At 66.6% G+C, this 230,192-nt stretch carries 217 protein-coding genes, 3 pseudogenes and 2 riboswitches (1 of these 222 running past the window's edge); of the genes and pseudogenes, 101 read left to right on the top strand and 119 right to left on the bottom strand.

Annotation, left to right across the window (positions count from 1 at the left end; genetic code table 11):
• The 4 genes from BST42_RS08370 to BST42_RS08355 all read right to left on the bottom strand — a co-directional run.
• Positions 1-513, bottom strand: partial view of an AMP-binding protein gene (locus tag BST42_RS08370; protein ID WP_083118111.1) — the beginning only. It extends 2,811 nt beyond the left edge of the window; only the first 513 of its 3,324 coding nucleotides appear in the window; its start codon is at positions 511-513; the stop codon falls past the left edge of the window.
• Positions 510-3,209: a phosphoenolpyruvate synthase gene (locus BST42_RS08365; RefSeq protein ID WP_237159316.1), complete on the bottom strand. Its 2,700-nt coding sequence runs from the start codon at positions 3,207-3,209 to the stop codon at positions 510-512. Before BST42_RS08365 ends, BST42_RS08370 begins: the two co-directional genes overlap by 4 nt.
• A gap of 298 nt (positions 3,210-3,507) precedes the next feature.
• On the bottom strand, positions 3,508-3,987 hold the full coding sequence (locus BST42_RS08360; protein WP_083118110.1) for an SRPBCC family protein: 480 nt from the start codon (positions 3,985-3,987) through the stop codon (positions 3,508-3,510).
• A 71-nt stretch (positions 3,988-4,058) separates the two neighbouring features.
• The gene (locus BST42_RS08355; RefSeq protein ID WP_083118109.1) at positions 4,059-4,871 is read right to left on the bottom strand and encodes an HAD-IIA family hydrolase; all 813 of its coding nucleotides are present in this window, start codon (positions 4,869-4,871) and stop codon (positions 4,059-4,061) included.
• A 57-nt stretch (positions 4,872-4,928) separates the two neighbouring features.
• Between BST42_RS08355 and BST42_RS08350 the strand changes: the two genes are divergently transcribed.
• From BST42_RS08350 to BST42_RS08330, 5 genes are read left to right on the top strand one after another with little or no spacing between them, the layout of a single operon-like run.
• Positions 4,929-5,852: an SDR family NAD(P)-dependent oxidoreductase gene (locus BST42_RS08350; protein WP_083118108.1), complete on the top strand. Its 924-nt coding sequence runs from the start codon at positions 4,929-4,931 to the stop codon at positions 5,850-5,852.
• Positions 5,852-7,048 carry a molybdopterin molybdotransferase MoeA gene (moeA, locus tag BST42_RS08345; RefSeq protein WP_083118107.1) on the top strand — a complete coding sequence of 399 codons (1,197 nt, stop codon included), beginning with the start codon at positions 5,852-5,854 and terminating at the stop codon, positions 7,046-7,048. Before BST42_RS08350 ends, moeA begins: the two co-directional genes overlap by 1 nt.
• Before the next feature lie 43 nt (positions 7,049-7,091).
• Entirely contained in the window at positions 7,092-7,805 is a 714-nt protein-coding gene (locus BST42_RS08340; protein ID WP_083118106.1) for a phosphatidylserine decarboxylase, read from the top strand.
• Between the two features lie 20 nt (positions 7,806-7,825).
• A complete protein-coding gene (locus tag BST42_RS08335) occupies positions 7,826-8,641 on the top strand; it encodes a CDP-alcohol phosphatidyltransferase family protein (protein WP_083118378.1) in 816 nt (271 codons plus the stop codon).
• A gap of 1 nt (position 8,642) precedes the next feature.
• A complete protein-coding gene (locus tag BST42_RS08330; RefSeq protein WP_083118105.1) occupies positions 8,643-10,823 on the top strand; it encodes an AAA family ATPase in 2,181 nt (726 codons plus the stop codon).
• Between the two features lie 72 nt (positions 10,824-10,895).
• Here BST42_RS08330 and BST42_RS08325 read toward each other — a convergent pair whose 3' ends face one another.
• Positions 10,896-11,351: an SRPBCC family protein gene (locus BST42_RS08325; protein WP_083118377.1), complete on the bottom strand. Its 456-nt coding sequence runs from the start codon at positions 11,349-11,351 to the stop codon at positions 10,896-10,898.
• 58 nt (positions 11,352-11,409) lie between these two features.
• On the opposite strand from BST42_RS08325, the gene BST42_RS08320 reads away from it, so the two are divergent.
• Positions 11,410-11,823 carry a DUF1707 domain-containing protein gene (locus BST42_RS08320; protein ID WP_083118104.1) on the top strand — a complete coding sequence of 138 codons (414 nt, stop codon included), beginning with the start codon at positions 11,410-11,412 and terminating at the stop codon, positions 11,821-11,823.
• Between the two features lie 119 nt (positions 11,824-11,942).
• Positions 11,943-12,335, top strand: a complete 393-nt coding sequence (locus BST42_RS08315; RefSeq protein WP_083118103.1) for a hypothetical protein — start codon at positions 11,943-11,945, stop codon at positions 12,333-12,335.
• Here the strand turns inward: BST42_RS08315 and BST42_RS08310 are convergent.
• The gene (locus tag BST42_RS08310; RefSeq protein WP_083118102.1) at positions 12,332-12,934 is read right to left on the bottom strand and encodes a TetR/AcrR family transcriptional regulator; all 603 of its coding nucleotides are present in this window, start codon (positions 12,932-12,934) and stop codon (positions 12,332-12,334) included. The genes BST42_RS08315 and BST42_RS08310 overlap by 4 nt on opposite strands.
• A 21-nt stretch (positions 12,935-12,955) precedes the next feature.
• Between BST42_RS08310 and BST42_RS08305 the strand changes: the two genes are divergently transcribed.
• From BST42_RS08305 to BST42_RS08270, 8 genes are all read left to right on the top strand, one after another.
• On the top strand, positions 12,956-13,348 hold the full coding sequence (locus BST42_RS08305; protein ID WP_083118101.1) for a hypothetical protein: 393 nt from the start codon (positions 12,956-12,958) through the stop codon (positions 13,346-13,348).
• Positions 13,349-13,518: 170 nt separating this feature from the next.
• Positions 13,519-16,419 carry a Na+/H+ antiporter subunit A gene (locus tag BST42_RS08300; protein WP_083118100.1) on the top strand — a complete coding sequence of 967 codons (2,901 nt, stop codon included), beginning with the start codon at positions 13,519-13,521 and terminating at the stop codon, positions 16,417-16,419.
• Positions 16,416-16,886, top strand: a complete 471-nt coding sequence (locus BST42_RS08295) for a Na(+)/H(+) antiporter subunit C (RefSeq protein ID WP_083118099.1) — start codon at positions 16,416-16,418, stop codon at positions 16,884-16,886. The genes BST42_RS08300 and BST42_RS08295 overlap by 4 nt, the downstream gene beginning before the upstream one ends.
• Positions 16,883-18,493, top strand: a complete 1,611-nt coding sequence (locus BST42_RS08290) for a Na+/H+ antiporter subunit D (RefSeq protein WP_083118098.1) — start codon at positions 16,883-16,885, stop codon at positions 18,491-18,493. The genes BST42_RS08295 and BST42_RS08290 overlap by 4 nt, the downstream gene beginning before the upstream one ends.
• A complete protein-coding gene (locus tag BST42_RS08285; RefSeq protein ID WP_083118097.1) occupies positions 18,490-19,038 on the top strand; it encodes a Na+/H+ antiporter subunit E in 549 nt (182 codons plus the stop codon). Before BST42_RS08290 ends, BST42_RS08285 begins: the two co-directional genes overlap by 4 nt.
• Positions 19,035-19,310: a monovalent cation/H+ antiporter complex subunit F gene (locus BST42_RS08280; protein WP_083118096.1), complete on the top strand. Its 276-nt coding sequence runs from the start codon at positions 19,035-19,037 to the stop codon at positions 19,308-19,310. The genes BST42_RS08285 and BST42_RS08280 overlap by 4 nt, the downstream gene beginning before the upstream one ends.
• Entirely contained in the window at positions 19,307-19,657 is a 351-nt protein-coding gene (gene mnhG / locus BST42_RS08275; RefSeq protein ID WP_083118095.1) for a monovalent cation/H(+) antiporter subunit G, read from the top strand. Before BST42_RS08280 ends, mnhG begins: the two co-directional genes overlap by 4 nt.
• Positions 19,654-20,559 (top strand): class I SAM-dependent methyltransferase, encoded by a 906-nt coding sequence (locus tag BST42_RS08270; RefSeq protein ID WP_083118094.1) that lies wholly within the window; start codon positions 19,654-19,656, stop codon positions 20,557-20,559. Before mnhG ends, BST42_RS08270 begins: the two co-directional genes overlap by 4 nt.
• Positions 20,560-20,585: 26 nt before the next feature.
• Here the strand turns inward: BST42_RS08270 and BST42_RS08265 are convergent, their stop codons facing one another.
• From BST42_RS08265 to napA, 7 genes are all read right to left on the bottom strand, one after another.
• Positions 20,586-21,098 carry a DinB family protein gene (locus tag BST42_RS08265; RefSeq protein ID WP_083118093.1) on the bottom strand — a complete coding sequence of 171 codons (513 nt, stop codon included), beginning with the start codon at positions 21,096-21,098 and terminating at the stop codon, positions 20,586-20,588.
• 69 nt (positions 21,099-21,167) lie between these two features.
• Positions 21,168-21,815 carry an LON peptidase substrate-binding domain-containing protein gene (locus BST42_RS08260; RefSeq protein WP_083118092.1) on the bottom strand — a complete coding sequence of 216 codons (648 nt, stop codon included), beginning with the start codon at positions 21,813-21,815 and terminating at the stop codon, positions 21,168-21,170.
• A 2-nt stretch (positions 21,816-21,817) separates the two neighbouring features.
• Positions 21,818-22,153 (bottom strand): hypothetical protein, encoded by a 336-nt coding sequence (locus BST42_RS08255; RefSeq protein WP_133057431.1) that lies wholly within the window; start codon positions 22,151-22,153, stop codon positions 21,818-21,820.
• Positions 22,154-22,221: 68 nt separating this feature from the next.
• Entirely contained in the window at positions 22,222-23,370 is a 1,149-nt protein-coding gene (locus tag BST42_RS08250) for a glutamate--cysteine ligase (RefSeq protein ID WP_083118091.1), read from the bottom strand.
• Entirely contained in the window at positions 23,351-24,097 is a 747-nt protein-coding gene (gene sodC, locus BST42_RS08245; RefSeq protein WP_083118090.1) for a superoxide dismutase[Cu-Zn], read from the bottom strand. The genes BST42_RS08250 and sodC overlap by 20 nt, the downstream gene beginning before the upstream one ends.
• A 10-nt stretch (positions 24,098-24,107) precedes the next feature.
• Positions 24,108-24,569: a LytR C-terminal domain-containing protein gene (locus tag BST42_RS08240; protein WP_083118376.1), complete on the bottom strand. Its 462-nt coding sequence runs from the start codon at positions 24,567-24,569 to the stop codon at positions 24,108-24,110.
• A 40-nt stretch (positions 24,570-24,609) separates the two neighbouring features.
• The gene (napA, locus tag BST42_RS08235; protein ID WP_047328743.1) at positions 24,610-24,918 is read right to left on the bottom strand and encodes a nucleoid-associated protein NapA; all 309 of its coding nucleotides are present in this window, start codon (positions 24,916-24,918) and stop codon (positions 24,610-24,612) included.
• Positions 24,919-25,043: 125 nt separating this feature from the next.
• Here napA and BST42_RS08230 point away from each other — a divergent pair, with 125 nt between their 5' ends.
• From BST42_RS08230 to BST42_RS08220, 3 genes are read left to right on the top strand one after another with little or no spacing between them, the layout of a single operon-like run.
• Positions 25,044-25,637 (top strand): peptide deformylase, encoded by a 594-nt coding sequence (locus BST42_RS08230; protein ID WP_083118089.1) that lies wholly within the window; start codon positions 25,044-25,046, stop codon positions 25,635-25,637.
• Positions 25,637-26,542 (top strand): N-acetylglutamate synthase, CG3035 family, encoded by a 906-nt coding sequence (locus tag BST42_RS08225; protein ID WP_083118088.1) that lies wholly within the window; start codon positions 25,637-25,639, stop codon positions 26,540-26,542. Before BST42_RS08230 ends, BST42_RS08225 begins: the two co-directional genes overlap by 1 nt.
• 18 nt (positions 26,543-26,560) lie before the next feature.
• Positions 26,561-27,373 (top strand): exodeoxyribonuclease III, encoded by an 813-nt coding sequence (locus BST42_RS08220; RefSeq protein ID WP_083118375.1) that lies wholly within the window; start codon positions 26,561-26,563, stop codon positions 27,371-27,373.
• 1 nt (position 27,374) lies between these two features.
• Here BST42_RS08220 and BST42_RS08215 read toward each other — a convergent pair whose 3' ends face one another.
• A complete protein-coding gene (locus BST42_RS08215) occupies positions 27,375-28,391 on the bottom strand; it encodes an NADP-dependent oxidoreductase (protein ID WP_083118087.1) in 1,017 nt (338 codons plus the stop codon).
• A gap of 130 nt (positions 28,392-28,521) precedes the next feature.
• Between BST42_RS08215 and BST42_RS08210 the strand changes: the two genes are divergently transcribed.
• The 3 genes from BST42_RS08210 to BST42_RS29330 all read left to right on the top strand — a co-directional run bounded on the left by BST42_RS08210 (position 28,522) and on the right by BST42_RS29330 (position 30,794).
• The gene (locus BST42_RS08210) at positions 28,522-29,970 is read left to right on the top strand and encodes a hypothetical protein (protein ID WP_133057430.1); all 1,449 of its coding nucleotides are present in this window, start codon (positions 28,522-28,524) and stop codon (positions 29,968-29,970) included.
• A 79-nt stretch (positions 29,971-30,049) separates the two neighbouring features.
• A complete protein-coding gene (locus BST42_RS08205; protein ID WP_133057429.1) occupies positions 30,050-30,358 on the top strand; it encodes a hypothetical protein in 309 nt (102 codons plus the stop codon).
• Positions 30,359-30,416: 58 nt separating this feature from the next.
• Complete coding sequence (locus BST42_RS29330; protein ID WP_133057428.1) at positions 30,417-30,794, top strand: hypothetical protein; 378 nt, start codon at positions 30,417-30,419, stop codon at positions 30,792-30,794.
• Here BST42_RS29330 and BST42_RS08200 read toward each other — a convergent pair.
• Positions 30,754-32,457: an MFS transporter gene (locus BST42_RS08200; protein ID WP_110918537.1), complete on the bottom strand. Its 1,704-nt coding sequence runs from the start codon at positions 32,455-32,457 to the stop codon at positions 30,754-30,756. The genes BST42_RS29330 and BST42_RS08200 overlap by 41 nt on opposite strands.
• 269 nt (positions 32,458-32,726) lie before the next feature.
• On the opposite strand from BST42_RS08200, the gene BST42_RS08195 reads away from it, so the two are divergent.
• The 4 genes from BST42_RS08195 (at position 32,727) to BST42_RS08180 (ending at position 36,795) form a co-directional block, all read left to right on the top strand.
• Positions 32,727-33,581 (top strand): type IV toxin-antitoxin system AbiEi family antitoxin, encoded by an 855-nt coding sequence (locus tag BST42_RS08195; RefSeq protein ID WP_083118083.1) that lies wholly within the window; start codon positions 32,727-32,729, stop codon positions 33,579-33,581.
• A gap of 99 nt (positions 33,582-33,680) precedes the next feature.
• Positions 33,681-33,791: riboswitch (TPP riboswitch) on the top strand.
• A complete protein-coding gene (thiC, locus tag BST42_RS08190) occupies positions 33,783-35,345 on the top strand; it encodes a phosphomethylpyrimidine synthase ThiC (RefSeq protein WP_083118082.1) in 1,563 nt (520 codons plus the stop codon). (Overlaps the previous riboswitch by 9 nt.)
• Positions 35,342-36,178 (top strand): bifunctional hydroxymethylpyrimidine kinase/phosphomethylpyrimidine kinase, encoded by an 837-nt coding sequence (gene thiD, locus BST42_RS08185; RefSeq protein WP_083118081.1) that lies wholly within the window; start codon positions 35,342-35,344, stop codon positions 36,176-36,178. The genes thiC and thiD overlap by 4 nt, the downstream gene beginning before the upstream one ends.
• Positions 36,175-36,795, top strand: a complete 621-nt coding sequence (locus BST42_RS08180) for an alpha/beta hydrolase family protein (RefSeq protein ID WP_083118080.1) — start codon at positions 36,175-36,177, stop codon at positions 36,793-36,795. The genes thiD and BST42_RS08180 overlap by 4 nt, the downstream gene beginning before the upstream one ends.
• A 275-nt stretch (positions 36,796-37,070) precedes the next feature.
• On the opposite strand, the gene BST42_RS08175 is transcribed toward BST42_RS08180, so the two are convergent.
• A complete protein-coding gene (locus tag BST42_RS08175) occupies positions 37,071-37,427 on the bottom strand; it encodes a hypothetical protein (RefSeq protein ID WP_165760808.1) in 357 nt (118 codons plus the stop codon).
• On the opposite strand from BST42_RS08175, the gene BST42_RS30290 reads away from it, so the two are divergent.
• The 5 genes from BST42_RS30290 (at position 37,420) to BST42_RS08145 (ending at position 43,562) form a co-directional block, all read left to right on the top strand.
• Positions 37,420-39,039 (top strand): hypothetical protein, encoded by a 1,620-nt coding sequence (locus tag BST42_RS30290; protein WP_165760807.1) that lies wholly within the window; start codon positions 37,420-37,422, stop codon positions 39,037-39,039. The two genes, BST42_RS08175 and BST42_RS30290, sit on opposite strands and share 8 nt — an antisense overlap.
• A gap of 96 nt (positions 39,040-39,135) precedes the next feature.
• On the top strand, positions 39,136-40,617 hold the full coding sequence (locus BST42_RS08160) for a flavin-containing monooxygenase (protein ID WP_083118076.1): 1,482 nt from the start codon (positions 39,136-39,138) through the stop codon (positions 40,615-40,617).
• A 17-nt stretch (positions 40,618-40,634) separates the two neighbouring features.
• Positions 40,635-40,895, top strand: coding sequence for a DoxX-related protein (locus BST42_RS08155; protein ID WP_083118075.1), 261 nt, complete (start codon positions 40,635-40,637; stop codon positions 40,893-40,895).
• A gap of 191 nt (positions 40,896-41,086) precedes the next feature.
• A complete protein-coding gene (locus BST42_RS08150) occupies positions 41,087-42,349 on the top strand; it encodes an APC family permease (RefSeq protein WP_264047135.1) in 1,263 nt (420 codons plus the stop codon).
• On the top strand, positions 42,303-43,562 hold the full coding sequence (locus BST42_RS08145) for a uracil-xanthine permease family protein (protein ID WP_083118073.1): 1,260 nt from the start codon (positions 42,303-42,305) through the stop codon (positions 43,560-43,562). Before BST42_RS08150 ends, BST42_RS08145 begins: the two co-directional genes overlap by 47 nt.
• A gap of 58 nt (positions 43,563-43,620) precedes the next feature.
• Here BST42_RS08145 and BST42_RS08140 read toward each other — a convergent pair whose 3' ends face one another.
• Positions 43,621-45,111 carry a M28 family metallopeptidase gene (locus tag BST42_RS08140; protein WP_083118072.1) on the bottom strand — a complete coding sequence of 497 codons (1,491 nt, stop codon included), beginning with the start codon at positions 45,109-45,111 and terminating at the stop codon, positions 43,621-43,623.
• Between the two features lie 55 nt (positions 45,112-45,166).
• On the opposite strand from BST42_RS08140, the gene BST42_RS08135 reads away from it, so the two are divergent.
• Positions 45,167-46,144, top strand: coding sequence for a permease (locus tag BST42_RS08135; protein WP_083118071.1), 978 nt, complete (start codon positions 45,167-45,169; stop codon positions 46,142-46,144).
• Complete coding sequence (locus tag BST42_RS08130) at positions 46,141-46,836, top strand: TIGR03943 family putative permease subunit (RefSeq protein WP_083118070.1); 696 nt, start codon at positions 46,141-46,143, stop codon at positions 46,834-46,836. The genes BST42_RS08135 and BST42_RS08130 overlap by 4 nt, the downstream gene beginning before the upstream one ends.
• Here BST42_RS08130 and BST42_RS08125 read toward each other — a convergent pair.
• The 4 genes from BST42_RS08125 to thiO all read right to left on the bottom strand — a co-directional run bounded on the left by BST42_RS08125 (position 46,827) and on the right by thiO (position 49,555).
• The gene (locus BST42_RS08125) at positions 46,827-47,594 is read right to left on the bottom strand and encodes an SGNH/GDSL hydrolase family protein (RefSeq protein WP_083118069.1); all 768 of its coding nucleotides are present in this window, start codon (positions 47,592-47,594) and stop codon (positions 46,827-46,829) included. The genes BST42_RS08130 and BST42_RS08125 overlap by 10 nt on opposite strands.
• Positions 47,591-48,361 (bottom strand): thiazole synthase, encoded by a 771-nt coding sequence (locus tag BST42_RS08120; protein WP_083118068.1) that lies wholly within the window; start codon positions 48,359-48,361, stop codon positions 47,591-47,593. The genes BST42_RS08125 and BST42_RS08120 overlap by 4 nt, the downstream gene beginning before the upstream one ends.
• Complete coding sequence (gene thiS / locus BST42_RS08115; protein ID WP_083118067.1) at positions 48,354-48,551, bottom strand: sulfur carrier protein ThiS; 198 nt, start codon at positions 48,549-48,551, stop codon at positions 48,354-48,356. Before thiS ends, BST42_RS08120 begins: the two co-directional genes overlap by 8 nt.
• Entirely contained in the window at positions 48,548-49,555 is a 1,008-nt protein-coding gene (gene thiO / locus BST42_RS08110; RefSeq protein WP_083118066.1) for a glycine oxidase ThiO, read from the bottom strand. The genes thiS and thiO overlap by 4 nt, the downstream gene beginning before the upstream one ends.
• Positions 49,550-49,659: riboswitch (TPP riboswitch) on the bottom strand. It overlaps the preceding gene by 6 nt.
• 24 nt (positions 49,660-49,683) lie before the next feature.
• On the opposite strand from thiO, the gene thiE reads away from it, so the two are divergent.
• Positions 49,684-50,355, top strand: a complete 672-nt coding sequence (thiE, locus tag BST42_RS08105; protein WP_083118065.1) for a thiamine phosphate synthase — start codon at positions 49,684-49,686, stop codon at positions 50,353-50,355.
• Here the strand turns inward: thiE and BST42_RS08100 are convergent.
• Positions 50,348-50,929: an NUDIX hydrolase gene (locus BST42_RS08100; RefSeq protein WP_083118064.1), complete on the bottom strand. Its 582-nt coding sequence runs from the start codon at positions 50,927-50,929 to the stop codon at positions 50,348-50,350. The genes thiE and BST42_RS08100 overlap by 8 nt on opposite strands.
• A gap of 151 nt (positions 50,930-51,080) precedes the next feature.
• Here BST42_RS08100 and glnX point away from each other — a divergent pair, with 151 nt between their 5' ends.
• From glnX to BST42_RS08085, 3 genes are read left to right on the top strand one after another with little or no spacing between them, the layout of a single operon-like run.
• Positions 51,081-52,400 (top strand): protein kinase G-activating protein GlnX, encoded by a 1,320-nt coding sequence (gene glnX, locus BST42_RS08095; protein ID WP_083118374.1) that lies wholly within the window; start codon positions 51,081-51,083, stop codon positions 52,398-52,400.
• 32 nt (positions 52,401-52,432) lie between these two features.
• Positions 52,433-53,401 carry a glutamate ABC transporter substrate-binding protein gene (locus BST42_RS08090; RefSeq protein ID WP_207569465.1) on the top strand — a complete coding sequence of 323 codons (969 nt, stop codon included), beginning with the start codon at positions 52,433-52,435 and terminating at the stop codon, positions 53,399-53,401.
• Complete coding sequence (locus BST42_RS08085; protein ID WP_083118062.1) at positions 53,401-55,653, top strand: serine/threonine-protein kinase PknG; 2,253 nt, start codon at positions 53,401-53,403, stop codon at positions 55,651-55,653. The genes BST42_RS08090 and BST42_RS08085 overlap by 1 nt, the downstream gene beginning before the upstream one ends.
• Here BST42_RS08085 and BST42_RS08080 read toward each other — a convergent pair.
• From BST42_RS08080 to BST42_RS08070, 3 genes are all read right to left on the bottom strand, one after another.
• A complete protein-coding gene (locus BST42_RS08080) occupies positions 55,650-56,417 on the bottom strand; it encodes a cytochrome c oxidase assembly protein (RefSeq protein WP_237159315.1) in 768 nt (255 codons plus the stop codon). The genes BST42_RS08085 and BST42_RS08080 overlap by 4 nt on opposite strands.
• Positions 56,418-56,481: 64 nt before the next feature.
• Complete coding sequence (locus tag BST42_RS08075; RefSeq protein WP_083118060.1) at positions 56,482-56,925, bottom strand: SRPBCC family protein; 444 nt, start codon at positions 56,923-56,925, stop codon at positions 56,482-56,484.
• Positions 56,922-57,257, bottom strand: coding sequence for an ArsR/SmtB family transcription factor (locus BST42_RS08070; RefSeq protein ID WP_083118059.1), 336 nt, complete (start codon positions 57,255-57,257; stop codon positions 56,922-56,924). The genes BST42_RS08075 and BST42_RS08070 overlap by 4 nt, the downstream gene beginning before the upstream one ends.
• A gap of 87 nt (positions 57,258-57,344) precedes the next feature.
• Between BST42_RS08070 and BST42_RS08065 the strand changes: the two genes are divergently transcribed.
• The 3 genes from BST42_RS08065 to BST42_RS08055 all read left to right on the top strand — a co-directional run bounded on the left by BST42_RS08065 (position 57,345) and on the right by BST42_RS08055 (position 60,768).
• The gene (locus BST42_RS08065; protein ID WP_276009903.1) at positions 57,345-58,082 is read left to right on the top strand and encodes a DUF899 domain-containing protein; all 738 of its coding nucleotides are present in this window, start codon (positions 57,345-57,347) and stop codon (positions 58,080-58,082) included.
• A 107-nt stretch (positions 58,083-58,189) separates the two neighbouring features.
• Positions 58,190-59,416 carry a lipase family protein gene (locus BST42_RS08060; protein WP_133057426.1) on the top strand — a complete coding sequence of 409 codons (1,227 nt, stop codon included), beginning with the start codon at positions 58,190-58,192 and terminating at the stop codon, positions 59,414-59,416.
• A 20-nt stretch (positions 59,417-59,436) separates the two neighbouring features.
• The gene (locus BST42_RS08055; protein ID WP_237159314.1) at positions 59,437-60,768 is read left to right on the top strand and encodes an alpha/beta hydrolase; all 1,332 of its coding nucleotides are present in this window, start codon (positions 59,437-59,439) and stop codon (positions 60,766-60,768) included.
• Between the two features lie 7 nt (positions 60,769-60,775).
• Here the strand turns inward: BST42_RS08055 and BST42_RS08050 are convergent, their stop codons facing one another.
• Together BST42_RS08050 and pta are read right to left on the bottom strand one after the other, a co-directional pair.
• Positions 60,776-61,963: an acetate kinase gene (locus tag BST42_RS08050; RefSeq protein WP_083118056.1), complete on the bottom strand. Its 1,188-nt coding sequence runs from the start codon at positions 61,961-61,963 to the stop codon at positions 60,776-60,778.
• Positions 61,963-64,047 carry a phosphate acetyltransferase gene (pta, locus tag BST42_RS08045; protein ID WP_083118055.1) on the bottom strand — a complete coding sequence of 695 codons (2,085 nt, stop codon included), beginning with the start codon at positions 64,045-64,047 and terminating at the stop codon, positions 61,963-61,965. Before pta ends, BST42_RS08050 begins: the two co-directional genes overlap by 1 nt.
• A 361-nt stretch (positions 64,048-64,408) precedes the next feature.
• Here pta and BST42_RS08040 point away from each other — a divergent pair, with 361 nt between their 5' ends.
• The 4 genes from BST42_RS08040 to BST42_RS08025 are packed head-to-tail and all read left to right on the top strand — an operon-like array spanning position 64,409 to position 70,896.
• Positions 64,409-65,779, top strand: a complete 1,371-nt coding sequence (locus tag BST42_RS08040; RefSeq protein ID WP_133057425.1) for a hypothetical protein — start codon at positions 64,409-64,411, stop codon at positions 65,777-65,779.
• On the top strand, positions 65,772-67,199 hold the full coding sequence (locus tag BST42_RS08035; RefSeq protein WP_083118053.1) for a glycosyltransferase family 2 protein: 1,428 nt from the start codon (positions 65,772-65,774) through the stop codon (positions 67,197-67,199). Before BST42_RS08040 ends, BST42_RS08035 begins: the two co-directional genes overlap by 8 nt.
• 32 nt (positions 67,200-67,231) lie before the next feature.
• Positions 67,232-69,163 (top strand): hypothetical protein, encoded by a 1,932-nt coding sequence (locus BST42_RS08030; RefSeq protein ID WP_083118052.1) that lies wholly within the window; start codon positions 67,232-67,234, stop codon positions 69,161-69,163.
• A complete protein-coding gene (locus BST42_RS08025; protein WP_237159313.1) occupies positions 69,160-70,896 on the top strand; it encodes a glycosyltransferase family protein in 1,737 nt (578 codons plus the stop codon). The genes BST42_RS08030 and BST42_RS08025 overlap by 4 nt, the downstream gene beginning before the upstream one ends.
• Before the next feature lie 8 nt (positions 70,897-70,904).
• On the opposite strand, the gene BST42_RS08020 is transcribed toward BST42_RS08025, so the two are convergent.
• The 4 genes and pseudogenes from BST42_RS08020 to BST42_RS08005 form a co-directional block, all read right to left on the bottom strand.
• A complete protein-coding gene (locus BST42_RS08020) occupies positions 70,905-71,870 on the bottom strand; it encodes an NAD-dependent epimerase/dehydratase family protein (protein ID WP_083118051.1) in 966 nt (321 codons plus the stop codon).
• Positions 71,871-71,897: 27 nt separating this feature from the next.
• A complete protein-coding gene (locus BST42_RS08015; RefSeq protein WP_083118371.1) occupies positions 71,898-73,592 on the bottom strand; it encodes an FAD-dependent oxidoreductase in 1,695 nt (564 codons plus the stop codon).
• Positions 73,593-73,604: 12 nt separating this feature from the next.
• Positions 73,605-74,513 (bottom strand): annotated as a pseudogene (locus tag BST42_RS08010) (aldo/keto reductase); the annotation flags it as partial.
• Positions 74,514-74,588: 75 nt separating this feature from the next.
• Positions 74,589-76,619 (bottom strand): heme exporter protein CcmD, encoded by a 2,031-nt coding sequence (locus BST42_RS08005; protein WP_083118370.1) that lies wholly within the window; start codon positions 76,617-76,619, stop codon positions 74,589-74,591.
• Positions 76,620-77,323: 704 nt separating this feature from the next.
• Between BST42_RS08005 and BST42_RS30425 the strand changes: the two are divergent.
• The 3 genes and pseudogenes from BST42_RS30425 to BST42_RS07995 form a co-directional block, all read left to right on the top strand.
• A pseudogene (locus BST42_RS30425) lies at positions 77,324-77,584 on the top strand (Wzz/FepE/Etk N-terminal domain-containing protein); the annotation flags it as partial.
• A 27-nt stretch (positions 77,585-77,611) separates the two neighbouring features.
• A complete protein-coding gene (locus BST42_RS08000) occupies positions 77,612-78,676 on the top strand; it encodes a tyrosine-protein kinase domain-containing protein (protein ID WP_237159312.1) in 1,065 nt (354 codons plus the stop codon).
• A 74-nt stretch (positions 78,677-78,750) separates the two neighbouring features.
• Positions 78,751-79,599: a glycosyltransferase family 2 protein gene (locus BST42_RS07995; RefSeq protein ID WP_083118049.1), complete on the top strand. Its 849-nt coding sequence runs from the start codon at positions 78,751-78,753 to the stop codon at positions 79,597-79,599.
• Between the two features lie 13 nt (positions 79,600-79,612).
• Here BST42_RS07995 and BST42_RS07990 read toward each other — a convergent pair whose 3' ends face one another.
• From BST42_RS07990 to BST42_RS07970, 5 genes are all read right to left on the bottom strand, one after another.
• Positions 79,613-80,482, bottom strand: a complete 870-nt coding sequence (locus BST42_RS07990) for a DUF6492 family protein (protein ID WP_083118048.1) — start codon at positions 80,480-80,482, stop codon at positions 79,613-79,615.
• Positions 80,479-81,681 carry a glycosyltransferase family 4 protein gene (locus tag BST42_RS07985; protein WP_083118047.1) on the bottom strand — a complete coding sequence of 401 codons (1,203 nt, stop codon included), beginning with the start codon at positions 81,679-81,681 and terminating at the stop codon, positions 80,479-80,481. Before BST42_RS07985 ends, BST42_RS07990 begins: the two co-directional genes overlap by 4 nt.
• Before the next feature lie 8 nt (positions 81,682-81,689).
• Positions 81,690-83,000 carry a nucleotide sugar dehydrogenase gene (locus tag BST42_RS07980; protein WP_083118046.1) on the bottom strand — a complete coding sequence of 437 codons (1,311 nt, stop codon included), beginning with the start codon at positions 82,998-83,000 and terminating at the stop codon, positions 81,690-81,692.
• Positions 83,001-83,087: 87 nt separating this feature from the next.
• Positions 83,088-84,164, bottom strand: coding sequence for a glycoside hydrolase family 6 protein (locus BST42_RS07975; RefSeq protein ID WP_165760805.1), 1,077 nt, complete (start codon positions 84,162-84,164; stop codon positions 83,088-83,090).
• Positions 84,165-84,250: 86 nt separating this feature from the next.
• Entirely contained in the window at positions 84,251-85,417 is a 1,167-nt protein-coding gene (locus tag BST42_RS07970; protein ID WP_133057424.1) for an O-antigen ligase family protein, read from the bottom strand.
• A gap of 250 nt (positions 85,418-85,667) precedes the next feature.
• Here BST42_RS07970 and BST42_RS07965 point away from each other — a divergent pair, with 250 nt between their 5' ends.
• The gene (locus BST42_RS07965) at positions 85,668-86,570 is read left to right on the top strand and encodes a glycosyltransferase family 2 protein (protein WP_165760804.1); all 903 of its coding nucleotides are present in this window, start codon (positions 85,668-85,670) and stop codon (positions 86,568-86,570) included.
• Here BST42_RS07965 and asnB read toward each other — a convergent pair.
• A complete protein-coding gene (gene asnB, locus BST42_RS07960; RefSeq protein ID WP_237159310.1) occupies positions 86,567-88,405 on the bottom strand; it encodes an asparagine synthase (glutamine-hydrolyzing) in 1,839 nt (612 codons plus the stop codon). The two genes, BST42_RS07965 and asnB, sit on opposite strands and share 4 nt — an antisense overlap.
• Positions 88,406-88,707: 302 nt before the next feature.
• Between asnB and BST42_RS07955 the strand changes: the two genes are divergently transcribed.
• The 3 genes from BST42_RS07955 (at position 88,708) to BST42_RS07945 (ending at position 92,492) form a co-directional block, all read left to right on the top strand.
• A complete protein-coding gene (locus tag BST42_RS07955; protein WP_083118042.1) occupies positions 88,708-90,246 on the top strand; it encodes a lipopolysaccharide biosynthesis protein in 1,539 nt (512 codons plus the stop codon).
• 72 nt (positions 90,247-90,318) lie between these two features.
• Positions 90,319-91,404: a Gfo/Idh/MocA family protein gene (locus BST42_RS07950; protein ID WP_083118041.1), complete on the top strand. Its 1,086-nt coding sequence runs from the start codon at positions 90,319-90,321 to the stop codon at positions 91,402-91,404.
• Entirely contained in the window at positions 91,401-92,492 is a 1,092-nt protein-coding gene (locus BST42_RS07945; RefSeq protein ID WP_165760803.1) for an NAD-dependent epimerase/dehydratase family protein, read from the top strand. Before BST42_RS07950 ends, BST42_RS07945 begins: the two co-directional genes overlap by 4 nt.
• Here the strand turns inward: BST42_RS07945 and fgd are convergent.
• Complete coding sequence (gene fgd, locus BST42_RS07940) at positions 92,489-93,499, bottom strand: glucose-6-phosphate dehydrogenase (coenzyme-F420) (protein WP_083118039.1); 1,011 nt, start codon at positions 93,497-93,499, stop codon at positions 92,489-92,491. The genes BST42_RS07945 and fgd overlap by 4 nt on opposite strands.
• A gap of 76 nt (positions 93,500-93,575) precedes the next feature.
• On the opposite strand from fgd, the gene BST42_RS07935 reads away from it, so the two are divergent.
• A complete protein-coding gene (locus tag BST42_RS07935) occupies positions 93,576-94,310 on the top strand; it encodes an MBL fold metallo-hydrolase (protein WP_083118368.1) in 735 nt (244 codons plus the stop codon).
• Positions 94,311-94,329: 19 nt separating this feature from the next.
• Here the strand turns inward: BST42_RS07935 and BST42_RS07930 are convergent, their stop codons facing one another.
• Complete coding sequence (locus tag BST42_RS07930; protein WP_083118038.1) at positions 94,330-94,806, bottom strand: GNAT family N-acetyltransferase; 477 nt, start codon at positions 94,804-94,806, stop codon at positions 94,330-94,332.
• A gap of 53 nt (positions 94,807-94,859) precedes the next feature.
• Here BST42_RS07930 and BST42_RS07925 point away from each other — a divergent pair, with 53 nt between their 5' ends.
• On the top strand, positions 94,860-95,723 hold the full coding sequence (locus BST42_RS07925) for an SDR family oxidoreductase (protein ID WP_083118037.1): 864 nt from the start codon (positions 94,860-94,862) through the stop codon (positions 95,721-95,723).
• Here the strand turns inward: BST42_RS07925 and BST42_RS07920 are convergent.
• Positions 95,720-96,304, bottom strand: a complete 585-nt coding sequence (locus BST42_RS07920) for a TetR-like C-terminal domain-containing protein (RefSeq protein WP_083118367.1) — start codon at positions 96,302-96,304, stop codon at positions 95,720-95,722. The genes BST42_RS07925 and BST42_RS07920 overlap by 4 nt on opposite strands.
• A gap of 98 nt (positions 96,305-96,402) precedes the next feature.
• On the opposite strand from BST42_RS07920, the gene BST42_RS07915 reads away from it, so the two are divergent.
• From BST42_RS07915 to BST42_RS07905, 3 genes are read left to right on the top strand one after another with little or no spacing between them, the layout of a single operon-like run.
• A complete protein-coding gene (locus BST42_RS07915; protein ID WP_083118036.1) occupies positions 96,403-96,879 on the top strand; it encodes a DUF1772 domain-containing protein in 477 nt (158 codons plus the stop codon).
• Positions 96,880-96,881: 2 nt separating this feature from the next.
• On the top strand, positions 96,882-97,184 hold the full coding sequence (locus BST42_RS07910; RefSeq protein ID WP_083118035.1) for an NIPSNAP family protein: 303 nt from the start codon (positions 96,882-96,884) through the stop codon (positions 97,182-97,184).
• Positions 97,185-97,202: 18 nt separating this feature from the next.
• The gene (locus tag BST42_RS07905; RefSeq protein WP_083118034.1) at positions 97,203-97,580 is read left to right on the top strand and encodes a DUF4267 domain-containing protein; all 378 of its coding nucleotides are present in this window, start codon (positions 97,203-97,205) and stop codon (positions 97,578-97,580) included.
• Positions 97,581-97,592: 12 nt separating this feature from the next.
• Here the strand turns inward: BST42_RS07905 and BST42_RS07900 are convergent, their stop codons facing one another.
• The 8 genes from BST42_RS07900 to BST42_RS07865 form a co-directional block, all read right to left on the bottom strand.
• The gene (locus tag BST42_RS07900) at positions 97,593-98,033 is read right to left on the bottom strand and encodes a hypothetical protein (RefSeq protein ID WP_083118033.1); all 441 of its coding nucleotides are present in this window, start codon (positions 98,031-98,033) and stop codon (positions 97,593-97,595) included.
• A gap of 2 nt (positions 98,034-98,035) precedes the next feature.
• On the bottom strand, positions 98,036-99,256 hold the full coding sequence (locus BST42_RS07895) for an O-succinylhomoserine sulfhydrylase (RefSeq protein WP_083118032.1): 1,221 nt from the start codon (positions 99,254-99,256) through the stop codon (positions 98,036-98,038).
• Positions 99,253-99,666 carry a rhodanese-like domain-containing protein gene (locus BST42_RS07890; RefSeq protein WP_083118031.1) on the bottom strand — a complete coding sequence of 138 codons (414 nt, stop codon included), beginning with the start codon at positions 99,664-99,666 and terminating at the stop codon, positions 99,253-99,255. The genes BST42_RS07895 and BST42_RS07890 overlap by 4 nt, the downstream gene beginning before the upstream one ends.
• A gap of 34 nt (positions 99,667-99,700) precedes the next feature.
• Positions 99,701-100,141, bottom strand: a complete 441-nt coding sequence (locus BST42_RS07885; RefSeq protein WP_083118030.1) for an Rv0361 family membrane protein — start codon at positions 100,139-100,141, stop codon at positions 99,701-99,703.
• A complete protein-coding gene (gene purT, locus BST42_RS07880; protein ID WP_083118366.1) occupies positions 100,138-101,316 on the bottom strand; it encodes a formate-dependent phosphoribosylglycinamide formyltransferase in 1,179 nt (392 codons plus the stop codon). Before purT ends, BST42_RS07885 begins: the two co-directional genes overlap by 4 nt.
• Before the next feature lie 21 nt (positions 101,317-101,337).
• Positions 101,338-102,450: an AAA family ATPase gene (locus tag BST42_RS07875; protein WP_083118029.1), complete on the bottom strand. Its 1,113-nt coding sequence runs from the start codon at positions 102,448-102,450 to the stop codon at positions 101,338-101,340.
• Positions 102,451-102,479: 29 nt separating this feature from the next.
• On the bottom strand, positions 102,480-104,183 hold the full coding sequence (locus BST42_RS07870; protein WP_083118028.1) for an alkaline phosphatase family protein: 1,704 nt from the start codon (positions 104,181-104,183) through the stop codon (positions 102,480-102,482).
• 109 nt (positions 104,184-104,292) lie between these two features.
• Positions 104,293-104,766: a MarR family winged helix-turn-helix transcriptional regulator gene (locus BST42_RS07865; RefSeq protein WP_083118027.1), complete on the bottom strand. Its 474-nt coding sequence runs from the start codon at positions 104,764-104,766 to the stop codon at positions 104,293-104,295.
• A gap of 59 nt (positions 104,767-104,825) precedes the next feature.
• On the opposite strand from BST42_RS07865, the gene BST42_RS07860 reads away from it, so the two are divergent.
• Both BST42_RS07860 and BST42_RS07855 read left to right on the top strand, forming a co-directional pair.
• Positions 104,826-106,925, top strand: a complete 2,100-nt coding sequence (locus tag BST42_RS07860) for an MMPL family transporter (RefSeq protein WP_083118026.1) — start codon at positions 104,826-104,828, stop codon at positions 106,923-106,925.
• Positions 106,926-106,934: 9 nt separating this feature from the next.
• The gene (locus BST42_RS07855) at positions 106,935-108,140 is read left to right on the top strand and encodes a cytochrome P450 (protein WP_083118025.1); all 1,206 of its coding nucleotides are present in this window, start codon (positions 106,935-106,937) and stop codon (positions 108,138-108,140) included.
• Here BST42_RS07855 and BST42_RS07850 read toward each other — a convergent pair.
• Genes BST42_RS07850 through BST42_RS07840 form a run of 3 tightly spaced genes read right to left on the bottom strand, consistent with a single transcriptional unit; the run spans position 108,107 to position 110,761 of the window.
• Positions 108,107-108,811, bottom strand: a complete 705-nt coding sequence (locus BST42_RS07850; RefSeq protein WP_237159308.1) for a hypothetical protein — start codon at positions 108,809-108,811, stop codon at positions 108,107-108,109. The two genes, BST42_RS07855 and BST42_RS07850, sit on opposite strands and share 34 nt — an antisense overlap.
• 19 nt (positions 108,812-108,830) lie before the next feature.
• Complete coding sequence (locus tag BST42_RS07845) at positions 108,831-109,469, bottom strand: PaaI family thioesterase (protein ID WP_083118024.1); 639 nt, start codon at positions 109,467-109,469, stop codon at positions 108,831-108,833.
• Positions 109,466-110,761, bottom strand: a complete 1,296-nt coding sequence (locus tag BST42_RS07840; RefSeq protein ID WP_083118023.1) for an adenylosuccinate synthase — start codon at positions 110,759-110,761, stop codon at positions 109,466-109,468. The genes BST42_RS07845 and BST42_RS07840 overlap by 4 nt, the downstream gene beginning before the upstream one ends.
• Before the next feature lie 69 nt (positions 110,762-110,830).
• On the opposite strand from BST42_RS07840, the gene BST42_RS07835 reads away from it, so the two are divergent.
• Together BST42_RS07835 and BST42_RS07830 are read left to right on the top strand one after the other, a co-directional pair.
• Positions 110,831-111,439 (top strand): peptidase M50, encoded by a 609-nt coding sequence (locus BST42_RS07835; protein ID WP_083118364.1) that lies wholly within the window; start codon positions 110,831-110,833, stop codon positions 111,437-111,439.
• 38 nt (positions 111,440-111,477) lie between these two features.
• Positions 111,478-112,257: a site-2 protease family protein gene (locus BST42_RS07830; protein ID WP_083118022.1), complete on the top strand. Its 780-nt coding sequence runs from the start codon at positions 111,478-111,480 to the stop codon at positions 112,255-112,257.
• A gap of 137 nt (positions 112,258-112,394) precedes the next feature.
• On the opposite strand, the gene BST42_RS07825 is transcribed toward BST42_RS07830, so the two are convergent.
• The 13 genes from BST42_RS07825 to BST42_RS07765 form a co-directional block, all read right to left on the bottom strand.
• The gene (locus tag BST42_RS07825) at positions 112,395-113,228 is read right to left on the bottom strand and encodes an SDR family oxidoreductase (protein WP_083118021.1); all 834 of its coding nucleotides are present in this window, start codon (positions 113,226-113,228) and stop codon (positions 112,395-112,397) included.
• 14 nt (positions 113,229-113,242) lie between these two features.
• Entirely contained in the window at positions 113,243-114,619 is a 1,377-nt protein-coding gene (locus tag BST42_RS07820) for an aldehyde dehydrogenase family protein (RefSeq protein ID WP_237159307.1), read from the bottom strand.
• Between the two features lie 13 nt (positions 114,620-114,632).
• A complete protein-coding gene (locus BST42_RS07815; RefSeq protein ID WP_083118019.1) occupies positions 114,633-116,243 on the bottom strand; it encodes an acyl-CoA synthetase in 1,611 nt (536 codons plus the stop codon).
• Positions 116,240-117,064, bottom strand: a complete 825-nt coding sequence (locus BST42_RS07810; protein ID WP_083118018.1) for an alpha/beta fold hydrolase — start codon at positions 117,062-117,064, stop codon at positions 116,240-116,242. The genes BST42_RS07815 and BST42_RS07810 overlap by 4 nt, the downstream gene beginning before the upstream one ends.
• The gene (locus BST42_RS07805; protein ID WP_083118017.1) at positions 117,061-118,317 is read right to left on the bottom strand and encodes an acyl-CoA dehydrogenase family protein; all 1,257 of its coding nucleotides are present in this window, start codon (positions 118,315-118,317) and stop codon (positions 117,061-117,063) included. The genes BST42_RS07810 and BST42_RS07805 overlap by 4 nt, the downstream gene beginning before the upstream one ends.
• A gap of 2 nt (positions 118,318-118,319) precedes the next feature.
• Positions 118,320-119,192: an SDR family oxidoreductase gene (locus tag BST42_RS07800; protein WP_083118016.1), complete on the bottom strand. Its 873-nt coding sequence runs from the start codon at positions 119,190-119,192 to the stop codon at positions 118,320-118,322.
• A gap of 20 nt (positions 119,193-119,212) precedes the next feature.
• On the bottom strand, positions 119,213-120,085 hold the full coding sequence (locus tag BST42_RS07795) for a MaoC/PaaZ C-terminal domain-containing protein (RefSeq protein WP_083118015.1): 873 nt from the start codon (positions 120,083-120,085) through the stop codon (positions 119,213-119,215).
• Between the two features lies 1 nt (position 120,086).
• Positions 120,087-120,527 carry a type II toxin-antitoxin system Rv0910 family toxin gene (locus BST42_RS07790; protein WP_083118014.1) on the bottom strand — a complete coding sequence of 147 codons (441 nt, stop codon included), beginning with the start codon at positions 120,525-120,527 and terminating at the stop codon, positions 120,087-120,089.
• 27 nt (positions 120,528-120,554) lie between these two features.
• The gene (locus tag BST42_RS07785) at positions 120,555-121,745 is read right to left on the bottom strand and encodes a lipid-transfer protein (RefSeq protein ID WP_083118363.1); all 1,191 of its coding nucleotides are present in this window, start codon (positions 121,743-121,745) and stop codon (positions 120,555-120,557) included.
• A 105-nt stretch (positions 121,746-121,850) separates the two neighbouring features.
• Positions 121,851-122,465: a TetR/AcrR family transcriptional regulator gene (locus BST42_RS07780; RefSeq protein WP_083118362.1), complete on the bottom strand. Its 615-nt coding sequence runs from the start codon at positions 122,463-122,465 to the stop codon at positions 121,851-121,853.
• A gap of 118 nt (positions 122,466-122,583) precedes the next feature.
• Complete coding sequence (locus BST42_RS07775) at positions 122,584-123,219, bottom strand: TetR/AcrR family transcriptional regulator (RefSeq protein WP_083118013.1); 636 nt, start codon at positions 123,217-123,219, stop codon at positions 122,584-122,586.
• A 110-nt stretch (positions 123,220-123,329) separates the two neighbouring features.
• Complete coding sequence (locus BST42_RS07770) at positions 123,330-125,798, bottom strand: Ig-like domain-containing protein (protein WP_083118012.1); 2,469 nt, start codon at positions 125,796-125,798, stop codon at positions 123,330-123,332.
• Positions 125,799-125,932: 134 nt separating this feature from the next.
• On the bottom strand, positions 125,933-126,922 hold the full coding sequence (locus BST42_RS07765; protein ID WP_083118011.1) for a PE-PPE domain-containing protein: 990 nt from the start codon (positions 126,920-126,922) through the stop codon (positions 125,933-125,935).
• 144 nt (positions 126,923-127,066) lie between these two features.
• Between BST42_RS07765 and BST42_RS07760 the strand changes: the two genes are divergently transcribed.
• A complete protein-coding gene (locus BST42_RS07760; RefSeq protein ID WP_083118010.1) occupies positions 127,067-127,963 on the top strand; it encodes a cation diffusion facilitator family transporter in 897 nt (298 codons plus the stop codon).
• A gap of 5 nt (positions 127,964-127,968) precedes the next feature.
• Entirely contained in the window at positions 127,969-129,738 is a 1,770-nt protein-coding gene (locus BST42_RS07755; RefSeq protein WP_110918515.1) for an FUSC family protein, read from the top strand.
• Here BST42_RS07755 and BST42_RS07750 read toward each other — a convergent pair.
• Positions 129,735-130,151, bottom strand: a complete 417-nt coding sequence (locus BST42_RS07750; protein ID WP_036343010.1) for a DUF3151 domain-containing protein — start codon at positions 130,149-130,151, stop codon at positions 129,735-129,737. The genes BST42_RS07755 and BST42_RS07750 overlap by 4 nt on opposite strands.
• Before the next feature lie 92 nt (positions 130,152-130,243).
• On the opposite strand from BST42_RS07750, the gene BST42_RS07745 reads away from it, so the two are divergent.
• The gene (locus tag BST42_RS07745; protein ID WP_083118009.1) at positions 130,244-130,975 is read left to right on the top strand and encodes an Rv0361 family membrane protein; all 732 of its coding nucleotides are present in this window, start codon (positions 130,244-130,246) and stop codon (positions 130,973-130,975) included.
• An 87-nt stretch (positions 130,976-131,062) separates the two neighbouring features.
• Here BST42_RS07745 and fbaA read toward each other — a convergent pair whose 3' ends face one another.
• Positions 131,063-132,100 (bottom strand): class II fructose-bisphosphate aldolase, encoded by a 1,038-nt coding sequence (gene fbaA / locus BST42_RS07740; protein WP_083118008.1) that lies wholly within the window; start codon positions 132,098-132,100, stop codon positions 131,063-131,065.
• Between the two features lie 135 nt (positions 132,101-132,235).
• On the opposite strand from fbaA, the gene BST42_RS07735 reads away from it, so the two are divergent.
• Together BST42_RS07735 and BST42_RS07730 are read left to right on the top strand one after the other, a co-directional pair.
• Positions 132,236-132,892, top strand: a complete 657-nt coding sequence (locus BST42_RS07735; RefSeq protein ID WP_083118360.1) for a VTT domain-containing protein — start codon at positions 132,236-132,238, stop codon at positions 132,890-132,892.
• A gap of 139 nt (positions 132,893-133,031) precedes the next feature.
• On the top strand, positions 133,032-133,280 hold the full coding sequence (locus BST42_RS07730; protein ID WP_083118007.1) for a hypothetical protein: 249 nt from the start codon (positions 133,032-133,034) through the stop codon (positions 133,278-133,280).
• 6 nt (positions 133,281-133,286) lie between these two features.
• Here the strand turns inward: BST42_RS07730 and BST42_RS07725 are convergent, their stop codons facing one another.
• From BST42_RS07725 to BST42_RS07690, 8 genes are read right to left on the bottom strand one after another with little or no spacing between them, the layout of a single operon-like run.
• Entirely contained in the window at positions 133,287-134,480 is a 1,194-nt protein-coding gene (locus tag BST42_RS07725) for a vWA domain-containing protein (RefSeq protein WP_083118006.1), read from the bottom strand.
• Complete coding sequence (locus BST42_RS07720; RefSeq protein ID WP_083118005.1) at positions 134,477-135,157, bottom strand: SRPBCC family protein; 681 nt, start codon at positions 135,155-135,157, stop codon at positions 134,477-134,479. The genes BST42_RS07725 and BST42_RS07720 overlap by 4 nt, the downstream gene beginning before the upstream one ends.
• Before the next feature lie 10 nt (positions 135,158-135,167).
• A complete protein-coding gene (locus tag BST42_RS07715; RefSeq protein ID WP_083118004.1) occupies positions 135,168-136,049 on the bottom strand; it encodes an AAA family ATPase in 882 nt (293 codons plus the stop codon).
• Positions 136,046-136,918, bottom strand: coding sequence for an XdhC family protein (locus tag BST42_RS07710; RefSeq protein WP_083118003.1), 873 nt, complete (start codon positions 136,916-136,918; stop codon positions 136,046-136,048). Before BST42_RS07710 ends, BST42_RS07715 begins: the two co-directional genes overlap by 4 nt.
• 11 nt (positions 136,919-136,929) lie before the next feature.
• Positions 136,930-139,320, bottom strand: a complete 2,391-nt coding sequence (locus BST42_RS07705) for an aerobic carbon-monoxide dehydrogenase large subunit (protein ID WP_083118002.1) — start codon at positions 139,318-139,320, stop codon at positions 136,930-136,932.
• The gene (locus BST42_RS07700) at positions 139,317-139,793 is read right to left on the bottom strand and encodes a (2Fe-2S)-binding protein (protein ID WP_083118001.1); all 477 of its coding nucleotides are present in this window, start codon (positions 139,791-139,793) and stop codon (positions 139,317-139,319) included. Before BST42_RS07700 ends, BST42_RS07705 begins: the two co-directional genes overlap by 4 nt.
• A gap of 3 nt (positions 139,794-139,796) precedes the next feature.
• A complete protein-coding gene (locus BST42_RS07695) occupies positions 139,797-140,687 on the bottom strand; it encodes an FAD binding domain-containing protein (RefSeq protein WP_083118000.1) in 891 nt (296 codons plus the stop codon).
• 58 nt (positions 140,688-140,745) lie between these two features.
• Entirely contained in the window at positions 140,746-141,915 is a 1,170-nt protein-coding gene (locus BST42_RS07690) for an XdhC family protein (protein WP_083117999.1), read from the bottom strand.
• A gap of 23 nt (positions 141,916-141,938) precedes the next feature.
• Between BST42_RS07690 and BST42_RS07685 the strand changes: the two genes are divergently transcribed.
• Positions 141,939-142,895 (top strand): LysR family transcriptional regulator, encoded by a 957-nt coding sequence (locus BST42_RS07685; protein WP_083117998.1) that lies wholly within the window; start codon positions 141,939-141,941, stop codon positions 142,893-142,895.
• A 25-nt stretch (positions 142,896-142,920) separates the two neighbouring features.
• On the opposite strand, the gene BST42_RS07680 is transcribed toward BST42_RS07685, so the two are convergent.
• From BST42_RS07680 to BST42_RS07665, 4 genes are read right to left on the bottom strand one after another with little or no spacing between them, the layout of a single operon-like run.
• Positions 142,921-143,751, bottom strand: coding sequence for an oxidoreductase (locus tag BST42_RS07680; RefSeq protein ID WP_083117997.1), 831 nt, complete (start codon positions 143,749-143,751; stop codon positions 142,921-142,923).
• Between the two features lies 1 nt (position 143,752).
• Positions 143,753-145,015, bottom strand: a complete 1,263-nt coding sequence (locus tag BST42_RS07675) for a hypothetical protein (RefSeq protein WP_083117996.1) — start codon at positions 145,013-145,015, stop codon at positions 143,753-143,755.
• Positions 145,012-146,187 carry a sulfotransferase family protein gene (locus tag BST42_RS07670; RefSeq protein WP_083117995.1) on the bottom strand — a complete coding sequence of 392 codons (1,176 nt, stop codon included), beginning with the start codon at positions 146,185-146,187 and terminating at the stop codon, positions 145,012-145,014. The genes BST42_RS07675 and BST42_RS07670 overlap by 4 nt, the downstream gene beginning before the upstream one ends.
• 4 nt (positions 146,188-146,191) lie before the next feature.
• Positions 146,192-146,635, bottom strand: coding sequence for a nuclear transport factor 2 family protein (locus tag BST42_RS07665; protein WP_083117994.1), 444 nt, complete (start codon positions 146,633-146,635; stop codon positions 146,192-146,194).
• Positions 146,636-146,695: 60 nt separating this feature from the next.
• Between BST42_RS07665 and BST42_RS07660 the strand changes: the two genes are divergently transcribed.
• Positions 146,696-147,595: an SDR family NAD(P)-dependent oxidoreductase gene (locus BST42_RS07660; RefSeq protein ID WP_083117993.1), complete on the top strand. Its 900-nt coding sequence runs from the start codon at positions 146,696-146,698 to the stop codon at positions 147,593-147,595.
• Positions 147,596-147,598: 3 nt separating this feature from the next.
• Here the strand turns inward: BST42_RS07660 and BST42_RS07655 are convergent, their stop codons facing one another.
• Entirely contained in the window at positions 147,599-148,462 is an 864-nt protein-coding gene (locus tag BST42_RS07655; RefSeq protein WP_237159306.1) for a class I SAM-dependent methyltransferase, read from the bottom strand.
• A gap of 97 nt (positions 148,463-148,559) precedes the next feature.
• Between BST42_RS07655 and BST42_RS07650 the strand changes: the two genes are divergently transcribed.
• Both BST42_RS07650 and BST42_RS07645 read left to right on the top strand, forming a co-directional pair.
• Positions 148,560-149,927, top strand: coding sequence for a cytochrome P450 (locus tag BST42_RS07650; RefSeq protein ID WP_083118358.1), 1,368 nt, complete (start codon positions 148,560-148,562; stop codon positions 149,925-149,927).
• 3 nt (positions 149,928-149,930) lie between these two features.
• Positions 149,931-152,033: an Rv1355c family protein gene (locus BST42_RS07645; RefSeq protein ID WP_083117992.1), complete on the top strand. Its 2,103-nt coding sequence runs from the start codon at positions 149,931-149,933 to the stop codon at positions 152,031-152,033.
• Positions 152,034-152,055: 22 nt separating this feature from the next.
• Here BST42_RS07645 and nhaA read toward each other — a convergent pair whose 3' ends face one another.
• Genes nhaA through BST42_RS07630 form a run of 3 tightly spaced genes read right to left on the bottom strand, consistent with a single transcriptional unit; the run spans position 152,056 to position 155,633 of the window.
• Positions 152,056-153,870, bottom strand: a complete 1,815-nt coding sequence (gene nhaA, locus BST42_RS07640; protein ID WP_083117991.1) for a Na+/H+ antiporter NhaA — start codon at positions 153,868-153,870, stop codon at positions 152,056-152,058.
• Positions 153,867-154,973: a glycoside hydrolase family 76 protein gene (locus BST42_RS07635; RefSeq protein ID WP_083117990.1), complete on the bottom strand. Its 1,107-nt coding sequence runs from the start codon at positions 154,971-154,973 to the stop codon at positions 153,867-153,869. Before BST42_RS07635 ends, nhaA begins: the two co-directional genes overlap by 4 nt.
• Before the next feature lie 15 nt (positions 154,974-154,988).
• A complete protein-coding gene (locus tag BST42_RS07630) occupies positions 154,989-155,633 on the bottom strand; it encodes a TrmH family RNA methyltransferase (RefSeq protein ID WP_083117989.1) in 645 nt (214 codons plus the stop codon).
• Positions 155,634-156,313: 680 nt separating this feature from the next.
• Here BST42_RS07630 and BST42_RS07625 point away from each other — a divergent pair.
• Together BST42_RS07625 and BST42_RS07620 are read left to right on the top strand one after the other, a co-directional pair.
• Entirely contained in the window at positions 156,314-157,069 is a 756-nt protein-coding gene (locus BST42_RS07625; RefSeq protein ID WP_110918514.1) for a hypothetical protein, read from the top strand.
• Positions 157,070-157,126: 57 nt separating this feature from the next.
• The gene (locus tag BST42_RS07620) at positions 157,127-158,995 is read left to right on the top strand and encodes a putative bifunctional diguanylate cyclase/phosphodiesterase (protein ID WP_083117988.1); all 1,869 of its coding nucleotides are present in this window, start codon (positions 157,127-157,129) and stop codon (positions 158,993-158,995) included.
• Position 158,996: 1 nt separating this feature from the next.
• On the opposite strand, the gene BST42_RS07615 is transcribed toward BST42_RS07620, so the two are convergent.
• From BST42_RS07615 to BST42_RS07595, 5 genes are all read right to left on the bottom strand, one after another.
• Positions 158,997-159,773 carry a hypothetical protein gene (locus tag BST42_RS07615; protein ID WP_083117987.1) on the bottom strand — a complete coding sequence of 259 codons (777 nt, stop codon included), beginning with the start codon at positions 159,771-159,773 and terminating at the stop codon, positions 158,997-158,999.
• Between the two features lie 9 nt (positions 159,774-159,782).
• Positions 159,783-160,343 (bottom strand): orotate phosphoribosyltransferase, encoded by a 561-nt coding sequence (gene pyrE / locus BST42_RS07610; protein WP_083117986.1) that lies wholly within the window; start codon positions 160,341-160,343, stop codon positions 159,783-159,785.
• Positions 160,330-161,106: an SDR family NAD(P)-dependent oxidoreductase gene (locus BST42_RS07605; RefSeq protein WP_083117985.1), complete on the bottom strand. Its 777-nt coding sequence runs from the start codon at positions 161,104-161,106 to the stop codon at positions 160,330-160,332. Before BST42_RS07605 ends, pyrE begins: the two co-directional genes overlap by 14 nt.
• A gap of 17 nt (positions 161,107-161,123) precedes the next feature.
• A complete protein-coding gene (ttfA, locus tag BST42_RS07600; protein ID WP_083117984.1) occupies positions 161,124-161,909 on the bottom strand; it encodes a trehalose monomycolate transport factor TtfA in 786 nt (261 codons plus the stop codon).
• A 107-nt stretch (positions 161,910-162,016) separates the two neighbouring features.
• A complete protein-coding gene (locus tag BST42_RS07595; RefSeq protein WP_083117983.1) occupies positions 162,017-163,234 on the bottom strand; it encodes an FAD-dependent monooxygenase in 1,218 nt (405 codons plus the stop codon).
• Between the two features lie 86 nt (positions 163,235-163,320).
• On the opposite strand from BST42_RS07595, the gene BST42_RS07590 reads away from it, so the two are divergent.
• Complete coding sequence (locus BST42_RS07590) at positions 163,321-163,875, top strand: TetR/AcrR family transcriptional regulator (protein WP_083117982.1); 555 nt, start codon at positions 163,321-163,323, stop codon at positions 163,873-163,875.
• A gap of 70 nt (positions 163,876-163,945) precedes the next feature.
• Here the strand turns inward: BST42_RS07590 and clpB are convergent, their stop codons facing one another.
• The 7 genes from clpB to nthB all read right to left on the bottom strand — a co-directional run bounded on the left by clpB (position 163,946) and on the right by nthB (position 170,535).
• The gene (gene clpB, locus BST42_RS07585) at positions 163,946-166,492 is read right to left on the bottom strand and encodes an ATP-dependent chaperone ClpB (protein ID WP_083117981.1); all 2,547 of its coding nucleotides are present in this window, start codon (positions 166,490-166,492) and stop codon (positions 163,946-163,948) included.
• 160 nt (positions 166,493-166,652) lie between these two features.
• A complete protein-coding gene (locus BST42_RS07580; RefSeq protein ID WP_165760802.1) occupies positions 166,653-167,720 on the bottom strand; it encodes a substrate-binding domain-containing protein in 1,068 nt (355 codons plus the stop codon).
• 80 nt (positions 167,721-167,800) lie between these two features.
• The gene (locus tag BST42_RS07575) at positions 167,801-168,241 is read right to left on the bottom strand and encodes a MarR family winged helix-turn-helix transcriptional regulator (RefSeq protein WP_233209101.1); all 441 of its coding nucleotides are present in this window, start codon (positions 168,239-168,241) and stop codon (positions 167,801-167,803) included.
• Between the two features lie 58 nt (positions 168,242-168,299).
• Positions 168,300-168,815 carry a DUF1097 domain-containing protein gene (locus BST42_RS07570; RefSeq protein ID WP_083117979.1) on the bottom strand — a complete coding sequence of 172 codons (516 nt, stop codon included), beginning with the start codon at positions 168,813-168,815 and terminating at the stop codon, positions 168,300-168,302.
• 19 nt (positions 168,816-168,834) lie between these two features.
• Positions 168,835-169,206: a nitrile hydratase accessory protein gene (locus tag BST42_RS07565; RefSeq protein ID WP_083117978.1), complete on the bottom strand. Its 372-nt coding sequence runs from the start codon at positions 169,204-169,206 to the stop codon at positions 168,835-168,837.
• Positions 169,207-169,210: 4 nt separating this feature from the next.
• Positions 169,211-169,804, bottom strand: coding sequence for a nitrile hydratase subunit alpha (gene nthA / locus BST42_RS07560; RefSeq protein WP_083118355.1), 594 nt, complete (start codon positions 169,802-169,804; stop codon positions 169,211-169,213).
• A 20-nt stretch (positions 169,805-169,824) separates the two neighbouring features.
• Positions 169,825-170,535 carry a nitrile hydratase subunit beta gene (gene nthB / locus BST42_RS07555; protein WP_233209100.1) on the bottom strand — a complete coding sequence of 237 codons (711 nt, stop codon included), beginning with the start codon at positions 170,533-170,535 and terminating at the stop codon, positions 169,825-169,827.
• Between the two features lie 228 nt (positions 170,536-170,763).
• Between nthB and BST42_RS07550 the strand changes: the two genes are divergently transcribed.
• The 4 genes from BST42_RS07550 to BST42_RS07535 are packed head-to-tail and all read left to right on the top strand — an operon-like array spanning position 170,764 to position 173,067.
• Positions 170,764-170,994 carry a CbtB domain-containing protein gene (locus tag BST42_RS07550; RefSeq protein WP_083118354.1) on the top strand — a complete coding sequence of 77 codons (231 nt, stop codon included), beginning with the start codon at positions 170,764-170,766 and terminating at the stop codon, positions 170,992-170,994.
• 11 nt (positions 170,995-171,005) lie between these two features.
• On the top strand, positions 171,006-171,731 hold the full coding sequence (locus tag BST42_RS07545) for a CbtA family protein (protein WP_083117976.1): 726 nt from the start codon (positions 171,006-171,008) through the stop codon (positions 171,729-171,731).
• Positions 171,718-172,719 carry an acetamidase/formamidase family protein gene (locus tag BST42_RS07540; RefSeq protein ID WP_083117975.1) on the top strand — a complete coding sequence of 334 codons (1,002 nt, stop codon included), beginning with the start codon at positions 171,718-171,720 and terminating at the stop codon, positions 172,717-172,719. The genes BST42_RS07545 and BST42_RS07540 overlap by 14 nt, the downstream gene beginning before the upstream one ends.
• A 45-nt stretch (positions 172,720-172,764) precedes the next feature.
• Positions 172,765-173,067, top strand: a complete 303-nt coding sequence (locus BST42_RS07535; RefSeq protein ID WP_083117974.1) for a hypothetical protein — start codon at positions 172,765-172,767, stop codon at positions 173,065-173,067.
• A 2-nt stretch (positions 173,068-173,069) separates the two neighbouring features.
• On the opposite strand, the gene BST42_RS07530 is transcribed toward BST42_RS07535, so the two are convergent.
• Both BST42_RS07530 and BST42_RS07525 read right to left on the bottom strand, forming a co-directional pair.
• Positions 173,070-174,014, bottom strand: a complete 945-nt coding sequence (locus BST42_RS07530; protein WP_083117973.1) for a putative antibiotic biosynthesis monooxygenase — start codon at positions 174,012-174,014, stop codon at positions 173,070-173,072.
• 3 nt (positions 174,015-174,017) lie between these two features.
• A complete protein-coding gene (locus BST42_RS07525) occupies positions 174,018-174,431 on the bottom strand; it encodes a hypothetical protein (RefSeq protein WP_133057423.1) in 414 nt (137 codons plus the stop codon).
• 62 nt (positions 174,432-174,493) lie between these two features.
• On the opposite strand from BST42_RS07525, the gene BST42_RS07520 reads away from it, so the two are divergent.
• The 9 genes from BST42_RS07520 (at position 174,494) to BST42_RS07480 (ending at position 182,836) form a co-directional block, all read left to right on the top strand.
• Positions 174,494-175,162 carry a GAP family protein gene (locus tag BST42_RS07520; RefSeq protein WP_083117971.1) on the top strand — a complete coding sequence of 223 codons (669 nt, stop codon included), beginning with the start codon at positions 174,494-174,496 and terminating at the stop codon, positions 175,160-175,162.
• Positions 175,163-175,185: 23 nt separating this feature from the next.
• Positions 175,186-176,361, top strand: coding sequence for an FAD-binding oxidoreductase (locus BST42_RS07515; RefSeq protein WP_083117970.1), 1,176 nt, complete (start codon positions 175,186-175,188; stop codon positions 176,359-176,361).
• Positions 176,362-176,468: 107 nt separating this feature from the next.
• On the top strand, positions 176,469-176,714 hold the full coding sequence (locus tag BST42_RS07510) for a hypothetical protein (RefSeq protein ID WP_083118353.1): 246 nt from the start codon (positions 176,469-176,471) through the stop codon (positions 176,712-176,714).
• 8 nt (positions 176,715-176,722) lie between these two features.
• On the top strand, positions 176,723-178,507 hold the full coding sequence (gene acsA, locus BST42_RS07505) for an acetate--CoA ligase (protein WP_083117969.1): 1,785 nt from the start codon (positions 176,723-176,725) through the stop codon (positions 178,505-178,507).
• The gene (pdhA, locus tag BST42_RS07500; RefSeq protein ID WP_083117968.1) at positions 178,504-179,478 is read left to right on the top strand and encodes a pyruvate dehydrogenase (acetyl-transferring) E1 component subunit alpha; all 975 of its coding nucleotides are present in this window, start codon (positions 178,504-178,506) and stop codon (positions 179,476-179,478) included. Before acsA ends, pdhA begins: the two co-directional genes overlap by 4 nt.
• Positions 179,475-180,458 carry an alpha-ketoacid dehydrogenase subunit beta gene (locus tag BST42_RS07495; protein ID WP_083117967.1) on the top strand — a complete coding sequence of 328 codons (984 nt, stop codon included), beginning with the start codon at positions 179,475-179,477 and terminating at the stop codon, positions 180,456-180,458. Before pdhA ends, BST42_RS07495 begins: the two co-directional genes overlap by 4 nt.
• On the top strand, positions 180,455-181,669 hold the full coding sequence (locus BST42_RS07490) for a dihydrolipoamide acetyltransferase family protein (RefSeq protein WP_083117966.1): 1,215 nt from the start codon (positions 180,455-180,457) through the stop codon (positions 181,667-181,669). The genes BST42_RS07495 and BST42_RS07490 overlap by 4 nt, the downstream gene beginning before the upstream one ends.
• 12 nt (positions 181,670-181,681) lie before the next feature.
• Entirely contained in the window at positions 181,682-181,924 is a 243-nt protein-coding gene (locus BST42_RS07485) for an acyl carrier protein (protein ID WP_083118352.1), read from the top strand.
• 9 nt (positions 181,925-181,933) lie between these two features.
• Positions 181,934-182,836, top strand: a complete 903-nt coding sequence (locus tag BST42_RS07480) for an aldose 1-epimerase (protein ID WP_083117965.1) — start codon at positions 181,934-181,936, stop codon at positions 182,834-182,836.
• Between the two features lie 51 nt (positions 182,837-182,887).
• On the opposite strand, the gene BST42_RS07475 is transcribed toward BST42_RS07480, so the two are convergent.
• Positions 182,888-183,892: a LacI family DNA-binding transcriptional regulator gene (locus tag BST42_RS07475; protein WP_237159305.1), complete on the bottom strand. Its 1,005-nt coding sequence runs from the start codon at positions 183,890-183,892 to the stop codon at positions 182,888-182,890.
• Between the two features lie 156 nt (positions 183,893-184,048).
• Here BST42_RS07475 and BST42_RS07470 point away from each other — a divergent pair, with 156 nt between their 5' ends.
• Genes BST42_RS07470 through BST42_RS07455 form a run of 4 tightly spaced genes read left to right on the top strand, consistent with a single transcriptional unit; the run spans position 184,049 to position 187,983 of the window.
• A complete protein-coding gene (locus BST42_RS07470) occupies positions 184,049-185,362 on the top strand; it encodes an aryl-sulfate sulfotransferase (protein WP_083117963.1) in 1,314 nt (437 codons plus the stop codon).
• Positions 185,359-186,222, top strand: coding sequence for an ABC transporter permease (locus BST42_RS07465; protein ID WP_083117962.1), 864 nt, complete (start codon positions 185,359-185,361; stop codon positions 186,220-186,222). Before BST42_RS07470 ends, BST42_RS07465 begins: the two co-directional genes overlap by 4 nt.
• A 1-nt stretch (position 186,223) precedes the next feature.
• Entirely contained in the window at positions 186,224-186,982 is a 759-nt protein-coding gene (locus tag BST42_RS07460) for an ABC transporter ATP-binding protein (RefSeq protein WP_083117961.1), read from the top strand.
• Between the two features lie 32 nt (positions 186,983-187,014).
• Positions 187,015-187,983 (top strand): ABC transporter substrate-binding protein, encoded by a 969-nt coding sequence (locus tag BST42_RS07455; RefSeq protein ID WP_083117960.1) that lies wholly within the window; start codon positions 187,015-187,017, stop codon positions 187,981-187,983.
• Between the two features lie 28 nt (positions 187,984-188,011).
• Here the strand turns inward: BST42_RS07455 and BST42_RS07450 are convergent, their stop codons facing one another.
• From BST42_RS07450 to dnaK, 4 genes are read right to left on the bottom strand one after another with little or no spacing between them, the layout of a single operon-like run.
• Positions 188,012-188,392 (bottom strand): heat shock protein transcriptional repressor HspR, encoded by a 381-nt coding sequence (locus tag BST42_RS07450; RefSeq protein WP_083118351.1) that lies wholly within the window; start codon positions 188,390-188,392, stop codon positions 188,012-188,014.
• Positions 188,392-189,573, bottom strand: coding sequence for a molecular chaperone DnaJ (dnaJ, locus tag BST42_RS07445; RefSeq protein WP_083117959.1), 1,182 nt, complete (start codon positions 189,571-189,573; stop codon positions 188,392-188,394). The genes BST42_RS07450 and dnaJ overlap by 1 nt, the downstream gene beginning before the upstream one ends.
• 34 nt (positions 189,574-189,607) lie before the next feature.
• Positions 189,608-190,243, bottom strand: coding sequence for a nucleotide exchange factor GrpE (gene grpE, locus BST42_RS07440; protein ID WP_083117958.1), 636 nt, complete (start codon positions 190,241-190,243; stop codon positions 189,608-189,610).
• On the bottom strand, positions 190,240-192,090 hold the full coding sequence (dnaK, locus tag BST42_RS07435) for a molecular chaperone DnaK (protein WP_083117957.1): 1,851 nt from the start codon (positions 192,088-192,090) through the stop codon (positions 190,240-190,242). Before dnaK ends, grpE begins: the two co-directional genes overlap by 4 nt.
• A gap of 377 nt (positions 192,091-192,467) precedes the next feature.
• Between dnaK and BST42_RS29870 the strand changes: the two genes are divergently transcribed.
• The gene (locus tag BST42_RS29870; protein ID WP_207569463.1) at positions 192,468-193,940 is read left to right on the top strand and encodes a WXG100 family type VII secretion target; all 1,473 of its coding nucleotides are present in this window, start codon (positions 192,468-192,470) and stop codon (positions 193,938-193,940) included.
• 678 nt (positions 193,941-194,618) lie between these two features.
• On the opposite strand, the gene BST42_RS07415 is transcribed toward BST42_RS29870, so the two are convergent.
• Positions 194,619-194,924 (bottom strand): hypothetical protein, encoded by a 306-nt coding sequence (locus BST42_RS07415; RefSeq protein ID WP_083117954.1) that lies wholly within the window; start codon positions 194,922-194,924, stop codon positions 194,619-194,621.
• A complete protein-coding gene (locus BST42_RS07410; RefSeq protein ID WP_435406015.1) occupies positions 194,921-195,508 on the bottom strand; it encodes an alpha/beta fold hydrolase in 588 nt (195 codons plus the stop codon). Before BST42_RS07410 ends, BST42_RS07415 begins: the two co-directional genes overlap by 4 nt.
• Positions 195,509-195,947: 439 nt before the next feature.
• Here BST42_RS07410 and BST42_RS07405 point away from each other — a divergent pair, with 439 nt between their 5' ends.
• On the top strand, positions 195,948-197,810 hold the full coding sequence (locus BST42_RS07405) for a CocE/NonD family hydrolase (protein WP_237159334.1): 1,863 nt from the start codon (positions 195,948-195,950) through the stop codon (positions 197,808-197,810).
• Here the strand turns inward: BST42_RS07405 and BST42_RS07400 are convergent.
• From BST42_RS07400 to BST42_RS07390, 3 genes are read right to left on the bottom strand one after another with little or no spacing between them, the layout of a single operon-like run.
• Positions 197,807-199,045: an MFS transporter gene (locus tag BST42_RS07400; protein WP_165760801.1), complete on the bottom strand. Its 1,239-nt coding sequence runs from the start codon at positions 199,043-199,045 to the stop codon at positions 197,807-197,809. The genes BST42_RS07405 and BST42_RS07400 overlap by 4 nt on opposite strands.
• Before the next feature lies 1 nt (position 199,046).
• Complete coding sequence (locus BST42_RS07395) at positions 199,047-199,796, bottom strand: GAP family protein (protein ID WP_133057422.1); 750 nt, start codon at positions 199,794-199,796, stop codon at positions 199,047-199,049.
• Positions 199,797-199,825: 29 nt separating this feature from the next.
• A complete protein-coding gene (locus BST42_RS07390; RefSeq protein WP_083117950.1) occupies positions 199,826-200,866 on the bottom strand; it encodes a TIGR03617 family F420-dependent LLM class oxidoreductase in 1,041 nt (346 codons plus the stop codon).
• Positions 200,867-200,970: 104 nt separating this feature from the next.
• Between BST42_RS07390 and BST42_RS07385 the strand changes: the two genes are divergently transcribed.
• Positions 200,971-202,626, top strand: a complete 1,656-nt coding sequence (locus BST42_RS07385; protein ID WP_083117949.1) for an alkaline phosphatase family protein — start codon at positions 200,971-200,973, stop codon at positions 202,624-202,626.
• Positions 202,627-202,656: 30 nt separating this feature from the next.
• Positions 202,657-203,511: an SDR family oxidoreductase gene (locus BST42_RS07380; protein ID WP_083117948.1), complete on the top strand. Its 855-nt coding sequence runs from the start codon at positions 202,657-202,659 to the stop codon at positions 203,509-203,511.
• Between the two features lie 11 nt (positions 203,512-203,522).
• Here the strand turns inward: BST42_RS07380 and BST42_RS07375 are convergent, their stop codons facing one another.
• Positions 203,523-205,256 carry an acyl-CoA dehydrogenase family protein gene (locus BST42_RS07375; RefSeq protein WP_083117947.1) on the bottom strand — a complete coding sequence of 578 codons (1,734 nt, stop codon included), beginning with the start codon at positions 205,254-205,256 and terminating at the stop codon, positions 203,523-203,525.
• A 170-nt stretch (positions 205,257-205,426) separates the two neighbouring features.
• On the opposite strand from BST42_RS07375, the gene BST42_RS07370 reads away from it, so the two are divergent.
• The 3 genes from BST42_RS07370 to BST42_RS07360 are packed head-to-tail and all read left to right on the top strand — an operon-like array spanning position 205,427 to position 207,563.
• Positions 205,427-205,966, top strand: a complete 540-nt coding sequence (locus BST42_RS07370) for a hypothetical protein (RefSeq protein ID WP_083117946.1) — start codon at positions 205,427-205,429, stop codon at positions 205,964-205,966.
• 10 nt (positions 205,967-205,976) lie between these two features.
• Positions 205,977-206,909, top strand: a complete 933-nt coding sequence (locus tag BST42_RS07365; protein WP_083117945.1) for an LLM class F420-dependent oxidoreductase — start codon at positions 205,977-205,979, stop codon at positions 206,907-206,909.
• Between the two features lie 48 nt (positions 206,910-206,957).
• Positions 206,958-207,563: a hypothetical protein gene (locus BST42_RS07360; RefSeq protein WP_110918512.1), complete on the top strand. Its 606-nt coding sequence runs from the start codon at positions 206,958-206,960 to the stop codon at positions 207,561-207,563.
• 161 nt (positions 207,564-207,724) lie between these two features.
• Here BST42_RS07360 and BST42_RS30395 read toward each other — a convergent pair whose 3' ends face one another.
• Together BST42_RS30395 and BST42_RS07350 are read right to left on the bottom strand one after the other, a co-directional pair.
• A complete protein-coding gene (locus BST42_RS30395) occupies positions 207,725-208,120 on the bottom strand; it encodes a hypothetical protein (RefSeq protein WP_207569462.1) in 396 nt (131 codons plus the stop codon).
• A 45-nt stretch (positions 208,121-208,165) separates the two neighbouring features.
• Entirely contained in the window at positions 208,166-209,647 is a 1,482-nt protein-coding gene (locus BST42_RS07350; RefSeq protein WP_083117943.1) for a dynamin family protein, read from the bottom strand.
• A 57-nt stretch (positions 209,648-209,704) separates the two neighbouring features.
• On the opposite strand from BST42_RS07350, the gene BST42_RS29325 reads away from it, so the two are divergent.
• The gene (locus tag BST42_RS29325; RefSeq protein WP_133057421.1) at positions 209,705-210,139 is read left to right on the top strand and encodes a hypothetical protein; all 435 of its coding nucleotides are present in this window, start codon (positions 209,705-209,707) and stop codon (positions 210,137-210,139) included.
• Here BST42_RS29325 and BST42_RS07340 read toward each other — a convergent pair.
• The 3 genes from BST42_RS07340 to BST42_RS07330 form a co-directional block, all read right to left on the bottom strand.
• The gene (locus BST42_RS07340) at positions 210,111-211,970 is read right to left on the bottom strand and encodes a dynamin family protein (protein WP_083117941.1); all 1,860 of its coding nucleotides are present in this window, start codon (positions 211,968-211,970) and stop codon (positions 210,111-210,113) included. The genes BST42_RS29325 and BST42_RS07340 overlap by 29 nt on opposite strands.
• A gap of 86 nt (positions 211,971-212,056) precedes the next feature.
• Positions 212,057-213,040: an IniB N-terminal domain-containing protein gene (locus tag BST42_RS07335; protein ID WP_083117940.1), complete on the bottom strand. Its 984-nt coding sequence runs from the start codon at positions 213,038-213,040 to the stop codon at positions 212,057-212,059.
• 218 nt (positions 213,041-213,258) lie between these two features.
• Positions 213,259-213,798: an Rv0340 family IniB-related protein gene (locus tag BST42_RS07330; RefSeq protein WP_083117939.1), complete on the bottom strand. Its 540-nt coding sequence runs from the start codon at positions 213,796-213,798 to the stop codon at positions 213,259-213,261.
• A 204-nt stretch (positions 213,799-214,002) separates the two neighbouring features.
• On the opposite strand from BST42_RS07330, the gene BST42_RS07325 reads away from it, so the two are divergent.
• The 3 genes from BST42_RS07325 to BST42_RS07315 all read left to right on the top strand — a co-directional run bounded on the left by BST42_RS07325 (position 214,003) and on the right by BST42_RS07315 (position 221,589).
• The gene (locus tag BST42_RS07325) at positions 214,003-215,907 is read left to right on the top strand and encodes an Hsp70 family protein (RefSeq protein ID WP_083118349.1); all 1,905 of its coding nucleotides are present in this window, start codon (positions 214,003-214,005) and stop codon (positions 215,905-215,907) included.
• Positions 215,908-215,912: 5 nt separating this feature from the next.
• Complete coding sequence (gene iniR / locus BST42_RS07320) at positions 215,913-218,396, top strand: isoniazid response ATPase/transcriptional regulator IniR (protein WP_207569461.1); 2,484 nt, start codon at positions 215,913-215,915, stop codon at positions 218,394-218,396.
• Positions 218,397-218,544: 148 nt separating this feature from the next.
• Complete coding sequence (locus tag BST42_RS07315; protein ID WP_083117937.1) at positions 218,545-221,589, top strand: (Fe-S)-binding protein; 3,045 nt, start codon at positions 218,545-218,547, stop codon at positions 221,587-221,589.
• 69 nt (positions 221,590-221,658) lie between these two features.
• Here the strand turns inward: BST42_RS07315 and BST42_RS07310 are convergent, their stop codons facing one another.
• Positions 221,659-222,081 carry a hypothetical protein gene (locus tag BST42_RS07310; RefSeq protein ID WP_237159303.1) on the bottom strand — a complete coding sequence of 141 codons (423 nt, stop codon included), beginning with the start codon at positions 222,079-222,081 and terminating at the stop codon, positions 221,659-221,661.
• 200 nt (positions 222,082-222,281) lie between these two features.
• Between BST42_RS07310 and BST42_RS07305 the strand changes: the two genes are divergently transcribed.
• Positions 222,282-223,547, top strand: a complete 1,266-nt coding sequence (locus BST42_RS07305) for a pyridoxal phosphate-dependent aminotransferase (RefSeq protein ID WP_083117935.1) — start codon at positions 222,282-222,284, stop codon at positions 223,545-223,547.
• Here the strand turns inward: BST42_RS07305 and BST42_RS07300 are convergent.
• A complete protein-coding gene (locus BST42_RS07300; RefSeq protein ID WP_237159301.1) occupies positions 223,515-224,924 on the bottom strand; it encodes an FAD-dependent oxidoreductase in 1,410 nt (469 codons plus the stop codon). The two genes, BST42_RS07305 and BST42_RS07300, sit on opposite strands and share 33 nt — an antisense overlap.
• 116 nt (positions 224,925-225,040) lie before the next feature.
• On the opposite strand from BST42_RS07300, the gene BST42_RS07295 reads away from it, so the two are divergent.
• On the top strand, positions 225,041-226,291 hold the full coding sequence (locus BST42_RS07295; protein WP_083117933.1) for a YibE/F family protein: 1,251 nt from the start codon (positions 225,041-225,043) through the stop codon (positions 226,289-226,291).
• Here BST42_RS07295 and rfbA read toward each other — a convergent pair.
• From rfbA to BST42_RS29565, 5 genes and pseudogenes are all read right to left on the bottom strand, one after another.
• Positions 226,242-227,108 carry a glucose-1-phosphate thymidylyltransferase RfbA gene (rfbA, locus tag BST42_RS07290; RefSeq protein WP_083117932.1) on the bottom strand — a complete coding sequence of 289 codons (867 nt, stop codon included), beginning with the start codon at positions 227,106-227,108 and terminating at the stop codon, positions 226,242-226,244. The two genes, BST42_RS07295 and rfbA, sit on opposite strands and share 50 nt — an antisense overlap.
• Before the next feature lie 5 nt (positions 227,109-227,113).
• Positions 227,114-227,488 carry a nuclear transport factor 2 family protein gene (locus tag BST42_RS07285; RefSeq protein ID WP_083117931.1) on the bottom strand — a complete coding sequence of 125 codons (375 nt, stop codon included), beginning with the start codon at positions 227,486-227,488 and terminating at the stop codon, positions 227,114-227,116.
• Positions 227,489-227,506: 18 nt separating this feature from the next.
• A complete protein-coding gene (locus BST42_RS07280; protein ID WP_083117930.1) occupies positions 227,507-228,271 on the bottom strand; it encodes a maleylpyruvate isomerase family mycothiol-dependent enzyme in 765 nt (254 codons plus the stop codon).
• Positions 228,272-228,281: 10 nt separating this feature from the next.
• Complete coding sequence (locus BST42_RS07275; protein WP_083117929.1) at positions 228,282-229,610, bottom strand: UDP-glucose dehydrogenase family protein; 1,329 nt, start codon at positions 229,608-229,610, stop codon at positions 228,282-228,284.
• Positions 229,611-229,689: 79 nt separating this feature from the next.
• Positions 229,690-230,192: pseudogene (locus BST42_RS29565) on the bottom strand (DUF7159 family protein); the annotation flags it as partial.

The raw sequence follows: 230,192 nt of genomic DNA, 5'->3' as shown, positions 1-230,192 counted from the left end.
GCGCGGAGCGCTCGTCGAACCCGAGGTCATCTGTAGCAGCACGGCGGGGGCAGGCTCGGCAAGCTCGTCCACGAGGTCACACTGCGGAACACCGTCGATCGCAATCAGTTTCGGCTCGCGAGCCAGACCCGCGATCGCACGGCGCGCCAGCTCGACGAACGCAGGCGAGGCCACCATGGCGCGGCACCCCGCTGCCCCCAGGATGCCACGCAGGTGGGCAATGTACTGATCTGGCGGTTGGAACATCGGCGGCACGATCGGGGTGAGAGTGGCGCCGGCGGCGAGCACCCCGAACATCGTCGACAAACACAGGTCGGAGGTCGGCATCAACACGCTGACGACGTCGCCTGGGCGGACACCGTCGTCGATCAGCCGGCGCGCGATGCGTCGCGCGTTGTCGGCCAGCACGCGGTAGGTGACGAAGTCCCAGCCGTTCGTTTCATTGGCCAGGTGAATCCCGGTGTGGTCGCGTGGCTCCATCAACCAGCCGCGGATGCGGTCGACGTCGTTCATGGTCCGGGCTCTTCCACCAAGACCACCCGGCCAGTGGCTCCATCGACGCTCACCGTCATCCCGGTACGAACCGCGTCGGTGAGGCCGTCGATCTGCACGACGGTCGGCACTCCGAGTTCGCGGGCGATGATCGCAACGTGGGTGAGGGGGGATGCGCGTTCGATGAGGAGCGCGGATGCGAACGGCAAGGCCGAGGCCCAGCCCGGATCGGTCCGGTATGCCACCAGGATGCCGCTGGAGAAGTCCTGCGGCTTCTCGACCACGACCGCGCGGCCGGTCACCACACCCGGGCTGGACGGCGTCCCGGTCAGTACCGTGCCTGCGGACGCGTGCGCCGACTCTTCGGCAGGCCGCCAACCGGCCTGGGCCAGCTCGCGCTCTGAGTAGTCCGATCCGGTCGTGGTGAACCGGGCGGGTGCGGACAACCGTGAGTAGCTCTCCTGCAGCAGCTTTCGGTGCCGGATCACAGATTGGGCGGCGGCCGCGGTCATGGTGCCCTCGTGGAGATCGAACAGCTCGTCGATACGCAGTAGGAAAACGTCGGACCGGTGGTGAATCGTTCCTCGGTGCTCCAACTCCCGAGCCATCACCCCCACAAGTGATTTCAGGATGCCGAAGCCCTGGGTGCGGCAGAAGCGCAGGTGCTCACGGTGCGTCGCCGCCCGTCGGACCTTCCTTCGCAACGCGTCGAACACCTTTCGGCGCCAGCCCCGCAGATGGGTATCGAGGTAATCCTCGACCGAGTTCCCGGCGTGCTCGCGCCCCGCGGTGTCCATCCGCAGCAGATGAAAGATTCCGGCGGGATCTTCGCGCAGGTCCGGTGTTTCGAGCTTGAGTTCGTCCAGACACCGATACCCGAAGCGGTCGATGTACTTCTCAATCTTGGAATGCAGCTCTTGCCAGATCGGCGAGCCCGAATCGTCGGCGCACTCGGTGAGGTGCGCGTACGCAGTCGAGGGCTCGGCTGATGCGATGAAGGCATCGAGTTCGGGGTGTTCGGCGACGAAGGCGGCGATGCCCGCCAGCTCCCTGGCCGGTTCGACGGAGATCACGTCGGGCTCGGGGTTGACGACAGCGAACTGGACCCATTCCGGCGCACCCCGCAGGAACACTTTCGTGAGGACGGCCAGCGACCCGACCATGGTCAGCAACATGGCATCCAGCACCATCATCGGGCCCCACAGATCGGCGACTTCGTCGTAGATCTGGCGGAACATCCGGTATGCCGACGGTCCGTCCATCGCCGATACGTCCATCAGACCGTGCCGGTCGATGAAGTCGATGAACGTCTCGTCGAAGTCGTCGATCATGGCATCGACGGATCTGATGCTGCGCAGGTAGGCGATGGTCGTGCGGCCACGCGACACCGCCCTGGCGATGGGATTGGCGAAGGTGAACGGACGCAACTGAGTTGCCGTCGCACGGTCGAGTGGTTCACTGACGCCGAGCGCGACTTCCAGGACCCGTCGATTCAGCGGATATCCCGGCGCGATGCCCACCATCCGGTACCAGTGCAGCAAGTTGTAGTAGACGTGGCCGTGGAACTGGCCGAGCATCACCGGCAGCCACGACTCCATCTGCTCGAGCTGGGCGGGCGGGGCCTTCAGACTGCGGGCGTAGGCCCGGTAGACGTCGCCGTACAGTTTGCGGGCCGTGGTGAAGGTCAGTGGCGACGTGACTCCGGCGAAGCTCTCGATGATGTTGGAGTTGTCCCAGATGCGGACTCCGTCGGTGACTTCACCGAAATGTTCTGCTGTGAGGCCGAATTCGCGATCCAGCGTGGTGACCGGCCGAGATTGCAGGATCCAGGTGCCGATGTCGTCGCACGCCCACTCGACATCCTGCGGGCAGCCGAAATACTGTTCGAGCCGAATCCCCAAGTCCAACAGCGTGGCACGTAGTGCAGGGCCGACGCTGGCTTCCCGGCGGCGTTCTACCGGCACGCCCACTGTGGCGACTCCGCCGCCTGTGGTCCCGACCATCATCTCGCTCTTCGCGGACACCACTTCATCGAGGATGCGGCCGGTCTCCTTCTCGATGCTGACCGAGTCGGAGTCGACAGCGCCGGAGACCAGACCTTCACCAAGTCCCAGCACGCCGTTGATCACCAGTCGGTCTGTCGAGCCCGTGAGCGGGTCGACGGTGAACATCACCCCGCTGCTCTGCGGTGTCAACGATCGCTGGATGACGACCGCAAGTGCGACATCGCGGAAGTCGAGGCCGCGGACGTGGCGGTACTGGGTGGCCCGGCGGGAGAAGGCCGACGCCCAGCAACGCCGCACCGCGTCTTCGGTGGCATCGAGCCCGGCCACATTCAAGAACGTGTCGAACAGTCCCGCAAACGAATCACGGTCGCCGTCTTCTTGCCGTCCCGACGAACGAACGGCGACAGTTTCGGCACCCACATAATCGATGGCCGCCGCAATGGCGTCCCGAATTTCGGCAGGCATGCTCAATTCGCACAACGCGGTTTCGGCGAACGCCGCCTCAGTGAGACGTTCGGCCAGCGAGAGCGGTGCTTGGCTGATGGTCACGCCCGCGGCCGCACAGGCTGTTTCGAACGCGTCGATGCCGAGGATGACCCACCGTGGCACGGGGAAACCGGCGGCCGTCAGGTCACACAGGTTGCGCGCTTTGCCGCCGGCCAGTAGTCGGAGCTGCTCGTCGGATTCTTGCCCGGTCAGGAGGAGTGGCACCGCGCGCCCTTCGTGTCAGTTCCGCGATATCTCAAGCGATGAGATCGGGTGCCGACGTTAGGGACGCAGTTCCGCTACCGGTTCCAAGTTTCGAAAATATTGAATTCACATGCGGCATGACCGTTCCCCCGACAGGTAAAGCCCATGGCCCCTTTCGGCACCACCGATGGCTGAATGCTTACCACACGCAGTGGCACGCCGGCAGGCAGACGCAGCAAATTTACATTCACGTTGCGCCGAGCCCGGTCACCGAGCGTCGGGGCCTATCCGCCAGGGCTTGTCGAGGCGGTCGGCCGCCTCATCCCCGGTCGACGGCCAGCTTCCCCAGATTCGCCAGCGAATTGTCGAGGTGGGAGACGGGAAACGGCGGGAAGACGATGTTCTTCCGGATTTCCGGGGTGGCACTCGACCAGTCGTAGGTCAAGGTGACCCGAGTCTGTTCGTCGCCGAGGGGCTCGAGGTCGTAACGCCATGTCCACCCGCCGAGTTCGATGCTGCCGTCGTCGGCCAGCCCGCCGGGCGCCCACCCGATCACCCGGCCGGGTTCGAGCACGGTGACCTGGTTGGCCATTTCGTAGTGCTTGTCGGGATGGTTGTCGTGGTACATGGCGATCCGGAAGATCTGTCCGGCTTCGGTCAGCTCCCGGCCGTCGTCCAACGGTTCCCGAACCCAGCCGGTGCCGTCGATGTCCTGGTGAGTGCTCGGATCGGCGAGCACTCCGAATACGGCGTTGCAGGGTGCGTCGATGGTGGTGGTGACAATCAGAATTTCGGTCATAGCCAGACAGACCCGCCCCGGCCGAGAAACTCATCGCACCCGTCGAGCGCTGGGCAGGTAGGCGACGACAGCTATAGCCCGAGCAACTCCGGCAGGGCAGCAACGGAGTCGATGACGTGGTTGGGCTGCATCGCAAATTCGTCTGCGGCCCAACGGTCCAGGGTGTCCTGGCGGAACTTGCCGGTGCGCACCAGCACACCGGTCATCCCGACCACCTGGGCGGCCAGGACGTCGTTGTTGAGGTCGTCGCCGACCATGTACATCTCATCGGGATCGACGCCGAGGCGGGCCGCCGAGGCCAGAAAGCCTGCGGGCGCGGGCTTGCCGACACCGGTGGCTTTGCGCCCGGAGGTCTCCTCCATGCCGATCAGGTACATGCCCGTGTCGATGCGCAGGCCCTCGGTGGTGGTCCAGGCTGTGCTGCGGTGCATGGCCACCACCGGCACGCCCTGGGCCATCCATTCGTACACCCGGCTCAGCGTGCGGTGGCTGTACTCAGGGCCGGCGCCGCCGAGAAGGATCACGTCAGGGGCCTCGATATCGGCGGCCTCGCACGCCCCCGAATCGACGATGTCGATGCCCGGCATGTCATCGGTGATCTGGCCGTTGTTGACCAGCAGGCAGCGCGCATCGGGATAGTGGGCCCGTACGTAGTCGGCGGTCAGCGCCGCCGCGGTGATCACCTCGTCGGGCCGGACGTCGATTCCGGCGTCACACAGTGCCGCTGCGATCTGTCCGCGGGTGCGCGTGGTGGTGTTGGTCAGGTAGGACCGCGCGATCTGGTGGTCGGCCAGTACCGCCAGCGCCTCGGCGGCGCCCGGGATCGGCGTCCACGAGGTCACCAGGACACCGTCGATGTCGAACAGCACCCCACCGATAGCCATACCGCGACAGTAAACGGCCACCGATTGTCCGCAACTTGGGCCGTCTATCGTCGTGCCATGAGCGCACAGAAGTGGACCGAGGCGGACGTCCCCGATCAGAGCGGACGCATTGCGATCGTGACCGGCTCCAATACCGGGCTCGGATTCGACACGGCCCGGGTGCTGGCACAGCACGGGGCTCAGGTGGTGATGGCGGTTCGCGACACCGCCAAGGGTGAGGCGGCGGCAGCCGAGATCCGGCGAGCCGCACCCTCGGCCGAGGTGACGGTGCACAAGCTGGATCTGGGCTCGCTGGCATCGGTGCGGGAAGCCGCGGCCGAGCTGGGCACCGCCTATCCCCGGATCGATCTGCTCATCAACAACGCCGGGGTGATGTATCCGCCTAAGCAGACCACTGCCGACGGCTTCGAATTGCAGTTCGGCACAAACCATCTGGGCCACTTCGCGCTCACCGGACTGTTGCTGAACAATCTGCTGGGAGTCGACGGGTCACGGGTGGTCGTGGTGGCCAGCGTCGCGCACAACATCCGCGCCAAGATCGCGTTCGACGACCTGCAGTGGGAGCGCCGCCGCTATGAGCGCGTCGCCTCCTACGGGCAGTCGAAGCTGGCCAATCTGATGTTCGCCTACGAACTGCAACGGCGCCTGGCCGCCGCCGGCGCGAAAACGATTGCCGTGGCGGCACACCCGGGCGTCTCGGACACCGAACTGATCCGCCACGTCCCCGGCAGCTCGCTACCCGGCGTCAAGCTCATCAGCGGGCTGTTGTTGAACAGCGCGGAAATGGGCGCGCTGGCGACGCTGCGGGCCGCCACCGACCCCTCGGTGATCGGAGGGCAGTACTACGGGCCCGACGGGTTCCGCGAACTGCGCGGCCACCCCAAGCTGGTGAGCTCAAGCGATCAGTCCCACGATCGGAACGTCCAGCAGCGGCTCTGGGCGGTGTCCGAGGAGTTGACCGGCGTGAAATTCCCCGTCTGATGCGCACTGTCTCCGAACATCAGCGGGTCGTCGCCGATCTGATCACCGCGCGTCCGGCGGCCACGGTGGGGCTGGCCGACGCCGAGGGCCTGGTGCTCGCGGCCGACGTGACAGCCCCGATGTCGCTGCCCGTATTCGACAACTCGGCGATGGACGGCTACGCGGTTCACGCCGAGGACGTCGCCGCTGCCTCTGCGGCCAGTCCGGTGAGATTGCCTGTCGCCGAGGACATTCCGGCTGGACGTGTTGACTCCTTGACGTTGGCGCCGGGCACCGCGCACCGGATCATGACGGGCGCACCGCTGCCCGCAGGTGCGACGGCGGTGGTGCCGGTCGAGGCCACCGACGCCGGTATCGACACCGTCGAGATCCGCATCGCGTCCAAACCCGGGCAGCACGTGCGACGCGCCGGTGAAGATGTGACCGCGGGGACCACGGTGCTGCGCGCCGGCCAGTTGGTGACCCCGGCGGCACTGGGGCTGGCCGCCGCCCTCGGCCTGGGCTCGCTGACCGTGCAGCCACGGCTGCGGGTGCTGGTGATGTCGACGGGTTCGGAATTGGTGTCGGCGGGAACCGAGCTGAAGCCCGGGCAGATCTACGAGTCCAACGCGATCATGCTGGCCGCCGCGGTCCGCGAGGCCGGCGCCGACGTGGTCGCGACCCCGACGTCGAGCGATGATGTCGTCCAGTTCAGCACCGTGCTGGAGGGCTTCGCCGGGCAGGCCGATCTGATCATCACCACCGGCGGGGTCAGCGCCGGGGCCTACGAGGTGGTCAAGGATGCGTTCGGTGCCGGCGCGGTGGAGTTCGTCAAGGTCGCCATGCAGCCGGGCATGCCGCAGGGCGCGGGCCGAGCCGAAGGCACGTCAATCGTCACGCTGCCGGGCAACCCGGTGAGCGCTCTGGTCTCCTTCGAGGTGTTCGTCCGGCCCGCGCTGCGCGCGGCGATGGGCCTGGCCAACCCGAACCGGCCGCGCCGCACCGCCGTGCTGGCCGACGACCTGACATCGCCGAAGGGCAAACGGCAGTTCCGCCGCGGTGTCTACGACCCCGAGGCGGGCACCGTCACGACCTATGGACCGCCGGCATCGCACCATCTTCGCTGGCTGGCCTCGGCGAACTGCCTTCTGGAGCTCGCCGAGGACGTCACCGAGGTGGCCGCCGGCGAGCACGTCCAACTCTGGGACCTGTCGTAGGTCTGCCCCGCACAATCACAGCCCGCACGTAGAATCGTCGCCGATGGCCAGACGCCCCCGCACCGCGGAAGACAACATGAAGTCCGGCCCCCAGCGGCTGGTCGCGCTGGTGCGTTCCTCCGTTCCCCCAGTTCACCCGGCCGGCCTGCCGTTCATCGCGGCGAGCCTGGCGGTGGCGGGCGTGGGCCGCAAGAACCGCTGGCTGCGGCGCGCGGGCTTGACCGCCGCCGCCGCCAACGCCGGGTTCTTCCGGCATCCGACCCGGACTCCCCCGAGCCGCCCCGGTGTGGTGGTCGCCCCGGCCGACGGGTTGATCTGTCTGGTCGAAGAGGTTGAACCACCCGCCGAACTCGGTCTGCCGCCCGGGCCCCGGCCACGGATCAGCATCTTCCTGTCGCTGCTCGACGCCCACGTGCAACGGGTTCCGGTCGGCGGCCAGGTGCTGGCCGTGGAATACCGGCCCGGCCGATTCCATTCGGCTGAACTGGCGGCGGCCAGCGAGGACAACGAGCGCAACAGCGTGCTGATCCGCACGCCGGACGGACAGGATGTGGTGGTCGTGCAGATCGCCGGCCTGCTGGCGCGCCGGATCATCTGCGAACTGCACCCCGGCGACCAGGTCGCCATCGGCGACACCTACGGACTGATCCGATTCGGCTCGCGGTTGGACACCTACCTGCCTGCCGGGTCGCAGATCCTGGTCGAACCCGGTCAGCGCACGCTGGCCGGCGAGACGGTGTTGGCGCAGCTGCCGTGATCAAACCCCGCCCGTCCGCCATGCGCATTCTGCCGAGCGCGACGACGGTGCTGGCCATCTGTGCCGGGCTGACCTCGATCAAGTTCGCACTCGACGGGCGCCCGCACATAGCGCTGGCCTTGATCGGTGCCGCGGCGGTGCTCGACGGCATCGACGGCGGCATCGCGCGGGCCCTGGACGCTCAGTCGCGGATGGGCGCCGAGATCGATTCGCTGGCCGACGCGGTGAACTTCGGTGTCGCGCCGGCGCTGGTGGTCTATGTGACGCTGTTGCCCACCTCGCCGGTCGGCTGGATCTTCGCGTTGCTCTACGCAGTGTGCATCGTGCTGCGGCTGGCCCGATTCAACGCACTGCTCGACGACGACACCCGCCCGGCCTACACCCGCGAGTACTTCACCGGTATGCCTGCGCCGTGCGGTGCGGTCGGCGTGATCGGACCGCTCGCGGCGATGCTGCAGTTCGGCCACGGCTGGTGGACCTCGCCGTGGTTCGTCTGCTTCTGGTTCGCCGCCAACGCCACGCTGCTGATCAGCCGGGTGCCCACGCTGGCGCTCAAGGCTGTGAAGATGCCGCCGAATGCCGCGCCGATCCTGTTGATTCTGATCGCTGCCGCCGCGGCTGCGCTGCTGCTGTTCCCGTACATCCTGGTCCTGCTGATCATCGCGGGCTACCTGGTCATCATCCCGTTCACCATCCGCAGCCAACGCTGGGTCGCGGCGCGGCCGGAGGCATGGAACGACGCACCCAAACAACGGCGCGCGGCGCGGCGCGCTGATCGTCGTGGTCAGCCGAATCGCCGGTCGACCCGGCTCGGCCTGCGCAAGCCCGGTCGCTGACATGGCGCCGTCCAACCTGGCGCTGACCGCACGGTTGAACACCTCCGCGCTGGACTCCCGGCGCGGTGTGGTGCGGCTGCATCCGGAGGCCCTCGCCGCGCTCGGCATCCGCGAGTGGGATGCGGTGTCGCTCACCGGCTCCCGAACCACCTCGGCGGTCGCCGCGATCGCTCCCGCGGATGTTCCGGCCGGCACCGCGCTACTCGACGACGTGACGTTGTCCAACGCCGGCCTGCGCGAGGACACCACGGTGCTGGTCGCCCCGGTCACCGTGTACGGCGCACGTTCGGTCACGTTGCGTGGCTCCACCCTGGCCACCCAGTCGGTCACGTCGGCGACATTGCGCCAGGCCTTGCTCGGGAAGGTGATGACCGTCGGCGACACGGTATCGCTGCTCCCGCGCGACCTCGGTCCGGGAACGTCCACCACTGCGGCCAGCTCGGCGCTGACCTCGTCGGTGGGTATCACCTGGACCTCGGAATTGTTGACCGTGACCGGCACTGATCCGGCCGGGCCGGTGAGCGTGCAACCGAATTCGTCGGTCACCTGGGGTGACGGTGTGACGCCGACGGCCGGCGGTCCCGGACCCACCGCGGCGGTGAGCCAGCCGATGACGTGGCCGGAAGCCCCGGCGGTGTCGGTCGACGACCTCAAGGGCCAGCACGTGCAGGCCGGTCGGCTCACCGAATGGCTCAAACTGGCGCTCGATCAGCCGGAGCTGCTGGAAAAGCTTGGCGCCAAACCGAATCTGGGTGTGCTGGTCACCGGTCCGGCGGGGGTCGGCAAGGCGACACTGGTGCGAGCGGTGTGCGCAGGGCGACGGTTGGTAGAGCTCGACGGGCCCGACACCGGGGCACTGGCCGCGCAGGATCGACAGCGCGCGGTTGCCGACGCGGTCGCCACGGTCACCAATGGCGGTGGCGTGCTGTTGATCACCGATATCGACGCGCTGCTGCCCACCCCGGCCGAGCCGGTGTCGGCGATGATCCTGACCGAGCTGCGCAAGGCGGTCGTCGCTCCCGGCGTCGTGCTGGTGGCCACCTCCCAGCAGCCGGACGCGGCTGATCCGCGGCTTCGCGCACCGGATCTGTGTGACCGTGAGCTGGGCTTGAGCCTGCCCGACGGCGCGACCCGCAAGGCGCTCTTGGAGGTGCTGCTGCGTGATGTCCCGGCCGGGAGTCTGGCACTCGACGAAATCGCCGAGCGCACACCGGGATTCGTTCGCGCCGACCTGGCCGCCCTGGTCCGGGAGGCCGCCCTGCGGGCCGCCGCCCGCGCCAGTGACGACGGCAAGCCGCCTGCACTCACGCAGGAGGATCTCACCGGCGCGCTGAGCGTGATCCGGCCGCTGTCGCGGTCCGCCACCGAGGAGGTGTCCGTCGGATCGGTGACCCTTGACGACGTCGGCGACATGGTCGAGGTCAAGCAGGCGCTGACCGAGGCGGTGCTGTGGCCGCTGCAGCATCCGGACACCTTCGCCCGCCTCGGCGTCGAGCCGCCCAGGGGGGTATTGCTGTACGGCCCGCCAGGCTGCGGCAAGACCTTCGTGGTGCGCGCGCTGGCCAGTTCAGGCCGGCTCAGTGTGCATGCGGTGAAGGGCGCCGAGCTGATGGACAAGTGGGTCGGCTCCTCGGAGAAGGCTGTCCGCGAATTGTTCCGGCGGGCAAGGGATTCTGCGCCGTCGCTGGTTTTTCTCGACGAGATCGACGCGCTGGCGCCAAGACGTGGGCAGAGCTTCGATTCCGGTGTCACCGACCGGGTGGTGGCAGCGCTGCTGACCGAGCTCGACGGCATCGAGCCGCTGCGCGACGTCGTGGTGCTCGGCGCCACCAACCGGCCGGATCTGATCGACCCGGCACTGTTGCGCCCGGGCCGGTTGGAGAAACTGGTGTTCGTCGAACCGCCCGATACCGACGCAAGGCGCGAAATCCTGCGCACCGCAGGCAAATCCGTGCCGTTGTCGTCGGACGTCGACCTCGACGCGCTGGCAGGCGAACTGGACGGCTACAGCGCGGCGGACTGCGTGGCACTGCTGCGGGAGGCTGCGCTGACCGCGATGCGCCGCTCGATCGACGCCGCCGACGTCACCGCTGCCGATGTGGCCAAAGCTCGCGAGACGGTGCGGCCGTCGCTGGACGCGGCGCAGGTGGAGTCGCTGAGAGAGTTTGCTGCCGGCCGCTGAGCGGTTTCGAATGTGCGACCTCATACGCCCACGGCGGCGTGTTGCGAATGAAACCGCACACCCGGCGGGGCGTTACCGCTGGGAACCCTCGGCGAGCGCGGCGAGCCGGTCGATCGAGGCCGCCAGTTTGTCCGTGGTGGTGGCTTGTGCCCGGGGCAGACGGTCCGGGTCGGTCAGCTCCGTCCAGTCGTAGGTGTGCGTCACGACAGTGGTGCCGTCGTCGGCGGGGTCGAGCCGCCAGCGCCACAGGTGACCCGGTTGGGCGCCACCCGGGGGCGCAGGCCGCCACGCGATCAGCCGGCCCTCGTCGAACTCGACGACGTGGTTCTCCCGGTTAGGGCCCTGAGTCAGCGTGGTGGTGAAGACGTCCCCGACGGCGCGGACCCGCTGGCCCCGGGCTGCTTGCGCGAGGTTGTCGTTGCCGTCCCATTCCGGCTGGCGCGCCGGGTCGGCGATCAATTCGAAGATGGTCGTGGCGGGTGCGGCAATCCGTCGGGTGGCGCTGACGATTCTGTCCTGATCGGCCATGCCCCAATTCAACAACACCCGTTGACAGTCCATTAGTGACATGTCAGAGTTGGACGGTATGACCACCACCGCCGTCCGGGTCGGAGACCGCGACCGGGAAAACACCGCTGACCTGCTCTCCCACGCTCTCGCGCAGGGATACGTCGACCTCGCCGAGTACGAGACCCGCGTCCAGGCCGCCTTCGCCGCGGAGAACACCGAGCAGCTGCGCCGGGTCCTCGTCGACCTTCCGGTCGATCACCTGCGACGCACCGACCCCCGCCGCGTGGCCGCCCGCAAGCGAGCGGCCCGCGCCTCGGTGCGCCTGCATGCGGCCGGCTATCTGGCGATGGTCGCGATCGTCCTGGCGGTGTGGCTGGCGGTGGCCCTCACCACGGGCGAGACAGCGTATTTCTGGCCGGTGTGGCCGATCCTCGGCGGGGCGATCGGGCTGCTGGGGCACGTCCTCCCGGTCCGTACGTACTGCCGGTAGTCCGATTGGGGGACACCGGTTTCCTCCCTCTCACCCTCCGATCGGCCGATGCGCAGCCGTCACCGTCTACGGGATCCTTACTGGCACTTGGCAGTTAACTCGAGCGCAGAAGGACACCCATGAACGCGACCATGACCGCGATGCCGGATCAGCCAGACCTCTGGGGTCCTAACTACGACGGGTGGGAGTTCGAGCTGACCAACACGACCGACCACGATCTGGTCTTCGTCGCCGACATCACCGCCAACGTCGCGAGCTATCCGCCCCGGATCGCCGCGGGCGCAACGGCATTCCTCAAAGGAAAAAGCCGCGCCAACGGTGGTCCGGCGAACTGTAACTTCGCCTACCGGCACCCGGATCACCTGGTCAATGCCGGTGGCATCGCGATCGCCGCGAGCGCCGACGCGCGTCGCGCCCGGATGACGGCCAGCTCAACGGGTACCACCGAAGTCCTCCATACTGCGAACCCGGCCGTCAACAGCGTCCAGACGATCACGTACATGCAGCGTTAGGCCGGTCCGTCCGGCATGGGCGCGGTCAACAGCGCCCGAACCGACGCCGACAGATCGGCCCGCGCCCACGGCGGTATCCCCTCGCCGTGGGCGTGGCGCCGCACCACCGCGTAGGGCAGGTCGACGACCGCCCTGGTGACGGCGTCGACACTGCGGGCGTCGGAGCGTCCGTACAGCTGGCGAGCCAGCTCAGCCACCCGGTCGGCCAGCGGCGCATTCATCGCCGCCAGCGTCGCGGTGAATTCCGGGTCCGGCTGGGCGTCGCGGAGATCGCCGGGGCGGATGGTCAACAGCAGGCGCGCATCCTCCTTGCACTCCGTTGCGAAGCCGACCGCAGCCAACGCCATCGCGACCGCGACCTCCACCGGCCCTGATCCCGACGCAGCCATCGCCCGGGCCTGGAAGCGCTCCAGCGCCCGCAGCCACACCGCCGTCACCACCGCGTCGCGATTGCCGAACCGGTGGTACAGCGTGCCCACCGGCGCACCGCTGGCCTTGGCGATGGCCGCGACGCTGGCCGCGCGAGGCCCCTCGGCGAGAATCAGGCCGCGCGCCGCGTCCAGGATGGCGTCGGTTTCATGCTTCCGCGGGGGTGCCACGATCTAGTACAGTCCTTCTATATGGAACGTTTACCCTATATCGACGAGCATGCCATAACGGTGCCTGCGGACCGGGCAGCGACCTGGCGCGCGGTGCTGCGGACGATGTGCAGCAACCCCGACGATCCCGAGACGGTGCCGCTCGGATTCACCCTCGAGGCCGCCGAGCAAAACGAACGCTTCGCCATCACGGGACGGCACCCGTTCTCGGTCTACCGATTGATCTTCCTGCTCGACGACGATCCGGCCGGCGGCACCCGGGTGGCGGCGCAGACCTGGGCGGCCTTTCCCGGATTCACGGGCAGGATCTACCGCGCCCTGGTGATCGGATCCGGCGGACACCGGGTGGTCGTCGGCAACATGCTGAAACGTATTGCTCGACAAGCACTTTCAGCGACAGCTGCGCAACGCTGAGCACCACGGCATTCCGGCCGGACATTCTGCGCAAGAGTCAACCACGTAGACTGCACGAAGGACATAGCCGAAAACCTTTGGCTGACACCCCGACCGACCGGTAGATCCCGACACGCTGGCGCGCCCAACAGATCCACGACGCGCTGGCGTGTCCTCAAGATCGGAGTGCCATGCTCGTCATCCTGATCGCGCACGCGATTGCCGCCGCCGTGGCGCCGGCTCTCGTGTGGCGATGGGGGCGGCTGGCCTTCTACCCGCTGGCGTTGGTCCCGGCGGGATCACTGGTCTGGGTGGGGTTGAACTGGCCGCAACCCGGCCGCCCCGCACCCACCCTGGACATCCCGTGGGCGCCCGAGCTGTCGATGAACATCACTCTGCGATTCGACACCCTGTCCGCGGTGATGAGCGTCCTCGTCCTGGGCATCGGGGCGCTGGTGCTGTTCTATTGCGCGGAGTACTTCCACCACCGTGACGGTCACACCGAGAACCGGCTGCCCAGTTTTGCCGCCGAACTCGTCGCGTTCTCCGGGGCCATGTTCGGCTTGGTGGTCAGCGACAACATGCTGCTGCTCTACACGTTCTGGGAACTGACCACGGTCTTGTCGTTCCTGCTCGTCGGGCACTACGCGGAGCGGGCCACCAGCCGCCGGGCCGCCATGCAGGCTCTGCTGGTGACCACCGCAGGCGGGCTGGCCATGCTCGCCGGCATCGTGATCCTCGGCCATTCCGCAGGCACCTATCTGCTCTCGGAACTTGTGGTCAAGGCTCCACACGGGACCGCCGTCGCCGTAGGCGTCCTGCTGGTCCTCGTGGGCGCATTGTCGAAGTCCGCGATCGTGCCGTTCCACTTCTGGCTGCCCGGCGCGATGGCCGCACCGACCCCGGTCAGCGCGTATCTGCACGCAGCCGCCATGGTCAAAGCAGGCGTCTACCTCATCGCCCGGCTCGCGCCCGGGTTCGCCGACTCGCCGGGCTGGCGACCCACGGTCATCACCCTGGGTGTGCTGACCATGTTGCTGGCCGGCTGGCGCGCGGTTCGCGAGAACGATCTCAAGCTGATCCTGGCGTTCGGCACGGTCAGCCAGCTCGGCTTCATCACGGTGATGGTGGGCGGCGGCGGTCAGGATCTGATGCTGGCCGGGCTTGCCATGCTGTGTGCGCACGCGCTGTTCAAGGCGACGCTGTTCATGGTCGTCGGCGTCATCGACCATTCGACCGGCACCCGCGACATCCGCAGGTTGGCGTGGCTGGGCAGGAGCATGCCGGGATTGTTCGTCATCGCGGCGGCAGCGACCGCCAGCATGGCTGCCGTCCCGCCATTCCTCGGGTTCGTCGCCAAAGAGGCCGACTTCGAGACCATCGCGCACAGCCAATCACTCGGCGCGTGGGCACCGGTCGTGCTCACCGGCGTGGTGACCGGGTCGGTGTTCACCACGATCTACAGTCTGCGATTCCTGTGGGGTGCGTTCGCGCGCAAGGGATCTCACGAACCCACGACGCTGGTGGCCAATTTGCACCGCCCCAAGGCGGCATTCCTGGTGGCGCCCGCGATCCTGGCGGCAGCCGGATTGTTCTTCGGTCTGGTGCCCAGCCGGCTGGACACCACACTGGACGGCTACGCGGCAACCATGCCGGCCGCCGGCGCCGAAGACGGCCACTACACGCTGGAGCTGTGGCACGGCGTCGGCCTGCCGCTGCTGCTGTCGGCACTGGTGCTGGCGATCGGCATCGGGGCGTTCGTCAGCCGCGAGCGGCTGCGCCTGGCCCAGCTGGGATCGTGGTTGCCGCTGGGCAACGCAGACCGAATCTACGACGCGGTGATCCGCGGCGCGGACGTTGCCTCGGTCCGGCTGACAGCGGTCACCCAACGCGGATCGATTCCGGTCACGCAGTCGGTGATCCTGTCGACGCTGGTGTTGTTCCCCGTCGGCGTGCTGGCGTTCGGCCCACTCGACCGTCCTGAGTTCCGGCTGTGGGATTCGCTGGTCCAGCCGGTGGTCGGCCTGCTCATCCTGGCCGCTGCGGTAGCCGCCACCGTGATGCGCAACCGGTTGGCGGCCGTACTGCTGGTCGGCATCACCGGCTACGGCTGCGGCGCGATCTTCGCCTTCCACGGCGCCCCCGACCTGGCGTTGACACAGTTTCTGGTGGAGACCTTGACGCTGGTCATCTTCGTTCTGGTGCTGCGCACACTGCCCGCCGAGGCCGAGGAATCGCCGCGCTTCCGGCTCCCGCGGATCGCGCTGGCGCTCGCCGTCGGCGCAGGAGTCACCACCCTGGCCGCGTTCGCGATGGCCGCCCGCACCGGCACCCCGATCGCCGATCTGCTGCCGGACGCGGCCTACTACCGCGGGCACGGCGCCAACACCGTCAACGTGCTGCTGGTCGACATCCGCGCCTGGGACACTCTCGGAGAGATCTCGGTGCTGGTGGTCGCAGCCACCGGCGTCGCATCACTGGTGTTCCGTAACCGTCGGTTCGGCGCCGCGCCTCGGGTTTCCGATGCCGGCCAGCCCGATATCGGGGCGCTACCGGCATTGGCCTACAGCCCCGCCGTCGGCGACACCACCTGGCTGCGCGGTAGCGAACTGCGCGACCCGCGCAACCGCTCCCTGGTCCTGGAGGTGGCGACCCGGCTGATCTTCCCGCTGATCATGGTGCTGTCGGTGTACTTCTTCTTCACCGGACACAACACTCCCGGCGGCGGGTTCGCCGGCGGACTGACCGCGGGGCTGGCGCTGGTGCTGCGCTACCTGGCCGGCGGGCGCTACGAACTCGGCGAGACACTGCCGCTGGACGCCGGGAAGATCCTCGGGGCGGGCCTGGCGCTGTCCGGCGGCACCGCCGTCGGCTCGATGCTGATGGGTGCGCCCGCGTTGTCCTCGGCGGTCATCTCGCTGCACCTGCCGCTGCTGGGCTCGGTGAAGTTCGTGACCGCCCTGTTCTTCGACCTCGGCGTGTACCTGATCGTGCTGGGCCTGGTGCTCGACGTGTTGCGCAGCCTCGGCGCCCGTATCGACGAGGAACTGGCCACCGCCGCCCGCCCCGCGCTGAGAGCGAAAGCGTCATGATCGTCTACCTGGTTCCGCTGATCATCATCGGTGGTCTCACCAGTTGTGGTGTGTACCTGTTGCTTTCGCGCAACCTGACCCGGATGCTGCTGGGTCTGCTGCTGGCAGGCAACGCGGTCAACCTGTTGATCCTGACCGTCGGCGGGCAAGCCGGGAACCCGCCCATCCGCGGCCGCACCAGCGGCACGGAGACGACGACGGCCGACCCGCTGGCCCAGGGCATGATCCTGACCGCGATCGTCATCGCGATGGGCATCGCCGCGTTCGTGCTGGCATTGACCTATCGCTCGTTCCGGTTGACCACCGAGGAGGACGTCGGCAACGATCCCGAGGACACCCGGGTGTCCAAGTTGTCCGATTCCGAAGCGGCCTCGATCGACGAGGACGCACCCCAGCACGTCCCGGCGCGCGACACCGACGAGCCCGACGAACTCGACGCCCTGCCCGGACACGACGGTTCACGATGACGACCACCGCGGTGTTGATGCCGCTGCCGGTGCTGATCCCGTTGGTGGCGGCCGCCCTGACGTTGATCGCCGGTCGAAAGCCACGCCTGCAGCGCCTGATCGCCCTGGCCGCGCTGACCGGTGTGGTGGTCGTGTGTTCGGTGCTGCTCTACCTGACCGACCGCGACGGCACCGAGGCATTGCACGTCGGCGGCTGGGGCCCGACCGATGCGGGGCTCGGGCCGCTGGGCATCACCCTTGTGGCCGACCGCCTTTCGGCGCTGATGCTGGTGGTGTCGGCGATCGTGCTGCTGGCGGTGGTGTTCTACGCCATCGGACAGGGCATCCGGGACGGCGACGAGAACCAGCCGGTGTCGATCTTCCTGCCCACTTATCTGGTGCTGTCGGCGGGCGTGTGCACGGCGTTCCTGGCCGGTGACCTGTTCAACCTGTACGTCGGTTTCGAGGTGTTGCTCTCGGCGAGCTTCGTGCTGCTGACCATCGGCGCGAGTAAGGAACGGGTCCGCGCCGGCATCTCCTACGTCATGGTGTCGATGGTGTCGTCGCTGATCTTCCTGATCGGGCTCGCACTGATCTACGCGACGACCGGAACGCTGAACATGGCGGAGTTGTCGCTGCGGCTGCAGGACGTCACCACCGGCACCCGCAGCGCCATCTTCGCGGTGCTGCTGGTCGCGTTCGGCATCAAGGCGGCGGTGTTCCCGCTCTCGGCGTGGCTGCCGGATTCCTATCCCACCGCGCCGGCCCCGGTCACCGCGGTGTTCGCCGGGTTGCTCACCAAAGTCGGTGTGTACGCGATCATCCGGGCGCATTCGCTGCTGTTCCCCGCCGGCCGACTGGACAACGTATTGCTGGTCGCGGCGCTGCTGACGATGCTGGTCGGCATCCTCGGTGCGATCGCACAGAGCGACATCAAGCGACTGCTGTCGTTCACACTCGTCAGTCACATCGGCTACATGGTGTTCGGCATCGCGCTGTCCAGCCGCCTGGGCATGTCGGGGGCGATCTACTACGTCGCCCACCACATCATCGTGCAGACCACCCTGTTCCTCGTCGTCGGACTGATCGAGCGCCAGGCCGGGGCGTCGACGTTGCGCCGCCTCGGCGGCCTGGCCGCAGCCAGCCCGCTGCTGGCGTTCGTGTTCATGGTGCCGGCACTCAATCTGGGTGGTATCCCGCCATTTTCGGGGTTCATCGGCAAGGTTGCGTTGCTCGAGGCGGGCACCGCCAACGGTTCGGTGCTGGCCTGGCTGCTGGTCGCCGGGTCGGTGGTGACCAGCCTGCTGACGCTGTACGTGGTGGCCCGGGTGTGGACCAAGGCGTTCTGGCGGGCGCGGGTCGACGCACCCGAAGGCGCCCTCGCCGACTCCGCACCGTCGGTTCTGCTCGACGACTACGCGCAAGACGTCGCGTTCGACGACCGCGGCGATGTCGGCCGGATGCCGGTCGGAATGCTGGTCCCCACAATGGCTTTGATCGCGGTCGGGCTGGTGTTGACGGTGGCGGCGGGACCCATCCTCGGCTACACCGATCGCGCGGCCACCGAGGTGCTCGACCGCGGGCAGTACATCACCGCGGTGCTGGGGAGAGGGGCGATGAGCCCGTGAACAGAACGTGGGCGCTTCGGGTCTGGACGCTGGTGTGGCTGACACTGGTGTGGCTGCTGCTGTGGGGCACCGTATCGGTGGCCAATGCATTGTCGGGGCTGGCGGTCGCGCTGTTGATCACGCTGTTGCTGCCGCTTCCTTCGGTTCCCGTGCAGGGCCGCTTGCATCCGTTGTCGCTGCTGCGGCTGGCGCTGCATGTCGCGTGGTGGCTGACGCAGTCGTCGGTGCAGGTGGCCTGGTTGGCGATCCGGCCGGGTAAGCCACCGCTGTCGGCGGTGCTACGCGGCCACCTGGCGCTGAAGTCTGATCTGGTGCTGGCGCTGGCGGTCAATATCGTGAACCTGACACCGGGGACGATCGTGCTCGAGATCGACCAGGCGCGACGGTTGGTGTACGTCCATGTTCTCGACGTGGGCTCGCCGCGATCGGTGGAGCGGTTCTACCGCCAGCTGACCCAGCTGGAGCGGATGCTGGTCGCGGCGTTCGAGCGGGACTCCGAATGGCGTCCCGCGACAAGCGAAGCCGAGGAGGCGGATCGCGCATGACGATCGTGTGGGTGCTCTCGGGCGTGATGCTGGTCGCCGCGGCCGCGGTCACGATGATCCGGCTGTTGATGGGGCCCAGCACGCTGGACCGGCTGGTGGCGGTCGACACCCTCGTTGCTGTGACGATGTGCGGCATCGGCACGTGGGCGGCGCTCAGCCTGGACACCACCGTCACCTACAGCCTGGCCGCTCTGGCGCTGATCAGCTTCGTCGGCTCGGTCAGCGTGGCCAGGTTCCGGGTGCCTGACGTGGCGCGGCGGGACGACTCATGAACTCCCTCGATCTGCTGGCGGGTGTGCTGGTACTGGCCGGATCGGCACTGGCCCTCACTGCGGCCATCGGTGTGCTGCGCTTTCCCGACACGCTGACCCGCATGCACGCCGCCACCAAACCGCAGGTGCTGGGACTGCTGCTGGTCCTCGCCGGCGCGACGATCCGGCTGCGCGGCAACGTCGACGTCGGCATGCTGGTGCTGACCGCGATGTTCACCCTGATCACCGCGCCGGTGATCGCGCATCGAGTCGGGCAGCTCGCCTACCGTGAACAGCGCGTCAGCGACGGGCTGACGGTCGATGAGATGCGCGAGGACAACACCGAAGGAGCGAAGCCCGAACCGTGAGCCGAACCGACGATGACACCTGGGACATCACCGAAGGGGTCGGCGCCACCGCGCTGAGCGTGGCCCGCGCACGGGCGACGGAGACCGGCGCCGAATGTCCGCTCTACCTCGACCCGTACGCCCACTTCTTCGTCGAGGCGGCCGTCGAGGCCGGTTGGCGCTCACCGTTTCTGGACCAAGACCCGGTGCGCGCACAGGCCATGGCCGCCTACATCGCATCCCGCACCAAGTTCTTCGACGAGTTCTTCACCACCGCGGGTGCGAACGGGCTGGATCAGGCGGTGATCCTGGCCGCCGGGCTCGACACCCGCGCCTGGCGGCTGCCGTGGATCAGTGGCACCACGGTCTACGAGATCGACCAGCCTAAGGTGCTCGAGTTCAAGGAGCGGGTGCTGGCCGAGCATCGGGCAAAGCCGGCCGCCGGGTATGTCGCGGTGGCGGTCGACCTGCGCCACGACTGGCCAACCGCACTGCGCGAGAACGGTTTTGACCCTTCTATCCCGACTGCATGGTCGGCCGAGGGGCTGCTGCCGTACTTACCCGCTGCCGCGCAGGACTCGCTCTTCGAGCAGATCGACCAACTCAGCGCCCCCGGCAGCAGGCTCTCGGTGGAAGCGTTCGGCGAGACGTTCTACTCCGCCGAACAGCTGGCTCGCCGCCAGGAGCGGATGGCGCAGGCACGCCGGGATGCGGCCGAGGCCGGTGGTCCCGAGCTGCCCGACGTCACCCGGCTCTGGTACATGGAGGCGCGAACCGACGTCGAGAAGTGGCTCACCGAGCGCGGCTGGGAGGTCACCGCGACCTCGGCCGTCGACCTGATGGCGCACTACAAGCGGCCCGCACCCGACGATCTCGAGGACCCGGTGCCCGACACCGTCCTGCTGGATGCGCACAAGCTCTGAACTCAAGGCCGACAGGCCAACAGGTTTCAGACCCCGGCCACCCCGTCGATGCGTTCACGGATCAGGTCGGCGTGCCCGCAGTGGCGGGCGTATTCGGTCACCATGTGGGTGTAGATCCAGCGCAGACTCACCTCGCCGCCCATGAAGGGGCTGGTGTCATCGAGCGCCCGCGCCGCGCAGTTCGCACGCGCGTGCCTGACTTCGTCCTGCCAGATCTGCATGGCGGCGCGATATGACGACTCCGCCGACACTGCGAACCCACCGTCGTGCCCCTCCGGCTGATCGGCCGGTCCGAAAATCGGCGGCACGTTCTCGCCGACGAGTATGCGACGGAACCAGTTCCGCTCCACCTCCGCGGCATGCTGAAGCAAGCCCAACAACGTCAACGGCGACGGCGGCACCGACGCGAAGCGCAACCGGTCGTCGGCGAGGCCCTCGCATTTGGCGGCCAAGGTCGTGCGGTAGAAGTCCAGCCAACTCTCCAGTGTGGTGCGCTCATCGGCATTCAACGGCGGCATCGGCCGTTCCATCGACGTCATGTACCGATGGTGTCATCCCACCCCGACAGCCTCACCGCAGAGTCGGCCCGGGAGAAGACCGCGGAGCTCCTATTCCCCGTTCTCGTCGGAGGCGATCTGGAATTCGACCATGGCAGAGACTGTTTCGATCGCGTCGGCCAGCACGTCGACCCGCTCGGCGAGTGTCGGTGCCGCCAGGACCGCATACCGGTCGGCCTGTCCCATCGGCACCCTGGCGGCGAGCGCATAAATGTGCCGGGACGGATCGTCGGCGACCTCCGGCTCGACCGCGAGCGCATCGGGCCGCAGCCGCGCGCCCCGCGCGGAGACGATCCGCTCGAACAGAGCCAGCATCGCATCGACGATCTCGCCGATGCGTTCGTGGGTCACCGGTGGGCCCGGCTCGTCGGGCCAGGGTTCGATGACAGCGCGGGGATACGGGTCGTCGCTGCGCCACTCGCGCACCCGGATTCGTTCACCGACGACAGTGCCCAGTTGGTATTGGCCCATCCCGTGGTCGGCGTATTCGGTGATGCGGGCCAGCGCCCCGACGTCGCCGCGGACGTCGCCACCACCGACCTCGAGGCCGCGGGTGATCAGCACAACCCCGAATGCGGGATCGCTCATCTCCAGGCAGTCCCGCACCAGCTGCGAGTATCGCGGCTCGAAGATCCGCAGCGGCAACGGTTCTCCGGGCAGCAGCGCCGACTGCAGCGGGAACATCGGCTGGGCTGTCATAGCTACCGGATGCCCTGCCCCATGACGACATCCTTGACCGGCGCGCTGGGGTCGACGAATCCGCACAGCGCACTGGCCACTCCCGCCCACAGTTGCGGGTTCATCGAGACCAGCTGATTCCCGCTCTTCCCGATCGCCACGATCACTTCGCGCCGGGTCACGGTGTCCATGGTCAAGAACTCACGGCAGGTCGTGGTGAGCAGATCGGCGGGCACCATGCCCTTGCCCGCCTCGCCGGGGGTGGCCACCGGGGTTCCGGTGATCGCCTTGGCGCAACCGCCACCGGTCAGGACGACAGCCGTCGCCACCACCGCGAGTCCCAGTCGTCGAATCCTCATGGGCGCCTCCCTCGGGTCCATTGCACCACTCCTCCTCGGGCTTGCAGCCCGCATCGTCGTGACGCGGGCTAGATGTCCAGCTCCCCGACCAACGAGTCAACCACCGCGCGCAGATCGCCGCCGCTCTCCTCGGCGACCCGGTGCTGGCGCTGATAGGACGCGCCGCGTCGCGGAATGTCGGCGACCGCAGCCAATTCATCTGCGCAGTGCAGTGATTCGGCCACCGGCTGCAGCCGGGTCAGCAGATCGTCGAGGTCCTCGGTGACCAGCCGTTCATTGCTGTCGGCGTCGAGGATGATGATGGCGTCCAGACCGTACCGCGCGGCCCGCCATTTGTTCTCCTGCACGTGCCACGGCGGCATCACCGGCAACTGCTCACCGGCTTCCAGCCGGCGGTCCAGGTCGACCACCAGGCAGTGCGTCAGCGCCACCAGTGCCGCGAGCTCCCGCAGATTGGACACCCCGTCGAACACCCGCACCTCGATGGTGCCCAGATGCGGCGACGGCCGGATGTCCCAACGGACTTCGTTGATGTGGTCGATGATGCCGGTCTTCTTCTGGTCGTGCACGAACCGCTCGAACTGCCGCCAGGTCTGGAACTGGAACGGCAGGCCCGCGGTCGGCAACTGCTGAAACATCATCGCCCGGTTGCTGGCGTACCCGGTGTCCTCGCCTGCCCAGAACGGAGAGGAAGCCGACAGCGCCAGCAGATGCGGATACTGGTTGAGCAGTGAGGAGATGATCGGCATCACCTTGTGCGCCGACGACACCCCGATGTGCACATGCACACCCCAGATGAGCATCTGCCGTCCCCACCATTGGGTCCGCTTGATCAGCTCGGCGTAGCGCGGCGCGTCGGTGAGCTTCTGCGTCGACCACGACGCGAACGGGTGGGTGCCCGCGCAGAACAGCTCCATGCCGCGTCCGTGCACGATCTCGCGCGCGCTGCGCAGGGTGCCCTTGAGGTCGACCATCGCCTCGTCGACGGTGTCACAGACCCCGGTGACGACCTCGATGGTGTTGCGCAACAACTCTTTATGGACGTGGGGGCTCTCGCCGACATCGGCGATCACCTCGGCCGCCTCGTTGCTGAGGTCGCGGGTGACCGCATCGATCAGCGCGAACTCCCACTCGACGCCGAGTGTCGGCCGCGGTGACCCGGCGAAGTCGATGCGGCCGGGCTTCTCCGGAGGTGTTTTAGCCGGTGCCGACGACACCGCACGCCACCCGCTTGCCGGCGTCGCCGGTGGCCATCGTCGCTTCATCCGGGCCGGGCGCGCCGCCCTGGATCTGCTGGTAACGCTCCGGCGGGATGTTGGCGAAGTTGTCGGCGTCGGCGTGAATGATGATCGCGGTGCCGTTGCCGCCCAGCAGATCCTGCTTGGTGAAGGCGTTGGTCGTGGTCACCAGCATCGCCGAACCGTCCTCGCGCACCTGCAACGAGGCGAGGTCACCGCTGGCGGGATGTCCGCTGTGGCCGCCGGCCTGGAAGTGGCCACCCGCGGAGAGGAAGTCACCGGGCGCGCCGCCGGTCGGGGCGACGGAGTTGGGCTCGCACTTGGCGAACGAGTGCAGGTGCAGGCCGTGGAAGCCCGGCGCCAGCTTGCCGGTTCCGGTGGTCTGCACAGTGACCGTCGCGAAGCCGTCCTGGAACTCGAAGGTCGCCGCGGCGACCTGGGTGCCGTCGGGGGCCTTGATCTGTGCGGTCAGCGTGTCGGCGCTGGACGCGGACGCCTGCGGAGCCGCGTGGGTGTCCTCACCGTGGCCTGCGCCGTGGGTGCCCTCGCCCGCGGCGGCGGGCGCGGGGGATCCGGTCCACACCGGAGGGTTGGTTCCGGGCTGCGAGGCGATCGGTTCATTCGGGCTGCACGCGCTCAACACGGCGATGGGAGCGACGAACAGGATGGCGGCGGCAGTTCTGCGCGGGCTGACGGTCGTGACCATGAGCCGAAGCCTATCCGGTCACCAAAACGATCACGCCCGGTGGCTGCTCGGCGATTTCCGGGATTCTCGGCGCCACCGGCGCGTTGAGCACCTTGGCCACCGCCTCCGCGGCGGCCTGCTCCCCGTCGGTGGTGCCGTAATAGACCGTGGTCGCCGGCAGCGGCGGCACCTGCAGGTTGCTGGTCTCGGTGACATTCCAGCCGGCTTCACGCAGCCGGTCACCGATCCGGCTGGCGGCGCCTTCGCCTTCGCCGACGTTGAAAACCCGCACGTCGGCCTTGGGTGCCGGCGCGGCCGAGGTCTTGGAAGTCGTCGTGGTGACCGTCCGCGCCGACGTGTCGTCGCTGCTGTTGTCAGTGCCCGAGCCCATGGCCTGGAACCCGACCAGCAGGAAGATCACCCCGAGGAACAGCAGCACCATGACCATGGCGCGCAACGGCAGCCCGGCGGAATCAGGTACGCGGTCGTTCATCGCGCCCACTGTAACCAGCGGGTCCGCCACGGGAGAAAAATCAGGGGACCTCGAAGCCGAGTCGCCGCGCCGCACGCGCCTTCTGCCGGCTCGCCCGGAGCCGTCGCAGCCGCTTGACCAGCATCGGGTCGGCGGCAAGCGCCTCGGGGCGGTCGACAAGGGCGTTGAGCACCTGGTAATAGCGGGTGGCCGACATCGAGAAGAGTTCCTTGATGGCCTCTTCCTTGGCGCCGGCGTACTTCCACCACTGCCGCTCAAAAGCCAGGACGTCGTATTCGCGGCGAGTCAACCCATCGGGAAGGTCAGCGTCGTCATTGGACCGCTCGGCCCGTGCCATGGCGCCGTCCATTTCGATCTGTAGACCCTTTCGAAGACCTGCAAAAGACTTCCCTGTGCTCGGCGCTCATTCAATCACGGTTGTCCCGGTTGGGACGGCAGCCAAGCCCGCGCGTCGGCTGACTAAGCTTGCCGGTCATGGCGGTTAGACCAATCGTGATCCTGGGTGATCCCGTTCTGCACACCCCGACGCAGCCTGTGCCCGTCGCTGACGACGGTTCGCTGCCCGCGGATCTGGCCGATCTGATCACGGACATGTACGACACGATGGACGCGGCCAACGGAGTCGGGCTGGCGGCCAACCAGATCGGCGTCGGCAAGCGGTTGTTCGTCTACGACTGCGCCGACGAGCGCGGGAAGACCACGCGCCACCGCGGAGTGGTGATCAATCCCGTGTTGGAGACATCGGAGATTCCCGAGACCATGCCCGACCCCGACAACGACGACGAGGGCTGCCTGTCGGTGCCGGGCGAATCGTTTCCACGCGGCCGCGCCAAGTGGGCGCGAGTCACCGGCCTGGACGCCGACGGCAACCCGGTCACCCTGGAAGGCCACGACCTGTTCGCCCGCATGCTGCAGCACGAGACCGGCCACCTCGACGGGTTCCTCTACGTCGACCACCTGATCGGCCGGCATGCCCGCGCGGCGAAGAAGACGGTGAAGAAGAACGGTTGGGGGGTGCCCGGCCTGACATGGACGCCCGGCGAGGTACCCGACCCGTTCGGTCACTGATGACCAGCCTGCCGCCCGTCGGCAGTCGAGTGAGCATCCGCTACCGCCTGCAGGCGGGCACCACTCCGCCGATGTCCGACGTGATCGGTGAGCTGCTGGCGCAGGAACCGGTGATCGTGGTGCGCACCAAGTCCGACGGAGTGGTGGAGGTCCGCCACGCTGATGTGGTCGCGGTACGGGAGCTCAGCGGGGTTCCCGTGCGCACCTCCGAGATCCGCAACGTCGAGCACGCGGCGGCGCTGGCCTGGCCGGGCACCGAGCAGAGCTGGCACGACGGCTGGTTGCTGCGGGCCGCGGGCGGCTACACCAGCCGCGCCAACTCGGCTGTACCCCTGGACTTCTCGTCGAACATCACCGCCCTGCCCGCGATCGTCGACTGGTACGCGCAGCGCGACCTGGAGCCGTGGCTGGCGCTGCCGGAGCGACTGCTGCCGGTTCGCGCCGACGGCATCAAGCACACCCGGGTGATGGTCACCGACGTTACCGCCACCGCGCCGGACGCGGCGGTGACCTTCCTGCCGAGCCCGGATGCGGCCTGGCTGGGCTGCTACGAGCGCGAGGTGCCGCCCGAGGTACTGACGGCGGTGGTCGACGGCGAGGTCGTCTTCGCCTCGACGGCCGGTGCCGCAGTGGGCCGGGGCGCGATCACCACCGCCCCGGACGGCACCCGCTGGCTGGGCATCTCAGCCGTCCACGTCGACTCCGCGCACCGCAGGCGCGGACATGCCCGCCGGCTCTGCCTGGCCCTGCTCGACTGGGGCGCGCAGCGCGGCGCCGACCGGGCGTATGTACAGGTGTTGAGCGACAACTCGGGCGCGATCACGCTGTATCACTCGCTCGGTTTTCGACTGCATCATCACCACCGCTACGTCGATGCCCGGTCTCTGAGCCCCCGTACGCTGTAGGCCATGTCCGCCGACGTCTTGCGCCTGGCCACCTGGAACGTCAATTCGATTCGCGCGAGGGTGGACCGGGTCGTCGACTGGCTCGGCCGCGCCGACGTCGACGTGCTGGCCATGCAGGAAACCAAATGCGCTGATGACCAGTTCCCCACCATGCCGTTCCTGGAAGCCGGCTACGAGGTGGTGCACTGCGGGTTCAACCAATGGAACGGCGTGGCGATCGCCTCGCGTGTCGGCTTCGACGATGTCGAGGTCGGCTTCGAGGGGCAGCCCTCGTGGGGCAAGGACGACGATGCCAAGGCCGAGGCCCGCGCCCTGGCGGCCACCTGCGGCGGCGTGCGGGTGTGGAGCCTGTATGTGCCCAACGGCCGCACCCTGGCCGATCCGCACTATCAGTACAAGCTGGAATGGCTTGCCGCTCTTCGCAATACAGCCGAGTCATGGCTGCACGACGACCCGCAGGCCCCGATCGCCCTGGTCGGCGACTGGAACATCGCGCCGATGGACGACGACGTCTGGGACATCTCGGTATTCGACGGCGCCACCCACGTGTCGGAACCGGAACGCAAGGCGTTCAACGCCATCGTCGAGACCAGGTTCACCGACGTGGTGCGCCCGTTCACGCCCGGCCCCGGTGTCTACACGTACTGGGATTACACCCAGCTGGCGTTCCAGAAGCGTCGCGGCATGCGAATCGACTTCATCCTGGGCTCACCGGCGTTGGCCGAACGTGTGACACACGCAGAGATCGTCAAGGACGAACGCCGCCCGGGCAAGAAGGGCGATCCCTCCCCCAGCGACCACGCACCGGTGCTGGTGGATCTGCAGCGCTGACTCAGCTGGACGGTTCGCTGACCTTCACCAGCATCTTGCCGATGTTGGCTCCGGTGAACAGTCCGTTGAGCGCGTCGACGCAGGCTTCCAGACCGTCGAATACGGTTTCGCGGTGCACCAGCTTGCCCTCGGACTCCCAGCGGCGCAGATCGGCGAACGCCTCATCGAAACGGCCCCACATGTCCAGGGCGTTGAACCCCTGCATCGAGGCGGTCTTGGCGAGCAGGTTGACGTAGTTGGCCGGACCGGGATGCTCACCGGTCAGGTAGCTGGAGATGACCCCGCACAGCACGACTCGGGCCTTGGGGGCCAGCCGGCCCAGCACGGCGTTGAGGATCGGCCCGCCGACGTTGTCGAAGTAGACGTCAACACCCTTGGGACAGTGCTGTTTCAATGCGGCAGGGATGTCGTCGTTCTTGTAGTCGATGCAGGCGTCGAAGCCGAAGTCCTCGACCACCGCCCGGCACTTGTCCGGTCCGCCGGCGATGCCGACGACCCGGGCACCGGCGATCTTGGCGATCTGCCCGGCCACCGAACCGGTGGCGCCGGCCGCCGCCGACACCACCACCGTCTCTCCCTCTTTCGGACGGCCGATGTCGGTCATCCCGAAATAGGCCGTGGCCCCGGTCGGCCCGTACACGCTCATGATGGCCAGCTGATCGGTCTCACCCGGGATGGGCGTACTGAACAGGTCGTCGCGGATGACGGCGTAGTCCTGAAAGCCGGTCAGGGTGGTGACGATGTCGCCCACCGCGAACGCGTCGCAGCGCGACTCCACCACCTCACCGATACCGGCGGCGCGGATGACCTCGCCGAGTTGCACCGGCGGCAGGTAGCTCGGCTGATCGTCCAGCCAGGTGCGGACGGCGGCATCCAGGCCCACGTAGGTGGTGCGCAACAGCGCCTCCCCCTCGGCGAGGTCGGGTGCGTGCGAGGTGACCAGCTCGGTGTCGGTCGACTGCACCAGTCCCGAGGGGCGGCGGCGAAGGAGGATCTGGCGGTTCGTCAGCGCGGGCACGGTCAGTGAAGCTACCGAAGGCAGCGCCGATTCGGAGGCCAGTTGGGACAGTCACGATACTGCCGCAGGACACGCCACCACTGCCCAGCAAACGGCGAAGACGTTCCATCATCGCGGTCAGGATGATTTGATGGCAATGCCACGGCCGTCCGTGGCGGTCAAGGGGGAGGTCTCGGTGCGCCGCGCAACCGCAATGTTCTGTTACAAGCCTGCAGCTTTCACCGCAGCCGTCGCCCTGTCGATGTCGACGTTGTTCGCCGGGATACCGGTGAGTTCCGCCGACCCGGACGATGGCGACGGTGGCAGCAGCTACGACGACGGCGGCGGCTACGACGGCGGCGGTTATGACGACGGCGGCGGCTACGACGAGGGCGGCGTGGATTTCGACGACCCGGGCGACGTCGACGACGGCGGCATTAACGATGCGCCCGAGGCGGACGACCCCGCCGACGAGGACGCACCGGACTCGCCCGGCGAGGACCAGCAGGAGCCCGAGCAGGCGCCGCAACCCACGGGCGAGGACCCTGGCACCGAGGACGAGCGGCCCGACGGCGGACCCCAGGAGCCGTCGGGCGCCGAAACCCCGGAGCCCTCCGCTCCGGAGACGCGCAGCCCGGACGACGAACCGAATCCGACCGCCGACCCCGACGACGAACCGGACGCCGAGCCCAAGCCGGACACTGCCGAGGTCCCGCGCGACGATGGCACCACCGCGCGGCGCGGCCGGGTCGTCGGCCCGAAGACGACGACCAGAGGTGCCCGCTCCTACGCCAACAAGGTGAAGTCCGCCGTCCCGCGACCGGCCCGCTCCAGGGGCGGGCGGCTGAACAGTCCGGTCAAGAAATGGAACTCGCGCTGGACCTCATACGACCGGTACTACCGGCCGGTCTTCATCAACCCGTACCAGGCCCCGCTGCGGGTGGTGTACGAATCCGGTGGTACGCCAAGGACATTCACCGTTCCACCGCTGCAGCGAGCTGTCATCGACACCCCAGGACCCGGGGTCTACAGCTTTACCGCATCGACCGAAACCGGCTCGGCCCCACCGACCAACATCTCGGTCGGCAGTTTTTCCGGCGGCGGTTTCAAGCCCGCGCCCGGGCAGGCGCCCCCGCAGAAGCCGGCACCGCTGAACATCGTCAAGAACGCCCTTGTCCAAGTCACATTCGACCAGGGCACCTCCGCGCCGTTCCGAGTGCGCACGCTGACGGATCTGGGTAAGGACCCCGCCGTCGGCGATGCCACGCGAGTTCTTCTCGATGGCGAGATTCCCGCCTGGGGTCAATGGTCGAAGGACGAACACGGCGAGGCGCTGTTCCAGATCTCCCGGACACAGCTGTTGCCCGGCGTCGATCCGCCGGCTCAGGATCCGCTGCCCGGCTACGACATCAAACTCGTTGCGGGCCAACAGCCGTCCCCGGCACAGGCGCAACAACACAACAACCGCACGCTGTTGATCGGCGGCGGGATCGCCGCGGTCGTAGTGGTTCTGGCCGGTGTCGCCATCACCGTCGTTGTGGTCCGCCGGCGCCGGACCGCCGATGCGCCGACGAGTGTGGACATCTCCCACGACGGGTGATCGGCCCCGTAGGTGTCCTCGTCAGCTGTCGCCGGGTAACCGGTGAGTGAACATTCGGCGATTCGGGTGGCGACCGTCGGTGAGCGGCACAACCATGGTCGAGATGGGGTCGTTTGTGTCGGTGTACGTCGACTGGGCAGCGACGGTGGAGCACGTTCGTGCGGTCGCCGGGAAACTTCCGATGCCCGTCGGCGTTCAGGGCATCAACGTTGTCGAGGCCAGCGACACGTTCGGCTGCCGGATCGCCGTCGATCTGACCGGTGACTTCGACGAACAACGTGACGGTCCCCGCATCGCCCGTTCCTTCGCAGCCCAGCTCTCCGATGCGCTCGCGGTCCCGGCGTTTGCGCTTCGTGACCTCATCTTGGTCGGCCGTTCGGATTCGTGATTCGTAGCCGTTCTCGGCTCGTCACGGTCCGTTCGAGCGGGTGTGCTGGGCTCAGAGGGTGAGCTCGGACCTCAGCATCCCGATTCCGAAAAGCACTGCGCATCAGGCGTTGACTTGTATCGACGCGCTCATCGAAGAGTATCGACGGCAGCGACCGTCCGGCGGGTCCAGGACGGTCGGCGATCTCCTCGAGTTCCGGGAGGCGATCGCGCAGAGCATGCGCGCCTCGCGGGACCGCACCGCCCGGATGGGCGCGTTCACCCTGTCCAGGATCTCCGACCGCCTCACGGCATGCGCGCAGGCCGAAGTCGGGCCTGCCGAACTGCAGGCCGCAATGTGGCGCACCGCGGGACGGTTGCATCGCTGGGTCGCTGAGGGGACCGCCCCGCCGCCGGCTACTCGGACGTCGTCGTCGCGGGCGCCTGGTTTTCGGTGACCTCCGCGCCGCCGTAGCGGCCCGGATTGAACAGCGAGGCGATCGCACCGATCACCATCATCAGCGCGGCCGCACCGAACACCACCACCAGCCCGGAGTGGAACGGCCCGGTGATCAGGTTCGGGAAGAAGGTCTGCCCGGTCAGCACGTCGGCGTTGACGCCTGGCTGATGCAAGGCGTCGTAGGGTGCCAACAGTTCGGCAATCGGGTTGTAGCCCAGGAACGCTGCGAACAGACTTCCGACGGGCGGCAGATTGGCCACGTCGTGTGCGACCGATGCCGAAACACCCTGCGCCTGTAGACCTTCGCTCATCGCGCCCGGAAGCGTCTGGGCGAGCCCGACGATCATCAGCGAGAAGAAAATTCCGATCGACAGCGATGAGCCCGCGTTGAAGAACGTCGCTCGTACGCCGGAGGCCGCGCCGCGCTGGGAGGCAGGAACGCTGGACATGATCGCCGCCGTGTTGGGCGCGGTGAAGATGCCGCCGCCGAGACCGTTGAGGAACACCAGAACCGCGAACACCCAGTAGTTGAAATTGACTGGAATCATCAGCAACGCAACGAATGTCACCGCCATCAACACCATCCCGCCGACGGTGAAGGGCCGCGCGCCGAATCGGTCCGCCAGCGAGCCGGCGATGGGAGCGGCCGCGAGGAAGCCGAATGTCGCGGGCAACAAGTAGATACCTGCCCACAGCGGAGTCGATTCGAAGCTGTAGCCGTGCAACGGAAGCCAGATGCCCTGCAACCAGATGATCAGCATGAACTGCAGGCCGCCGCGGCCGACCGAGGACATCAGCCCGGCGAGGTTGCCCATGCCGAAGGCCGCCGACCGGAACAGCCTGATGTCGACCATCGGCTGTGCGACCCGCAGTTCGATGAAGCAGAACGCCACCAACAGCAACAGGCCGCCGACGATCGAGCCCAGCACCATCGGGCTCGTCCAGCCGGTCGTGGAATCACCGTACGGCTGAATGCCATAGGTGATCCCGATCAGGAGCACGGTCAGCCCCACACCGAAGGTGATGGTGCCTGCCCAATCGACCCGGCCTGGACTGCGCACACCGAGTTCCTTGAGGGAACGCACGCTCCAGAGGGTGCCGATGACGCCGATCGGCACACCCACCCAGAAGATCGCCTGCCAGTGCACCTCGGAGAGCACACCGCCGATCAGGAGGCCAAGGAACGAGCCGGCGACGGCGGCGACCATGTTGACGCCCAGCGCCATGCCGCGCTGGTTGGCCGGGAAGGCGTCGGTGAGGATGGCCGATGACGACGACATCAGCATCGCGCCGCCGACGCCCTGGACCACTCGCCAGGCGATCAGCCAGATCGCGCCGCCGTCGAGGTGGAACGGGTCGAATGACAGCGCGATGGCCGCCAGGGTGAACACGACGAAGCCGATGTTGTAGATCCGCACGCGGCCGAACATGTCGCCGAGCCGGCCGAACGGCACCACCAGCACGGCGGTCACCACCAGATAGCCCATCAGCATCCACAGCAGGTAGCTGACATTGCCGGGAGCCAGCGGGTTGAGCCCGATACCCCGGAAGATCGCGGGCAGGGAGATCAGGACGATCGAGGCGTTGATCGACGCCAGCAGGATGCCCAGCGTCGTGTTGGACAGGACCACCCACTTGTAGTGCGGGTGGTCGTGGTCCATCCGACGGCGGCGCCGGTCGGTCTCGGCCAGGGCCGGGTCAAGCTCGGTCGTCACGGGCAAATCTCGTTTCGTGTGCAATCGTCCAGCAAAAAGCAAAGGGCGCCTTCCGGCGCAATAACGCATATGTTAGCTATACAAATCATTCAGAGCCAATCGTTGGTCCCGCTCGAATTTCACGTTTTGCAGCCAAAGATCGAGTAGGCAACGGCAAAAGGTGAAACTCGACGCCTTCGTCCTGCGATGTCGGTCCCCGATGACATCCTCCCGGCATGGCCAAGCGGGAGGTGTTCATCGGCCGCGAGGCGCTGACCGATGGTCGGCTCACCAGGAGTGAATTGGCCCGCTGGTACGAGCCGCTCTTTCGCGGCGTGTACGTACCCAAGGACTCGACCGTTACGTTGTGGCATCGCGCGAAGGCGGCGTGGCTGGCGACCGGCCGGCAAGCGGTGATCACCGGCGTGGCTGCCTCCGGCCTGTACGGCGCGAACTGGGTCGACCCCCACACCACCATCGAGCTGATATCGCCGCGGCATGCCCGGCCGCAACCGGGTTTGGCCATCCGCCAGGAGTCGATCGCAGCCGACGAGATCACCACCGTCTCCGGCATCCCTGTCGTCGTGCGCGCCCGTGCGGCGTTCGACCTGGGCCGGCATCTGCCGCGCGGCGAAGCCGTCGCCCGGCTGGACGCGCTCATGCGAAACCAAGTGTTCTCAACTGAGGACGTTCTCATCCTCACCAAGCGATATCCCGGAGTGCGCGGAATGAAGCGCTTGGCCGATGTACTGCCCCTCATCGATGGCGGAGCGGCCTCGCCGCAAGAGACGCGACTACGGCTGCTGTACGTCGACGCCGGCCTGCCACGTCCTACCACTCAAGTCCCCGTCCTGGACGGGTGGGAGGCGGTACGCATCCTCGACATGGCTTGGGAGGAATTCCGCGTGGGCTCGGAGTACGACGGGGATGTACACCGCACGAATCGTCGTGCTTATGTGAAGGACTTTCGCCTGCGTCCCAAGCTGGAGAGCCTCGGCTGGGCGGTCGACCACGTCATCAAGGAAGATCGCGACGGCGAGATCATCGCGCGTGCTCGAACACTTCTTCTGTCCCGCGGCTGGCAGCCCTGAGCAAGAGCCCGAATCGAATTTCACTTTTCGCAGCCAAAGATCGAGAAGTCCGCTGCCAAAAGTGAAACTCGCGGCCCGGCTGCTAGCGTGGGCGACGGAAACCAACCACACGGGAGCGCACAACGAGTGCGCTGAGAGGACGGCTGACCGGCCGTCGACCGTAGAACCTGTCCGGGTAATGCCGGCGTAGGGAGATGCGTAATGAGTGCTGTTGATCCCGAAATCACCACCGGCCCGATCGCCGGGAGCACGAAGATCTACCGCGACGGCGTTCCGTTTCGCCGGGTGAACCTGTCGAACGACGAGCACCTGGACCTCTACGACACCTCGGGTCCCTACACCGACGCCGACGCGGTGATCGACCTGCACGCCGGCTTGCCTGCCCGGTCCGGGATCGTCACCGACCGCGGCACCCAACTGCAGCGGGCCAGATCCGGCGAGATCACCGCGGAGATGGCGTTCATCGCCGCGCGGGAGGGCGTCGACGCCGAACTTGTGCGCGACGAGGTGGCGCGCGGGCGGGCGGTGATCCCCGCCAACCATCGCCACCCGGAGAGCGAGCCGATGATCATCGGCAAGGCCTTCGCCGTGAAAGTCAATGCCAATATCGGCAATTCGGCGGTCACCTCCTCGATCGGCGAGGAGGTCGACAAGATGGTGTGGGCCACCCGGTGGGGCGCCGACACGATCATGGACCTGTCGACCGGTGCCGATATCCACACCACTCGGGAGTGGATTCTGCGCAACTCCCCGGTTCCGGTCGGCACCGTCCCGATGTACCAGGCGCTGGAGAAGGTCAAGGGCGACCCGACCCGGATGACGTGGGAGATCTACCGCGACACCGTGATCGAGCAGTGCGAGCAGGGCGTGGACTACATGACCGTGCACGCCGGCGTGCTGTTGCGCCACATCCCGCTGACGGTCAACCGCGTCACCGGGATCGTCAGCCGCGGCGGTTCCATCATGGCGGCCTGGTGCCTGGCCCACCACCGAGAGTCGTTCCTGTACACCAACTTCGAAGAACTGTGCACGATCCTCGCGCGCTATGACGTCACGTTCTCACTGGGCGACGGCTTGCGTCCGGGTTCGATCGCCGACGCCAACGACGCGGCCCAGTTCGCCGAACTGGCCACCCTCGGCGAGCTGACGAAGATCGCGAAAGCCGCTGGGGTGCAGGTGATGATCGAGGGCCCCGGCCACGTCCCGATGCACAAGATCGTCGAGAACGTGCGTCTCGAGGAAGAACTGTGCGAGGAGGCCCCCTTCTACACACTGGGGCCGCTGGCCACCGACATCGCGCCCGGCTACGACCACATCACGTCGGCGATCGGGGCGGCGATCATCGCCCAGGCCGGCACCGCGATGCTGTGCTACGTCACGCCGAAGGAGCACCTCGGCCTACCCAACCGCAAGGACGTCAAGGACGGCGTGATCGCTTACAAGATCGCCGCCCACGCCGCCGATCTTGCGAAGGGCCACCCGCGCGCGCAGGAACGCGACGACGCGCTGTCGCGGGCCCGGTTCGACTTCCGCTGGCACGACCAGTTCGCGCTGTCCCTGGATCCCGACACCGCGCGCGAGTTCCACGACGAAACCCTGCCCGCCGAGCCCGCAAAGACCGCACACTTCTGCTCGATGTGCGGGCCGAAATTCTGCTCGATGCGCATCACGCAGGACATTCGCGACGCAATGGCCACCAAATCCGAGGAGTTCGCCGCACACGGCAACCGGGTGTACATCCCTCTGGAAAACTCAGTGCCGTGAATGTGCTCCCCCTGACCCCGCCGGGCCAGACGCCCCTGCGCGTCATGACCATCGCCGGCTCCGACTCCGGTGGCGGCGCGGGCATCCAGGCCGACATGCGCACCTTCGCACTGCTCGGGGTGCACTCGCTGGTCGCCGTGACCGCGGTGACCGTGCAGAACTCCCTGGGCGTCAAGGGGTTTCACGAAATTCCCACCGATGTGATCGCCGGCCAGATCGAGGCCGTGGTGACCGACATCGGTGTGCAGGCCGCCAAGACCGGGATGCTGGCCAGCTCGGCGATCATCGAAACCGTGGCGGGCACGTGGCGTGACCTCGGTCTGGCGGGCACCACGCCGTTCGTCGTCGACCCCGTCTGCGCCTCGATGCACGGCGACCCGCTGTTGCACCCGTCGGCGCTGGAGACGCTGCGCAGCCAGCTCTTCCCGCTGGCCAGTCTGGTCACCCCCAATCTCGACGAGGTCCGCCTGCTGGTGGGCATCGACGTCGTCGACGAGCAGACCCAGCGCGATGCCGCCAAGGCGCTGCACGCACTGGGTCCGCAGTGGGCGCTGGTCAAGGGTGGTCATCTGCGGGGATCGACGCACAGTCCGGACCTGCTGTACGACGGCACCGACTTCCACGAGTTCGATGCCCCGCGGGTGGACACCGGCCACGACCACGGCGCCGGTGACACGTTGGGGGCGGCCACCGCGTGCGCTCTGGCGCACGGGTATTCGATGCCCGACGCGGTGGCGTTCGGCAAGGCCTGGGTCACCGAGTGCCTCCGCGCGGCGTATCCGCTCGGCAGCGGCCACGGCCCGGTGTCGGCGCTGTGGCGACTGCAGTCATGACCGACCTCGACGAGATCGCCGGCGTCGCACACGAACCGGAAGGCACCCCGGCCGGCGTGGTGGTGCTCACCCACGGCGCCGGCGGGAGCCGGGAGTCGCCTCTGCTGATCCGGATCTGCGACGAGTGGGCATCCCGCGGCTGGCTCGCGGTCCGCTACAACCTGCCCTATCGACGACGCCGCCCGAAGGGACCGCCCTCGGGATCGGCTGCCGGCGACCGGGACGGGATCGTCGACGCACTCGCGCTGGCCCGCTCGCTGGCAACGGGACCGCTGCTGGCCGGCGGACATTCGTACGGGGGCCGGCAGACCTCGATGGTCGTCGCCGAGAATCCCGGCCTTGTCGACGTGCTGACCCCGTTCTCCTATCCCCTGCATCCGCCCGGCAAGCCGGACCGGTTGCGCACCGAACACTTCGGCGGCATCACGGTGCCGACGGTGTTCACACACGGCACCGCCGATCCGTTCGGCACCATCGACGAACTTCGGGAGGCGGCCACACTCATCCCCGCGCCGGTGGCGATCGTCGAAGTCACCGGCGCTCGCCACGATCTCGGCTCGAAGAGGCTCGACGTGCCGGCCCTCGCTGTCGACGCCGCGCTGTCGGCACTGTCCTGATCTCTATGACGAAAGCCGGTACGGTAAGCGGGATTCGGCTCACCACGGCATCGAGCGCCGATTCTGCTGATCGCTAGACGTATCGGCACATCCGTTTTATGCTTCGCGCAGACTTTGCGTCAATATACGTTAGCTAACCCAACTTCTGTGCGTTGTTCCGTCGGGGAGGGACACATGAATCTTCGTCATGCAGCAAAAACTGCTCATTCGCAGCGCAATTCCACCGCCGAGGCGCGGGCCCGAATTCGCTCGATAGCAAATATCGGTGTCGACAGCTATTCAGGCCTGATTTGCTGGATGGGGGCGTCGGCGATCGCCCTCGGCGTCGGCCTCGCGATCGCGTCGAACCCGGCGGTCGCGTCGGCAGACACCGGTTCGTCCGGCGCCGGCAGCGGCTCCTCGAAGGCGAGTTCGTCGGCGTCAGGCCCGGCGAAGTCCTCGGCGAATTCCGGAACGACGAAGCCGTCGACGAAGGCCGGCTCAGCACGCACCTCGAGTCCGGTCAAGAAGACCGTTGTCACGCAGCGGGATTCGGGCTCCGATAAGCAGCCACTCAGTGGCGCCGCCACCGACCCCACGGTGTCGTCAGCGAAGACCGCGACCACCACACCGACCGCCGCGGCGGTGACCACCACGCCCCGTTCGGCCGCGGTCGGTGCGCTGGGCGGTTTCGAGTCGATCGTCAGCGTCTTCTTCGGCAACGGCACCGCCGCGCATCCCAACGGCGGGATCATCGCAGGCAACGGCTACTCCTGGACCGCAGAGACGTGCAGCGCCGGCGCGGCCTGCAATGGCGGTCGGGGTGGCATCTTCGGCAACGGCGGCAACGGATTCAACGGCGGTAACGGCGGCGCGGCCGGCTGGTTCGGCAACGGCGGCGCCGGTGGGACCGGGGTGGACGCCGTCTACGCCGTCGACGGCACCCTCACCTCCGAGGCCACCCGCGGCGGCACCGGCGGCCGGGGCGGCATGCTCGTCGGCAACGGCGGCCGGGGCGGCGACGGCGGTTGGGATGTCGACGGCCCGAGCGGTGACGCCGTCGCAGCCGACGGCGGAGCCGGTGGCAGCGGTGGCTTCTACTTCGGCACGAACGGCGACGGCGGCGACGGCGGCACCGCGTTTTCGGCCGACGGAATCGCGGTGGCCGGCAATGGCGGCGCCGGCGGCAGCGGTGGGTACGGCACCGGCGGGCGGGGCGGCAATGGCGGCATGGCCGTAGCAGACGCCGGCACCGCACTCGCGGGCAATGGCGGCGCCGGTGGCGCCAGCATCTTCGGACTCGGCGGATTGGGCGGCAACGGCGGGGTCGGCGACGCAGAGAGCGCCAACCCGGACGACGCCGCGTTCGGCGGCGACGGGGGCCGCGGTGGCGCCAGCGCCTTCGGGATCGGTGGACGTGGCGGCGCCGGCGGCGACGGCGCCGCATACAACGCGGCCGACAGCCTCGGCGGAAGCGGTGGCGCCGGCGGCGATACCGGATTCGGCATGGGCGGCACCGGAGGCCTCGGCGGCGACGGCTACTCCGACGACGGTGACGCCGAAGGCGGCTTCGGCGGCAACGGCGGTCAGGTGTTCGCCGGCGTCGGCGGCGCGGCGGGTGCCGGCGGCCTGGCGGTCGCCTACGCCAACGGCAACGCCGAGGGTGGCGACGGCGGGATCGGTGGTGGCGGCACATTGTTCGCCATCGGCGGGAACGGCGGCCGCGGCGGTGACGCCGACGCGTTCGGCACCGGAACCGCATCCGCGGGCATCGGCCAGTCCGGTGGCACCGGTGGCTTGTTCGGACTGCGCGGCCGGGCCGGTGTCGACGGGACGATCGCGGCGGCGGACGCCGGTGACAGCACGACCGTGCAACCCGTCGCAGCCCGAGTGAGTGCTGCCGCGGCAGCGGCCGACACCGACGACATCGCCATGCGCCAATACCTCGAACGGGTCGCGGAGATCCAGCGAGCCGACGACATCGCGTTGCAGAGCTGGCAGAACCAGGTCAACTACATCGACCGCCAGTACAAGACGAACTACGCCAACTACGTCAACCGCTTCAACTACATCAACAAGCTGAACGCGTACAACTACAACGTCTACAAGAAGCGGTATGCCGCCTGGGTGCGCAACAAGAAGCGTGGAGTGCGGCCGACGTACACCAAGTACTCGCTGCCCACCGCACCGCAGCGGGCTCCGTACCCGCCCAAGCCCCTTCGCACGCCGTTGCCGCCGGCTCCCACGCCGACGACTGCGAGCTGACCAATCCGCGGGACTGATGGGTAGTCGACATCAGTCCCCGGATTTGGGGCCCAACGGCTTATCTTACTGGCGAGTAAGATACGGTAGTCTGTTCGCATGCCAACGCAGTACGACGCGATCATCGTCGGTGCCGGTTTCGGCGGAATCGGCGCCGCGATCGAGCTCAAGCGCCTCGGATTCGACAACTTCGTCATCCTGGACCGCGAGGACGATCTCGGCGGCACCTGGTACGTCAACCACTACCCGGGTCTGACCGTCGACGTCCCCACCACCACGTATTCGTATTTCTTCGAGCCCAACCCGAACTGGGACCGGCTGTTCTCGACCGGCGCCGAGATCAAGCAGTACGCCGACAACGTCGCCGACAAGTACGACGTGCGCCGCCACATCCGGTTCAACACGACCGTCGAAAGCGCGCGCTGGGACGAAGAGGACAAGCTGTGGCGGGTCACGGTCGCCGACGGTGACACCCTGGCGGCGCGGTACCTGATCACCGCGACGGGCTTTCTGTCGCAGCCGCGCACGCCGGAGATCCCGGGCATCGACACCTTCGAGGGCAAGATCGTCCACACCGCGGCGTGGGACGACAGTTACGACGCCACCAACCGCAAGATCGGCATCATCGGGACTGGCGCCACCGCGGTCCAACTGATCCCCGAATTGGCCCGCGACGCAGCCGATCTCACCGTGTATCAGCGCACCGCCATTTATGTCGTGCCCAAGATCGACATCAAGTTCTCCGCCAGGGCCAAGCGGGTGTTCGCCCGCGTACCGCTGACCCAGCGCGTCATTCGCGCCGTCACCGATTTCGTCTACGAGGTGCTGGTCGACTGGGGCATCCTGCACTACAGCCGTTTCCCGTTGGGCAATCGCGCAGCGGCCTACCTGTCCAAGGTGTGGCGCTTCGCCGTCATCCGGGACAAGGAACTGCGGCGCAAGCTCACCCCGGACTACGCCTTCGGCTGCAAGCGGCCGACGTTCTCCAACAAGTTCTACCGGGCGTTCACCCGGCCGAATGTGCACCTGCAGTCCAGCGGCATCGACCACATCGAGGCCGACGGGATCGTCGCCAACGACGGCACCAAGTCCGTCATCGACACCCTGGTGCTGGCAACAGGTTTCGATCTCTGGGAGGCCAATTTCCCGGCCATCGAGGTGATCGGGCGCGACGGCCGCAACCTGGGTAAGTGGTGGCGCGAGACCCGATTCCAGGCCTACCAGGGTGTCTCGGTTCCGTACTTCCCCAACTTCCTGAGCCTGGCCAGTCCGTATGCGTTCCTCGGCTTGAACTTCTTCAACTCGATGGAATATCAGATGCGGCACATGGACCGGCTTTTCGGCGAACTGAAGCAGCGCGGGGCCACCACGTTCGAGATCACCGAGGAAGCCAACGCCCGCTATCTGGATGAGATGACGGAGTTGCTCGGCACCTCTTTGTTCACCCTCGGCAACTGCGCGACAGCGCGGTCGTACTATTTCAATCCCAGTGGTGAGGCGACGCTGTTGCGGCCGATGACTACGCACGAAGCACTACGCGAAGCGTCGACGTACCCCGTCTCCGACTACCACATCAGTTGACCTGCGAGAGGACGTCGATGTCTGCAGAGCCGTTGATCAAAGCGACCGGGCTGGTCGTGGCCGCCACCGGGTTGTCGCACTTCGTGCGCCCGGAGCTGTTCGAATCCGCCACCAAGTCGGCGTTTCCGGACAACACGTTGCAGCACACCTACATCGACGGCGGCATCGAGACCGCGATCGGCCTGGCTCTGATCGCACCCAAGACGCGCAAGCTCGCGCTGGCCGGCTTGCTGGCCTACGGCGCCTATCTGGGTGCCAACATCGTCCGCAACCGCTGACGTTCAAGATCACAGTTCCGACAAGGTTTACGGCACCGTCAGATTTTTCGCTTACATTGATCAAGCACGGCGACGCGTACGTCGTTGGTTTGTGAGGATGCCACGCGAAATGGGTCGGGGGACCGTGCCGGACCGGCTTGGGCGCGGGTGACCGCTCCCTCGCCGGTCCGCATTCATCTTGAGCGCCTAGCATCCCGGCCGTGAGCACGCTTGAGCGCCGTCTGGGCACCACCGATGCCGTGATCATCGGGCTCGGTTCGATGGTCGGGGCCGGCATTTTCGTCGCACTGGCGCCGGCCGCCGCGGCGGCGGGTTCCTGGTTGTTGGTCGGGCTGGCGGTCGCCGCCGTGGTCGCCTACTGCAACGCCTCATCCTCGGCCCGACTGGCGGCGCTCTACCCGCAATCGGGTGGCACCTACGTCTACGGCCGGGAACGGCTCGGCGACTTCTGGGGCTATCTGGCCGGCTGGAGCTTCGTGGTCGGCAAGACCGCGTCGTGTGCGGCGATGGCATTGACCGTCGGCTTTTACGTGTGGCCCGCCTACGCCCACGCGGTGGCTGTTGCCGCGGTGGTGGCGCTGACCGCGGTGAACTATCGCGGCATTCAAAAATCGGCGCTGCTGACCCGCGTCATCGTCGCTGTCGTTCTGGCGGTGCTGGCCGCGGTCGTGGTGATCGTGGCCGGTTCGGGACGCGGGGACGTCGACCAGTTGCGGCTCGGCCACGGCACGGTACTGGGCGTGCTACAAGCGGCGGGCCTGCTGTTCTTCGCGTTCGCCGGTTACGCGCGGATCGCCACCCTCGGTGAGGAGGTGCGCGATCCGGCCCGGACCATCCCGCGGGCCATCCCCCTGGCGCTCGGGCTCACGCTCGTCATCTACGTGGCCGTCGCGGTCACGGTCCTCACGGCATTGGGTCCGGACCGATTGGCAACGGCCGCAGCACCATTGGCAGATGCGGTGCGGATCGCCGGGGCGGCCGGATTCGAACCGGTGGTCCGGGTCGGCGCGGCGGTCGCGGCGCTGGGCTCCCTTCTGTCGTTGATTCTGGGCGTGTCGCGAACCACCCTGGCGATGGCGCGCGATCACCACCTGCCGGTCGGGTTGGCCGCCGTACATCCGCGCTTCGGCGTTCCGCACCGCGCCGAGGTCGCTGTCGGTGTGGTCGTCGCAGTACTCGCCGCGGTGGCCGATGTCCGTGGGGTGATCGGCTTTTCGTCGTTCGCGGTGCTGGTGTATTACGCGGTCGCCAACGCCTCGGCGTGGACGCTGGGTCGCCGAATCATCCCCGCCGTCGGGCTGGCCGGCTGCGTGGTGCTGTCGGTCGCACTGCCACTTCCGGCGGTGCTGTCCGGCGCCGGGGTGCTCATCCTTGGCGCCGTGATCTACGCGGTGCGGCGGTTACGGTATGACCGTGATTCCCATGACCTGGACACCGGTGGAAAGCCGGGCTGACCAGAACTTTGTCGTCGCCCCGCACGAGCGGTTGAGCTGGCCCCGCACACTCGGTATCGGTGCCCAGCACGTGGTCGCCATGTTCGGTGCCACGTTCCTGGTGCCGGTGCTCACCGGATTCCCGCCGGCCACGACGCTGCTGTTCTCCGGTATCGGGACGCTGCTGTTCCTGCTGATCACCGGCAACCGGTTGCCCAGCTATCTCGGCTCCAGCTTCTCGGTGATCGCGCCGGTGACCGCCGCGGTGGCCTCGCACGGCGCAGGCAGCGCGCTGGGCGGGTTGATCGCGGTCGGGGTGCTGTTGATCGTCATCGGCCTCGCCGTGCACCTGGCCGGCACCCGCTGGATCGACATCGCGCTGCCGCCGGTCGTCACCGGCGCCATCGTCGCGCTGATCGGATTCAATCTGGCACCGGCCGCCAAGACGAACTTCGAGAAGGGCCCGCTGGTCGGCATCGTCACGCTGGTGCTGCTGGTGGCGGCGCTGGCGTTCTTCCGCGGCATCATCGGACGGCTGGCGATCTTCCTGGCCGTGGTCGCCGGTTATCTGTTGGCGCTGGCGGTCGGCCAAGTGGACACCGCGGGCATCGCGGCGGCCGGGTGGATCGGACTGCCGGAGTTCCAGACGCCGACGCTGAACCTCTCGGTCCTGCCGATGTTCCTGCCCGCGGTGATCGCGCTGATCGCCGAGAACATCGGGCACGTGAAATCGGTGGGCCAGATGACCGGGGTCGACACCGACCCGCTGACCGGCCGCGCGCTGGCGGCCGATGGGGTCGCGACCGTGCTGGCCGGTTTCGGCGGCGGCTCGGCCACCACCACCTATGCCGAGAACATCGGCGTGATGGCCGCCACCCGGGTGTACTCCACGGCCGCGTATTGGGTGGCCGGTGTGACCGCGATCCTGTTGGCGTTGTGCCCCAAGGTCGGAGCGACGATCTCGGCGATCCCGCCCGGCGTGCTCGGCGGTGCGACCGTCGTGCTCTACGGCTTGGTCGGCGTGCTGGGTGTGCGGATCTGGCTGACCAATCGGGTGGACTTCAGCCTGCCGGTCAACCAGATGACCGCCGCGATCGCGCTGATCGTCGGCATTGCCGACTTCACTTGGAAGATCGGCAATCTCACGTTCACCGGCATTGCACTCGGATCGATCGCCGCACTCGTCATCTACCACGGCATGCGGGCGTTGGGGGTGCTGCGCTCACGGCACTGAGGTCGCACTCAGATCCATATCTCCGCCGAAAAAGCGATCTGAGTGCGATGTCAATGCATTACGACAGCGCGCCCGCGTGCCTGGTGCGGTCCTCGCGAATCGGAATGCCGTTGCGGCCCTCGATGTCCTGGGCGTAGAGACCGACGGAGAACGCAACTCCGCCGCCGAGGATGCCCAGCGCGGTCTTGTCGACGTGATCGATGGTGTCGGTCGCCTTGTGATAGTTCGGATCGAACGGCGCGTCGGCGGTACCGCCCCACAGCTTCTGCTGATCGGCGGTCTTGTTCTCCTCGGCACCCGAGAACAGCCCGCCCGAGGGAATTCCTGCCTTGGTGAACGCGTCGTAGTCCGAGCGGCCGTCGAAAGACGTGTCCTGGGCGGTCTTTCCGGCCGACTTCAGGTAGGCGACCAACGTCCGCTCGATACCCGCCGAGCCTTCCGGCACCCGCGGAGCGCGCTCCCCGCGCCCCGGGGCGGTGGACTGGTCACCGTCGTAGGTGAAGTAGCCGGGATTGGGTGAGCCGATCATGTCGTAGTTCAAATACAGCGCAATGTCCTTGAGCTGGTCAACATTCAGCGACTCGATGTACTTGTTGGATCCGATGGTCCCGAGCTCCTCGGCACCCCAGAACGCGAACCGCACAGCGTTTTTCACATCGGGATTGGCGCCGAGCTGCACCGCGGTCTCCAGCACAGCGGCCACCCCGGAGCCGTTGTCGTTGATGCCAGGGCCCTCGGGAACGCTGTCCAGGTGGGCGCCGGTCATAATCACGTCAGTGGTGGATCCGGTCTTGGTCTGCGCGATGACGTTGCGCGCGTTGACCAGTTGCGTGCTGGCCTCGAGCTTGAGCATCGTCGGCCCGGGATTGGCGCGTAGCCGCGCGCCGTCGGCCTTGCTCACCCCGACCACCGGGATCTTGACGTCGGTGGTCTCTCCGAGGGTGGCGCCCATCACCGGCTCGTCGACGTTGTCGGCGACCACCATCGCGACCGCACCGAGCTTGGCCGCGATGGCCTGCTTGTCGGAGAACGGGCAACTACCCCGGTCGACGAGTACCACGGCGCCCTGGACGGCAAGACCGTTGTAGTCGGCCGGCGCGCAGCCCGGAGTGTCGTCCGCCGGGGCGGCCACCAACGGCCCGGTGACGCCCTGCGGCGGGGTGGAAAGGCTGAACTCCGCGGCCTGCGCGGTGACCGTGTCGCCGCCCACCCGCAGCTCCGGCTTACCCGCTTTGAACACCTTGGCCTGGAACTCGGGGGTCTGGACATCGAACCCCTTCGAGCGCAGCACGCCGGCCACATAGTCGACGCTGGCATCGAAGCCGGGGGTACCCACCGCCCTGGTCCCCTTGTTGGCGTTGGCGATGTCCTGAAGCTTTTGCAGGTGCGCCATCATGGCGTCGGTGGTGACCCGCTGACGGAGCTCATCGGCGAACTGCGCGGCGGCCTTGGCCGGCGCGGGTGGTTGCCCGGAGTCGGCAGGCCGGTTGCATCCGGCCACGGCGGTGACGGCGACGGCCAGCGCGACGGCCGCGTGTCTGTACTTCATCGCGCCCAGGGTACGTATCGGCGAGTGCGCAGGTTCGGGTGGCACCATATGCCCGATGACCGTCACGTCCCCGCGCCGCCGCCTGGTGACCTCCACCGAGGTGCTGGTGGCCGCATTGGTGGTGTGTGCGCTGGCGGGAACCTGGATGCGCGACGGGGTCGCGGGTGATCCGCGGCTGTCCACTGCGGGAACCGTGTTCGCCGGGGTGTTTCTGCAGGCTGTGCCGTTTCTGGTGCTCGGCGTGGTGATCAGCGGACTGATCGCCGCGTTCGTGTCCCCGCAGCGGCTGGCTCGGTGGTTACCGCGCCGCGCGCCCGTGGCGGTGCTGGCCGCGGGCGTGGCCGGTGCGGCGCTGCCGGGGTGCGAGTGCGGGTCTGTCCCGGTGGCCCGGCGTCTGTTCGGCGACGGAGCGACCGGTGCGGCGGCGCTGACGTTCATGCTCAGCGCGCCGGCGATCAATCCGGTGGTGCTGGTCGCCACCGCGGTGGCGTTCCCGGGTCAACCCGAGATGGTGGCGGCCCGCTGCGCCGCATCGTTGGCTACCGCGGTGGTGATGGGAATGTTGTGGTCGCGTTGGGGCCGGCCGGGCTGGGTCACCCGCAGGCTGCCCCGCTCCGACGACGCGGATCAGTCCCGCTGGGTCGCGTTCACCGAGGCCGCCCGGCATGACTTCCTGCAGGCGGGCTCCTACCTGGTGATCGGGGCCGCGGCCGCCGCCACGCTGCGCGTCGTGGTGCCGCCGTGGATGTTCGAGCATGTGGCCGGCCACCTGGTGATCGGCGTGATCACGATGGCGCTGCTGGCGTTCGTCCTGGCGCTGTGCTCGGAGGCCGACGCCTTCGTCGCGGCCAGCCTCACCATGGTGCCGCTGGTGCCTCGGCTGGTGTTCCTGGTGGTCGGCCCGGCTGTCGACATCAAACTCGTTGCCATGCAGGCGGGTTTGTTCGGCCGGAGTTTCGCGTTGCGCTTCGCCCCGGTGACCCTGGTGGTGGCGACGGTGCTGGCGACGGCGGTCGGACTGGTGCTGCTGTGAGACGCGAAACCGAGAACACGCTACTTCTGATCGTCGGCATCGCCCTGGTGATGGTCACCGTCACCGGTGCCTACACCCGATACGTCAAACCGGGAATGCTTCTGTGGCTGGCGATCTCGGCAGTCGTGCTTCTCGGGCTGGCATTGACCGCGATCGCGCGCGACGTCCGGCGCGGCGGCCCCAACCACGAGCACGGCGGTCACCATCACCGCAACGGCATCGTCTGGTTGTTGATGCTGCCGGTGATCCTGCTGATTTTTGTGGTGCCACCGGCACTGAGTGCGCGGGCAGCGGCTCCCGCGACGGTGTCGATGGCCCGGTCGTTCCCGCCGCTGCCGCCGGGGCCTGCGCCGTCGCTGTCGCTGCCCGAGGTGTTGATGCGGGTTGCGGTCGGCAAGGTCGGCGGCCTGGACGCCCACCCGATCACCACGACCGGTTTCACGATGCGCGACGGCGATCGCGTCGACTTGGCCAAGATCGTGATCGTCTGTTGTGCCGCCGATGCTCAGCTGGCCCGGCTGCACCTGTCCGGGCCTGCGGCGCAGGCTGCCGCCGCGATGCCGGAGAACACCTGGCTGCGGGTGGTGGGCACGGCGCCGGCGGGCCAAACCTATTCCGGCACAGGGTCGATACCCACCCTCGAGGTGACCAGCGTGGTGCGGATCGACCCACCGGCCAACACCTACGGCTGACGCACCTTCGCGACGATGAGATCGGCGACCGCGCGCATGCCTGCCGCGTTGGGGTGCCATGGCTTCGGCCGCCACGGCAGCAAGGAACCGGCGCCGACCGTGCACGGTTCGGCCGACCACGGGTGGTGGTCGCGGCTCATCTCCGCGGCATGGATCACCTCGCACCCGGTCGCGAGCGCGGCTTCGAAGGTCTGATCGGCCAGCCGCGCTGCGATGTGGCGACCCAGGTCGGCGATGTCGTCCGGAAGTGGTGGCGCAGGTGTTCCCGCGGGAGGCAGCAGGGTCAGGTAGTCCACGAACAGGATGCGCGCTCGCGGTGATCGCTCCCGCAGCACCTGGCCCACTTCACGCAGCGACGCACCCACCTGGTTCAGCGCCGCGCCCCTGGCCGACGGGTTCAGGAGTTCATCCAGTCGCGCGCCGAGCACCGGAAGTTTGTGCAGGACCGGCGGGAGCGTCGCGGCGAACAACAACGGGACGTAGCCGACGTCGTTACCGCCGATGGTGACGGTGACCAGTTCCTCCGCGCCGTTCAGGGCGTCGATTTGCGGTGGCGCACCGTGCTGCCGGTCACGCAGCACGTGGGCGGTGGTGGCACCGGAGTAGGTGACGTCAACGAGGTCGAGGCCCAGTCGTTCGGCGGTCAGGTGTGGGTAGTTACGGGCCGACCGGCCGGCCGCGATCGGAGAACCTGCCGCCCTGGGCCGGATCCCCGGGCCGGCTGCCATCGAACTTCCCAGAGCCACATAACGGCTCACGCGTCCTGCCAGGCAATGGACGGACTCGAGGCCTGCGCCCAGAACCGCTTGGGGATGCGTCCGGCGTGCCGGGCCAGCAGGCCCGCGGTCACCGCGGCGGCCATCGCCGCCGCCATCGCGGGCGGATCGGCGGCCCGCGTCACAGCACTTGCCAAAAGCACTGCGTCACAACCCAATTCCATCGCAAGCGCAGCGTCGCTGGCGGTGCCGATCCCGGCGTCGAGAATCACCGGCACACCGGCGGCCGCGACGATCATCTCGATGTTGTGCGGATTGGAGATGCCCAGCCCGGTTCCGATCGGTGAGCCCAGCGGCATCACTGCCGCGCACCCGGTGTCCTCGAGGCGGCGGGCCAGCACCGGATCGTCGTTCGTGTACGGCAGCACCACGAAGCCGTCGTCCACCAATTGCTCTGCTGCCCGGACCAATTCGACAGCATCGGGCAACAGGGTGCGCTCGTCGGCGATCACCTCGAGTTTGATCCAGTTGGTGCCCAACGCCTCGCGGGCCAGTTGTGCGGTCAACACCGCTTCGGCCGCTCCGCGACAGCCCGCGGTGTTCGGCAGCGGGGTGATCTCCAGGCGGGCAAGCAGATCCAGTACGCCGGTGCCGCCCTCGGCGTCCACCCGGCGCATCGCGACGGTGGTCAGCTCGGTGCCCGACGCCACCAAAGCCTCCTCGAGCACGGTCAGGTTCGGCGCACCACCGGTGCCGAGGATCAACCGCGAGCCGAACGTCCGTCCCGCGATCGTGAGTTGTTCAACCACCTTGCACCGCCGTCACCACTTCCACTCGAGCACCGTCGGGAACCGCCGAATCCCATTGTGAGCGTGGCAGAACCGCCCAGTTCACCGCGACCGCGATACCGCGCTCGGGAAAGCCGAGGGTGTCCAGCAGCCCCGATACGGTGGTGCCGTCGTCGACTTCGAGTTCCTCGTCGTTGACCATCAGCTTCACGCGTGTGCTCCCATCAGCTCTGCGGCGATGCGTTGCGCGGTCCAGGGCGCCAACAGGAATCCGGACCGGCCGTGTCCGGTGGCCACCAGGGTGCGCTCGTCGAGCCGGCCGACGATCGGCATGTTGTCCGGTGTCATCGGCCGCAAACCCGCCGCGCACTCGGCCAACTCGTATTCGCCAAGCGCGGGCATCACCTCGCAGGCGTCGTCGAGCAGTTCGCGCACCCCCGCCACGGAGGGCGCGGTGTCGCGGCCGTGTTCGTACTGGGTCGCACCGACCACCACCCCGTCGGCGCGCGGCACCAGGTAGACCGAACGGCCATGCACGCGGGCCCGAACCACTCGCTGCGGCACCGGCATACAGCCGCGCCGCCAGCGCAGCCGCAGTACCTCGCCTTTCACCGGCCGCACCGGCAAACCCGGCCACAGTGCAGGCGCGTCGATGCCGTTGGCGATGACGACGGCGTCGACACCGTCGCGGGCGTCGTCGAGACGTTCCACCGGCGCGGCCCACTGCACCCCGAGCTGCTCACAGTGGGCCTCCAGGGCCGCCACCAGTTTGCGGTTGTCCACCGCCAGCTCGTCGGTGGCGAGGAATCCGTGCCGAATACCTTGGGCCAGAAGCGGTTCGGTGTCGCGGGCGGTGGTCGTCACGGTGACCGGATGCCCTTGGGCCGACAACCAGTCCGCGACGGTCCGCAGATCGGTGGCGTCGGCCCGGTCCACACCGACCACCAGCGACTCGCGCGCGGTGACGACATCGGCGGGCAGACCGTCGAGGAAGCCGGCGTGCCACAGCCGCAGCGACTCCAAACCCACCGCAAGCAGTTGTTCCTCGCCCGGCCAGCCTTCGCTGTGCGGAGTCAGCATCCCACCGGCCACCCACGACGCGCCCCACGTCGTGGTTCGGTGCACCCGGACCGACAGCCCGTCGAGCAGGGCGCGCCGTGCCACCGCGAGTCCGATGACGCCGCCACCGATGACGGCCAGAGAATTCTTCGACATATCCCTTTCGCTTCCTTCGCCGGCATGACCCGGATCAGGTGGTGACGGTCTGGAGCGTTGCGCTCCACTCTCAGCCCCGCCCCGGGGCTCCCGTGCCGATCCTCCACGCTAGCCGCTACCGTCGCGGTGTGCACGAACCTCGCTCCAGGCTTGCAACCGCACGGCTGTACCTGTGCACCGATGCCCGCCGCGAACGCGGTGACCTGGCCCAGTTCGCCGACGCTGCGCTGGCCGGCGGCGTCGACATCATCCAGCTTCGGGACAAGGGTTCAGCCGGTGAGCAGCAATTCGGCCCGCTGGAGGCTCGCCATGAGCTGGCCGCACTGGAAATCCTGACCGAGGCCGCCCACCGGCACGGAGCGCTGGTGGCGGTCAACGACCGCGCCGACATCGCCCGCGCGGCGGGCGCCGACATCCTGCACCTGGGTCAGGACGACCTGCCGCTGACCGTGGCCCGCGACATCGCCCCGAGGGCCCTGATCGGCCGCTCCACCCATCAGAGCGGCGAGGCCGCGCGCGCGCTCACCGAGGACGTCGACTATTTCTGCGTCGGCCCGTGCTGGCCGACGCCGACAAAGCCGGGCCGGCCCGCGCCCGGCCTGGATCTGGTGCGCGACGTCGCGGCCATGGGTTCAGCCAAGCCGTGGTTCGCGATCGGCGGGATCGACGAGACGCGCCTGCCGGAGGTGCTCGAAGCCGGGGCAGACCGAATTGTGGTGGTGCGGGCGATCACCGGGGCCGACGACCCGAAGGCCGCCGCTGAGCGACTCCGCGCGGCGCTCGACCAGCCGGCTAGCTGACTTCCGCGGCTGTCGAGGTGCACCAGGCGAACACTCCGGCCCTGATCTCCACGGTGTGCGGAACCGGCAGCAGGCATTCCTCGTGATCGTGGGCGCTCAGCATCGTCGTGATGCGTAAGCGTTCCCAGCTGGCGGCGAACCCGGGGTGCAGCGGGAGCTCGATCACCTCGTCCTCGGCGACCCAGCGCAATTCGGAGCTCTCCCGGTTCGCGACAGTGCTCAGCAGTTCGGGGGCGTCGGCGACGACGGTGGTGTAGCTCCACTGCGCGCCGCCGGCGCCGACGACCTCTGCCGTCACCACGGTCGCGCGGACCCGGACATGTTCGGCGAGCAGGCCGGCTTCTTCGTGGGCCTCGCGCACCGCGGCCTGCTCGGGGGTCTCGTGGCTGTCGCGGGCGCCGCCGGGCAGCGCCCAGGTGCCGCCCTGGTGGCTCCACGGGGCCCGGTGCTGAAGCAGCACCGCAGGCGTACCGTCGGCGCGAGGCGCCCGCAGCAACAAACCCGCGGCGCCATGCCGTCCCCAATAGGGCGTGCCGGTATCCGACACCACCCAACCGTCGCCATCCCCGCGCACGCGTTCAGGATAAGCACGCCACGCCCGACTTAGGTCGGTCGATCCCGCCCCATCCGTCACAGCACCTCTTAGGATTGTCTCAGAAAGCGTGCCGGGTATACCGGCAAAGAGCAGCAGTGGATCCGGACAACACGGAATGAGGTCCGCGAACGTGACCGTCGAGCTGGCGCACCCGTCGACCGAGCCGTTGGGCCAGCGGTCGACGGTGCCGCCCGCTCATCCCCGGTGGTGGTTCGTCCGCACCACGCCCGGACGCATCCTGACCCTCGGCGTCATCCTCGCCACGCTCGGCATCCTCAGCGCGTTCGCCACCTCGACGACGATCACCGACCGGCAAACGCAACTGACCGCGGTCCTCAACCACACGGAGCCGCTGTCCTTCGCCGCCGGCCAGCTTTACACCACCCTGTCGGTGGCCGACGCCGCCGCGGCGACCGCGTTCATCGCCGGCTCCGAGCCGCGCGCGGTACGACAGCGCTACGAGCAGGCGATCACCGACGCGGCCGTCGCCGTCACCCGCGCATCCAGCGGCCTCACCGACGAACCCCTGGTGCAGTTGCTGGGCCGGATCAACGCGCAGCTGGCCGTCTACACCGGCCTGATCGAGACGGCGCGGACCAACAACCGGATGGGCAATCCGGTCGGCTCGTCGTATCTCTCGGAGGCCTCGGCCCTGATGCAGCAGCAGATCCTGCCGGACGCGCAGCGGCTGTACGAGCAGACCTCGGCGCGAGTCGACGCCGAGACCACGGCCTCCACCCGCATCCCGGCACCGGTGATCCTGGTCGTGGCCATCACGCTGCTGTTCGGGGCGTTCGGTCATCGGTGGCTGGCCGACCGGACCAAACGCCGGGTGAACGTCGGCCTGATCGCCGGCGGGCTGGCGATCGTGGTCATGATCATCTGGGTGGGCTCGGCGTTGCTCATCTCCACCGCAGGCAGCCGGGCTGCCAAGAACACCGCGGCCGAGTCGCTGAAGACAGTGACTAATCTGGCGATCACCGCCCAGCAGGCGCGCGCCGACGAGACGTTGTCGCTGATCCGGCGCGGGGACGAAGACGTCCGCAAGCGCTCCTACTACCAACGCGTCGAAGCCATGCACACACAACTCACCGAGTACCTCGGCCGCAAGGACGCCATCGCCAAGGACGACCTGGCCGGTGCCGACCAGTTGCTGACCAAGTGGCGGCAGGCCGACGAACGAATCAACGCCTACATCTCGGTCGGCAACTACCAGGCCGCGACCCAGGTGGCGCTGGGCACCGGTGAGGACGACTCGACACCGGCATTCGACAAGCTCGACGCGGCGCTGTCCAGCGGCATCCGGCAAAGCCGCAACCAACTGCGCAACGACATCCTGTCCGCTCGCCGGGTGCTGTCCGGCACCACCGTCGGCGGAGTGGTGCTCTCGGTCGGGGCGGCGGTGTCGGTGGCGCTCGGGCTGTGGCCGCGGCTCAGCGAGTACCGGTGATGAGCGCCCGCGCGAAGAACAGACGAGTGGGGATGAGGATGCGCAGGCTGCTCTGCATCGCGGTCGCCGCGGCGACCGTGCTCAGCGGCTGCGGCAAGACGGAGTTCATCGGGGCTCCCCCGGTGCCGACCCTGGCCCCGCCGACGCCGGCCGGGATGCAGGAGCTCGCGCCGGAACCGCCCCAGCGGCCCGATCCGTCGGAGAATTCCTGCGACCGCACCGCCAGCCTGCGGCCCTTCCCCACCAAGGCCGAGGCCGACGCGGCGGTCGCCGGGATCCGCGCCCGGGGCCGGCTGATCGTCGGGCTCGACGTCGGCAGCAACCTGTTCTCGTTCCGCGATCCGATCACCGGGGAGATCACCGGGTTCGACGTCGACATCGCCGGCGAGGTGGCCCGCGACATCTTCGGGACGCCGTCGGCCGTCGAGTACCGCATCCTGTCGTCGGCCGACCGGATCACGGCGCTGCAGAACAACACCGTCGACATCGTGGTCAAGACCATGACGATCACCTGTGAGCGCCGCAAGCAGGTGAACTTCTCGACCGCGTATTTCATGGCCTACCAACGCATTCTGGCCCCGCGGGAGTCGGCCATTTCACAGGCCTCCGACCTGTCCGGCCGTCGGGTGTGCGTGGCCAGCGGGACCACGTCGCTGGACCGGGTGCGTCAGATCGCCCCGCCGCCGATCATCGTGACGGTGGTGAGCTGGGCGGACTGCCTGGTCGCGTTGCAGCAACGCGAGGTCGACGCGGTCAGTACCGACGACTCCATTCTGGCGGGCCTGGTCGCCCAGGATCCGTATCTGCACATCATCGGACCGAACATGGCTCAGGAGCCGTACGGCATCGGGATCAATCTGGCCAACACCGGGCTGGTGCGGTTCGTCAACGGGACCTTGGAGCGCATCCGCCGGGACGGCACGTGGAACACGCTGTACCGCAAGTGGTTGACGGTACTGGGACCCGCGCCCGCTCCCCCGACGCCGAGGTATCTGGACTGATGGCCGGCTCCGATCAGCCAGACCTCGACGTCGGAACCCAGCCTGCGTCGTTCGACGATTTCGCCATGGACTCGGCGTCGACGATGCGGCCGATGGCCACCCAAGCGATCTACCGGCCGCAGTTCGAGGACGACGACGACTCGATCGGCAGTGTGGGCACCGAGCCGGAGGCCATGCATCACCCCACCGTCGCCCGCAAGCTGTCGCCGACCCGGCGGCTCGGGGGCGGTCTGGTGGAGATTCCCCGGTACCCCGAGATCGACCCGCTCAAGGCGCTGATGGTCAATCCCGTTGTCGCCGAGGCGAAGCGGTTCTGCTGGAACTGTGGACGTCCGGTGGGCCGCTCGACCGAGGACGGTGAGGCGCCGTCGGAGGGTTGGTGCCCGCACTGCAACAGCCCGTATTCATTTGTGCCGCAGCTAGTTCCCGGTGACATGGTCGCCGACCAGTACGAGATCAAGGGATGCGTGGCGCACGGCGGCCTGGGTTGGGTGTACCTGGCTGTCGATCACAACGTGAACGAGCGACCGGTGGTGCTCAAGGGTCTTGTGCATTCCGGGGATGCCGAGGCGCAGGCCATCGCGATGGCCGAGCGGCAGTTCCTTGCCGAGGTGGTCCATCCGTCGATCGTCAAGATCTTCAACTTCGTCGAACACCCCGACTCCCATGGCGAGCCCGTGGGCTACATCGTGATGGAGTACGTCGGCGGAAAGTCTCTGAAACTGCCCAAGGGCGAGAAGCTTCCGGTGTCCGAAGCCATCGCCTACGTGCTGGAGATCCTGCCTGCGCTGGGCTATCTGCATTCGATCGGCTTGTGCTACAACGACCTCAAGCCGGAGAACGTGATGGTGACCGAGGAGCAGCTCAAGCTGATCGACCTCGGCGCGGTGTCGCGGATCAACTCGTTCGGCTACCTCTACGGCACCCCCGGCTATCAGGCGCCCGAGATCGTCCGGACCGGACCGACCGTGGCCAGCGACATCTACACGGTTGGCCGCACCCTGGCGGCCTTGACGCTGAACCTTCGAACCCGCAAGGGCCGCTACGTCGACGGGCTGCCCGAAGACGACCCGGTGCTCAAGAAGTATGACTCGTTCGCGCGGCTGCTGCGCCGGGCGATCGACCCGGATCCGCGCCGCCGCTTCGCCAGCGCCGAGGAGATGTCGTCGCAGCTGCTGGGTGTACTGCGTGAGGTGGTCGCCGAGGACACCGGTGTGCCGCGGCCCGGCCTGTCGAACGTCTTCACCCGCACCCGGGCGGCGTTCGGGGTGGAGCTGCTGGTGGCGCACACCGATGTGTACCTCGACGGACTGGCCCATGCCGAGAAGCTGACCGCCGCCGAGATCGTCACCGCCCTACCGGTTCCCCTGGTGGATCCCACCGATATCGCCGCGACCGTGCTGTCCGCGACGGTGCTGTCGCAACCGGTTCAGACGCTGGACTCGCTGCGCGCGGCCCGGCACGGCGTACTCGACTCCGAAGGGGTCGACCTAACGGAGTCGATCGAATTGCCGCTCATGGAGGTCCGCGCTCTGCTGGACCTCGGGGACGTCGCAAAGGCCAACCGCAAGCTCGACGACCTGGCCGAGCGGGTGGGCTGGCGCTGGCGGCTGATCTGGTTCAAGGCGGTCTCCGAGTTACTCACCGGCGACTACGATTCGGCGACAAAGCATTTCACCGAGGTCCTGGACATATTTCCGGGCGAGCTGGCGCCGAAGCTGGCCCTGGCGGCAACGGCCGAGCTGGCCGCCACCTCCGACGAGCTGCCGTTCTACCGGACCGTCTGGCACACCGACAACAACTCCATCTCGGCGGCGTTCGGTTTGGCCCGGGCCCTGTCGGTGGAGGGCGATCGCGAAGCCGCGGTCCGAACACTCGACGAAGTCCCTGCTGCATCAAGGCATTTCACGACGGCCAGGTTGACCAGCGCGGTGACGTTGCTGTCCGGGCGGTCAGCCCACGAGCTGTCCGAGGAGCAGATCCGCGATGCCGCGCACCGGGTGGAAGCGCTGCCTGATTCCGAACCGCGCGTGCTGCAGATTCGCGCACTGGTGTTGGGCACCGCGATGGACTGGATGAGCGAGAACACGGCCAGCACCAACCACATTCTCGGGTTCCCGTTCACCGAGCACGGTCTGCGCCTGGGCGTCGAGGCCTCATTGCGCAGCCTCGCGCGGGTGGCGACCAGTCAGGCTCACCGCTACGCACTGGTCGACATGGCCAACAACGTGCGACCGACCAGTACGTTCTAGCGCGAGAAGCGCTCACGGAGCGTGGGGTCATTCTCCCACCACAACCCCGAGACCCCGGCCGCGGTCGCCTCGTCGAGTTCGACGTCCGTCCGCTTGGCCTTTCGACGCTCGTCGCTTCCGAGCTGACGCATCAGCGCCACCACGAACGGAATGCTCAGCACATCGCCGACGATCCACAGAATGCCCGCACCGATGGACTGGTCGGTCCGTGGGCTCGGTCCCCAATCACGGTGCAGCGCAGCGTAGTAGTCGACGGCGATCAGTGGGCCAAGCCAGAGCACGATGCCGAGCAGGCCATCAGCCAAGGACTCCACGACACTGATGCCGATGGACAGCATCGGGGAGAACCGTCGCGGCACGGGGTCGACCTGCAGCCGGGTGTAGAAGTACCCGAACCCGACGAGCACCAGCAGCACTCGGGTCCCCGCCGCCAGTGGTCCGGTCATCGAGGCGACATACCAGGGTGTCAGGTAGAGCAGCCACGGCGTGGCCAGCATGGCGGCGGACGTCGCCAGCGGGGACAGTGCCACCCGCATGACCCGCGAGCCCAGCGTCCGGTCCACGATTCGTCCGATGGGCGGCGAGAGCGCGCACACCCACGCCACCGGCCGAGCTGATGCCAGCAGAAACGGCGCGACGAACAACAGCAGCAGCACCTGCAACGCGCGCACCCAGAACAGGACCGGTGCGTACTCGCCGACGGCGCTGAACGTGGCCAACGCCCACACGGCTATGCCCAGCACCAAGCATGACCAGCGAACCACAGCTGCCGACGGTAAACCGGTCAGCTTGGGATCGACTGTGCGTTCACGGCGGCATGATGCGCCGTCACCGCACAGTCGATGCCAGCCGGGCGTCGAGCTGGGCGAACGTATCGATCCAGCCGCTGTGGAACGACTCGAATTCGCTTGTCGGCAGCAGCGAATGCTCGATCGACATCAGGGTCTCGCCCACCCCGACCGGCTCGAACGTCACGGCGACGATGCTGGCCTGAGACGGATCCTCCCAATTCGAATTGCTCCACGTGAACCGCAGTAGACGCGGGCGGTCGATGGTCAGGAACTGCCCGCTGATGAGCACCCCGGTGCCCGAATCGTCAACGTCGAAGCGCACGGTCCCCCCGACGCGCGGCTCGATGGTGACCTCGACGACGCGCACCGGGTTCGGGCACATCCATTCCTGCAGCGCTTCCGGATCGAGCCACTCGTCGAACACCACCGCGGGCGGGGCGGGCATGACGCGCGAGACGACGACGGTCACCGTGTCGGTCATCGGCCGTCGGCCTTCTTGCGGCGCAGTCGCGCGGCCAGCGCATCAGCGCGGGTCGACCAGAACCGGGTCTGCTCGTCGATCCAGTGTTGAGCTGCGGTAAGCCCTTCCGGACGCAGCGACACCCAGTGTTCGCGCCCGCGCACCTCCCGCTGGATGAGCCCGGCCGACTCCAGCACCCCGACGTGGCGTGACACTCCCGCGAACGTCATCGGCAGCGGCGCGGCAAGGTCGGTGATCCGCGCATCGCCCTGCCGCAACACCTCGATCAGGTGGCGGCGGGTCGGGTCGGCCAGGGCGGCGTAGGCCCGGTCCAACACTTGATCTTCAACCATCTTGTTGACTATAGCCGCTCAGAGTGGTTCGCTGAGGCTCAGATACTCAACTAACTTGTTGAACGATTCGAAGGAGCAACCGTGCAGATGCCCGACGTCGTGTCGGCACCCGAGTGGGAGGCCGCCCGCAACCAAATGCTGGTCAAGGAAAAAGAACTGACGCGGGCCCGCGACGCCCTGGCGGCACTGCGCAGGCGTATGCCGTGGACTCCCGTCGAGAAGAGCTACGTGTTCGACGGGCCGGACGGCAGGATCAGCCTGCTCGACCTGTTCGACGGCAGACGTCAGCTGATCGTCTACCGAGCATTCCTCGACCCCGGTGTCCACGGTTGGCCCGACCACGGCTGTGTCGGCTGCTCCCTGATGGCGGATCACATCGGCAATCTCGCCCACCTCAACGCCCGCGACACCACACTCGTCTACGCATCCCGCGGCGCACAGCCCGATATCGCACGGATCAAGGCCAGGATGGGCTGGGACATCCCCTGGTACACCATGGTGCCCGGCCCCGAGGGCGTCTTCGACGTCGATTTCGGTGTCGACCAGTGGCACGGCACCAATGCCTTCATCCGTGACGGCGAGCAGATCTATCGCACGTATTTCATCGACAGCCGCGGCGACGAAATATTCGTCAACACATGGCATTTCCTCGACATGACGGCCCTGGGCCGCCAGGAGACCTGGGAGGACTCGCCGAAGGGCTATCCGCAGAGCAAGCCCTACGAATGGTGGGCCTGGCACGACCACTACCCCGAGCACACCCCGTCGCGCTGGTTCGGCGACCCGGACCCGGAGGACCCCCACGATCCGCGGCCACCGCGCTGACCGAACGACGCGGGTCGTGCCATCTCGGCGGCGCGAGCCGCACCTAATGGCACGAAAGCACGTCAACCAGGGCCGAAGTGGCTCCCCGGACCATTAACATCTGGGTCGTGCGACGAATTCTGATGGCCCTGACCATGCTCGTGGTGGCCGCTCTGATCGGCACGGCCTGTGGCGGCTCCACATCGCGCACTCCGACGTCGCCCGCCCCGCTCGAGGAATCTGGCGCCATCCTCAACAGCGAGGGCGTACGAGACCTCGATCCGTCGTTGCAGTCAACGGTCGAATGGGCGCAGCGCTTCACCTACCACTCTCGGTCGGGAGTCAACGACAGCGGCACCCATGTGACGGCAATCCTGTTGGTTCCCAAGGGCTCACCCCCAGACGGAGGCTGGCGGATCGTCGCATTCGGTCATCCTGCCACCGGCATCCTGCCGGGGTGCGGACCATCGACCTCGCCGACGTTGCTCGGCTCCGCGGACACAGTGAAACAACTTCTGCAAGCCGGCTTCGCGGTGGTGGTGTCGGATTATCAAGGACTGGGCAGCCTTGACAAGACCCACGATCAGCCCGACCTCGACACCTATCACCCCTATCTCGACTCGATGACGGCCGGCTACAACCTGATCAATGCCGTGCGCGCCGCGCGCAAGCTGTTCGACAAGGCCAATACCCCGTCGTCCACCTCCTGGCTGGCCTTCGGAATGGGTCAAGGCGGACAGGCTGCATGGGCGGCCGACGAACTCGCGGGGAACGAGGGGTGGAACCTCACTTTGCTTGGTGCGGTCGCGATTTCGCCGGTGGCCGACATCACGGGACTGGCTGACGCGGCCGCGGCAGGCACGCTCAACACCCAGCAAGAACTCGATCTGATCGCATTCCTTGCCGGTTTGAAGAGTTCGTACCCTCGCGACTTCAACCTCGACGACTACCGCAGCGGCATCGTCGCGCAGAAGTGGGACGCGCTTCTGGCCTGCGACCCGGCGGGCCTCGAAGCGCGCAGTGCGATCGCGGCTCAGATCACTCCCGATGACCTGCGGCCCAAGTCGCCCGCCGCGTTGGAGACGTTGCGCGGCTTCCTCAAGAAGGTCAGCCTTCCCCAAGGGCCCACGCAGGCACCGATGTTGGTGATCTACGGGGATCAGGATCCGCTGGTTCCCGCCGCGTGGACGGACCTCGCCGTGAACAACGCCTGCGCAGCGGGCGCCGTCATCACCATACGCCGGTTACCGGCCGATGCCCCCGACAAGTTCGACATGACGGAGGCCTTGGACTGGATGAACCAACGCGTCAATTCGGTTCCAGCACCCAATGATTGCGAAGGCCGCAACCCGTGAGCTTGACGCATGGTTGGTTGGTGATCAGCCTACAACTGCTCTCCGCGGCCGTCTTGCTGGCCGCGATCGGTCGCAGATCGCCACGGTGGCTTCGGGTTTGGTTACCTGTCGCGGTGCTCGTCGGCGGCGTATGTGCGGCGTTGACCTTCTGGTTCATCAAGGACCAGGGGATGTCCCAGGACCCCGCCCCCGCGGCGTTCTGGGTGTGGGTAGTCGGCCTGGGGATTGCGATCATCATCCTGGGTGCAGGCTGGCGTGGCGCCGGGTGGCCCCGCCGAAGCGCGGCGATACTCGCCGTTCCGCTCTGTCTGCTGTGCACAGCGCTGGCGGTGAACACCTGGGTCGGCTACTTCCCCACCGTGCAGTCCGCGTGGGACCGGGTCACCGGTGCCGAACCGGACCGTTGGATCGACCAGGCGACCTTGGCCGATATGCAGCGGCGCGGGGTCAGGCCCACCCAGGGCGTCGTCGTCAAGATGACGACACCGGATACGGAGTCCGGCTTTTCGCATCGCCAGGAGTACGTCTACCTGCCCCCGGCCTGGTTCGCGACCACACCCCCGCCGTCTTTACCGGCGGTAATGATGTTCGGTGGCGAGTTCGGCCGCGCAGACGACTGGCTGCGGTCATCCAACGTGCTCACCACACTGGACGATTTCACGGCGCGACATCACGGCAACGCGCCCGTGCTGGTCTTTCCCGATGTCGGCGGATCGTTCATCAACGACACCGAGTGCGTCAACGGTCCGCGCGGCAACGCGGCCGATCACCTCGTGAAAGAAGTCGTGCCGTATGTGACTTCGGCGTTCGGCGTCAGTCCCAAGCCGGAGAACTGGGGAGTCGCAGGCTGGTCGTCGGGGGGCACCTGCGCCCTGATGTTGGGGGTCGTGCACCCCGAGTTGTTCAGCGCGATCGTCGACATCGACGGTCAACTCGGACCCAACGCCGGAACCAAGGATCAGACCATCGGGCGACTGTTCGGCGGCGACGTCAGCGCCTGGGAAGCTTTCGACCCGAAGACGGCGATCACCCGGCACGGCACCTATACCGGTGTGTCCGCGTGGTTCGCCGTGTCATCGGACACGAAGCCCGAATACCGGCCCGGCGACCACTCTGGCGCCGTCCCCACGCCACCCGCCAAGTGGGACACCGATTCCGAGAATCACGCCGACATCGCACACGCCATGTGCGACCTTGCGAGCAGCTACGGCATCGAGTGTGCCGTGGTCAATTTCCACGCAGGCCACGATCTGCAGTCTGCGGGTTACGCATTCGCGGATGCGCTGCCGTGGCTGGCCGGCAAGATCGGGACCCCCGGGGTCAAGCCGATCCCGATGCCCGGCGCCGCATAACCGGCCCTCAGATCACCGTCAGGCAGGCCTGCGCGATCGCCAGCTCTTCATTCGTCGGGATCACCAGCACGGTCGTCGGTGACTTGTCGGCCGAGATCCGTCGCGCGCCACGAGCGGGGCTGTCGTTGAGGTGCTCGTCGAGTTCGATGCCCAGCGGCGCCAGCCCGGTCAACGCGTCGCGCCGCACCCGTGCGTCGTTTTCACCCACACCGGCGGTGAAGGTCACGACATCCGTGTGCCCGAGAACGGCCAGGTAGGCGCCGACGTACTTGCGCAGTCGGTGGATGTAGACCTCGTAGGCCGATTGTGCTGCCTCATCGCCCGATTCGATCCTCTGATGCACCACCCGGAAGTCGATCTCACCACCAAGGCCGTACATTCCAGAGTGCCGATTGAGCATGGTTTCGATCTCCTCGACGCTCAGACCCGCGGTCCGCCAGAGATATATGAGAACGCCGGGGTCGATGTCGCCCGAGCGGGTCCCCATCACCAGCCCCTCCATCGGCGTGAGTCCCATCGAGGTGTCGACCGGTCGGCCGCCGGCAATGGCCGACGCCGACGCACCGTTGCCCAGATGCAGCACGATCTGGTTGAGAGATTCGATCGGGGCCTCGAGGAACCGTGCAGCCTGGTGGCTGACGTACTGATGCGACGTCCCGTGAAAGCCGTAACGGCGAATATCCCAGCGTTGGGCCAATTCCCGGTCCATCGCATAGGTGGCCGCGGCGGGCGGCAGATCATGAAAGAACGCGGTGTCGAACACCGCGACGTGGGGCAGGTCGGGCAAGACTCGGCGGGCGACCTCGATTCCGAGTACCGCCGGTGGGTTATGCAGTGGAGCCAGCGCTGCGAGGTCCTTCAGCTTGGCGATGACCGCATCGTCGACGACGGTGGGACGGTACAGATCCTGGCCGCCGTGGACGACCCGATGCCCGACCGCAACGAGCCCCAGATCGTCCAGGTGCCGGCCGGACTCGGCGAACAAGTCGAACGCGGTGCGCAGCGCCGCCTCGTGGTCGGCGATCCGGCCGTCACGGCGGATCTCGTCGTTGCCCGACTTCAACGTCGCGGTGGACGTGTCCTCGCCGATCCGCTCGACGAGCCCATATGCCAGCGATGCACCGGTATCCGGTTGCACCAGCTGGTATTTCAGTGACGACGAACCGGAGTTGAGCACCAGAACGGTATCGGCCATCACTGCCCCTGAGCCTGGATCGCGGTGATGGCGACGGTGTTGACGATATCCTCGACCAGCGCGCCACGTGACAGGTCGTTGACGGGCTTGTTGAGCCCTTGCAGCACCGGGCCGATCGCGATGGCGCCGGCACTGCGCTGGACCGCCTTGTAGGTGTTGTTGCCGGTGTTGAGGTCGGGGAAGATCAGCACGGTCGCACTCCCGGCTACCTGAGAGCCGGGCATCTTGGCCGCGGCAACGGTTGGGTCGACGGCAGCATCGTATTGAATGGGCCCTTCCACCAACAACTCCGGCGCCCGTGCGCGGACCAACTCGGTGGCAGCCCTGACCTTCTCCACACCGCTGCCGCTTCCTGAGTCGCCCGTGGAGTACGACAGCATGGCCACTCGAGGATCGATACCGAACTGCGCGGCCGTGCGCGCCGAACTGATCGCGATGTCGGCGAGTTCCTCAGCGGTCGGATCCGGCACGATCGCGCAGTCGCCGTAGGCCAGAACTCGGTCGGACAGGCACATCAAGAAGATGCTCGACACCGTCGAGACATCCGGCTGGGTTTTGATGATCTCGAAGGCAGGCCGCACGGTGTGCGCCGTGGTGTGCGCCGCGCCGGAAACCATTCCGTCGACGATTCCGTTGTGCACCAACATCGTTCCGAAGTACGACACGTCGTGCATGATCTCGCGCGCTTGCTCCAGCGTCACGCCCTTCTTCTTGCGGAGTTCGGCGTACTGTTCCGCGAACTCATCACACAGCTCGCTGGTGCGCGGATCGATGACTACCGCTGCCGTCAGGTCGACACCCAATTCTGCTGCGCGGGAACGTACTTGAGCCTCTTCCCCGAGAATGGTCAGATCGGCGACGCCGCGCAGCAACAACCGTCCGGTCGCTTGCAGGATACGGTCGTCGTCCCCCTCGGGCAGTACGATGCGCTTGCGGTCGGCACGGGCGCGTTCCATCAGCTGATAGGTGAACATCTGCGGGGTGGTCACCGTCGGGATGGGCACGCTGAGCCGGTTCTGTAGCTCGTCGATATCGACGTAGCGCTCCATCAGCGTGATCGCGGTGTCGATCTTGCGCTGCGATGTGGCGGTGACCCGCCCGCGCGTTCCCGCCACCGCGCTGGCCGTCTCGAAGGTGCCGAGTTCGGTGGCGATGATCGGTAATCGCAGGCCCAGCCCGGTCACCAGTTCGGCGATCGAACGGTGCAGCGGCAGCCCACCGTTGAGAATGAGCGCCGACAGAGACGGGAAACCCTCCGCAGCATGTGCACTGGTGACGGCCAGGACCACGTCGGAGCGATCTCCCGGCGTGATGACGGCAACCCCCTCGGTGAGCCGTTCCAGACAGTGCTCGGCGGTCATGCCCGCCACCAGCACACCCATTACTTCGCGGCCGAGCAGCGAGGTGTCCCCGTGCGCCAGAACTCCGTCCACCGCATGGCTCAGATCGGCGACGGTCGGGGCTACCAGAAGCGGCTCCTCGGGGAGGACGTACACGCGCGGGCCCAGGTTCGCGCACGCCTCGGCCACCGCATCAAGTTGCGCCGGGTCGGCGCGATTGGCCACCACCGCGGCGGTGTGTGCGTGCTGGGCGGCCAGCTCGGCCAGGCACAACGTGATGACCTCGGCGACCTCTGCCGGGGAGCGATCCCGGGCGCGCACCGACAGCAGCACCGGCGCTCCGAGGTTGGCCGCTATGCGCGCGTTGACACTCAGTTCGGTGGGGCTCGCCACGTCGGTGTAGTCCGATCCGACGATCACCACCGCATCGCAGCGGGCGGCCACCTCGTGATACCGGTCGACGATGTCCGCGATCGCGCCGTCGGGATCCGCATGTAACCGCTGATAGGTCACCCCGACGCAGTCGTCGTAGGTCAGGCCGGCGTTGCTGTGCGCCAGCAACAACTCCAGGATGTAGTCCCGGTTCTCCCGCCGGGTGATCGGACGGAACACTCCCGCCCTCGGCACCATCGCGGTCAGGCGGTGCAGGATGCCCAGTGCGACGGTTGATTTGCCTGTGTCACCTTCGGGGGAGGCGATGTAGATCGACGTGGTGGTGCGCGCGGCGGTCACGGTCTTCAGCATTCCGCATCCACATCGGCTTCGTACCGGCCGCACCCGCCGTTCACAGCGCAAACGTGAGCTTCGCCACACTCGCCCGGGTTTATCAGCGATGTAATGGTTGTTTGCTGTAATTGTTGATGCCGTAACTTTTGCCTAGTTATGCCCATGATTCACCGAAAGCCCATACCTGCCGTACGCAATGATGCAAACGCAAGTTAGCTACTGCAACATTATTCGGACTCCGGATGGATAGATGCCAAACATCGATGTGACTGCCACGGCTGCGCCGCGGCCGGTTTCCGACCGCGAACTCCCAGACGATATTTCGACTGACGCCCCGGCCAAGCCAACCGGTCTCGGCGTGTTGCCTCGAGGCACGGCCGTGGCTCTGCTCTGCATGGTCGCGTACGCATCCAGCTACGCGCACATCTTCGCCGACGCGGTCGCCGGCTCTCGGACCGCGTATCTGGTCGTCCTGCCTGTCCTGGCTCTTCTGATCGCCGCCGGGTACCGCACCACCTCCCACGGCGTCGGCGACGGTGAATCGGACTGGATCGTCGCCGCGTTGATCGGCATTCTCGGGCTGGCCGCCATCTATCTGTTGATCGGCCGGATGCCGACGCTGTCGGCGTGGTGGCGCCTGGAGTCGCTGGCGGTCCTGGTGTGGGCCGTGTGCTGCGTCATCATCTTGTTCGGCATGCGTCACGCGCTCACGATGTGGTCGTTGTGGCTTTTCCTGGCGTGCTTCGCCACGCCGGTGCCCTATCTGGCCGCCACGGCCGCCCTGGGCGGGACACCCATCGACGGTGCAATCGTCGCCGCCGCGATCGGCGCCGTGGCAGTTTTCCTGGCCACCCGGACCCTCGCCATGCGTCGTCGGTTGGCCGCCACGGCCATCAGCCTCGCGGCGAGCGCCCCGTTGGTCGTCAACTGCGCCTCCTGGTTCCTGCCAACGATCATCGTCGCCGCCGGAGTCATTCCCGTCCTGTCGGTGATCGGTGCCCGGCTGACGCCGAATTCCCGATCGGCAGACCCCACCGAACGCCCCATCAGCGCGGCAATGCCCCATCGCTCCGTGCGGACGGTGGGCGTCCTCGCCGTCGGCACGGCAATCTTGGCCGCCGCTGGGCTACACCAGCACGACGCGGCGGCCCCGCGGACAATCCCAACGGACTGGACGGCACGCAGTGGCCTGTCCCGCATCGCGTCCTACGACTTCGTCACCAAGTTCGCCGGGCCCGACTCGACTCTGGTCCGGTTTGCCGCGCCAGACCAAAAGGGCATGCCGGCCGCCGCAGTGGACGTGCTGTCGACACCCAGCGAAGCCGTTCTAGCCGATCTCTCCGACGTCGTCTGGTATCCGGCGGCCCGGCCCGTGAGCTATCGGGCGGTCGCCGCCTCCGCCGGGATTCCGGCCGGTACACGTGTGCTCCACAGTGACGCCGACGCCGCCGCAGACGCCCGCGGGGTGGACTGGTATGCGCTGACCTGGACCCAACGCGCCGGCTCACTCTTCCAGCGGGTGACCGTGATCGTCAGTCAGTCGCTGTCGGGTGATCAGGCACCACCCACCCCTCAGCCGCCCGACGCGCTCGACGCATCGGTGGGCTCGTGGCTGTGGCTGTCGCGTCAGCGACCCCAGGGTCTCGATCACGTCGATCCGCTGGTGAGCCAACGCGCCGCCACGCTGACGGCCGCGGTCAGCGCAGTTTCCGACTCTCCATCTCCCGGAGGCTCCCACCGACGTGACTGAAACACTGCAGCCCGCGCAATTGCACCCGCGGTTTTCGGCTCGGAATCTCCTCGGTGCCCGCACCCTGACTGCTTGTGGCGTTCTCATCGCAGCTCTCATCGTCGGCGGCGTCGTGTTTCCGTATGCGGTCGCGCCCGCGTTGACCGCACTGATTGCGGCGTTCTACCTCGCCTCCAGCATCGACCGGAATTACCTTCTGCTGCGCGGGATTCGCTCGTCGGCGCTCATCCGGATCTCAGACGCCGAGGCGCTGGCACTCACCGATGACGAGTTGCCGGTCTACACCGTGTTGCTGCCCGTCTACGACGAGCCCACGATTGTCGCCAACCTCCTCAACGGAGTGGGGCGCCTGGACTACCCCAGAGACAAACTGGAGATCCTGCTGCTCGTCGAGGAAGACGATCTGCCAACCCAGATGGCATTGCTCGACGCGAATCTGACGTCGATCCGGGTGATCATCGTTCCGCACAGCATGCCGAAGACAAAGCCGAAGGCGTGCAACTACGGCATGGCAACGCCCGGCCTTCGCGGTGAGTTGATGACCATCTACGACGCCGAGGACATCCCCGACCCGCTGCAACTCCGACGTGCGGTCGCAGCGTTCCGACAGACCCCCGCCGAGGTCGGGTGCCTGCAGGCCCGGCTCGGCTACTTCAACGAGCGCCAGAATCTGCTGACGCGATTCTTCTCATTGGAGTACGACCAATGGTTCGGCGTCGTGCTGCCTGCGGTGGAACGGGCCCGCTGCGTCGTGCCACTCGGCGGCACCTCGAACCACATGCGCGCCGACGTATGGAGGGAGATCGGCGGGTGGGACGAGTACAACGTGACCGAAGACGCCGATCTCGGTGTGCGGCTTGCCCGCTGCGGCTACCGCACCCGGATCCTGGATTCGGTGACGTTGGAAGAGGCGAATTCCGATGTGGTGAACTGGATTCGGCAACGGTCGCGCTGGTACAAGGGCTACTTGCAGACCATGCTGGTCCATTTGCGAAATCCCGCGGCACTGCGCAGCGAGATCGGGTTGAAGGGCACCTGGCGCCTGATCAACATGACGGGCGGTGTGCCGCTTACCGCGGCGTGCAATCTGCTGTTCTGGTTCATCCTGGCGACGTGGATGTTGGGCCGGCCGCACGCCGTCGAAGTCGTGTTCCCACCGATGACCTACTACGTCTGCCTGATTCTGCTTCTCATCGGCGCGCCCATGTCGATTTTCGTCGGCCTCATCGTCGCGCAGGCATTGGGTAAACCACACCTCTGGTGGGCGGCTGCGCTGGTCCCGCTGTATTGGTTCCTGCAATCCATCGCGGCGGTGAAGGCGCTCTATCAGCTGGTGACCAAACCGTGTTTCTGGGAGAAGACCGTCCACGGCTTGTCTCACAAGCACACTGTCCCTGAGTCGACGGGAAATCCTTCGTGAGAACACTTTTCGCGAGACTCGGCACTCTCGGTATGGTGTCGGTTCTGCTTGCGGCACCGATGCTGGGCAGCACACTTGCTCCTGCGTCGGCAGACCCGGACACTGACGTGGTTGAGGTGATCTCCACCGAACCCGCACCTGAGCCCCCGCGGTTGATCGGGTGGCCCCAGCTGGGGTTGCCGGACAGGATCGATCTACTCGGAGCCAATCAACCCAGCGAGACCGCGATCCCGGTCCCGGCAGGCACGGTGCCGACGGTGCTCAGTGGCGTCATCGGCGCGGTCGTCAACGTGGTCAGCGGACGGGTGGACGTTCTCGACGACCGCGGCATGGTGCTCGGCACCATCCCGGTACCGGCCGACGCGACGACCGTACCGTTCCAGATCGACATCAGCCCAGCGCTCGTCGCCAACGGCATGGCAAAGCTGAGCTTCGTCATCCGTGACAACAACCAAAACGTCAACAACTGCACGCAGATACCGGCGCTCTCGATCAGCCAGCTCGCCAGTTCGTTCGCCGGGCCGCCGACCGACCCGGCATCGGTAGCCGACTACCTGCCGAGCTTTCTCGACAAGATCCTGATCAACGTTGGCCCGAATCCCACCTACGTTCAGCAGCAGGCGGCGCTGGACCTGGTGGCACGGTTGACCAAGAAGTACCGTCCGATGCCGGTCCGCATCGACGTCACCACCCTGGACATCGCACCCGCGCCGGAACCCGCTGTCCGGGTGATCGACATTCGCGACAACAGCCAGCCAGGGGTGATCGTCGAGAACTCGGGCACGCCCGCGGCCACGCTGGTGATCAGCGGCACCGGACAGACCCTGGCTCGACAGGTTCAGCTATTCGCCGACCAGAGAACAGATTTGGCTCAGGCACCGGCAGCCGTTGTGCTGTCGTCCAAGGACGACACCACCCTGTCGAGCAACACCAAGACTTTTGACCAGCTCGGCGTCAACGGCCAGGCGTCAGTCCTCGGGGTCACCACGATCTATGCCGGCTTTGACGTGAGCGCCTTCGGCGCGGGTCCGATCAGCAGTGCCAACGTCCACCTGATGGCCAAGTACACCCCGGTCGGCAGCGGCCAGGCATCCGTGCTGATCCGGTCGGGATCAACGGTTTTGGCCACACACAGGCTGGACAATTCGGGCACGTTGGATATCAGCGGCGTGATCCCTGCCGAAGAAATCGCGTCGAACGTCGGACTCGCACTCGAGCTTCGCTACATTCCGCAACAGGAGTGCGCTCCCCTCAATGACCGCATGACGTTCGCATTGGACGGGCAATCGACCGTCACCGTCACGCCGGGTACCAACAACCGCGGCGGGTTCCCTGTGCTGCCGATGGCGTTCACCCCAGACTTCAACGTGACGCTCGACAGTCCCGACTACATCAGGTTCGCCGCGCAAGCCATCAACCTCATGGCGCAGCAGACATCGGTGACCCTGCGTCCGAAGGTGACGACCTTCGGTCAAGCCGCCGGTTCTCGCACCGGGTTGCTGGCCGTCACCACCGGTGCCGCGCTGTCGAGGGCCGGCATGAAGGCTCCGCTGGTTCCCAACGGAGCAAGCGACGTCGGCGTCAACGGCGACCCGACCACTGATCTCAACATCAACGGCCAGGTCGGCGCCATCCAAGCGTTCACCTCCAATAACCGCACGGTCCTGGCCATCTCGGCCACCGGTGACTGGTCTCTGGTCGACGCGTCGTTCGACTACATCCGAGGCCTGCCCAGTCGATGGGCATCAGTCGTCGGCGACGTGGTCGCGACTGGACCTCAAGGCCGCACGGTGAACATGTCCATCAACGAAGGCGGCCCCATGGCCCGCCAGCCCCACCCCGGCGACGCCTGGAAATGGTGGGCGTGGGTCAGTCTCGGCGTCGGCGCCGCCGCGCTCGTCATCGCCGCGACAGTGCTGGTGATCCGGTTACGCAGGCGCACCACCACCCGCCCTGAGCTGTGACCACAGTCGTAGTCGCCCCGACCGAGGCCGATCCCGGCCAGACGGCCCCGGGCCGGCCGCGCTGGCCGGGGTTGCTGCTGTTCACCGCCCTCACTGCGCTCTACTGTGTGGTCGGCACCGTTCTGGTGCTGCGGTACAACATCTTCGAGCCGGATGCGCCCAACCGGGTGGCCAACGCCGGTTTTGCGATATACGCCCGCGATCCGCACCTGTCGGCCATCGGGTTCGTCTGGAATCCGCTGCCCAGCATGGTCGACATACCGTTCGTTGCACTGAGTCACTGGTGGCCGGCGCTGAAGTACTACGGAATCGCCGGTGTCATCCAGAGCTCGCTGTTCATGGCCGGCGCCGTCCTGATGGTCCGGGGTATCGCGCTCGACCGCGGACTCCCGACGGGGTGGCGGTGGCTAGCCGTCGGCGCGGTGGCCCTGCACCCGATGATCATTCTGTACGGCGGCTCCGGTCTGAGCGAGGCCGCTGAAATGTTCTGCCTGGTGTGGTGCGTGCGTCACCTGATGCGATGGTGCGACAGCGAGCGCGTCGGTGACCTCGCCTGGGCCGGCATCGCGTTGGGCTGCGGATATCTCACCCGCTACGAGGTGGTCCCGGCCGCGGCCGGAGCCGCACTTCTGGTGGGTGCGGTCACCTGGCACCGTTCGCGGTATTCCGACCGTGTGCAGTCGACCGTCCTCAATCTCGCCATCATCGGTTTCCCCATTGCCACCGCCATCCTCGTATGGGCGGTCACCGGCTGGATCATCAACGGGGAACTGTTCGCCACCTTCTCGTCCCAGTACGGGAACAGCAGCCAGGTGGCTCAACGGCTGGCACACGTGGGCCGCGGCGACCCCGGTTCCGGATGGCTGGTCATCGCCGCACGCCTCTTCGGCATGCAGCCTCTGACAGGTATCGCCGTAGCGATGGCGATTCTGGTCGGGGTGTTGCGACGGCAGGTCAGCGCTGTCGTTCCAGTCGCGGTCCTGGGCGCCACCTTGACCTTCGCCGCTGTGGCACAGCATCTTTCCATGACGTTCGGATGGTTCCGCTTCTATCTGCTGGCGATCCCGATGGTGGTGTGTATCGCAGTCGCGTGTTGGCCCGCGACGCGGCCCAGGACCAGCCGCAGCACGGCGGACAAGCGTTCCACCCAAGCCGCCGCCCTACTGCTCACCGCGTCGGTGGTGGTGGCGATCCCGGTGACGACACCGCTCATCGTCAACGAGGATATTGCCTACGGGCAGTTGGAATCGAGCTTCATCTCCCTCGTCGATCCGGTAGGCCATCCCCCCGAAAAACAGCCCGCACGTCGGCGGCTGATCAGTGAGCGACAACTCGCCGCATGGCTCGACGCGAAGAAGCTTCCGGACGGCACGGTGTTGATGGACACCTTCCTCGCGTGGGGGATCTGGCTGTCCTCGGACCACCCGAAACAGTTTGTGATCACCAGTGACTACGACTTCTCCACCGCCTTGAATCGACCGTGGGACATGGGAATCCGCTATATCGTGGCGACAAATCCCCGGCTCAACATCCCTGACGCGATCAACCGCCGCTACCCGGAATTGTGGTCCACCGGGGCGGGCATCGCCAGACTGATCTACTCGGCAGACGGCGCGACCAGCGACGAGATGTTCCGTGTCTATGAGGTGATCGGCAAGCCCGTCGATCCGGCCGGCACGCCCGGAGCACCCTTACCGGTCTCAGCCGTGGAGCCCGTCAAGCCACCGCGCTGAGATACCGCTCACTGCGGCAACCCACCGCCGCAGTCCCGGCGCCAATCGGCGAATGCCTCGCGAAGCGAATACTGAGCGGTGAAGCCGATGTCGGCGAGACGGTCCGAGCTGATGTTGGTGTCGAACTGCAACTTCTGAATACGCCTGGGATGCAGGCCGAAACGTGCCCCCGTCGGATCGACCACCGCGAACGGTGAGGCCGCCGCCAGGGCGAAACGGTAAGGAACGGTCCGCGGGTGCCGGTCCCATCCCCAGGCCGCGTTGATGGCATCGACGTGGTCGTGGATGGTGGTCGGCTGCGGGTAGACGGCGTGGTACGTGTCGTGCGGCCCGTCGTCTTCGGTGAGGAGAACCAGCAGCCGAACCATATCCTTGAGGTAGATACAGCTTTTCACCGTGTCGTCGCGGCCGATGTAGGCGAAGCGCCCTTTGCTCAGGCCGAGGATCAGCCGCCTCATATTGCCTGTGTCGCCGGGTCCGAACACCACACCCGGGCGCACGATGCGCAGGCGGCGTCCCGGTTTTGAGGCTTGCCACGTCCGCAAGATCTCCTCGGCCTGCAACTTGCTGGCGCCGTAGGCGGTGTCGGCGTCGCCGAAATCGCTTTCGCTGCGCCGCCAGGGACCGGAAGCAAAGGCCATCATCGAACTGGTGAAAACGATGTTCTGAACGCCTGCTTCGTCGGCGGCGTGGCACAGCCGACGCGTCGCCTCGGCATTATTGGCGAAGTAGTCCCGCCACGGAAATCCGGGTTCCTTGGACAGCGCGGCAAGGTGCACGATCGTCGGCGGGCACGGCCGGGGCAGGTCCGCTGCGGTGATGGTTTTCAGATCCAGACGCAACGAGTCGGCGCCCGACTCGGCGGCACGGTCGATCCCCACGACGGGGCGACCGATCTCGCGCAGGTACGAGACCAGGGCACTGCCGATGAAACCCGCACTGCCCGTGACTATTACCGAATTGTCAGCCGTCATGAACAACCCCCTCCAAATGGACCGGCATCAACGTTCCGAAGCCCCGCCGGCCTTGCGGGCACCGGCAAGGTGATCAGCCAGCCGCACGCCCAGCGCGATTCCGACGAGCGTCGGGTTGGCCTGACTGGAGGTGGGCAGCACGGAGGTGCTTGCGATGTACAGCCCGCGCACTCCGTGGACCTGAAGGTCGGAGTCGACGACCCCGCCGTCAGCAGTCTCCGACATCCGCGTCGTCCCGGCTTGATGGTAGCCGGCGAACCCGTGCATGAACTCCCGCACCGAACCTTCGGGGTCGTCGGTCAGCCACTCCACGTTTCCCACGCCGGTGGCGCGCAAGTGGGCGTCGATGAGTTCGATTGCCTTGCGGGCGCTTTCGTAGTCGGCATCCGAAAAGTGCATATGGGTCCGGACCTTGCGCATGCCGAGCGCGTCACGTTCATCGGTGAGTTCGACCCGGCTCTCCCAGTGCGGGAGATGCTCGCCGTGGTAGTGAAGCAGGTACCGGTTATCGGCGCTCTTGATGAAAAAGCCCGGCGCCTTGCGCCCCTTGCGGATGAGACGGGCGTAGGAGAACGTGATCGCGAACCGGATCGACGGGATCAGATCGCGCACAATATTGCGGACGTGCGCCATGATCTCAGGCCGACCCTCGGTCTTGGTGTGGGCCTCGCGAATTGCCTCGGCGAGCAGGAAGCGACCGACTGGGGAGATCAGAGTCAGGTAAACCCCCGACAGGATCCCACTCCCGTGTCCCGGGTCGCTGATCGGCGGATTGACCAACCAGGTTGCGGCATTAGGGATTTCGAGATCACGCTGCAATTTCGGGCTGAAGGTGAACCGGCGACGGACGTAAACTCCGTCGCGGTCGCGCTCGTGCTCGTAGATGACGTCGTCGGTGTTGAACTTCACGCGCGCGAATCGACCCTCCACATGGGCCATATACCAGCGCCCGAGGTGCCCGCCCGCGTTTCCCAGCCCTTCGGGGTGGTGCCGGTCGGATGCCAGCAGCAATCGGGTTGCCTCCACGCCGCCGGTCGCGATGACATAGTCGTTCGCGACCACCTTGCCCTCCTTGCCGTCAAGGGTTTTGACGACGAGGTGGTCCACGGAGTCGCCGCCCTCTCCGGTCACGATCTCAGTGCACGTCACCCCGGTCCACAGCGATAGGGATGGAGTGTCGCGAAGCGCATACCGGTACTCCCGGCCGAATCGGGTTGGCAATGCCCACCGTTCGAGGTCCGTCGTGCGCACGTCACCGTCAGCGAGCCCGGCCACCAAGTCGCGGTGCGCAAGCTCTGGAACATCCCGGGCGTTGAAAATTGCCTGGCCGCACTGCGCCCAATCGCAGGCGCGTTGCATGTAGGGCTCGACATCAGCAGACGTGATCGGCCACGGTGCCTGCGCGGTCAGCGGGCGATGCTCGAAGTCGATCGGGTCGAACGCGACACAGCGGCCACCCCATAGCGCCGACGCACCGCCCACCGCGCGGCGAACCGTCAGATCGCTACGGGCATGGAAGACATCGTCTTGCCGGGAATCGAAAGACGACAACTCCTGGGCGGTGTCATCGGCGCGTTCCAGACCACTTTCGATCAGTGCCACCTCGACGCCCGACTTCGCGAGCTCCAGCGCGGTGGAGATACCGATCGGGCCTGCGCCGACGACGGCGACGTCCGTCTTTATCGTCGTGCCCGCCGTGAAGTCCTCGGTCTTGCGGACCATCCGGCCACTGAGTCGGAATTCTGCGGCAAGTTCGAGGAACCGGGACAACGTCTCGGCATCGTATGGTGACGAGACGGCGCCGGCCGCTTCGGTGATGCGTTCGGGATTGGTGGTGCTGTACAGAATCGCGCGGGATTCCGTTGCCCTGGTGGCCGATCCGAGAATCAGCTTCGCCAAAACGCCGGGGTCCAATGGATCGAGCTGCAGAGCCTCACGCCAGCGGGTCGTCATTCGCGTATCGGCCCGCAACGCGGCAGAGATCAGCTGGAGTGGCCGATTCAGAACACCGAACGTGATATCCGACGCACGCGGCGAAGGATGGAGCACGTCGCTGCGGAGCTGGTCGACCGCCTCGGGTCCGAACCGTCCGGCGAAGTCCACCTCGAGGTCCTCGTCCTGAGACACCCCCCACGCGCGGATCTTGCCCTGTTGGCGTGCGCGCTCGAAGAACTCGCGGAGTTCGTCGGCGGCCACGGTGTCGATGTGCCGCGGGCCATGCACGAACAGGATGTCGACGTAATCAACCCTTAGGGCGGCAAGGCTTTCGTCGAGACTGCGTGCCGCGATGGCGGCGTCGTACGACCGGGGGATCGGGGCCGGCGCCTGGCGGCTCTTGACGGCCGCGCGTAGCGCGGGTGCTTTACGAAGCAGCGCCCGCGCGGGAGCCTGAAACCGGGCCAGCCGACTGGCGAGGCCACCGACCGGGTTACCGAACTTGGTGCCGATGGTGACGCTGTCTCGGTCGATGGTGCGCAGGAACGCACCGAGTTCAGCCTCCGCCATCCCGAGTCCGTACATGCGCGCGGTGTCGAAATGGGTCATCCCGCTGTCGACTGCGCTGCCCAGGACAGCCATTCGCTCTTTGCGGGAGGGTGACTGCATCAAGCCACCGCATCCGAATCCGACCGCGCTCACGGTCAACTGCGGTCCCTGGAGTTCAACCCGCCCCAACACCGCAGCCCTCCCCTATCGGTTGTGCGACTCGGCCGAGTTTAGTCAGTCCGAATTGCCTGTGCCTTCGGTACCGACGAGTTCCTTCTGGGTTCTGCGCCGACGCAACAACAGGGTCACTACGAATGCCGCCAAGGCCACAAGCGCCACCACGCCACCGGCGATGTAGCCATATGCCGACCAGCGGGATGTACTGGACGCCGGCTGCCCGGAAGCGGCGCCGCCGCCGGCCTGCCGGATAGCGACGTTGACGGGGTTGCCGGACTCGCCCGCGGCGAGCACGTCACCCCTGAGCTGCGTCCAGTCGTCGCCACTTGGGCCGTTGAAATAGTTGAACAGTGGGTCTACCAACGCCCAGTTCGACGTTGTCGTGACAAGGATGACCGAGCGGTTGCGTGCCGGATCGGCAAAGGCCTGAATGGATCCCAGTCCTTTGTCGATATTGAGCTGCAGCTGGGTCGGGAGCGCGATGTTGAGAGTCGAGCCGTTGGCACCCACCGGCGGGGTCAGCGGAGTTCCTTTGATGGCATCGGAATTCGCGATGATCAGTGCGCCTGACGTTGCGGATGCGGCCTTCTGGACGTCCACAACCTGTGGCATGAGCTCGGCCTTGCTCAGACGCGCGACCGCGGCCACGATCCGCGCCGCGTAGCTGAGCTGATTGGGACCACTACCGTCAAGCGCCACCACGAATTTCGGGCTGAGCTCGGACGGGAATGCGGCGAAGCCGCCGAGCGGAGGACCACCCCGGTGCATGGTCAGTGTTGATTGCGGGTTGACCTGGAAGGTCAGCGGCGCGACGAAGGGGCCGCAGGGTTGATCCGGTGTGTAGGTCAGAGCGAACTGCAGATTGACCCACTGCTGGTCGAGGACCGAGCTGTCCAACGTGAATGTCGCGTCCAGACGGCCGGTGTTGTTCAGCAACGCTCGATAGACGACGGATTTCGACGAACGAATCACGACCGAGGCCGCGGCGCGGTCGGCCACCGGCGTGTAGTCGGCCAGCAGATGCACCTGAACGCTGTCGAATCTTTGGCCCAACAGCGTCCGCTGAAATCCGACCTCGAGATTGCTCGTGCCGAACGTATCGACCTTTTCGTCACCCAGATTCAACTGGGAGAACGTCACCGTGTCGCCGAGTTGAGCAGTGCTGGATCCGGCCTGGTCGACGCGAACCGCGCTCGCCTGCGCCAGTGGTTGCAGCTGGGTCGCGATCAGCGACACCTGCTTCACGAGTCCGTCGCCGTCACCCGACACCCGAAGATATGCGTCCGGTGTGCCGGGGTTTTCCACCGTCAGACCCGGGTCGCCCTTCTCGACGACGATCGCCCGGTCCAGCCCCCCGGTCGGTGGCGGTACCGCGCCACGCGGTTGACTGACGACCGAAATGGCCACCGGCTGGGTCGCGTAGTAGCGGCCCAGCGCCGCGGTGAGTGCCAGCACCGCCTGCTGTTCGGCGGAACTGGCATCGTTCGGCGCGTAGAAGGTGACCTTCCCCAGCACCGGCGCGAAGAAGTTCGCGACCGTGGTCACGGGAAGCTGCGTGCCGGCGAACACCGTTCTCAGATCACTGATCTGGAGTTGCGGGAGCGGCCGACAGAATCGGTCGCGGTCATCGCGCGGGCGAATGGTGAACGACAGGTCGACCGCAGAGCTCTTCACCCGCGCCGCCGATATGTCGACATCGAACGGTGTCATCACCGCGCCGGAGCCCGCCGGAGGCAGATCGACCGCACCGAGGAACTTTCCCTCACCGTCGTCGATCTCGAGGTATCCGGCGTCGATGTTGATCGGAGCATGAACGGTCCCTTGCAACCGCGTAGCAGTCAGCCCGTCGGGCAGCGCCACGGTGTAACCGCTGGCATTCTCGCCGAACAGATTCACCGAGGAAGGCAAGCCGAGGGCGGACCAGGGCAGCGCCAGGCCGGTGGCAGTCGGCTCGTTCTCCACCGATGCCACGTCGCCGGCGTCCCCGGGTGCCGCATACGCCGGGCCCGCGAGTGATCCCGCCAGCATCATCGGCAGGACGAGCACCAGCACTGAGGCGAGCCCGCGCGCCATAGCTCGCCGGCTCATGAACATCCCTCGTCGCAGGCCCTGACGCCCGACGCGTGAACGACCATTTCCGTTACGGGACGCCTGCGCCCCGAGCTCCTGCGAAGCCGCAAACCGGACCGCACCGATCGAATTCACGCAGTTCCACTTTCACGAATCTTCCAACCCATACACGCTGACCGGCTCAGTAGCCTAGCAGGGCGTGGGCGGCAAATCGCGGTGACTTAGCCACGACCGGGCATCGAATGGGTGGGACACGGTCCGCGTCCGAACCCCACCCGCAAGCGCACACCCGCATGTTTCGCCAGGTGCGGGCGAATAGTTGGGTGCTACCGTCATCACCATGCGTGGCGAATCGTTGAGCCCCGACGCTCGCCTTGCCGCGCGCGAATTTCGGCTGCAGTCGCTTCGCTGCCATGCCAGCAAGCGATGACAGCAGCCCCGTCCGGGGTGCTGGCGCCAACGTCGGGCCAAACATGTCGCAGGTGGTTCCAAATGTACTTCCGAGATTGTCCGGCGCGCTCGATTTTGTGCTGATTGCGGCGAATGCGCGGGCCCAGATTCGTGAACGAGAGAGCGAATAATATTCGTGGGAAACTGCGTTCGGGACACTTGCGTAGCCGTTGCACCCGGCGCGCATTCTCCGCGCTATTGTCTCTGCACGAAGCCGGCCACCGCTGACGTGCGGGCTTCGTGTTGTCTGATGCCGACAAGTCTGGTGGGATATGGACCTTCGTAGCTACTTTCGTAGGCTATTGCGGCGGTGGCCGGTGCTTCTGTCGGTTTTCGTCCTTGTCGGTGCGGCGTTGGTCGGTGCGGGATTCTTCATTCCATCGACCTACACCTCGAGCGTCCGAATGGTGTTCGCCCCCAACCTCTCCGTGACCACGGGGATGGAGACTCGCCAGGTTGCTGACCTGTATGTCACGAGTCGCATGAAAACGTATGCACAACTGGTGACGACCAACCAAGTCCTGCAGCCGGTCATCGACTCGCTCGGTCTGAACACCACGGTGCCCGACCTGGCCGAGCAGTTGAAGATCACGATCCCGACAGGCACGTCGGTGCTCGACGTCCAGGCGTCGGCACGCACGGGCGCGGATGCCGCCTCGATCGCCAACCGCATTGCCAACGAGATGCCGGGCGCGGTAGCCGGCCTTGAGGGCGCCACCGTGCCCGCAGAGTCACCGATCCAGGTTTCGGTGCTCCAGCCCGCCGGCATTCCGTTGTTCCAGTCGTCGCCGAACTTCTTGCTGAACCTCGTCGTTGCCGTGATGCTCGCGTTGCTCGCCGGGGTATTCGCGGCGTTGATCATCGACAACTTCGATACCCGGGTGCGAAGTCGTCGCGACGTCACGGCTCTCAATGTTCCGTATCTCGGCGGGATACCAAAGATGCGTGACGCGAAGGCCTGGGATGTATTGCAGTTCACGGAACAAGCACCGGAAATGCGTTCGCTCCTTCATCGCATCGCCATCGACATTTTGTATGCCGCCGATGAAACACCGCCATTCGTGCTCTTCACCTCACCCAGGGCGGGCGCGGGAAAGACGACGGTGGCCGCCAACGTGGCAGGCGCACTTGCCGAAGCCGGAAATCGAGTGACCTTCATCGATGCCGATGTCCGGGGAGGGCGCCTGGCCGCTCAGGTCGGCATCCCGCAGGCGCAGGGAATCACCGACTTGGTCTCGGGCCGAATCGAACTCGACGAATCGATGTTCGATGCGCAGTGGGGTGGTTTCACGGTCATACCGTGCGGCGGGAGCGCCATCGATGTCGGCGAGATGCTCGCCGGCGAGACGTTCCGTCGGCTGATGCGGGATCTCGCCCGCCGTTTCGATGTGGTCATCGTCGACGCCCCTCCCATCACCAATTTGAGTGATGCTTCCCTTTTCACACAGAACATCTCGAATGTCGTCGTGGTCGCGGAGGCCGCGAAAACGCGGCGTGCCGAATTGCAACGAGTCACCCGCTCATTGCGTCACAGCGGAGCTAGGATTCTCGGTGTTGTATTGTCGCGAGTTCGCCGGGACGAGCAGTCGGCGCCGGCTGATCAAGAGGGTCACTCGAAGGACTGACCGGGCGCCGGTTTCACGCCTTCCGTGACTGACCCTGTGCGACTCCCGCGCCGTTACGTCAGTGAGGTGGTCCTATGACACTGCTCATCGTCACGCCGATGCACAATGAGATCGACAACGTGGCCGGGCTCGTCGAAACCCTTCGGGCGCAGCGTTTCCAGGACTTCGACTGGGTCGTCGTGGACGACGGCAGCACCGACGGCACCGCCGAACGCCTCAGGGAAGTCGACACCGAGAACATGGCCACGATACTGGCGAAGGACAACTCCGGCGGCCTGCTGACCGGCTCGGAATTCAAAGCATGGCGGCACGGCGTCGTGACCGCGCTGCCGAAGAAACCGTATACGCACGTCATGAAAATGGACGCCGATGTGCGACTGGCTCCGGACTACCTCGAACGTATCGTGGCGCGAGCTCAAGGCCCGATCGGTATTGCGGGCGGCATCGTCGTGACCAAGGGCATGGCCGAGCAGAAGTTTCACGTTCAGGGCTCGGTCAAGCTCTACACGATCGAGGCGTACCGGGCCACCGAGTCGATGCCGGAGGAGCACGGTTTCGATGCCGTGGACGAGATGGCGGCCAGCCTGGCGGGGCTGCAGACATATGTGGACACCGATGCGCATTTCGACTTGACCCGCGCTGTCGGCGCAAGCGAGGGCGAAATCAACGGGCGCTACCGCAATGGCCGGACGTGCCGATGGACCGGCTACTCCTTCCCCTACTTCGTCTTGCACTGCATCCGCTATATCTTTCGGCGTCCCTACGTCGTCGGCTTTTTCGCGGTGGTGTGGGGGTATGTCAGCGCCGGCCCCGGCCCGTTCGCGCGTGAGATAAAGCGAGAGCACGCCCGGATTCAGCGGGAGAAGCTGGGGCGGGCGCTACGCAACCCGCTGGGCTTCTGGCGCGACGCCTATAAGGTCTGAACCAGCGTCGCGCTCACTGGAAGAAGACTTCGCGAATATCGGCGACCGGAGTTCTCGATTTCGCCGATATCATCACCGACTCATACTCCGGCGTCAGCTTCGCCTTGAACTCCTGCAGTTCGGGCACGGTCATCGGCACAGGAGCCCAATGATTCAGAGTCCGCACCGTGCCGTCGTCCCAGTGCCCTGACTCATCGCCCAGCACCTGGGTGACGTACATGCCGTAAAGGATGTACTCGGAGAACCCGCTGAGCGGCGCGATGGCCCGTTCCCACTGCTTGTGGGCAACACTTTCCATCCGCCGTTGCATCTTCAGCACATTCTCGCGCCGCCAGCAGATCGCATTGCCGATGAAGTTGGTGTCGTATTCCTTCTCCGCGGGGATCCCGAGCAGGCCGGCGGCGACGGCATGCCACTGATCGTTGTTGGCAATCAGCCCGCGCTGCCCGGTCTCGATGAACAACGGCACCTTGCCATCTCGCTCGTAGGCCCGGGGATCGTAGGGGGCGACGTAAAAAACATCGGAGTCGGTATAGAGCAGAATGTCGTCGTTGACCACGTTCGGAATCGACAGCTTGACGATCTGCTGCAGAATCCAGTTCTTGACCGGCCGGGTGCGGAAGCTGAACCAGAATCGGCGGATACCAGGGATCCGTACCAGCCAGCTCGGAATGATGTCCTCGACGACGAGGATTCGCGTCCGGGACGACTCGAAGGATTTGAACATCGGCACGTCACGCCGGTCGATGACCAGATAGTGCTGCAAATACGGTGCGGCCCAACGCTCGACGCTCTCGACCAGCAACGCACAGCGGTCCACATCCAGGCGGAAGCTCGGTGTCACCAGCGCGTAGGAGAGGGGACTTTCGGCCGGGGTGGTCATGACATCACCTTGTCGTAGGCGCGGATCAGGTTGGGAACTTCGTAGTCCCATGCCAACTCGTCCCGGACGCGGCGCATACCGAATTCGCTCATGGCAGCGCGCTTCTGCGGGTCGTCGAGCAATTCGACGATCTTCTGCGCCAGGTCGAGAGGATCGTTCTTCGCCGCGTACAGGGATGCCTCCCCCGCCGAGTACCGCCCTTCGGTGAGGTCGAACTGCACGATCGGCTTGCCGAGAGCCATGTATTCCATGATCTTGTTCATCGTCGACTTGTCGTTCATCTCGTTGGCGACATCGGGATTGACACAGATGTCGGCGGTATTGAGCATTTCGAGAAGCTCTTCGTCCGGAACGCGGCCGGTGAAGGTGACATAGTCGGAGATGCCGAGATCGACCGCCATCTGGCGCATCTCGGCCAGTGACGTGCCGCCACCGACCAAGCCGAAGTGCACATCGTGACGGTCCATGTCGTGAACGATGTGCTTCGCCGCGAGCAACAGAAGATCGATGCCTTCCTGCTTGCCCATGACGCCCACATAGCCAACGAGGTATTTCTTGCCACACCTCAACTCAGGCTTCGGCGGCAGAATCTTGAGCCGTTCGAGCATAGGTCCGCTGCGCACCACGAAGACCCGTTCCGGATCCATGCCGCCTCGCTCGATCGCAATGCGGCGATAGGACTCGTTGGTCGCGATCGAGACGTCCGCCGTCCGAAATGTCCAGCGTTCCAACCAGACCATCAGTCGCCAGAAGAAATCGCGACGCCCGAACTTCGCTTCGTAGAGTTCGGGGTTGATGTCGTGGTGGTCGAACAGGAATCGGGTCTTGCCGAAAATCTTGAAGAAGACCGCCACGACGAACAATAGATCGGGCGGGTTGCACGCATGGATGACATCGAAGCCGCGCTCTTTGCGCACCCGGAATGTCAAGCGGAACGTGTGCCACAGCGCAGCCGAGTACTCAGCCAGATAGCCGAGGGCGCCACTTCCCTGCGTGGGCAACGGATAACGGTAGATATAGATTCCGTCCACGACTTCCCGAGTCTTTTCGTACCCGTCGCCGGTAATGCAGATCACGCTGACCTGCCAGCCGTGCGCCCGCAGTGTGGTCGCTTCCTGCCAGACGCGCCTGTCGAAAGGTACCGGCAGATTCTCGACCAGGATCAGGACCCGCTTGGGACCACCCGATTTGTTCGGCACCGGGGCCCTCACCAGCAGATTCCGTCGTAGCTGCCGTCGCTCGCACGGTCGGCGACGCGTACCAGATCGATCACTATCTGATCGTCCCCCAGGCGCTCGATGGCCGAGCGGAACTCGGTGGCACCATTGCCCACCACGATCGTTTCGGCGAAGTCGATGACCTCGTCGACGGTGTCCACCATCAGGCGGGCGATGTGTGGGATGTGGTTGAGGATGTAGTCACGGTTCGCCCCGGTCAGCGCCGCCATGTTGACGTTGTCGTCGTACAGTCGAAGGTCGTATCCCTTGCCGATCAGATGCTCGATCACATCGACGACCGGCGATTCGCGCAGATCGTCGGTACCGGCCTTGAAAGCGAACCCGAGCACACCGACCTTTCGCTTGCCCTTGGCCGTGATCATCGCGATCGCCCGTTCGACCTGGCGGCGGTTCGACGGCAGAACCGAATTCAACAGCGGTACATCAAGATCCAGTTCACGGGCCTTGTAGGTCAGCGCTCGCACATCCTTCGGTAGGCACGACCCGCCGAAGGCGAAGCCGGGCTTGAGGTAGTACGGCGACAGGTTGAGCTTCGTGTCCTGACAGAAGATCTCCATCACCTGTCGGCCATCGATTCCGATTGCTTTGGAAATCGCACCGATCTCATTGGCGAAAGCCACTTTGATGGCGTGCCAGTTGTTGTCGGCATACTTCACCATTTCCGCCACCTCGACCCCGGTTCGGATCATCGGCGAATCGAGTCTTTCGTAGAGACTGGCAAGCAGCTCGCCCGCTTTGGCATCCGTCTCGCCGATGACCGTTTTCGGCGGGTGGTGGTAGTCCCACACGGCGGTGCCCTCGCGGAGAAACTCCGGGTTGTTGCACACCCCGAAATCGACGCCGGCCGTTTTGCCCGACGCAGCCTCCAACGTAGGAATCACGACACCGCGCATGCTGCCCGGCAGCATCGTGGACCGCGCGGCCACAACGTGGTAGCTGTCCTGGCCCCGCAGCACCTCACCGATTTGTTCGCACACCCGACGGACATAGCTCAGGTCAAGGTTGCCGTTCAGCTGACTTGGCGTACCCACGCAGATCAGCGAGATGTCACTGGAAACGACCGCTTCACCGGTTTCGGTTGTCGCGCGGAGCCGGCCGCGGTTGACCTCGGCATCGATCATCTCGCCGACATCAGCCTCGATAATCGGCGTCTTGCCGGCGTTGATCAGGTCGACCTTTGTTCGATTCGGATCGACACCTATTACCTGGTGTCCTTCTGACGCGAGGCACGCCGCCGAAACCGCGCCGACATAACCCAACCCGAAAACAGCGATCTTCATATGCCCCCGCCTGTCACGAAACGATCGTAGAAGAATTCGCGTGATGCCGCGGGAAGGTGAGCTGAACGCGTTCACATCCTTTCGGCGTTACAGACGGGCGCGACGCCTCTTGACGGCCAGGAAGCCGAGCACCGCTGCCACCGCGACGCCGTCGACCGCGACCGCGACCACCGCGATCCACTCCGCGACTGTCCAGGCCCCGGTTGCCTGAGTCTCATCCCCCTCGAGCAGACGCAGCGCACCGGTTGGCCAGAACCCGAGTATCGGGCCGCCATGGCACATGCCGTCGGTCTCGCCCGGATTCTTCACCCACAGAAGGCCGTCGAGCGCACCGCCCTGATACAGCTGCGGTGCATGCCCGATCCGAGCGCCCGGCGCATTGCAGTAATCGTCCTGTCCGCCCGCGCCATTGCGGCTGATGTCGATCACGTAGTGCATACCGCTCACACCGAGCTTGTCGAGTTCGAATAGCACGCTCTGTGCGTACTCCACTTCGCTTTCCGTCTTGTTGTAGTTCGAGACGTTGAGGCTGAATCCGGTGACCCTGTCGACATCCACCTTCTTCAACCGGTCCGCGACTTCGGCTGCGCTCAACCACTTTTCGTGCCCTGCGTCGATGTAGACCCGGGCGCGGGTGGTTGAGAGCGCATCGACCGCATAACGCAAGGTGTTCAGGCGGTCGCCCTGCTCGCAATGCCCCAGTTGCGGAAGCGCATCGGGCTCGAGGATGACGATCGCGTCATCGTGCCCCTTGAGCGCTGCGGCAGCGCCGTCCACCCAGTCCTTGTATTCCTGCTCATCGTGCGCACCGGTGTACACCTGCTCAGGATGCGCGCCGCCGCCGCAGTCCAGGTTCGGGATCCGGTACAGCACGATCGTCGGGACCGCGTGCGCTGCCTCGGCGGCGGCGAGGTAGTCGCCGATCTCGGTGCGGATCGTTGCGGACGTGGTCCAGTCGCTGAACCACTTGGCTTGCGGCGTTTGGGCAATCGGGTCGAAGCGCGAATCCTCTCGCGCCGCAGCGATCGCCAGCATGTCGGGATCCTTGTACAACGTGGTGTAGACCGGGGTACTACCCCCTATGATCCCCGGACCGTCGGTATACGGCCGTTCGGGCGGGTTTGCGAGCGCGACAATCGCCACCAACACAGTGGTGACGATCATCGCGGCCGGTATCGCGACGAACAATCGTCGTTCGCGTGGATTGACCCGCTGCCACCACGACGAAACTGGACGAGTTCGTTTGCCTCTCATCGACCAGGGATTTCATGACCGCCATCGCCGCGTGGTGCCAGGAACAACACCGCAAGGGGAATCACCGTCACGGTCCAGTACATCGACCCGTCGACGAAGCGCAGCGGCACCTCGAGCCAGCCACTGATCGCAATCCCGGATACCAACATGGCACCGACCGCCAGATAGCGGCTTCTCGGCGTTGTGATGACATACGCCTGCACGAGAAGGGCGCCAACGGCCAAGAACGCGAACACGATTCCGCCGGTCGCGAGCAGGTGAACCAACTCGTTGTGGCCTGAGTAGGCTCCGTTCATCAACGTGGACGTGTCGCTTTCCACGATCCGCTCATACCATTTTCGCCCGAAACCGAAGAGCATCCCCTTCGTCGACCATTCCGTCAGCGAGCCATTCCAGATGACACCACGGCCCGTGTACGCGTCGCCGTCCCATCCCGTCGGTGACAGAAGCCAGCCGCTCAATGGGAGCGCGCACATGATCACAATCAACCCGCCAGCTGCCAACCGAGCCACCAAAGACGCCGCACGCGGCCATCCGAGCTGCGTCACAACCCAGACCAGGCCCCCAAGCAGCAGCATGAAGCCGGTGGCCAACATCGAATTCCGAGCCGACGACCACGCGATGGCGAATCCGACGATGGCTATCCCGAGGAACCGCCACCAACGCGGCAGCATGGCCACGGCTGCCAGTCCGATTGCGAGGTACACCCCAAGGCTGTTCTCGGCTGTGAACATTCCCTGCAGCAATCCCAACGAGGGGAACACCGCCTTGTCAGGGCGGTCGTAAAGAGTCCCATCTGCACCGTGCGCCAAGCCGGCATCCGGATCCAGGAATCCGAACGCAATCGCGATGATCGCCGTGAGCACGACAAGTGCACCCAATGCGGCAAGCACGCGCGGGCGAGGGCGCAGGGCGGCCAACGCCAATATCACCACCACGTAGAGAACGGTTTCGGCGTTGAGCTCGCCGCCGGCGTACAGGCCCCGGGTCATGATGTAGAGCCAGGGCGCCAACAAGACAGCGATGCGCCACAGACCTGGACGGGTGATGTCGTTCATCCGGAACAAAATGATGAAGAAGCTCAAACCTACCGCCAGCAGGTAGAACACCTTTGAAACGATGTTGGCGGCGGGTGGCCAGATCGGATCCGCGCCGACGGGCACGAACACCTTCTCTGCGGTCAACGACAGCGCTGTGAAGGAGCCGATTGTTCGGAGCCACAGGAAGACGATGAGGAGAACGGCCGCGGCATCACACGTGATGAACAGCCGGCCTCTTCCTTGCATCCGCCCTCCGCTCGTGCTGCCCGGGCAAAGTTGCCGAGATGACGGCACACGGGTTCGTCGTGCATGTTACCGGCCGGCTGATCGAGAATGCGGTTCTGGCCCTGACCGGCGATGGAACAATCGTTCTGTGGCCGACAACTACCTGATCGCGATCGCTACATACCGCCGCCCAGCCGGCCTTCAGCGATTACTCGACAGTCTGGAAGTGGCCATCGCGTCGACGAACCTGAACGTGGATATCGTCGTCGTGGACAATGACGCCGAGGAATCAGGCCGTTCGGTGGCAGCCACACATCCGATTGGGGCGACGTATGTCGTCGAGCCCGAGCCGGGTATCTCAGCCGCCCGAAACCGCGCGCTCGATCACTTCGGCGATCAGTACCGCGCAGTCATCTTCGTCGACGACGATGAGTGGGTTCAGCCGGAGTGGCTGGCCGCCCTGACGACGTTCGCCACGCAATCGCAAGCAGATGTGGTGGTGGGGCCGGTCGTCAGCGCCTTCCTCCAGCCGGCACCGGAATGGGTGGTTCGTGGTGGCTTCTTCACCGGACGAGCACACGCCACCGGTGATCGCCTCCGCCACGCGCCGACACACAACACTCTGCTGGTACGGGATATGTGGGTTCGCGCAGGCTCGCCGCGCTTCGACCCGTCGTTCTCGAAGACGGGCGGGGAAGACACCGACTTCTTCTATGGGATCAGTTTGTCGGGTGCGGTGATGCTCTTCTGCGCGGAGGCAGTGGTGCACGAAGAAGTGCCACCCGACCGGCAGACGCTGCAGTGGGTGCGCCGCCGCGCGATTCGCGAGGGCGCCAACGAGACCCGCGTACTGCGCAAGCACCACGACTCGCTGTTGGCTGCTCTGGGCAGAGCCGTCAGGAGCGCGATCTACGGCATCGTGTTTCTGCCGGTGGAATTCGCCAGGCGCCGCGGAATCCAGGCCCGACCGTACTTCAGTCTTTTCTATGCGTACGGGCAGTTTGCGGGGCTTTTCAACTATCAGGTCGAAGGATATACGCGAACCGGTTAGCAGCTCGTCCTCGCGGCGAACTCGCGGTGCCACACCTCCAGGGACAGCAACGTCCAGATGCGCGACTCCTCGTCGCGGACACCTTCGGCATGACCACTCAACAGTGCGGCAACCATCCCCTTGTCGAAGTTGTTTCCCACATAAGACGACGGTCCGGTCAGCAGGTCGAATGCCATGTCCCGCAACCCATGCCGAAACCAACGATCCAACGGGACTTTGAAACCGACCTTGCGGCGATCGACGATCTCGGCCGGCAGGTAGCGGTGCGCGACTTGCTTGACGACCCACTTCGTCTTGCGGTCACGGATTTTGACGTTGCTCGGTAGGTCGAACGCGAGGTCTACCAAGCGATGGTCGAGGAAGGGTGGGCGCGTTTCGAGCGACGCGGCCATCGACATCCGGTCACCCCGCTCTAGCAGATTCTCGGCGAGCCAGACCAGGGTGTCCGCGTAGAGCATCCGGCGCAGGGCGTCGCCACGCCCCCTGCTGTACGCGGCGGGTGCGCCGCGCAGTGCCGGGCGACCGGTCATTCGGCTGCGTTCGGCCACCGTGAATGGGGCAAACCAGCCGCGCAGCCGCTCGTCGTAGGTGCTCTCGTCCATGGCGCGCATCGCAATCCGGAGTCGAGCCTTGCTCGCCGGCAGTGCGTTCTCCAGGCGGCCGAGGAGCCCGAGTGAGGGAACGGCGCCGAGCCAGCGGGTCGCGCCGGCGAACTTGTACTTGGGATAGCCGGCGAACAGCTCGTCGCTGCCCTCCCCGCTCAGGACGACTTTGACCTGTTCGCGTGCGAGTTGCGCCAGCCGGTACACCGCAACGTCCGCGGGTTCGGAAAGCGGCCCGTCCCGCTGCCAACTGAGCTTCGACCAATTGTTCATGAAGTCGTCGGCGGTCACCACGACGTTGTGGTGGGTTGTTCCGTTGAGCTCGGCCACTTTTCGGGCCCACACTGTCTCGTCGTAGCGTTCATCGCCGAAACTCGCCCCGAACGTGTGCAGCAGCTCCCCTGGGTGTTCACGACGGGTCATGGCGGTCAACAGGCTGCTGTCGACCCCGCCCGAGAGGTAGATGCCCACCGGTACGTCGGCGACGAGATTGTCGCGGACCGACGTTCGCAGCGCCTGGTCGACGAGATCAACAGCCTCCTCGGCGGCCACCTTCCGGCCCGAGGCTCGAGCGGCCAATTCCCAATAGGCCGACACCCGGATGCTGCCGTCGAGGGCGACAACGAGGTGATGGCCGGCCGGCAACTTGCGCACACCTCTGACGAGGGTGTGGGGCGCAGGTACCGACCGGTGCGCCAGGTAGTCGTTGAGGCTGTCGTCATCTACCGCAGGTCCCTTGATGACCGGCAGCAGTGCCTTGATCTCGGAACCAAAGGCGAACAGATGGTTATCCGCGTAGTAGTAGAGCGGCAAAACCCCCAGGCGATCGCGGAACAGATGGGTTTCACCGGTACCGGCGTCATAGATCGCATAGGCGAACTGGCCTCGTAGGCGATTGACTCCCGCAGGCCCGTACTTGTCATAGACAGCGAGCAGTGTCTCGGTGTCGCCGTGCGTCTGAAATGGATAGGACAACTCGGCGCGCAACTCTTGGTAGTTCAAAATTTCGCCGTTGAACACGAGGTGACGCTGTCCGCCGGCATCGGCCATCGGCTGTTGGGAGCCTTGCAGGTCGATGATGGACAGCCGGGTGTGCGCCAACCCGATGGGACCGTCCAGCCAGAAACCCATCGCATCCGGGCCCCGATGACGAATGGTCGCCGCCATGCGCTCCAGCGTCTCCCGGTCGACGGACTCCCCGTCAAACCGGCGAATTCCGGCTATGCCGCACACTGGGCCCCCTCGTCCACATTCACGAAACCCGCATGTGGCGGCAGATTCCGTACCTTCGCCATGCCGAAGTCTAGCCGCGGGATCTGGCCACCAAGAGCTCAACGCGCGCCGACGAATCTGCGATCATCCCAGTGCCATGACCGCCGCCGCGATATCTTGGGCACAGCTGACGGGCCTCTCGTTCTGATATCAACAGAAATGAGGGCGTCATCGATGGGGGCATCGGCGAAATCGCGGAGGTAGCAACATGATCGCCGTGCATCGCGCCGGTTGCGGTAGGCGTCACTAGGGGAATGAGGTAGATGGCGCCGAACTTTGCCCGCAACACGCTTCTCGGCGCCCTTTCGGGCGCCGCCATCACGCTTTCCGGTTTCGTCGGCAGCGCGATCGCGGCGCGGCTGCTGGGGCCCGACGATCTCGGCGTCGTCGCGTACGTCATCTGGTGCGTCACGGTCGCGATAGCCGTCGCCACCATGGGCAGCGATGTCGTGCAGCAACGCTTCATTCCGAACCTCCGCGCGGCGGACCGCAACGATGAGGTCGATGGGCTCATCGGGGCGATCACCCGGCTGTCGATGGTGGTCGCGCTCGTGGTCGGCGTGGTGTTGTTCTTGTGGCTCGACGGGCCGGGCAGAGGCGCACTCCGGGGGGGTTCTGCGCAATCGCAGATCATCGTGATCGTGGTCGCGTTGACCTGGTTCATCTGCTGGCGCATGTCCGACTTGTATCTGTTCAATCTGAGGGGCGAACAGCGCTTCGACACACTCGCACGGGTGTCGACAGTCTCGGCCGGGCTCAGGGTCACAACAACCGTGGTGGGCGCGTGGCTGTTCGGCATTCCGGGAGCCCTGGCAGGCAATGTCGCGGGCACCATTGTGCCGGCCAGCCGAGTCTTCTCGCAGCTGCGGAAGAAGCCTCGAGTCGAGCGGGATCTGCGACGAGAACTCATCGGATTCACGGCGGTCAGCTGGACGATCGCCATCATCGGCAATCTCGTTTTCGGCCGAACGCAGGTCATCTTCCTCGAGCACTACGCCACCCTCGCGGCTGTCGGCTTGTTCGCAGTGGCGCTGACGGTGGCCGAGATAGCGGCACAGCTGCCCCAGCTCCTGCTCTCGGCACTCTTGCCACGGTTCAGCGAGCAGAGCGGCCAGGGCGCGCACGCCCACATGATGAGCCTCTACAAGACGATGACGGCGCTCATGGCCATGCTGATGTTGCCACTCTGCCTCGGTCTCGCGGCGATCGCACCAGCCTTGATACCGTTCATTTTCGGCGCGGATTTCGCCGACGCCGCCCCCGTTGCGTCCATACTACTGATCGCCCTGGCATTCAGCAGTCTCGGCGGCACCACCCTGCAGCTCATCCTGAGCTTGGGCAAGACTCGGATCCTGTTGTTTTCCAATGCAGTTGGCCTGGTTGGCGTGGTCTTGCTTGGCTTTGTGTTGATACCCCGCTACGACCTGATGGGGGCGGCCTGGTCGCGCGGGATCGTCATGGTTCTGGTCATTGCCATCGAAATGGTCTGCGCAGCAGTCCAATTGGGATTCCATCCGCCCTATCGCGCATTGGGCGTGATAGGGCTCGCCGCAGTGGCACAGGGCGCGGTCGCTTATGTCATCGTCGTAAACACCGGCGGTGCTTGGTCATTGGCGGTGGCCACACCCGCCGCGGTCGTCACGTACCTGGTTGCTTTGCGCGTGTTCGGCGCGATGCGGCTGGTGGATCCGGAGCTGGCACGTCGACTCCTCTCGCGCGTTCCGGCCCGCGCGCGGCCGTTGGCCTCTCTCATCGTGGGGCCGGTGTCACCGCCCACAACAGAGCGCGCAGAGCAGGATTGATCGTGCGTGAGTCCCTGAGGTACTAGGCTTGACCGCGAAATTGGGCCTGTTGGCCGGGGGGAAAGGCTGTCGATGATCAGAGTCCTCTTGATCGGCGCGGGAGCGGTGGTCGGGGAGCATTACCGACCACCCCTGCGTCGGATGGAAAAGGCCAAGGCCATCGAGGTCCTGGGCGTCGTCGATCCCAACGAATCGCGAGGACGCCAAATCGCGTCTCGGTTCAAGCGGGCTCGCCACTTCCCCGATTGCGACGCGGCGTTTCAGGACAACTCTTACGATCTCGCGATCGTCGCCTCTCCGCCGGGCTTCCATGCCGAGCATGCGTGTGTGGCATTCGAACACGGTTGCCACGTCCTGTGCGAGAAGCCGATGACGACGACAGTGGCCGAGGCGGATCGGATGAACGCCGCGGCCGCAAAGGCCGACCGGGTGCTGGGGGTGGCATATCCCCGGCGGTTCTACTCGAATTTCGCCGACGTCGCACGGCTTGTCGCGAGCGGCGAACTCGGGACTGAACTCGAGTTCACCTATCGCGAAGGAAGTACCTACGGCTGGCAGGCGGCCACCGATGCGGCGTTCCGGCGCGAACGAGCAGGCGGCGGCGCGCTGTTGGATATCGGTGTGCACATGCTGGACCTGTTGACCTGGATTTTCGGCGACCCGGTGGTCACTCGCTCGTTCGACGACAGCCTGGACGATGGCGTCGAGACGAATTCGCTTCTGGAACTGATGTTTCCGCGAGCACGAGGCATCATGCAGGTCAGCTGGGAGTACCCGTTGAACAACGGTCTGTGGATACGCGGACCCTTGGGCGAGGTGAAGCTCGACGGCGGAGACCTTCGCACCTACAGCCGCAAGACCCCACAGGGATGGTCACTGATACCGACCACCACGTCCTGGCCCACGGACCTCACGCCAGGAGGCGGCAAGCGAATCCGGCCCGGCAATCTCCGTCCCTGCTTCGATGCCGAACTGGTCGCCATGCTGCGGTGCATTCGCTACGGAGAACCGTTTCCCGTCACCGGTGTTCAGGCCGCGAGTGTCCAAGCCGCGATCGAGCAGGCCTACGAAAACGCAGAAGCACTGGATTGTTCTTGGCTGCCGGAAGACGAACAGGCAGCCGCGCGAGCCAAGCACTGGAAGGCGGGCCGTCCGTGACGAAGCCCATCGCAATCATCGGAGCGGCGAGCTTCGTGGGTGCCCGCCTCGTCGAACGTGCCGAACTCCTCGAAGACATACCGATCGTTCCCATCGTCCGATCACCGCGCAGTCAAGGGCGATTGGCGCGGTTCGGCACGCGGCTCGCACTCGGTGACGCCGGCGATGCGGCATCTCTGGTTCCACTGCTCAGGGGATGCGGAATGGTGGTGAACCTGACCCTGGCAGACGATCGGCGCATCCTCGGCGACGTGCAAGCCATGTACACCGCATGCCAGGAGGCGCAAGTTCCGCTGTTCGTGCACATGAGCTCCGGTGAGGTGTTCGGAAGAGCCGAAGAGCCCGAGCTGAGCGATGATTCGGTGGCCGACAGCCCGCACTGGATGGAGTACGCCCACGGAAAACGGGCAGCCGAAGCGTGGTTGCGGTCCCAGCCGGATGGTCCGGTGAAGGTGGTGATTCTGCGCCCGGGACTGGTCTGGGGACCGGGTGCGGGATGGTTGGTCGATCCCGCCAAGGCACTGCTCGACGGCACCGCCTACCTGTTCAACGAAGGGCGCGGGATCTGCAATCTGATCCATGTGGACAACCTCATGGCCCATCTCCTTCAACTCGCGGACTCCCCCCACCCCAGCTCCGGTGTCTTCAATATCTCCGACGCGGAGACGCACACGTGGGCAGAGTTCTATCGCGCGATCGCCCACGAAGTGCGCGTCGACCCGTCGACTGTCCGGATGCTGCCCGAATCAGCGTTCCGGGAGAGCCGACTTCATGCGGTGCGGCAAAAGCTGTTCAACGTCGCACCCGCGCGCGCCGTCAAACGTCGGATGACCGGTGACACCAAGGGCCGTATCAAGCAAGCGTTGCGGGATCGGCTCTCGCCGCCGATTTCCGAACCACAATTGATCGTCCCCGAACCCGATGTGAGCAAGCAGATTTGGTGGCTTCAGGGCACAGCGAGAAAACTGCCGTCAACAAAGTTCGCCGAACACTATCCCGGTCTGCAGCTCAAGCCGTTCGATGAACTGATGACCGCGGCCGGAAAGTGGCTGCGCTTTGCCGGTTTCGAGAATTCGGACCGCTCCTAACCCAACTTGCGCAGCCGCGGCCCCAGATCCCTCTGGAACAACTCGAGGAACCGGCGCTGGTCATGCCCTGGGGCGTGGAACACCAGGTGGTTGAGACCGTATTTGACGTAGTCGCCGACCTTTTCGACCGCTTCGTCGGGATCGGATGCCACGATCCACCGTTTGGCGACCTGCTCGATGGGCAGCTCGTCGGCGGCCTTCTCCATCTCGAGGGGATCGTGGATGTTGGTCTTCTGCTCGGCGGTCAGCGACAGCGGCGCCCAGAACCGCGTATTCTCCAGCGCCAGTTCGGGATCGGTGTCATAGGAGATCTTGATCTCGATCATCCGGTCGATGTCGTCGGCGTTCTTGCCCGCTGCCTCGGCGCCCTCTTTCATCGCCGGGATCAGCTTGTCCTTGTAGAGTTCCTCGCCCTTGCCGGAGGTGCAGATGAATCCGTCACCCGCGCGGCCGGCGTACTTGGCCACCTGCGGACCACCGGCGGCAATGTAGATCGGGATGCCGCCTTCGGGCACGTCGTAGATGGAGGCGCCCTTGGTCTTGTAGTACTCACCGTCGAAATCGACCCGGTCGCCCAGCCACAGCTCACGCATCAGCCGCACCGACTCGCGCAGCCGGGCGTAGCGTTCCTTGAACTCCGGCCACTCCCCCTCGTAGCCGGTGGCGATCTCGTTGAGCGACTCTCCGGTGCCGACCCCGAGGAAGATGCGATCCGGGTACAGGCACCCCATCGTGGCGAACGCCTGGGCGATCACGGCGGGGTTGTACCGGAAGGTCGGGGTCAGCACCGACGTGCCGAGGATAAGCCGCTTGGTGCGCTCACCGACCGCGGTCATCCACGCCAGTGAGAACGGTGCGTGCCCGCCCTCGTGCCGCCACGGCTGGAAGTGGTCGCTCACCGTCGCGCTGTCCATCCCGTGCGCCTCGGCCAGCACCGCCAGCTCGACCAGCTCACGCGGCGCGAACTGCTCCGCCGACGCCTTGTATCCCAGTTTCAGTTCAGCCACGCTCTCGTTTCTACTCCCCTTTGGTGCACAGCGAGTGGCCGAGTCCTACTCGGGGGCGCGGGCCTACACTCGCGGCATGGCCGTGGCACTGACCGCTATCACCGATCGCGTGCACATGGTGCAGACGCCGCTGGTCAATTGGACGGTGGTCGCCGACGACGCGGGCGTGATGCTGATCGACGCCGGATTCCCCGGCAGCCGCGATGACGTCCTGGCCTCGCTGACCGAACTCGGGTTCGGCCCGACCGATGTGACGGCAATTCTGCTGACTCACGCACACGTCGACCACCTCGGCACCGCGATCTGGTTCGCCAACACGCACGGCACACCGGTCTACTGCCACGCCGACGAGGTCGGCCACGCCAAACGCGAGTATCTGCAGCAGGCGTCCCCGGTCGACCTGGTGCTGCACGCCTGGCAGCCCCGCTGGGTGAAGTGGTCGCTGGACATTGTGCGCAAGGGTGCGCTCATCCACGATGGCATCCCTACAGCCGGCGTCCTCACGCCGGCCGTCGCCGAGACGCTGCCGGGCCGGCCGCGGGCCGTTCCGACGCCGGGCCACACCGGCGGGCACTGCTCCTACATCGTCGACGACGTCCTCGTCAGTGGCGACGCTCTGGTGACCGGACACCCGTTGTCCCCGACCAAGGGTCCGCAGTTACTGCACCGGGTGTTCAACCACGACGAACCGGGCTGTGTGCGCAGCCTGTCAGCGTTGGCGGCACTGGACGTCGATGTGCTGATTCCCGGGCACGGCGACCTGTGGATCGGACCTGTTCGCGAAGCGGCGCGTCAGGCGACTAAGGCCTGAGTCGTGAATCCGCCTGCCCTCACAGCATTTTGACGAAGGCGATCGGGTACTGCTCGGCGTCGCTGGGCAGCGGTTGATCGAGACGTGTGTAACCGGCGCTGTCGTACAACGCTTCGGCCTCGGGCTGCCGGTTGCCGGTCGTGAGGTAAATGCGGCGATAACCGCGCCGCGAGATCTCGGCCTCCAGGGCGGCGAGAAGCGCGGCGGCATGGCCATGACGCCGATGCCGGCTGTCGGTCCAGATCCGTTTGAGTTCGGCGGTGTCGTCGTCGAAGCGACAGAACGCTCCGCCGGTCACCGGCTGATCGCCGAGCAGTCCGATGAGCATGCCGCCGTCCGGCGGGTGGAATTGGCCGGCCGGATGGTCGCGCAGCCACCGCGCGACCGCCGCTTCGGGAGCCTCGTACCGGGTGGCGTACTCGACCGCCAGCTCCGCCAATAGCGGCTGGGCGAGCGCGTCGCCCTCGTCGACCGGGACGAAGCGCAAACCGTTCACCTGTCCATTCTGCCTCTTTCATCCAAAAGTTGACACCTGTAAAGTTTCGGGTCATGGACAACATCCGGGGCAAGACCATCGCGATCACCGGCGCCGCTCGGGGTATCGGTTTCGCAACAGCGCGGGCCCTTCTGCAACGCGGCGCGCGGGTGGTCATCGGCGACCGGGACGTCGCGCTCGAGGAGTCGGCCGTCGCGCAGCTCAGCAAGCTCGGACCGGTCTCCGGCTACCCGCTCGACGTGAGCGATCCGGAGTCGTTCGCCACGTTCCTGGACAAGGCCCGCGCCGACGGCGACGGGCACATCGACGTGCTGATCAACAACGCCGGGGTCATGCCGGTCGGACCCTTCCTCGACCACTCCGATCAGGCGGTGCGCACCGCGGTGGAGGTCAACTTCTACGGCGTGCTGACCGGCTGCCGCCTGGTCCTGCCGGAGATGGTCCGGCGTCGCAGCGGTCATATCGTGAACATCGCCTCGATGGCCGGCATGCTCGCGGTACCCGGCCAGGCCCTCTACGCCGGGACGAAGTTCGCCGTGGTCGGACTGTCCACCGGGCTGGCGGACGAGTACGCGCCTCAAGGTGTCCAGATCAGTTGTGTCATGCCGACATTCACCAATACCGAGCTGATCTCGGGCACTCACACCACCGCCGCTACCAAGCCGGTCCAGCCCGAGGACATCGCCGCCGCCGTGGTCAAGGCATTGGACAACCCGACAACATCGATCTCTGTTCCGGGTTACTCGCGCTTCCTGGCCGCCGCCGTGATGTTCCTGCCGCCGCGCGGCCGCCGTTGGCTGTCCAACAAGATGGGCACCGATCGGGTGTTTCTCGACTTCGACACGACGGCCCGCGCCGCCTACGAGAAGCGGGCCCAGAGCGCTACCGGCGTCGTGGAGGACCCGCAGCAGAACTAGTGTCTCGGCCCGGCGGTGAACTCGTCGACCAGTAGCCGAACCCGCTCCGCGTCGTACCCGGGCCGGAGCCGGCCGGCCCGGCTCAGCGTCACCAATCCGTGCACCGCCGCCCAGAACACCTCGGTGAGGGTGTCCGCGTCCCGTTCACCGGCGACCGCCGCGACCGCGCGCCGCACCTCGCCGAACGCCGCCTCGAGCTCGGGCGGGGTGTCCTCGGCCGCGAATCGCAGACCGGTCGCCCGGGTGAACATCGCGTCGTAGACCGCCGGGTTGTCCCGGGCGAAGTCCAGGTAGGCGTACGCGACCCGGGTCAGGGAACCGCCTGCATCGTCGGCGACGGAGTGGGTGGCCCGGATCGCCTGCGCCAGCTCACCGAAGCCGTCGACCGCGACCGCATCGGCGATCTGATCCATCCCGGTGAAGTGCTTGTACAACACCGGCTGGCTGTACTCGATCTCCGTTGACAACCGGCGGGTGGTGACGGCGTCCCAGCCCTCGGCCTCGGCGACGCTGCGCGCCGTCGACACGATCAGACGCCGGCGGGCTGCTCGTTCACGCTCACGGCGGTCGTCGATGGCCATGCCGAACGGTAGCACGGCTAGAACAAATAGCACTGCTATTGCCAACGACAAATCGAAGGGTTAGCGTTGCTAGCACTTGCCCTCGATAGGAGTTCCCCATGGATCTGGATGTCATCACCCGCATCGCCGCGACGATCGCCGTCTTGGGTACCGCGGTGGTGTACGGCACCGACGTGTTCTGCGCGATTGTGCTGAGGCCGGCGCTGGCGGCGGTCGACAACGACGCACTGGTCGTGATCACCGGCCTGATTCACAAATACGGTGACAAGCGGATGCCGGTGCCCGGTGTGCTCGGCGTTCTCGCCGGCGCGATAAGCGCGGTACTGGCAGCGTCGAGTGGTCATGGGCCGCAGGCGATTGCCGCGGGCGTCGCGGTGGCCCTGCTGCTGGTGTGGCTCACGATCTACACCCGAGTGAGCGCACCGATCAACCGCCAGCTGACCGCGGCCGCCATCGGCGGTGAACACCTCCCGAATGCGCGTGCGCTACAGGCGAACTGGGACCAGGTCATCAACGCCCGCGCGGCTCTTCAGGGTCTTGCGGTGACCGCCCTGTGCGTGGCACTGGCGATCTGACCGTGCTTCAGCTCAGGATCTACACGCTTCGATCCGCAGAAGCCCTGCAGCAATACGCGACGGTGCACTGGAAGCGGCACCTGTCCACGTTCCCGAGGTTCGGGGTGAGTACCGAAGGCGTGTGGACCGAATGTTCCGGCGAGGCGCGCCGACTCGTCGCCCTGGTCCGCTACCCGGCCGGTGCCGACCCCGAACAGCTCACCCACCACATCATGGCCAGCGCGGAATTCGCCGCCGACATGGCGGGTTTCGACACCGCCCAGATCATCGACGTCCAGACGATTCTGCTCGATCCACTTCACTGATACGCGAAAGGTTTTCACATGATCACTACCATCGGCTACGCGCTCTCGGGCCTGATCGCCGCTGCCATCATCTTCATCGGTGCACGCTTCATCGTCGCACCGCGTGTCGCCGCCGCCGGATACGGCGTGCCTGCCGACCCCGGCCAGCAGGCCGTCAGTGCCTATCTGAACGTCAAGGGCGTACGCGATATCGCGTCGGGACTGATCGTCATCATCCTGATGGTCGCCGGCGCCACGCATCTGCTCGGCTGGATGTTGGTGGCCGCCACAGTGATTCCCGTGGCCGACGCGGTCATCGTGCATCGCAACGGCGGAGCCAAGTCCATCAGCCTCGGCGTCCACGGCGCCACCGCTGTGGTCATGCTCGTCACCGCCGCACTGCTGCTGTTGTCCTAAGTCTCGTCGATATCAGCCGAGGACGGGCACGGCATCCCCTGGCCGGTAGGCCTCGATCGGGTCGATCTGGGCGAGAAGCACTTCCGGTTCGACGGTGTAGAGCGCACCCGCGTCTTCGCCGGTGCCGACCAGCACCGCCTTGACCCGCTCCGGGAAGTCATCGTCCTCACCGGAGGCCGTGATCCAGATCCGGGTGACCGGCTCGTATCCCTCGTCGATCACCGCGGCAGCCGACGGCTCGAAGAACCAGCTGATCAGAGTGTCGGTGGAGAACTCGGCGTCGAACGCCCAGCCGCGCGATGTCAGCCACTCGTCGAATGTCTCGACCGCTTGGGCCAATTCGACGTCAACGTCGTCGAGGGCGCCCTTCACGTCGCCGGGCAACCAGCGCTCGTCACGGCTTGCCTGCCGCTTTTTGCGGCGGGCCTTCTTGGCATCGGATTTCCGGGACACCGCTAGCCCAGCGCGCGATCCAGGTCGGCGATCAGGTCCTCGGTGCCTTCCAGCCCGACAGAAATCCGCACCACCCCGTCACCAAGCCCGATCGAGGCGCGCCCTTCCGGTCCCATCGCCCGGTGGGTGGTGGTCGCCGGATGTGTGATCAGGGTCTTGGCGTCGCCGAGGTTGTTCGAGATATCGATGACCTGAAGCTTGTCGAGCACCTCGAAGGCGCGTGCCTTGCCGCCCTCCAGTTCGAACGTCACCACGGTGCCGCCGCCGCGCATCTGCCGCTTCGCCAGATCGAACTGCGGATGTGATTCCAGGAAGGGGTATTTCACCCAGTTGACGCCGGGCTGGGCTTCCAGGAACTCGGCGACGCGCTGTGCGGAGCGATTCGAGTAGTCCACCCGCACCGCCATCGTCTCCAGGCCCTTCAGCAACACCCAGGCGTTGAACGCGCTCAACGCGGGGCCGGTGTGGCGCATCAGTTTCTGCACCGGCCCGTCGATGTACTCCTTGTCACCGAGGATCGCGCCGCCGAGCACACGGCCCTGACCGTCGATATGCTTGGTGCCCGAATACACCACCACGTCCACGCCCAGCGGGATGCCCTGCTGCAGCAGCGGAGTGGCGAACACGTTGTCCAGCACCACCTTTGCGCCGGCAGCATGCGCCATCTCGGAAACCGCCGCGATGTCGACCAGCGACTGCATCGGGTTGGACGGGGTCTCGAAGAACACGGCCTGCGTCGGCACCGACAGCGCCGCTTCCCACTGTGACAGGTCGTCACCGTCGACGAAGACGGTCTCCACACCCCAGCGCGGCAGGATCTCGTTGCACACCACGAAGCACGAGCCGAACAGGCTGCGCGCAGCCACCAACCGGTCGCCGGCACCCAGCAGCGCACCCAGCGAGGTGAACACCGCAGCCATCCCCGACGCGGTCGCGAACGCGGCAGGCGCACCCTCGATCAGCCGCAGGCGCTCCTCGAACATCGAGATCGTCGGGTTGCCGTAGCGGGAGTAGACGTACCGGTCGATCTCGCCGGTGAACGCCTTCTCTGCCTCGGCGGCCGAGGAATACACGTACCCCGAGGTGAGATACAGCCCCTCGGCGGTCTCCTCGAACCCCGAGCGCAGCAGGCCGCCCCGAACCCCGATGGTCGCCTGGCTGACACCGTCGGGCAGCGGCGCGGGGATCCGGACCGACGGCACCGGATCGGTCGCGTCGGTCATGACTGCTTCCAGGGCAGACCCAGGGCACGCCAGCCGTTGCTGCCGCGGTGGCCGTCGGCGTCGAGCTGGCCTTCGAAGCCGTCAAGCATGTTGTAGGAGGGAGCGATTCCCGCGGCGGTCGCCGTCTCGGCAGCGGGGATGGAACGGTTCCCGGAGCGACAGAGGAACACCACCGGGCGCTCGCCGGCCGTGACACCCGCGGCGTTCAGTTCGGCGACGAAGTCCTCGTTGCGCTGACCATTGCTGCGGTTCCATTCCACGAACACCACATTGCGGCCCAGGCTGGACAGATCGGGGACGCCGACCCAGCGCCATTCGGCGTCGGTACGGCAGTCCACCAGCACCGCCTCGGGGTTCTCGCTGAGCAGCTTCCAGCTCTCTTCAGGGGTGATATCTCCTGCGTAACTCACCCGTCCGATCCTTCCACACGAATCTGGATGGTTCTCAGACCGGACCGGGCGAGCACACGGTCCACTCCCCGTTCTCCCGGGCAAAGGTCATCGGGGTCTTGAGCTTGGTGTCCGCCGCCTTTTCGAAGTGGTAGACGACGGTGGCGGTGGCCCTGTCACCGTCGATCTTCACGTCGGTGACGTCATCGACGTATCGCGCACCGCGTGCGGCCTTCGACTTCTGTTGGCTGCCAAGAACATCGGCCTCGACACCCTGCTGCGCGGCGCAGGTGAACTTGCGAAAATCCGGGTAGTTGTCGCGCTGCAGCGCGTCGTTCTGCCCGACCGCGGCGCGACCGACCAGCACGTCCTCGCTCATCGGCTTCTTGTCGTCGACCAGCCAGGCGATCCCCACCGCGGCGAGCACCAGTACCGCGACACCCAGCGCGATCAGAATGGGCATCGGACTGGCGCCGTCGTCCTCGGGTTCGGTCATGGCTGCCACACGCGGTGCAGGGCGGTCGACACCTGGCGAACCCTATCGCGGGCGGCGGTGACATCGGATGCGGTGGCCAGAGCGACGCCCAGCCGCAACCGCGCGGCGCCCTCGTGTCGGCCCAGCAGCCGCACGTCGCTCTCCGGCACAGCCATGGCCTCGGCCAGCACCGCCGGGTTGATGTCGGCGCGGCCGGCGCTCTCCTCGGAACCGCCGTAGGTGACCTCCGCGGCGCCCGGCGAGATCATGATGGTGTCCACCGGCAGCCCCAGAACCGCACGGGCGTGAAGCTCGAACTCCGACAGTCGCTGGGTGCGCATGGTGACCAGCCCGCTGTCGTAGGGACGCACACTGACATCGGAGAAATACACTTCGTCGCCGCGCACCAGCAGCTCCACCCCGAACACACCGCGGCCGCCGAGCGCCCGCACGATCCGTGCGGCCACCGACTTCGCCGCCCCGAGCGCCGCCAGCGTCATCTGCTGAGGCTGCCAGGACTCCAAGACACCGCCGTCGACCTGGCGATGTCCGATCGGCTCGCAGAAGTGCAGTGCGGGCCCTGCCGGCCCGTCGGTCCGCACCGTGAGCAAGGTGACGGCGTAGTCGATCTCGACGACGGTCTCGGCCAGCACGCGGTTGTGCGGCACCCTGCCACCGGCCGCGACGGCGCGCTGCCAGGCGGGCTCGACGTCGTCGGGGCGCAGCAGCACCGACTGGCCCTGGCCCGGCACCCCGATCACCGGCTTGACCACGAGCGGGAACCCGGCATGGTCGGCGACGGCGGTCAGCTCCGCGACCGACCCGGCGAACCAGAACGGCGCGGTCGGCAGGCCCAGCTCGTCGGCGGCCAGCCGGCGCATGCCCTCGCGGTCCAGGCTCAGCTGGGTGGCGTACACACCCGGCACCACCTGGGTGGCCCCGCTGTCGGCGGCCGCCCGGAGCGCGTCGATGGCCACGGCATTGGTGTCGACGACAACGTACTCGGGTTCGACGCGGGTGATGGCCGCGGTCAGCTCGTCGGGGTCGGTGATCTTCACGACCAGCGCCTCGTCGGCGACGTCGTGGGCTGGTGCGTCGGCGTAGCGGTCGACGGCGACCACCTCGGCTCCGAGTCGCTGGAACGCCAGCACCAACTCCCGACTCAGCTCACCCGACCCGACCAGCATCACACGCATGATGCCCAAGGATAGGTGGGTTCATCCCCGCGTAGGCCAGTGCCAGGACGGCTCGTCCAGGAGGCCCTGGCCGACGATCGCGGTCTGGCCCTGTTCCTTGGTGAGTTCGATGGCGTTGATGTCGTGCGTGCGCCTGCGCAGCGCCTCGACCAACGGGGCGGAGTGCGTGACGACCACGATCTGCGTGCGTTCCGAGGACCGCGCGATGAGCGCGGCCAGTGCGGGCAACAGGTCGGGGTGCAGGCTGGACTCCGGTTCGTTGAGCACGGTCAGCTCGGCCGGTCGCGGCGTGAGCAGAGCCGCGACCCACAGCAGGTAGCGCAGCGTGCCGTCGGACAGCTCGGCCGCGGTGAGGGCACGCAGCATGCCGGGCTGGCGCAGCGTCACCTCGAACCGGCCTTCGGTGCGGATCTGCACCCTGCTGCCGGGGAACGCGTTGTCCACGGCCTCAGCCAGCGCAGCGGCGTCGCCGATCTCGGCGATGGTCTGCAGTGCCGCGGCAAGGTCTGCCCCGTCATGGCTCAAAACCATTGTGCGGGTGCCGATCTGCGGCTGGCGGGCCGGCGCGTCGCTGTCGGTCCGGACGTGGTCGTAGAACCGCCACGACCGGACCCGCTCGCGCAATGCCAGCAGTTCGGGTGCCGCCTGCGGGTCGGCGACCTCGCTGAGCATGCTGTCGAACGGCCGCAGTGTGGCCGTCGGGTGCCAGCCGTCGTCGGCATCGCGGAGCAGAACGGTGCGTACCGACCGCTGGGCCAGCAGTGCCGAGGGCCGCAGCGTCGCACCGGCCCACACGGCTTCCGACTTGATCTCGGGGTCCAGGTTGAACGCGGTTTCGGTCTCCTGGGGCAGGCCGAAGTCCACGGCGTAACCGAAGTCCTCACCGGCGAAGCCGAGCTTCAGGCTCACCGGACCCGTCATGCCGGGCCCGGCCCACATCGTCGAGCTGAGCCCGCCCTCCCGGGCCAGCGCACTGACCGCGCCGTTGCGCGCCGAGTCGGCCAGCAGCCGCAGCGCCCGGTACAGGCTGGATTTGCCTGCGCCGTTCGCGCCGGTGACCACGTTGAGCCCGCGCAGCGGCACGATCAGCCGGCGCAGCGACCGGTAGTTCTCCACGGCGACGGTGTCGAGCACGCCCCCACCTAACCAGGCGGGGCCGACACTCAGACTGCGATGGCCTCCGGGCTGGGCACCGCGGTCGCCGGGGGCAGCGGCTGCACGCCGGGCACAGGCGTGTACGGCCACAGGTCCGGCGGGATGATCTGATTGCCGGTCACCCCGGTCAACCGGGCGATGATCTGCGCGGGGATGTTCACGAGTTGATAGAGCACCGCACCGACGAATTGGATCGGCAGCTTGAACGGTCCGGTCATGTCCGCGGTGAGTCCGTTGAAGACCGAGTACACGAAATAGGGAACGAAGCCCGCGACGGTGCGCAGGTCCAGGGCGATGTTCGTCGCCACGTCGGGATAGCCGTACATCGCGATCGCGTCGGTCAAGGCCTGGTTGATCCCGTCGAAGCCGGGGACCAGGGGTTTGTAATCACTTCCGGCGAGGTCCATCAGAGGTGAACCGGCCGAATAGGACGGGGGCGTCAGCCCGAACAGGGCGTCCACCGTGGGGGTGATGTCGATGTTGGAATAGGTGTTGTTGATCGCCCCGGCGGTGAAGCCGGCGCCGTTTGCGATCACGAATGTGGTCGTCTCCCAGGGTGTTTGGAAGCCGTGTGCGCGCATGTCCGACCCGAGCCGGATCGTCGGCCACGGCACCTGGCCGTGGTCGGTGGTCACCAGCACCGTCCACTTCTCATCGGGATGCGCGGAGTTCCAATCGGTGACCGCGGCCATGATGTCGCCGACGTTGTCGTCGACGTTCTTGAGCGCATCCTTGTACTGCTGCGACCCGGCGTCGTATTCGTGCCCGGTGTTGTCGACACCGACGAAGTAGGTGAAGTTGAAGCTCGAGACGCCCGCGGTGGTGCCGTTGATCGCGTCGACGGACGCCTGGCCCACCAGGTCGTCGGTATCCAGCCAGCTGTTGTTGTACTTCGGGAAGAACTTGATCACGTCGGCGGGAATCGAACCGGCCCCGGCGATCTGGGCGATGTTCTCCCAGTCCGCGATCGCCGTGGTCTCGATGTTGGGGTCGGCAGTTTCGAGCTGGTTGAAGACCGTCGGCCACTTATCGTAGGTCCACGGCGTGAAGACATTGTTGAACAGACCCGTCTTCTCACTCCACACGCCGGTCAAGATGCCAGTCCACGACGGGTTGGACATCGTGGTGTGCCCGACCATGGTCGACGCCGCGGTGGTGCCGGTGGTCATCAGGGCCTGCAGGTTGACGTTGTCGGGGTTGGACAGGATGGCGCTGAGATTCGTTCCGTCGATCCCGATCACCAGCACGTGGGTTGGCGTGCCTGCGGCCAGCGTGCTGACCGATCCGCCGTTGCTCGCCGCGGCCGCGGACGCGGTTGCCGTCATCACCAGGCCGCGACGGCTGCGACCGACCGCGGGCGACACCGTCGACGAGCCCGCGCCGCTGCCGGAGGCCACCGGCGTGATGCCAAGAGTGGACAGGGCCGCCGAAAGAGCCTCTGCCGCTGGACTTGCCGATTTCCGCACCCCCGCTGCGGGTTTACGGACCGCGGACGACTTCGCGGGTTGACTCACCGCACCCGCGGTGGTCGAACGATTGCGGGCCTTCGGCCCCGCATTGGACGGGCCGCCTTTGGCTGCGCTCGCCGATGCACCGCCACCGGAGCCGGCGGCGCCAGTGTCCGCGTAGGCGACCGCCGTCGCGACCGTCGACCCGAGACCGAAGAGGCCTGCCGCCGCGACGCCGACGCAGAGTTGTTTGGTTCGCTTCATCGCGCAATCACTCGATTCCCCAAGACCCGTTAGACGCCAATAGCTTTGCCTACTTCACCATGGCCCGCAGCAAAGTCGGCAAAAATGACGAGGCCGCCAAGTGGACCGGCTATGAATTCAGATCGGCGCGGAAGTCCGCCATTGCCGCCAGCACCGCGGTGAAGACGCGATGGGCCGCCTCGAGATCAGAGTCGGGTATCTCGTCCAGGGCGCGGTGGGTGTGGGTGGCCAGCGGCGTGAAGAACGCCCTGCCGACCTCGATGCCGTGGTCGGCGTAGCGCAGGAGCACCTTCCGGCGGTCGGCCGGGTCGGAGTCGCGCCGCAGATGGCCGGATTCGATCATCCGCTCGACCAGGTAGGTGATGGCCGCACCCGAGAGTCCCATCCGGGTGCGCAGCTCCCCGGCGGTCAGCGGGGTGCCGGCGTTCTCGGCGACCATCACGTGCACCAGTGCGCGGAAATCGTTGGCCGACAACTGGTGGATACCGGCGAAGGCGCGACCGATCTGATCCGATTCGGCGGACAGCGCCTGCACGTCGGCGACCACGGCGGCCTCCAGGGCGGGCCTGCCGGAGGGATCCATGCCACCAGAGTATCCATTAAGTAGATGAAATGTTAAGAATTTGAAGCTATGTTGGGGTCATGCACCGAGGACTCGAGGGCCGGCGACCCGTCTGGGACCGCGTCGGCGAGCTTGTCAGCAAGCGACTTTCCTGGCTGTTGGCGCTGATCATCGCGGTGATCGGCGGCGGATTGATGGGCGTCATAGGGCAGGGCTCGTCGGCCGATCAGTCACCGGTCGCCCTTCCCCCCAGCGCGGAATCCGCCAAGGCCGCCGCGGTGCTCAAGGAATTTCCGGGTGGCGGGGCGGCGCCGGTGATCCTCGTCGTCACGCGCACCGACGGCGAGGCGTTGACCCCTGCCGACCTGGCCGCCGCCGACGCGGCCCGCGGGCGGATGGTTGCCGAAACCGGCACGGGCGGTCCCCCGATTCCGGTCACCGCGTCCGAGGACGGCAAGGCCGCTCTGGCGCCGGTGCCGATCGACTCCACGCTGTCCGGGTTCGCACTCAACGATCAAGTCAAATCGCTGCGAGAGGCCGCCAAGTCGGGGCTGCCCGGTGACCTGACAACCAACGTCACCGGTGGACCCGCATTCGGCGCCGACATCGCGAATGCGTTCTCCGGGGCGAACATCACGCTGCTGGCCGTCACCGGCGCGGTGGTCGCGCTGCTGTTGATCATCACCTACCGATCCCCGGTGCTGTGGCTGGTTCCTCTTCTCGTCATCGCGTTCGCCGATCGGGTGGCCGCGGTGCTGGGTTCGGCGATCGCCGAAGGCACCGGCATGACCGCCGACGGTTCGACGTCCGGCATCACCAGCGTGCTCGTGTTCGGCGCCGGGACGAACTATGCGCTGCTGTTGATTTCGCGCTATCGGGAGGAATTGCGTTCGACCGGAGATCACCGTGCCGCGCTGCGCACGGCGGTCCGGTTCGCCGGGCCTGCGATCGCGGCCAGCAACGCGACGGTGGTGCTGGCCTTGCTGACGCTGCTGTTCGCGTCGTCGCCGAGCACCCGTAGCCTCGGCGTCCAGGCGGCGTCCGGGCTGGTGGTCGCGGCCGTGTTCGTGCTGCTGATGCTTCCGCCGCTGCTGGCATTGTTCGGCCCGAAGCTGTTCTGGCCGTTCATACCTCGCCCCGGCGGTGAACAGATCACCGCCACCGGCGCCTGGCATCGGGTCGCCGACTGGGTGTCCAACCATGCCGGCCGGGTCACCGTCGCCTCCACGGCGGTGCTGATCGTGCTGGCGACCGGGTTACTGGCAACCCCGGTGGGGCTGAACCAGATCGACCAGTTCCGGGTCAGCGCCGACTCGGTGGCCGGTTATCGGACGCTGTCGGCGCACTTCCCCAGCGGCTTGACCGACCCGACGCGGGTCATCGGTCGCAGCGACGCCGGCGTCGCGCTGGAGGCGGCCATCCGGAGCACCCCGGGCGTCATCTCGGTCAATCCGGCGGGCAACTCGGCCAGCGGCCTCGGTCAATGGCAGGTCGTGCTCGCCGCCGAGCCGGCCTCCGAGGCCTCGTTCGATACCATTGCTGCCCTTCGTGATTCAGTCCACCGCGCCGATCCCGGCGCGCTCGTCGGCGGATCTGATGCACAGGCACTGGACGCCAAGAATGCAGCCGTACACGACCGCTGGGTGGTGATCCCGGCGATCCTGATCGTCGTGCTCGCGGTGCTGTACATCCTGCTGCGGGCTGCGCTGGCACCGCTGATCCTGGTCGCCGCCACCGTGCTGTCCACCATGGCCGCACTCGGCCTTGGCGGCTGGGTCAGCGTGCACCTGCTCGGCTTTCCCGCGCTGGACAACACCACCCCGCTGTTCGCCTTCCTGTTCCTGGTCGCCCTTGGCGTGGACTACACGATCTTCCTGGTCACCCGGGCACGCGAGGAGACCCCACAGCACGGCACCCGCGGCGGGATCGTGCGGGCGGTGTCAGCGACCGGCGCGGTCATCACCAGCGCCGGCATCGTGCTGGCGGCGGTGTTCACCGTGCTGGGCGTGCTGCCGCTGATCGTGCTCACCCAGCTGGGGATCATCGTCGGCCTGGGCATCCTGCTGGACACCTTCGTGGTTCGTACAGTGGTGATCCCGGCGCTGTTCACCCTGATCGGCCCGGCGATCTGGTGGCCGGCGTTCTCCCGCGCAGAGATCGAACCCGCCGAACGCGCGTAACGTCGTGGCATGACATCTGCCGCCGCACCGCCACCACTGCATATGCGGCGCAACGGGTTCGATCCCACACCGGAACTGCGCGACATCCGGGACGGCAGCGGAGTGGTCACCACCGTCAACGCGTTCGGCATGCAGGTGTACCTGATCACCCGCTACGACGACGTCCGGGCGGTGCTCTCCGATCACGAGCACTTCGCCAACGGACGGCCACCGGGCTTCGTGCTGCCCGGTGCACCGCGGGTGCCCGAGGAGGAACAGGCCACCGCCCGCGCAGGCAACCTGCTCGCCCTCGATCCACCCCAGCACACCCGATTGCGGCGGATGCTGACCGGTGAGTTCACCGTGCGCCGGATGAAAGCGCTCGAACCGCGCATCGTCGAGATCGTCGAGTCACGACTGGATGCGCTCGAGACTGCCGGTGCGCCGGCCGATCTGGTGGCCGAGTTCGCCCTGCCGATTCCGTCGCTGGTCATCTGTGAACTGCTCGGCGTGCCGTATTCCGACCGGGAGGATTTCCAGCGACGCAGCGCCCGTCAGCTTGATTTGTCCATCCCGATTCCCGAACGCCTGGAGCTGGTGCGCCAGGGCCGCGAGTACATGGGCACCCTGGTCGCGGCGGCCCGACGCGCGCCAGGTGAGGACATGCTCGGCATGCTGGTGCGTGACCACGGCACCGAGCTGAGCGACAACGAACTGATCGGCATCGCCGGTCTGCTGCTGCTCGCCGGCCACGAGACCACGTCGAACATGCTGGGATTGGGGACCCTGGCGTTGTTGCGCCACCCCGAACAGCTCGCCGCGGTCCGTGACGACCCCGACGCGGTCGCCCCCGCCGTCGAGGAACTGCTGCGCTGGCTGTCGATCGTGCACAGCAGCATCCCCCGCCTGGCCACCACCGACACCGAGGTCGCAGGCGTAGCGATCCCGGCCGGCAGTCTGGTGCTGGCGTCCTTGGCGTCCGGCAACCGGGACGCGGCCTTCGTCGACGATCCCGACGTGCTGAACATCAGACGAGACATCGTGAGCCACTTGGCATTCGGTCATGGGGTGCACCATTGCCTGGGCGCGCCGCTGGCCCGGATGGAGATGCGCATCGCGTTCCCGGCACTGCTGCGGCGCTTCCCGGCACTGGCCTGCGCCGAGCCGTTCGACGAGATCGAGTTCAAGCCGTTCCACTTCATCTACGGCCTGCGGTCCCTGGCGGTCGCCTGGTGATCCTCGAACACGCCCGCGCGGGCGAGCAGAAGAACGCTCACCACCAACACCCAGATCGGGAAGCTCAAGGTGAGCCACATGCTGACATCACTGGCGATCAACAACGCCGCCGCGAGCAGATAGCTGACATACACCAGCCACCGCGGCATCAGGCGGGTGCGCAACCAGATCGTCGCCAGCGAGATCATGAACACCGCGGCCATCCGTAGCGCATAGGTCTTCGACAGGGTCAGCACCACCATCTGCCCGAACAGCGCCACCTCGCTGTTGCCGAGCAGATCGTGGCCGAGCGCACTGTTGCCCGCTGCCAGCCCCGCTCCGATCGCGCTCGTCACGAACATCATGGCCAGGAACAGCAGTCCGCTGCCGAGGAACACCGTGCCGAAGAACCGGTCTTCGAGCCGGCCAAGGCCGTCGCGCACCACGCCGATGAACCACAGGAAACTGATCCCCGCGAATGGCATCAGAACCGCCGCGATCTTCATCTTGCCGCTGGCGGCGTCCAGCCACTGCGACCCGGGCTGCGCCCCCTCGGGTAGCGACGAGCGGATCAGGATCAGGTTGGCGCCGAACAACAACGCGAACGCGACCCCGGCCGCCGCGGCAGCCCGCGGCGTGGTCAGGCTTTTCAGGGTTGACGAGCGCTTGGTGTCAATGTTGGAGCCGGCCACACGATTATCGTGACAGACGTCAGGGCTGGCCGGGCAGCAGACGCACCATCAATCCGTGCGCTTCCGCGCAGAGTGTGCCGTCCGGATCTCTCATCTCGGCGTTGACGAAGGCCTTGCGCCCCTCGGCTTCCCGGAGCCAGCCGCGCACCGTGAGCTCGGTGTCGATCGGGGTGACGTTGCGGTAGTCGACATGCAGGAACGCGGTGCGGCTGATGGGGCGGCCGGTGGCGTGAATAACCATCCCGAACACCGAGTCGAACGTCAACGGCAGCACGCCGCCGTGCACGGCGTAGTTGCCACCGACATGAAACCGGCTGAACCGGACAGTCAATTCGACTGCCTCAGAATCGAATTGGGTGACCCGATACGGGGGCATCAGCAGGCTGCCCGCACCGGGCAGGCTGGGCACCCGGTTGGCAGGTCCGACCCCTTCGGCTGCTTCGAACGGTCCGAGTAGCGCAACCAGCTGATCGGCAAGGTCGGCGGCCGCGGTCCAGGTGTCCGGGTCCGGGTCGGCAGAGACCGCCAGGTCCTGCGCCCGCCGCATCGCGGTCAGGAACCTGCCGAAGCCTTCACCGGGCCGGGCGACTTCGAATTTCGGGAAGCCGCCGTGCTTGTAGTAGTCGGGGTCGAGATCGTATTCGTCTCGGTCGGTCATCGGGGAGCCAGCACGTCGCGGCGCACGATCGTCTGGTCCCGTCCCGGTCCCACCCCGATGCACGAAACGTAGGCCCCGGCAAGCTCTTCCAGACGCAGCACGTAGTCCCGCGCCTTGGCAGGCAGGTCGTCGAATTCGCGAGCGCCGGAGATGTCCTCCCACCAGCCGGGCAGCTCCTCGTAGACCGGTTCGGCGCGGGCGATGTCACTTTGGGTCATCGGCATCTCGTCGGTGCGCTTGCCATCGACGGTGTAGCCAACGCAGATCGGCACGGTCTCCAGGCTGGACAACACGTCAAGCTTGGTCAGGAAGTAGTCGGTGATGCCGTTGACCCGGGTGGCGTAGCGGGCGATCACCGCGTCGAACCAGCCGCAGCGGCGCGCCCGGCCGGTGGTGACGCCGACCTCGCCGCCGGTCTTGGACAGATATGCGCCGTTCTCGTCGAACAGCTCGGTGGGGAACGGCCCCGATCCGACCCGGGTGGTGTAGGCCTTCAGGATCCCGAGCACAGTGGTGATCCGGGTGGGGCCGATGCCGGACCCGACGGCGGCGCCGCCTGCGGTGGGGTTCGACGACGTGACGTACGGGTAGGTGCCGTGGTCGACGTCGAGCAGCGTGCCCTGGGAGCCCTCCAACAGCACCGTCTCGCCGGACTCCAGCGCGGTGTTGAGCTGCAGGCGGGTGTCGGCGATGCGGTGCTTGAAGCCGTCGGCCTGGGCCAGCAGCGTCTCGAGCACCTCCTCGGCGTCGAGCGCCTTACGGTTGTAGATCTTGACCAGCACCTGGTTCTTGAGCTCGAGGGAGGCCTCGATCTTGGCAGCCAGCAGGTCGCGGTCCAGGACGTCGGCGACGCGGATGCCCATCCGGGCGATCTTGTCCTGGTAGCAGGGCCCGATGCCACGACCGGTGGTGCCGATCTTCTTGCTGCCCATGTAGCGCTCGGTGACCTTGTCGATCGCCACGTGATAGGGCATCAGCAGGTGCGCATCCGCCGAGATCAGCAGGCCCGAGGTGTCGACGCCCCGATCCTCGAGCCCGGCGAGCTCGCCCAGCAGTACGCCCGGGTCGACGACGACACCGTTACCGATGACGTTGGTGACGCCGGGTGTGAGGATGCCCGATGGGATGAGGTGCAGGGCGAAGTTCTCGCCTGTCGGCAGTACGACGGTGTGGCCGGCGTTGTTACCGCCTTGGTATCGCACCACCCACTGCACGCGCCCACCGAGCAGATCGGTGGCTTTTCCTTTGCCCTCGTCACCCCACTGGGCGCCGATGAGGACGATTGCCGGCATGGTATTTCTCCTGCTTATTGTGGTGCAGCCGGTGACCTACCCTATCGGAGCGCAGCACGAGGAGTGTCGTTGACCAACACCACGATCACCGTGTTGCGTTTCGGGGGCCGCCGGCTGCCCCGCGCGCTGGCCTCCCTGGAGCACCGCGACGGTGACGATCCGGCCGAAATCGATGCCGCCGTCGCGGGGGCCTCGCGGGTGATCGTGGTGGGTTCGACAGCCGACCTGGCGGCGGTGCTGACCCGGCTGATGCGCCTCGAGCGCCTCGACGTGGAGGTCGCCAGGGTGTCCCGGTGGCGCGGCGCCCGGCGAGCGTTGACCGGTGTGGCACAACGTATTCCGTTGATCCGCGACGAGACCGGAACGGCGGTGGTGGACGCCGCGTTCTGGCTGCCGCCCGGCGATGAACGGGTGATCCGGGGCGAAGCCGTCGTCGATGACCAGGTGCTCTTCGACGGTGAGGTGACCGCGGTGCGGGTCGAGCCGATCACCGCGATGCCCGGCCTGCGGGCGGCGGCTTTGACCGGCCGGATGCGTCCGCGGCGCTGGCTGACCGGACGCGCCGTCCAGCTCGGCACCACCGGCGCCCGGGTGGTGCGCGACGGGTCCCTGATGCCGCGAGAGGTGAAGCGCTCAGCCTTCTACCGGCACACGACGGGGTGGCTGCGGGTCTCGTAAGGACCAGGTCGCGGCGGTGTCTCCGGTAGTTTCGTGAGGTGAGCGTTCGACCGCTGCGCCAATCGGTGCGGCCCAGCCCCGTCTTCCTGGTGATCGTCGCGATCACGGTTGCCGGCGGAGTGCTGGCCTGGCTGGCCGCCGAAACCGTGCGGCCGCTGGCCTACGTCGGGGTGTTCATCTTCGTCATCGCCGGCTGGGTGGTCTCGCTGTGCCTGCACGAGTTCGGCCACGCGTACACGGCCTGGCGCTTCGGTGACCATGACGTCGCGATCCGCGGCTACCTCACCCTCAACCCACTGAAGTACACCAGTCCGCTGCTGTCGCTGGCTCTTCCACTGCTGTTCATAGCGCTGGGCGGCATCGGGCTGCCGGGCGGCGCGGTCTATGTCCGCACCTTCTTCATGACGCCGCGACAGCGCACCATGGTCAGCTTGGCCGGGCCGGCAGCCAATCTGCTTCTGGCCGTCGTACTGCTCGTGGCCACCCGGATGTTCTACGACCCCGCCCACGGCGTGTTCTGGTCAGCGGTGGCGTTCCTGGGCTTCCTGCAGATCACCGCCTTGCTGCTCAACCTGCTGCCGATTCCGGGTCTGGACGGCTACGGCGCGCTCGAGCCCCACCTGAGTCCCGAAACACAACGCGCGGTGGCCCCGGCCAAGCAGTTCGGGTTTTTGTTCCTGCTGGTTCTGCTGCTGGCCCCGGCCATGAACCAATGGTTCTTCTCGGCGGTGTTCTGGTTCTTCGACCTCTCCGGAGTGCCCGGCGGCCTGGCGTCCATCGGGTCTCAACTGACCCGGTTCTGGTCCGCCTGGATCTGATCTCAGGCACCAAGACGGGGGGCAGCGATCCCCTCCGTCGTTGCCCCCCGGCTCGGTCCATCCCCCGGATTGGCAGTCTCAACTTATCCACGAAAGCGAACGCCGGGCAGCGACTTGGCAAGAAATTTCCCGTTGCGTCAGTGCCGGGTGGACTGTTCGATCCGCGAGTCGTACGTCCGCCGGACATCGCCGTCTCCTTCGAGCATCCGGTGGTCGGCACCGAGCAGCCCCATCGCCGTAGCGCGCGCACGGGCGGGCAAGAGTCCGTAGACCGCAGTCAGCGGGCCAAGCCTGCGTGGCACGTACACCGAGCGCCTTCCGCGGCGTACCGCCTCCACGATCGCAGCTCCGACAACCTCGGGAGCACACGTCCGCATCAGCCAGTGGTCGGACAGACCCGCGGAAAGCTCAGTCCTGACCATGCCCGGGTAGACGGTGGTGAAAGTGATGCCGGTTGCAGCGGCTTCGAGCGAGACGGCCTCGGTGAAGCCGGCGACCGCGAATTTGGTGGCGGTGTACGTCGACACACCACCAAAGCCCATCCTGGCCGCCGCCGAAGCGACGTTCACCACGTGGCCGGAATGCCGCGACGCCATCCGCTCCATCGCGAGTTGGGTTCCGTAGATGACCCCGGCAACGTTGATGGCGAGCTGACGCTGGATTGACTGGGCCGTCTCATCCACTGCAGGCGCCACCGGCATGATCCCGGCATTGTTGATCAACACGTCGAGGGGACCCAGGGCATCGGTCACGGAGTCGAGGAAAGCCGCAAAGCTGGCACGGTCGGTGACGTCGACCTCGCCCCACCAGCATCCGATCGCGGCTGCGGTCAGCTCCGACTGCTGGACGTCGACGTCGCCGATGGCCACCTTGGCTCCGGCCCGGACGAACGCCGACGCGGTCGCCGCTCCGATTCCGCGGGCGCCGCCGGTCACCACCACGACGCGATCCCTCAGGTTCGTTGTTGCCATGTCGTCTCTCTCCTCTATGCGAACCGGCGCCGCAGCCCGCGTGCGCCGATCAACCGCGAAACCCGGCGCATGATCGCTCGGCGCAGCGGCGTGTACGGGTACCAGGTGAGTTCGCGGGCGGGCGCGACTCGCGCGGCCACGATCGCCTGCGGCCGGCAGAACTTCAGGATCGCGTCGCTGCCGCCCCGCGATCCCAGGCCGGACTCTTTCCACCCGGCCTGCGGCAACGCCAAGGTGAACAAGTTGGCGAAGACATCGTTGATATTGACCGCGCCCGCGTCGATGCGTCGCGCGATACGTTCGGCGCGGCGCGCGTCACCGCTGAACACCACGGCCGACAGGCCGTAACGGGAGTCGTTGGCCAGCCGCACTGCCTCGTCTTCATCGTCCACCCGCACGATCGGCAGCAGCGGTCCGAAGGTCTCCTCCGTCATGCACAGCATGTTGTGGTCGGTATCGGTGAGCACCGTTGGGCCTTCGCCATGGCCGATCAACTCGGTTGCGCCGCGGGCGATCGCGTCATCACGGTGTCGGCGCACCACTTCCCCTTGGGCCCGATTGGTGAATCCGCCCATGTCGATCCCGGTGCGCAACCGACCCGCTTCGGCGACAACCCGAGCGACGAACTCGTCGTAGACCGCCGATTCGACGTAGACCCGTTCGACGGAGACACACATCTGGCCGTAATTGGCCATCGCACCCCACACCGCGGCGTTGGCCGCCCGCGGCACATCGGCGTCGTCGAGCACGATCATGGCGTCCTTGCCGCCGAGTTCCAGTGCGCAGGGCACCAAGCGCTCCGCGGCCACCCTCGCGATGGCTCGTCCTGTGCGCGCGGAACCGGTGAACTGGATGAAGTCGACGGTGGCGGCTACCGCCGCGCCGTGCCTGCCGTCGCCGCACACCACGTCGAGCACCGGCGGTGCGCCGATGGCGGCCCAGCCGTCCACCGCGGCCGACACCGCCGACGGAGCCAGCTCCGACGGCTTGACAACGACAGCGCAGCCGGCCAACAGCGCGGGCACCGCATCCAGAAGTGACAGTCCCACCGGGAAGTTCCACGGTGTGATGACGCCGACCACCGGATACGGTCGCTGAACGATCAGCTGGCGCTTGGTGATTGCCAGCAACCCGTGTGGACTCGGACGGCGCTCGGCCAGCAGCCGCGGCGCCCGCTTGCTGTGATAGTTGATCGCCTCGATGACGTAGGGAACTTCCAACCCCGCCTCGGCGGGCGGCTTGCCGGTCTCCTGCATCAGCAGACGTTCAAGTCGGGACTGGTTGTCCCACAGCCAGTCCCGATACTCCGACAACCACCGCGTCCGGTCCGAGACCGGCAGTGCCGCCCAGCGCCGTTGGCTGTCCCGTAATTGTGCGACGACCGCGCTCACCGACGTGACCGTGTCAGTCACTCTGCCGCCCAGCCATCAAGAGTTTCTTGAGCACCTTGCCGGTCTCGTTCCGCGGTAACGCATCGACGAAGACCACGTCTCGCGGTATCTTGTGGCGGGCCAACCTATTCCGAACGTAGTCCTTGACGTCGTCGGCACCAAGGCCGGCACCGTCCCTGACCACGACATAGGCACACAGACGTTGACCGAAGTCGTCGTCAGGCATTCCGACGACCGCGGCCTCGGCAACGGAGGGATGCTCACTGAGTAGGTTCTCCACCTCTACCGGGTAGACGTTCTCGCCCCCGGAAACGATCATGTCGTCGTCGCGCCCGTCGACAAACCACAGGCCCTGATCGTCGAAATGTCCAGTGTCGCCAGAGGACAACAGCCCGTCGATGACCTTCTTGCTGCCGCCGTCGGTATATCCCGAAAAGCTCAGGCCGCTCGACACATACAGCGTTCCGCTCTGCCCCGGGCGGGTGATCAGACGGTCGTTCGCGTCGTAGGCCGCGATACGGCATCCGACAGGAGGTCGACCGACCGTGCCCGGCGCAGCGCGCAGCTCCCCGGGCGTGGCCACCGCGGCGGTGGCGACTTCTGTCGAGCCGTAGAGGTTGTAAAGCACGTCGCCGAACGCCTCTGATGTGCGACGGCACACTTGAGGGGAAAGCGCGGACCCGGCCGCGAAAATCACCCGCAGTGACGAGGTGTCGTACCGGCCGATGATGTCCGGTCCGAGGTCGAGGATCCTGCTGAGCATGGTCGGTACCAGGACGATGGCACCGGCTCGGTGCTGCTCGATCGCGGCGAGAGCAGTCAGAGGATCGAACCTCCTGGACAGCACGATGTGATTGCCCAAAGCCAAACCGACTGTGGTCGTTGCCAACCCCGTGGCGTGGAAGAGTGGCGCGGCGACGACATAACAGCCGTTTGCCGGCCAGGGGATGCGGTCAAGAAGTTGAGCGGACTGCACCGGGCTGATCCGGTCGCGCGGGGCACCCTTGGGAGTGCCGGTGGTCCCGCTGGTCAACAACACCACGCCGCCGGGACGGGGTGGATACGGCATCGGGTCGGCGGACCGGCTCGACGCCAGGTCGTCGAGGGTGGGACGAGTGGGCGCTTCATCGGCCCAGTTCAGCAGCACGTCCACGCCATCCGACAGCGCGGCGAACGCGTCCGAGAACTCCTGATCGGCCAGCACGAGGCTGACCCGTTCGCGCACGCATACGTCGCGCAACTGGGGGCCGGCGAACCCGGTGTTCAGCAGAACCGTTCGCACGCCGGCCTTTCCCGCGGCGGCCAGGCCGACCATCACACCGCGGTGGCTGCGGTTGAGCAAGCCGATGGTCGAACCGCCTCCGAGCCGGAGGTCGACCAAGACCCGTGCCACGGCATTCGACAGCTGGTCGAGTTCGCGGAAGGTCAGTGTTCCGCGATCGTCGGTCAGCGCAGGCGAGTCCCCGTGACGCGCGGCGGTGTAGGTGACCAACCCGCCGAACGAACCATAGTGCCGCAGAGCCTTTGCCGCAGTTACCAACTCGGCAGGATTGGCCAGGTTGATCATGCGTCGCCGTTGCAGCACCGCGACAGCGCGTAACAGGTTCACCAGCTGCCCGCTCATGGCAGCCCCAAGATCAGTCGCACGACCTCGCGCGGGTCGTCGAGTTGCGGGCAGTGTCCCGAGCGCGGCAGCACCACGAGATCACTGCCCGCGAGCTGTTTGTGCAGGGTACGACTGGCATGGACGGGAATGATGCGATCCCTGGCTCCGTGCGCGACGACCGCCGGGCAGGTGATCTGCAGATCGCGATGCCCGTCGGCTGTTTCATGCGCGTACTGAAATGCGTAACGGCCCAGCGATGCCAATGCCTCAGGTCCACCGACCATGCGTCGCCATCGGGCAACGACGGCAGGGTCGACGCGACCGTCGGGACCGTAGAGCATGTGGCGCACAGCCTTTTCGGTCGCCCATCGCAGCACGCCCGCCGGGATCGGCAGCCTCGCCGCGGTGTGCCATACCTGCGGCGGAAGCCGCCGGTGGCGAGCCAGCCGAGCGGGCAGGTGGCGCGCGTTCAGTGGGTCGTTGAGTGCCAGAACCGCCTGTACGGCGGCTGGGTTGCGGGATGCCGCCCGTATCGCCGTCGCCGCACCCAACGAGTTGCCCACCAAGATGGCAGACCCGAACTCTGCTAGCAGCGCGTCGGCGAAGGCGTCGAACTGCGGCAGCAGCGGGCCCGGCCGGCGCCGGTCTGCCCACCCGAACCCGGGAAGGTCGACCGCAATGGCACGACGGCCCGCGGACTCCAGGTGATCGAGCACCGTCCGCCAAGTGTCTGCCGAATCCGCGTAGCCGTGGAGCAGCAGGACCGGAAGGCCGTCACCGTCCACCGAGAGGACCCGGGTTCGCACGCCGTCGTAGCAACCCGTCCCGGTAACGATCATGCCGAGAGCAGTCCCTTGGCAATGTGCGTCACCTGGACCTCATTGCTGCCCGCGTAGATCATCAACGACTTGGCGTCGCGCGCCAGCCGTTCCACGTGGTACTCCGCCATGTATCCGTTGCCGCCGAAAAGCTGGACAGCCTCCATGGCCACCTCGGTGGCAGCTTGCGAGGAGTAGAGCTTGATGGCCGATGCTTCAGACAGCGATGGCAACCGGCCTGAGCTGAGAGCTTCCAGTGTCTGGAACACCATGTTCTGCACGTTGATTCGCGCGACCTCCATCTGGGCCAGCTTCAGCTGGATCAGCTGGAACTGGCCGATGTTCTTACCCCACAGAGTGCGGGTCTTGGCATAGTCGACGCACAGCCGGTGGCACTCGTTGATGATGCCCAAGGACATCAACGCGATACCGATTCGCTCACCGGCGAAGTTGGCCCTGGCGCTGTCACGTCCGTCACCACCGCCGTGCTGCTCTGTCTCGCCGAGCAGCCGGTCCGGTCCGAGCCGGACGTTGTCGAAGAACAACTCGCCGGTGGGGGACGACATCATGCCCATCTTCTTGAACGGCCTGCCCTGGGTCAGCCCGGGCATGCCGGCGTCGAGCACAAAGGTGAGCACGGGCCGGTCACGCTTGTCGATGCCGGAGCTGGCCCCGTCATCGAGCTTCGCGTAGACCACGATCACGTCGGCGTCGGGCCCGTTGGTGATGAAGGTCTTCTGACCGTTGAGGATGTAGTCCGAACCATCCTTTCGCACATAGGTTTTCATGCCACCGAAGGCGTCGGAGCCGGCGTCGGGCTCGGTGATCGCCCATGCCGCGATCTTCTCCAGTGTCATGAGTTCGGGGAGCCACCGTTCCTTCTGTGCGAGCGTCCCGCGCGACATGATCGTAGAGGCGCCAAGGCCGAGGCTGACCCCGATGGTGGACAGCAGACCGATACTCACCGCGGCGAGTTCGGTCACCAACACTGCGGCCATCGAGGCCTGCGCGCCGACCGCACCGATCCCGCCGCCCCGTGAGGTGCGCGGCGCGGCATCTGCGGATTCTGCCTTCGCGCGCTCACGATCCAGCATCGTCTTCACCGCTTCGGCGGCCATCACGTCCAGGCCGAACTCGCTGAACAGCTTTCGCGCGATCGGATACGGTGACAGGCGTCCGGTCTCGAGATCTTCGAGATGCGGACGGATCTCTTTGGCGATGAACTCCCGCGCGGTGTCGCGCATGATGATGTCGGTGTCCGACCATTCGATCATGGTCAGGCTCCCGGCAATCGTGCGGCGATATCGTCGATCTCCCAGACCTTGTCGGTCTCGATCGTTTCCACGTCGTGCCAGCCACGCAACTGTGAGATGGCACCGCCTTGCACGGCGTAGACCTGGCCGGTGGCCGAGCATTTCTCGCTCGCGAGGTACGCCACCAACGGCGAGATGTTGGCCGGCGAAAATAGATCGAGCCCACCATCTTCCGGTTCGGCCATCAACGACCCCATGCCGGGCGTCGCCAACGTCAGCCGGGTCCGCGCGATGGGAGCAATGGCATTCACCCGGACGCCGTAGCGCTCCAGTTCTTCGGCGGCGATCAGAGTCAATGCCGCGATTCCGGCCTTCGCCGCACCGTAATTGGCCTGACCCGCATTGGGGATGGTGAGCCCAGAGCCCGACGCGGTGTTGATCACCGCGGCGACCGGCTGGTCACCGGACTTGGACTGTGCCTTCCAGTACTCCGAGGCGTGGTGCAGCATCGCGAAGTGGCCCTTCAGGTGCACGGTGACCACGGCGTCCCACTGCGACTCGTCCATTCCGGCGATGAACGCATCGCGCAGAATGCCGGCGTTGTTCACCAGAACGTCGAGGCGGCCGAACTCGTCGATCGCCTGCTGCACGAGGCCCTTGGCACCCGCCCAGCTGGAAACGTTGTCGCCGTTGGCGACTGCGCGGCCACCCGCGGCGGTGATCTCCGCGACCACCTCGTGTGCCGGCCCGGAATCGGCACCCTCACCGGTGTTCGATCCACCGAGGTCGTTGACCACCACGAGGGCGCCCTCGCGGGCGAACAGCAGCGCGTGCTCGCGGCCTATTCCGCGGCCGGCACCCGTGATGACGGCAACCCGCCCGTCCAGAATTCCCATCTGTCTACTCCTGTGTTGTTTCAGTTCTTGTCGGCGATGACGGCCAGACCGTCGGTGATCGCCATCTCGCCGGCAGCGGCCCGGCTGGTCTCGAACGCGTAGGTCGTCACACCGTCGCCGCCGGACTGCTTCCAGATCTGGGTCTCGAGATCGTCACCGGGGAGCACCATCTTGGAGAATCGCACCGCCAGCCTCTTGAGGCGGCTGACGTCCGAATCGGCCACCTCGGTCAGCACGGCCCACGAGGTGAACGCCATGGTGCACAGGCCGTGCGCGATGATGCCCGGCAGGCCCGCATCAAGGGCCACTTCCTCGTCGAGATGGATCGGCATCGGGTCACCGGAGGCGGGTGAGTACCGGAACGTCTGGTCGAGGTCGACGTGCTGGTTCACCTTCGCGATCGGCGCGTTCGCCCGTAACCCTTCTTCGAACTTGTGTGACGGGGTCAGCGTGCCGATCTTCTTGCCTGCGTTGAAACCTCGCACGAAGCACGTCACGTACTGCTCGTTGACGAGCTCGCCGTCCTCGGTGCGGCATTCGACGAGGATGGCTGCGCGGGTGCCGTTGTCGAGGCCCTCGTAGCCGATCATCTTGCCCCGGGAGACGAGCTTGTCGCCCGGCCGGATCGCCCGGTGGAAGAAGAAGTCCTGCTCGCCGTGCACCACTCGCGGCACCAGTTCGACCGGCAGCACATCCACTGTCGGCATCATCATCGCCTCGAAGACCGGGACGATCGCGAAGACCGGCGGCGCGATATCTCCCGACCGATGTGCGGTGATCGGATCGTTGGTGGCCGCAGCATATTCCGCGATGCGATCCCGGGTAACCTCGAAGTGGTCGTCCTCGGTCCAGGTGTCCAGTCCCGAGTCGTCGAATTGCAGCGTGTCGGTCATGTCAGACGGCTGCCGAGGCCAACTCGTCGAGCTTGGCCAGTGTCTTGTCCAGCTGCTTGGCACCGTCCTTCTCGACGGCCTTGGCCAGCGCACCCTTGACGAGCGCACCTTCGAAGTCACCGGCGACGGTGAAGCGCGATCCGGTTCCTACCGGCTCGATGGTGAACCTGAAATCAGCCTTCACGCCAGCCATTCCGGTGCCGCCGAGCGCAAGGCTCGTGGGTGCGTCGACAGACTTCACCGCCCATTCGATCTTGTTGGCCATATTGAGCATGACGATCTTGGCGGTGAGCCGGGCTCCAGTGGTCAGGGTGGCCGGCGGCTCGTCGAGCCACTTGTCATGAACGGTGAACCACTGACCCCACGTGTTCGGGTCGGAGATGATGTCCCACAGCGCTTCCGGGCTGGCAGCCAGCTCCCGTGTCGCTTCGATGTGTCCCATTACAGATGTTTCCTTTCGTCTCCGGTGTCAGCGCTCAGCGCGCTGGTAGGCGGTCACGACAGCCGCGCCGCCGAGGCCGATGTTGTGTTGCAGGGCGGCGGTCACATCCGACACCTGCCGTTTGTCCGCGGTGCCGCGCAGCTGCCAGGTCAGCTCCGCGCATTGCGCCAAGCCGGTGGCTCCTAGGGGGTGACCTTTGGAGATCAGGCCACCGGACGGGTTCACCACCCATCGGCCGCCATAGGTCGTGTCACCGGAGTCGACGAGCTTGTGGGCTTCACCTTCACCACACAGGCCGAGGGCTTCGTAGAGCAGCAGCTCGTTGGCGCTGAAACAATCGTGCAGTTCGATGACCTGGAAGTCATCGGGGCCCAGACCCGCTTGATCGTAAACCCGCCGCGCCGCTTCGACATTCATGTGATGGCCGATCAACGCCTTACAGGTTCCGTCAAATGTGTTGGTGAAGTCGGTGGTCATCGCCTGGCCGACGATCTCGACGGCCTGCCCGGCCAGGCCGTGCCGGTCGACGAATGCTTCGGAGGCCAGGATCGCCGCTCCCGAGCCATCCGAGGTCGGCGAGCACTGCAGCTTGGTCAGCGGGTCGTAGATCATCGGCGCGGCGAGGATGTCCTCGAGGCTGTACTCCTCTTGGAACTGTGCATAGGGGTTGTTGACCGAATGTCGATGATTCTTGTAGCCGATCTTGGCGAAATGCTCTGCGGTGGAGCCGTATTCCTTCATGTGCTCACGCCCGGCAGCGCCGAACATCCAAGGGGCCGGCGGGAACAGAACCTCGGATATCTCGGCCAGCGCCAGGAAGTGGTTCTCCATCGGTTGCGCCCGGTCGTTGAACGTCGAACCCAACGAGCCCGGCTGCATCTTCTCGAAGCCCAGGGCCAGCGCGCACTCGGCCAGTCCACCCCGAATGGATTGCGCGGCAAGGTAAAGCGCCGTCGATCCGGTCGAGCAGTTGTTGTTGACGTTGACCACCGGGATACCGGTCATACCCAGCTCGTACAGTGCGCGTTGTCCGGATGTCGATTCCCCGTAGACGTAGCCGACAAAAGCTTGATCGATCTCGTCGTAATCGATTCCGGCGTCCTCGATCGCCTTGCTGCCGGCTTCCTGGGCCATTTCGGGGTAGTCCCATCCCTCTCGCCGGCCAGGCTTCTCGAACTTGGTCATTCCCACGCCGATCACGAACACTCTGTTCGCCATCACCACTCCCTCTCCCGGCATCGCTGGCATCAGTGAGACGCCGATTCCAGAAACATACCGGCCGGCACGTATCTTCGCAAGGGCCGATTCGGACGCGCCTGGTGGTCAGTCGTCGAGCAGCGCACGCGAGATCTCGGGCCGCAGGTGCAGGGCCGCCCGCTCCCAACGATCGCGTGCGCGAAGTTGATTGCGGTCAGCCAGGCTGGCGACCAGGATTCCGCGCAGTGCGTCCATGGCGGTGTAGATGGCGTTGCGCAGTTCCCTCTTCGACACTTGGCCCGGCACGAACTGGGCGATGGCTTCGACGATCGCGCCGTTGACTCGTGGCTCGACCCGTGCGACATGCGCAGCCAAGACGTCGTCGGTCCAAGATGCAGCCCAAAGTTCCATAGTCGCAACAAATACCGCGCCCTGATGGGTTTCCCACAGCAGCTCCAACACGCTGCCGGCGATGTCCGGGCTGTTGCGTAGACGGCAGCGTTCACGGACGACCGCCTGGATCCGCTGTTCGGCGAGATGCTCGACTGCCGTCACCACGAGCTGCTCTTTTGACTTGAAATGATGCCCTTGGGCGCCGCGCGTAACACCGGCGATGGCCGCGATGCGGTGTGTGGTTGTGCCGGCATAGCCATATGCCACAAGACATTCCACGGTGGCTGCGAGAAGACGCGATCGCATTGCCGCGGTTCGCTCCAACTGCGTCCTGGGCGCGTCGGGCATGCCGGCACCGGCCACCACGTCCTCCGATCGCTGCTGTGCGCAGGGATACTACATGCGTACCGGAGTGTATGTAAGTGCCGGAACCGATATCGGCGACAGCGGACTGGCCGGGACTCGACTAGTCAGAGGCCTTGGCGGCCAACGCCTCTGAGAGCATTGCGGCCAGGTAGACGCACGCGCGGTCCCACCGCCGACGGGCTTGGGCCTGGTCCCGATCGACGAAACCCACGACCAGAATCCCCCGCAGCGCATCCATCGCGGTGTACAACACATTGCGGACATTCTTGCGTGCCGCGTGATCGGGCAACAGTTGAGCGACGGCCGTGATCAGTGTGCTGTTGACCATCGGTTCGACCCGTGCCACCTCCTTCGCCAGGACGTCATCGGTCCTGGCGGCCACCCACAACTCGATGGTGGCGACAAACATGTCACCCTGGTGCGAATTCCACAGGAATTCGAGTACCCCCGCAACCGGGTCGGGTCCTTTCCAGATGCCGGCGTCCTGGCGCATGGCCTTCTGAATCCGCTGTTGCGCAAGGTACTCGACGGCGGCGACGACCAGATCTTCTTTTGAACGGAAATGGTGCACCTGCGCCCCGCGGGTCACACCGGCAATCTCGGCGATCCGCGGAGTGGTCGTGCCGGCGTATCCGTAGGTCACCAGACACTCGATCGTCGCGTCGAGCAGCCGAGTCCGCATGGCTGCGGTGCGCTCAGCTTGAGTCCGGCGCTCACCCACGCTCACCACAACCATTGCCGCCTTACGACATCCCGATCCTCATGAGAATCGTCGTTTGTCGGACATCGTAGCGATCGAGTCGCGTATTGGTGCTCCCGCCGTGCCGAAACGGTCGGTCGGCATCGTCAGACGGCCGGTGTCCCCATCACCAGATGGTTGCCGTTCATCGATGACTCGATGGTGCCCTGAATCGTCTGCTGGTTGGTGATCACCACCTTGTCTGCCCGCAGCCACCCGATTTCATTACCGTCAGCATCGGTGACCGTGATGTTGGCGTTGTAGGTGATCGACGTAAGCGTGGCGTTGGCGACAGTCGATTCGGTCCCGTTCAGGATGTAGCCAGAGCTGTCCTCGAAGTTGGTGTAGGTGACCGTCGTCGTTGTCAGTTTGCCGCTCGTGGTCTTGACGACTTGCGCGTCGCCGCCCACGAGGCCGGCCCGTCCCGGTTCCAGCTGCGGCAGCGTGGGGACGAATCCCGATAGCGCCGGCGCCCATCCGGTCATGTCGGGCGTGGAGGTGTCGGTGGGCAGTGCGCCGCCGCCGGTCTCGCTGAGGTACGCCACAACCAGTCGGCTTCGGGTCGCGTCGGACGCCTGCGCTTCCCAGAGCGCGACCGCGGTGCCGTCAGGGCCCCAGTTCGCCACTGGCCGCGAGATATACGTCCCGGTCGGATCCCCGAGGAAGATACCGTTCTCGCCGGCCAACTCATCCGCGGGCGAGACGACCCAGGTCTGGTTCGTGGTGCCGCGCTTTGCCAAGAAGGTCGGAAACACCACGTAGGCGGGGACGAAGCTCGGCCTGACGATCTGCGTCATCGGCGTCAGGTAATTCAGCGTGCGGGAGCTTCCGATGACCAGCCACTGCCCATTGGGCGACAGGTTTGCGCTCTCGTCGTAGTCCAGGTTGGCGGTCAGCCGGGTGATCGATCCGTTCTGCAGGTTCACCACGACGTCGTCGGCGTTGCCCTGGTTGTAGCGGCCATAGAAGTCGGTGACGATGACGCCCTTGCCGTCCGGCGTGAAGGCCTTGATTTCACCGGCGTCGTACACCACCCGCGAGTCGACGATGTCGTAGCCGTTCGGGCCGGCCTGCAACGTGCCGACACTGGTGACCAGAACAGTCTTGGTTCCCGAAGCGAGTAGCTGGGTGTAGGCGATGTGCGTGCTGTCCGGAGCCATGCGCATCTCGCGGGTCTGGACGACGACCACGCCCGGAGCGTATTGGGTCGGCAGATTGATCAACGAGAGCGACGAGCCCTCGCCACAGCCACCGTCCCCGCCGGTGCAGTGCAGGATGAAGTGGTCGGCCGACGTTCCTCCGGTCGGCGACTGCGTGCCACCGCTGAGGAGGTAGTCCGTCCCGTTGGCCATGGCGAAGGGTTTCGAGAGATCCTCGGTGACGTCGGGGGCGAGTCCGCATGAGAGGCACCGAAGGTTGGTGCCGTCGACGTCGATTCGATATATCTCGGACCTGCCGCCGCCCTGCGGAGTCGCGGAGAACACCAAGGACTTGCCGTCGGGAGTGAAGTTGGGTTCGCGGGGCGCCAGCACGCTGTCGGGCACCTGTACCACGTAACGGGCCGGGGCGACCGGAACAGTGACCGTCTGAGAGACGGACCCGAACCGGTCGGTTGCGGTCACCACGAACGTATCGGTCATCGGCGTAGCGCCGTCGGCGGCCAGCCGCGCCTCTTGCGTGGGGGTGTATGTGTACACACCGGAGTTGCTCACGGTTACCGTCCCGCGCGTCGGCGCTGTCGTGACGGTGTAGGACAGTGGCAGCTCGCCTGGCGCCCGAAAACCGAGATCGCCGGTGACCGCACCAGTGGGAGCGTCGGGCATGCCGACGGTCGGACCATCCGCGTACGGCGCGGGATGGAAGGCGATCTCGACGACATTGGTGATTGCGGTCGTGATCGTCCGCACTGCCACAACGGTGGCCTGCACCGTCGCCCGCACCGCGCTGCTGACGAAGCGCACCGTCGTCGCCACCGCGGCCTCGATGTGTCTGACGAGTGAGTGCAGGGCCTGCTGGATTGGCCCGGCGACCACCGCGTCGAAGGCCACTTGGGGCACCGGTGCGGAGGCAGCGAGGTTCATCGAACCGGGGTGCCCGGGCGCGGGTTGTCGCTGCGGCAGGGCGATGTTCTCGACGTCACGAGCGGCATAGGCCAACACGTCGGCCAAACCCGCCGGGGATCCTGTCGGCGTGGGCGCGGTCGGAACCGTCGCGAGGACGGCGCGAGGAGGCGTCGTGCGTCGATCGAGTGTCGCCGACGCTCGTCGCATGATCACCGGCGCACCGGCGGATTTCGGTGCGACAACATTTGACCGCGACGTCGGATCCTTGGCGCCGGCGAGCGTGGCCGCCGACGGCGTTCGCCTGCCCGCAGCGGTAGCGTGCTTGGGTCCGTGGTCAGCAGCCGATGCTCCGGCCGGTGCGGTGGAACCGGTCGTATCAGCGTGGGCAACGCCTGCCCCGTAGGCCAGCGCGGCGCCCATACCCAGCGTGATCGCGCTCAGCCCCAGCCAGCCGTACGGCTCCAACCGGCCACCCCGATTAGCGCGCTGGTTGCCCTCCACTGACCTATCCATGGTTCCTCCGAAGCTTATTTACAAACCGTCATGCATGTTTGTTTTGACTGTAATATAGATCACGAAAATGGGTCAAGGCGCCGCGGGGTCAGGGTCATTAACGACGGGGTCGACCGGCCCGCCATGACGCTCCCTTATGACTGGGTGCGGGGTTTCGAGTGCGCCGTTGCACTCGCCGGACGGCGAGCCGGCTCAGAGGAGCGATGCGCCGGAGAGGATCCGAGACCCGATCTCGGTGCTTTGCGCCCGGGTCGTTCGCCGGCATAGGCGGTGTTGATGATCTTCCGCAACGGTCTGTCCAATGCGTCCACGGCCGCATCGGGGACACCGAGTGCCCGTAGTGGCCTCGTCAGGGGAAGCTCATCGGTGGGTACCACGATGTGGGTCGTCGTACCCCCCAGGGAATTCGTGCTCGAGGTGACCACGTTGCGGGGATCGTTGAGATCCACGCCGCCCTTGTTGGGGTGCAGGTAAATCACCCCGGCAAGCGCGTTCAGGTCGGCCAGCAGATTGAGCGGGTTATCCGGGAAATCCGAGTAGCCGTCATACTCATGCACGATTTCCGTTGTGTCGTAGGGTGTTTCGATTGGAGCCCGGGGAATGGTGGCGTCCAGTATCGGAATGTGCACGTGTGGCAGCTTTGCCAGCAGGCCCCCGTCGCTGTTGGTGGGGTCCCCGATCGTGACGAATGAGATGTCCGCCGGCGGGTCGGGTTGAGCCATCAGAGCCCGCTTCTCATAGTTGACCACCACCGCCCCCTGGCTCAGTCCTACGACCGTGACCGGTCCGTCCGCGTCGACCAGCGCGCTGTCGAGATTCGCGACCCCGACGGCGACCGACTCATCGAGCGTCAACTTCCCTTGAATCGGCCACAGCTGCGCCGGGTATTGCACGCCGATCGGATCCGGATCGCCGAAGATGCCTTGTTCGTACAGGGCATGCATCATCGACTCGGACGGCACGCTCTTGCCGGTCCCACCGACCACCAGCACGTCGCCAGCCGTGGAGGCTATCGGCGGATCCGCGAGCGCGGACCCGGGCGGTACGACGGACGCAGTCACCGTCACCGCCGCAAGGACACCGCACGCCACGCCAAGCACTCCCCCGGCACGACAACGCTTCATCACAACTCCTGACGCAAACCGAGCCTGGTGGAATTACAAACATGCTCGAATGTATGTGACACACACCATAGCGGTGCGGGCACCCGGCCCAACCCGAATCAGGGAAGCTTGCAACATATGCGCTTTTCCGCATATATTCCTGGCATGGGAGCCGGACACGACCACAGCCACGGCGGTGACGCGCGGGTGAGCCGGATGCTCATCGCCGCGGGCATCCTGACAGTGTTCTTCGTCATCGAGCTGACCACCGCGTTGATGATCAATTCGATCGCGCTGCTGGCCGACGCCGGACACATGCTGACCGATCTGGTCGCGATGTTCATGGGATTGACCGCTGTGCTGCTCGCCCGCCACGGACCGGCCTCGGCGGCGCGTACCTACGGCTGGCACCGGGCCGAGGTGTTCACCGCCGTCGCCAACGCCGTGCTGTTGCTCGGGGTCGCCGCATTCATCCTCTACGAGGCGATCGACCGGTTGGGCAACGCACCCGAGATCCCCGGCGTCCCGATGATCGTCGTCGCCGTCGCCGGCCTGGTCGCCAACCTGGCAGTCGTGCTGCTGCTGCGTTCGCAATCCGAGGAAAGCCTGGCCGTCAAGGGCGCCTACATGGAGGTGGTGGCCGACACCGTCGGCAGCATCGGCGTGCTGATCGCGGGCATCGTCAACGTGACCACGCACTGGCCCTACGCCGACGTGGTGGTCGCCGTGTTCGTCGCGATCTGGGTGCTGCCCAGGGCGATCGGGTTGGCCCGGGCCGCGCTGCGCATCCTGTCCGAATCGTCGCCCGCCCATATCGACGTCGACGAGCTGCGGGCGGCGCTGGCCGCCGTCGACGGCGTCACCGAGGTGCACGATCTGCACGTGTGGACGCTGGTGCCGGGCAAGGACATGGTCACCGCGCACCTGACCAGCACCGGAGACTCCGACCGGGTGCTCGACGACGCCAGGGCGGTGCTGTCCGCCCGTGGACTCGAGCATGCGACGGTGCAGGTGGAGCCGCCCGGATGCGCTGACGACTGCCCCGGCCAGACCGACTGGTGAGCTAGTTGAACGCCCCGCCGCGCTGGCCCATCGGCCTGCGCGCGGCGATCAGCACCGCCATTCCCGTCACCGTGGGTTGGACCGCGGGGGCGATGGGCTCCGGACTCATCGCCACCCTCGGTGCCTTCACGTCGCGATTCGGAGCCGACCGTCCCTACGCCAACCGCGGCATCGAACTGGCGACTGTCGCGGTGTCGCTGGCCGCGGCCGTCGCCCTGGGCGGCTGGTCGGCTCAGGTGCCATGGCTCGGGGTGCTGACGGTGTCCGTGGTCGCCGTCGCAGCGGTGTGGCTGTGCAATGCACTGGCCGTCGGACCACCCGGGGCGTACATCTTCGTCGTCGCCTGCGCCGCCGGGATCGGCGCTTCCGCGGCCCACTTGGCGCCCTGGACGCTGGGGCTGCTGGTACTCGCAGGCGGCGCGGTGGCCTGGCTCGTCCAGATGGCCGGGGCGCTGTTCGGCTTTCGCAAGCCCGAGCGTGCCGCGGTCGCCGCCGCCGCTGATGCCGTCGCCTGCTACATCGAGGCCGCGAACTCGCCGCAGGAACGCGCCGCCCGCCACCGCGCCGCCGCCGCGCTGCACCGTTCGTGGAGCGTGCTGGTGAATTATCAACCGCTGCAAGCCCGTCCGAGCAGCGTGCTGCACCGGCTGCGTGCCGCCAATCACGCGGTGCATGTGTTGTTCACGACGGCAGTCACCGCGACCGCCCAGGGCACCGAGCCGACTCCCGGGACCGCCGAACTGGCTCGCCGGCTCGGCACTCTGCAGTCGCCGCCGGAGGACGTCGCGACCCGCGACGCCGGCCGGATACCCCTGGGCAGTCCGCCGGTGCTCACGGTCTTGCGCCGCGCGATCAGCCCGGGATCGCTGGTCGGTCACATCATGCAGCGCGTCGCCGTCGGCGCCCTGCTGTCCGGTGCGGCGGCGATGGCCCTGGGTGTCGACCACGCGTACTGGGCGATGGCGGCCGCGGTGCTCGTGCTGCATCAGGGCACCGACCGCAGCCGCACGCTGCGTCGCGGCGGCGAGCGGCTGCTGGGCACCTGGGTGGGCCTCGGACTGGCCGGATTGATCCTGTCGCTGCACCCGCACGACCTGTGGCTGGTGCTGCTGCTGGCGCTGCTGAACTTCGTCATCGAGGTGCTGGTAGTCCGAAACTATGCTCTGGCAACGGTTTTCATCACCACTGCGGCGCTGACGATCTCGTCGGGGACGCATGCGGTCGACGTCGGGCACCTTCTGCTGGCGCGCGGCATCGACACCCTGATCGGCTGCGGGATCGGGGTGGCGGTCTACCTGGTCGCTGTCCGCTGGCAGGAGTCCACCCGGTTGACCGACGCGATAGCGCGCACCCTCGACGCAGCCGCGCAGGTACTCCCCTACGTCGCCGCCGGTGACACGGTCGGGCTGGCGGCCCGGGCCGCCCGCCGGGATCTGCAGATCGCCGCGATCGCGCTGATGGAATCCGACGAGGCCGCAATGGCCGGGTCGGCACGGCAGCGGGAGGCCGCCGAGCATTTGTTGCCTGCCGTGACCGCGACCGAGCAGCTGGCCTACCGGACGATCGCCGCCTGCTGGACCATCGAGCACCGCGCTGACGGCGTCGAGTTCGGCCGGTCGCTGTTCGGCGGCCGATCAGCCCAGCCGCACGTCGAGGCGCTTGCGGCGCTCGCAACCGCAGTACGGACCGGCGCGACGGCACCCGAGCGCGGCGACCCCCTGCCATTCCTGGCCGACGAGGTCACCGAACTACGCCAAACGCTGGCCCAGGACTAGGCGAGGCCCAATTCGACGCGCGCCGCGGGATCGCAGTCGTCGAGCAGGTCCAGGCACCGGGCGAACTCGTCGGTCTCCCCGATGGCGTCGGCGGCCCGAGCGAGCGCCGCAACACAGCGCAGGAAGCCGCGGTTCGGTTCGTGGCGATACGGAACCGGACCGAAACCTTTCCAGCCGTTGCGGCGCAACTGGTCCAGCCCACGGTGGTAGCCCGTCCTGGCGTAGGCGTAGGCGGTGATCGCCTTGTCATCGGCCAGCGCCTCCTCGGCCAGCGTGGCCCACGCCACCGAGGCGGTCGGGTGCGCCGCGGCGACGATGGCCGCCTTCTCCCCGGCCAGCAGTTCCGCTTCAGCCTCGATATCCCCAGGCAGCAGCACGGGCTCGGGGCCCAGAAGGTCACCAAACGATGTCATTGCCCTATTGTGCCGGTGCCGCCGTCCGCCGATGGCCGGACCCAACGGTTAGGGTCAGAAGCACCAGTACTTCAGGAGGACGGCAGCACCCCATGTCGAACCCATCTGGGCCCGACCACGACGAGGTCACCGGCCCCGTCGCGCCCGCCGGCGACGAGGAGGCTCCTCAGGAGACCGACCCCGCCACCGAGGTGTTCAGGGCCACCGAGCCATCGGCCGAACGTCGTTTCACCGCACCAGGATTCGACGCGGGGTCGACGCAGATCATCCATCGCGAACCCGATCCGGAAACCGAGATCTTTTCCACGCCGACCGAGGTTTTCCCGGCGTCGGGGCCGCCGCGGACCGGGCCGCAGGCCATCCCGCCGCGCCCGCCTGCGACCCGCAGGCGCAGCTGGGCTTTCGTGCTGGCGGTGATCGCGGTGATCGCCGCGCTGGCCGCGATCGCCGTCCTGGTCACCGTTCTGCTGACCCGCCGCGACTCGGCGAAGGCGTCGCAGGAGGACATGGTCCGCGCGACCATCCAGAACTTCGACACCGCCGTGCAGAACGGCGACTTGGCCGCCCTGCGCGGCATCACCTGCGGCCAGACCAGGGACAGCTACGTCAAGTACGACGACGCGGCCTGGTCGGACACCCACGCGCGGGTGGCTGCGGCCCGGCAGTACCCGGTGGTGGCCAGCATCGATGAAATCGTCGTCAACGGCGACCACGCCGAAGCCAACGTCACGTCGTTCATGGCGTTCGACCCGGCGACGCGATCGACCCGCAGTTTCGACCTGCAGTTCCGCGACAACCAGTGGAAGATCTGCCAGGCGTTCTAAGCCCGATGACCGTCGAGATCGACACCAGGGTCGCGAAGCGGGCTGATCCACAACCCTGACGTCGATCTCGCGGGCGGGTCCGCCCTACTAGCCGGCCGAGACGGAGCGGCCTGCGCTGTGCAGGTCGTTGCAGGCCTCGACGACACGCTCGGCCATCGAAGCCTCGGCCTTCTTGAGGTAGCTGCGCGGGTCGTAGACCTTCTTATTCCCCACTTCCCCGTCCACCTTCAATACGCCGTCGTAGTTGGTGAACATGTGCGCGGCCAGCGGGCGGGTGAAGGCGTACTGGGTGTCGGTGTCGACGTTCATCTTGACCACGCCGTACTTCAGCGAGTCCTCGATCTCGGACTTCAGCGAGCCGGAGCCGCCGTGGAAGACGAAGTCGAACGGCTTGGACCCCTCGGGCAGACCAAGCTTGGCCGATGCCACCCGCTGGCCCTCGGCCAGCACCTCGGGCTTGAGCACGACGTTGCCCGGCTTGTAGACGCCGTGCACATTGCCGAACGTCGCGGCCAGCAGGTATTTGCCATGCTCACCGGCCCCGAGGGCCTCGATGGTTTTTTCGAAGTCCTCCGGCGAGGTGTACAGCTTCTCGTTGATCTCGGCCTCGACGCCGTCCTCTTCACCGCCGACGACGCCGATCTCGATCTCCAGGATGATCTTGGCGGCGGCCGCCTGCTTGAGTAGTTCCTGCGCGATCGACAGGTTCTCGTCGATCGGGACCGCCGAGCCGTCCCACATGTGCGACTGGAACAGCGGATTCTGCCCCTTGCTCACCCGTTCTGCGGAGATCGCGAGCAGCGGACGGACCAGGCCGTCGAGCTTGTCCTTGGGGCAGTGGTCGGTGTGCAACGCCACCGTGATCGGGTACTTCGCGGCGACGACGTGGGCGAACTCGGCGAGGGCCACGGCGCCGGTGACCATATCCTTGACTCCGAGACCGGATCCGAATTCGGCTCCGCCGGTGGAGAATTGGATGATGCCGTCACTGCCGGCGTCGGCGAAACCCTTGATGGCGGCGTTGATGCTCTCCGAACCCACGCAATTGATTGCCGGAAACGCGAACGAGTGCTCCTTGGCGCGGCCCAGCATCTCGGCGTAGACCTCGGGCGTGGCGATGGGCATGGCACTTCCTTCCGACTGTCCGGCTGACGAGGTCAGTATGACAAGAAGCCGATCGACTGGCACAGGTCGCTGACAGGGACGTCTCGACCGCCACCGGTACCCTTGGGCCTCGTGACCACCACCACCCTGGCGCTCATGCCCGATTTCCTCGACCCGCTCAAGCTGATCGAGCAGTTCGGCACCTGGGCCCTGGTCGGCATCCTGGTCGTCGTCTTCATCGAGTCCGGCGTGCTCTTCCCCGTGCTGCCCGGCGACACCCTGTTGTTCGTGGCGGGCATGCTCGCCGCCGGGACCGCCGCACAGGGCGCCGACGTCAACGCCAACTTCCAGCTGTGGCAGCTGCTGGTGTTCATCCCGATCGCCGCCGTACTCGGCGGCCAGGTGGGCTACGTCGTCGGCCGCTTCCTGGGCACCGCCATGTTCAAGCCGAACGCGCGGATCCTCAAGCAGCGCTACCTCGACGAGGCGCACCTCTTCTTCGAGGAGCGCGGGCCGTTCGCGATCGTGCTGGCTCGTTTCGTCCCGATCGTGCGAACCCTTGCCCCGATCACCGCTGGCGCGGCGAAGATGAAATACCCGGTCTTCACGCTCTACAACGTCATCGGCGCGGTGCTCTGGGGTGTCGGCCTGACGCTGCTCGGCTACGGGCTCGGGCAATTCGAGATCATCCAGAAGCTGCTGGAACCGATCTTCATCCTCATCGCGGTCGCATCGATCACGCCGATGATCTGGGAGTGGTACAAACGCCGCAAAGCCGCGAAGGATGCGGCCGATCCGGTTTCCGGGTCGTAAATATTTGCCGGTTGATCGGTCCGCGGCACCGCTCTGACCGGTACACACGCAGGTGACCCAGCCGTTTGCCAGCTAGCGCACAGCGGTCCTCACAGCATCGGCGGCTAGTTTGCGCTGATCGTGTGAAAGGTCACAGCAAATGGTCAAGATCATCCTCAGTGGACTCCTAGCTTCGGCAGGCATCGGCCTGGCCGCGCTCTTCGGCGGGATCGGCGTCGCATCGGCGGGCAGCCCCACCACCACGTTTGCCGTGCAGGACGGCGACAGCGGTGCAGGCGGCGCCGGGATCGATTCCGACGGCACCCAGGGCGACTACAAGTCGGCCGTCGATGGATCTATGAGCGGCCCGCTCATGGTCGCCGCACCGCAGGACAAAGCCGTCCCGTAACCGCTCCTACAGTCGAGCCAGCGCGTCGAACAACTCCCGCAGCCCGGTCAGCGAGTGCGCAGGCAGGAACAGGTCGCAGTACGGAAGTGCCGCGGCCATCGAGCCGGCCAGCGGCTGAAAGCCCGGTGCCGACGCGCGCGGGTTGAGCCACACCAGATGTGCGGCACGGCGTTTGAGCCGGCCCAGGGCACGCTCGAGGATTTCGGGCGGGTCGCTGTCCCAGCCGTCGGAGGCGATCATCACCACTGCACCTCGCAGTGCGGCGCCGTGCGGTGGGGCCAGTAGCTCCGCAATCGAGCCGCCCAGGTGGGTGCCGCCGTAGCGGTCGGTGACCTTGGCGTTGGCTCTGGCAAGCGCGGTTTCCGGTGAGCGGTGGGCCATGACCGGGGTCAGCCGGGTCAGCGTGGTCGAGAACGCGAACACTTCGGGATGAAAACCCGCCTGCCGGAGCGCCGTAGCCCGCATCAGGTGCAGATAGATGGCCGCGTAGGGCTGCATCGACCGGCTGAGGTCGCACACCAGCACCACCCGCCGCCTCCGCCGCCGCGGCCGGGTCCTTTCCAGCATCACCGGTTCCCACCCGGTATTGCGAGCGCCCCGCATGGTCGCCCGCAAATCGATGCGCTTGCCGTGCCGGTTGGCTTCGGTGCGCAGGGTGCGGCGCGTCGGCCACAGCGCGACGGCCCGCTCCAGCCAGCGTCCGATCACCCGCAGATCGGCGTCGTCGAATTTCTCGAAGGGCTCCTCGGCACGCGCCACGATCCGGCTGGGTAGCACGTCGGGAACCGCGGCGGCGTCGCCTGCGGAGTCGGCGGTACGCAGTGCCGGCGGGCGGGTGGTCCACGGTAGCCCGTCGGGCTGCGGGCCCGAATCGTCGCGACGGCCGGCCGCGGGCACCGGGCTGGTCGCAACCCCCCGCTGAACGCGCCGTGTCACCGGATCGAGCGGCAGCACGGCGTCGGCGAACACGGCCTCGAAGACCGCCTCGAAGGCACCCAGATCCTCGACGCGGTTCACCAGGGCCAGGCGCGCGGCCCAGTACAGCTGGGTTCGCGATGTCGGCACCAGGGCCCGCATCGCGGCGACGAACGCCGCCGGACCACTGGCTGCCACCGCAACACCTCCGGCGCGCAGGCGGGCGACCAGCGCGGCCGCGAAGGCGGCCAGGTCGACACCGCGCAGCAGCGCCGGCGCGGTCACTCGGTGCGCCGCCGCCGCAGGATCGCGATGAGGATCAGCAGCGCCAGCGCGGCGACGCCCGCCGCCGCGTATTTCGTGACAGCGGTGCCACCGGCGAGCTGCAGGAGGTCGATTGGTTCCGGCTCGGGGGCGGGTGCCATCCGGGCTGCCGGGGCGGCGGCCGTTCCCAGTCCTTCGGCGCCAGGAGTGGCGGGAGTCGCGACGATATCCGCTGCGGGCACCGAACCTTCCTCGCCGGCAGCCAGCTTGGCCTCCAGCGAGTCGACGAACTGCCCGAGGAGCTTCTCCGACACCTGCTGGAGCATGCTGCTGCCGAACTGGGCCAACTTGCCGACGATCTTGAGGTCGGTTTCGACGGTCACGCGGGTGTTGTCGCCCGCCTCGTGCAGCTGCAGGACCACGACTGCCGCGGCGTTGCCCGTGCCGCGCGCTTCCTTGCCCCGACCGTCGACCACGGCCCGATGGGCCGCCTCGTCGCGCTCCACGAAGTGCGCCTTGCCGGTGAACTCCGAGTTCACCGGGCCCACCTTGATCTTGACCTTGCCCAGGAAGTCGTCGCCTTCCCGCCCGACCAGCTGCGCGCCGGGCATCAACGGCACCACTTGTTCCATGTCGCTGAGCACTTCCCAGGCCTTCGTAAGCGGGACGCTGACGGTGAACTCGTTGTCGATCTTCATGGGCTCTCCCTCATCCGGTGGCCAGTTCGGTGCGATATTCGGTGAACGCGTCGCGCAGGACTGCGCTGTCGTCGGGGGTTTTGGCCAGTGCACTCAACCCTGCCAGGGCGCCTGGGTCGACCAGATCACTAACCCCCAAAGTGATAAGCGCAGCCACCCAGTCGATCGCTTCCGCGACGCCCGGCGGCTTGTCCAGATCCAACTCCCTGGCCCGGCCGACGAATTGAGTGGCGTGCTCGATCAACGGTGCGGTCGCACCCGGCACGCTGCGCCGCACGATCGCCGCCGCCCGCGCCGGCTGCGGGTAGTCGATCCAGTGATAGAGGCAGCGCCGACGTAAGGCGTCGTGCAGGTCGCGGCTCCGGTTGGACGTCAGCACCGTCAGCGGCGGACGCTGCGCGACGAACGTGCCGAGCTCGGGCACCGTCACCGCAGACTCCCCGAGGACTTCCAGCAGCAGCGCCTCGAATTCGTCATCCGCACGGTCGATCTCGTCGATGAGCAGAACCGGCGGCACCGGCCCTCGGTGACGCACACACGCGAGGATCGGCCGGTCCACCAGATACGTCTCGCTGTAGAGGTCGGACTCTTCGATCGGCGCGCCGCGCGACTCGGACAGCTTGATCGCGAGCAGCTGGCGCTGGTAATTCCAGTCGTAGAGCGCTTCGGCCGCGGTCAGTCCCTCGTAACACTGCAAGCGGATCAGTGGCGTATCAAGCACCGCGGCAAGGGTTTTCGCGGCGGTGGTCTTCCCAACACCGGGCTCGCCTTCGAGCAGCAGCGGCCGGTTGAGCGCAGCGGCGAGGTAGAAGGCCGACGCCGTGCCCTCATCGAGCAGGTATCCGCCCTCATCGAATCGGCCGATGACGTCCTCGACGCTGGTGAAAGTCACGCCTGCGCCGCCGCAAAGGAGTCTCGACAACCCGGGCAGCAGAACCAGTGGGTCTCGGCGCCGATTTGCAGGTGTGTCGTCTGGGGTCCGACCGTGACCGTCATCCCGCAGATCGGATCCACCGCGGTTGCGGGCGCGTCCGGGCGGGGCGCCACCGGCAGGCCACCGTGACGCACGCCGGCGATCACCTCCGCGGCGATCGACACCGCGACCTCGCTTGGCGTCTTGGCGCCGATGTCCAATCCGGCCGGGGTGTGCACGCGGGCTCGCTCGGCATCGTCGAGATCCATCGATTCCAGTACCGATGCTCCTCGGATGCGACTGGCCACCAACCCGACATAGCCGACGCCGGCGTCCAGCGCCGCGCCCACGGCCTCGGCTTCCGCGCCGCCGTGGGTGGCGATGACGACGGCGGTGGCGCCGTCGAAATCTCCGTCGTCACCGTCGCGGCGGACCTCATAGCCGAGCACCTCACATACCCTGGCCAGGCTCTCGGCAATCGGAGTGCTGCCACAAATCCGCACGAGGGGGGCCGGAAACTGCGGTGTCAGAAAGATTTCCAGCGCTCCACCGGACAGACATGGGTTGACCACCACACACGAGCCGGGAGCGTCGGGAAAGTGGACGTCGCCGTCGGGCAGCACCCGCAACAGCACGCTCTCGCCGGCCTGTAGCGCGCCGAGCGCAGCCTTGCGTACCGAGCTCTGCGCGCACTGCCCGCCGACGAATCCCTCGATACTGCCGTCGGCGAGCAGGATCGCCTCATCGCCCGCGCGCGCCGACGTCGGAGGCTGCGCACGCACCACTGTCGCGTGTACGAACGGTTTGCGTTCGTACAGCAGCTGTTTGGCGCGCTCGGCGATTGTCATCGGTACTCTCGTTAGATGGGAGGAGTGGCTCGGCCCTGCATGGCTTCCCAAACCCGAGACGGGGTCAGGGGCATGTCGGCGTGCCGGACACCGAAGGGGGCCAACGCATCCACCACTGCGTTGACCACCGCGGGCGGTGAGCCGACGGTCGCTGATTCACCGATACCCTTGGCCCCGATCGGATGATGCGGTGACGGCGTCACGGTGTGCCCGGTCTCCAGGTGCGGCACCTCGACCGCGGTCGGGATCAGGTAATCCATCAGCGATCCGCCCAGACAGTTGCCTTCTTCGTCGAACGCGATCATCTCCATGAGCGCCATCCCGATGCCGTCGACGATGCCGCCGTGCACCTGGCCCTCGATGATCATCGGGTTGATCTGGGTGCCGCAGTCGTCGACCGCCAGGAAGCGACGGACCTTCACCACCGCGGTACCGGGGTCGACATCGACGACGCAGAAGTACGCCCCGTACGGGTAGGTCAGGTTTTCCGGGTTGTAGCAGACCTCGGCGTCCAGACCACCCTCGAGACCTTCCGGCAGATCTCCGGCGCCGTGCGCGCGCATCGCGATGTCCTGGATGGTGACCGCGGCCGAAGGGTCGCCCTTGATGTGGAAGGAACCCTTGTCCCACTCCAGGTCTGCGACCGACGCCTCGAGCATGCCGGAGGCGATGATCATGGCTTTGTCGCGGATCTTGCGCGCCACCAACGCCGCTGCCGCACCCGAAACCGGGGTGGAGCGGCTGCCGTAGGTGCCCAACCCGAACGGGGTCTGGTCGGTGTCGCCGTGTACGACGTCGATATCGTCGGGCGGGATGCCGAGCTCTTCAGCGACGATCTGGGCGAACGTCGTCTCGTGCCCCTGGCCCTGCGTCTGCACCGAAAGCCGCAGCACCGCTTTGCCGGTCGGATGGATACGCAACTCACAGCCGTCGGCCATACCCAGGCCGAGGATGTCCATGTCCTTGCGCGGGCCGGCACCCACCGCCTCGGTGAAGAACGACATGCCGATGCCCATCAGCTCGCCGCGGGCCCGTTTCTCGGCCTGCTCGGCACGCAGCTGGTCATAGCCGATCATGTCCATGGCCAGCCGCATAGTGGCCTCGTAGTCACCCGAGTCGTACACCCAGCCGGTCTTCGATTTGTACGGAAATTGCTCGGCCCGCAACAGGTTTGCCAACCGCAGCTGCGCCGGATCCATCTTCAGCTCGTGAGCCAGACAGTCGACAAGCCGCTCGACGAAGTAAACCGCTTCAGTGATGCGGAACGAGCAGGCGTAGGCCACCCCGCCCGGCGCTTTGTTGGTGTACACCGCGGTCATGTGACAGTAGGCGGCGTCGATGTCGTAGCTGCCGGTGAACACCCCGAAGAAGCCGGCTGGGTACTTCACCGGGGCGGCAACGCCGTTGAACGCGCCGTGGTCGGCCAACACCGTGGAGCGGATGGCCTGGATTTTGCCCTCTTTGGTGGCGGCGATCTCGCCGACCATGATGTAGTCGCGCGCGAAGCCGGTAGAGGTCAGGTTCTCGCTGCGGTCCTCCATCCACTTCACCGGCTTACCCAGCACCAGTGAGGCGACGATCGCGCACACATAACCCGGGTAGATCGGCACCTTGTTGCCGAACCCGCCCCCGATATCGGGCGAGATGATCCGGATCTTGTGCTCCGGCAGGCCGGCCACCAATGCGTAGAGCGTGCGGTGGGCGTGCGGCGCCTGGGTGGTCGACCAGAGGGTCAGCTTGCCGGTCACCGGATCGAGGTCGGCCACCGCACCGCAAGTCTCCATCGGCGCGGGATGTACTCGGGGATAGATGATTTCCTGCTTGACGACGATTTCGGCGTTGGCGAACACGGCCTCGGTGGCCGCGGCGTCACCGGTCTCCCAGTCGAAGCAATGGTTGTCGGCCTTGCCGTCCAGGTCGGTGCGGATCACCGGAGCCGACGGGTCCAGTGCGGTGCGCACGTCGATCACCGGATCCAGTGGCCCGTAGTCGACGTCGATGAGCTCCAACGCATCTCGCGCCGAATAGCGGTCCTCGGCGACGACGAACGCCACCTCCTGGCCCTGGAAACGCACCTTGTCGGTGGCCAGCACTGCCTGGACGTCGTTGGACAGCGTGGGCATCCAGGCCAGCCCCTTCTCGGCCAGGTCGGCACCCGTGACGACGGCCTTGACCTTCGGGTGGGCCTGGGCTGCGGTGACGTCGATGCTGTTGATCGTGGCGTGTGCATACGGCGAGCGCAGGATCGCCAGGTGCAACATGCCCGGCAGCTGAACGTCATCGACGTAGTTGCCGCGGCCGCGGATGAACCGGGGGTCCTCCTTGCGGAGCATCCGGCCGTAGCCGCAGGGCTTTTTGTTGTTGTCGGCGGTGTCCTCGGGCCGATGCTCAACAGTAGTCACGCCTGCACCTCCTCGGTCGAGTGCTTGGCGGCCCACTGGATCGAGCGGACGATCGTGGTGTAGCCGGTGCAGCGACAGATCTGTCCCGAGATGGCTTCGCGGATCTCTTCTTCGGTGGGATCCGGGTTTTCGTCGAGCAGGGCGCGGGCGGTGATCATCATGCCCGGAGTGCAGAATCCGCACTGCAGGCCGTGACACTGCATGAAGCCTTCCTGCACCGGGTCCAGCGTGGCGCCGTCGGCCAGCCCCTCGACCGTGCGGATATCGTGCCCGGACGCCATTGCGGCCAGCATGGTGCAGGACTTCACCGGTTCACCGTCCACCGACACCACACAGGTGCCGCAATTTGATGTGTCGCAGCCCCAATGGGTTCCGGTCAGGCGCAACTGGTCGCGCAGGAAATGCACCAGCAGCATTCGGGGCTCGATCTCGGCATTGACCTGTTCGCCGTTGACGGCCATGGTCACGTGCATCAGTCAATTCCCCTTCGGTGCGGGTATTGCGCGAACCCGGTCGACCGCGGTGCGCAGTGTTCGGATGGTCAACTCGGAGGCCAGGTGCCGTTTGTAATCGGCGGTGCCGCGCTGATCGGTGGCGGGCTCACAGGCCTGGGCGGCCAGCCGGCCCGCTTCGGCGAAGGTGTCGCTGGTCGCCGGTGCCCCGATCAGTGCGTCGCGCACGGCGACCAGCCCCTCGGCCACGGCGTTGACGGCGGTCAGACCGACGCGTGCGGCAACGATCCGGTCACCGTCGAGCGTCACCGCGGCGCCCGCCGCGGCCACCGCCCAATCCCCTACTCGCCGTTCTACTTTCAAATAGGCGCTGGAGGTGTTGTGTCGCACCGGGATCCGCACTTCGGTGAGGATCTCGTTGTGGGCCAGCGCGGTCTCGTAGGGCCCGAGGATGAAATCGTCGATCCCGATCTGGCGCTGGCCACCCGGTCCGCGGGCCACGATCACCGCGTCGAGGATTTCGCACACCGTGGATAGGTCCTCGGCGGGATCGGCCTGGCACAGCGACCCGCCGACGGTGCCGCGGTTGCGCACCACGGGGTCCGCGATCACCCGTTCGGCGTCGGCGAAGATCGGGCAGACGTCACGCAGCGAGGTCGACGCGAGCACTTCGCGGTGCCGTGTCATCGCGCCGAGGCGGGCCAGGGTGGGCTCCACCGTGATGTAGCCGAGCTCGCCGGCGAGGTCGTTGATGTCGATCAGATACTCGGGGTTGGCGATGCGCAGTTTCATCATCGGCAACAGGCTGTGCCCGCCTGCGACGACGAACGCGCCCTCCCCCAGGCGGTCGAGCAAGCCGACGGCATGGTCCACGCTGGTAGCGCGCTCGTATTCGAATGGACCCGGTACTTGCATGTGACCGACCTCACGTCCGCGGATGGGACCCCAGTGTCGGCCTGCTCATTCCGAAGCGTCAATAGCGACTTAAGTGATCGCTTAACTCCCCTGGCAGCGAAGGGCTACCGTCATCGTCGTGATGAATCCGGCCGCCGAGAACCGACAGTGGCTGGCCACCGCCACCCCACCGGCGGGCGACGATTTCGGCGGCGATCGACACCGCCGTCTCCTCGGGGGTACGTGCCCCGAGGTCCAGTCCGATCGGGCTGGCGAGCTTGCCCAGCTCGTCCTCGGTGAGGCCGGCTTCGCGCAACCGGTCCAGCCGGTCGTCATGGGTGCGCCGCGACCCCATGGCACCGATGTAGCCGACTTCGAGGCGCAGGGCGACCTCCAGCAACGGCACGTCGAACTTCGCGTCGTGGGTGAGAACGCAGATCACAGTGCGGGAGTCGATGGTTCCGGCTGCGGCCTGCGCAGCCAGGTACCGGTGCGGCCAATCGACGACCACCTCGTCGGCGGTGGGGAATCGCGCCGGGGTGGCGAATACCCCGCGGGCATCGCACACCGTGACCCGATAGCCCAGGAACGAGCCCTGCTGGGCTACCGCGGCGGCGAAGTCGATGGCCCCGAAGACCAGCATGCGCGGGCGTGGTGCGTGGCTGGCGACGAACACCTCCATGCCCTCGCCGCGGCGTTGCCCGTCAGGGCCGTAGGTGAGCACTTCGCTGCGACCGGCCGCGAGCAATCCGCGGGCATCATCGGTCACTGCGGCGTCGGCGCGGCCCGAGCCCAGCGTCCCTTCGACGTGCTCGGGTCCCAGAACCATCCGGCGCCCCAACCAGTCCGGGTCCGGGTGGGTGATGACGGTGGCAATCGCCACCGGCCGGTGCTCGGCGATGGCGTCGATGACCTGTTCGAGGTGCGGAAAGCTGCGCTGCGACACCGGTTCGACGAAGATGTCGAGGATCCCGCCACATGTCAGACCGACGGCGAAAGCATCGTCGTCGCTGACACCGTAGCGCTCCAGTCTGGGCATCCCGGTCGCGACGACCTCGGTGGCCGATTCGTAGACCGCGCCCTCCACGCAGCCCCCCGAGACCGAGCCGCTGACCGAGCCGTCGGGGGCGACGACCATCGCCGCACCCGGCTGGCGCGGCGCCGATCGGAAGGTGCGCACCACGGTGCCCAGACCCGCCGTGTCGCCGGTTCGCCAAATCGCCGCCAGTTCCGCGAGAACGTCCTGCACGGTTTCAAACGTAGGCTGATTTCGTGACACCGGCGCAACTTCGGGCCTTCTCGGCCGTGGTGCGACTGGGCTCCGTGCGAGCAGCAGCCGAGGAATTGGGCGTTTCCGACGCCGGCATCTCGATGCACGTGGCCCAGCTGCGAAAGGAACTCGACGACCCGCTGTTCAGCCGTACCTCGGCCGGGCTGGCATTCACCCCGGGCGGATTACGGCTGGCCTCCCGGGCCATCGAGATCCTCGGCCTGCAGCAGCAGACGGCCATCGAGGTGACCGAGGCGGCGCACGGCCGGCGGCTGCTGCGCATCGCCGCGTCGAGCGCGTTCGCCGAGCACGCCGCGCCAGGACTGATCGAGCTGTTCTCGTCGCGGGCCGACGACTTGTCGGTGGAACTGAGCGTGCATCCGACAGGACGGTTCCGCGACCTGATTCAATCCCGGGCCGTCGACGTCGCACTGGGGCCCGCGGCCACCGATCCCGGCGCCGAGATCACCGTCCGGCCGTTCTTGAAGTACCAGATCATCACCGTGGCCTCACCGGGCAGTCCACTGGTCACCGGCACACCGACGCCGGCACTGCTGCGCGACCAGCACTGGATGCTCGGCCCGTCTGCGGGCGGCGCCGACGGCGAAATCGCCTCTTTCCTAAGGTCTTTGGCGATTCCCGAAGCCAACCAACGGATCTTCCAGAGTGATGCCGCCGCGCTCGAAGAGCTCCAGCGCGTCGGCGGGGTGTCGCTGGCGGTGGGATTCGCCGTCGGCAAGGATCTCTCGGCCGGCCGGCTGGTACATGTCAAGGGGCCGGGCCTGCAGCTCTCCGGTGAGTGGTGCGCCTCGACACTGCCGGTGAGCGCACGTCAGCCCGCGGTCACCGAGCTGGTGAACTTCATCACCACCCCGCGCTGCACGCAGGCGATGATCCGCGGAACCGGCGTCGGGGTGACCAGGTTCCGGCCGAAAGTGCATGTGACGCTGTGGAGTTGATGTCGAGATCGACGTGCTGGCGCGACTAGCTTGGGAAGTTGACGTTTTTGGTGACGGCTTCCCATTCGTCGATCGACGCCGAGAACGCAGCGAGCTTGTCTCGGACCGCCTTGAGGACGTCGCGGCCGAGTAACAACCGGAGCGGCGGGTCCTCCAGCTTGGTGACCATCAGCACTGCCTCGGCGACCTTGCGCGGATCCCCGGGCAGATGGTCGGCGAAATCCTTGATCAAGGTTTTGCGGCTGCCGACGCTGTCGTCGTAATCACCGATCGGCGTGGACGATTCCCACATCGACCGTTTGGCCCAATCGGTGCGGAAGGCGCCGGGCTCGATTGCCGTCACCTTGATCCCGAGTGGCTTGACCTCCTGGGCAAGCGCCTCGGTGAGCGCTTCCAGCGCGAATTTCGTCGACGAGTAATACGCGTTGGGCGGGTTGGCCACCAGTCCCGTCATCGACGAGATGTTGATGATGTGCCCGGCTCCACGTTCCCGCATCGACGGCAGCACCGCCTTGATGGTGTCGACAACACCGAAGTAGTTGGTGTCGAACAAGAGCCGGACCTTCGCGTCCTCCCCCTCCTCGACTGCCGACAGGTAGCCGTTGCCTGCGTTGTTGACCAGTACGTCCACCCCACCGAACGTGGCATCGGCCGCGGCCACCGCGTCGGCTATCAGGTCCTTGTCGGTGACGTCGAGCGCGATGGCCAGGGCACGATTTCCGAACTCGTCAGCCAGATCCTGGACCGACTCAATCCGCCGAGCCGTCACCACCACATTGTTTCCGGATTCCAATGCGGCACGGGCGATCTCGCGCCCAATGCCGGTCGAGCATCCGGTAACCAGCCAGCAACCCATCTCAGTTGGTCCTCTCGTTCGGGGTGCCTTCGGGCAGGCGGCGCAGATACGCCTGCCGCCGAGACGCCAACTGTTCGGCCCGCTGTTCGACGGTGACGCGGGCGAGGCCGGGCACCTCGTCGTCGAGCCGGTCGAGCGGAACGACGCGGCCGGTCGCGCCGAGATCGGGTGTCGGGCCGCCCTCGCCGAACTCCGCCATCCGCAGCGTGAGTACGCCTTCGCGCAGGCCGTCGGAGTCGATCCAGTTGGCCACCCCGGGATCGACCGGGGAGATCACGTAGGTGTAGCTGCCGTCGGCGTCGGGCACCGACTGCGCCTTGTTCAGGCTGCCGGTGGCATCGACGATGTTGAGCGTGGTGCCCCAGATGTTGCTCAACGGAACCGTGAAGTATTCCGCGCCACCGTCATTGACGTTGACCACGAAGGTCTCCTCAGGGCCGAGGTCGAACCGGCCCATCACATACACCTGGTTCTTCATCGCGCCCACCTTGTCCGCCGACCAGGCCAGGTTGAAGTGGTTGGCAGGCATCTTGTAGATGCCGTGGCTGAGCTTGCCGGTGAAGTTCGCGAAGTACGCCATCATCTCCGCGGTGGCCTCGGCTTGCTCGTCGCGGGTGCGTGCCGGGGAGCCCGGCGCACCACCGAGACGTTCGACGGTGATGTGGTTGGGATCGTCATTTGCCCAGTCCAACAGGACATCTCGGATGTAGAACTCGTGCGCCTCGGAGGTGGTCTGCACATGGTTGCGCCGCCCGTTCGCCGGCTCGGAGTCCACGGTGATGGTGTAGCTGTTATCGCTGTCGACATCCATGGTCTTGCCGTTGAGCACTGCCACGGTGCCCATGTTGGCATCCCACAGCGTGAAATAGTTCTCGGTCATCCGGTGTTCGCCGACGCGACCGCGGATCTCGTAGCGCTCATCGCCCGAGATCGGAATCACCCGGTACACGGTGTCCGGATTGTCGATGCCCCAACGTGATCCGGGTATCTGCCGATCTGCGACCGGATGCGCCAGCCGGGTGATACAGCTGACCTTCGGCCGCAGCTTGTCCTGGTTGGATGACCACACCGCCGCCGAGAACATCACCTCGGCGAACGCCGCCTCGAACCGCTCCCGCATGGCGTCGGAGGCTTTGGCGCGACTCAGCCAGTTCTCCGCGACCGTTCGGTAGGCCTCCTTGACGGTCGGGTGTTCGGTCAGCTCGAGTGCCGCTAGCTCCTGCTCGTGCTGTGACGGTGTCGCGACCGGGTCGTCGGCGCTCATTGGTTGTCCTTTCGAAACCGCTTGTTGTACAGGGAGAAGCGTTCGTCGACCTGCCCGTCGCTGAGCCCGTAGGCGCCCAGGTCGTACGGCGGGCGCGGAACTTCGCGCGGCCGGTTGGCCAGCCAGCCGGACATCGCGGCGGCCGCGGTGCCGGTGAGCTCCAGCCCGACCGCGTCGTACACCCGGCGAACCTCGCCGATCGGGTCGCCGACCGCATCCTCGTACTGGATGTCGGTGACCCGGGCCGACTCGTCGGACCAACTGTCCCGCACGGCCATTGCGCGGTCGTTGGTCCAGCCCATCCGCTCGAGCCATTGCGCCCCTACCCGCCGCGGGTCGACCTCGTCGGCGTGCATGGCGTGCAGGGTCGCGTTGAGACTGGCGCCGGAGGCGACGGTGGTACGCGGATCGCGATGCATATGGACGACGTGTACGTCGGGGAATTCGTCCCGCAGCGCATCGAAGTATCCGAGATGGGCAGGCGATTTCAGCACCCAGCGACCGGCGGTGATCCCGCGGCGGCGCTGCTGCCACTGCAGGAATTTGAGCATGCGGTGCAGATAACGGTAGGCCGGCGCGAAGTCCTGGGTGTTCAGCCACGATCGGTAATTGGGCAGATTGGCGCCGGACTCCGGAACATGCGACAGGAAGGCGTCAGCCAGGAAGACGATCTCTTCCTCGGCTTCCCTGGCATACATCGGATGAATGGCGAACAGCTCGGGGGCCAGCTCACGGGACTTGTTCTCCCGTGCTTCGCTGATCGCGATACGCGGGTCGGTGCCGTCGAAGTCGTGGTCCAGTTTCGGCGCCGCCTCGACCACCTCCCAGCCGCGGGCACAGTGCAGTCGCGTGTCGGCGGCGAGCAGCCGCTGCAGCAGCGTCGTCCCGCTGCGCATCATCCCGACGACCACGATCGGCGCATCGATCTGTTCGTCGAGGATCTCGGGGTGACGCTCGATCCAGGCTTGCGAGCGCAGCCGCATGCGGAGGCTGTGCACGATGCCCGACCGGAGGATGTGCTCACCGATCGCGTTGAGCCCCGCACCGGGATAGTCGTCGAGCAGGACCCCCAGGGGTTCCTCGAACTCGCCGGGGCCCCACTCGGTCAGTCCCTCTTTGCGCTGCGCGTCGGCCAGGACGGCCGCCATCGCGAAGGTGCCCGCGTCAGCCATCAGCTCAGAACTTCAGGTGCTGGCTCACGTCGCCGACCTGGTCGACGAACATGGTGCGCGAGTCGAACCACCACCGGCCGTCGATCCGATGGAAGGTGTCGTGATAGTGCCCGGTGACGATGACCTGCAACGGCAGCTCCGGAGTGGCCTGGGTGACGCAGTAGTAGGACCTGCTGCGCGCGGTGCCGGCCTCGTCGTCGATGTACAGCTGCACATTGCTGGTGTTGTGCTTGGTCTTCGGCGTCCCGTCCTCGTAGAGGCGGGTGGCCATCTCGTACATGCCCCGAACCCGGTCCCGCCCCTCGAAGACCGTCTCGGGCGGCCCGTTCTCCACGCCGCAGATGCGCCCGTGCGCGAACAGGTCGGCGACCCCGTCGAGGTCGCCGGCGTCGATCAGTTCGGCATAGACGTAGATGAGGTTGGTGATCGCTTGCGCACTGTCGCTCATGTCAAGGCGATGATTGCAGAGCAATTGCTTAGATGGGCTTGTTTGTCCAGAATTGCCGCTATGCTCGCCCGCGTGACTCAGTGGTCGCCGGCCCGGCTCGGCAATCTCACCGGTAAGCGAATCATCGTGACAGGCGCGACCAACGGCGTGGGGCTGGGCACGACGCGGGCCCTGGCCCACGCGGGGGCCCACGTGATCATGGCCGTCCGCAACACCGCCCTCGGCGAGCAGCGGGCCGCCGAGATCCCCGGATCCACGGAGGTGATCGAGCTGAACCTGGCCGATCTCGGATCGGTCCGCAGCTTCACCGACCGGCTCGACGGCGACGTCGACATCCTCATCAACAACGCCGGCGCACTGACCGACAAGCGCCACGAGACCGTCGACGGTTTCGAGACCACCTTGGGAACCAACGTGCTCGGCCCGTTCGCGCTGACGAACCTGATGTTCCCCAGGGTCCGTTCGCAGATCATCAACGTCTCCTCCGACGGCCACCGCCAGGCGACGCTCCGACTGGACGACATGCACCTGCGCCACAGCAAGTGGACGTCGATGGGCGCCTACACCCATTCGAAGCTCGTCATGATGCTGTGGGGCCTGGAGCTCGACCGGCGGCTGCGCGCCGCGAACTCCGGCGTCGTCACCCAACTTGTCCATCCGGGCTGGGTGGCCTCGAACCTGACGCACACGTCCGATTCACCGCTGATGTCGTTGGCGCACAAGGTGGCCAAGGGAGTGGCCGACCGGTTCGGCAATGACATTGATCAGGGTGCGGCACCGACGCTGTACTGCATCAGCGAGCCGATCCCCCCGGGCAGCTACGTCGGGGCCAGCGCGCGTCTGGGATTGCGCGGAGAGCCGGCGCTGATCGGTCGCTCCCCCGGGGCATGCGATTACGACGCGGCGGCCCGAGTGGTGGAGTTCGCCGAAAAGGAAACCGGCACAACTATTCCGGTCTAGTGGTCAAAACGGTTTGGCGGTGAAGCCCCACCGCAGCAAGGCGGCCTCACGCCGCGCCTGACCGTGTAGCTGCGCCGGACGTTGCCCCGCGGATGCGGGCTTGCCGTTGGCGCCAAACGCCCAGTAGGCCTGCAGATATGGCAGCGGTGTGGCATGACCCGAGGCCAATCCGCCGAGACCGGCCACGGCCAGTGCCGCCGACAATTCTTCTCGGGTGAACGCGGCCGCTTCGCTGGCGATCGCGTCCTGGCGCAAGCCCATCGGCGAGTCCGGGTCCACACATTGCAACATCGCCGGGCACGCCGACGGGTCGCGCAGCCGGGCGAAATCGGAGATCCACAAGGCCGCGCCACTGCCCCGCTTGACCGCGGCGATCTGGCGGAGGGCGGCGGCAAGTACGTCGGCATCCGGAAGTTGATGAAGGGTCCACATACACGAGATCGCGTCCCATGGCGCACCCGCGATCGAATCCGGCAGCGCGGTGATATCCGCCTGCACCAATTCCACCCGGCCATCGAGACCCTCGGCTGCGAACAGATCCCGCGCTGTCGCGAGCATGTTGGGAGCCAGGTCTACACCGACGGCAGTGATGTCCGGGCGACGACGCAGCACCGCGCTCAGCGCACGGCCGGAGCCGATGCCGAGATCGAGAAGCCGGCCGCCCGGCGGGAGCATCACATCCAGCGCCCGGGCACACAGGTCATACACAGCACGCATTCCCGGATTCGCCCCGCCACCGGCGTGAAAGTAGGCGACGGATTCGGCGTCGTCCATCACCATCGGTTCGGGAATGCGTTCACGCCCGGGCGAATGCCGCCGTTCACGCATGACGATCCCTGGTATCCGCCACAGCGGCCGAATCCCCATTCCCGAAACCTTCTTCCCGCGCCCGTTTACGCCCCCATCATTAAACCCGGACTCAATCGGTACACTTTCGTTCCTCAGTGAAATAGTGGAGGACCACGTGACTCAGGCCCCATCCAGCGGTGGCCTCGAATCGTTGCCGCTGGCGCCGGTGAATCCGATGCCGTTGCGCCAGCGCCTCAAAGCCGTCAAGGAATTCAGCACGGGCACCGAGAGACTGCGCGACGCCGGTGGCCCGGTCACCCGGTTCACCGTCGGCCCGCGTTGGCTGATGCCGCCGATGGTCCTCGTCACCTCGCCGGCCGCGCTGCGCGACGTCCTCAGCATCAAGGACGGGTCGGTCGACAAGACCAGCCCGGTCTTCGACGAGATGCGCCGGATCATCGGCGCCAACCTCGCCGACCTCCCGTATGAGCCGTGGCGGCCGCGGCGGCGCACCATCCAGCCGGTCTTCACCAAGCAGCGGGTCCGCGAATTCGGCGGCCACATGGCGCAAGCCGCCGACTCGGTGTGCGAGGCCTGGCCGGACGGCGGCGAGGTGGATCTCGACGCCGAGTCACGTGCGCTCACCCTGCGGGCGTTGGGCCGCTCCGTGCTCGGCATAGATCTGGAAGCGCGCGCCGACGATGTCGCCGAACCCTTGCGGGTCGCGCTGTCCTACGCCATCTCCCGCGCCACCCGCCCGGTGCGTGCCCCCCGCTGGCTGCCCACCCCGGCGCGGCGCCGGGCACGCGAGGCCAGCGCGAAGCTGCATCGTCTCGCCGGTGACATCGTCAGCGAATGCCGGCGCGATCCGAATCGGGTTGCGCCGCTGGTCCACGCCCTGATCGCCGCGGAGGACCCCGAGACCGGAAAGCGGCTGTCGGACAACGAGATCTGCGACGAGATCATCATCTTCATGTTCGCCGGCCACGACACCACCGCGACCACGCTGGCCTACGCGTTGTGGGCACTCGGCCGCGATCCGGCCTGCCAGGACCGCGTCGTCGCCGAGGTGGCCGCCCTGCCCGACCGGCCCTTGACCCCCGACGATCTGCCGAACCTGGGTTACACCGCGCAGGTGGTGCGCGAGTCGCTGCGGCTGTGCCCGCCGGCGCCCACCGGCACCAGGATGGCGTGCCGAGACCTCGACATCGCCGGTTATCGCGTGGAGGCCGGCACCATGGTGGTGCTCGGCAGGATGGCGGTCCAGCGCGATCCGACCCTGTGGGATGATCCGCTGCGCTTCAACCCCGACCGGTTCGGCCCGGAGGCCGCCAAGAAGCTCGAACGGTGGCAGTACATCCCGTTCGGCGGTGGTCCTCGCTCCTGCATCGGTGACCACTTCGCCATGCTGGAAGTCACGCTCGCCTTGGCAAGCATCATCCGCCGGGCCGAAATCGCATCGCTCGAACCGGATTTCCCGCTCGCATTGCATTTCACGATGATCGCCGGCGCGCCGATTCGCGCCCGAGTCCGAAAGCGCTGACACATGGCCGTTGACGAAACAGCAGGCTACTCCGCCCACATCCTGAGCGACGGCGACGCCGCCCTCGATGCGCTTCGGCAGGACCCGGGTATCGAGTTCATCGACCATCGTGCGGCGTTGCTCGAAGACCTTCGGAAGTTGCAGCCCGCACCGGGACCCGAGCTTCTCGACGAGCCCACCCGGTGGGCGCACTATCCGTGGCGTCGAACGGTTGTTGCCATCCTGGGGCCGAACGGGTTTCACGCCGTCCGCACCGACCGCAACCGCAACCTGATCACCGCCGCGGAGCAACGACAGCTGCACACCATGCGGATCGCGATTGCCGGGCTGAGCGTCGGTCATGTCATCGCCCACACGCTTGCCGCCGAAGGGCTGTGCGGCACACTGCGTCTCGCTGATTTCGACCATCTCGAGCTTTCGAATCTGAACCGGGTGCCTGCCACGATCCTGGACATCGGTCTCAACAAGGCGATCGTGACGGCCCGGCGTATCGCGGAACTCGATCCGTATCTGCGGGTCGAGGTCATGACCTCGGGTGTGCGCGCGGATTCCCTCGACGAATTCCTCGACGACATCGACATCGTGGTCGAGGAATGCGATTCACTGGACATGAAGGTCCGAATCCGCGAGGCGGCCAGGGACCGGCGGCTCCCGGTGCTCATGGCCACGAGTGATCGCGGGCTGATCGACGTCGAGCGGTTCGACCTCGAACCGCACCGTGCGGTCATGCACGGCGTTCTCGGCGGGGTGGACTCCGCACAGTTGGCCGCGTTGTCCCAGCAGGACCGCATCCCGTACATGCTGCGCCACCTGGACGCCAGCCGCTCGTCGAGCCGACTGACCGCGTCGCTCGTCGAAGTCGGCCACACGCTGTCCACCTGGCCGCAGCTGGCCGGCGAGGTCACTCTGGGCGCCACCATCGTCGCCGAGGGCGCCCGTCGCATCGGCCTCGGTGAACCGCTGGCATCCGGCCAGGTCCGCATCGACATCGGCCAGGCGCTCGACGAGATCTCCGAACCGGACCTGGGCGCCCCGGCACACCCCGGCCTCGACGCGCCGGCGCCGGATGTCGACGAGCCACGTGACGCGGCAGTCGCGATCGCCCGCGCCGCGGTTCGTGCTCCCTCGGGGGGCAATGCCCAGCCCTGGGAGATCGAGGCCGCCGCGGACTCCGTGCGGATTCGGATTGCACCGCAATACAAGTCGATGATGGACGTTGCGTTCCGTGGCAGCGCGGTGGCGGTGGGTGCGGCGACCTTCAACGCCCGGATCGCGGCGGCGCACGCCGGGGTGCTCGGCCCGGTGCAGTGGTCCTCAGATGATGCCACTCTCCTCGAGGCCACGCTGCGGCTGGGCGCCGCCGGGGACGCCCAACTCGCCGGGCTGTACAAGCCGATGCTGCGACGGGAGACCAACCGCCGCCAAGGCACTCCGCAGCCACTGGCGACGGCAACGATCGACGCCCTGAACGAGTGGGCGGCCCGCGAGGGTGCCGGACTGCATCTGCTCACCGAACGTAGCGACATCGACACCGCGGCAACGATTCTTGCAGCGACCGACAGGCTCCGGTTCCTCACCCCGCGGCTGCACAGGGAGATGATCTCAGAGATGCGCTGGCCCGGTGATGAACCGGCGGACAGCGGAATCGACGTCCGCGGGCTGGAACTCGCCCCTGGCGACTTCGCGGTGATGGATATCCTGCGGCGCTCGGACGTGATGGGGCTGCTGGCCGACTGGGACGCCGGGGAGGCCCTCGGTGACGATGTAGCCGACCGCGTGCATGCGACGTCGGCGGTAGCGGTGATCACCACGACCGGGCATCAGCTCATCGACTACGCCCGCGGCGGTTCGGCCGCCGAAGCCGTGTGGATCGTCGCCCAGCAACACGGCTTGGCGGTGCACCCCATCTCACCGGTGTTCCTGCATGCTGTGCACCACCACGAATTGTCGGAGCTGGCACCGGCTTTCGCTCCCCAGCTGGTCGAGATCAAGTCGCGGTTCACCGAACTGGTCGGTATCCAGCCGGGGGAATCTCTGGTCTTGATCCTCCGGCTGGCACACGCGGGGCCCGCATCGGTCCGCAGCCGGCGACGTCCGCTTCCGTAGACCAGCTGACTCAAGCCCGGTTTCAGGCCTGCCTGCCGCCCTCCAGCGCGCGGATCAGACTGGCTGCGTCCCACGGGCCCTTGTGCCGAACGCCGTTGACGAAGAACGTCGGTGTCGCGTTGAGATCCATCAGTTCGCCGTCCTGCGCGTCGTCGTCGACGCGGTGCAGCACCCGCGATGAGTGCAGGTCGTCATCGAATTGAGCGATGTCACAACCGACTTGATCGGCATAGCGGTAGATGTGCTGCCATTCGAGATGGTCCTGAAACTCGAACATCTGCGCCGCCAGGTCGAAGAATTTGCCCTGCAGGGCGGCGGCCTCGCTGGCCCGGGCGGCATCCATCGCACGGGGATGCACCCGCTCCAGCGGCAGGTGACGCCACACGTAACGCAACCGGTCGCCGAAGTACTCGCGGACTTCGTCGATCGATCCGGTGGCGCGGCTACAGAACGGGCATTCGAAGTCGCCGTACTCCACCAGCGTCAGCGGCGCGTCGGCGCGCCCGCGGATGTGGTCGCGTTCCGGGTCGACGTCGCGGACCAGCTTGAGGCCCACGGGCACGGGTGGGCTCAGCTTGTCGGTGAGCCGGAAGACGGCCCAGCCCAACGTGAATGCGATCACCGACGCAGCCAGGACGCCGACCCGGGCCAGGTCGGCCGAACGAGGATCGGGGATCGCCAGGTCGACGATGAACAGCGAGATGGTGAATCCGATACCGGACAGTGCGGCACCGCCGGCGACGCGCCGCAACGTCAAGCCCGGAGACAGCCGGCCGAGCCCGGTGCGCTGCACGATCCAGGTCGCCCCGGTGATGCCGATCAGCTTGCCGAGCACCAGGCCTGCCACCACACCCCAGGTCAGTGGCGAGCGGACGGCCGCCAGCACGGTGTCGGCGTCCAGCCGCACGCCGGCATTGGCCAACGCGAACAACGGCAGCACGCCGAACGAGACGTACGGTCCGAAACCGGTCACCAGCCGCTCGTTGATCGAAATCGAATCGCGCAGGCTGCGGGTGGCGGCGCGGGCGTACTCCGAATTCGGTGATTGACGGAACGCCCGGATCACGTCGACGGCCGCCTCCACCCGCTGGCGCTCGGGGGTGAACACCGGGATCACCAGCGCCACCACCACGCCCGCGAGGGTGGGGTGCACGCCACCGTTGAACAGCGCCAGCCACAGGGCAACGGCGAGAATCGAATACGACACCCCGCGAATGGCGGCCGGCAGGTAGCGCACGCCGATCAACGCACCGACGAGCACCGCGGCGAACACCAGCGGGATGACCCGAATCTGTTCGGAATAGAACAGCGCGATAGCGGCCAGTGCGCCCACGTCGTCGACGACGGCCAACGTCAGCAGGAACGTCCGCAGCCGCGCCGGATACTTGGGCGCGATGATGGCCAGCGCCCCGACCAGGAACGCGGTGTCGGTGGAGATGACCACGCCCCACGCGCTGGCGTCCTCACCGGAGGGGTTGAACAGCAGGAAGATCACCGCGGGCATCGTCAGTCCGGCGATCGCGGCGACCACCGGTACCAGCGCGCGGGAGCGTTCCGTCAGTTCGCCGATGGTGAACTGGGCCTTGACCTCCAGGCCGACGATGAAGAAGAAGAACGCCATCAACGCGTCGTTGACGAGCTCCTTGACCGTCAACTCGCCATGCAGATTTCCGAAGCTCAGGCCGACATGCGTTTCCCAGAACTCGGAATAGGTGTGTGTCCATGGCGAATTCGCCCACAGGATGGCCGCGAGGGTGAATGTCAGCAGAAGTGCCGCGGCTGCGTTCTCGCCAAAACGTTTCGCTGTCGGGTCGCGACCCAACCGGCTACCTCTCACGCTGTCACCGTATGCGCCGCCTCCATCAACATCCAACCCGACAGCTGCACAGACAGATCGCGCTCGGGAGTCTGCGATGAGTTCACCGCGCCCTCGACGAACTGTGCCTGCCCGCCGCCCGCGGCGGGGATCTCGGCGATGCTGCCCCACGAGGGGCCGAACAACGGCAAACCGTTCACGCTTTGGCGGTTGTCCCACGCCGCCTGCGCCGACGCCAACACGATTGCGCGGGCGCTCTCGCGGGTGTCCGCCGCCGCGTCGCCGGGCAAAAGCGTCACCGTGAGTGCGAGGTAGCGGGCGGTGATCCCGGCGAACAGGCCCCCGTCGCCGCCACCGGCCCCATTCAGGATTCCGCCGGGCGCCATGTGCTCACCGATCGCCGCGACCAGTCTCCGCACCCGCTCCGCGTGCCGCTCATCGCGCGTGCGCGCGGCCAGCTCGGCCTCGAGCCCGAGTACCACGCCCTGGCAATAGGTGTACTGCGCGCGTACCAGCGAGCCGGCCTTGATGCCGTCGAACACCAAGTGAGTCTCTGGGTCGATCAAGGTCTCGTCGATCCAGTCGGCCATCTGCTGTGCGCGGCGCAGCCGATCGTCATAGCGGCTCAGGAAGATCCCGGCCGGGCCGTTGGCGGGAGCGTTGAAGAACTGATCCTGCTTGCGCCAAGGGATTCCGCCGCCGTCCTCCGGCACCCAGGACGTGATGAACTGGTCGCACAGGGTTCTTTGGGCTGCCTTCAGCGCACGCACCCGTCCCAACCCGGCCACCTGGTCGGCGCGTTCGAGCGCCAAGGCCAGCCAGGCCATGTCGTCGTAGTAGCTGTTCGTCCAGCGTCCGTTGTTGCGCAGCCGATGCCCGCGGATCTGCCTCTTGATCTCGCCGAGCCGGTGCGGCTGCGGGTCGCGCAACTGGGCATCGACGAGACAATCGAGCAGGTGCGCCTGCCACCAGTAATGCCATGTTCCGAACAGCCGGTCCCGGCGGGTGGACGGCCAGGCAACGACGCCGAGCTGGGTTCCGGGCAGTCCCCAAACCCGGCGCAGGTGCCGCTTCGCGACGGCTGTTTCGGCGCTGGCAGCACGATTCGCCCACAGCTGGTCCATGTCGCCAATCCTGCCCTACCAGGCCTGCGAAAGGTCGGCCCATTGCCTGATCCAGGCGTGCATCGCGATGCCGGCGGCGACAGCGGCGTTGACGCTGCGTGTCGAACCGAATTGTGCGATCGACACGGTGACCGCCGCGCCCGTCTGGGCGGCTTCGGAGATGCCCGGCCCCTCCTGTCCGAAGACCAACACGCAATCCCGCGGCAGCTCGGTGGTTTCCAGCGGCACCGCGCCCGGGACGTTGTCGACAGCGACCACGGTCAGTCCGGCACCGGCCGCGAAGGCCAACAGGTCCTCGGTGCTCTCATGATGGGCCAGTCGTTGGTAGCGGTCGGTGACCATGGCGCCGCGGCGATTCCACCGCCGCCTGCCGACGATGTGCACGGTGTCGACAGCGAATGCGTTGGCGGTGCGGACCACCGCCCCGATGTTGGCGTCGTTGCCGAAATTCTCGATCGCGATGTGCAACGCGTGCCTGCGCCGATCAATGTCGGCAATGATCGCGTCCCGAGTCCAGTAGCGGTAGGCGTCGACGACATTGCGAGTGTCGCCCTGGCGCAACAGGTCTGGGTCGTAGCGAGGATCGTCGGGCAGGTCACCCACCCAGGGCCCGACACCGGGGGCGCCGGTGCTCCACTCGGTGGGGCCGGCTTCAGTCACGGGTGACCCACAACACCGCATCGGGCCAGGCGTCCGGCAGGATAAGCACCCAAGCACCATAGGCCGCGCGCCCGGTTCAGGGCCGGCCGAATTCGCCGTTCCAAGGAGATTCAGCAACTCCGATGTTCCGGGCCGCCAGTGCCGGCGATTCACCGATCTTTGCCCTGACAGCCCTACAGCTCGATTTGCTGGCGGATTCTGCGCACACCGTTGCACAGATGGGACTTACAGCAGCCGGAATAGCCGTCCCGGGGTGGTGATTCTCGACCGCGGCGCGGCGGTCCCAGGGGGCAAAGCGAGAAGTGCGATACAGGTCACCCAACGCCCTTTCGGCCCCCTAGATCACGCTCGGCACATACCATTCGCCCGCCACGGCGCCGGTAATAACAGATCGGTCTCGGCCGATAGGGAGTCTAGGGTCTCCAGCTCGCTTGGCAGGTCCGCCGCCCTTGACCAGGAATTCTGTGCGCACAGGTGTTCACGCAAGCCGTCGCATCGGCCGGGGCACACTGCGGATTTCGTCGGCTACCCCCCGGTAACCAGCGCTTTTCCGGCTAACGGCTGGAGTCTTAGCACGTTTCGGCGAGATACTGATATTTGCAAGATCGAATAAATACCCCTTGTTCCACCTCGGTACCCGCTGCGGAACCCCCTACCGCAGGCCCCCCGAAAGATGGGAAATGATGAACGCCTCCGTGCTGGCCTTTCCGGAACAAAAGCTCTACACCCTGCCCGAAACCATTAGCTGGCGCGACGCCGATACCGGCTGCACGATCGTGCTCGCCCAACCGGACAGCGAACCCGGGCTATGGGAGGACTACCTGCAGGGAGCACTGAATAGTTATGCGAAGCACGGCGTCGAGGCTGCGCTGGACATCGACTCATTCCGGGACGGCCGCGACACCACCCTGTTCTATACCGCCGTTGACGACGACGGGAAGATGCTGGGCGGGCTGCGTGCCAAGGGACCGTATCTGAGCGCGGACGAATCGCACGCAATCGTCGAATGGGCCGGCCAGTCCGGTCAGGACGCCGTCCGCAAGATGATCACCGACCGCCTGCCGTTCGGTGTGGTGGAGATGAAGTCGGCCTGGGTCAGCGACGATCCCGCGCGCAGCGGTGAGCTCACCCGGGTGTTCGCGCGCACCGCGTTTCCCACGATGACCCTCCTAGGCGCCCAGTTCATCCTGGCGACCGCCGCCGCGCACGTCTTGGACCGGTGGAGCACCTCGGGTGGCGTGGTGGCCACCAAGATCCCGGCTGCGCCCTACCCCAGCGACCGCTACCGCACCAAGATGATGTGGTGGGATCGGCGCACCTTCGCCAACCACGCCGAGCCCAAGCAATTGGCCAAGATCGTCAAGGAAATGCGCATGCTGGCCGACATCTCCGACGAGTTCAGCGGCTTTGGCTTGCTGGCCGGGAGCGGAAGCTAGCACAACACCAACAAACCGATACCATCTCCTAAGCTCCACTAATCACGAGATGGCAGGATGACCACACCTTCCGAGACCGGGACTGCTGACAGCCTGGAGAATCTCGTCACGCATGTCGCGACGCAGCTGATGGCTGTCGATGCCGCGACGTCGCCCGGTGTTAGCCAGCAAGTCCTCGGCCAGCTGTCGTCATCCTTCGGTGTGGATGTGTGCTTTCTCCGCTACAACGACCACAGCATTCGGGCGACCCGGTTGATCGCAGAGTGGCCACCACACGAACGCGACCCAGACCCCCTCGAACTCATCTACTTCACCGATGCGGACCCGGTCTTCGCCGCCGCCGAGCACGCCAAGGAGCCGGTCTTCTTCCGCCCCGATCCGATTCCCGAAGACGAGTACCAGCGCCTCGTCGAGGAGGGCACGGGCATGGCCCTGACCTCGATGGCATCGGTTCCGCTGCTGTCCGGCGACACGACAACCGGATGCATCGGGTTCATCAAGTTCGGCATCAAGGACTGGACACCGGAGGAACTGAACGCACTCAAGGCAATTGCGTCGTTGTTCGCGCAGGTGCAGGCCCGCGTGGTCGCCGAAGATCAGCTGCGCTACCTCGCCGAGCACGACGACTTGACCGGACTGCACAACCGGCGGGCACTGCTCGCCCACCTCGATGAACGTCTGCGGGTGGGTCAGCAGGGCCCGGTCTCGGTGCTGTTCCTCGACCTCGACCGGCTCAAGGCGATCAACGATTATCTGGGGCACCATGCCGGCGACTGGTTCATCCAGGCGTTCGCGCAGCGGTTGCGCGAGGAGACCGGCGATGGCGACGTGATCGCCCGCCTCGGCGGCGACGAGTTCGTGATCGTGCCGGCCGGTTCGGTGGACGCCGATGCCGCTGAGGCACTGGCCCACCGGTTACAGGATGCGTTGCGCGACAGGGTGACGATCGGCGGAGAGACGCTCACCCGCACTGTCAGTGCCGGTGTCGCGTTGGGCGTTCCGGGTCGGGACACCACCTCGGACCTCTTGCGCCGCGCCGACCAGGCTGTACTCAACGCCAAGAACGCCGGCGGCAACAAGATCGCCGTCTTCACCGACGAGATGTCGTTGAGAAGCGAATTCCGCAACGACATCGAGTTACACCTGCAGAACGTGATCGACACCGGGTCCCTGATCTTGCACTACTTGCCCGAGGTCGACATGCGCACCGGGGAGATCTTGGCGACCGAGGCGCTGGTGCGCTGGCAGCACCCGACCCGCGGTCTGCTGCTGCCGGACTCGTTCATTCACGTGGCCGAATCCATCAATCTGGCAGGCGAATTGGGCCGCTGGGTGATGCGCACCGCATGCGAGGAGTTCAGTCGCTGGCAGGCCAGTGGCATCGCCAAGGACGCGGTCATCCGAATCAACGTCTCCCCCGTGCAGCTTGTCGCGGACGGATTCGTCCAGTCGGTCGCCGACACGATCGCCGAGTTCGGTCTAGACGGTAAATCGGTGTGCCTGGAGATCACCGAAAGTGTTGTGGTGCAGGACATCGAGACCACCCGCATCACTCTGGCGGGGCTCAAAGAGGTCGGTGTGCGCATCGCCATCGACGACTTCGGTACCGGCTACAGCGTGCTCACACATCTGAAATCGCTTCCGGTGGACACTCTCAAGATCGACAAGGGTTTCGTCCTCGAACTGGGCACCAACCCGGAGGATCTGGCGATCGTCCGAGCGATCATCGCACTGGCCGAGGCGTTCAACCTCGAACTGGTGGCCGAGGGCGTGGAGTTGCCGTCCGCGGCGATGACTCTTCTCCAGCACGGCTGCCACCGCGCGCAGGGCTTCTTGCTGTCTCGGCCCATCCCCAGTGATGCCATGGCCGAGCTGTTCGCCAAAGGCGTTATTCCCGTGGACTTTTCCGTGCCGATCCGGAACTGATTCAGAAGACGCTGTACAGCAATTCGACGCGACCGAATCGACTGGCTGTACGACTCACCACCGCGACCTGTGCACCGTCGGCAAGTTCAGTTTGGACAGGCCAGTCCGTCTCGGCGGGCAACGGTCCGACCGACAGCGCCACGCCCGCAGTCGCACGCACCAGTCGCGTCCGTTCCGGGCTGGCCAATTCCGCACCCGCGATGCGCCCGTGCTCAAAGATCAACCGCTGCAACACCGTACCGGGCGCACCGTAGATATCGCGCGCCTCGGCCTGCCCACGCAGCCACTCGGCCAGCGCAAGACCGGGGCGCTCCGAGTCGGGCTGGTAGTCGCCAAGCACCGCGACCCGGACTGTCTCGGCGGAGTCGGCGCGCATCGGCGTCATGATGTCGGGAACCTGGCTGTAGATCACGCCGAACGGCGAGGCGAGGCAGCGCACCGACCAGTCGCGCAGCCGAGAGCCGAAGAATGGTTCGATCGTGGCGCGGCGATCGGTCTTGACCGGCACGGGCTGAGCCCGAACCGCCGTGAGCTCGAGATCCCGGGCCGGCGTACCGGTCAACCCGAGGTCCTCGGTCATCGATTCCAGATAGGCAGCGGTGTCCGGGTCCATTGCCTGCCAGGGGATCTCAGCATCAGCGATCTCGACGTCCAGATCGTGATCGGCGCAGCTGATCGCGTGGGCGAGAGCGCCGGGACCCGCGCCGGCGCAGATCACGTCGACGACGTCATCCCACTGCCATTCCCAAGCCTCGATGGGCTCCTCGTCGTTTTTCACCTTGAGGTATCAGGTGGTCGGCAGGCCCAGGTCGGCCAGACCCAGCAGGCTTCGGTAGGGCACCCCTTCGGCCTCGATCGCCTCGGCCGCCCCCGTTGCCCGGTCAACCACCGTCGCAACACCGACGACGGTCCCACCCGCCTCGCGCACACTCTGCACGGCGGTCAGCGCCGAACCGCCGGTGGTGCTGGTGTCCTCGACCACCAGCACTCGCTTTCCCGACACCTCCGCGCCTTCGATCAGACGTTGCATCCCATGGCTTTTCACCGCTTTGCGTACCACGAATGCGTCGATGGGACGGCCCGGAGCGTGCATGACCGCGCTTGCGACCGGGTCGGCACCCATGGTCAGCCCACCTACGGCCGCGTAATCCCAGTCCGCGGTCAGTTCGCGCATCAGCCGACCGATCAGCGGCGCGGCCCGGTGATGCAAGGTGGCGCGGCGCAAGTCGACGTAGTAGTCGGCCTCCTTGCCCGATGACAGGGTCACCCGGCCGAACACCACAGACAGCTGGCGAACCAGCTCGGCGAGTTCGGCGCGTTCGGTGGCGTTGAGTTCAGGTGCGGCCACGGCCTCTTCCCATCGTATTGTTGACCGCGCGGACCAGGCCCCGCGGAACCAGCCGGCCCACCGAGGTCAGTACCTTGTACTGCAGGCCGGGAATGCTGATGACCTTGCCCTTGGCCACATCGGCCAGGCTCTCGGCGACAACGTCATCGACGTTCAGCCACAAGATGTTCGGGATCGACTTCATGTCGATGCCGGCGCGCTCATGGAATTCGGTGTGCACGAATCCCGGGCAGACCGCATGGATACTCACACCGGTGCCGGCGATACCGTTGGCGAGCCCTTCGGTGAACGACACGACCCAGGCCTTCGACGCAGAGTAGGTGGACCCACGACCCGACAGCAGCCCGGCGACACTGGCGATGTTGATCACGGTGCCCGACCCGGCCTCGATCATCGACGGCAGGGCCGCACGGGTGAAGTGCATGACGGCGGTGACGTTGACGTCGAGCTGGGCCTGCAGCTGGGCCGGGTCGGCGGTCCAGAATTCACCGGACGTGCCGAACCCGGCGTTGTTCACCAGCACCTGCACCCCGGCGGCCAGCCGGTCGGCGACTCGGGCGCGGTCGGTGGCCTCAGTGAGATCGGCGGGCAGTACCTCGACATCGACACCGTGGGCGGCCCTCAGCTCGGTGGCGAGGTCGGAGAGTCGGTCCACGGAGCGGGCGACCAGTACGAGGTTGTAGCCGTCCCGCGCGTAGCGGCGGGCGTAGCCCGCACCAAGGCCCGCGGTGGGGCCGGTGATCAGGGCGACTGGACGGGGCACGCCGCGACCCTACCGGGTCAGCGCTGGTAGTTGGGAGCCTGAGTGCCAGGCTGGCCGACACCGCGCGGCTGCTGCGGGCGCATCGGAGGCGGAGCGTCAACGTGTCCCGGCGGCAGTTCCCGGCGCCCTGCGGGGGCCAGCGGGCGACCCGGGGAGGCGTTGCGCCGCCCGGCGGATTGAGTCAGCGCAGGCTGCACGGTCGGGGGCAGCACCCGCAGCAGGTCATTGAACTGCCGCACGGTGCGCAAGCCTTCATCCCACTGGGCGCGGGTGGACGAGATCGGCATGGAGACCAGCGTCCAGTTCTGCTCGTTCCACATGATCTCGGCGCAGTCCGGCGCGGTATGGGCGAACGTCACCATCCGGCGATCGCAGGCCCGGCGGGCAGCGTCGAGGTTGGTCGAATAGACCATCCGCGGGCCGATGGCGCCGAGCAGCCAGACGTCGCTCTCCCGCGGCTCGGCGATGCCCTTGAGACGCAGATCCATCACCACGTTGGTGCCGACCTTGCGGTGCAGCGCGATCACGGTGGCTACATCTTCGAGATCGAAGATGTAGACCGCTTCACCGCGGATCTGCCCGAGCACCACATTGCGGGCGGTGACATCGCCGACGGTGGACATCACCCCGCGCTTCCAGCGGTCGATGATCTCGGCGGACTCGGGTTCGAAGTCGAACCCGTGCGACCGCGCCCACGACTTACGGCGGCGGCCCAGACCACGTCGACGACCGATGTCGACGTACAACAGCACCGCCGCACCCACGAAGCAGAGCGCGGACAGCGTGAACCAGAACGGAACCATTAGCCCTAGCGTATCTGCTCACTGCCCGGAAGCGAGAACTCCAGCAGGTCACAGACCTATTACGGGCCGGTCGCCTCGGCGGGTCCGCGCATTTCCGGCCGGCACCATCAATCCACAGCGGAGGCGGGCACCGGGTAGTCGGGATAGCTCATGGCGTCGTACAACCGGACGCCGCTGCTGTTGAGCTTGGCGACTGCCCTGGTCAGACCGGCCGGGAGCGCGTCGAGGGTGCGGCCGGCGGTGACCAGCGCCCACACCCCGAATTCCGAACGCGGCACCAGACTCTTGGCCACCGTGCGGGCGAACGCGCGGCTGTGCCGCACCGGGTCGGCCATCACCGCCTCGTACGCGGCGAACGCCGTGATGTGGTCGCCCCCGGCCCGCTCGAGTTCACCGGCCAGCACGTAGGCACCGAGCACCGCCAGGCTGGTGCTGCCGCCGACGGCGGGTCCAGGGCAGTACCCCGCGTCGCCGACCAGCGTGACCCGGCCCCGCGACCAACTGGTCAGCTCCAGTTGGGTGATCGAGTCGAAGTAGAAGGAGCCTGGACCGTCGAGTTCGGCGAGCCAGCGATCGACGGTCGGGTTGAGGCCGGCGAACGCGGTGCGCAGCAGCACTCGCTGCCGTGCGTCGTCACGATGGTGATAGTCCAGCGGTTGTTCGGGCCGAAACAGGAACACCGCGCGAGCATCGTCGAGGTGGTCGGTCGTATAGATCATCGCCCAGCGGCGGGTGTCGATGAAGTTCGTCATTTCACCATCGCGCGCAAGGCTTTTCGGCACCGACAGCACCGCAAGGTAGCCGCCGAGGAACCGGCTGTGTCCAGCGTCGGGACCGAAGACGAGTTGGCGCACACCGGAATGCAGTCCGTCCGCACCGACGACGATGTCGTAGCGGCGCCGACCGGCGTTGACGAAGTCCACGGTGTCGTCGTCGGCGATCGCGGTGATCTGGTCGCCGAACAGATACTCGACGTCGTCACGACCGGCGTCGTAGTAGATCTGGCTCAGGTCGTCACGCATGATCTCGACGTGCCGGTCCGAGATGACGCCGACCAGTTTCAGGTAGTCCACGTCGACCGGAGGACGCCCGTCGGTGCGTTGCAGGATCATCCGAGTCGTGCCGGTCGCGCGAGCCCGGACCTGGTCGATCACCCCCATACGTTCGGAGATCTCCATCGCGGGCCGGAACAGGTCGACCGCGTGACCGCCGGTCTTACGCAGTGCCGCAGCGCGTTCGACGACGGTGACGTCGAAGCCGCGGCGAGTGAGCCAGTAGGCCAGGACAGGTCCGGCGATGCTGGCACCTGAGACGAGCACGCGCATTGGTTTGCCTCCACTTCACTTACTTAACGGTCGGTAAGCATATCCTTCGCGAGCTTACTTAACAATCGGTCAGTTAGGGTGGTCACGTGAGCAGGCCCGCGTCAGGAACGCGCGAACGGATCCAGGACGTCGCCCGGGAGTTGTTCGGCCAGAAGGGTGTGCAACGCACCAGCCTGCAGGACATCGCCGACCGGCTCGGCATCACCAAGCCCGCGCTGTACTACCACTTCAAGTCCCGCGAAGACCTCGTCCGCAGCATTCTGCAGCCGCTGATCGACGAGGGCGAGCGCTTCGTCACCGAGCAGGAGAACCGCGCGCCGGCCGCCCGCGCCACCCCTCGCGAACTGCTCGAGGGCTACTTCGACTTCCACTACCGGCACCGAGCCGACCTGATGCTGGTGGTGACTGAGCTGACCACGCTGGCCGACCTCGGCTTGATCGACACGCTGCTGGCATGGCGAGAGCGGCTGTGCCGGTTGGTGTTCGGTTCACGCCCCACGCTGGAGCAGTCGGCCCGCGGCGTCATCGCGTTCGGCGGTCTGCAGGATTGCTGCCTTCAATTTCCGGACAGTTCACAGCGGCGGCTTCGAGAGGCGACGGTCACCGGCGCACTCGCCGCGCTGGGTATGCCGGACGCATAACGCGAGCAGACGCAAAAGGTCCCCGACACGCCGTGGTGTGGGGACCTTTGCGTCTGCTCGCGCAGAGAAGTCAGCCGAGGATCAGCGACTCGCCGTCCGGACTGACGTTGACCGGCACGACGTCGCCGTCATGCACCTCACCGGCCAGCAACAGCTTGGCCAGCTGGTCGCCGATCGCCTGCTGGATCAGCCGGCGCAGCGGCCGGGCGCCGTAGAGCGGGTCGAACCCGCGCTCGGCAAGCCACTGCTTGGCAGGCAACGACACCTCGAGGGTGAGGCGCCGCTGGCTAAGGCGCTTCTGCAGCTGAGCCAGCTGGATGTCGACGATCGACACCAACTCGTCGGGCTGCAGGGCGTCGAAGACGATCACGTCGTCGAGCCGGTTGATGAACTCGGGCTTGAACGCCGAGCGCACCGCCGCCATCACCTGCTCCTCGGTGCCACCGGCGCCGAGGTTGCTCGTGAGCACCAGGATGGTGTTGCGGAAGTCGACCGTGCGGCCCTGACCATCGGTCAGCCTGCCCTCGTCGAGCACGGCGAGCAGGACGTCGAACACGTCCGGATGCGCCTTCTCGACCTCGTCGAACAGCACCACCGAGTAGGGCCGTCTGCGCACCGCTTCGGTCAGCTGGCCGCCCTGGTCGTAGCCGATGTACCCGGGAGGCGCACCGACGAGCCGGGCGACGGAGTGCTTCTCGCCGTACTCGCTCATGTCGATGCGGATCATGGCCCGCTCATCGTCGAACAGGAACTCCGCCAACGCTTTTGCGAGTTCGGTCTTACCGACACCGGTCGGCCCGAGGAACATGAACGAGCCCGTCGGGCGGTTCGGGTCGGCCACTCCGGCCCTGGTGCGGCGCACCGCATCCGAGACGGCCTGCACGGCCTTGACCTGTCCGACGACCCGCTTGCCCAGCTCGGACTCCATCCGCAGCAGCTTGGCGGTCTCGCCTTCGAGCATCCGGCCTGCCGGGATACCGGTCCACGCCGACACCACGTCGGCGATGTCGTCGGGTCCGACCTCCTCCTTGAGCATCACGTTCTCGCGGGCTTCGGCCACCGGCAGCGCCGCGTCGAGCTTCTTCTCGACCTCGGGGATGCGGCCGTAACGGAGTTCGGCGGCCTTGGCCAGATCGCCGTCACGCTCGGCCCGGTCGGCCTCACCGCGCAGCTTGTCGAGTTGCTCGGTGAAGTCGCGCACGACGTCGATCGCGTTCTTCTCGTTCTGCCACCGGGTGGTCAGCTCGGCCAATTGCTCCTTCTTGTCGGCCAATTCGGCCCGCAGCTTGTCGAGGCGGTCCTTGGACGCGTCGTCGGATTCCTTCGCCAGCGCCATCTCCTCGATCTCGAGGCGGCGGACGATCCGCTCGACCTCGTCGATCTCGACGGGTCGCGAGTCGATCTCCATGCGCAAGCGAGACGCCGCCTCGTCGACCAGGTCGATGGCCTTGTCGGGCAGGAAGCGCGAGGTGATGTAGCGGTCGGACAGCGTGGCTGCCGCCACCAGCGCCGAGTCGGTGATACGCACGCCGTGGTGGACCTCGTAGCGGTCCTTGAGCCCGCGCAGGATGCCGACGGTGTCGTCGACCGACGGTTCGCCGACCAGCACCTGCTGGAACCGGCGCTCCAGGGCGGCGTCCTTCTCGATGTACTTGCGGTACTCGTCGAGGGTGGTCGCACCGACCAGCCGCAGCTCGCCACGGGCCAGCATCGGCTTGATCATGTTGCCCGCATCCATCGCGCCTTCACCGGTGGCACCGGCGCCGACGATGGTGTGCAGCTCGTCGATGAAGGTGATGATCTGCCCGGCCGAGTTCTTGATGTCGTCGAGCACGGCCTTGAGCCGCTCCTCGAATTCACCGCGGTACTTGGCCCCGGCCACCATCGACCCCAGGTCCAGGGAGATGACGGTCTTGTCGCGCAGGCTCTCCGGCACGTCGCCGGCGACGACCCGCTGCGCCAGGCCCTCGACGATCGCGGTCTTGCCGACGCCGGGCTCGCCGATCAGCACCGGGTTGTTCTTGGTGCGCCGGCTCAGTACCTGGATGACACGGCGAATCTCGGTGTCTCGGCCGATGACCGGGTCGAGCTTGCCCTCCCGAGCGCGTGCGGTCAGATCGGTGGAGTACTTCTCCAACGCCTGGTAGCTGGCCTCGGGGTCCGGGCTGGTGACCCGGGCACTGCCGCGGACCTTGACGAACGCGTCGCGCAGCGCCTGGGGGGAGGCCCCGTGCCCGGTGAGCAACTTGGCAGTGTCGGAGTCGCCGGTGGCGAGACCGACCATCAGGTGTTCAGTGGAGACGTATTCGTCGTCCATCTCGGTAGCGAGCTGCTGGGCGGCGGTGATCGCCGCCAGCGACTCACGGGAGAGCTGGGGCTGCGAGGTCGCACCGCTGCTCGACGGCAGCCGGTCGACCAGCCGCTGCGCTTCGGTGCGGATCGTGGCGGGATCGACACCGACAGCCTCGAGCAACGGCGCAGCGATGCCGTCGGCCTGCGTGAGCAGCGCCAACAGCAGGTGGGCAGGCCTGATCTCCGGGTTGCCTGCCGCACTGGCAGCTTGCAACGCGGCGGTCAGTGCCGCCTGAGTCTTGGTTGTCGGGTTGAAAGAATCCACGACACCTCACTTTCGGTCAGACCGTGCCCGCGGACAGTCGGCAGGGCACGGCAAAATGCTTGTCGCCTTCTTCAACGTCGTCAAGGTTGAGTCTGTTCCGCTCAACTTTAACGAATATTCGGGGCAGCATCCAAGAGGCTTTTGACACCAGAATTTGGGTTCAGGCCGCAGAGATGCGCGCCCGGATCTCGAAATCGAGGTCGATCGCCTCGGCGACATACACGTCCTGGCTCATCTGGTTGCCACGCATCGTGACTTCACCGCGCGGGCTGATGTAGGTCAGGCCGACCGCCGCCGCGGTCAGGTCGGGCACCGCCAGGGAACCGGCCCGCGACACCAGTGCGATCAGCAAGGTGATCGCCTCGTAGCAAGACTCTCCGATGCTGTTGAGTGCCGGTGCGGCCGGGCCGAAGGTGGCGTAGTAGTGCGCGGCGAACTCCAGGCTGGCGGTGGTGTGAAGCGCTTCGAAATAGCCGGCCGCCGCGAACAACCCCCGGTTGCTCTCGCTGCCACTGGCCATCAGCATGTTCTCTTCGACGTGCGGGCTCAGCCGGGGCACGGCGGCGTCCAGCCCGACCTCGGCGAACTGCCGGTTGAACATCACCCCGTCACGTCCGACGAGCAACAAGACCACCCCGGTCGCGCCACTGCTCTCGACGTGACGCAGCGTGGCCGAGAAGTCCTCGGTTCCCAGCGGGACGTAGATCTCGCCGGCCAGGGGTTTGCCTTTGGCGCGCGCATGCCCTGCCGCCGCCGCACCCGTCTGCCGGGGCCAGACGTAGTCGTTCCCGATCACGATCCAGCGATCGACGCCGTGTTGGTCCGTCATCCAGTCCATCGCGGGCAAGAGTTGGCGCGACGGCGTCTCACCGGTCAGGAACAGTCCCGCGGTGCGTTCGCCACCCTCATAGAGCGGCCCGTATACGTACGGCACCCGACCGGCGGTCACCTTGGCGATTGCCTGCCGCACCGGGGAGATGTGCCAGCCGGTGACCGCATCGATCGCGCCGAGGTCGACCAGGCGTGCGATGTCGGCGGCAACCACCGGCGGTGGCCTGCTGCCGTCCACCGGAACCAGATGGACCGGCCGGCCCAACACGCCGGCCGTCGCGTTGACGTCGGCAATGGCGAGCTCGGCACAGGCTTCACACGACGGGCCATAGATACCGGCCGATCCCGAGCGCGGGATGACCAGGGCGACGTTGATCGCCGGTGTCTGGTGCACCATCGACCTCCATCCAGCTGTCTTCCGACCGCACCCTCGACCCATCGTCGGCCTGCCGCGTTACTAGCGCGTTGCGCGACCGTTCACGGGGTGGAAAACAGGTCGCCGACGCGGGCAAGGGTCTGGATGAACTGTGCGGCATTGTCCTCGCCCAGTTCGTCGACCAGCACGGCCTTGAGCCCAGCTTCCTGCTTGGTCAGCTTGCGCACCTTGGCCTTACCGCGCGCCGACAGGTGAACCAATACCCGCCTGCGATCCGCCGCGTCGACCCGCCGGAGCACCAATCCGGAGTCGACGAGCTTGTCCACGATCCGGGTCAGTGTCGGCGGGGGGATCGACATCGCCGCCGAGATGTCGCTCATCGTGAAACCGTCACCGGTGCGCAGCGCGCCGAGCACCCGCCAACCCTCGATCGTGTTGACGTCGGCGTCCAGCAACCCGTTGCACAGCGCATCGGTCCACCGGCGCTCGGCACGGACGAAAACTTCGGCAATACTGTCCAGATTGCTCGTCGATGTCAGCACGACGCTCCCAGCTCTCGATCGCTTCTGCGGTGACAACTAGTCTGCGCGACAGCGTATCTCACTGGACCACGCGCCGCGGGACCGTAACCTGCGAGATCATCCCCAGCGCCGCGGCACCCCACTCCGAGGCGATACCGAAGCATGCACCTACCAGAGCCGTCGTCGCCGCGATCAGCGCGGGATTGGACACACCGGCGGTCGTGATGGAATTCCCCGTCGCCGCAATGGTTCCGACGGTCATCGCGAAACCGAACACGATCGCCGGAGTAGCCGATACCCAGGCCAGCCGGGATACCTGCACCATGGCGAAACTGCCCACTCCCACCGCGACGGCCAGCAGCACCGCGCTGGAGGTGTTGTGCACCGACAGCAGGGTGAGCGTGGCGATCGCGATACCGGTCCAGTTGCACGCCACCGACTTCAACAGCCCGGACACCCCTGTTCCCACGAAGAAGAATGATGCCCACGCCAGGAACAGCACCCACACCGGAAGCTTCCAGACCGTTGCCGTCATGAGTGTCGACAGCGCCCCAAGCACTCCCACGCTCAGCGCCAGCGCAGAAATTTTCGACATCCGCGAAATCCCCTCTGCCTCAGTGCTCGTGCTCGTGGTCATGGTCATGGTCATCGTGGGCGAGGCGCTGCGCCTCGGTAACGGTCCGCGTTTCCAACTGGTCGGCGTCGAAGAATTGCTTCTGCGCGGCCAGTCGGCAGAACGCCTCCGCGAACTGGCGGTAGTAGATCTCCGGGTCACAGGTCTCGTCGACCCCGGAGTCACCGATCGCCGCGATCAGGTGCGCCTTGAACTCGTCCCACTCGAAGGCCCCGGACTTGCACAGGTGCACGACGAGCCCGAAAAGCCTTCCCTGCCAGGGTGCGTCAAACACCAGCTCACCGTTGGAACGCGGCAGCGCGATTGTGCCGCCGAGATCGTCGAACCCGGTCAGATCGAGGGTCGTGGTCATCGGTTCACTCCCCCGGCGCGGAGGCGAGCGCGGTGCCCACCATCGAATCGCGGTTGATCAGCGGGATCAGCTCCTCTACCGTCATGGTCTCCGTGCCCTTGGGACGCTGAGGGATCACGAGATAGCGGATCTCCGCGCTGCTGTCCCAGACGTCGATCTTGGTCTCGGCGGGCAATTCGAGTCCGAACTCGCCGAGTACCCCGCGCGGGTCCTTGACCACGCGAGCACGGTATTGCGGGTACTTGAACCAGGCCGGCGGAATGCCCAGCAGCGTCCATGGGTAACACGAGCACAGCGTGCACACCACCACGTTGTGCCGTTCATCGGTGTTCTCCACTGCCACCATGTGTTCGGTCTGCAGACCGGTGAAACCCATGTCAGCGATCGCGGCGGTGGCATCGCGGAGCAACCACTCGCGGTACCCGGGTTCGGTCCACGCCCGCGCGACCACCTTTGCCCCGTTGACCGGGCCCATATCGTTCTCGAACGAGGCGACGACAGCATCGACTGCCTCGTGTTCGGCCAAGCCCTTTTCGACCATCAGCGACTCGAGCGCGTTCACTCGCGCCTCGACGTCGGACAACGACAGCCAATCCATTTCGCTCATTTCTCCTACTCTCAGGCCGGTTCGAGGTAGTTCTCGAACAGATCGGCGTACAGGTTGAAGTCCTCGACCGCCTCGTCACCCCACAGGTCAACGGAGTTGAACTTGACCATGTAGAGCTGATGGGGAGTGTCGATCTGCTTGTGCGCGCTGTCGGCGGGATCATGAAATGCCCCGTACTGCTTGGCAATAACGCCCACGGTGCGATTCAGATAGCCGGGCAACCGGTTGTGGGTCACCTCGTTGAGATTGCGCACCGCCACCTTGTCGCCGACGCCGTAACGTGGCGGGGTGTCGGCCGGCAGATCATGCGGCGTCCCTTTCCACAGGATGTCGATCATCTGCTGGGCGAACGGCGACAGGTTCTCCGGCTTCTGCGGATGCGGCGTCATCGACGGAGCGCCCAGTTCCTGCATCCGTGCGTCGATCTCCTCGTGGGAGACGTAACCCTTGTCGTTGAGCAGCTTCTCCACCGAGAACAACCAGTGGGCGTAGTAGGTGGAGTCGAGGTACTCACTCCACTTCATCAACTCGATGCCATGGCGTTGTTCATCAAGGTTGAAGGCACCTTTGGCGATCGCCATGGCGGTCACCGCGTGCATCCGGCCTTCGAAGGGGTAGCGCCAGTCCGGGATCCCCGGTTCGAGGAATTCAGTGGCGACGGGGCCGATGCCGTCGCGCCCACCCAGGTCGTGTGGACCGTGCATATCCGGCTCTCCAATCATTAGTTCACGGTCGTAATACTTTCATTTGGAACTATGCGCACCATCGGCACCGTCACGCAATCCGTACCGCCATGCGTAACACAGGATTTACGAACGACCGGCCTGGTGTTAAACCTGGATTTCGGCGCCGCCAGACCAGGCTCCTCCGGTTGACCGCTCGGAACTCCGCCGGGTATTCAGAGCAAGCGAAATATTTGCAATTTGGAAGTAACTACCGAGAGGGACATGATGTCTTCGACTACTCGACGGTCCGCCGCGCGGCCGAGCGCGACGTTCGAGCTGCCCGACACCCACACCGCAGGCATGGCCCTGCAGCTGACGGTAACCACTGTGCTGGCCCTGATCGCGTTCTATTTCATCGGATTTGACCAGGGTGCGGTGTCGGTATTCGGCTCCGACACCCACATCCATGAGTTCGTCCACGACGCCCGGCACCTGCTCGGCTTCCCCTGCCACTGAAAGGTCGAGCCATGCAGAAAATCATCGGCCTCGGCCTGACAGCCGGCCTGGCGGGTGGGATCGCCGCATTCGTTTTCGCGCGCATTCTGGTATCCCCACTCGTCGATGCGGCCATCGGCCACGAAGAGGCGCACCACCACGGTGACGACCACGAGATATTCAGCCGCGCCCTGCAAGAGAATGTCGGCGCCGGTGTCGGCACGGTGATGTTCGCCGTCGTGCTGGGCGCGCTGTTCTCCGTCGCGGTCGCGGCACTGTCGATGCATCTGAGCCGACGCGGAATCCGTACCGACCTCCGCTGGCCGGTCAGCGGTGTGGCGGCGATCGGCTTCGTCGCGGTCAATCTCGTTCCGGCCCTGTGCTTCCCGGCGAATCCGCCCGGCGTCGGGCAGGCAGACACCATCGGCGCGCGCACCAGTGCGTATCTGGTCATCCTGCTGGCTTCAGTGGCGCTGGCGATCGTCGCCGTCGCAGTCGCCGTGCGGCTCAGTGCGCGTCTGGGCACGTGGTCGGCAGTCGCAGTCGCAGGCTGGGGCTACCTGGTCAGCATCAGCGCCGTCGCGCTCCTGCTCCCCCGCTTCGATGAGGTCTCCGATCATTTCCCGGCCGCGTTGCTGGCGGACTTCCGGATCAATTCACTGCTCACCCAGGCGCTCATGTGGCTGGTACTCGGCACCGTGTTCGCGGCGCTGCTGCCCCGCGTCCTCAGCACCAGGATGGTCGATGCGCGTCGTTGAGTTCACTCCCACCCGCGATCAATATGTCTGGACCTTCGGGGGCGCCGAGCCCGTCCTGGAGGTCTCGCCCGGCACCGCGATGCGGCTATGGACCGAGGACGCCTTCGCCGGGCGAGTCACCTCCAGCACCGACAAACCCAGCCAGGTGCTGAACACCAAGGAGCTCAACCCACAGACCGGCCCGTTCTATGTCACCGGCGCGGAGGTCGGCGACACCCTGGCGCTTCACTTCGTGTCGATCGAGCCGGCCAGGGACTGGGCCGCCTCGACGACGATCCCGCTCTTCGGCGCCCTCACCGGCACCGATCGCACTGCCACTCTGCAGGCGCCGCTGCCCGAGTTGGCCTGGATCTACCGGATCGACCGAGCCCGGGGTACCGCGACCTTCACCGCACACGAGAGCGACTTCACCCTCGACATCCCGTTGGCACCGATGATGGGGACGGTCGGCGTCGCACCCGCCCTGCGGGAGGTCCGGACCACCCTGGTCCCGGACTACTTCGGCGGGAACATGGACACCCCGGAGTTGCGCGCGGGCACCACGGTCTACCTCGGCGTGAACACCGAGGGCGCGCTGTTCTCAGTGGGCGACGGGCACTACCGCCAAGGCGAAGGTGAGACCTGCGGGACAGCCCTGGAAGGGGCGATGAACGTGACCCTGGTCGTCGACCTCATCAAGGGCGGTGCGCCGGCGTGGCCGCGCTTCGAACACGACGACGCGTTGCTGACGGTAGGTTCGGCACGTCCGCTCGAGGACGCGTGGCGGTGCAGCCAGGTCGAGATGGTGCGCTGGCTGGAAGAGCTCTACGGGTTGAGCACCATGGACGCCTACCAGCTGTGCAGCCAACTGTGCCTGTCGCCGCTGGCGAACGTGGTCGATGTCAACTACAGCGCCGTGACCAAGATCGCCAAGACGCTGCTCCCGCCGGCAAACCCCTACGGCGGAACGCACCGGAAACTGCGGGCGATCGGCGAGCAACTGGACTGAACGCCGGGGGGTGGACACCGACCGATTCGAACATATGATCGATCAGTGGGCGAGCTGACGTCGATCGGATACAACGGTCAGCCGCTGCGGCCGCCGTTTCGGCCGGTGTCCCCTCCCGAACCGGTGCTCGTCGATCTGACGGTGCTCTTCCCCCGCGAACCGCACCGCACCGGCCGCTACCACCCGCATGGGTTGCAGATGCACAAGGTGGTCAGGGGCACGCTGTCCTGCTGGGGCCTGTGCGAGCAGGGCGATTGGTGGGGCCTGGTCACCTACGACATCTCCTACGGGCCCAAACGCAAGGCGGTCACGCACTGGGTCCCAGCCTGGACGCTCAAGCGCCGCTAGCGCTAGCCGCGCGAGAAATCCCAGTACTGCAGCCACCGCACGATCGCGAAGACGCCGAGCGTCACCAGGTAACCGACGAGGATCACGCTCGCGCCGAGCACGCTGATGCGAACCCCCGCCCCATCGATCGGATCGAGCCAACGCCGGAACCACTGCCCGACCCACGGCATCAGCGCCCACTGCAGAACAGCGACGCTGATCACCTGACTGAGCCACATCGCCAACCAGGGTGGGGCACCGGCGTCGTCAAGGACCGGGCCCATGAACCGCGACAGCAGCATCACTGTCGGGTAGAGCACCAGCAGGATCAGCATCGCGGTCTTCCATCTCGGAGTGACCGCGGTGTGGCCGTTCTCGGTCCGCACCGTGCTGCCGAAGGTCGTGATCGAAGACACCAGAGAGAATTCTCGCGTCAGGCTCAACCGCAGCGGCCCCAGCGCGGCGCGGCGTTCCGGGGACTCCAGCCACGTCACGAGTTGGTGTTCGGTACGGAATCGCAGCACCGCGAACGAATCGCCGCCGGTGTCCGGGGCGAAGGTGCAACATCCTTCGAACCCGCTGAACCGCGCGCTCACCTCCGCCAGCTGGGCCTCGGCCGCTACGAAGTCGGCGGCGCGGTCCGCCGCCACCATGTGCCGAAAGAAGCCGACGCCCGGCGGCACCCCGCTGTCCTCGACGATCACGATGTCTGCCGTGGCACGAAGAATTCCGCGCCGCCTGCCGTCGTTCAGCGAGCGTTGGCGGGCCGAGCTGTCCAACCAATGGTGCAACGCCCGCGCATTGACGAAGGTGACGGCGAGTCCCCAGTCCAGGTGCGGATCAGCCAGCACGGAGATCCGGAAATCGGTCGACTCCGATGCGGTGGCGCGCATCGTGTCGGCCCACTCGATGAAGTCGGCGGGGTCGTTCGCGGGGTGAAAGATCGTGACGACGGTCGCCGTGCCCATGGGCTAGGTCCGCCCGGCGTTCGGCACCGAGGTCGTGGCGTACGGGTTGGTCAACGTGACCGTCGTCGTGGGAGTGGTGTACTCGGTCTCGGACGGGATGACCACTTCGCTCGAGGTGTCTGACGGCGACGTCGAGGTCGAGGACGCCGAGCCCGGATTCAGATCGGTGGTGGAGATCCGCGTCGACGTGGTGCGCGAGGTGGTGGACGTCTTCTTGCTCGATGACGTCGTGGTGCTGATCGCCGGCGCATAGGTGACCGGCCCGTCGCGCCGCTGCGAGCTCTCGGAGGTGTCCAGTACCGCGTACACCAGGATCGCGAGCAGCACCAACGCTGCCACCCCGGAGACGTAGACCAGGGTGTTCTGCTGGCCGTCGTGGCCGCCATCACCCTTTTCTTCGTCGGCATCCATGCCCACGCGCAGAGATAGTACGGTCAGCCGTGATCGAGCGTTGCCCGTCTACGCCCCAGGAGGCATCTGTGACGACCAGCCTCGGTTCGGAGTTGACCGAACTGATTCCCCTGGCGCTCGTCATCACGCTGTCCCCGCTGACGATCATCCCGGGCATTCTGATGCTGCATACGCCCTCACCCCGACCCACCAGCATGGCGTTCCTGTTGGGTTGGGTGCTCGGCATCGGCGGCCTGACCGCGGCGTTCGTCCTGGTGTCGAACGCGCTGGGCGGGCTCAACAAACAGCCGACATGGGCGCCGTACGTCCGCATCGTGATCGGGGCGGCGCTCGTCGCGTTCGGGCTCTACCGATGGTTCACCCGCAAGCGTTCGGAGCACACCCCCAAATGGCTGACCTCGATGACCAGCATCGGTCCGCCCCGCGCCTTCGTGACCGCGGTAGTGCTGGTGGTGGTCAACCCGAAGGTCCTGTTCATGTGTGCCGCAGCGGGTTTGGCGATCGGCTCGGCGGGGCTGGGGACCACCGGAGCGTGGACGGCCGACGCCGTGTTCACCGCGGTCGCGGCGTCCTCGGTGGCGTTGCCGGTCCTGGCCTATCTGGTCGCCGGTGAGCGGCTGGACCGACCGCTGACCAAACTCAAGGACTGGATGGAGGCCCAGCACGCGACGCTGGTCGCCGTGATCCTGGTGGTCATCGGCGTCATGGTGTTGTACAAGGGCATTCACGGCCTGTAGCCGGCGGGCCTACACTCGCGGCCGTGGGTCTGGAGGATCGTGATGCTCTCGCGGTGCTGCAGGCTGCCTTCGAAGACTCCGCGGCTCCCCACTCCGCCTCCCACGAGCTGCTGAACCGGTTCTACACCCGCTGGTTCGCACTGGACTCCGAAGTGCGGGACCTGTTCCCTCCGGAACTTGCGCCGCAGCGGGCGGCGTTCGGTCAGGCGATGCATTGGGTGTTCGGTGAGTTCGTCGCGCAGCGCGCCCAGGCCCCGGTGGCCTTCCTCGCCCAGCTTGGCCGTGATCACCGCAAATACGGTGTCACACAACGGCATTACGACAGCATGCGGCAGGCGTGGTACTCCGAGATGCGCAGCCACCTCAGCGACCGTTGGACCCCCGCCGTCGACGACGCCGCCATTCAGGCCGTCAACCTGATCACCGGAATCATGGGCGGCGCGGCCGACGCCGAGGACGGCCCGGCGTGGTGGGACGGCACCGTCCTCGAACACCACCGGGTGTCGCGCGACCTCGCGGTCGTCCGCCTGCACCTGGACCGGCCGATGCCCTACCACCCGGGGCAGTACGTCAACGTCCACGTTCCGCAATGTCCGCGCCGCTGGCGCTTCCTGTCACCCGCCATGCCACCGGACCCGGACGGCTTCATCGAGTTCCATGTGCGCTCGGTGCTCGGCGGCATGGTCAGCAATTCGATCGTGGCCGAGACCCGGCCGGGCGATCGCTGGCGGCTGTCCAGCCCGCACGGTGCGATGGAGGTGGACCGCGACGGCGGCGACGTCCTGATGGTGGCGGGCAGTACCGGACTGGCGCCGTTGCGGGCTCTGATCATGGACCTGTGCCGATTCGGCGAGAACCCACGGGTGCACCTGTTCTTCGGTGCCCGCTATCCCTGCGAGCTGTACGACTTGCGGACCTTGTGGGAGATCGCCGCCTCGAACCCGTGGCTGTCGGTATCGCCGGTGTCGGAGTACTCCAGCGATCCCCCGTGGGCGTCCGACTACCCCGATGTCCAGCCGCCGCGTGGCCTGCATGTACGCCAGACCGGGCGGCTGCCCGACGTGGTGACCAAATACGGTGGCTGGGGCGATCGGCAGATCCTGATCTGTGGAGGTCCCGCGATGGTGCGCGCCACACGCGACGCTCTGCTCGCCAAGGGCGCACCGCCGGAGCGCATCCAGCACGACCCGCTGCACTGACCCGCCCGGTCGCAGCCCGTTAGCCCCGAGTTCGGGGACTTTCGTCCCTTCCAGCCCGCAGCGGCCTCGGCCACCATCATTTGTGGGGGTGGTAGTGAGGGGTGGAGATGAATTCAGGTCTGGCCGACGAGACTGAACTCGACGCCGTTGCTTGGGAATTCCTCTGCTCGCCATACACCGGACGCATCTACTGGGACTGGTCGCTGGAACGGCGACTCGACGCCTACCTCCGCCATGAGGACCGCCACGACATCCTCAACAGTGGTGCCGCCTACGCGGTATTGCGCGACCGCGTGATGGCCAACCTGGGGCAGGCTCGCCGCAAGGGCGTCCTGGCCCCACCGCAGGTCTGAGGAAAACCATGGACGTCATCCACAAAGGCGACGACGACCTGAAGGTCACCCCCAACCTCACCGACTACGCGCAGACCCGCGCCTCGTTCCGCTGGTCGGACGTGCCGGACCTGTGCGCCGCGATGGGCCAGGGCGGCTGCAACATCGCCTACGCCGCCGTCGATCGGCACGCCGAGGGCCCGGATGCCGGTCGAACCGCGTTGCGCTTCATCGCCGACACCCCCGACTCGCCCGAACTGACCACCCACGACATCAGTTACGCCGAGCTGGGCAGGTTGTCGCGACGGTTCACCAATGTCTTGCGCGGCTTGGGAATCGGCAAAGGCGATCGAGTGTTCGTCATCATGGGCCGCGTGCCGGAGCTCTACACCACCATGCTCGGTGCGCTTCGCAACGGCAGCGTCGTCTCGCCGCTGTTCTCCGCGTTCGGCCCCGAACCGATCGCCACCCGCGTCAACATCGGATCAGCGGACGTACTCGTCACGACCGCGGCAATCTACAAGCGCAAGATCGCCAAGATCCGCGGGGAGCTGACGTCGGTCAAACACGTGCTGGTGGTCGGCGACGATATCGAGGGAACCGAGAACTTCCATCGGCTGATGGACGCCGCCGGCGAGGACGCACCCATCGAGCACACCACCGCCGACGATCCGTCGCTGCTGCACTTCACCAGCGGCACCACCGGGACACCCAAGGGTGCCCAGCACGTCCACGGCGCGGTCGCCATGCACTACATCACCGGCCGCTACGCCCTCGATCTCCATGCCGGCGACATCTATTGGTGCACAGCCGATCCCGGCTGGGTGACCGGCACTTCATACGGGATCATCGCCCCGCTGCTGCACGGCGTCACCTCGATCATCGACGAGGCCGAGTTCGATGCGCAACGGTGGTACCGCATCCTGCAGGACGAGCAGGTGACGGTGTGGTACACCGCACCCACTGCGATCCGGATGCTCATCAAAGCCGGCCCGGAACTGCCTGCGCAGTACCACTTTCCGCACCTGAGGTTCATCGCCAGTGTGGGTGAGCCGCTCAACGCCGAAGCGGTGTGGTGGGGCAAGCGGGTGCTGGGCTTGCCGATTCACGACAACTGGTGGCAGACCGAGACCGGCGGAATCATGGTGGCCAATACCCCCGCCTTCGACATCAAGCCCGGCTCGATGGGCCGGCCGCTGCCCGGGGTCGACGCCTGCGTGGTGCACCGCGACGACTCCGGCGCGGTCACTGTGATCGATGAGCCGAACGTCGAGGGCGAATTGGCGCTGCGCGTCGGCTGGCCGTCGATGTTCCGCGCATACCTGAACCAAGACGAGCGCTACCGCAACAGTTTTGCCGGCGACCTGTACCTGTCCGGCGATCTGGTCAAGCGGGATGCCGACGGATATCTCTGGTTCGTCGGGCGGGCCGACGACGTCATCAAATCGTCGGGTCATCTCATCGGCCCATTCGAAGTCGAAAACGTACTGACCGATCATCCCGCGGTCGCCGAGGCGGCGGTGATCGGCAAGCCCGACCCCACCTACGGCGAACTCGTCAAGGCCTTCGTGACGCTCAAGACGGGTTACACCGAGAGCGATGAGCTGCGTCGCGACCTGATGGGCCATGCGCGAAAGCGGTTGGGAGCCGCGGTGGCACCCAAGGAGATCGACTTCGTGGATGCGTTGCCCCACACCCGCTCCGGCAAGATCATGCGTCGGCTCCTCAAGGCCCGCGAGCTGGGCCTGCCGGAAGGTGACACCTCGACGGTCGAGACCGCTGCCGTCCGGCACGGCAACGAGGTGACCGCATGACCGATCAGGACCTTGCCCGCGGGCTGCTCTCGGACATGATCCGGGTGCGGCGAATGGAAGAGAAGTGCGCCGAGATGTACAGTGCGGCAAAGATTCGCGGCTTCCTCCACCTGTACGTCGGCGAGGAAGCGGTGGCCGCAGGCTCCTTGCGTGCGCTGGGACCCGACGATGCCGTCGTGGCCACCTACCGAGACCACGCCCACGCCCTGCTCCGCGGGATCCCACTCACCTCGATCATGGCCGAGATGTTCGGCAAGCAGGAGGGTTGCTCTCGCGGGCGCGGCGGGTCGATGCACCTGTTCGACGCTTCGCGCCGGTTCTACGGTGGCAATGCGATCGTGGCGGGCGGCCTGCCACTGGCCACCGGTCTCGCCTTCGCCGACGCTCAACTCAGGCAAACCCGCGTCACCGCATGTTATTTCGGGGAGGGCGCGATCGCCGAGGGCGCCTTCCACGAATCGCTGAACATGGCCGAGTTGTGGCAGTTGCCGGTGCTGTACCTCTGCGAGAACAACCGCTACGCCATGGGGACCGCGATCGACCGTGAGCTCTCCCAGACCGACGTCACCGCCAACGCGGCCGCCTACCGGATACCCACCGCATCGGCGGACGGCATGGACGTGCTGGCCTGTCATGCCGCCACGGTTGCCGCCGTCGACCACATCCGCACCGAGGGCGGCCCGTTCTTTCTCGAATTCCGCACCTACCGGTTCCGCCCGCATTCGATGTTCGACCCCGAGTTGTACCGGGAGAAGACCGAAGTGGAGCACTGGCGTGAACGCGACCCGATCCGGCTGTTCACCGAGAAGTGCCTGGCTGACGGAACTCTGAGCGCCGACGACGTCGCGGCCATGGAAGAACGCGCCGCAACCGAGGTCGACGATGCGGTGGCCTACGCCGAGGCTGGAACGTTGGAGAGCATCGAAGACCTCACCCGGGATCTGATGACCCCCGCCGGGGCACTGTCGTGAAGACCACCTACCGCAACGCCGTCCACGACGCGATTCGCGAAGCGATGCGCAACGACCCGCGAGTCGTTCTGCTGGGCGAAGACGTCGGGCGCTACGGCGGCACCTACGCGGCGTCGAAGGGACTTCTCGAGGAGTTCGGCCCGGACCGGATCCGTGACACCCCGCTGTCCGAGCTGGGATTCGTCGGCATCGGCATCGGCGCCGCGATCAACGGTCTGCGCCCGATCGTCGAAGTCATGACCGTGAACTTCAGCCTGCTGGCGCTTGACCAGATCGTGAATACCGCTGCGGCTCTTCGACACATGTCGGGCGGGCAGTTCTCGGTGCCGCTGGTCGTCCGGATGGCGACGGGTGCCGGCCGGCAGCTCGCCGCCCAGCATTCACACAGCCTGGAGGGCTGGTACGCCCACATCCCGGGGATCACGGTGGTGGCCCCGGCGACGGTGGCCGACGCGTACGGGATGCTGCTCACCGCATTGGACGATCCCGACCCGGTGATCGTGTTCGAGCATGTCCAGCTCTACAACACCGCCATCGACATCGACACCCTGGTGCCGACCGACATCAGCCGGGCCGCGCTGCGCCGCACGGGAACCGACGTCACGCTGATCGCCTACGGCGGCTGCGTGCCCAAGGCACTCGATGCCGCCGACCAACTGGCTCTGGCCGGTATCGACTGCGAGGTGATCGATCTGCGCGTGCTGCGCCCCCTTGACGATGACACCATCCTGGAGTCGGTGCGCAAGACGCACCGCGCGGTGATCATCGACGAGGCGTGGCGTACCGGAAGCCTGGCCGGTGAGATCAGCGCGCGGATCGTCGAGGGGGCGTTCTACGACCTGGACGCGCCGATCGCCCGGGTATGCAGCGTCGAGGTGCCGATCCCCTACGCCAAGCACCTTGAAGAGGCGGCACTGCCGCAGCCGGACAAGATCGTGGCCGCGGTGCGGGGGCTGTTCGGAGGGGGCACCGGCGGATGATCGAGTTCACGATGCCCGCCCTCGGCGCGGACATGGACGAGGGCACACTCGACGAGTGGCTGGTCAAACCCGGCGACACAATCACCCGCGGACAGATCGTCGCGGTCGTCGAAACCACCAAGGCCGCAGTGGAAATCGAATGCTGGCATGAAGGTGTTGTCGCCGAGTTGCTGGTCCCGGTCGGGCAGACGGTGGCAGTAGGCACCCCATTGGCAACCTTGGCCGCGCCCGGTGAGGCGGTGCTACCACGCACCGCCTCACCGGTTGCCGCACCGGCTGCGGCGCCCCACCCTGAGGCCCCTGTCGTAAACCGACCGACCCTGGCCGCGCCCGTCGGCCACCGGCTGTGGGTGTCCCCGGTCGCACGGCGTACGGCGGCCTCGCTGGGCGTGGACCTGGGCGCTGTGACCGGAACCGGCCCGCAGGGGGCGATCACACTCATCGATGTCGAGCATGCCGCTGCCGCGCAGCATCACGCCGAGCCCAAACCGCCCACCCCTGTGGTGAGTCCCGAGCCGAAGTCGGCGGCGGAGAAGGCCAAGCAGCGCGGTGCCGCCATGCGCGCATCGATCGCCGCGGCGATGGGCCGCTCGAAGCGCGAGATCCCGCACTACTACCTGGCCGACGAGATCATCCTCGACACCGCGCTGGGTTGGCTGACCGAGCAGAACGTGAACCGGCCGATCACCGAACGGCTGCTGCCCGCGGTGTTGCAGCTCAAGGCGGTGGCGCTGGCGGCGCAACGGTTCACGGAGTTCAACGGCTTCTGGCATGACGACGGCTACCAGCCTGCCGCGGGTGTGCATGTGGGCGTGGCGATCTCGCTACGCGGCGGCGGGCTGGTCGCGCCGGCCATCCACGATGTCAACGAGAAGAAGCTCGACGAACTGATGAGCGACCTGACCGACCTGGTCGCCCGCGCCCGGGCGGGCTCGCTGCGCAGTTCGGAGATGTCCGATCCGACCATCACCGTCACCAACCTGGGTGACAAGGGCGTCGACTCCGTCTTCGGCGTGATCTACCCGCCGCAGGTGGCGCTGGTCGGCTTCGGCAGGCCCGCGCAGCGCGTCGTCGTGGTCGACGGTGGAATCCGGGTTGCCACAACGGTGCACGCCAGCCTGGCCGCCGACCATCGCGCCAGCGACGGTCATCGCGGCGCGTTGTTCCTTGCCGAGATCAACCGGTTGCTGCAGCAGCCCCAAGAGCTGTAGGAGGTGCCCGACGTGAGCGATGCCGAGATCCGTGACCAGGTTGTGCAGGAACTGCTCGCGATCGCGCCGGAGATCGACGAGGGCGACCTGTCCGATACCGAACTCCTCCGTGATCAGGTCGACCTCGATTCGATGGACTGGTTGAACTTTCTGGTCCGATTGCACAAGCGCTTCGAGGTGGAGATCCCCGAGTCGGAGTACGCCTCGCTACGCACCATCGAGGACTTGACGAGCTACATCGGCGTGCACCGCTAGACTTCGACGGTGGCCGAGTTGCCGTCCGTCCTTCTGCATGATCCGTCCTCTCCGCTGACGGCGACGTATGTTCCGTCGGCCGGCATGGTCTGCACGTCACTGTCCGATGACGGCGTGGAACTACTCGGGCAGCGCCGCGGCCTACAGGCCTACGTCAGCGACGGTAAGACGCTCGGCGTCCCGATCCTGTATCCATGGGCTAATCGGCTGAGCGCCAACGGCTATGGGCTCGACGGGGGCGGGGTGACACTGACCCCCGGGGTCGGCGGTGTGCGGACCGACCCGAACGGCCTGCCGATCCACGGCGTACTCGCCGCATATCCGGATTGGCAGGTCACCGAGCAGTCGGAGAATCGGCTGGTCGCTGATCTGGACTACGGAAGCCGGCCGGCCCTGCTGGCCAGCTTCCCATTCCCGCACGTGGTCACCCTCGACATCACGCTGGCAGACCGGGCGCTGACAGTGCAGACCACCGTCACGGCCAGCACGTCGGCGGCGGTGCCGCTGTGTTACGGCTTCCACCCCTACCTGACCGTTCCCGGAGTTCCCCGATCGGAATGGACGCTGGAGACGCCGCCGCTCGAGCATCTGCTCGTCGACGACCGTGGTCTTCCGACCGGCGAACGGGTGGACTGGCCGGCCTACTCGGACAAGCTGGGCGACAAGACATTCGACGACGGATTCGGCGGGGTGCCGGTGGGCGGGGTGTTCGCGCTCGCCGGCGGTGATCGTCGCATCGAAGTGGTTTTCGCCAACGGATTCCCGGCCGCACAGATCTTCGCACCGGGTAACGACGATGTCGTGGGGCTGGAGCCGATGGCCGCGCCGACCAATGCGCTCAGCACCGGCGGCTATGACACCGCGACGCCGGGCCGGCCTGCGGTTTCGGTGTTCACCATCCGGGTGCACTGATCAACCGCCCTGCGGTGCCGTCGGGCACTTCGGCAGTTCGGGGCGGACCACTCAGCATCCGCATGTATTGCCCACCCGCAGGGTTGGTTCCAGGGCGCCGAGATCCGGCACGACATCTCCCAGCAATTCGGCAAGGGCGCGGTGGGCGATCGCGTCGACCGGCTGTTGTGCGGCAGTCAGCCGAAACACACCGTAGTCGTTGTCGCTGCCGTCGAACCCCACCACCCGGATGTCACCAGGAATCGCATACCCGGCGTCGATCACCGCCCGAATCGTCGCCGCCGTCTGCCCGAACGTCCCGACGACAAAGGCATGTGGTGGGTCCGCCGCGTCACGAAGGCAGTGACTGACCGCAGCGTAGGCGCCGCCGGGGGTCAGATCGGTGCGCACCGCCCGGACTCCGTCGCCCGCGACGGTGGCGACGCCGATGAACCGTTGATGTACCGTCTCGCGATCGCCGTGTTCGACGTCGGCGGCCGTCCAGCCGCCGACGAACACCATCTCAGAACAGCCGTGCACATCGCGTAGGTGGCGCGCAACAAGTTCGCCGGCCTGAACATGGTCTATGCCCACGATCTCGGTCGCCACCTCACCACGGACGCTGTGCATCCACACCACCGGGATCCGCTCCTGCACACACAGCTTGGCGGTCTGCTGCGGGTTGGCGGCACCGATCACCACCAACCCGTCGATCCCGACCTCCGCGAAGGCCGTCGCGAACTCGAGCTCACGCTCCGGGTCGTAGCCGGTGTTACCGATCATGGTGAGGTGGTCGCGAGCGCGCGCTTCCACTTCAATCCGGCCGACGAACTCCCCGAAGAGCGGAAGCATCAGATCCGGTACCAGCAGCCCGATCTGGCGCCAGCGTCGCGGCCGTCGAAGTGCACGCGCACGCAGGTCCGGGCGATAGTTCAGCTCGTCGATGGCGCTGATCACCCTGGCGCGCAACGTCTCTGATACTGGCCGCGGTCCGTTGTTCAACACGTAACTCACGACAGCCGTCGACGTGCCGGCCCGACTCGCCACGTCAGCCAACGTCGGCCGCTTACCGCTCAAGTGACCCCCTTCGTTAGTCCGCGACGCCACCGCCAAGCATTGAAATCACACCGATTGTGACAGTTCCGCCCGATCGTCGCCGAGCCTACGCTAATCGATTAGAAGATTTACTGGGAGGACTCGTGGTCGTAACAAGCTCTTGGTGGAGTGGTTGACATGGCATTCGTACGACTCGCGGGAGTCACCTACCTCGACCCTGAACTCGCCTACGACAGTTACGTCCTGTTCACCGGCGCCGACTCGGTCACCCGGTTGATCGATCTCAACGGTGACGTCGTTCACGAATGGCCCTATGCCGGTGTCCCTGCCCGGATCCTCGATCCGGCACTCAATGCGGGGCGAGTCGGTGACGTCATCGTCCAGCTCGCCGACAGCGGAGACGGTCGGGGCGGCATCTACGCCAACGGCACCATCGGTCAGCTCGACTGGGATGGCGAACGCATCTGGGAATGGGGCGCCGACGCGCCTGGCGGCGCCGCGCGGCAGAACCACGACTGGGAACTGCTCCCCAACGGCAACCGACTGATTCTGGTGACGGTGCCCCGGCGGGTACCGGCGCTCGGCGACCTGATCGTCGGCGACCAGGGGCTCTACGAGGTCACCCCGGACGGCCACATCGTCTGGCAATGGCTGGCCGGCGATCACCTCGACGAGTTCGGGTTCTCCGAGGCCGGCTGGAGCGCCCTGCGTGAGACCGTTGCCCGCGACCCCGAAGACCCGTGGGGCTATCTGGAGATGAACAGCGCGAAATCACTGGGCCAAAACCATTGGTATTCCGAGCACTCCGACCCGACCTTCCACCCCGACAACATCCTTGTCAGTTTCCGCAAAGCAAATATCGTCGCACTCATCGACAAGTCGACAGCGAACGTCGCCTGGCGAATCGGCCCCTATTACGCTGCCGAGGCCGGCGCACAGCATCAACGGATCAGCGTGCACAAGGTGCCTCGCCCGCTCGACCAGACCTCCGGCCAGCACAACCCCCACATGATCGCGGCGGATCTGCCCGGCGCCGGGAACATCCTGGTGTTCGACAACCAGGGCGGCGCGGGCTACCCACCCGCACCACTCGGCATCTACGCCGGCTCCCGGGTACTCGAAATATGCCCTACGACAAAAGAAATCGTGTGGCAATACACCGCTGAAGACTCCGGGTTGCCGCCATGGACGTTCTTCAGTTCCTTCGTCAGCAACGCGCAACGACTTCCCAACGGCAACACACTGATCACCGAAGGCATGCAGGGGCGGCTCTTCCAGGTCACCCCGGGCGGTGACGTGGTCTGGGAGTATCACAGCCCCTATCAGGGCTACGGCGTGGCGGGCGAGCCCGAAGTGAGCCAGCCCCGAGTGGCTGACGTCGACCGGCTCAGCCGTACCGCCCTGATCTACCGGTCGCAGGCTGTTCCATTCGACTGGGTCCCCGCAGGGGCCCCGCGAACCGCGCCACGGAAAGTCGACTTACGCCGATGAGCGCCGACATCGGCGTGCTGCCCATCGCGTCCACCTCGGCTGCGCGGACGCCGGGAACTCGCCATCAGACCCACCGTTCGACTCTGCCGAGACGTGTGCTGAACCGCTTCAAGGCCCTCGGGTGGATGCTGACCGGCTTGGTCCTCGCGTCAGGGGTCTGGTCGCTCGTGGTGGCCAGCGGCCGCTTTCCCCGTCAGCTTTTCCCAAGTGTCCCAGAGATTTTGGCAGCGGGACACGGCCTGTGGACCGATGGGTTGCTGGCCGCGGACATCACTGCCAGTGTGAGCAGGGCCGGGACGGGATTCCTTCTGGGCGCGGTGGCAGGAATCGGGGTGGCAGTCGTCACCGCCACCACCACCGCCGGGCGTCGGGCACTGCAGCCTGTGTTGCGGATCTTCGCGCCCATACCGACCATCGGCCTGGTCCCCCTTGCCATCCTGTGGTTCGGGCTCGGGGAGAACAGCAAGACTCTGGTGATCGCGCTCGGAGTCTTCGTCCCGGTCTGGATCAACAGCCACGGGGGTCTGGCCGGAACGCCGACCGACTATCTGAAAGCCGCACGCTGCCTGGGTGCCAGCCGGTGGCAAACCTTACGCAAAGTCATCCTCCCCGAGGCGACCCCCGACATCGTGTCCGGCCTGAGAGTGGGAGCGGCGATGGCATTCGTACTCATCGTCGTCGCCGAGATGACCGGGACCACTGCGGGTATCGGTTACCGCATTTACCAAGCACAGCTCTTCTCGCAGGCCGACCGGCTGATCTTCTGCCTGATCGTGCTGGGCGTCATCGGAGCGGCATGCGATTCCCTGATCGACACGGCGAGCGCACCGTTGACTCGCTGGGCACAAGAGGAGCACTGAGATGGCGCTGGAAACCCGCGATCTCGTCGTGCAGTTTCCGGGCGCGGCGACTCCCACCCTCAAGGGGATATCGCTGAGCGTCAACGACGGGTCATTCACCGTCTTGGTCGGCGCCTCCGGCAGCGGCAAGTCGACACTGCTGCATTGCCTGGCCGGACTGATAACCGCCACCTCCGGCACGGTGATCGACAACGGCCAGGCCGTCACCGCTCCCGACCCTCGGCGAGGCGTCGCTTTCCAGCGTGACGTTCTGTTTCCGTGGATGAGCGTCGCCGACAATATCGACTTCGCCTTGGCTGCAAGAAAACTGGACAGGCGGCAACGGCAAGCACGGATCGCCGAACTTCTCGACACCGTCGGCCTGCACGCCGGCGTGTGCAGGCAGCGCCCCGCGGAGCTGTCCGGCGGTATGCGCCAGCGCGTGAGCATCGCACGCGTGCTTGCCGGTGAGCCGTCCGTGATGCTCATGGACGAGCCCTTCGCCGCCCTCGATGCACTGACCCGCTTGCGCATGCAAGACCTGCTCATCGAACTCTGGTCACGTCTGAACCGCACGATCGTCTTCGTCACCCACGACATCGACGAGGCGATACGACTGGGCGACAGCGTCAATGTGCTGCAGGACGGACAGATCGTCGACCAGATCACCAACCCCCTAGGTCGCCCGCGTCCGGCGGACACGCTCGCAGAACAGCCCGGCTACGGAGCGATTCGCAAGACCCTGCACCACCGACTCGGCATCGACCACGCCGTGCACTGACACATCCATCCCTGCTCGCAAAGGACGACTTAGTGAACACAACGCTGAAACGACTCGCCGCGGCCGCCATTGTCGCGTTGGCAATGGCCACCTCGATCACCGCCTGCGCCCACGACTCCAGCAGCAATGCCGATGAACTGACCGTCGGCTTCGTCGTGGATCCTTCCTGGGCCCAGATTCCCGTGGCCGCCGACGGCGGGATGTTCAGCAAGCACCACGTCAACGTCAAGGTTGTGAACTTCCAATCCGGCGTCGAAGCACTGCAGGCGGTGAGCGCCGGCCAGGTCGACATCACCACCGCGGCGGACGTGCCGACGGCGGCGGCGCTCACCCGCTCGCCGGCGCTGCGCATCGTCGCCGACGGATCCCGTTGGGAGGGTTCCCGTATCGTGGCCCGGCGCAGCGCAGGCATTACCGACGTCGCCGACCTCGCAGGCAAGTCGATCGGCACCCCGCTGGGCACCAGCGCCGCGTACTACGTGTCAAATGCGCTGGCCCAGGCCAACATCAAGGCGGATCTCGTCCAGGTTTCACCGTCGGCCATGGTCACCGCGGCCACCCAACACAACGTCGACGCGGTCTCGATTTTCCAGCCGTACCAGGCGCAGACGATTGCCGCGCTCGGCGATGACGCGGTGCCGCTCAACGGGGGCACCTACATCCAGCACAGCTTGTTCATCGCCACCCCGTCGGCGATCTCGTCGAAAGGGGCCGAGATCACGTCGTTCTTCGCCGCACTCGGCGACGCAAGCGCAGCGCTGTCCGCCCACGATGCCGCCGCGACGGCCGCCGTCGCCAAGGCCACCCAACTGGACGCGCAGCTGCTGAACACCGTGTTGTCCGAGTTCGACTTCACGGTTCAGCTGAAACCCGACCTCGCCGCCGACCTGAGCGCGCTCGCCGAATGGGGCAAGACTCAGAAGTCGATCGACGCGGCTACCACGCTGCCTGACTACAACCAGTTCCTCGACGGCCAGTTCCTGACGAAGCCGGCGTCCTGAAGCGGAGCAGAACGGGCTTCGGAGCCGACTAGCGGCGCGGCTTCCAGACCACCAGCGCGGTGCTCTTCGGCACCACCGCCAGATCACGACGCTGGTTGGCGCGCAACGACTCCAGCTCGCCCATCATCTCCTCGACGCGGGACTGCAGAGCCTCGACCTGATTGGTCAACTCGATGATCCGCTTGATCCCTGCGAGGTTCACGCCTTCGTCCTGCGACAGCCGCTGCACCTCGCGCAGCAACTCGACGTCGCGCTCCGAATACCGCCGTCCCCCACCGGAGCTACGCCGGGGACTGACCAGGCCGAGCCGGTCGTAGGTGCGCAGCGTCTGCGCATGCATACCGGCCAGCTCGGCGGCCACCGAGATCAGAAACGTCCGGGTCTCTCGGGACTCGCTGGAAGCACCCATCACCGGTTCCCCGCCCATCCGGCGCGCGGGTCGAACCCGCTCGCCCGCTCAGCGGCCGCGTAGGCCTCCAGCGCCTCGAGCGCTTGACCCTCGAGATTCGGTGGCACCGCCACCTTCACGGTGACCAGCAGGTCGCCGTGACCGCCGTCGCGCTTGGGCACACCGCGCCCACGCACCCGCAGTATCCGGCCATCGGCGGTGCCCTTCGGCACCCGCACTCCGACCTTGCCCTCCAGCGTCGGAACGGAAAGCGTTGTCCCCAAAGCCAGCTCGGTGAAGCTCACCGGAACCGCCACGGTCAGGTCGTCGCCGTCGCGGCCGAACACCTTGTCCGGCCGAACATGCACGGTGACGTACAGGTCGCCGGATGGCGCACCGCGCAAACCGGCCTCGCCCTGACCGGCCAGCCGAATACGCTGCCCGTCCTCGACGCCCGGTGGGATCCGGACGTTGATGGTGCGGGTCCGGGTGGTGACCCCGGTGCCGTGGCACTCGTCGCAGGGGTGCTCGATGATCGAGCCGCTACCCCGGCAGTCGGTGCACGGTTCGGAGAACCCGAACGCGCCCTGGTTGCGGTTGATCACACCGGAGCCATTGCACGACGGACACACCTTCGGGCTGGTGCCCGGACGTGCGCCGCTGCCATGGCAATTCGTGCACGGCGCCGGGCTGGTCAGCCGCAGCGGCATGGCGACACCCTTGGTCGCTTCCAGGAAATCGAGATCGGTCTCGGTCTCCAGGTCCTTGCCGCGCCGCGGCCGGCTCGGGCGCGGCGCTGCGCCGCGCCCGAACAAGCCACCGAACAAGTCGCCGATGTTCGTGCCGCCGGTCTGGCTGGCGGTGTCGAACAGGTCGTTCAAATTGAACTCGCCGCCGTCGGCACCGTAACCGCTGAAGCCGCCGAACCCACCGCCGCCGCCGTTACCGCGGCGGAAACCGCCGCCGGCGAACATCCGCCGGGTCTCGTCGTACTCCTTGCGCTTGGCCGGATCGGTCAGGACGTCCCTGGCCTCGCCAACCTCTTTGTAGCGCTCGTCGGCCGCCTTGTCGTCCGGGTTGCGGTCGGGGTGATTCTCGGCGAGCAGCTTGCGGGCCACCCGCTTGATCTCGTCCTCGCTGGCGTCAGAGGAGACGCCGAGCACCTTGTAGAAATCCTTCTCAACCCATTCGCGTTGAACCATGCCGCGTCACCTCCTCTCACCGTCGGTCATGCTGTTAATTCGATTCTGCGTTCTGCGCGCCGCTCTGGTCGCCGTTGACGGGCGTGTCGGCCTTCCGAGGTGCCGCGGACCCCTCGTCGACGGTGTCGACCACCCCGACGAGCGCGTGCCGCAGCACCTGCTCGCCGAGCTTGTAACCCTGCCGCATCACCGTGCCCAGCACCGGCTTCGAGCCCTCGCCCTCGTGTTGCACGGCTTCGTGCAACGACGGGTCGAACTCGTCGCCCTCGGCGCCGAAGGCTGTCAGACCCAGCCCCGCCAGCGCGGCCGTGAGCTTGTCGGCGACCGACTTCAGCGGACTGGTCTCCAGATCGCCGTGGCTGCGTGCCCGGTCCAGGTCATCGAGGATGGGCAGCAACTGGCTCACCACGGCGGCCTTGGCGCGCTCGCCGGCCACTTGCTGATCGCGCAGCGCGCGCTTGCGGTAGTTGGCGAAATCGGCCTGCACTCGCTGCAGGTCACCGAGCAGTTCAGCGGCTTTGTCCGACTCCTCCGGCGTTTCGCCCGCAAAGTCCCCCGGCTCCGGCCCACTGGGGGCCGGGCCGGAGGCTTCGCGAACTTCTCCGGTCTGGGGGTCGATTCGGCGCTTGTCTGTGACAGTTACCGGTTCTTCCTCGCGACCTTCGCTCACTTGCGCTCCTGATCATCGTCATCCACGACCTCGGCGTCCACGACATCGTCAGCGGACGAACCGCCCGACGGGCCGGCGCTCTGGTCGGCCTGGGTCGCCTCGTAGATGGCCTGGCCCAGAGCCTGGCTTTCCTGGCCCAGCTTCTCCATGGCGGACTTGATCGCACCGATGTCGGTGCCGGCCAGCGCCGTCTTCGCTTCCGAGATCGCGGCGTCAACCTTGGTCAAGGTGTCCTCGGGGACCTTGGAGCCGCCTTCGGCTTCGCGCTGCTCGGAGACGAACTTCTCCGTCTGGTAGACCAGCGACTCGGCCTGGTTGCGGACGTCGGCCTCTTCGCGACGCTTGCGGTCTTCCTCGGCGTGCGCTTCGGCGTCCTTGATCATCCGGTCGATCTCTTCCTTGGACAGGCCGGAGCCTTCCTGGATCTTGATCGTGTTTTCCTTGCCGGTGCCCTTGTCCTTGGCGGTGACGTGCACGATGCCGTTGGCATCGATGTCGAAGGTCACCTCGATCTGGGGCACGCCGCGCGGAGCCGGCGGGATACCGGTCAGCTCGAAGCTGCCGAGCAGCTTGTTGTGTGCGGCGATCTCACGCTCACCCTGATAGACCTGGATCTGCACCGACGGCTGGTTGTCGTCGGCGGTGGTGAAGGTCTCCGACCGCTTGGTCGGGATAGTGGTGTTGCGCTCGATGAGCTTGGTCATCACGCCGCCCTTGGTCTCGATACCCAGCGACAGCGGGGTGACATCGAGCAGCAGAACGTCCTTGACCTCACCCTTGAGCACACCGGCCTGCAGCGCAGCACCGACGGCCACGACCTCGTCCGGGTTGACGCCCTTGTTGGGCTCCTTGCCGCCGGTGAGCTCCTTGACCAGGTCGGTCACCGCGGGCATACGGGTGGAACCACCCACCAGCACCACGTGGTCGATGTCGGACACCGAGATGCCGGCGTCCTTGATGACCTGCTGGAACGGCTGGCGGGTGCGGTCCAGCAGATCTTGGGTGATCTTCTGGAACTCCGAACGGGTCAGCTGCTCGTCGAGGAACAGCGGATTCTTGTCGGCGTCGACGGTGATGTAGGGCAGGTTGATCGAGGTGCTGCCACTGGAGCTCAGCTCGATCTTGGCCTTCTCGGCGGCTTCACGAAGCCGCTGCATGGCCATCTTGTCCTTGGTCAGGTCGATGCCGCTGGTGCCCTTGAACTTGTCGACCAGCCATTCGACGATCCGGTCGTCCCAGTCGTCACCACCGAGGTGGTTGTCACCAGAGGTCGCGCGGACCTCGACGACGCCGTCGCCGATCTCCAGCAGCGAGACGTCGAACGTGCCGCCACCGAGGTCGAAGACCAGGATGGTCTGTTCCTTGCTGCCCTTGTCCAGGCCGTAGGCCAGCGCCGCAGCAGTCGGTTCGTTGACGATGCGCAGCACGTTGAGGCCGGCGATCTGGCCGGCTTCCTTGGTGGCCTGACGCTGGGCGTCGTTGAAGTACGCGGGCACGGTGATGACCGCGTCGGTGATGTCCTCACCGAGGTAGCTTTCGGCGTCCCGCTTCAGCTTCATCAGCACGCGGGCGCTGATCTCCTGCGCGGTGTAGTCCTTACCGTCGATCTCGACGGACCAGTCGGTGCCCATGTGCCGCTTCACCGAACGGATGGTCCGGTCGACGTTGGTCACTGCCTGGTTCTTGGCGGGCTGGCCTACCAGCACTTCGCCGTTGCGCGCAAAGGCGACCACCGACGGCGTGGTGCGGGACCCTTCGGAGTTGGCGACGACGACCGGGTCGCCACCCTCCAGTACCGCCACGACGGAGTTGGTGGTCCCGAGGTCGATGCCGACCGCACGAGCCATGTTGATTCCTCCTGATAGTTACGTCTTTGGGTCTGAGCGAACCAGGCTCAAGACTGCCCCTCTTGCCGGGCGGCTGTCAAGCCAGAGTTGAGTCGATTTCACTCAAGTTGTCGAATCCGTCAACGGCGGGTGTTCCGGATTTGTTCCCGGCGCCGCCGGCTCTGCGTTTGCGAGTGTGCGGTCTGATCCACCGCGACCGGCGCGTCGCGGATGAAAACACACACTCGCGGACCTCAGCGGTGGAACGTCGCCGAGCGTGCGACCTTTCGTCGGGGGGAGTGCGATCCATCGACAACAACCCGCACTTTGGACGGCCTGAGCGTGTGCGGCCGGTAGTGAGTACCGGCCGCACACGAACGCCAGTAGGTTTGCCAGCTGTGGGGATCTCATTAGCCGACCTGGACAGGTGGGACCCGGGGGCGGTTCGCGGTGTCGCGACCACAACGACCACTCGAGCTGAGCATTTTCGAGATGTCGCGCATGACCAAAGCGCCGTCGTCGCGAAGCTCGAGTGGGAGGGCGCCTCCCACGAAGCCGCGACGGCCAAAGCCCAGGCCATCAGCAGCAGCCTCCTTCAGCACGCCGACGAATGCGACCTTGCCGCACGCGAAGTCACGTCCGCGGCCACCGAAGTGGAGTCCATCAAGGCCGAGTGGAACCGGATCCAGCGGATGGCCGACCGGTGGGGCATCACGATTGATATAGCCACCAGCTCGCTCGAGTGCTTTCGCGCGGCAGATCCCGCACAACAGGCTGAGAACGAGCGGCATATGCAGACCGTTCACGATGCCATCGTCGACTTACTGCGGCGAGCCAACTCCACCGATCAGCACCTCGCCACGGCACTCGACCACGCCACAAGGGAGATGGCCGACGGTGACATTGCCGAAGCACCGTTGGCATCTGACGCCGTGCAGAGGAGCAACCAAACGGAGGCATTCCGAAGGATATTCGGGCGCGACCCTGTCAGCGAGAGCGACTGGACGACTGCGGCCGCTCTAGATCCGCACAGCTACGACCCGAAGAACAAGGGCGTTGATGCGAACATCGTCGTCGCCCGCATCAAGCCAGTGCCTGGACAAGGTGTCGTGCGGTCGAACTTATTCATACCAAGCAAGGACGTGTGGGCGCCGTCGGTCGAACTCCCGCCCTTCAACAATGGTCACCTGTTGCCCTACGACAACAATGTCGGCGACAATCGCGGCTTCTCTCCCACCGTGGGACCAGAAGAGTCCCGCGTGGCCATCTACACCGACTTTGAGAACGGGATCATCGTCGCCCGCCAGAATCCATCAGTAAATGCCGACACCGGACAAGTAAGGGCTGGTACGCCCGATATTTCGGCAGTCCAACAGTCAAACGGTGCAGTGTTGCTCCGCTACAACGCCGCTGATCCCTTCTCGCCAGGTGGCGAGGTGCCGGCAAAAGCCATTCCATTCAGCGTCAACGGCACACTCGGCATCAGCCCAAGTGCTGACGGGCCACGAGTGGGTGGCAATGTCACTTCCTTTCCGGCGCTTGAGATCTACAGCGACCGGAACGGAGCCACAACCCCGTTGCTGCAGTCGTGGCCAAGCTTTACCGACGACGCGTCGGGTCCGATGGTGGGTCTGCTGCCGCATAAAGACGTGGGTGAATCCACCATCATCCCGAGCTTCAACAGCGTAGTTCCGCAGCTCGAGCCGGCACAGCCCGGACCAATACATGGCCCCCAAGCCGTACCGATCACACCACCAATGTCAATCGTGCCGCCCGGCAACTTCACCCCCTTTGGACCAGCGGCCGGCGAGGTGCCGGTCGTCCGAACGTTCACCCCATTTCAGGGTGACGAATTCCTTCCCCCGCGCTGAGACCGAGGAGCGTCGAAAATGGCAAGTCCTACAGTCGATCCGGGGTGGAGACCCCTTTACTCATCGCTCGAAGTATTTTGGAGGGGCTGAGATGGCATATCCGGTCGTGGACTGGCGGAGAGCCACATTGGTCGGCGCGCTCGGCGGTGGGGCGTTCTGGGGACTGGCTGCAGGAGCCATCCTGGCCTCGAAAGCATCAACAACGGCTGTCATCGCGATCTGTATTACGGCGGTCATCGTCGTGTCCGTGGGAACTTTCATCTACCGCCGCAGCACCAGTCCCCGCAATCGTGCCTTGGGGATGGGCTTGATCCTGGCTCCGCTTACCGGCCTGACGCCAGTGCTCGCCGTTTCACTCCCCGGAGTCTTGACCCACGCGATCTCCTGGAGAGGCTGACTACCGCCCATGGTTACTCCGTCGCCCGCACCCGACAGCACGCCAGCCCTTGAGGAGCAGCATCCGATCCCGTTACTCATCGGACTTTTCGTGGGCTTCGCATCGGTGGTTTTGACATTCGGATTCTTGTGGCCGCTCGCGCCGCTGTTTCCCGCTGTGGTCGCCGGTGCGTCCGCGGTGCTGCCTTTCAAGAATCACTGGCACGTCGCTCGTGGCGCGTTCTACGCGTGTCTGGGAGTAGCGGTCTTCGAAGCAGTATTCGTACCGATCCTCTTGGTGAGTTAGACGCCGTCTGCTCGGTCGCCGAGCTGTCTAAGATCAGTCGCGCCGTGGTCATCCATGGCGCGAAGCCCCTTGGCGGTGTCGACGACATGAGCCGCCTGCTCAGTCAGAGCGGCATGGTGCTTATCAGCGACCCGCTGCCAAGTGTCGGCCATCCGTACCAGCGCGTCGGCGGACGAGCCCACCCATCCGGACTCAGAGTCACTGAGCCCCAGCATGGACAGTAGGTGCGAACCCGATAGGACTGAGGCCTGCTCGCCGATATCTGATCCACCACGGACAAGGCCGTCGACGTCGACCTTCAACTTGTCAGTCCTCGAGCCAGGTGAAGACCGTCTCGTAGTGGGCCTGGGCACTGCCTGCCATGGCTTGGCGCCACGCCGGGACGGTTGAATCCGTAGAACGGACCCTCGGGCACCTCCCGGTAGAACTGCGACCGGTTGGTCAGGACCCCCGTCTGCACCGCGTCGAACCACTCCCTCGGTTGACCACCAGGATTGTCGTTGCTGCGCAACATGTTTGGCGTCAGCGACGCCACCAGCACCGCCTTTGCGACGCGGTCCTGGTGACGCGCGACGTAGCGGGCCACCTCGCCGCCACCGGTGGAGTGTCCGATGTGAACGGCCTCGCGCAGGTCGAGATGCTCGGTCAGCGCGGCAAGGTCGGCGACCCAGTGCTCCATGTCGTTGCCGGTCCCGACCTGATCAGAACGGCCGTGCCCGCGCCGGTCGTGCGCGATCACCCGGTAGCCGTGCTGCAGGAAGAACGTCATCTGCGCGTCCCAGTCGTCGGCTGTCAGCGGCCACCCGTGACTGAACACGATCGGCTGACCGGAACCCCAGTCCTTGTAGAAGATTTCGACGCCGTCGGAAGTGCTGATGGTGGGCATGACTGGTTCCCTCCGCAGTCCTGGATGCAGGCTTTTATGACCCATGGTCAGCTTGCTCCATCACGGCCCCGACAGCCAGTGCTGAGCCATTCCTTCTCGCCCACCACTTTTGACGACGACGTCAGACTTGGCACAGGTTGGACGAACCGCCAGACACACCGGGGCACGCCAAGCTACTTATAGACGAATGGGTGCAGGGGCGTTTGTCGGTCGTATCGGTGGGCTTGCGGTAGCGCTGGGGATCGGGGTCGCGATCGCTGCCGGAGCGGGCCAGGCCTCTGCCGCGCCGGCCGGCTCCGGTGATTCGTCGTCGGCCAGTTCGGCAGGGACGCGGTCCTCGGCGCAACACAGCGGTGTTGCGAAGAGCGCGAGGACGGTCAGCTCCGTTTCCGCAACGACCGCAACCAAGACCGCGTCGCGGGCGACCGTGCGGTCCGTGATGATGCCGCGTGCCACCGCCACAGCCACGGCCACCCGCACCGTGACCGACGATCCGACGGCACCGGTCGACTCCCCGGTGACGCTGGTGCTGGCCGCCGCATCCCGCCGGGAGTCGCAGGCCACCACGCAGACACAACGCACCCCGGTCGCCGCCACCACTGCGGCGCCCACCGCCGATGTGCCCGCCATCCCCACGCCAGTGGTGGCCATCCCGCAGATCGCGCCGCTGGCATTCCTGCAACACATCCCGGTCCTGGGTCCGGTCCTGTTCACCCCGATTGTGGCGTTCATCCACCAGATCCCAGTGTTCGGCGACGTGCTCCACCCCCTGTTCGGCTATCCGGTGCACCCGGGGGCATCGCCGAATGCCGCACAACCTCGCGACGTCAAGGTGGTCTCGTTCGACGGCACCCAGATCTACGTCCACTTCATGCCGGCGTCCGGGCTGCAGGAAGGTACCCAGGCGCCGACGATCTTCTACGGACCCGGACTGGGCATGCCCGGCCAGACAAGCATCGACGGCAGCGTCGTCGACGGCGTCCTCACCAACGCCCTGGGCATGCCGAGCATCCTCGCCCTGCGCAAGGCCGGCTACAACGTCGTGACATGGGACCCGCGCGGCGAATACAGTTCGGGCGGCCAGCTGCAGATCGACTCACCCGACTACGAGGCCCGCGACGTCTCGGCGATCATCAGTTGGGTCGCCACCCAACCGGAGGTCAAGCTCGACGGCCAACCGTCCGAGCTCGACCCGCGGATGGGCATGGTCGGCGCGTCCTACGGGGGCGGCATCCAATTGGTCACGGCGGCAACCGATCACCGAGTCGACGCGATCGTTCCGACGATCGCCTGGAACAGCCTGACCAGCTCGCTCTACAAGGCTGGGTCATTCAAGAGCGGCTGGGGAACGCTGCTGTCGACCGTGCTGGTCCTCACCCTGGCCCGCACCAATCCCAAGATCATTCCGGCCACCATCTACGGCGATCTGACCGGACACCTGACACCGGCAGACGTGGCGCTGCTGGAGGAGCGCGGACCCGGCCTCCCGACAGACCTCCTCAGCCAGATCACCGCACCCACACTGTTGATCGAAGGCACCGTCGACACCCTGTTCACCTTGCAGGAGGCCAACGCCAACGCACTGGCGCTGATCGGCAACAACGTTGACACCAAGGTGATCTGGTTCTGCGGCGGCCACGGTCTGTGCACCAACGACCTGTTCAACACCGGCGGTGTACTGGTCCAACAGCGCACCCTCGAGTGGCTCGATCACTACGTCAAACAAGATGCGACGGTGCAGACCGGCCCCCAGTTCGAGTGGGTGGACCAACGGGGCCAACACCTTTCGTCGGCATCCTACGATCTGACGCCGAGCGACCCAGTGGTGGTGTCCAGCACCACGACTCGGACCCTGCCCCTTGTGCCATTCCTGGGAGCCGGTGGGCTGTTCGGAGTGGTGCCGATCGGATCATCGCGGGCCATCGACGCGCTGAACTACACGACACCGGCGGTCACCTCGACGACCTATGTCGTCGGCGCACCGCACCTGAGCTTCACCTACTCGGGCACCGGCTCGGGCGATCACCTCTACGCTCAACTCGTCGACAACTCCACCGGTCAGGTGCTGGGCAACCAGGTCACCCCGATCAAGGTGACCCTGGACGGAACCGAGCGCGTCGCCGACGTCGACCTGGAGATGGTGGCCCAGACACTCAGACCCGGTCAGAAGGTCACCCTGCAGGTGTTCGGGTCGTCGGCCTCCTACCGTGCGGTCGGGGCGCTGGGCTCGGTCACCGTCTCGAACGTGGAACTGTCGCTGCCGACCGTCGACCCATCGACCATCACGGTCGACGCAGCCTAGTTGTCACTGGTCGCCGGTATTTCGTTGCCGGGCAGGCGTTTCAGCGCCCGCGCCAGCGCCAGTTGGGCGAGGGCGAAGATTCCCAGCGCGGCGCCCACGATCCCGAACGACCCGTAAGCGGTGGATCCCGCGGTGAACGCACCGCCGACCAGGCTGTCCACCCCCACCGAGGCCGCCGTCCGGCCGAACTCCGAGGCGGCGGTGACACCGCCCGCGTGCTCCAGCGGGGTCAGCTCTTGGCGCCAGCGCGTCAGGACCAATCGGGCGCAGACGTTGGTGACGCCGAACAGGAACACCGCCACCACCATGATCCACAGGTTCACCGGCATCCAGCCCACCGCCAGCAACAACGTCCCGCCCACTCCCGCGAACATCCACCCGCGTCCGGAGCCGCGGCGCTGAGTGACCGCATACAGCAGTGCACCCGCCACCCCGCCGAGCGCGAAGGCTGATCCGACGTGACCGGCCATATGCGGTTGGTGCAGCAGGCCTTTGGCGAAGAATGCACTCAGGTCTTTGCGTAACTCGTAGAGGTGGAACAGCATCAAACCGACGACCACCATCAGCAGGTACCGATTCTTGAGGATGTACTTCACCCCAGCCCATGCCCCGCCGTGGGTGTGGTTGCGGTCGTCGACGGGGATGGCCGGTCGTTCGGGAATCAGCAGATAGCACGCCGCCGACACAGCGAAGCCGACCGGGATGACAATGTGGGACACGATCTCCGCCGACCACACCATCAGCCCGCTGAGCATGAGTGGTCCTACGACAGCACCGACTTCGAAGGCCAACTCATAACGGGAGTTGATCCTGTCCAGCAGTTGCGGCCGGTGCCCGGCAAGTTCGAGGGGAATCGTGTGCACGGAGGTGTCGACGTATCCGCGTATCAGCGCTTCGGCGCTGTAACACAGCATCACCCACGTCAGGTTCACGAAGCCGAACGCCATCGCAGCGGGTATGCCGGCCAGGACCACGCCTCGCAGGAGCGTAGTGGCGACCAGTACCCGGCGAGCCCCGAACCGCTCGGTCGGCCAGCCGCCGAGGTAGGTACCCACCATGTGCAAGGCGGTGCCGAATGCCGAGAAGAACGCCGCGCTGCCCAGTGACCCGGACAGATCAGCGACGAGCAGCGGTTGCGCCAAATGCACTGCACTGTTCGCGATCTGGGTCAGCAGGACGCCGCTGAGCAGTCCGCCGAGGCGCGCCGAATCGGTCTCGCCTGCCCCTAGCTTCACATCAGCGCCTCGGCATGTGCTCGAAGGCGCCGTGAGCGACGAACGCTGCCGCGGCCAAAAGCAGCACCGCGACGATCCAGCGGCCATGCACCTTCATGATGCGCTCGTATCCCTCCTTGATCCGATCGGCGGCACCCGGCCGGACCAACTCGATGACCGTCGGCGTCAGCGCGGGGATGAGCGCGATCACCGCGAATACCACAGCACCGAGCGCCCGTTCGGGACGGTCGCTGATCTGCAGGATCTGGTGGCCAGCGGCGATCGCGATCGGAAAGACTTTGGGGTGCAGACCGCAGACTGCGAAGCCGGCCATCGCCGCGCGGGTGATCCGTTGGTGGGCAGGCAGATCCGCCTTCGGATCCAGGCCGGGGAGGCGCTTGGTGAGCCTGGCCCGTAACCGGCCCGGCTGGTGCTGCGGCTTGGACACGTCGGTGATCGGCTTGTGTCGGAGCGCGCCGGTCGCCCGGCGGATACCGATCGCCAACAGCGCCGCCGCGATCAGGATCCGGACGATGAAGCCCGGCCACGAGGTGTGGTCACCTTCAGACGCGGGCGTCCCGGTCAGCGCGGCGATACCGACACCGATCCCGGTGGAGAAGGCGATGCCCGCGACGGCACCTCCGGAGAACGCCAGGGTCGCCTGTCGGGGAACCTTCTTGTCGCTGGCGACCACCAGTCCGAGGACCAGTGTCTCGGGGCTGAACAACAGCGCGAGCGCAAGCGTCGCAATGACCGCGAGATGCGTGCTCATGGGCACATCCACGCCGGCATGGCGGCAGGTTACCGCGCCGGACGACCTGGCGCGCTGCGTTGCGCCAGTTGTCGCGCCACCTCGCCGTACCGCTCGAAACGCTCTGGATCACCCAACGCGTTGTAGAGGACGATGCGGGTCGCAGTGTCGCCGTATCTCTCGGCCAGCGCACCGGCCAGTCCGTCCCATGTCGACTCGGTGGCGAACGTGGCGATGTGGTCGTCGGTGATCTGAGCCGCCATCCCGTTGAGGTCGCCGGCCTTCTGCTTCTCGCGGATGCGGGCAGTGGTGCCCTCGAATCCGGCCTCGTCCCAGATGAACGCGTAATTGGGGGTGCTGCCGTAGAAACTCATCGAGAACCGGACCCGTTCCCGCTCGGCCGCGCGGTCCTCCTCGGTGTCGCCGACGATGGTCATCACCGGCACGATCAGCGCGACGTCGGACGGGGAGCGCCCCGCTTTCGCCGCTCCCTCAGCGACTTTGGGCACCACATGGCGGGCGATGTACCCGGGCTCTCCGATCGGGTGGACGTGCACACCGTCGGCCACCTCACCGGCCATCCGAAGCATCCAGGGGTTCACGGCGGCGATGTCGACCTTCGGGTCCGGTTCGTCGATGGGTCCGGCGCTCCATTGCGGGGTGATGAAGTCCAGGTTGTAGAACTCGCCGTGGTGGTCGAGAGTGCCCGTGCGGAAGGCGGCAAAGCACGCTTTGACGGCCAGCACATAGTCGCGCAGTCGCGGGCCCGGACGTTCGAACTGGGTGCCGTAGCGCCGCACGACATGAGTGCGCACCTGGGTGCCCAGTCCCAACCGGAAGCGTCCGCCACTGCCCTCCTGCAGCTCCCACGCGGTCGCGGCCGTGATGAACGGGCTGCGCGGAAACGCCACCGCGACACCGGTCGAGAGCGCAAGTCCCGGCGCAGCCTGCGATGCCACCGCGGCGTTGAGATACGGGGTCCGGCCGGTCTCGGTGAAGAGCATGCCGGAGAAGCCGGCAGCCTGCGTGCGCTGGGCGAGGCTGCCGATTTCTCCCAGCGGCAGCGCAGTGGTCATGACGTCGACGTCCACCGGACAGATCGTAACGGCGTCACCGAAACGCCATGCGCGGTTGCGTCGCAGATCTAGTCTGTGCGACAGCTGTGCAATAACTGTGGGCGAGAGATCGGGGAAGCATGACGACGATCAAGCAGGTGTGTCTGGGAGTTGCAGTGGCCGGCGTGGTCGCCGGGGCCGGCTCTGCGGTCGCGACCGCGGTGGCCTCCGCCGACACCGGTTCACCTGATTCGCAGAGCGCATCGCGCGGTTCCTCTGCGTCGACATCGTCGGCGTCGACTGCCCGCTCGCGTAAGCCGGTGACGAAGGCAGGCAGTACGGTCACCGGTCCGCGACGGGCGCAGGCACCTGAGGCGTCGGTGGCAGGCCCCACCGCGAAGCGGACCACTGCAAGCATTGCGCCACTGAAAGTTGCTGGAGCGCTGTCACTTCCGAAGCTTCCGGCGCTGCCCCTGCCGCCGCTGCCGGCTCCGCCCGTCGGGGCCAAGAGCACCGCCTACTCCTACCGGGACCGCAACATCAGTGCGTCGGCCGTGGTCGTCACCAACAACGCGGCCGACCCGACCAACACTCACGTCCTGGTGATCGGCGTCGACGGCACGAACATGCGGCGAATCCTCGCCCAGCCCGACGTGAACGTGAACTTCGTGAGTCTGATGAACGCCAGCACCACCGGCATTGCATCGATCGTCGGCCACACCACGATCTCGAACCCGTCGTGGACCGCGATCCTCACTGGAGCGTGGGACAACCAGACCGGCGTCATCAACAACCTCTTCACCGCCGACACCTACATGAAGTGGCCGACCGTGTTCAACCAACTCGAGGCCTACAACTCCGACATCGACACCATGGCGATCGCGGACTGGAGCGTGATCACCGACATCGCCAAGGCGGGCCTCTACCCGGTCGACACCCCCGTACTGGTCCCGCAGGTACCGGGTGACTCCAACTGGTCACTGACCGATGCCGAGGTCACCGCCCAGACCGTCGCGGCGATTCAGAGCGGCGAGCCCCCGAACTTCTTGTTCTCCTACCTGGTGCAGGTCGACGAGGCCGGGCACCAATTCGGCGGTGGCTCACAGCAATACGCCGATGCCATCCATCGCACCGACGAGAACCTCGGCGCAATCATGGACGCGGTCAACACCTCTGGTGAGAACTGGACCGTCATCGTCGTCACCGATCATGGTCATCAGCCGCAACTGGGCTTCGGACACGGTTTCCAGTCCCCCGACGAGACCTCGACATGGGTCATCGCCAACGGCGCCGGCTTCGACGCCGGTCAGATGAACCTGGCGTACTCGATCGTCGACGTCACGCCCACCGTCCTGGACCTGTTCGGCGCTCCCCCGCCACCGGGATCCAACGGGGTGTCGTTGACCACGCTGGGTTCCAGTTCAGTCACCCCGAACGATCTTCAGCAGGCGCTCAAGGACGCGATTGCGCGCAACGGCTGGCCGGACATCCAAACCAATGTCGCGCTGAGCGTGCGGACGATCTTCGCCAGCATCCCGTACTTCCTGGACGGCGGCATCACCAGCCTCACCGCCACGCTGCAGGGCATCGTCGATCAGAACACGTTCCTGATCAGCCAGCTGGCGGCGGTGGCCAAGGCGGTGGTGCAGGTTCTCGGGAATGTGTCGGTCGCAGCCACCAGCGCGCTTGCCGAACTGGTGGCCTGGATGACCGGGGTGGACATCTTCGCGCAGGGCTATCCGCAGGATCCGCCGACGGTCGCGACACAAAACGAGCCCTCGGTGTTGGTGGCCTGACCACGGCACCGGTGGGCCATACTCACTCCGATGGGTACCTACGTCGTCACCGGTTCTGCTTCGGGCATGGGTCGGGCGGTCGCTGAGCGGCTGCGGGCCGACGGGCACACCGTGATCGGGGTGGACATCCAGGCCGCCGACGTGGTGGCCGATCTGTCCACTCCGGCCGGTCGCCGTACGGCCGTCGACGCCGTGCTCAGCACTTGTGGCGGACGTCTCGACGGTGCGGTGCTGGCGGCCGGGCTCGGCCCAACCCCCGGCAAGGACCAGCCGTCCCGGATCATCCAGGTCAACTTCTTCGGCGTGATCGAATTGCTGCAGGCGTGGCGGCCGGCGCTGGCGGCCGCCGAGCGCGCCAAAGTCGTAGTATTTTCCAGCAATTCGACCACCACGATTCCAGCGATACCCGGCCGTGCCATCCGGGCCATGCTGGACGGTGACGGCGAGAAGGCCGTGCGGATCCTACGCATCTTCGGCCGTGCCGCAGCGTCGATGGCTTACGGCGCGTCGAAGATCGCAGTGAGCCGCTGGGTTCGCCGCAATGCGGTGACCCGCGACTGGGCCGGTGCCGGAATCCGGCTCAACGCCATCGCTCCGGGTGCCATCCTGACCCCGCTGCTGGAGAAGCAGCTGTCCACCCCGGCCGAGGCCAAGACGATCCATTCGTTCCCGGTGCCGATCGGTGGCTTCGGTGACGCCGGCCAGTTAGCGGACTGGGTGGTCTTTATGTTGTCGGATGCCGCGGATTTCCTGTGTGGCAGTGTTCTATTCGTCGACGGCGGATCCGACGCCTACTTCCGCGCTGACGACTGGCCCGGTTCGTTACCGGCCCGGCGGTTGGCACCCTATTTGTGGAAGTTCAAACGGTTCAAGAGCTTCTCGTGAACCGCGGCCGGCTATGGGCGCATCGAATATGCGCCGTCGTACGCTTTGACCTGCCCCCACACCCGGTCGAAGCGGTCAACGTCGGTGACCGGCTTGCGCACCGCACCAAGAGCCCATTCCTGTTGCGCCGTGGTCGAATTCGCCTTACCGTGCAGCGCCACCGCGTAGGCTGAGAAGTCCCGCACCTGCACGTCGAAGATCTGGTCCACCAGATCCGGGTCGATGCCGCGCAACTGTGCCTGCTCCAAGATCAGCTGCCCGTACACCACCAGGGTGAACAGGTGACCGATGACGAGCATGAAGTCGAGGTCCTTCTGTTGCTCGGCATCGGGCGCGGCGGTGAGCAGCAACTGCTGCAGCGCCCGCGCCTGCTCGAGGAAGCGGGCGACGTTCGGTATGGCGGAGGCACTCTCGAACACCGGAACCCAGTCGGCGAACTGCACCTTGGAGGCACCGCGCGCCGGGCCCTGCGCCCAGAAGAAGGTGTCGTCGCGCGCGTCATCGCGGGTGCCGATCTCGGGATAGTCCGCCGGGTTGAGCAGATAGTTGGGCATGAACTTGAGGATCTGGGCGACGTTGACGTGCACCGTGCCTTCCAGTCGCGGCAGCGCACCGATCAGCCGAGTGACCTGAGTGAAATAGGTATCGCGTTCAAAACCCTTGGCGGCCATGATGTCCCACAGCTGGACCACCACCTTCTCACCCTCGGACGTCACCTTCGCCTTGGTCGCCGGGTTGAACAGCAGATAGCGACGGTCTTCGAGACTGGCGCTGCGGAAGTAGTCGATGGCGCGATCGCTGAACAGCTTCATCGCGACCAGCCGGGCGTAAGCCTCGACCAGCCCGGCCTGCACGTGCGGGAAGTCGGTGACCGGGTTGCCGTACAGGATCCGGTTGTTGGCGTGGGTGATCGTCTCGTAGAACGCGTGCTCACACATTCCGATCGACGCGGTGCACAGATTGAACTTTCCGACGTTCACGGTATTGAGCGCCACCGAAAATGCTTCGGGCCCAACGCACAGGATGTCTTCCTCACGCACCGGATAGTCGTGCAACGCGAACGTACTGACGAACATCTGGCCGCGCACGACGTTACCGATCAGCTCGTAGGCCGGGTGCGCGCTGTCTGCGACGAACCACACATAGCCGTCGGGGCCGTCGACGTCCGCCCGGCGGGAGAACACCGACACCATGCCTGCCACGTTGCCGTTGCCGATGTAGTACTTCTCGCCGCTGGCACGGAAGGCCAGGCCGTCGTCGTCGGCCGGCGTGAGGACCATGTCGGTGTCGTAGATGTCGGCGCCGTGCTCGCGTTCGGACAACGCGAAGGCCATCACCCCGCCGGCGTCGAGCTGCGCGGCCGCCCGTTCCTTCGCTTTGATGTTGTCGCTCTGCCAGATTGGGCCCAACCCGAGGATGGTGACCTGTTCGGCGTACCAGTACGCCAGGCCGTAGAAACCGAGGATCTCGCTGAGCGCGGCGTTGCGGGAGGTGTCCCACCGCTTGTTGTCATCCCCGAGTCCGAATTCCGACGGGGTCAGGAACGTCGCGAAGATCCTCTCCTGCCCCACGAAGTCCAGGAAGTCCGACACCCATACCGCGTCGTGGTCGTCTTGGAGCAGGCGCGTCTTGCCGCGCTCCTCGAACCACCCGATCAACGCTGTGAGCTGGCGCCGCGTCTCGGGATCGAACTGTTGCGGGTCGTAAGTGTTCGGGTTGAACAACAGGCGGCCGGTGTCGGTCATGGACGCACCCTTTCATAGCTGCACCGAATCTAGCCCGATCACTGGTCGGGGGTTCCGAGATCGCCAGGGGTCGTCGAACTCAGCCCCGCGAGTCACTGGAGTCACTTCCGTCACTACATGCGTACCCTGACATCCGACGGCAGGAGTTCGGCGTGCGGATATCCAACGGCATGAAGGCCGGTGTGGCGGTGGTGTGGCTGATGGCTGCCGGCGTTGCTGCCGGGTGTAGCTCCACCACCGACGGCGCGGCCCGATGCCCGGGCTGCGGACCGGGCGGCGAGCCGAGTTTCCCCACCAGCAAGCCGACCGTGTCCACCCCGCTGCCGACGCCGTCGCCGACCCCGTCGCCCTCGGTACCCAACCCGGGCGGCCAGACCCTGCCGCCCAGCGACACCGGCTACGTCTACATCGAAACCAAGTCCGGCCAGACCCGCTGCCAGCTCAACTCGGAGTCGGTCGGCTGCGAATCGAATTTCACGAACGCACCCGCGATCAACGGCACCCCCGCAAACGGTGTCGAGGTGACCGCCGGGGGCAACCTGCGCTGGATCCTCGGCAACCTCGGCGACATCCCCACCACGACGCTCGACTACGCGACATATCACGCGGTCGGCTGGACGATCGACGCCCGCAGCGACGGGACCCGCTTCACCAACGACAGCACCGGCCACGGAATGGTCGTCGGCACACAAGGGGCCCAGGTTTTCTAAGCTGGGCGATATGGACTTCCGCGTCTTCGTCGAACCCCAGCAAGGTGCCACCTACACCGATCAGCTTGCAGTGGCTCAGGCCGCCGAATCTTTGGGCTACTCAGCGTTTTTCCGATCCGACCACTATCTGGCGATGAGCGGCGACGGCCTTCCCGGGCCAACCGACTCCTGGGTGACGCTGGGCGGCATCGCCCGGGAGACCAGCACGATCCGGCTCGGCACGCTGGTCACGTCGGCCACCTTCCGCCATCCGGGACCGCTCGCCATCTCGGTGGCACAGGTCGACGCGATGAGCTCAGGGCGGGTCGATCTCGGTATCGGCGCAGGTTGGTTCGACGCCGAGCATCTCGCCTACGCGATCCCGTTCCCGCCGCTGGGCGAGCGGTTCGAGCGGCTGCGCGAACAACTCGACATCATCACCGGCATGTGGACCACGCCGGCGGGCCGGACCTTCGACTACGCCGGTAGCCATTACACCGTCAAAGACTCCCCCGCGCTGCCCAAGCCCGCGCAAGATCCACATCCGCCGATCGTCATCGGCGGCAACGGCCCCAAGCGGACACCGGCGCTGGTCGCCCGGTACGGCTCCGAGTACAACCTCGCCTTCCCGGCCCTGGACTTTGTCGAACCCCAGTACGCCCGGGTGCGGGCCGCGCTGAGCGACGCCGGTCGTGCACCTGAGGACATCGTGTATTCCGCGGCGTTCGTGGTGTGCGCGGGGCGTGATGACGCCGAGATCAGCCGTCGTGCTGAGGCGATCTCCCGCGAGGTCGACGAGCTGCGGACCAACACGCCGCTGGTCGGCACGCCTGGCGAGATCGTCGACCGCTTGGGACCGTTCATCGAGGCCGGAGTGCAGCGGGTGTACCTCCAGCTGCTGGATATGTCCGATCTCGACCACGTCGAATTGTTCGCCACCGAGGTGGTCCGCCAACTCGCCTGATTGCCGAACGCTGCATCGGCCCTGGCGGGCCGTTTAGCATGAATAGCCGTGGCGAAGCACGACCCCGCCGGGGATGTCGACGAGGCATCGCCCGTCCCGTTCGGTGATCCGTTCGGGCCCTATCCCGAGCAGCCGTATCCGGGGTCTGCCGCTGTCGCCGACACACCCGCGGTGGATGACACCGACCCGCCGACCGATCCCGCGCTGCCGGTGGTCACCGCCGACGACGGCTTCGACCCGTTCGCTCCCGACGCGTTCTGGTTCCCGGAACGGCCGTGGTATCGCAAGAAGCAGGCGACGCTCGCACTAGCAGCCATCGGCGTCGCTGGGGTCGCGATCCTGATCGCCGCGATCCTCCTGGTGGTTTTGGACTCCGATGATTCAGGGCCGTCCAACACCACGCCATCGACGACCACCAGCCCGCCGACCACCACCGCTCTGACCAGTTCGCAGCCGCCCGAGCCGCCGCCACCTCCGCCACCACCACCGGAGAGTCCGCCGCCGGCACCGCCGCAGGGCACCTGGTACCCGCGTTATCCGCAGCAGAACGACGGCGGCCGCCCGAACGTGACCACCCCGCAGACGCGGCCGCCGCAGATCAGCGTCCGTCCCACCCACCGCCCGGCCTTCCCCAATCAACCGGGTGGCGGCTGACGGTTAGAATCTGATCCCGTGGCGCGCGACGGATCCCCCGACGACCCGAACAACTACTCCGACAGTGACCCGACGCAGTACGCAAACTACGGCGGTACCGGCGGCGAGGCATATAGCGACTACCAGCAATCTGGGTATGGCGCACCGACCGGGTACGGCGACTACCCGCCGCCGCCCGAGCCGACCCCCTGGTACCGCAAGCCTGCGGCGCTCGTCGGCCTGGGAGTACTGACCGCGGTCATCCTGGCGCTGTTGGTGTACGCGATCGTGAAGTTCACCGGTAGCGACGGGTCCAGCCCGGCGACCACGACGACGACCTCCCCGACGACGTCGACCACGGCCGCGACATCGGCATCTGTTGCGCCGGAACCCGGAGTCACCCAGACGGTGACCGAATCCCCGACCGTCACGCAGCCCCCCGCGACCACGACGGACACGCCGACCACCACGACGACCACCGAACCGCCGTCGACCAGCACCAGTACGAGCACCAGCACCAGTACCAGCACGTCGGTGTCGACCTCGGTGAGCACGGTGACCGAGACGGTGACCACCACCAGGGAGCGGCTCCTGCCGACGTTCCCGCTACCGCGGCCAGGCGGCTAAGCCCCGGCGTACATCGCGACCAGCGCCTCGGCGCTGCGCACCGCGGCACGACACGCCCTGGTGGTGAACGGGTCGTTCAGTGGATGGTCGGCGCGACGACGCCAGCGTTGTGCCGCCGCGAACGCCGCGCGCGGCCCGTCGCCGGGCGTTTCGGCGGTCAGCCCCAACCGGCTTGCGGCGTCGGTGCCCGAACCGCCGATGATGCGGCGTAGCGAGGCCATCTCGTCGTCGGTCAAACTCGTTGGACGAGAACGTAGTTGACTGAGCAGCCGGAGTTCCTCGAAGGCGTGGGTGTCGGCCAGCAACGGGTCGATGTCGGCGGTGATGTACGGCGTCGCGGTGATCGGGTGCATCTCGACGAACCGGCGCAACGAGACCAGTGCGGTGTGCGCCTTGAGTAGTTCAGAGCGCTGCGCGAACTGCTGGTCGATCACGTCACGCAGTGCGACCAGCCCGCTGCGTTCGAGCAACTCGTCGGCCAGGGTGACCGAATCCGTTGCCACGCCTGCCCGCAACACGGCGATCGAGATCCGCAGCCCGAACATGCCGAACCGGTCCAGGATCTGGGCACGGGTCTGCGCGTCGACCGGCAGTGCGCTGTCCTCGCGGACGAACCGGTCCACCGACAGCATCGCGTTGTTGAGTTCGTTGGCGTCGACCGCGGCGAGCTTCTCCAGCGCGGCGAACTCGCTCTGCCGCAGGGTGCGGGCGGTCAGCGCGAGCAGTCCCGAGACCGGAACGACCGCCTGGCAGATGCCGGTCCGGTCCAGTTCACCGGTGAAACGCTGCGCGACATCCTTGGCCGACAGCATCGCGTCGAGTCGGCCCGCGCCGATCTCGTCCGCCCGGGAGGCCACCCCGATCACCCCGAGCGCACCCGAGGATCCGCCGACCAACTCCCCGATCTGCTTGAGCAGCGCGATGTCCGCGGCGTTGAGCGTGCGCAGCAGGAACACCACCGCGTCGACTCGCGGCACGCCGTCCTCAGGGACCAGCAACCGCAGGGTTCGTTCGGAGACATCGCGCGACAGCGATGACGTGCCGGGAGTGTCGATGATCGTCGCGTCGATCAATTCGGCGGCCGGCCACTCGACGTCGAGGTCGACGATGTCGTTGGCGTCCAGGCGGCCGAAGTCGAAGGTCAGCCCACCATCGCGGGCGATCGGCACATTGGAGCGGCGTCCGCCGATGTGGTTGGCGGTGACCTTCGGGATCGGGCCGTGCCGGAACCACGTGACGATGCGGGTGGCCTCGGTCGCATCGGTGGGCGCGATGTTCTCCCCGACCAGCGCGTTGACCAGAGTGGACTTGCCTGCCTTGAGCGTGCCTGCCAGCGCGATACGGATCGGTTGGTTGAGCCGCCCGGCGATCCGGTCCAGCTCGTTGAAGACGTCGGGCCGCTCGCGGTATGCCGGTTCGCCCTGGTACGCACGACGGGTGCCGCCCAGGATGGCGCGAACCTGATCGCTGGTGCTCATCGAACGACGAGTCTACGGTCCGGCGGTCCACCCGCATCACGGCTAGGATCAGCCGCCATGCCCCAGCACAAGGCGCCGTGGTACCGCTCGGCGGCGGCCACCTCAGCCGCCGGGCTGCTCGGGCTCGCGGTGGTCGCGATCCTGGTGTACGCGGTGGTGACGATGTCGAGCAAATGGAGCACGACGGACACCGAGACCGTCCTTCCGCCCGGCACGCATATTCCCGACGCGCCGCACATCGCGAAAACCACCTCAGGCTCGACGAGCACGTCCTATCCCAGCGTGCAGCTGTCGACGACCGATATCGGGTTGCCGGGCGAGAGCACGACCAGCGGCACCTCGTCGCCGACGTCGAGCACCCCGTCCTCGGAGGTTCCGCCGTCGGAGCGGGTGGCGCCGACGTTCCCGGGCACCTTCCCCACCCGCGTCACCCACCCGCCCGGCACCAGATCCGGGCCGCGGCTCAACGAGACTCGGTCGTCCTCGCCGTAGAAAGTGCTGTGGGGAACAGCTTTTCGGCGTTATCGATGACTTGGCCGAGAATATTGGCCTGGCGTTCGAGCTCACGGATGCGGTTGTTGCGGTCGGTCTCCTCCATCCGCGCGGCGGCGATCGTGGATTGCAACGACTCGTTGAGCGAGCGGGTGGTCTGGTTGGCGATGTCACGGTAGTGGTCGCGCAGCTGCCGCTGGACGTTCTTGAGCCGGTCGCGGGATTCTTTGGACACCACGAACAGCACGTCGTCAACGAAGCGGCGCAGATTGGTCTTGGCCTCGTTGCGGACCCGCATCATGCGGTTCTCCATGTCCTCCTTGTAGGCCTTCCGCCCAAGCAGCAGACCCGCACCCAACGACAGCGGGTTGAACATGCCCAGACCGGCCACCGAGGTGAGCATGCCGAACATCAGCACACCGCCGTAGGAGCCACGCATACTCGTGATCACCTTGTGGCCCTTGCCGATCGGCTTCGATTCGAGACGTGCCAGCGATTTGAGCCGACCGACACCGGCATTCATCTCCGCGGCACTCACCTCGGGCATCTTGATGGCGTCCAGGCCGGCCTCGACGAACGTCCGCGCGACGTCGGCGGCCAGCGCCTCGGCACGCTGGTAGGCCCACACGAAGTTGTCACCGACGGCGTTGGCGACCGAATCCTCCACCTCCGCACCGATCTCCGCCCAGTGCTGGGTGGGGTCGCCCTCGTCGATGACACTCTCGATGTGCTGGGTGATGGCCCGGAATCGGGCGCGCAGATCATGTTCGACGTCGGCGGTCAGGTCGGCGATGCCGTCGTTGAGGACCTGCTGCCACAGTGCGGTCTGCTGCAGCGCGTCCTGTGCCTCCTGCTTGCGGCGCTCAAGGTCCTCGGTAAGCCGACGGGCCTGGTCCGGGTCGCTGAGCGCCGACAGCTCGGAGTTCACTGACAGGTTGAGATGTTCTGCTGCCGAACGTATTTCGCCGACGACGTGGTCTCGCACCGCGTCGCTCTCCCGGGATAGCACCTTCTCCGAAAGCCATGCGACGATCGCCGGGAAGTTCGATTCGTCGTTGAGTTCCTTGTCGTTGAGCTGGATTGCGTGGCTGCGCAGCAGTGAGGACGCCGGGATCAGCGGCAACTGCAGTCCTGCGCGCTGAAGGTGCGCGGTGTTGGCGGAGACGATCTCGCGCCAGTACGGGTACAGATCGGTCTTGGTGGCGACGACCGCGCCGACCGGGCAGATCTCATGGGCTTGGCGGATGAACCGCATCTCGGGTTCGGTGAATTCCTGGCTGGTGTCGCTGATCATCAGCATCGCGTCCGCATCGGGGAGCAGCCCCAGTGTCGACGACAGGTGCGGCTGGCCGTGGCCGCCGACACCGGGGGTGTCGATGAACGCCAGTCCGCCCTGCAGCAGGGGGCTGGGTGCGCCGACCTCCACCCGCAACACCTCCCGGCCCTGCGCCTGCGGGGCGCGGCGCAGGTCGTGGCGGATGTCGTCGATCGGGATGTCGATGCTGTGCGGGGGCACTCCCTCGCCGAGCGACACGATCAGCTTCGCCGACGGCTGCTCGGCGTAGCTAATGACGGTGACCAGGGCGGTGGTCTCGTCGTCGCCGACCCGGGCGACCGGCATGTTGAGCAGCGAGTTGAGCAGCTGGCTCTTCCCCTGCTTGAGCTGGCCCGCGATGACCACCCGGATCTGCGGGTCGGTGATGCGCTCTTTGGCGACAGCCAACCGGGCAACCAGATCGCCGCGGTCATTCAGGTCCGCGATCGCGCTGGTGTGATCGATCAGCTCGACGATCACCTTCACCCGGCGCGGGTCTTGCTGTGGTTGCGTCACATGTCCTCCCAGTGATCCACCGTATGCGCAGACAGGCGGCGGGGACCTCCAGACTTGCTGAAGGTCCCCGCCGTCGTCGGATTGCTTTACAGGCCCAGCAGGTGGTTGCCAGACGCCAACGCCATGTCGTGGCTGTTGTCGAGGTGGCTGTTCACCAGCGTGGTGTCGTGGCCGGCATCGAACAGCGAGTGGCTGGACGAGTCGTGCGTCGAGCTGTCGACGACCGAGTGCACCGAGTTGTCGGAGTGGTCGGTCACGGTGGTGGCGGTGTGGGTCTGGGTGTTGACCGGCGAGCTGGCCGTGTTCCCACTGTTGGTCGTCGGGTGGTTGTCGACGATCGTGATGCCGCCGCCACCCGCGTTGCCACCGGAGGCGTGCCCGCCGCCGAGTCCGATCAGGCTGCCGCCGGCCGACGCGCCGCCGCCGTTGCCACCGCTGGCGTCGACATCGTGCAAGACCGTGCCGCTGTTGTCCTTGATCACCGTGCTGCCGCCGGTGGCGGTGGTGCCGTCATCGTGGATGTGGCTGTGACCGATCGCGACGTTCGACCCGGTTCCGGCAACCACGTGACCGTTGTTCACGTCGTTGCCGTTGCCCAGGACCGCGCCGTCCCCGCTGACGATGTCGCCCTTGTTGTGGCCGTCGACCACCACGCCGCCGTCGGTGGCGGTGTTCGTGGTCTTGTTGCCGAAGGTGATGTCACCAAAGCCGAGGTTGAAGCCACCCTGCTGGGCGTTGCCGCCGGCGTTCTGATCCGGGCTCAGCAGCGAGGTGTCGTTGTGGCTGGCCAGGTCGGTCTGCGGTGCGAAGGTCGGCGACGGCGCGTAGACCGGCTGGTAGGCGGGTGCGAATCCGTAGTTGTTGGCCACCGCGCGCTGCAGGCCGACGACCGGGTCACCGCCGCCGAGCACCAGGCCGGGAACGGCGGTGGCGGCCAGCGTCGAAACCTGGGCGGCGGACACTCCGGCGAACCCGGCGTCGCGCATGGTCTGCTCCGGCGCGGCGACGAACGCACGTGCGGCGTCCTCGTTGCGGAACAGGTCAAGGATCCAGTCGAGGAGAGAGAGCATGGTCGGACCTTTCGGTGTGTTCGCCGGTGACTCCGGCGATCTGGAGACCACGTTATGGACGCGAGCGACGGGCGAAAACGGGGCCGAAACCCCTCTTCACCACACCCCCACTAGGGCCGGCCAGGGGTGGGTCCCTAGGGGATTAGGGGGTCCCTAGGGACGACCCCGGAAAACGACAAATCCCCACGTCACGGTGGACGTGGGGATTTGCCGGGGGATCAGAACAAGTCGAAACCGGAGTGGTCGACCTGAGTGTGGTTGTCGTCGACATGGCCGTGGTCCCAGGTGGTGTGGTCGGCCCAGTCCTGGACGGCGTCGGGAGAGACGCCATGGTCGGCGAGCGTGTCGGTGAGCTGCGAGGCGGTGTCCGGCAGGTCCAGCGCGCCAGGGTCGGCACCGAGATCGGTGATCAAAGCCGGAGCCTGATCCGCGTGCTGGGCGACATCGGTGATCACCGAGTGGACGTCGGGAGCGGTGGCAGCCGCGGGCAGGTGATCGAAGGCGTCGAAGGCCGCCGTCGCCGCTCCGCTCGCCCATACGTTGCCGTCGCCCGTGCCGGCCCCGGGGCCGAACCCGGCACCCGACAGTGGACCCGACAGCGAGTCGGCAACCATCGGAATCAGGTTGTTGACGTCAGCGCTGGTCACATCGGTCAGATGGGCGTCGGCGATGGCGCCGCCCGGGTCCGCGGCGTAGCGTGCGGCGGCGTCGGGATCCCGCACGAGCGACATCACGAAGTCCAGCAACGAATTTGCCATGGAAACGCCTTCTCTCCCGCCACCGATAGTCACAGTGGAATCCCAGCTGCTGCCAAGAATGTTATCGGCGGACGCGCGTGCCGTGATCGGTGTCGAAGCCACTCGAACCGCGACACCATTAGGGGGTGCAGCCTTAGGGGTTCAGAAGACATTAGGGGATATGGTGATGACGGCTGCCGGCCAGGCAGCGGAGGGATGTGCGAATTGAGCGAATCGCTGGGGTTGTCGATCGGAGCGACCAACCTGGCGGCGGCACGTCCGGGCCGCCGGCCGGTCACTCGCCGGTCGGTGTTGACGTTGTGGGACAACCGGCCTCCCGAGGTCGGCGTTCCCTCCCAGAACCCGGAGTTGACGAGCCCGAATATCACCGAGGCCGGTCAGGTGTTCCGCGGTTTCGTCGAGCGGGCGGGCGACCCGGTGCCGTTGGTGGCCGCCGACGGTTCGCCGCATCGCGGCGAGGACTTGATCGCCGACGCGCTCGAGGCGATGGCCCGCGCCGCCGATGACGGCTCACCGGCCTCCACTGTGGTCGTCGCGGTTCCCGCGTACTGGGGTGCCGGTGCCGTCGGTGCCTTGCGTGGTGCGCTGCGCACCCGGCCTGCCTTGTCGCCCAATGGTATTCCGCCGATGCTGATTTCCGATGCGACGGCCGCGCTGGCCGCCCTGCAGGCTGATCCGGGGCTGCCGTCGCAAGGCGTGGTGGCGCTGTGCGACTTCGGCGGCAGCGGTGCCAACATCACCCTCGCCGACGCCGGCGCCAACCTGCAGCCGATCGGCGAGACGGTGCGCGTCACCGACCTCTCCGGCGACCATCTCGACCAGGCGCTGCTGACCCAGGTGCTGGCCGGCGTCCGCGACGAGGCGAATCTCGACCCCGCCAGCACCAACGCCGTGGGCCCATTGACCCGGCTGCGCGACGAGTGCCGCCAGGCCAAGGAGCGACTGTCTTCCGAGACCGCGACCGTGGTGCCGGTCGAACTGCCCGGCTTCCGCTCCGATATCCGGGTCACCCGCCCGGAACTGGAAGCGCTGCTCGCCGAACCGCTTGCGGGTTTCCTGGATGCACTCGGAGATGTGCTGGAGCGCAACAGAATTCCGGCAGTCAACCTTGCCGCGGTCGCCACCGTCGGTGGCGGTGCCGCGATACCGCTGCTGACCCAACGGCTTTCCGAGGAACTGCGCGTTCCGGTGATCACCACGCCGTTGCCGGGTCTCAACGCGGCTATCGGATCGGCCGTGATCGCCGCACGCGGCGGAGCACCGGATGCGCCGACGGGGATGGCGGTGGCCGCCGCCGACGCACCCACCGGTCTGGCTCCGGCGGCGTGGGCGGCCGGGACAGCGGGCGCGGCCGCAACCGAATCGGCCACCGACGGTTCGCCGTCGGCGACGTTCCGCGCGCTGGCCTGGTCGCAGGACGATGCTCCCGGCGCCGAGCCGGTGCCGTATTCCGGTGAGGACTACACCTTCGATTACGCTCAGCAGGCGCAAGCCACCGGGATGCGCCCGATGGTCGAGTTCGAGCCGCCGGACTCCGAGACCGAACTGGTCGCCGCGCCGGTGCCGTGGTACCGGCGCCCGCCGCTGCTGTTCGGTATCGCCGCCGCTCTGGCCGCAGTGGCGGTCGGCGGACTGGCGATCACCCTCACGAGTGCCGACAGCACGCCGAGCACCACGACAACCCGGGTCACCAAACCCGGCGATCCCACCGAGGCACCGGCCACGAGTGTCGTTCCGCCGCAGACGGTCACGATCACCGGTAACGACGGGGTGCCCACCGAGTCGACGATCCCGGCGTCGACCACGGTCATCCCGACCACCACCACTACCGCGCCCACCACGACCACCACCACGACAACGCCGTCGACCACTACGACGACGACCACAACCACCACAACGACGACCACGACCACCACGACTCCGCCGACGACGACCACGACCACCACCCAGCCGCCCACCACGACCACTGCGCCTCCGACGACCACGACGCAACCGCCGACGACCACACAGGCCCCGCCGACGACAACCGTCAAACCGATCACCACCACGGTCGCCCCGCCGACCACCCGCGACATCATCACTGGCGTGACGTCGCCCCCGGGGGCGTGACGCCGGTGCCCGATTCGGTTCCAGCGCAGCATCTTCCGCCGGGTGCCGGCAATGCCATCAGCGCACTGGGGTCGGAGCCGGTCAAGATGCTGGTGACCGGCGGAGTCGGAACGGGGAAGAGCACACTGCTCGTCGCGGTGCGCGACGCTTTGCGCGGGGCGGGTTCGGCCGTCGTGACCCATGCACCGGCGGACGGTGATCGTGCCGATGCCGCCGTGGTGGTCGACGACGCGCACCTGCTGCCCGCGGCCGAGTTGCAGCGGCTCACCGAGCTCGTCGCTGATCCGTCGTCGACGGTCGTGGTGGCGACGCAGCCACGCGACCACGACGAGGCTCTGCAGGCGCTGATGACGGCGATCGAGCGTGAGCGATCCCGAATTGCCCTGGGGCCGATGACATCTGCCATGCTGTCCCGGCGGATGACCGACCCGTCCGGCCATCCGCCGCGCACCGAGTTGGTGACCAGCATTCTCGTCGCGACGGCAGGCATCCCATTCCTGGTCGACGCCGCGCTGGCCTCCGCGCGCCCGTACTCCGCTGCGTCGATCAGACAGGCTGCGCTGATCGCGCTCAACGACCGGCTACGCCGGCTCAGCGAACCCGACCTCGATGCGCTGCTGATCGCCTCGCTCAGCCGCGATCTCGGAGCCGCCGATCTGGCTGCGACACTTCAGGTTCCCTCAGATGAGGCGAGGATGCTCATCGACCGGGCCCGCGCCACCGGACTGGTCGAACCCGCGCACAGCCCGCACTTCCTGCGTGGCGTGCACCGCGCAGTCGCGCAGATTCTTGGCAACGCGCGCCACCACGACGTCGAGACCGCGCTGCTGCGCTCACAGATCGCGATGTCGACCCTGTCCCCGGACCTGGCGCTGCGGTTGGCCGAACACGGTGTGCGCGACGAACAACTGGCCGAGGTCCTGCGCCGACAGGTTGCCACTGGCCGTGCCGACCCGGCCCTGCTCCGCGCCGCGGTCGATGCCGGTGCGGTCGAGCTGCGGGCACAGTTGGCCGATGCGCTGGCGCTGGCCGGTGAATCGTCCGGGGCCGCAAGCGAAGCGGACAGTCTTTTGGCGTCCGAGGATCCCGCCGAGCGCGCGGCGGCGGTCCGGGTTGCGGCCAGCGTCGCGATGCTCAACGGCAACGCGGCACAGGCGTCTGAACTCTTCGGCTGGCTCGGCCCATATCCCGACGCAGCTGTGGGTGCGGCCGCGGCGATCGTGCTCACCGCGACAGGTGATGCCGCCGCTGCCGAACGCGCGCTTGCCGTGCCGAGCGCGGGCCCCCCGACCGCGGCTTCCCGCGCTGCCCGCACCCTGGCCGAGGGTCTGCTGGCGACATTGCAAGGTCCGTATTCGACGGCGGTCACCAAACTCGGCGCGGCGATGGCCGCTGAGTATTCGGCGGCGCAGGTACTCCCGGACAGCCCGGCGGCTCTGGTCACGCTGGCCGCACTGCACGGCGGTGACCCGGTTCGTGCGCGCAGCGTGATCGCCCGCGCGGTGCGCGCCGACCGAGACGCCGACGAGCCGCTGTACGGGCATCGGCACCGCCTGCTGCTCGGCTGGACCAAGATGCAGGACGGCCAATTCGCGGCGTCCGCCGCCGATATCGCCGGACTCGACGGCACGCATCGCCGCGACGCGCTGTGGACAGCCGCCCTGCGCACCGCACTGGCCCGCCGCGGCGGCGATGCGGGCGCCCTGCAGAAGCACTGGTATGCGGCGATGGAGGTGTTGGTCGAGTATTCGATCGACCTGTTCTCACTGCTTCCGTTGGGTGAGCTGTGGGTGGCGTCGGCCCGGATCGGCCAGCAGGACCGGCTGACGCCCGCTCTCGAGCAGGCGTTCGGTCTGCTGGAGTCGCTGGGCAGTCCGCCCACCTGGTCGGTGCCGCTGCGGTGGGCCGGCGTGCACGCCGGGATCCTGGCCAGTGATCCGGCCGCGGTGGCGCCGCATGGGCAGGCGCTGACCGCGTCGGCGGCGCACAGCCCGTTCGCCAAGGCGCTGGCCGTGGCCGGCCGGACGTGGTTGCGGGTGCTCGCCGGACAGGTCGACGGCGAAGAGGTCGGCGCCGCCGCCCGCGGACTGGCCCAGTTCGGCCTGACTGCTGATGCGACCCGGCTGGCCGGCCAAGCAGCACTGCAGACCTCCGACCCCAAAGTGTCGGGACTCATGCTGCAGGTCGCCCGCGACCTGAAACTGTCTGCCGGCGACAGCGCAGGCGACGACGGCGGGCAGCCGCTGGTACCTGAGGCGGCAGGGCCTGCGGCGGGAGCACGACAGGCGTCCTCCCCGCTGTCGGATCGCGAGCGCGAGGTGGCCGAGCTGTTGTTGCTGGGCATGCCCTACCGCGATATCGGCGCGCAGCTGTTCATCTCCGCGAAGACCGTTGAACATCACGTCGCCAGGATCCGTCGTCGGCTCGGCGCGGAGTCCCGGTCGGAAATGCTGTCGATGCTCCGGGCGATTCTGTCCCCGCAGGCCTGAGATCGCGGCCGCGCCCGCTGCTAGTTAGGACAGCCTTTGTAGCGGCGCCAAATGCCGAGATGCAACTATGAGCTGGATTGAAGTTAAGTTACTGGTCGGTAACTTACGCTAAGTTACTATAGGGTAACTTACGACAGGGAGGCTGTCCGTGACCGCTCTCGACTGGGGTCGACTGATCATCGGCCTGCTGGCCACCGCCATCGTGTTGGTGTTTGCCGCACGGCGCGTATTGTTCCTCACCCACCTGATCCGGTCCGGTCAGCCGATCAGCGATGAGAGCGGCCGCAAGGACGACATCCCGGACCGCATCAAAGCGCAGTTCACCGAGGTCTTCGGCCAGAAGAAGCTGCTGAAGTGGTCCATCCCCGGCATCGCTCACTTCTTCACCATGTGGGGCTTCTTCATCCTCGCGACGGTGTATCTCGAGGCCTACGGCGTCCTGTTCAACCCGGAATTCCACATCCCGATCGTCGGTAGGTGGGACGCGCTGGGCTTCCTGCAGGACTTCTTCGCCGTCGCCGTGCTGCTCGGCATCATCGTGTTCGCGATCATCCGGTTGCGCTCCGAGCCCAAGGAATATGGACGGGATTCTCGCTTCTACGGCTCGCATACCGGCGGCGCCTGGCTGATCCTGTTGATGATCTTCCTGGTCATCCTGACCTACGCGATCTTCCGTGCCGCCTCGGTCAACGCACTCGGCGATGCGTTCCCCTACGGCTGGGGTGCCTTCTTCTCCCACGCCCTCGCCAAGCCGCTCGCACCGCTGGGCCACACCGCCAACGAGTGGATCGAGACCATCGCGCTGATGGGCCACATCGGCGTCATGCTGGCGTTCCTGCTGATCGTGTTGCACTCCAAGCACCTGCACATCGGCCTGGCACCGATCAACGTCACGTTCAAGCGCCTGCCCGACGGGCTGGGCCCGCTGCTGCCCGTGGAGTACAAGGGTGAGCCGATCAACTTCGAGGATCCCGCCGAGGATGCGGTGCTCGGCCGCGGCAAGATCGAGGACTTCACCTGGAAGGGCTACCTCGACTTCACCACGTGTACCGAGTGTGGTCGCTGCCAGTCGCAGTGTCCGGCGTGGAACACCGGAAAGCCGTTGTCGCCCAAGCTCGTGATCATGAACCTGCGCGATCATCTGTTCGCCAAGGCCCCCTACATCATCGGCGGCAAGCCGATCCCCAACGGTGAGAACGAGGCCGAACAGTTCGCCTCTGCCGAAGGCGGTTTCGTCGAGACCAAGCACGACGAGCACGACCACGTTCCGGAATCGGGTTTCGAGCGAGTGATGGGGTCCGGCCCGGCGCAGGCGACCCGTCCGCTGGTGGGCACCGCCGAACAGCTCGGCGTTATCGATCCCGACGTGCTGTGGTCCTGCACCACCTGCGGTGCCTGCGTCGAGCAGTGCCCAGTGGACATCGAGCATATCGACCACATCGTCGACATGCGCCGCTACCAGGTGATGATGGAGTCGGAGTTCCCCGGTGAACTCGGCGTGCTCTACAAAAACCTTGAGGCCAAGGGCAATCCGTGGGGTCAGAACGCCAAGGAGCGTCTCACCTGGATCGACGAGGTTGAGTTCGACATCCCCGTCTACGGCAAGGACGTCGAGTCGTTCGCCGGCTTCGAGTACCTGTTCTGGGTGGGTTGTGCGGGCGCCTACGAGGATCGCGCCAAGAAGACCACCAAGGCCGTCGCCGAACTGCTGGCCGCTGCCGGCGTGAAGTTCCTGGTGCTCGGCGACGGCGAGACCTGCAACGGCGACTCGGCTCGCCGCTCCGGCAACGAGTTCCTGTTCCAGCAGCTGGCCGCGCAGAACGTCGAGACGTTGAACGATCTGTTCGAGGGCGTCGAGCGGGTCGACCGCAAGATCGTCGTGACCTGCCCGCACTGCTTCAACACGCTGGGCCGCGAATACCCGCAGGTCGGCGGCAGCTACACGGTTGTCCACCACACCCAGCTGCTCAACCGTCTGGTGCGCGACAAGAAGCTGGTTCCGGTGAAGACCGTGGACGGTGGAGCCAACGTCACCTATCACGACCCGTGCTACCTGGGCCGGCACAACAAGGTCTACGACGCGCCGCGTGAGCTGATCGACGCCTCTGGCGTGACGCTGACGGAAATGCCGCGGCACGCCGATCGCGGCCTGTGCTGTGGCGCCGGCGGCGCACGGATGTGGATGGAAGAGCACATCGGTAAGCGCGTGAACCACGAACGCGTCGACGAGGCGCTGACGCTGGATCCGGACAAGATCGCCACCGGCTGCCCGTTCTGCCGCGTGATGATCACCGACGGTGTCGGCGACCGCGAGAAGGCCGACGAGGTCGAGGTGCTCGACGTCGCACAGCTGCTGCTGGGGTCGCTGGACCTGAGCACGGTCACACTGCCGGAGAAGGGCACGGCGGCACGCGAGGCCGAAGCTGCCGCCGCTGCGGCACCGGCCCAGGCACCTCCCGCGCCGAAGCCCGAGCCCGAGGCGGCTCCGGCGGCCGAGCCTGCCGCGGCCGCGCCGCCGGCACCGGCCAAGGAAGCCGCGCCGGTCAAGGGGCTGGGCATCGCGGGCGGCGCCAAGCGCCCCGGTGCCAAGAAGGCCGCTGACGCAGCTCCTGCCGCCGAGGCTCCCGCTGCCGAAGCTCCCGCCGCTCAGCCCGTCAAGGGACTCGGCATTGCAGGCGGCGCGAAGCGACCGGGCGCCAAGAAGTCCGCGGCTGCCGCACCGGCCGCCGAGGCATCGACTCCTGCTCCCGCCGCTGAGGCACCTGCCGAAGCGCCTGCTGCCGAAGCACCGGTCAAGGGACTGGGTATCGCCGCGGGCGCCAAGCGGCCCGGCGCCAAGAAGTCGTCTGCCGCCGCGCCTGCTGCGGCGGAGACGCCAAAGGCTGAGGCCGCCACCGTGAAGCAGCCGCCGAATGTCGACCCGGACAAGGCCGAGACGGTCGAGCCGGCCAAGGCGGAGCCGGAAGTCAAGGGCCTCGGCATCGCCGCAGGTGCACGTCGCCCGGGCGCCAAGAAGGCTCCGGCTGCGGCTGCCCCGGCCCCGGCCGAAGCAGCGGCTGAGCCGGCGGCGGCCGAACCGGCAGCGGCCGAGCCGAAGGCTGAGGAGCCGAAAGCGGAAGCGCCGAAGGCCGACGAGCCTCCGGTGAAGGGCCTCGGCATCGCCAAGGGTGCCCGGCCACCGGGCAAGCGATAGTCCAACGAGCCTGTAGCTATCGACACCGCGTCCCGCACGTCGTGTCGATGGCTACAGCATGGGCGAGACTCAGCCGACCTTGATCAGCTGAAAGGGCGCCTGGGTGATCTGCCCGCCCGGGCAGTCACCGTTGGAGTCGGCGGTGATCGTGCCGGCCATGGTCGCGGCATCGACCGAGTAGGCGATGCGGACCGGCGCATAGCTGCCGTCGTCGCACACCACGCCGTCGGGCTTGGTCACCGTGAAGTTCCACCGGCCATCGGTGAAGGTGGCGACGCTGGTCCAGCCCAGGGTGCTGCTGAGGTTAGCGGTACAGCCGTTGACGGCTGCCGGGCAACTCGACGTCGCCGTCACCACAGCGCCGTCGTCGCCGCCGCGGACGGCGTATGTGCCATTTATCAGAGCCGGATCGGCAGACGCGGAAACAGCAAATCCCAGCGCGGTAACCGCCGCTGCGGCAGCGGCGGTCATCAATGTGCGTGCGATCTTCACGTTCATCCCTTTGGGCCGTCGGTAGTGAAGCCCCAAGTTAGCAGCCGATTCACCTGGCAATCACTGCTGCTGTTCAGCGAAATCACAGTTGTGTCCGAGGCGTCCCACAATTGAATTCGAACCGTGACTTCTCTTGTCACAGCAAAGACACAAAACGGCGCACCGGAAACCAAGTTGCATCGCAATGGGACACTTATCCGGTGAGTACGCACCAGTTACCGTGGCACGGCACCAGCCAGCACCCCCGGCAACGTACGTTCACGCAGTCCACCAAGCTGCAGGACGTTCTGTACGAGATCCGCGGACCGATCCATGAGCACGCCAACCGGCTGGAGAACGAGGGTCATCGCATCCTCAAGCTCAACATCGGCAACCCCGCGCCGTTCGGCTTCGAGGCCCCCGACGTGATCATGCGCGACATGATCGCCGCGCTGCCCGACGCCCAGGGCTACTCCGACTCCAAAGGCATTCCCAGCGCACGTCGCGCCGTGTTCACCCGCTACGAATTGGTCGAGGGCTTTCCCCGCTTCGACATCGACGACGTCTACCTCGGCAACGGCGTCTCCGAGCTCATCACGATGACGCTGCAGGCGCTGCTCGACAACGGCGACCAGGTGCTCATTCCCGCGCCCGACTACCCGCTGTGGACGGCGTCGACCGCACTGGCCGGCGGCACCCCGGTGCACTATCTGTGCGATGAGACCAACGGCTGGATGCCCGACGTCGCCGACCTGGAATCCAAGATCACCGACCGCACCAAGGCGCTCGTGGTGATCAACCCGAACAACCCCACCGGCGCGGTGTACAGCCGCGAAGTGCTCGAGCAGATGGTCGAATTGGCGCGCAAGCATCAACTGCTGCTGCTCGCCGACGAGATCTACGACAAGATCCTGTACGACGACGCGAAGCACATCAGCCTGGCCACGCTGGCGCCGGATCTGCTGACGTTGACGTTCAACGGGTTATCCAAGGCCTACCGGGTGGCGGGTTATCGGTCGGGCTGGCTGATCATCACCGGACCCAAGGAACACGCCAGCAGCTTCATCGAAGGCATCAGCCTGCTGGCCAACATGCGCCTGTGCCCGAATGTGCCTGCGCAGCATGCCATTCAGGTGGCCCTGGGCGGACACCAGAGCATCGACGATCTGGTCCTGCCGGGGGGGCGCCTCCTCGAGCAGCGTGACGTGGCCTGGACCAAACTCAATGAGATCCCCGGGGTGTCCTGCGTGAAGCCCACCGGTGCGCTGTATGCGTTCCCACGGCTCGACCCCGAGGTTCACGACATCCACGACGACGAGCAGTTGGTGCTGGATCTGCTTCTGCAGGAGAAGATTCTGGTCACCCAGGGCACGGGCTTCAACTGGCCGGCACCCGATCACCTGCGAATCGTGACACTGCCGTGGGCCCGCGACCTGAGTCGGGCCATCGAACGGCTAGGCAACTTTCTGGCCGGCTACCGGCAGTAGCTCGCCGCGGCCGCGCCGTCGGCGCAGTTTCGCCTTCACCAGCGCACAGATGAACGCGGGGTGCAGAAGCCGAGCCGGCGGGTCGAGGAAGTTGTTGATCCTGAAGAACTTCTCGGCGACAACGGCGTCGTACGAACAGACCTCCAACACCCAGTCGGTGGCCCGGTTCGCCGCTCGGGTCGCAAGGGTACGACGGCCTTCGACCTGCGGGAAGGCCAAGTCCGCCCCTGCCGCCATTTGCCATGCCACCGCAATGGATTTCGCGGCTGTCCGGAAGTATCGCCGCGGCAGATCGTCGGCGCCCGAGCGCAGGCAGTCCCGCAGGGCGATCGCGTCCAGCGCCCCCACCGTCATCCCCTGCCCGTAGACGGGGTTGAAGCTGCAGATCGCGTCGCCGCACACCACCAGACCGCCCGGAAAGCGCCGCAGCTGGTCGTAGCGCCGCCACTGGCTCCACGGCATGCGATGCCGGATCACCTCACCCAGCGGCTCCGCCGCGCTGGCGGCACTCCAAACATGTTGTGGCGCATAGCTGTAGGCGAACTCCAGCATTCCGGCACGGTGGCACGGTGGTTCGTCGCCGAGCATGCCCCAAACAGTGAACATCCACTGGTCGTTCTCATACCTCGACAAGAACAATCCGCTGGGCCGGTTCGGAGCGGCGCCGATCACAACCATCTGCTCGACGAGTCCGGGCGGAATGCGCAACAACTGGCTGACGTAGGTGGTGCGCACGACGATGCGGTCTTCCGGCGGACGGTGATATCCCAGCGCTTCCAGGAGCGCCGGCGTCCGCGATCCGCGGCCCATGGCGTCGACGACCAGGTCTGCCATCAGCAAGCGCTCGGCGCCCCCATCGTGTTCGGCCGTGTGGACCCCGGTGACGTGGGTCCGGTCGGGCGTCGATATCAGGTCGACGACGTCGTGGCAGTCCAGAATCGTCACATTGGGCATGGCCCGCAGCCGGCGCCGAACGTGATACTCCAGGAACGGTCTGCTGGACAGGTACATCGCCGAGCCAGGTTGCCGCGAGAGACCGGACCTGACGACCGTATGACCGCCGAAGGACACATAGATCTTCGAGAAGTCCCCGTCGTCGAGGGATACTCCCCCGGCGTCGACGAGCTCATCGAGGAACCCCGGGAACAGCTCGTCGACGATCTGGCCACCGCGTCCGAGCAGCGCGTGGACATGCCTGCCCTGCGGGATGCCCCGCCGATTGACCGGTTCGTCGGGCAGCTCGTCCCGGTCGATGACCGTGACGGTTCGATAGAAATCGCTCAGTGCCCTCGCGGCCAGCAAGCCACTCATGCTGGCACCCAGAACAATGGCATGGTCCCCGACGACGGCCATCCGCTCCTCCTCGCCCCTGGTCACCTGAGCATGGGGTGCGCCGCGGAGGCCGCTTAGCGTAGTCGGCTACTCGACTTCTCCGACGCTGCCGCGGTGAGGTCCGCCAGCTCATCCCCAATCAACGCCTCTACCCTGTCCGGGTGGCGCATTCGCATTCGCATTCGCACACCGGCCCGGCGCCGCTGGGTCCCCTGGCGGCCCGTGTCGTCGTGATCGCGCTGGCCGTGATCGGGCTGGCGGTGGTGATCGGTGCGGCGCTGCTGTGGCCGAGCGGGTCGAAGGCGGATATTCCGCTGCCGTTCCAGAACAGTGCGGGTGGCGCGGTCACCACCGAGGGCGGTCACGTGACGTCCAGCAGTCTGGCCGACTGCGGCAGCCCGTCGGCAGGCCAGGTGCTCACCGCAGCCCCGGCACCGGGCGTCGCGGGCAGCGGCACCTGTGTACAGACCGTGGTGACGATCGACAGCGGGCCCAATCGGGGCGCGTCGACGATGTTGGAGTTCTCGCCGGGCCCGGGTCAGCCAAACCTGTTGGCGGGTGATTCGATTCGGATCTTCCGCCAGGTCGACCAGCAGGGTGCGACCAGCTACGGGTTCTACGATTACGAGAGAACCTGGCCGCTGATCGCCCTGGCGGCGGTGTTCGCGATCGTGATCGTGGCAGTCGCCCGCTGGCGGGGGCTGCGCGCCCTGGTCGGGATCGTCGTGGCCTTCCTGGTTTTGGTGGTCTTCCTGCTGCCCGCATTGAGGGACGGCGCTCCCGCGGTGCCGCTGGCTCTGGTGGCCTCAGCGGCGATCCTCTACGCCGTCATCTATTTGGCGCACGGCATCAGCCTGCGTACCAGTGCCGCCCTGCTGGGTACGTTGACCGCGATGTTGCTGGCCGGTGGCTTGTCCTGGGCGGCAATCGAACTCGCGCACCTGACCGGCCTTTCGGAGGACCAGAACAATGAGGTTGCCGCCTACATGGGTCACGTGTCCATCCAGGGCTTACTGCTGGCGGGGTTCATCATCGGTTCACTGGGTGTGCTCAACGACGTGACGATCACCCAGGCCTCAGCGGTGTTCGAGCTCGCCCATTCAGGCCACGGTTCCCGCAAGCAGATCTTCGTCAGCGCCATGCGAATCGGCAGCGATCACATCGCCAGCACGGTGTACACGCTGGTGCTGGCCTACGCGGGCAGCTCGCTGCCGCTGTTGTTGTTGTTCAGCGTGGCCAACCGCTCGCTGTCGGATGTGCTGACCAGTGAGAGCGTGGCCATCGAAATCGCGCGCTCCGCGGTCGGCGGTATCGCGTTGGCGTTGTCGGTACCGCTGACCACCGCGATCGCCGCGGTGCTGGCTACCCCTGGTCCAGCAGTTTCATCAGATAACCGCCATAGCCCGACTTGACCAGCGCCGCCGCGCGTTTGGCCAGCTGCTCGTCGTCGATGAAACCCATCCGCCAGGCCACCTCCTCGGGGCAGGACACCTTGAGCCCTTGGCGGTACTCGATGGTGCGCACGAAATCGCTTGCATCCAAGAGCGAATCGAAGGTTCCGGTGTCCAGCCACGCGCTGCCGCGGGGCAGCACCTCGACCGTCAACCGGCCCTGGTCCAGGTACGTCTGGTTGATCTCGGTGATCTCCAGTTCGCCGCGCGGCGACGGCCGCAGCCCGCGAGCGATCTCGATGACGTCGTTGTCGTAGAAGTACAGCCCCGGCACGGCGTAGCTCGACTTGGGTTTGGCCGGCTTCTCCTCCAGAGACAGCGCGGTGCCGTCGGGTGCGAATTCGACGACACCGTACGCCGTCGGGTCGGCCACCCGGTAGGCGAAGATGGCCGCGCCCTGCAGATCTCGGAATCGGCTGAGGCTCGTGCCGACGCCGGGGCCGTAGAAGATGTTGTCGCCCAGCACAAGTGCGACGGGTCCGGTGCCGATGTGCTCGGCGCCGATCAGGAATGCCTGGGCGAGCCCGTCCGGCCGGTCCTGCACGGCGTAGCTGATGGTGACGCCGAGTTGGGAGCCGTCGCCGAGCAGGCGGTGGAACGCCGGGGCGTCGTGGCCGGTGGTGATCACCAAAATGTCCCGGATGCCCGCCATCAACAGCGTGGACAGCGGGTAGTAGATCATCGGCTTGTCGTAGACGGGCAGCAGCTGCTTGCTCACACCCTGGGTGATCGGATGCAGCCGCGTCCCCGACCCACCGGCCAGGATGATCCCGCGCAAGTCGGTCAGACCTGCAGGTCGTTATCGGACATGTCGGTGGCCGCCAGGGCCGAGGCCAGGTCGTCGTGGCGGAACACGGAGGTGACGTGGTCATGCACCACGCGGAATGCCGCGGCCGTGGTGCGCACGTCGGCCGGGTCGGTGTTCGAGGTCAGCCGCTCCTGGACGACGACGACGCCGTCGCGGTAATAGATCTGGCCCACCTCGACGTTGGCCGCCACGCGCTGCGCCCAGTCCCTGAGTGCGGCATGGCCCTGCGCGGCGCCGTCGGCGTCACCGATCTCGATGTCGTCGCTGGACAGCGAGATCAGCGTGTCCAGGTCCGAGGTGCTCAACGCGTCGTGCCAGGCCAGCACGGTGGCGATCTCTGAAGTGCTCATTTGGCTAAAACTACCGGTCTAGAACGGCGTGCGTGCCAGCCAGGTGTCCCAGACGCCCGCGTCGCCGAAGACCTCCAGGCCTTGCTCGGCGGCGCTGCGACGGCGCACGATGGCCAGCAGCAGATCGCGCGCCGGGCCGCGCAGCGCCACAGTGGCCTTGCCGTGGCCCTGTTCGACGGCGATGCCGTCGGGACGTCCGAGGATGGTCCACTCCCCGGCCTCACCGAGTCCGGGGTCGGTGGCATGCAGGTGTATCGAGTGTTCGTCGGCCACCGGCCGGTCGCCGCCGGCGGGACCCTCCTCGTCGGCCTGGATCTCGACGCGTTCCAACCATTCGGTGATCGCGTCCGCCGCTACGGCGGGCTCGACCTCGAACCCGACGCCCAACGCGATGGCGACGTCGGCACGGTGGACCACGGCCTCGTGTAGACGCCGCCGGATCCACCACGCGGCCGGACGCGGGCCCAGGAATGTCCACACCGGGGTCTCTGCGCCGGTGGCGGCTACGGCGTCGATGAGTTGCCGCGGACCGGCCTGCAGCCAGGCGATCTCGTTGTCCCGGCCGGCCGGGGGCTTACCCCCTTCGACGGTGCGCGGGTCGATGAAGTCCATCGACTGCTCGGCGACGATCTGGGCGCACCAGCGGTCGCCGCGCCCGACATGGCGCATCAACTGCTCGAGCGTCCACTCCGGGCAGGTCGGCACCGGGATCGACAGGTCGGCGTCACGCAGAAGGTCGGCGAGCGCGGTGTTTTCGGCAATCAGGGCTGTTGCGAAGTCCACGAAGGAAAACCTACGTCAACGCCGGGCGGCCCAAGGCGTAAACCTTCCATCCCGCGGTGGCCCAACGGGCGGTATCCAGGCAATTACGCCCGTCGACAACAACTCTGGCCCGCACGGTCTGCGCCAGCTCGTCGGGGTCGATGTCGACGAACTCCTGCCACTCGGTGAGCAGCAGGACCGCATCGGCGCGGTCGCAGGCCTCCAGGGCGGAGGTTGAATAGTTCAGCGTTGGGAACAGGCGCTGGGAGTTCTCCATCGCCTTCGGGTCGTACACGTTCACGGTGGCGCCGTTGAGCTGCAACAGGCCGGCGACGTTGAGTGCCGGGGAATCCCGGACATCGTCGGATTCGGGCTTGAACGCGGCCCCCAGCACGGCGACGTTGGCCCCGAGCAACGATCCCCCGCATGCGGTGGTGGCCAGCTCGACCATACGGGTGCGGCGGCGCATGTTGATGCTGTCCACCTCACGCAGGAAGGTCAACGCATGGTTGGCGCCGAGTTCGCCTGCGCGGGCCATGAAGGCGCGGATGTCTTTGGGCAGGCAGCCGCCACCGAAACCCAATCCCGCGTTCAGGAATCGCCGTCCGATCCGCGGGTCGTGCCCCAGCGCGTCGGCGAGGACGCGGACGTCGGCACCGGCCGCCTCACACACTTCGGAGATTGCGTTGATGAACGAGATCTTGGTGGCCAGGAACGCATTGGCGGAAACCTTGACCAGTTCCGCAGTCTGCAGGTCGGTCAGCAGGAACGGCACGTCCTCGGCGAGCAGGGATGCGTACATCTCCCGCAACACCGCCTCGGCCCGCCGCGAATCAGGTTGCACGCCAACAACGATGCGGTCCGGATGCAGCGTGTCCTGCACCGCGAAGCCCTCGCGGAGAAACTCGGGATTCCAGGCGACTTCGACGTCGACGCCGTCGGCTGCCAGCGCCCGGGCGCGGCGGCTCAGTGCGGCGGCCGTCCCCACCGGAACCGTTGACTTGCCGACGATTACCGACGGCCGGGTCAGCCGCGGCACCAAGTCGTCGATGACGGCGTTGACGTGGCGCAGATCCGCACCGTATTCGCCCTTTTTCTGGGGAGTTCCGACGCCGAGGAAATGCACGTCGGCGAAGTCGGCGGCCACGTCGTAATCGGTGGTGAACTGCAGACGACCGGCAGCGAGGTTGTCCTGCAACATCTTTGCCAGTCCGGGCTCATAGAACGGGATGTCCCCGGAGGACAGTTTCGCGATCTTGCCCGGGTCGATGTCGATGCCGACAACGTCGTGGCCGAGCTCGGCCATTCCCGCGGCGTGGGTCGCGCCCAGATACCCGGTGCCAAAGACAGTGCAACGCATACTGCCTCTGTACGCAGTCGCGATGAGCTGGCCGCATCGCGACACTGAGCGCGAGGCTAACGCCGGATGAACTCGGGTGTCAGTGGCCGAAACTCGGGAACGGCCACAGCGGGCTTTGCGATCCCCGACCGCTGCGCGATCCACCGGAATCACCCGAGCGCGAACCACCGTCGGACCCCGAGCTCGAGCCTGAGCCCGAACCGCCGCCGTAGCTACCTGAGCCCGAACCGCCGCCGTAGCCACCCGAGCCGTAGCCGCCCGAACCGCCGGCGGCCGGAGGAGGATTACTCGGCGCCTCCGTCACCGGTGCCTGCGGCTGCTGCGCAGGCGGCTGCTGCTGCGTCGGCGGGGTCGACGGATACGACGGCTGCTGCGTGGGAGGCGACGACGGGTAGGTCGGCGTCTGCGGCGGCGACGACGGGTAGTTCGGCGACGACGGGTACGACGGGTAGTCCCGCTGCCGCGGCGGACGCAGGAACGGCGGCAGAATCGGTTGCGGCAACACGATGATCGGCGGCGGCAGGATCGGGGCCGGGATCACCGGGGCGATCGGGGCCGGCGCGGGCGCCGGTGCCTCCGGAG

Source organism: Mycolicibacterium rhodesiae (genome assembly GCF_002086695.1).
Lineage (GTDB): Bacteria > Actinomycetota > Actinomycetes > Mycobacteriales > Mycobacteriaceae > Mycobacterium > Mycobacterium rhodesiae.
This window is presented reverse-complemented; position numbering and strand designations above follow the sequence as displayed.

What these genes read in the sequence shown, in the direction of transcription:
- BST42_RS07700 (WP_083118001.1), bottom strand. Translation starts at nt 139,793, where the DNA reads ATGCACGTGACCATGGCCGTCAACGGCGAACAGGTCAATGCCGAGATC.
- BST42_RS07760 (WP_083118010.1), top strand. Translation starts at nt 127,067, where the DNA reads ATGGGAGCCGGACACGACCACAGCCACGGCGGTGACGCGCGGGTGAGC.
- BST42_RS07470 (WP_083117963.1), top strand. Translation starts at nt 184,049, where the DNA reads ATGGCATTCGTACGACTCGCGGGAGTCACCTACCTCGACCCTGAACTC.
- BST42_RS08195 (WP_083118083.1), top strand. Translation starts at nt 32,727, where the DNA reads ATGGCCAAGCGGGAGGTGTTCATCGGCCGCGAGGCGCTGACCGATGGT.
- mnhG (WP_083118095.1), top strand. Translation starts at nt 19,307, where the DNA reads ATGAACTCCCTCGATCTGCTGGCGGGTGTGCTGGTACTGGCCGGATCG.
- ttfA (WP_083117984.1), bottom strand. Translation starts at nt 161,909, where the DNA reads ATGGTTCCGTTCTGGTTCACGCTGTCCGCGCTCTGCTTCGTGGGTGCG.
- BST42_RS08160 (WP_083118076.1), top strand. Translation starts at nt 39,136, where the DNA reads ATGCCAACGCAGTACGACGCGATCATCGTCGGTGCCGGTTTCGGCGGA.
- BST42_RS07855 (WP_083118025.1), top strand. Translation starts at nt 106,935, where the DNA reads ATGACATCTGCCGCCGCACCGCCACCACTGCATATGCGGCGCAACGGG.
- BST42_RS08315 (WP_083118103.1), top strand. Translation starts at nt 11,943, where the DNA reads ATGAACGCGACCATGACCGCGATGCCGGATCAGCCAGACCTCTGGGGT.
- BST42_RS07840 (WP_083118023.1), bottom strand. Translation starts at nt 110,761, where the DNA reads ATGCCGGCAATCGTCCTCATCGGCGCCCAGTGGGGTGACGAGGGCAAA.
- BST42_RS07790 (WP_083118014.1), bottom strand. Translation starts at nt 120,527, where the DNA reads ATGGGACACATCGAAGCGACACGGGAGCTGGCTGCCAGCCCGGAAGCG.
- BST42_RS08155 (WP_083118075.1), top strand. Translation starts at nt 40,635, where the DNA reads ATGTCTGCAGAGCCGTTGATCAAAGCGACCGGGCTGGTCGTGGCCGCC.
- BST42_RS07735 (WP_083118360.1), top strand. Translation starts at nt 132,236, where the DNA reads ATGCCCGATTTCCTCGACCCGCTCAAGCTGATCGAGCAGTTCGGCACC.
- acsA (WP_083117969.1), top strand. Translation starts at nt 176,723, where the DNA reads ATGGACGTCATCCACAAAGGCGACGACGACCTGAAGGTCACCCCCAAC.
- dnaK (WP_083117957.1), bottom strand. Translation starts at nt 192,090, where the DNA reads ATGGCTCGTGCGGTCGGCATCGACCTCGGGACCACCAACTCCGTCGTG.
- BST42_RS08085 (WP_083118062.1), top strand. Translation starts at nt 53,401, where the DNA reads ATGGCCGGCTCCGATCAGCCAGACCTCGACGTCGGAACCCAGCCTGCG.
- BST42_RS07990 (WP_083118048.1), bottom strand. Translation starts at nt 80,482, where the DNA reads ATGACCACCCCGGCCGAAAGTCCCCTCTCCTACGCGCTGGTGACACCG.
- BST42_RS07845 (WP_083118024.1), bottom strand. Translation starts at nt 109,469, where the DNA reads ATGACCGACCGAGACGAATACGATCTCGACCCCGACTACTACAAGCAC.
- BST42_RS08290 (WP_083118098.1), top strand. Translation starts at nt 16,883, where the DNA reads ATGACGACCACCGCGGTGTTGATGCCGCTGCCGGTGCTGATCCCGTTG.
- BST42_RS07775 (WP_083118013.1), bottom strand. Translation starts at nt 123,219, where the DNA reads ATGGTTGTGGTGAGCGTGGGTGAGCGCCGGACTCAAGCTGAGCGCACC.
- BST42_RS07285 (WP_083117931.1), bottom strand. Translation starts at nt 227,488, where the DNA reads ATGAGCACTTCAGAGATCGCCACCGTGCTGGCCTGGCACGACGCGTTG.
- moeA (WP_083118107.1), top strand. Translation starts at nt 5,852, where the DNA reads ATGCGCACTGTCTCCGAACATCAGCGGGTCGTCGCCGATCTGATCACC.
- BST42_RS08280 (WP_083118096.1), top strand. Translation starts at nt 19,035, where the DNA reads ATGACGATCGTGTGGGTGCTCTCGGGCGTGATGCTGGTCGCCGCGGCC.
- BST42_RS07595 (WP_083117983.1), bottom strand. Translation starts at nt 163,234, where the DNA reads ATGCGCGTGCTCGTCTCAGGTGCCAGCATCGCCGGACCTGTCCTGGCC.
- BST42_RS07810 (WP_083118018.1), bottom strand. Translation starts at nt 117,064, where the DNA reads ATGATCGTTACCGGGACGGGTTGCTACGACGGCGTGCGAACCCGGGTC.
- pdhA (WP_083117968.1), top strand. Translation starts at nt 178,504, where the DNA reads ATGACCGATCAGGACCTTGCCCGCGGGCTGCTCTCGGACATGATCCGG.
- BST42_RS07915 (WP_083118036.1), top strand. Translation starts at nt 96,403, where the DNA reads ATGGATCTGGATGTCATCACCCGCATCGCCGCGACGATCGCCGTCTTG.
- BST42_RS07745 (WP_083118009.1), top strand. Translation starts at nt 130,244, where the DNA reads ATGTCGAACCCATCTGGGCCCGACCACGACGAGGTCACCGGCCCCGTC.
- BST42_RS07980 (WP_083118046.1), bottom strand. Translation starts at nt 83,000, where the DNA reads ATGAAGATCGCTGTTTTCGGGTTGGGTTATGTCGGCGCGGTTTCGGCG.
- BST42_RS08360 (WP_083118110.1), bottom strand. Translation starts at nt 3,987, where the DNA reads ATGACCGAAATTCTGATTGTCACCACCACCATCGACGCACCCTGCAAC.
- BST42_RS08340 (WP_083118106.1), top strand. Translation starts at nt 7,092, where the DNA reads ATGGCCAGACGCCCCCGCACCGCGGAAGACAACATGAAGTCCGGCCCC.
- BST42_RS08020 (WP_083118051.1), bottom strand. Translation starts at nt 71,870, where the DNA reads ATGACGGCTGACAATTCGGTAATAGTCACGGGCAGTGCGGGTTTCATC.
- BST42_RS07870 (WP_083118028.1), bottom strand. Translation starts at nt 104,183, where the DNA reads ATGAAGCGAACCAAACAACTCTGCGTCGGCGTCGCGGCGGCAGGCCTC.
- BST42_RS07750 (WP_036343010.1), bottom strand. Translation starts at nt 130,151, where the DNA reads ATGACATCGTTTGGTGACCTTCTGGGCCCCGAGCCCGTGCTGCTGCCT.
- BST42_RS07885 (WP_083118030.1), bottom strand. Translation starts at nt 100,141, where the DNA reads ATGACCGAACCCGAGGACGACGGCGCCAGTCCGATGCCCATTCTGATC.
- BST42_RS07350 (WP_083117943.1), bottom strand. Translation starts at nt 209,647, where the DNA reads ATGAGCACCAGCGATCAGGTTCGCGCCATCCTGGGCGGCACCCGTCGT.
- BST42_RS08295 (WP_083118099.1), top strand. Translation starts at nt 16,416, where the DNA reads ATGATCGTCTACCTGGTTCCGCTGATCATCATCGGTGGTCTCACCAGT.
- BST42_RS07545 (WP_083117976.1), top strand. Translation starts at nt 171,006, where the DNA reads ATGCAGAAAATCATCGGCCTCGGCCTGACAGCCGGCCTGGCGGGTGGG.
- napA (WP_047328743.1), bottom strand. Translation starts at nt 24,918, where the DNA reads ATGGACGGCGCCATGGCACGGGCCGAGCGGTCCAATGACGACGCTGAC.
- BST42_RS08265 (WP_083118093.1), bottom strand. Translation starts at nt 21,098, where the DNA reads ATGACGTCGATGGAACGGCCGATGCCGCCGTTGAATGCCGATGAGCGC.
- BST42_RS07920 (WP_083118367.1), bottom strand. Translation starts at nt 96,304, where the DNA reads ATGGCCATCGACGACCGCCGTGAGCGTGAACGAGCAGCCCGCCGGCGT.
- BST42_RS07365 (WP_083117945.1), top strand. Translation starts at nt 205,977, where the DNA reads ATGGACTTCCGCGTCTTCGTCGAACCCCAGCAAGGTGCCACCTACACC.
- BST42_RS07540 (WP_083117975.1), top strand. Translation starts at nt 171,718, where the DNA reads ATGCGCGTCGTTGAGTTCACTCCCACCCGCGATCAATATGTCTGGACC.
- BST42_RS08090 (WP_207569465.1), top strand. Translation starts at nt 52,433, where the DNA reads ATGAGGATGCGCAGGCTGCTCTGCATCGCGGTCGCCGCGGCGACCGTG.
- BST42_RS07825 (WP_083118021.1), bottom strand. Translation starts at nt 113,228, where the DNA reads ATGGCAACAACGAACCTGAGGGATCGCGTCGTGGTGGTGACCGGCGGC.
- BST42_RS08070 (WP_083118059.1), bottom strand. Translation starts at nt 57,257, where the DNA reads ATGGTTGAAGATCAAGTGTTGGACCGGGCCTACGCCGCCCTGGCCGAC.
- nthB (WP_233209100.1), bottom strand. Translation starts at nt 170,535, where the DNA reads ATGATTGGAGAGCCGGATATGCACGGTCCACACGACCTGGGTGGGCGC.
- pta (WP_083118055.1), bottom strand. Translation starts at nt 64,047, where the DNA reads ATGCTGAAGACCGTGACCGCCGCGCGCACCACCACGTCGATCTACATC.
- BST42_RS07370 (WP_083117946.1), top strand. Translation starts at nt 205,427, where the DNA reads ATGAAGGCCGGTGTGGCGGTGGTGTGGCTGATGGCTGCCGGCGTTGCT.
- BST42_RS07465 (WP_083117962.1), top strand. Translation starts at nt 185,359, where the DNA reads ATGAGCGCCGACATCGGCGTGCTGCCCATCGCGTCCACCTCGGCTGCG.
- BST42_RS07670 (WP_083117995.1), bottom strand. Translation starts at nt 146,187, where the DNA reads ATGGCTGACGCGGGCACCTTCGCGATGGCGGCCGTCCTGGCCGACGCG.
- BST42_RS07635 (WP_083117990.1), bottom strand. Translation starts at nt 154,973, where the DNA reads ATGGACCAGCTGTGGGCGAATCGTGCTGCCAGCGCCGAAACAGCCGTC.
- BST42_RS07580 (WP_165760802.1), bottom strand. Translation starts at nt 167,720, where the DNA reads ATGGTGCACCAGACACCGGCGATCAACGTCGCCCTGGTCATCCCGCGC.
- BST42_RS08255 (WP_133057431.1), bottom strand. Translation starts at nt 22,153, where the DNA reads ATGAGGATTCGACGACTGGGACTCGCGGTGGTGGCGACGGCTGTCGTC.
- BST42_RS07710 (WP_083118003.1), bottom strand. Translation starts at nt 136,918, where the DNA reads ATGACAATCGCCGAGCGCGCCAAACAGCTGCTGTACGAACGCAAACCG.
- BST42_RS07680 (WP_083117997.1), bottom strand. Translation starts at nt 143,751, where the DNA reads ATGGGTTGCTGGCTGGTTACCGGATGCTCGACCGGCATTGGGCGCGAG.
- BST42_RS07785 (WP_083118363.1), bottom strand. Translation starts at nt 121,745, where the DNA reads ATGGCGAACAGAGTGTTCGTGATCGGCGTGGGAATGACCAAGTTCGAG.
- BST42_RS07330 (WP_083117939.1), bottom strand. Translation starts at nt 213,798, where the DNA reads ATGGCAAATTCGTTGCTGGACTTCGTGATGTCGCTCGTGCGGGATCCC.
- BST42_RS08140 (WP_083118072.1), bottom strand. Translation starts at nt 45,111, where the DNA reads ATGAAGTACAGACACGCGGCCGTCGCGCTGGCCGTCGCCGTCACCGCC.
- BST42_RS07550 (WP_083118354.1), top strand. Translation starts at nt 170,764, where the DNA reads ATGTCTTCGACTACTCGACGGTCCGCCGCGCGGCCGAGCGCGACGTTC.
- thiO (WP_083118066.1), bottom strand. Translation starts at nt 49,555, where the DNA reads ATGTCGAAGAATTCTCTGGCCGTCATCGGTGGCGGCGTCATCGGACTC.
- BST42_RS07645 (WP_083117992.1), top strand. Translation starts at nt 149,931, where the DNA reads ATGGCCGTTGACGAAACAGCAGGCTACTCCGCCCACATCCTGAGCGAC.
- BST42_RS07530 (WP_083117973.1), bottom strand. Translation starts at nt 174,014, where the DNA reads ATGGGCACGGCGACCGTCGTCACGATCTTTCACCCCGCGAACGACCCC.
- BST42_RS07395 (WP_133057422.1), bottom strand. Translation starts at nt 199,796, where the DNA reads ATGAGCACGCATCTCGCGGTCATTGCGACGCTTGCGCTCGCGCTGTTG.
- BST42_RS07410 (WP_435406015.1), bottom strand. Translation starts at nt 195,508, where the DNA reads ATGCCCACCATCAGCACTTCCGACGGCGTCGAAATCTTCTACAAGGAC.
- BST42_RS07865 (WP_083118027.1), bottom strand. Translation starts at nt 104,766, where the DNA reads ATGGATCCCTCCGGCAGGCCCGCCCTGGAGGCCGCCGTGGTCGCCGAC.
- BST42_RS07450 (WP_083118351.1), bottom strand. Translation starts at nt 188,392, where the DNA reads ATGGGTGCTTCCAGCGAGTCCCGAGAGACCCGGACGTTTCTGATCTCG.
- BST42_RS07770 (WP_083118012.1), bottom strand. Translation starts at nt 125,798, where the DNA reads ATGGATAGGTCAGTGGAGGGCAACCAGCGCGCTAATCGGGGTGGCCGG.
- BST42_RS08075 (WP_083118060.1), bottom strand. Translation starts at nt 56,925, where the DNA reads ATGACCGACACGGTGACCGTCGTCGTCTCGCGCGTCATGCCCGCCCCG.
- BST42_RS07570 (WP_083117979.1), bottom strand. Translation starts at nt 168,815, where the DNA reads ATGTCGAAAATTTCTGCGCTGGCGCTGAGCGTGGGAGTGCTTGGGGCG.
- BST42_RS07275 (WP_083117929.1), bottom strand. Translation starts at nt 229,610, where the DNA reads ATGCGTTGCACTGTCTTTGGCACCGGGTATCTGGGCGCGACCCACGCC.
- BST42_RS29325 (WP_133057421.1), top strand. Translation starts at nt 209,705, where the DNA reads ATGCCCCAGCACAAGGCGCCGTGGTACCGCTCGGCGGCGGCCACCTCA.
- BST42_RS08145 (WP_083118073.1), top strand. Translation starts at nt 42,303, where the DNA reads ATGACCGTGATTCCCATGACCTGGACACCGGTGGAAAGCCGGGCTGAC.
- BST42_RS08180 (WP_083118080.1), top strand. Translation starts at nt 36,175, where the DNA reads ATGACCGACCTCGACGAGATCGCCGGCGTCGCACACGAACCGGAAGGC.
- BST42_RS08355 (WP_083118109.1), bottom strand. Translation starts at nt 4,871, where the DNA reads ATGGCTATCGGTGGGGTGCTGTTCGACATCGACGGTGTCCTGGTGACC.
- BST42_RS07975 (WP_165760805.1), bottom strand. Translation starts at nt 84,164, where the DNA reads ATGATCGTCACCACTGTGTTGGTGGCGATTGTCGCGCTCGCAAACCCG.
- BST42_RS07490 (WP_083117966.1), top strand. Translation starts at nt 180,455, where the DNA reads ATGATCGAGTTCACGATGCCCGCCCTCGGCGCGGACATGGACGAGGGC.
- BST42_RS08065 (WP_276009903.1), top strand. Translation starts at nt 57,345, where the DNA reads ATGCCCGACGTCGTGTCGGCACCCGAGTGGGAGGCCGCCCGCAACCAA.
- BST42_RS07860 (WP_083118026.1), top strand. Translation starts at nt 104,826, where the DNA reads ATGCACCGAGGACTCGAGGGCCGGCGACCCGTCTGGGACCGCGTCGGC.
- BST42_RS08200 (WP_110918537.1), bottom strand. Translation starts at nt 32,457, where the DNA reads ATGGACCACGACCACCCGCACTACAAGTGGGTGGTCCTGTCCAACACG.
- BST42_RS07335 (WP_083117940.1), bottom strand. Translation starts at nt 213,040, where the DNA reads ATGCTCTCTCTCCTCGACTGGATCCTTGACCTGTTCCGCAACGAGGAC.
- BST42_RS07780 (WP_083118362.1), bottom strand. Translation starts at nt 122,465, where the DNA reads ATGCCCGACGCGCCCAGGACGCAGTTGGAGCGAACCGCGGCAATGCGA.
- BST42_RS08260 (WP_083118092.1), bottom strand. Translation starts at nt 21,815, where the DNA reads ATGACAGCCCAGCCGATGTTCCCGCTGCAGTCGGCGCTGCTGCCCGGA.
- BST42_RS07380 (WP_083117948.1), top strand. Translation starts at nt 202,657, where the DNA reads ATGGGTACCTACGTCGTCACCGGTTCTGCTTCGGGCATGGGTCGGGCG.
- BST42_RS08330 (WP_083118105.1), top strand. Translation starts at nt 8,643, where the DNA reads ATGGCGCCGTCCAACCTGGCGCTGACCGCACGGTTGAACACCTCCGCG.
- purT (WP_083118366.1), bottom strand. Translation starts at nt 101,316, where the DNA reads ATGCGTGTGATGCTGGTCGGGTCGGGTGAGCTGAGTCGGGAGTTGGTG.
- fbaA (WP_083118008.1), bottom strand. Translation starts at nt 132,100, where the DNA reads ATGCCCATCGCCACGCCCGAGGTCTACGCCGAGATGCTGGGCCGCGCC.
- BST42_RS07815 (WP_083118019.1), bottom strand. Translation starts at nt 116,243, where the DNA reads ATGAGCGGGCAGCTGGTGAACCTGTTACGCGCTGTCGCGGTGCTGCAA.
- BST42_RS07950 (WP_083118041.1), top strand. Translation starts at nt 90,319, where the DNA reads ATGATCAGAGTCCTCTTGATCGGCGCGGGAGCGGTGGTCGGGGAGCAT.
- BST42_RS07375 (WP_083117947.1), bottom strand. Translation starts at nt 205,256, where the DNA reads ATGACCGACACCGGCCGCCTGTTGTTCAACCCGAACACTTACGACCCG.
- BST42_RS08030 (WP_083118052.1), top strand. Translation starts at nt 67,232, where the DNA reads ATGGTGTCGGTTCTGCTTGCGGCACCGATGCTGGGCAGCACACTTGCT.
- dnaJ (WP_083117959.1), bottom strand. Translation starts at nt 189,573, where the DNA reads ATGGTTCAACGCGAATGGGTTGAGAAGGATTTCTACAAGGTGCTCGGC.
- nthA (WP_083118355.1), bottom strand. Translation starts at nt 169,804, where the DNA reads ATGGATTGGCTGTCGTTGTCCGACGTCGAGGCGCGAGTGAACGCGCTC.
- BST42_RS08050 (WP_083118056.1), bottom strand. Translation starts at nt 61,963, where the DNA reads ATGGCCGATACCGTTCTGGTGCTCAACTCCGGTTCGTCGTCACTGAAA.
- BST42_RS07620 (WP_083117988.1), top strand. Translation starts at nt 157,127, where the DNA reads ATGACCACACCTTCCGAGACCGGGACTGCTGACAGCCTGGAGAATCTC.
- BST42_RS08015 (WP_083118371.1), bottom strand. Translation starts at nt 73,592, where the DNA reads ATGGTCCGCAAGACCGAGGACTTCACGGCGGGCACGACGATAAAGACG.
- BST42_RS07565 (WP_083117978.1), bottom strand. Translation starts at nt 169,206, where the DNA reads ATGACCACGACCCTCGATCTGACCGGGTTCGACGATCTCGGCGGCACA.
- BST42_RS07800 (WP_083118016.1), bottom strand. Translation starts at nt 119,192, where the DNA reads ATGGGAATTCTGGACGGGCGGGTTGCCGTCATCACGGGTGCCGGCCGC.
- BST42_RS07695 (WP_083118000.1), bottom strand. Translation starts at nt 140,687, where the DNA reads ATGCAAGTACCGGGTCCATTCGAATACGAGCGCGCTACCAGCGTGGAC.
- BST42_RS07905 (WP_083118034.1), top strand. Translation starts at nt 97,203, where the DNA reads ATGATCACTACCATCGGCTACGCGCTCTCGGGCCTGATCGCCGCTGCC.
- BST42_RS08350 (WP_083118108.1), top strand. Translation starts at nt 4,929, where the DNA reads ATGAGCGCACAGAAGTGGACCGAGGCGGACGTCCCCGATCAGAGCGGA.
- thiC (WP_083118082.1), top strand. Translation starts at nt 33,783, where the DNA reads ATGAGTGCTGTTGATCCCGAAATCACCACCGGCCCGATCGCCGGGAGC.
- BST42_RS08210 (WP_133057430.1), top strand. Translation starts at nt 28,522, where the DNA reads ATGGCAATGCCACGGCCGTCCGTGGCGGTCAAGGGGGAGGTCTCGGTG.
- BST42_RS08320 (WP_083118104.1), top strand. Translation starts at nt 11,410, where the DNA reads ATGACCACCACCGCCGTCCGGGTCGGAGACCGCGACCGGGAAAACACC.
- sodC (WP_083118090.1), bottom strand. Translation starts at nt 24,097, where the DNA reads ATGGTCACGACCGTCAGCCCGCGCAGAACTGCCGCCGCCATCCTGTTC.
- BST42_RS07795 (WP_083118015.1), bottom strand. Translation starts at nt 120,085, where the DNA reads ATGACCGACACGCTGCAATTCGACGACTCGGGACTGGACACCTGGACC.
- BST42_RS07955 (WP_083118042.1), top strand. Translation starts at nt 88,708, where the DNA reads ATGGCGCCGAACTTTGCCCGCAACACGCTTCTCGGCGCCCTTTCGGGC.
- BST42_RS07655 (WP_237159306.1), bottom strand. Translation starts at nt 148,462, where the DNA reads ATGGGGATTCGGCCGCTGTGGCGGATACCAGGGATCGTCATGCGTGAA.
- BST42_RS08005 (WP_083118370.1), bottom strand. Translation starts at nt 76,619, where the DNA reads ATGAGCCGGCGAGCTATGGCGCGCGGGCTCGCCTCAGTGCTGGTGCTC.
- BST42_RS08305 (WP_083118101.1), top strand. Translation starts at nt 12,956, where the DNA reads ATGGAACGTTTACCCTATATCGACGAGCATGCCATAACGGTGCCTGCG.
- BST42_RS07460 (WP_083117961.1), top strand. Translation starts at nt 186,224, where the DNA reads ATGGCGCTGGAAACCCGCGATCTCGTCGTGCAGTTTCCGGGCGCGGCG.
- BST42_RS08300 (WP_083118100.1), top strand. Translation starts at nt 13,519, where the DNA reads ATGCTCGTCATCCTGATCGCGCACGCGATTGCCGCCGCCGTGGCGCCG.
- BST42_RS07925 (WP_083118037.1), top strand. Translation starts at nt 94,860, where the DNA reads ATGGACAACATCCGGGGCAAGACCATCGCGATCACCGGCGCCGCTCGG.
- BST42_RS07995 (WP_083118049.1), top strand. Translation starts at nt 78,751, where the DNA reads ATGACACTGCTCATCGTCACGCCGATGCACAATGAGATCGACAACGTG.
- BST42_RS07625 (WP_110918514.1), top strand. Translation starts at nt 156,314, where the DNA reads ATGATGAACGCCTCCGTGCTGGCCTTTCCGGAACAAAAGCTCTACACC.
- BST42_RS07720 (WP_083118005.1), bottom strand. Translation starts at nt 135,157, where the DNA reads ATGAAGATCGACAACGAGTTCACCGTCAGCGTCCCGCTTACGAAGGCC.
- BST42_RS07385 (WP_083117949.1), top strand. Translation starts at nt 200,971, where the DNA reads ATGACGACGATCAAGCAGGTGTGTCTGGGAGTTGCAGTGGCCGGCGTG.
- BST42_RS07730 (WP_083118007.1), top strand. Translation starts at nt 133,032, where the DNA reads ATGGTCAAGATCATCCTCAGTGGACTCCTAGCTTCGGCAGGCATCGGC.
- BST42_RS07510 (WP_083118353.1), top strand. Translation starts at nt 176,469, where the DNA reads ATGAATTCAGGTCTGGCCGACGAGACTGAACTCGACGCCGTTGCTTGG.
- BST42_RS07665 (WP_083117994.1), bottom strand. Translation starts at nt 146,635, where the DNA reads ATGAGCGACAGTGCGCAAGCGATCACCAACCTCATCTACGTCTATGCC.
- BST42_RS07895 (WP_083118032.1), bottom strand. Translation starts at nt 99,256, where the DNA reads ATGACCGACGCGACCGATCCGGTGCCGTCGGTCCGGATCCCCGCGCCG.
- BST42_RS07660 (WP_083117993.1), top strand. Translation starts at nt 146,696, where the DNA reads ATGCTCGCCCGCGTGACTCAGTGGTCGCCGGCCCGGCTCGGCAATCTC.
- BST42_RS08240 (WP_083118376.1), bottom strand. Translation starts at nt 24,569, where the DNA reads ATGAACGACCGCGTACCTGATTCCGCCGGGCTGCCGTTGCGCGCCATG.
- BST42_RS08135 (WP_083118071.1), top strand. Translation starts at nt 45,167, where the DNA reads ATGACCGTCACGTCCCCGCGCCGCCGCCTGGTGACCTCCACCGAGGTG.
- BST42_RS07805 (WP_083118017.1), bottom strand. Translation starts at nt 118,317, where the DNA reads ATGATCGAATGGTCGGACACCGACATCATCATGCGCGACACCGCGCGG.
- BST42_RS07405 (WP_237159334.1), top strand. Translation starts at nt 195,948, where the DNA reads ATGATGCCGCGTGCCACCGCCACAGCCACGGCCACCCGCACCGTGACC.
- BST42_RS07765 (WP_083118011.1), bottom strand. Translation starts at nt 126,922, where the DNA reads ATGAAGCGTTGTCGTGCCGGGGGAGTGCTTGGCGTGGCGTGCGGTGTC.
- BST42_RS08335 (WP_083118378.1), top strand. Translation starts at nt 7,826, where the DNA reads ATGCGCATTCTGCCGAGCGCGACGACGGTGCTGGCCATCTGTGCCGGG.
- BST42_RS08230 (WP_083118089.1), top strand. Translation starts at nt 25,044, where the DNA reads ATGGCGGTTAGACCAATCGTGATCCTGGGTGATCCCGTTCTGCACACC.
- BST42_RS07675 (WP_083117996.1), bottom strand. Translation starts at nt 145,015, where the DNA reads ATGAGCGCCGACGACCCGGTCGCGACACCGTCACAGCACGAGCAGGAG.
- BST42_RS08225 (WP_083118088.1), top strand. Translation starts at nt 25,637, where the DNA reads ATGACCAGCCTGCCGCCCGTCGGCAGTCGAGTGAGCATCCGCTACCGC.
- BST42_RS07935 (WP_083118368.1), top strand. Translation starts at nt 93,576, where the DNA reads ATGGCCGTGGCACTGACCGCTATCACCGATCGCGTGCACATGGTGCAG.
- BST42_RS08325 (WP_083118377.1), bottom strand. Translation starts at nt 11,351, where the DNA reads ATGGCCGATCAGGACAGAATCGTCAGCGCCACCCGACGGATTGCCGCA.